Origin of the sequence: Sphingomonas sp. ACRSK (genome assembly GCF_022346685.1) — a bacterium.
GTDB lineage: Bacteria > Pseudomonadota > Alphaproteobacteria > Sphingomonadales > Sphingomonadaceae > Sphingomonas > Sphingomonas molluscorum.
Genome location: NZ_JAKRNR010000001.1, coordinates 1 through 219,893, shown reverse-complemented (window position 1 = coordinate 219,893; position 219,893 = coordinate 1). Strand labels below are relative to the sequence as shown.

The 219,893-nt window shown below is 68.9% G+C and carries 221 protein-coding genes, 3 tRNA genes and 1 other RNA gene; 119 read left to right on the top strand and 106 right to left on the bottom strand.

The window, feature by feature from the left end; genetic code table 11:
- Positions 1–104: 104 nt before the first annotated feature.
- Complete coding sequence (locus MHZ35_RS01125; RefSeq protein WP_125960177.1) at positions 105–992, bottom strand: LysR substrate-binding domain-containing protein; 888 nt, start codon at positions 990–992, stop codon at positions 105–107.
- Positions 993–1,278: 286 nt separating this feature from the next.
- On the opposite strand from MHZ35_RS01125, the gene MHZ35_RS01120 reads away from it, so the two are divergent.
- The 4 genes from MHZ35_RS01120 (at position 1,279) to MHZ35_RS01105 (ending at position 7,081) form a co-directional block, all read left to right on the top strand.
- Complete coding sequence (locus MHZ35_RS01120) at positions 1,279–3,561, top strand: CDC48 family AAA ATPase (RefSeq protein WP_239433996.1); 2,283 nt, start codon at positions 1,279–1,281, stop codon at positions 3,559–3,561.
- 175 nt (positions 3,562–3,736) lie between these two features.
- Positions 3,737–4,345, top strand: a complete 609-nt coding sequence (locus tag MHZ35_RS01115) for a class I SAM-dependent methyltransferase (RefSeq protein WP_239433995.1) — start codon at positions 3,737–3,739, stop codon at positions 4,343–4,345.
- A gap of 120 nt (positions 4,346–4,465) precedes the next feature.
- The gene (msrB, locus tag MHZ35_RS01110; RefSeq protein WP_239433994.1) at positions 4,466–4,873 is read left to right on the top strand and encodes a peptide-methionine (R)-S-oxide reductase MsrB; all 408 of its coding nucleotides are present in this window, start codon (positions 4,466–4,468) and stop codon (positions 4,871–4,873) included.
- 63 nt (positions 4,874–4,936) lie between these two features.
- Positions 4,937–7,081, top strand: coding sequence for a transglycosylase domain-containing protein (locus tag MHZ35_RS01105; RefSeq protein ID WP_239433993.1), 2,145 nt, complete (start codon positions 4,937–4,939; stop codon positions 7,079–7,081).
- Here MHZ35_RS01105 and MHZ35_RS01100 read toward each other — a convergent pair.
- From MHZ35_RS01100 to MHZ35_RS01090, 3 genes are read right to left on the bottom strand one after another with little or no spacing between them, the layout of a single operon-like run.
- Positions 7,051–7,743, bottom strand: a complete 693-nt coding sequence (locus tag MHZ35_RS01100) for a M48 family metallopeptidase (RefSeq protein ID WP_239433992.1) — start codon at positions 7,741–7,743, stop codon at positions 7,051–7,053. The genes MHZ35_RS01105 and MHZ35_RS01100 overlap by 31 nt on opposite strands.
- Positions 7,740–8,174, bottom strand: a complete 435-nt coding sequence (locus tag MHZ35_RS01095; protein ID WP_129342729.1) for a YcgN family cysteine cluster protein — start codon at positions 8,172–8,174, stop codon at positions 7,740–7,742. The genes MHZ35_RS01100 and MHZ35_RS01095 overlap by 4 nt, the downstream gene beginning before the upstream one ends.
- The gene (locus tag MHZ35_RS01090) at positions 8,171–8,791 is read right to left on the bottom strand and encodes an SCO family protein (protein ID WP_239433991.1); all 621 of its coding nucleotides are present in this window, start codon (positions 8,789–8,791) and stop codon (positions 8,171–8,173) included. Before MHZ35_RS01090 ends, MHZ35_RS01095 begins: the two co-directional genes overlap by 4 nt.
- A 55-nt stretch (positions 8,792–8,846) precedes the next feature.
- Here MHZ35_RS01090 and MHZ35_RS01085 point away from each other — a divergent pair, with 55 nt between their 5' ends.
- Positions 8,847–9,446, top strand: coding sequence for an ankyrin repeat domain-containing protein (locus tag MHZ35_RS01085; protein WP_125960184.1), 600 nt, complete (start codon positions 8,847–8,849; stop codon positions 9,444–9,446).
- A 23-nt stretch (positions 9,447–9,469) separates the two neighbouring features.
- Here the strand turns inward: MHZ35_RS01085 and MHZ35_RS01080 are convergent, their stop codons facing one another.
- The 11 genes from MHZ35_RS01080 to MHZ35_RS01030 form a co-directional block, all read right to left on the bottom strand.
- Positions 9,470–9,976 (bottom strand): MmcB family DNA repair protein, encoded by a 507-nt coding sequence (locus tag MHZ35_RS01080; RefSeq protein WP_239433990.1) that lies wholly within the window; start codon positions 9,974–9,976, stop codon positions 9,470–9,472.
- A 53-nt stretch (positions 9,977–10,029) separates the two neighbouring features.
- Complete coding sequence (locus MHZ35_RS01075) at positions 10,030–10,728, bottom strand: cell wall hydrolase (protein WP_239433989.1); 699 nt, start codon at positions 10,726–10,728, stop codon at positions 10,030–10,032.
- A gap of 152 nt (positions 10,729–10,880) precedes the next feature.
- The gene (locus MHZ35_RS01070; protein ID WP_239433988.1) at positions 10,881–11,219 is read right to left on the bottom strand and encodes a DUF1491 family protein; all 339 of its coding nucleotides are present in this window, start codon (positions 11,217–11,219) and stop codon (positions 10,881–10,883) included.
- Positions 11,216–11,677, bottom strand: a complete 462-nt coding sequence (locus tag MHZ35_RS01065; RefSeq protein ID WP_239433987.1) for a PaaI family thioesterase — start codon at positions 11,675–11,677, stop codon at positions 11,216–11,218. Before MHZ35_RS01065 ends, MHZ35_RS01070 begins: the two co-directional genes overlap by 4 nt.
- Positions 11,664–12,128: a PTS sugar transporter subunit IIA gene (locus tag MHZ35_RS01060; protein ID WP_239433986.1), complete on the bottom strand. Its 465-nt coding sequence runs from the start codon at positions 12,126–12,128 to the stop codon at positions 11,664–11,666. Before MHZ35_RS01060 ends, MHZ35_RS01065 begins: the two co-directional genes overlap by 14 nt.
- A 26-nt stretch (positions 12,129–12,154) precedes the next feature.
- Positions 12,155–12,751, bottom strand: a complete 597-nt coding sequence (hpf, locus tag MHZ35_RS01055) for a ribosome hibernation-promoting factor, HPF/YfiA family (RefSeq protein WP_125960189.1) — start codon at positions 12,749–12,751, stop codon at positions 12,155–12,157.
- A gap of 47 nt (positions 12,752–12,798) precedes the next feature.
- A complete protein-coding gene (gene dnaQ, locus MHZ35_RS01050; RefSeq protein ID WP_125960190.1) occupies positions 12,799–13,485 on the bottom strand; it encodes a DNA polymerase III subunit epsilon in 687 nt (228 codons plus the stop codon).
- 7 nt (positions 13,486–13,492) lie between these two features.
- A complete protein-coding gene (coaE, locus tag MHZ35_RS01045) occupies positions 13,493–14,086 on the bottom strand; it encodes a dephospho-CoA kinase (RefSeq protein WP_239433985.1) in 594 nt (197 codons plus the stop codon).
- The gene (locus MHZ35_RS01040) at positions 14,083–14,895 is read right to left on the bottom strand and encodes a shikimate dehydrogenase family protein (protein WP_239433984.1); all 813 of its coding nucleotides are present in this window, start codon (positions 14,893–14,895) and stop codon (positions 14,083–14,085) included. The genes coaE and MHZ35_RS01040 overlap by 4 nt, the downstream gene beginning before the upstream one ends.
- Positions 14,892–15,500, bottom strand: a complete 609-nt coding sequence (locus MHZ35_RS01035; protein WP_239433983.1) for a Maf family protein — start codon at positions 15,498–15,500, stop codon at positions 14,892–14,894. Before MHZ35_RS01035 ends, MHZ35_RS01040 begins: the two co-directional genes overlap by 4 nt.
- Positions 15,497–16,312, bottom strand: a complete 816-nt coding sequence (locus tag MHZ35_RS01030) for a pyruvate, water dikinase regulatory protein (RefSeq protein ID WP_239433982.1) — start codon at positions 16,310–16,312, stop codon at positions 15,497–15,499. The genes MHZ35_RS01035 and MHZ35_RS01030 overlap by 4 nt, the downstream gene beginning before the upstream one ends.
- 304 nt (positions 16,313–16,616) lie before the next feature.
- On the opposite strand from MHZ35_RS01030, the gene hemE reads away from it, so the two are divergent.
- From hemE to MHZ35_RS01010, 4 genes are all read left to right on the top strand, one after another.
- The gene (gene hemE, locus MHZ35_RS01025) at positions 16,617–17,657 is read left to right on the top strand and encodes a uroporphyrinogen decarboxylase (protein WP_239434020.1); all 1,041 of its coding nucleotides are present in this window, start codon (positions 16,617–16,619) and stop codon (positions 17,655–17,657) included.
- On the top strand, positions 17,654–18,109 hold the full coding sequence (locus MHZ35_RS01020; protein WP_125960195.1) for a CopD family protein: 456 nt from the start codon (positions 17,654–17,656) through the stop codon (positions 18,107–18,109). The genes hemE and MHZ35_RS01020 overlap by 4 nt, the downstream gene beginning before the upstream one ends.
- Before the next feature lie 213 nt (positions 18,110–18,322).
- Positions 18,323–19,579 carry a transcription termination factor Rho gene (rho, locus tag MHZ35_RS01015; RefSeq protein ID WP_125960196.1) on the top strand — a complete coding sequence of 419 codons (1,257 nt, stop codon included), beginning with the start codon at positions 18,323–18,325 and terminating at the stop codon, positions 19,577–19,579.
- A gap of 195 nt (positions 19,580–19,774) precedes the next feature.
- The gene (locus MHZ35_RS01010; protein WP_125960197.1) at positions 19,775–20,506 is read left to right on the top strand and encodes a TerC family protein; all 732 of its coding nucleotides are present in this window, start codon (positions 19,775–19,777) and stop codon (positions 20,504–20,506) included.
- Between the two features lie 58 nt (positions 20,507–20,564).
- Here MHZ35_RS01010 and MHZ35_RS01005 read toward each other — a convergent pair whose 3' ends face one another.
- Positions 20,565–21,260: a dienelactone hydrolase family protein gene (locus MHZ35_RS01005; RefSeq protein WP_239433981.1), complete on the bottom strand. Its 696-nt coding sequence runs from the start codon at positions 21,258–21,260 to the stop codon at positions 20,565–20,567.
- Positions 21,261–21,369: 109 nt separating this feature from the next.
- On the opposite strand from MHZ35_RS01005, the gene MHZ35_RS01000 reads away from it, so the two are divergent.
- Genes MHZ35_RS01000 through MHZ35_RS00975 form a run of 6 tightly spaced genes read left to right on the top strand, consistent with a single transcriptional unit; the run spans position 21,370 to position 27,103 of the window.
- On the top strand, positions 21,370–21,600 hold the full coding sequence (locus tag MHZ35_RS01000; RefSeq protein WP_132882964.1) for a DUF6489 family protein: 231 nt from the start codon (positions 21,370–21,372) through the stop codon (positions 21,598–21,600).
- A 4-nt stretch (positions 21,601–21,604) separates the two neighbouring features.
- Positions 21,605–22,900, top strand: a complete 1,296-nt coding sequence (mnmE, locus tag MHZ35_RS00995; RefSeq protein ID WP_239433980.1) for a tRNA uridine-5-carboxymethylaminomethyl(34) synthesis GTPase MnmE — start codon at positions 21,605–21,607, stop codon at positions 22,898–22,900.
- A gap of 54 nt (positions 22,901–22,954) precedes the next feature.
- Positions 22,955–24,796, top strand: coding sequence for a tRNA uridine-5-carboxymethylaminomethyl(34) synthesis enzyme MnmG (mnmG, locus tag MHZ35_RS00990; protein WP_239433979.1), 1,842 nt, complete (start codon positions 22,955–22,957; stop codon positions 24,794–24,796).
- Positions 24,796–25,413, top strand: a complete 618-nt coding sequence (gene rsmG, locus MHZ35_RS00985; RefSeq protein ID WP_239433978.1) for a 16S rRNA (guanine(527)-N(7))-methyltransferase RsmG — start codon at positions 24,796–24,798, stop codon at positions 25,411–25,413. Before mnmG ends, rsmG begins: the two co-directional genes overlap by 1 nt.
- Positions 25,410–26,189 (top strand): ParA family protein, encoded by a 780-nt coding sequence (locus MHZ35_RS00980; RefSeq protein ID WP_125960202.1) that lies wholly within the window; start codon positions 25,410–25,412, stop codon positions 26,187–26,189. Before rsmG ends, MHZ35_RS00980 begins: the two co-directional genes overlap by 4 nt.
- Positions 26,186–27,103 carry a ParB/RepB/Spo0J family partition protein gene (locus MHZ35_RS00975; protein ID WP_239433977.1) on the top strand — a complete coding sequence of 306 codons (918 nt, stop codon included), beginning with the start codon at positions 26,186–26,188 and terminating at the stop codon, positions 27,101–27,103. Before MHZ35_RS00980 ends, MHZ35_RS00975 begins: the two co-directional genes overlap by 4 nt.
- Positions 27,104–27,125: 22 nt before the next feature.
- Here MHZ35_RS00975 and ribA read toward each other — a convergent pair whose 3' ends face one another.
- The 4 genes from ribA to MHZ35_RS00955 all read right to left on the bottom strand — a co-directional run bounded on the left by ribA (position 27,126) and on the right by MHZ35_RS00955 (position 32,281).
- A complete protein-coding gene (ribA, locus tag MHZ35_RS00970) occupies positions 27,126–28,190 on the bottom strand; it encodes a GTP cyclohydrolase II (protein WP_239433976.1) in 1,065 nt (354 codons plus the stop codon).
- A complete protein-coding gene (locus MHZ35_RS00965; RefSeq protein WP_239433975.1) occupies positions 28,187–28,984 on the bottom strand; it encodes an exodeoxyribonuclease III in 798 nt (265 codons plus the stop codon). The genes ribA and MHZ35_RS00965 overlap by 4 nt, the downstream gene beginning before the upstream one ends.
- Before the next feature lie 236 nt (positions 28,985–29,220).
- Complete coding sequence (locus MHZ35_RS00960; RefSeq protein ID WP_239433974.1) at positions 29,221–29,850, bottom strand: LolA family protein; 630 nt, start codon at positions 29,848–29,850, stop codon at positions 29,221–29,223.
- A 79-nt stretch (positions 29,851–29,929) separates the two neighbouring features.
- Complete coding sequence (locus tag MHZ35_RS00955) at positions 29,930–32,281, bottom strand: FtsK/SpoIIIE family DNA translocase (protein ID WP_239433973.1); 2,352 nt, start codon at positions 32,279–32,281, stop codon at positions 29,930–29,932.
- Between the two features lie 129 nt (positions 32,282–32,410).
- Here MHZ35_RS00955 and MHZ35_RS00950 point away from each other — a divergent pair, with 129 nt between their 5' ends.
- The gene (locus MHZ35_RS00950) at positions 32,411–33,628 is read left to right on the top strand and encodes a UbiH/UbiF/VisC/COQ6 family ubiquinone biosynthesis hydroxylase (protein WP_239433972.1); all 1,218 of its coding nucleotides are present in this window, start codon (positions 32,411–32,413) and stop codon (positions 33,626–33,628) included.
- A gap of 110 nt (positions 33,629–33,738) precedes the next feature.
- On the opposite strand, the gene MHZ35_RS00945 is transcribed toward MHZ35_RS00950, so the two are convergent.
- From MHZ35_RS00945 to MHZ35_RS00930, 4 genes are read right to left on the bottom strand one after another with little or no spacing between them, the layout of a single operon-like run.
- Entirely contained in the window at positions 33,739–34,128 is a 390-nt protein-coding gene (locus tag MHZ35_RS00945; RefSeq protein ID WP_239433971.1) for a hypothetical protein, read from the bottom strand.
- Positions 34,125–34,304 (bottom strand): Trm112 family protein, encoded by a 180-nt coding sequence (locus MHZ35_RS00940; protein WP_239433970.1) that lies wholly within the window; start codon positions 34,302–34,304, stop codon positions 34,125–34,127. The genes MHZ35_RS00945 and MHZ35_RS00940 overlap by 4 nt, the downstream gene beginning before the upstream one ends.
- Positions 34,301–34,909: an LON peptidase substrate-binding domain-containing protein gene (locus MHZ35_RS00935; protein WP_132882952.1), complete on the bottom strand. Its 609-nt coding sequence runs from the start codon at positions 34,907–34,909 to the stop codon at positions 34,301–34,303. Before MHZ35_RS00935 ends, MHZ35_RS00940 begins: the two co-directional genes overlap by 4 nt.
- 4 nt (positions 34,910–34,913) lie before the next feature.
- Positions 34,914–35,816: a tetratricopeptide repeat protein gene (locus MHZ35_RS00930; protein ID WP_239434019.1), complete on the bottom strand. Its 903-nt coding sequence runs from the start codon at positions 35,814–35,816 to the stop codon at positions 34,914–34,916.
- 178 nt (positions 35,817–35,994) lie between these two features.
- Between MHZ35_RS00930 and MHZ35_RS00925 the strand changes: the two genes are divergently transcribed.
- The 3 genes from MHZ35_RS00925 (at position 35,995) to MHZ35_RS00915 (ending at position 37,535) form a co-directional block, all read left to right on the top strand.
- Positions 35,995–36,069, top strand: a tRNA-Gly gene (locus MHZ35_RS00925).
- A 122-nt stretch (positions 36,070–36,191) separates the two neighbouring features.
- Positions 36,192–36,995, top strand: a complete 804-nt coding sequence (locus MHZ35_RS00920) for a DUF72 domain-containing protein (protein WP_239433969.1) — start codon at positions 36,192–36,194, stop codon at positions 36,993–36,995.
- Between the two features lie 9 nt (positions 36,996–37,004).
- The gene (locus MHZ35_RS00915; protein WP_239433968.1) at positions 37,005–37,535 is read left to right on the top strand and encodes a gamma carbonic anhydrase family protein; all 531 of its coding nucleotides are present in this window, start codon (positions 37,005–37,007) and stop codon (positions 37,533–37,535) included.
- A gap of 302 nt (positions 37,536–37,837) precedes the next feature.
- On the opposite strand, the gene MHZ35_RS00910 is transcribed toward MHZ35_RS00915, so the two are convergent.
- The 4 genes from MHZ35_RS00910 to hemC are packed head-to-tail and all read right to left on the bottom strand — an operon-like array spanning position 37,838 to position 41,625.
- Positions 37,838–39,022 (bottom strand): acyl-CoA dehydrogenase, encoded by a 1,185-nt coding sequence (locus MHZ35_RS00910; protein ID WP_239433967.1) that lies wholly within the window; start codon positions 39,020–39,022, stop codon positions 37,838–37,840.
- Positions 39,023–39,036: 14 nt separating this feature from the next.
- Positions 39,037–39,996 carry a hypothetical protein gene (locus MHZ35_RS00905; RefSeq protein ID WP_239433966.1) on the bottom strand — a complete coding sequence of 320 codons (960 nt, stop codon included), beginning with the start codon at positions 39,994–39,996 and terminating at the stop codon, positions 39,037–39,039.
- 31 nt (positions 39,997–40,027) lie between these two features.
- Positions 40,028–40,702 carry a uroporphyrinogen-III synthase gene (locus MHZ35_RS00900; protein ID WP_239433965.1) on the bottom strand — a complete coding sequence of 225 codons (675 nt, stop codon included), beginning with the start codon at positions 40,700–40,702 and terminating at the stop codon, positions 40,028–40,030.
- A complete protein-coding gene (gene hemC / locus MHZ35_RS00895) occupies positions 40,699–41,625 on the bottom strand; it encodes a hydroxymethylbilane synthase (RefSeq protein ID WP_239433964.1) in 927 nt (308 codons plus the stop codon). The genes MHZ35_RS00900 and hemC overlap by 4 nt, the downstream gene beginning before the upstream one ends.
- 81 nt (positions 41,626–41,706) lie before the next feature.
- On the opposite strand from hemC, the gene tsaD reads away from it, so the two are divergent.
- From tsaD to MHZ35_RS00880, 3 genes are read left to right on the top strand one after another with little or no spacing between them, the layout of a single operon-like run.
- Positions 41,707–42,747, top strand: a complete 1,041-nt coding sequence (tsaD, locus tag MHZ35_RS00890) for a tRNA (adenosine(37)-N6)-threonylcarbamoyltransferase complex transferase subunit TsaD (RefSeq protein ID WP_239433963.1) — start codon at positions 41,707–41,709, stop codon at positions 42,745–42,747.
- Positions 42,744–43,724, top strand: a complete 981-nt coding sequence (locus MHZ35_RS00885; protein WP_239433962.1) for an NAD(P)H-dependent glycerol-3-phosphate dehydrogenase — start codon at positions 42,744–42,746, stop codon at positions 43,722–43,724. Before tsaD ends, MHZ35_RS00885 begins: the two co-directional genes overlap by 4 nt.
- A 13-nt stretch (positions 43,725–43,737) precedes the next feature.
- On the top strand, positions 43,738–44,151 hold the full coding sequence (locus tag MHZ35_RS00880) for a VOC family protein (RefSeq protein ID WP_239433961.1): 414 nt from the start codon (positions 43,738–43,740) through the stop codon (positions 44,149–44,151).
- Positions 44,152–44,181: 30 nt separating this feature from the next.
- Here the strand turns inward: MHZ35_RS00880 and MHZ35_RS00875 are convergent, their stop codons facing one another.
- Positions 44,182–44,853, bottom strand: a complete 672-nt coding sequence (locus tag MHZ35_RS00875; RefSeq protein WP_239433960.1) for a c-type cytochrome — start codon at positions 44,851–44,853, stop codon at positions 44,182–44,184.
- 115 nt (positions 44,854–44,968) lie between these two features.
- Between MHZ35_RS00875 and MHZ35_RS00870 the strand changes: the two genes are divergently transcribed.
- Positions 44,969–45,859 (top strand): prephenate dehydratase, encoded by an 891-nt coding sequence (locus tag MHZ35_RS00870; protein WP_239433959.1) that lies wholly within the window; start codon positions 44,969–44,971, stop codon positions 45,857–45,859.
- A 4-nt stretch (positions 45,860–45,863) separates the two neighbouring features.
- Here the strand turns inward: MHZ35_RS00870 and nudC are convergent, their stop codons facing one another.
- The 3 genes from nudC to MHZ35_RS00855 are packed head-to-tail and all read right to left on the bottom strand — an operon-like array spanning position 45,864 to position 49,065.
- Complete coding sequence (gene nudC / locus MHZ35_RS00865) at positions 45,864–46,733, bottom strand: NAD(+) diphosphatase (protein WP_239433958.1); 870 nt, start codon at positions 46,731–46,733, stop codon at positions 45,864–45,866.
- Positions 46,730–48,025, bottom strand: coding sequence for a serine hydrolase domain-containing protein (locus tag MHZ35_RS00860; RefSeq protein ID WP_239433957.1), 1,296 nt, complete (start codon positions 48,023–48,025; stop codon positions 46,730–46,732). The genes nudC and MHZ35_RS00860 overlap by 4 nt, the downstream gene beginning before the upstream one ends.
- On the bottom strand, positions 48,022–49,065 hold the full coding sequence (locus tag MHZ35_RS00855; protein WP_239433956.1) for an A/G-specific adenine glycosylase: 1,044 nt from the start codon (positions 49,063–49,065) through the stop codon (positions 48,022–48,024). The genes MHZ35_RS00860 and MHZ35_RS00855 overlap by 4 nt, the downstream gene beginning before the upstream one ends.
- Positions 49,066–49,093: 28 nt before the next feature.
- Here MHZ35_RS00855 and MHZ35_RS00850 point away from each other — a divergent pair, with 28 nt between their 5' ends.
- Genes MHZ35_RS00850 through MHZ35_RS00830 form a run of 5 tightly spaced genes read left to right on the top strand, consistent with a single transcriptional unit; the run spans position 49,094 to position 54,894 of the window.
- Entirely contained in the window at positions 49,094–49,651 is a 558-nt protein-coding gene (locus MHZ35_RS00850) for a DUF721 domain-containing protein (protein ID WP_239433955.1), read from the top strand.
- Positions 49,651–50,334 carry a DsbA family protein gene (locus tag MHZ35_RS00845; RefSeq protein WP_239433954.1) on the top strand — a complete coding sequence of 228 codons (684 nt, stop codon included), beginning with the start codon at positions 49,651–49,653 and terminating at the stop codon, positions 50,332–50,334. Before MHZ35_RS00850 ends, MHZ35_RS00845 begins: the two co-directional genes overlap by 1 nt.
- 29 nt (positions 50,335–50,363) lie before the next feature.
- Entirely contained in the window at positions 50,364–51,095 is a 732-nt protein-coding gene (locus MHZ35_RS00840; protein ID WP_132882935.1) for a thioredoxin domain-containing protein, read from the top strand.
- 27 nt (positions 51,096–51,122) lie between these two features.
- On the top strand, positions 51,123–54,536 hold the full coding sequence (locus MHZ35_RS00835; protein WP_239433953.1) for a chromosome segregation SMC family protein: 3,414 nt from the start codon (positions 51,123–51,125) through the stop codon (positions 54,534–54,536).
- A gap of 4 nt (positions 54,537–54,540) precedes the next feature.
- Positions 54,541–54,894: a hypothetical protein gene (locus MHZ35_RS00830; protein ID WP_239433952.1), complete on the top strand. Its 354-nt coding sequence runs from the start codon at positions 54,541–54,543 to the stop codon at positions 54,892–54,894.
- A 198-nt stretch (positions 54,895–55,092) separates the two neighbouring features.
- On the opposite strand, the gene MHZ35_RS00825 is transcribed toward MHZ35_RS00830, so the two are convergent.
- Together MHZ35_RS00825 and MHZ35_RS00820 are read right to left on the bottom strand one after the other, a co-directional pair.
- The gene (locus MHZ35_RS00825; protein WP_239433951.1) at positions 55,093–56,205 is read right to left on the bottom strand and encodes a glycoside hydrolase family 130 protein; all 1,113 of its coding nucleotides are present in this window, start codon (positions 56,203–56,205) and stop codon (positions 55,093–55,095) included.
- 3 nt (positions 56,206–56,208) lie between these two features.
- On the bottom strand, positions 56,209–56,490 hold the full coding sequence (locus tag MHZ35_RS00820; protein ID WP_125960230.1) for a chorismate mutase: 282 nt from the start codon (positions 56,488–56,490) through the stop codon (positions 56,209–56,211).
- Between the two features lie 107 nt (positions 56,491–56,597).
- On the opposite strand from MHZ35_RS00820, the gene MHZ35_RS00815 reads away from it, so the two are divergent.
- The gene (locus MHZ35_RS00815; protein ID WP_239433950.1) at positions 56,598–57,620 is read left to right on the top strand and encodes a polyprenyl synthetase family protein; all 1,023 of its coding nucleotides are present in this window, start codon (positions 56,598–56,600) and stop codon (positions 57,618–57,620) included.
- Positions 57,621–57,748: 128 nt separating this feature from the next.
- Here the strand turns inward: MHZ35_RS00815 and MHZ35_RS00810 are convergent, their stop codons facing one another.
- A complete protein-coding gene (locus MHZ35_RS00810) occupies positions 57,749–58,780 on the bottom strand; it encodes an NAD(P)H-dependent flavin oxidoreductase (protein WP_239433949.1) in 1,032 nt (343 codons plus the stop codon).
- 99 nt (positions 58,781–58,879) lie between these two features.
- Here MHZ35_RS00810 and MHZ35_RS00805 point away from each other — a divergent pair, with 99 nt between their 5' ends.
- Together MHZ35_RS00805 and MHZ35_RS00800 are read left to right on the top strand one after the other, a co-directional pair.
- Positions 58,880–59,347 (top strand): endonuclease domain-containing protein, encoded by a 468-nt coding sequence (locus tag MHZ35_RS00805; RefSeq protein ID WP_342453493.1) that lies wholly within the window; start codon positions 58,880–58,882, stop codon positions 59,345–59,347.
- A gap of 10 nt (positions 59,348–59,357) precedes the next feature.
- Complete coding sequence (locus tag MHZ35_RS00800; RefSeq protein ID WP_239433947.1) at positions 59,358–59,777, top strand: secondary thiamine-phosphate synthase enzyme YjbQ; 420 nt, start codon at positions 59,358–59,360, stop codon at positions 59,775–59,777.
- Positions 59,778–59,790: 13 nt separating this feature from the next.
- On the opposite strand, the gene MHZ35_RS00795 is transcribed toward MHZ35_RS00800, so the two are convergent.
- Complete coding sequence (locus MHZ35_RS00795; protein ID WP_239433946.1) at positions 59,791–61,044, bottom strand: aspartate kinase; 1,254 nt, start codon at positions 61,042–61,044, stop codon at positions 59,791–59,793.
- Between the two features lie 61 nt (positions 61,045–61,105).
- On the opposite strand from MHZ35_RS00795, the gene ubiG reads away from it, so the two are divergent.
- The 7 genes from ubiG to rpoZ all read left to right on the top strand — a co-directional run bounded on the left by ubiG (position 61,106) and on the right by rpoZ (position 69,268).
- Positions 61,106–61,858 (top strand): bifunctional 2-polyprenyl-6-hydroxyphenol methylase/3-demethylubiquinol 3-O-methyltransferase UbiG, encoded by a 753-nt coding sequence (gene ubiG, locus MHZ35_RS00790; protein WP_239434018.1) that lies wholly within the window; start codon positions 61,106–61,108, stop codon positions 61,856–61,858.
- Between the two features lie 4 nt (positions 61,859–61,862).
- Positions 61,863–62,276, top strand: coding sequence for a DUF1810 domain-containing protein (locus MHZ35_RS00785; protein WP_239433945.1), 414 nt, complete (start codon positions 61,863–61,865; stop codon positions 62,274–62,276).
- A gap of 65 nt (positions 62,277–62,341) precedes the next feature.
- On the top strand, positions 62,342–63,100 hold the full coding sequence (locus tag MHZ35_RS00780; RefSeq protein ID WP_239433944.1) for an SDR family oxidoreductase: 759 nt from the start codon (positions 62,342–62,344) through the stop codon (positions 63,098–63,100).
- A complete protein-coding gene (locus MHZ35_RS00775; RefSeq protein WP_239433943.1) occupies positions 63,097–64,227 on the top strand; it encodes a glycoside hydrolase family 130 protein in 1,131 nt (376 codons plus the stop codon). Before MHZ35_RS00780 ends, MHZ35_RS00775 begins: the two co-directional genes overlap by 4 nt.
- A gap of 78 nt (positions 64,228–64,305) precedes the next feature.
- A complete protein-coding gene (locus MHZ35_RS00770) occupies positions 64,306–65,208 on the top strand; it encodes an ABC transporter ATP-binding protein (RefSeq protein ID WP_125960238.1) in 903 nt (300 codons plus the stop codon).
- A 13-nt stretch (positions 65,209–65,221) separates the two neighbouring features.
- Positions 65,222–68,806: an ABC transporter permease/M1 family aminopeptidase gene (locus tag MHZ35_RS00765; protein ID WP_239433942.1), complete on the top strand. Its 3,585-nt coding sequence runs from the start codon at positions 65,222–65,224 to the stop codon at positions 68,804–68,806.
- 117 nt (positions 68,807–68,923) lie between these two features.
- Positions 68,924–69,268 carry a DNA-directed RNA polymerase subunit omega gene (gene rpoZ / locus MHZ35_RS00760; protein WP_239433941.1) on the top strand — a complete coding sequence of 115 codons (345 nt, stop codon included), beginning with the start codon at positions 68,924–68,926 and terminating at the stop codon, positions 69,266–69,268.
- 289 nt (positions 69,269–69,557) lie between these two features.
- Here the strand turns inward: rpoZ and MHZ35_RS00755 are convergent, their stop codons facing one another.
- The 5 genes from MHZ35_RS00755 to MHZ35_RS00735 all read right to left on the bottom strand — a co-directional run bounded on the left by MHZ35_RS00755 (position 69,558) and on the right by MHZ35_RS00735 (position 73,489).
- Positions 69,558–70,913, bottom strand: coding sequence for an ammonium transporter (locus tag MHZ35_RS00755; RefSeq protein WP_239433940.1), 1,356 nt, complete (start codon positions 70,911–70,913; stop codon positions 69,558–69,560).
- Between the two features lie 14 nt (positions 70,914–70,927).
- Positions 70,928–71,266 (bottom strand): P-II family nitrogen regulator, encoded by a 339-nt coding sequence (locus MHZ35_RS00750; RefSeq protein ID WP_125960242.1) that lies wholly within the window; start codon positions 71,264–71,266, stop codon positions 70,928–70,930.
- 334 nt (positions 71,267–71,600) lie between these two features.
- On the bottom strand, positions 71,601–71,804 hold the full coding sequence (locus tag MHZ35_RS00745) for a putative signal transducing protein (protein ID WP_239433939.1): 204 nt from the start codon (positions 71,802–71,804) through the stop codon (positions 71,601–71,603).
- A gap of 13 nt (positions 71,805–71,817) precedes the next feature.
- Entirely contained in the window at positions 71,818–73,242 is a 1,425-nt protein-coding gene (gene tldD / locus MHZ35_RS00740) for a metalloprotease TldD (RefSeq protein WP_239433938.1), read from the bottom strand.
- A 19-nt stretch (positions 73,243–73,261) separates the two neighbouring features.
- Positions 73,262–73,489: a zinc-finger domain-containing protein gene (locus MHZ35_RS00735; protein WP_125960245.1), complete on the bottom strand. Its 228-nt coding sequence runs from the start codon at positions 73,487–73,489 to the stop codon at positions 73,262–73,264.
- Positions 73,490–73,604: 115 nt separating this feature from the next.
- Here MHZ35_RS00735 and MHZ35_RS00730 point away from each other — a divergent pair, with 115 nt between their 5' ends.
- The 5 genes from MHZ35_RS00730 (at position 73,605) to MHZ35_RS00710 (ending at position 81,929) form a co-directional block, all read left to right on the top strand.
- Positions 73,605–74,525, top strand: a complete 921-nt coding sequence (locus MHZ35_RS00730) for an ABC transporter ATP-binding protein (RefSeq protein ID WP_239433937.1) — start codon at positions 73,605–73,607, stop codon at positions 74,523–74,525.
- Complete coding sequence (gene nadB / locus MHZ35_RS00725; protein ID WP_239433936.1) at positions 74,522–76,114, top strand: L-aspartate oxidase; 1,593 nt, start codon at positions 74,522–74,524, stop codon at positions 76,112–76,114. The genes MHZ35_RS00730 and nadB overlap by 4 nt, the downstream gene beginning before the upstream one ends.
- 232 nt (positions 76,115–76,346) lie before the next feature.
- The gene (locus MHZ35_RS00720) at positions 76,347–77,390 is read left to right on the top strand and encodes a serine hydrolase (RefSeq protein WP_274615562.1); all 1,044 of its coding nucleotides are present in this window, start codon (positions 76,347–76,349) and stop codon (positions 77,388–77,390) included.
- Positions 77,391–77,479: 89 nt separating this feature from the next.
- Positions 77,480–80,248, top strand: a complete 2,769-nt coding sequence (polA, locus tag MHZ35_RS00715) for a DNA polymerase I (RefSeq protein ID WP_239433934.1) — start codon at positions 77,480–77,482, stop codon at positions 80,246–80,248.
- A gap of 148 nt (positions 80,249–80,396) precedes the next feature.
- A complete protein-coding gene (locus tag MHZ35_RS00710) occupies positions 80,397–81,929 on the top strand; it encodes a lipopolysaccharide biosynthesis protein (protein WP_239433933.1) in 1,533 nt (510 codons plus the stop codon).
- Between the two features lie 114 nt (positions 81,930–82,043).
- Here the strand turns inward: MHZ35_RS00710 and purH are convergent, their stop codons facing one another.
- From purH to MHZ35_RS00690, 4 genes are all read right to left on the bottom strand, one after another.
- On the bottom strand, positions 82,044–83,630 hold the full coding sequence (gene purH / locus MHZ35_RS00705) for a bifunctional phosphoribosylaminoimidazolecarboxamide formyltransferase/IMP cyclohydrolase (RefSeq protein WP_239433932.1): 1,587 nt from the start codon (positions 83,628–83,630) through the stop codon (positions 82,044–82,046).
- Between the two features lie 55 nt (positions 83,631–83,685).
- A complete protein-coding gene (locus tag MHZ35_RS00700; RefSeq protein ID WP_239433931.1) occupies positions 83,686–85,437 on the bottom strand; it encodes a heparinase II/III family protein in 1,752 nt (583 codons plus the stop codon).
- Complete coding sequence (gene rpe, locus MHZ35_RS00695) at positions 85,434–86,096, bottom strand: ribulose-phosphate 3-epimerase (protein ID WP_239433930.1); 663 nt, start codon at positions 86,094–86,096, stop codon at positions 85,434–85,436. The genes MHZ35_RS00700 and rpe overlap by 4 nt, the downstream gene beginning before the upstream one ends.
- A 210-nt stretch (positions 86,097–86,306) precedes the next feature.
- Positions 86,307–87,572 carry an RsmB/NOP family class I SAM-dependent RNA methyltransferase gene (locus tag MHZ35_RS00690; RefSeq protein WP_239433929.1) on the bottom strand — a complete coding sequence of 422 codons (1,266 nt, stop codon included), beginning with the start codon at positions 87,570–87,572 and terminating at the stop codon, positions 86,307–86,309.
- 109 nt (positions 87,573–87,681) lie between these two features.
- Here MHZ35_RS00690 and MHZ35_RS00685 point away from each other — a divergent pair, with 109 nt between their 5' ends.
- Positions 87,682–87,843, top strand: a complete 162-nt coding sequence (locus MHZ35_RS00685) for a DUF1674 domain-containing protein (protein WP_239433928.1) — start codon at positions 87,682–87,684, stop codon at positions 87,841–87,843.
- Positions 87,844–87,964: 121 nt separating this feature from the next.
- Here MHZ35_RS00685 and MHZ35_RS00680 read toward each other — a convergent pair whose 3' ends face one another.
- Both MHZ35_RS00680 and MHZ35_RS00675 read right to left on the bottom strand, forming a co-directional pair.
- Positions 87,965–88,843, bottom strand: coding sequence for an LOG family protein (locus MHZ35_RS00680; RefSeq protein WP_125962107.1), 879 nt, complete (start codon positions 88,841–88,843; stop codon positions 87,965–87,967).
- An 84-nt stretch (positions 88,844–88,927) separates the two neighbouring features.
- Complete coding sequence (locus MHZ35_RS00675; RefSeq protein WP_239433927.1) at positions 88,928–89,617, bottom strand: extensin family protein; 690 nt, start codon at positions 89,615–89,617, stop codon at positions 88,928–88,930.
- 186 nt (positions 89,618–89,803) lie between these two features.
- Here MHZ35_RS00675 and MHZ35_RS00670 point away from each other — a divergent pair, with 186 nt between their 5' ends.
- The 3 genes from MHZ35_RS00670 (at position 89,804) to MHZ35_RS00660 (ending at position 94,000) form a co-directional block, all read left to right on the top strand.
- Complete coding sequence (locus tag MHZ35_RS00670) at positions 89,804–90,985, top strand: phosphoserine transaminase (RefSeq protein ID WP_239433926.1); 1,182 nt, start codon at positions 89,804–89,806, stop codon at positions 90,983–90,985.
- 111 nt (positions 90,986–91,096) lie between these two features.
- Positions 91,097–92,674 carry a phosphoglycerate dehydrogenase gene (gene serA, locus MHZ35_RS00665; protein ID WP_239433925.1) on the top strand — a complete coding sequence of 526 codons (1,578 nt, stop codon included), beginning with the start codon at positions 91,097–91,099 and terminating at the stop codon, positions 92,672–92,674.
- 225 nt (positions 92,675–92,899) lie between these two features.
- Positions 92,900–94,000, top strand: a complete 1,101-nt coding sequence (locus MHZ35_RS00660; RefSeq protein ID WP_239433924.1) for an ATP phosphoribosyltransferase regulatory subunit — start codon at positions 92,900–92,902, stop codon at positions 93,998–94,000.
- A gap of 238 nt (positions 94,001–94,238) precedes the next feature.
- Here the strand turns inward: MHZ35_RS00660 and MHZ35_RS00655 are convergent, their stop codons facing one another.
- Positions 94,239–95,414, bottom strand: a complete 1,176-nt coding sequence (locus MHZ35_RS00655) for a PQQ-dependent sugar dehydrogenase (RefSeq protein ID WP_239433923.1) — start codon at positions 95,412–95,414, stop codon at positions 94,239–94,241.
- A gap of 231 nt (positions 95,415–95,645) precedes the next feature.
- Here MHZ35_RS00655 and rimP point away from each other — a divergent pair, with 231 nt between their 5' ends.
- The 15 genes from rimP (at position 95,646) to MHZ35_RS00580 (ending at position 109,658) form a co-directional block, all read left to right on the top strand.
- Positions 95,646–96,188, top strand: coding sequence for a ribosome maturation protein RimP (rimP, locus tag MHZ35_RS00650; protein WP_132883002.1), 543 nt, complete (start codon positions 95,646–95,648; stop codon positions 96,186–96,188).
- Between the two features lie 4 nt (positions 96,189–96,192).
- On the top strand, positions 96,193–97,818 hold the full coding sequence (gene nusA / locus MHZ35_RS00645; RefSeq protein ID WP_125962113.1) for a transcription termination factor NusA: 1,626 nt from the start codon (positions 96,193–96,195) through the stop codon (positions 97,816–97,818).
- Positions 97,818–98,054 (top strand): tautomerase family protein, encoded by a 237-nt coding sequence (locus MHZ35_RS00640; RefSeq protein ID WP_125962114.1) that lies wholly within the window; start codon positions 97,818–97,820, stop codon positions 98,052–98,054. The genes nusA and MHZ35_RS00640 overlap by 1 nt, the downstream gene beginning before the upstream one ends.
- Entirely contained in the window at positions 98,035–98,838 is an 804-nt protein-coding gene (locus MHZ35_RS00635; RefSeq protein ID WP_239433922.1) for a DUF448 domain-containing protein, read from the top strand. Before MHZ35_RS00640 ends, MHZ35_RS00635 begins: the two co-directional genes overlap by 20 nt.
- Positions 98,839–98,841: 3 nt before the next feature.
- Positions 98,842–101,712: a translation initiation factor IF-2 gene (gene infB / locus MHZ35_RS00630; protein ID WP_239433921.1), complete on the top strand. Its 2,871-nt coding sequence runs from the start codon at positions 98,842–98,844 to the stop codon at positions 101,710–101,712.
- A gap of 57 nt (positions 101,713–101,769) precedes the next feature.
- Entirely contained in the window at positions 101,770–102,171 is a 402-nt protein-coding gene (rbfA, locus tag MHZ35_RS00625) for a 30S ribosome-binding factor RbfA (RefSeq protein ID WP_239433920.1), read from the top strand.
- A gap of 31 nt (positions 102,172–102,202) precedes the next feature.
- Positions 102,203–102,487, top strand: coding sequence for an AbrB/MazE/SpoVT family DNA-binding domain-containing protein (locus tag MHZ35_RS00620; protein ID WP_239433919.1), 285 nt, complete (start codon positions 102,203–102,205; stop codon positions 102,485–102,487).
- Complete coding sequence (locus tag MHZ35_RS00615; RefSeq protein ID WP_239433918.1) at positions 102,481–102,873, top strand: type II toxin-antitoxin system VapC family toxin; 393 nt, start codon at positions 102,481–102,483, stop codon at positions 102,871–102,873. Before MHZ35_RS00620 ends, MHZ35_RS00615 begins: the two co-directional genes overlap by 7 nt.
- Positions 102,873–103,445, top strand: coding sequence for a thymidine kinase (locus tag MHZ35_RS00610; protein ID WP_239433917.1), 573 nt, complete (start codon positions 102,873–102,875; stop codon positions 103,443–103,445). The genes MHZ35_RS00615 and MHZ35_RS00610 overlap by 1 nt, the downstream gene beginning before the upstream one ends.
- 188 nt (positions 103,446–103,633) lie before the next feature.
- Positions 103,634–104,320 carry a site-2 protease family protein gene (locus MHZ35_RS00605; protein ID WP_239433916.1) on the top strand — a complete coding sequence of 229 codons (687 nt, stop codon included), beginning with the start codon at positions 103,634–103,636 and terminating at the stop codon, positions 104,318–104,320.
- 1 nt (position 104,321) lies between these two features.
- The gene (truB, locus tag MHZ35_RS00600) at positions 104,322–105,215 is read left to right on the top strand and encodes a tRNA pseudouridine(55) synthase TruB (protein WP_239433915.1); all 894 of its coding nucleotides are present in this window, start codon (positions 104,322–104,324) and stop codon (positions 105,213–105,215) included.
- Between the two features lie 11 nt (positions 105,216–105,226).
- Entirely contained in the window at positions 105,227–105,496 is a 270-nt protein-coding gene (gene rpsO / locus MHZ35_RS00595; RefSeq protein ID WP_125962122.1) for a 30S ribosomal protein S15, read from the top strand.
- A gap of 250 nt (positions 105,497–105,746) precedes the next feature.
- Entirely contained in the window at positions 105,747–108,077 is a 2,331-nt protein-coding gene (pnp, locus tag MHZ35_RS00590) for a polyribonucleotide nucleotidyltransferase (RefSeq protein WP_239433914.1), read from the top strand.
- 139 nt (positions 108,078–108,216) lie between these two features.
- Positions 108,217–109,224, top strand: coding sequence for a sensor histidine kinase (locus MHZ35_RS00585; protein ID WP_239433913.1), 1,008 nt, complete (start codon positions 108,217–108,219; stop codon positions 109,222–109,224).
- Positions 109,225–109,289: 65 nt separating this feature from the next.
- Positions 109,290–109,658 (top strand): DUF4440 domain-containing protein, encoded by a 369-nt coding sequence (locus tag MHZ35_RS00580; protein ID WP_239433912.1) that lies wholly within the window; start codon positions 109,290–109,292, stop codon positions 109,656–109,658.
- 47 nt (positions 109,659–109,705) lie between these two features.
- Here the strand turns inward: MHZ35_RS00580 and ssrA are convergent.
- Positions 109,706–110,046: a transfer-messenger RNA gene (gene ssrA / locus MHZ35_RS00575) on the bottom strand.
- 49 nt (positions 110,047–110,095) lie between these two features.
- Between ssrA and MHZ35_RS00570 the strand changes: the two genes are divergently transcribed.
- Positions 110,096–110,527 carry an RrF2 family transcriptional regulator gene (locus tag MHZ35_RS00570; protein WP_125962126.1) on the top strand — a complete coding sequence of 144 codons (432 nt, stop codon included), beginning with the start codon at positions 110,096–110,098 and terminating at the stop codon, positions 110,525–110,527.
- A gap of 56 nt (positions 110,528–110,583) precedes the next feature.
- Here MHZ35_RS00570 and MHZ35_RS00565 read toward each other — a convergent pair whose 3' ends face one another.
- Entirely contained in the window at positions 110,584–111,639 is a 1,056-nt protein-coding gene (locus MHZ35_RS00565; RefSeq protein ID WP_239433911.1) for a mannose-1-phosphate guanylyltransferase/mannose-6-phosphate isomerase, read from the bottom strand.
- Between the two features lie 176 nt (positions 111,640–111,815).
- Here MHZ35_RS00565 and MHZ35_RS00560 point away from each other — a divergent pair, with 176 nt between their 5' ends.
- Genes MHZ35_RS00560 through MHZ35_RS00545 form a run of 4 tightly spaced genes read left to right on the top strand, consistent with a single transcriptional unit; the run spans position 111,816 to position 117,456 of the window.
- Positions 111,816–113,204 (top strand): TIGR03013 family XrtA/PEP-CTERM system glycosyltransferase, encoded by a 1,389-nt coding sequence (locus MHZ35_RS00560; protein ID WP_239433910.1) that lies wholly within the window; start codon positions 111,816–111,818, stop codon positions 113,202–113,204.
- A complete protein-coding gene (prsK, locus tag MHZ35_RS00555; RefSeq protein WP_239433909.1) occupies positions 113,205–115,250 on the top strand; it encodes an XrtA/PEP-CTERM system histidine kinase PrsK in 2,046 nt (681 codons plus the stop codon).
- Positions 115,247–116,599 carry a PEP-CTERM-box response regulator transcription factor gene (gene prsR, locus MHZ35_RS00550; protein ID WP_239433908.1) on the top strand — a complete coding sequence of 451 codons (1,353 nt, stop codon included), beginning with the start codon at positions 115,247–115,249 and terminating at the stop codon, positions 116,597–116,599. Before prsK ends, prsR begins: the two co-directional genes overlap by 4 nt.
- A gap of 38 nt (positions 116,600–116,637) precedes the next feature.
- Positions 116,638–117,456, top strand: a complete 819-nt coding sequence (locus tag MHZ35_RS00545) for a DUF815 domain-containing protein (RefSeq protein ID WP_239433907.1) — start codon at positions 116,638–116,640, stop codon at positions 117,454–117,456.
- A gap of 195 nt (positions 117,457–117,651) precedes the next feature.
- On the opposite strand, the gene MHZ35_RS00540 is transcribed toward MHZ35_RS00545, so the two are convergent.
- Positions 117,652–119,427 (bottom strand): ABC-F family ATP-binding cassette domain-containing protein, encoded by a 1,776-nt coding sequence (locus tag MHZ35_RS00540; RefSeq protein WP_239433906.1) that lies wholly within the window; start codon positions 119,425–119,427, stop codon positions 117,652–117,654.
- A gap of 188 nt (positions 119,428–119,615) precedes the next feature.
- On the opposite strand from MHZ35_RS00540, the gene MHZ35_RS00535 reads away from it, so the two are divergent.
- The 3 genes from MHZ35_RS00535 (at position 119,616) to MHZ35_RS00525 (ending at position 122,024) form a co-directional block, all read left to right on the top strand.
- Positions 119,616–119,855 (top strand): hypothetical protein, encoded by a 240-nt coding sequence (locus MHZ35_RS00535; protein ID WP_239433905.1) that lies wholly within the window; start codon positions 119,616–119,618, stop codon positions 119,853–119,855.
- 21 nt (positions 119,856–119,876) lie between these two features.
- On the top strand, positions 119,877–120,557 hold the full coding sequence (locus MHZ35_RS00530; protein WP_239433904.1) for a response regulator transcription factor: 681 nt from the start codon (positions 119,877–119,879) through the stop codon (positions 120,555–120,557).
- A gap of 84 nt (positions 120,558–120,641) precedes the next feature.
- On the top strand, positions 120,642–122,024 hold the full coding sequence (locus MHZ35_RS00525; RefSeq protein WP_132883000.1) for a sensor histidine kinase: 1,383 nt from the start codon (positions 120,642–120,644) through the stop codon (positions 122,022–122,024).
- Positions 122,025–122,048: 24 nt separating this feature from the next.
- Here MHZ35_RS00525 and MHZ35_RS00520 read toward each other — a convergent pair whose 3' ends face one another.
- The 6 genes from MHZ35_RS00520 to MHZ35_RS00495 form a co-directional block, all read right to left on the bottom strand.
- Positions 122,049–123,050, bottom strand: a complete 1,002-nt coding sequence (locus MHZ35_RS00520) for a MarR family winged helix-turn-helix transcriptional regulator (protein ID WP_239433903.1) — start codon at positions 123,048–123,050, stop codon at positions 122,049–122,051.
- Positions 123,051–123,124: 74 nt separating this feature from the next.
- Positions 123,125–124,642 carry an NAD(P)(+) transhydrogenase (Re/Si-specific) subunit beta gene (locus tag MHZ35_RS00515; RefSeq protein WP_239433902.1) on the bottom strand — a complete coding sequence of 506 codons (1,518 nt, stop codon included), beginning with the start codon at positions 124,640–124,642 and terminating at the stop codon, positions 123,125–123,127.
- A 97-nt stretch (positions 124,643–124,739) separates the two neighbouring features.
- Positions 124,740–125,042, bottom strand: a complete 303-nt coding sequence (locus MHZ35_RS00510) for an NAD(P) transhydrogenase subunit alpha (protein ID WP_125962137.1) — start codon at positions 125,040–125,042, stop codon at positions 124,740–124,742.
- Between the two features lie 15 nt (positions 125,043–125,057).
- The gene (locus tag MHZ35_RS00505; RefSeq protein ID WP_239433901.1) at positions 125,058–125,579 is read right to left on the bottom strand and encodes a nucleoside 2-deoxyribosyltransferase; all 522 of its coding nucleotides are present in this window, start codon (positions 125,577–125,579) and stop codon (positions 125,058–125,060) included.
- An 8-nt stretch (positions 125,580–125,587) separates the two neighbouring features.
- Positions 125,588–126,718, bottom strand: a complete 1,131-nt coding sequence (locus MHZ35_RS00500) for a Re/Si-specific NAD(P)(+) transhydrogenase subunit alpha (protein ID WP_239433900.1) — start codon at positions 126,716–126,718, stop codon at positions 125,588–125,590.
- Positions 126,718–126,843, bottom strand: a complete 126-nt coding sequence (locus MHZ35_RS00495; RefSeq protein WP_125962140.1) for an aa3-type cytochrome c oxidase subunit IV — start codon at positions 126,841–126,843, stop codon at positions 126,718–126,720. The genes MHZ35_RS00500 and MHZ35_RS00495 overlap by 1 nt, the downstream gene beginning before the upstream one ends.
- A 140-nt stretch (positions 126,844–126,983) precedes the next feature.
- On the opposite strand from MHZ35_RS00495, the gene MHZ35_RS00490 reads away from it, so the two are divergent.
- Positions 126,984–128,414 (top strand): sigma-54-dependent transcriptional regulator, encoded by a 1,431-nt coding sequence (locus MHZ35_RS00490; protein ID WP_132882881.1) that lies wholly within the window; start codon positions 126,984–126,986, stop codon positions 128,412–128,414.
- Positions 128,415–128,421: 7 nt separating this feature from the next.
- On the opposite strand, the gene MHZ35_RS00485 is transcribed toward MHZ35_RS00490, so the two are convergent.
- From MHZ35_RS00485 to glmM, 7 genes are all read right to left on the bottom strand, one after another.
- Complete coding sequence (locus MHZ35_RS00485) at positions 128,422–129,072, bottom strand: hypothetical protein (protein WP_239433899.1); 651 nt, start codon at positions 129,070–129,072, stop codon at positions 128,422–128,424.
- A 37-nt stretch (positions 129,073–129,109) separates the two neighbouring features.
- Positions 129,110–130,210: a dihydropteroate synthase gene (folP, locus tag MHZ35_RS00480; RefSeq protein WP_239433898.1), complete on the bottom strand. Its 1,101-nt coding sequence runs from the start codon at positions 130,208–130,210 to the stop codon at positions 129,110–129,112.
- Between the two features lie 148 nt (positions 130,211–130,358).
- On the bottom strand, positions 130,359–131,492 hold the full coding sequence (locus MHZ35_RS00475) for a site-specific DNA-methyltransferase (RefSeq protein ID WP_274615550.1): 1,134 nt from the start codon (positions 131,490–131,492) through the stop codon (positions 130,359–130,361).
- Between the two features lie 182 nt (positions 131,493–131,674).
- A complete protein-coding gene (locus tag MHZ35_RS00470; protein ID WP_239433896.1) occupies positions 131,675–132,283 on the bottom strand; it encodes a ribonuclease HII in 609 nt (202 codons plus the stop codon).
- Positions 132,276–133,469 (bottom strand): bifunctional hydroxymethylpyrimidine kinase/phosphomethylpyrimidine kinase, encoded by a 1,194-nt coding sequence (gene thiD / locus MHZ35_RS00465; RefSeq protein WP_239433895.1) that lies wholly within the window; start codon positions 133,467–133,469, stop codon positions 132,276–132,278. The genes MHZ35_RS00470 and thiD overlap by 8 nt, the downstream gene beginning before the upstream one ends.
- Entirely contained in the window at positions 133,466–133,690 is a 225-nt protein-coding gene (locus MHZ35_RS00460; RefSeq protein ID WP_239433894.1) for a DUF1272 domain-containing protein, read from the bottom strand. Before MHZ35_RS00460 ends, thiD begins: the two co-directional genes overlap by 4 nt.
- Positions 133,690–135,030 (bottom strand): phosphoglucosamine mutase, encoded by a 1,341-nt coding sequence (glmM, locus tag MHZ35_RS00455; protein WP_125959481.1) that lies wholly within the window; start codon positions 135,028–135,030, stop codon positions 133,690–133,692. The genes MHZ35_RS00460 and glmM overlap by 1 nt, the downstream gene beginning before the upstream one ends.
- 71 nt (positions 135,031–135,101) lie before the next feature.
- Between glmM and MHZ35_RS00450 the strand changes: the two genes are divergently transcribed.
- Positions 135,102–136,385: a dicarboxylate/amino acid:cation symporter gene (locus MHZ35_RS00450; protein ID WP_239433893.1), complete on the top strand. Its 1,284-nt coding sequence runs from the start codon at positions 135,102–135,104 to the stop codon at positions 136,383–136,385.
- Positions 136,386–136,538: 153 nt separating this feature from the next.
- On the opposite strand, the gene gor is transcribed toward MHZ35_RS00450, so the two are convergent.
- Both gor and pgi read right to left on the bottom strand, forming a co-directional pair.
- Positions 136,539–137,888 (bottom strand): glutathione-disulfide reductase, encoded by a 1,350-nt coding sequence (gor, locus tag MHZ35_RS00445; RefSeq protein WP_239433892.1) that lies wholly within the window; start codon positions 137,886–137,888, stop codon positions 136,539–136,541.
- Positions 137,889–137,999: 111 nt separating this feature from the next.
- Positions 138,000–139,499 carry a glucose-6-phosphate isomerase gene (pgi, locus tag MHZ35_RS00440; protein ID WP_239433891.1) on the bottom strand — a complete coding sequence of 500 codons (1,500 nt, stop codon included), beginning with the start codon at positions 139,497–139,499 and terminating at the stop codon, positions 138,000–138,002.
- Positions 139,500–139,613: 114 nt separating this feature from the next.
- Here pgi and lepB point away from each other — a divergent pair, with 114 nt between their 5' ends.
- The 3 genes from lepB (at position 139,614) to era (ending at position 142,061) form a co-directional block, all read left to right on the top strand.
- Complete coding sequence (gene lepB, locus MHZ35_RS00435) at positions 139,614–140,420, top strand: signal peptidase I (protein ID WP_239433890.1); 807 nt, start codon at positions 139,614–139,616, stop codon at positions 140,418–140,420.
- Entirely contained in the window at positions 140,417–141,088 is a 672-nt protein-coding gene (gene rnc / locus MHZ35_RS00430; protein ID WP_425336664.1) for a ribonuclease III, read from the top strand. Before lepB ends, rnc begins: the two co-directional genes overlap by 4 nt.
- 70 nt (positions 141,089–141,158) lie before the next feature.
- Entirely contained in the window at positions 141,159–142,061 is a 903-nt protein-coding gene (gene era / locus MHZ35_RS00425) for a GTPase Era (protein ID WP_132882871.1), read from the top strand.
- 3 nt (positions 142,062–142,064) lie between these two features.
- On the opposite strand, the gene MHZ35_RS00420 is transcribed toward era, so the two are convergent.
- Complete coding sequence (locus MHZ35_RS00420; RefSeq protein WP_239433889.1) at positions 142,065–142,769, bottom strand: NAD-dependent deacylase; 705 nt, start codon at positions 142,767–142,769, stop codon at positions 142,065–142,067.
- Between the two features lie 123 nt (positions 142,770–142,892).
- Here MHZ35_RS00420 and MHZ35_RS00415 point away from each other — a divergent pair, with 123 nt between their 5' ends.
- From MHZ35_RS00415 to nth, 3 genes are all read left to right on the top strand, one after another.
- Entirely contained in the window at positions 142,893–143,219 is a 327-nt protein-coding gene (locus tag MHZ35_RS00415; protein ID WP_239433888.1) for a hypothetical protein, read from the top strand.
- 130 nt (positions 143,220–143,349) lie between these two features.
- Positions 143,350–144,078: a 4-hydroxy-tetrahydrodipicolinate reductase gene (gene dapB / locus MHZ35_RS00410; RefSeq protein WP_239433887.1), complete on the top strand. Its 729-nt coding sequence runs from the start codon at positions 143,350–143,352 to the stop codon at positions 144,076–144,078.
- Complete coding sequence (nth, locus tag MHZ35_RS00405) at positions 144,075–144,740, top strand: endonuclease III (RefSeq protein ID WP_239433886.1); 666 nt, start codon at positions 144,075–144,077, stop codon at positions 144,738–144,740. The genes dapB and nth overlap by 4 nt, the downstream gene beginning before the upstream one ends.
- Before the next feature lie 63 nt (positions 144,741–144,803).
- Here nth and MHZ35_RS00400 read toward each other — a convergent pair whose 3' ends face one another.
- The 3 genes from MHZ35_RS00400 to MHZ35_RS00390 all read right to left on the bottom strand — a co-directional run bounded on the left by MHZ35_RS00400 (position 144,804) and on the right by MHZ35_RS00390 (position 146,926).
- Complete coding sequence (locus tag MHZ35_RS00400; RefSeq protein ID WP_239433885.1) at positions 144,804–145,676, bottom strand: MipA/OmpV family protein; 873 nt, start codon at positions 145,674–145,676, stop codon at positions 144,804–144,806.
- 70 nt (positions 145,677–145,746) lie between these two features.
- Complete coding sequence (locus MHZ35_RS00395; protein ID WP_342453491.1) at positions 145,747–146,139, bottom strand: DUF2141 domain-containing protein; 393 nt, start codon at positions 146,137–146,139, stop codon at positions 145,747–145,749.
- Entirely contained in the window at positions 146,102–146,926 is an 825-nt protein-coding gene (locus MHZ35_RS00390) for a sterol desaturase family protein (protein WP_239433883.1), read from the bottom strand. Before MHZ35_RS00390 ends, MHZ35_RS00395 begins: the two co-directional genes overlap by 38 nt.
- An 83-nt stretch (positions 146,927–147,009) precedes the next feature.
- Here MHZ35_RS00390 and crtY point away from each other — a divergent pair, with 83 nt between their 5' ends.
- The 4 genes from crtY to MHZ35_RS00370 are packed head-to-tail and all read left to right on the top strand — an operon-like array spanning position 147,010 to position 151,253.
- The gene (gene crtY / locus MHZ35_RS00385; protein WP_239433882.1) at positions 147,010–148,191 is read left to right on the top strand and encodes a lycopene beta-cyclase CrtY; all 1,182 of its coding nucleotides are present in this window, start codon (positions 147,010–147,012) and stop codon (positions 148,189–148,191) included.
- Positions 148,188–149,666 (top strand): phytoene desaturase, encoded by a 1,479-nt coding sequence (locus MHZ35_RS00380; RefSeq protein ID WP_239433881.1) that lies wholly within the window; start codon positions 148,188–148,190, stop codon positions 149,664–149,666. The genes crtY and MHZ35_RS00380 overlap by 4 nt, the downstream gene beginning before the upstream one ends.
- A 35-nt stretch (positions 149,667–149,701) precedes the next feature.
- The gene (locus MHZ35_RS00375; RefSeq protein ID WP_239433880.1) at positions 149,702–150,283 is read left to right on the top strand and encodes an LOG family protein; all 582 of its coding nucleotides are present in this window, start codon (positions 149,702–149,704) and stop codon (positions 150,281–150,283) included.
- 4 nt (positions 150,284–150,287) lie between these two features.
- Entirely contained in the window at positions 150,288–151,253 is a 966-nt protein-coding gene (locus MHZ35_RS00370) for a phytoene/squalene synthase family protein (RefSeq protein WP_239433879.1), read from the top strand.
- A 177-nt stretch (positions 151,254–151,430) separates the two neighbouring features.
- Here MHZ35_RS00370 and MHZ35_RS00365 read toward each other — a convergent pair.
- Positions 151,431–151,517, bottom strand: a tRNA-Leu gene (locus tag MHZ35_RS00365).
- A 208-nt stretch (positions 151,518–151,725) separates the two neighbouring features.
- Between MHZ35_RS00365 and MHZ35_RS00360 the strand changes: the two genes are divergently transcribed.
- Entirely contained in the window at positions 151,726–153,129 is a 1,404-nt protein-coding gene (locus MHZ35_RS00360; RefSeq protein WP_446740997.1) for an MATE family efflux transporter, read from the top strand.
- Here MHZ35_RS00360 and MHZ35_RS00355 read toward each other — a convergent pair.
- The gene (locus tag MHZ35_RS00355; protein ID WP_239433878.1) at positions 153,126–153,920 is read right to left on the bottom strand and encodes an MJ0042-type zinc finger domain-containing protein; all 795 of its coding nucleotides are present in this window, start codon (positions 153,918–153,920) and stop codon (positions 153,126–153,128) included. The genes MHZ35_RS00360 and MHZ35_RS00355 overlap by 4 nt on opposite strands.
- 151 nt (positions 153,921–154,071) lie before the next feature.
- Between MHZ35_RS00355 and ftsE the strand changes: the two genes are divergently transcribed.
- The 4 genes from ftsE to MHZ35_RS00335 are packed head-to-tail and all read left to right on the top strand — an operon-like array spanning position 154,072 to position 156,897.
- Positions 154,072–154,782, top strand: coding sequence for a cell division ATP-binding protein FtsE (gene ftsE, locus MHZ35_RS00350; protein WP_239433877.1), 711 nt, complete (start codon positions 154,072–154,074; stop codon positions 154,780–154,782).
- A complete protein-coding gene (locus MHZ35_RS00345; RefSeq protein WP_239433876.1) occupies positions 154,782–155,663 on the top strand; it encodes a cell division protein FtsX in 882 nt (293 codons plus the stop codon). The genes ftsE and MHZ35_RS00345 overlap by 1 nt, the downstream gene beginning before the upstream one ends.
- Complete coding sequence (locus tag MHZ35_RS00340) at positions 155,660–156,199, top strand: YdcF family protein (RefSeq protein WP_239433875.1); 540 nt, start codon at positions 155,660–155,662, stop codon at positions 156,197–156,199. Before MHZ35_RS00345 ends, MHZ35_RS00340 begins: the two co-directional genes overlap by 4 nt.
- On the top strand, positions 156,196–156,897 hold the full coding sequence (locus MHZ35_RS00335; RefSeq protein WP_239433874.1) for a lysophospholipid acyltransferase family protein: 702 nt from the start codon (positions 156,196–156,198) through the stop codon (positions 156,895–156,897). The genes MHZ35_RS00340 and MHZ35_RS00335 overlap by 4 nt, the downstream gene beginning before the upstream one ends.
- Positions 156,898–156,901: 4 nt before the next feature.
- Here the strand turns inward: MHZ35_RS00335 and MHZ35_RS00330 are convergent, their stop codons facing one another.
- Both MHZ35_RS00330 and MHZ35_RS00325 read right to left on the bottom strand, forming a co-directional pair.
- A complete protein-coding gene (locus MHZ35_RS00330) occupies positions 156,902–157,663 on the bottom strand; it encodes a molybdopterin-dependent oxidoreductase (protein ID WP_239433873.1) in 762 nt (253 codons plus the stop codon).
- Positions 157,660–158,373 (bottom strand): cytochrome b/b6 domain-containing protein, encoded by a 714-nt coding sequence (locus tag MHZ35_RS00325; protein ID WP_342453494.1) that lies wholly within the window; start codon positions 158,371–158,373, stop codon positions 157,660–157,662. Before MHZ35_RS00325 ends, MHZ35_RS00330 begins: the two co-directional genes overlap by 4 nt.
- 69 nt (positions 158,374–158,442) lie before the next feature.
- On the opposite strand from MHZ35_RS00325, the gene MHZ35_RS00320 reads away from it, so the two are divergent.
- Positions 158,443–159,054, top strand: a complete 612-nt coding sequence (locus MHZ35_RS00320) for a flavin reductase family protein (protein WP_239433871.1) — start codon at positions 158,443–158,445, stop codon at positions 159,052–159,054.
- Here MHZ35_RS00320 and MHZ35_RS00315 read toward each other — a convergent pair whose 3' ends face one another.
- The 4 genes from MHZ35_RS00315 to MHZ35_RS00300 are packed head-to-tail and all read right to left on the bottom strand — an operon-like array spanning position 159,055 to position 162,236.
- Positions 159,055–159,810 carry a sulfite exporter TauE/SafE family protein gene (locus tag MHZ35_RS00315; RefSeq protein ID WP_239433870.1) on the bottom strand — a complete coding sequence of 252 codons (756 nt, stop codon included), beginning with the start codon at positions 159,808–159,810 and terminating at the stop codon, positions 159,055–159,057. It abuts the gene before it with no gap.
- 7 nt (positions 159,811–159,817) lie between these two features.
- Positions 159,818–161,068 (bottom strand): 23S rRNA (adenine(2503)-C(2))-methyltransferase RlmN, encoded by a 1,251-nt coding sequence (gene rlmN, locus MHZ35_RS00310; protein WP_239433869.1) that lies wholly within the window; start codon positions 161,066–161,068, stop codon positions 159,818–159,820.
- Positions 161,069–161,097: 29 nt separating this feature from the next.
- Positions 161,098–161,583, bottom strand: a complete 486-nt coding sequence (locus tag MHZ35_RS00305; RefSeq protein WP_239433868.1) for a hypothetical protein — start codon at positions 161,581–161,583, stop codon at positions 161,098–161,100.
- A complete protein-coding gene (locus MHZ35_RS00300) occupies positions 161,580–162,236 on the bottom strand; it encodes a histidine phosphatase family protein (RefSeq protein WP_239433867.1) in 657 nt (218 codons plus the stop codon). Before MHZ35_RS00300 ends, MHZ35_RS00305 begins: the two co-directional genes overlap by 4 nt.
- Positions 162,237–162,371: 135 nt before the next feature.
- On the opposite strand from MHZ35_RS00300, the gene MHZ35_RS00295 reads away from it, so the two are divergent.
- Both MHZ35_RS00295 and dnaN read left to right on the top strand, forming a co-directional pair.
- Positions 162,372–163,025: an outer membrane protein gene (locus tag MHZ35_RS00295; RefSeq protein ID WP_132882853.1), complete on the top strand. Its 654-nt coding sequence runs from the start codon at positions 162,372–162,374 to the stop codon at positions 163,023–163,025.
- Between the two features lie 181 nt (positions 163,026–163,206).
- Entirely contained in the window at positions 163,207–164,325 is a 1,119-nt protein-coding gene (gene dnaN, locus MHZ35_RS00290; RefSeq protein WP_125959455.1) for a DNA polymerase III subunit beta, read from the top strand.
- A gap of 67 nt (positions 164,326–164,392) precedes the next feature.
- Here dnaN and MHZ35_RS00285 read toward each other — a convergent pair whose 3' ends face one another.
- Positions 164,393–164,731, bottom strand: a complete 339-nt coding sequence (locus MHZ35_RS00285) for a hypothetical protein (protein ID WP_239433866.1) — start codon at positions 164,729–164,731, stop codon at positions 164,393–164,395.
- A 97-nt stretch (positions 164,732–164,828) separates the two neighbouring features.
- On the opposite strand from MHZ35_RS00285, the gene recF reads away from it, so the two are divergent.
- The 5 genes from recF to ppc all read left to right on the top strand — a co-directional run bounded on the left by recF (position 164,829) and on the right by ppc (position 173,743).
- Entirely contained in the window at positions 164,829–165,902 is a 1,074-nt protein-coding gene (gene recF / locus MHZ35_RS00280; RefSeq protein ID WP_239433865.1) for a DNA replication/repair protein RecF, read from the top strand.
- 183 nt (positions 165,903–166,085) lie between these two features.
- Positions 166,086–167,498 carry a DEAD/DEAH box helicase gene (locus tag MHZ35_RS00275; RefSeq protein ID WP_239433864.1) on the top strand — a complete coding sequence of 471 codons (1,413 nt, stop codon included), beginning with the start codon at positions 166,086–166,088 and terminating at the stop codon, positions 167,496–167,498.
- Positions 167,499–167,592: 94 nt separating this feature from the next.
- Entirely contained in the window at positions 167,593–168,351 is a 759-nt protein-coding gene (locus MHZ35_RS00270; RefSeq protein ID WP_239433863.1) for a ZIP family metal transporter, read from the top strand.
- A gap of 60 nt (positions 168,352–168,411) precedes the next feature.
- On the top strand, positions 168,412–170,931 hold the full coding sequence (gene gyrB, locus MHZ35_RS00265) for a DNA topoisomerase (ATP-hydrolyzing) subunit B (RefSeq protein ID WP_239433862.1): 2,520 nt from the start codon (positions 168,412–168,414) through the stop codon (positions 170,929–170,931).
- A 136-nt stretch (positions 170,932–171,067) separates the two neighbouring features.
- Positions 171,068–173,743 carry a phosphoenolpyruvate carboxylase gene (gene ppc, locus MHZ35_RS00260; RefSeq protein WP_239433861.1) on the top strand — a complete coding sequence of 892 codons (2,676 nt, stop codon included), beginning with the start codon at positions 171,068–171,070 and terminating at the stop codon, positions 173,741–173,743.
- Between the two features lie 274 nt (positions 173,744–174,017).
- On the opposite strand, the gene MHZ35_RS00255 is transcribed toward ppc, so the two are convergent.
- From MHZ35_RS00255 to MHZ35_RS00235, 5 genes are all read right to left on the bottom strand, one after another.
- Positions 174,018–175,589: a peptide chain release factor 3 gene (locus tag MHZ35_RS00255; RefSeq protein ID WP_239433860.1), complete on the bottom strand. Its 1,572-nt coding sequence runs from the start codon at positions 175,587–175,589 to the stop codon at positions 174,018–174,020.
- Between the two features lie 283 nt (positions 175,590–175,872).
- Complete coding sequence (gene holA, locus MHZ35_RS00250) at positions 175,873–176,886, bottom strand: DNA polymerase III subunit delta (protein ID WP_239433859.1); 1,014 nt, start codon at positions 176,884–176,886, stop codon at positions 175,873–175,875.
- On the bottom strand, positions 176,883–177,392 hold the full coding sequence (gene lptE, locus MHZ35_RS00245; protein WP_239433858.1) for an LPS assembly lipoprotein LptE: 510 nt from the start codon (positions 177,390–177,392) through the stop codon (positions 176,883–176,885). The genes holA and lptE overlap by 4 nt, the downstream gene beginning before the upstream one ends.
- A complete protein-coding gene (leuS, locus tag MHZ35_RS00240) occupies positions 177,389–179,890 on the bottom strand; it encodes a leucine--tRNA ligase (protein ID WP_239433857.1) in 2,502 nt (833 codons plus the stop codon). The genes lptE and leuS overlap by 4 nt, the downstream gene beginning before the upstream one ends.
- Positions 179,891–179,906: 16 nt before the next feature.
- On the bottom strand, positions 179,907–180,347 hold the full coding sequence (locus MHZ35_RS00235) for a DUF3576 domain-containing protein (protein WP_125959444.1): 441 nt from the start codon (positions 180,345–180,347) through the stop codon (positions 179,907–179,909).
- 204 nt (positions 180,348–180,551) lie between these two features.
- Between MHZ35_RS00235 and MHZ35_RS00230 the strand changes: the two genes are divergently transcribed.
- Positions 180,552–181,253: a hypothetical protein gene (locus tag MHZ35_RS00230; protein ID WP_239434015.1), complete on the top strand. Its 702-nt coding sequence runs from the start codon at positions 180,552–180,554 to the stop codon at positions 181,251–181,253.
- Positions 181,254–181,265: 12 nt separating this feature from the next.
- Here MHZ35_RS00230 and MHZ35_RS00225 read toward each other — a convergent pair whose 3' ends face one another.
- Entirely contained in the window at positions 181,266–181,757 is a 492-nt protein-coding gene (locus MHZ35_RS00225) for a thiamine phosphate synthase (protein ID WP_239433856.1), read from the bottom strand.
- A 58-nt stretch (positions 181,758–181,815) separates the two neighbouring features.
- Between MHZ35_RS00225 and MHZ35_RS00220 the strand changes: the two genes are divergently transcribed.
- Genes MHZ35_RS00220 through MHZ35_RS00210 form a run of 3 tightly spaced genes read left to right on the top strand, consistent with a single transcriptional unit; the run spans position 181,816 to position 183,573 of the window.
- Positions 181,816–182,481 (top strand): YggS family pyridoxal phosphate-dependent enzyme, encoded by a 666-nt coding sequence (locus tag MHZ35_RS00220; RefSeq protein ID WP_239433855.1) that lies wholly within the window; start codon positions 181,816–181,818, stop codon positions 182,479–182,481.
- On the top strand, positions 182,481–183,143 hold the full coding sequence (locus tag MHZ35_RS00215) for an HAD family hydrolase (RefSeq protein WP_239433854.1): 663 nt from the start codon (positions 182,481–182,483) through the stop codon (positions 183,141–183,143). Before MHZ35_RS00220 ends, MHZ35_RS00215 begins: the two co-directional genes overlap by 1 nt.
- A 43-nt stretch (positions 183,144–183,186) precedes the next feature.
- On the top strand, positions 183,187–183,573 hold the full coding sequence (locus MHZ35_RS00210; protein ID WP_239433853.1) for a DUF1622 domain-containing protein: 387 nt from the start codon (positions 183,187–183,189) through the stop codon (positions 183,571–183,573).
- 39 nt (positions 183,574–183,612) lie between these two features.
- Here the strand turns inward: MHZ35_RS00210 and MHZ35_RS00205 are convergent, their stop codons facing one another.
- The gene (locus tag MHZ35_RS00205; protein ID WP_239433852.1) at positions 183,613–185,754 is read right to left on the bottom strand and encodes a M3 family metallopeptidase; all 2,142 of its coding nucleotides are present in this window, start codon (positions 185,752–185,754) and stop codon (positions 183,613–183,615) included.
- Positions 185,755–185,943: 189 nt separating this feature from the next.
- On the opposite strand from MHZ35_RS00205, the gene MHZ35_RS00200 reads away from it, so the two are divergent.
- The 5 genes from MHZ35_RS00200 to MHZ35_RS00180 all read left to right on the top strand — a co-directional run bounded on the left by MHZ35_RS00200 (position 185,944) and on the right by MHZ35_RS00180 (position 193,552).
- A complete protein-coding gene (locus tag MHZ35_RS00200) occupies positions 185,944–186,663 on the top strand; it encodes an ImuA family protein (protein ID WP_239433851.1) in 720 nt (239 codons plus the stop codon).
- Positions 186,581–188,836: a Y-family DNA polymerase gene (locus MHZ35_RS00195; protein WP_239433850.1), complete on the top strand. Its 2,256-nt coding sequence runs from the start codon at positions 186,581–186,583 to the stop codon at positions 188,834–188,836. Before MHZ35_RS00200 ends, MHZ35_RS00195 begins: the two co-directional genes overlap by 83 nt.
- Positions 188,833–192,192 (top strand): error-prone DNA polymerase, encoded by a 3,360-nt coding sequence (locus tag MHZ35_RS00190; RefSeq protein WP_239433849.1) that lies wholly within the window; start codon positions 188,833–188,835, stop codon positions 192,190–192,192. Before MHZ35_RS00195 ends, MHZ35_RS00190 begins: the two co-directional genes overlap by 4 nt.
- Before the next feature lie 214 nt (positions 192,193–192,406).
- Positions 192,407–193,180, top strand: coding sequence for a TSUP family transporter (locus MHZ35_RS00185; protein ID WP_239433848.1), 774 nt, complete (start codon positions 192,407–192,409; stop codon positions 193,178–193,180).
- Positions 193,181–193,300: 120 nt separating this feature from the next.
- On the top strand, positions 193,301–193,552 hold the full coding sequence (locus tag MHZ35_RS00180) for a GlsB/YeaQ/YmgE family stress response membrane protein (RefSeq protein ID WP_125959437.1): 252 nt from the start codon (positions 193,301–193,303) through the stop codon (positions 193,550–193,552).
- Between the two features lie 80 nt (positions 193,553–193,632).
- On the opposite strand, the gene MHZ35_RS00175 is transcribed toward MHZ35_RS00180, so the two are convergent.
- On the bottom strand, positions 193,633–194,361 hold the full coding sequence (locus MHZ35_RS00175) for an SIMPL domain-containing protein (protein WP_239433847.1): 729 nt from the start codon (positions 194,359–194,361) through the stop codon (positions 193,633–193,635).
- Between the two features lie 207 nt (positions 194,362–194,568).
- Here MHZ35_RS00175 and MHZ35_RS00170 point away from each other — a divergent pair, with 207 nt between their 5' ends.
- The 3 genes from MHZ35_RS00170 (at position 194,569) to MHZ35_RS00160 (ending at position 200,426) form a co-directional block, all read left to right on the top strand.
- Positions 194,569–195,762: an efflux RND transporter periplasmic adaptor subunit gene (locus MHZ35_RS00170; RefSeq protein WP_132884186.1), complete on the top strand. Its 1,194-nt coding sequence runs from the start codon at positions 194,569–194,571 to the stop codon at positions 195,760–195,762.
- Positions 195,763–195,766: 4 nt separating this feature from the next.
- Positions 195,767–198,907, top strand: coding sequence for an efflux RND transporter permease subunit (locus MHZ35_RS00165; RefSeq protein ID WP_239433846.1), 3,141 nt, complete (start codon positions 195,767–195,769; stop codon positions 198,905–198,907).
- Positions 198,908–199,160: 253 nt separating this feature from the next.
- Positions 199,161–200,426 carry a DUF445 domain-containing protein gene (locus MHZ35_RS00160; protein ID WP_239433845.1) on the top strand — a complete coding sequence of 422 codons (1,266 nt, stop codon included), beginning with the start codon at positions 199,161–199,163 and terminating at the stop codon, positions 200,424–200,426.
- A gap of 19 nt (positions 200,427–200,445) precedes the next feature.
- Here the strand turns inward: MHZ35_RS00160 and MHZ35_RS00155 are convergent, their stop codons facing one another.
- Entirely contained in the window at positions 200,446–201,120 is a 675-nt protein-coding gene (locus MHZ35_RS00155) for an HAD family hydrolase (protein ID WP_125959433.1), read from the bottom strand.
- A 62-nt stretch (positions 201,121–201,182) separates the two neighbouring features.
- On the opposite strand from MHZ35_RS00155, the gene MHZ35_RS00150 reads away from it, so the two are divergent.
- Genes MHZ35_RS00150 through MHZ35_RS00135 form a run of 4 tightly spaced genes read left to right on the top strand, consistent with a single transcriptional unit; the run spans position 201,183 to position 204,658 of the window.
- Positions 201,183–202,289 (top strand): MlaE family lipid ABC transporter permease subunit, encoded by a 1,107-nt coding sequence (locus tag MHZ35_RS00150; protein WP_446740996.1) that lies wholly within the window; start codon positions 201,183–201,185, stop codon positions 202,287–202,289.
- A complete protein-coding gene (locus MHZ35_RS00145) occupies positions 202,286–203,095 on the top strand; it encodes an ABC transporter ATP-binding protein (RefSeq protein ID WP_239433843.1) in 810 nt (269 codons plus the stop codon). The genes MHZ35_RS00150 and MHZ35_RS00145 overlap by 4 nt, the downstream gene beginning before the upstream one ends.
- A gap of 7 nt (positions 203,096–203,102) precedes the next feature.
- A complete protein-coding gene (locus tag MHZ35_RS00140; protein ID WP_239433842.1) occupies positions 203,103–204,068 on the top strand; it encodes an MlaD family protein in 966 nt (321 codons plus the stop codon).
- Positions 204,069–204,076: 8 nt separating this feature from the next.
- The gene (locus MHZ35_RS00135; protein WP_125959429.1) at positions 204,077–204,658 is read left to right on the top strand and encodes an ABC-type transport auxiliary lipoprotein family protein; all 582 of its coding nucleotides are present in this window, start codon (positions 204,077–204,079) and stop codon (positions 204,656–204,658) included.
- Between the two features lie 66 nt (positions 204,659–204,724).
- Here MHZ35_RS00135 and MHZ35_RS00130 read toward each other — a convergent pair whose 3' ends face one another.
- A complete protein-coding gene (locus tag MHZ35_RS00130; RefSeq protein ID WP_239433841.1) occupies positions 204,725–205,624 on the bottom strand; it encodes a peptidylprolyl isomerase in 900 nt (299 codons plus the stop codon).
- A 102-nt stretch (positions 205,625–205,726) separates the two neighbouring features.
- Here MHZ35_RS00130 and MHZ35_RS00125 point away from each other — a divergent pair.
- Positions 205,727–205,817 (top strand) — tRNA-Ser (locus tag MHZ35_RS00125).
- Between the two features lie 160 nt (positions 205,818–205,977).
- Positions 205,978–207,330: a tyrosine-type recombinase/integrase gene (locus MHZ35_RS00120; protein ID WP_239433840.1), complete on the top strand. Its 1,353-nt coding sequence runs from the start codon at positions 205,978–205,980 to the stop codon at positions 207,328–207,330.
- An 8-nt stretch (positions 207,331–207,338) separates the two neighbouring features.
- Here the strand turns inward: MHZ35_RS00120 and MHZ35_RS00115 are convergent, their stop codons facing one another.
- The 17 genes from MHZ35_RS00115 to MHZ35_RS00035 form a co-directional block, all read right to left on the bottom strand.
- Positions 207,339–207,569 (bottom strand): hypothetical protein, encoded by a 231-nt coding sequence (locus MHZ35_RS00115; protein WP_239433839.1) that lies wholly within the window; start codon positions 207,567–207,569, stop codon positions 207,339–207,341.
- Entirely contained in the window at positions 207,569–207,802 is a 234-nt protein-coding gene (locus tag MHZ35_RS00110; protein ID WP_239433838.1) for a hypothetical protein, read from the bottom strand. Before MHZ35_RS00110 ends, MHZ35_RS00115 begins: the two co-directional genes overlap by 1 nt.
- A 2-nt stretch (positions 207,803–207,804) precedes the next feature.
- Positions 207,805–208,044 carry a hypothetical protein gene (locus MHZ35_RS00105; RefSeq protein WP_239433837.1) on the bottom strand — a complete coding sequence of 80 codons (240 nt, stop codon included), beginning with the start codon at positions 208,042–208,044 and terminating at the stop codon, positions 207,805–207,807.
- A 140-nt stretch (positions 208,045–208,184) separates the two neighbouring features.
- Positions 208,185–208,454, bottom strand: coding sequence for a helix-turn-helix transcriptional regulator (locus MHZ35_RS00100; protein WP_239433836.1), 270 nt, complete (start codon positions 208,452–208,454; stop codon positions 208,185–208,187).
- The gene (locus tag MHZ35_RS00095; RefSeq protein ID WP_239433835.1) at positions 208,451–208,711 is read right to left on the bottom strand and encodes a hypothetical protein; all 261 of its coding nucleotides are present in this window, start codon (positions 208,709–208,711) and stop codon (positions 208,451–208,453) included. Before MHZ35_RS00095 ends, MHZ35_RS00100 begins: the two co-directional genes overlap by 4 nt.
- A complete protein-coding gene (locus MHZ35_RS00090; protein WP_239433834.1) occupies positions 208,708–208,950 on the bottom strand; it encodes a hypothetical protein in 243 nt (80 codons plus the stop codon). Before MHZ35_RS00090 ends, MHZ35_RS00095 begins: the two co-directional genes overlap by 4 nt.
- Positions 208,947–209,087 carry a hypothetical protein gene (locus MHZ35_RS00085; RefSeq protein WP_239433833.1) on the bottom strand — a complete coding sequence of 47 codons (141 nt, stop codon included), beginning with the start codon at positions 209,085–209,087 and terminating at the stop codon, positions 208,947–208,949. The genes MHZ35_RS00090 and MHZ35_RS00085 overlap by 4 nt, the downstream gene beginning before the upstream one ends.
- Entirely contained in the window at positions 209,084–209,266 is a 183-nt protein-coding gene (locus MHZ35_RS00080; protein ID WP_239433832.1) for a conjugal transfer protein TraR, read from the bottom strand. Before MHZ35_RS00080 ends, MHZ35_RS00085 begins: the two co-directional genes overlap by 4 nt.
- On the bottom strand, positions 209,266–209,508 hold the full coding sequence (locus tag MHZ35_RS00075) for a hypothetical protein (RefSeq protein ID WP_239433831.1): 243 nt from the start codon (positions 209,506–209,508) through the stop codon (positions 209,266–209,268). The genes MHZ35_RS00080 and MHZ35_RS00075 overlap by 1 nt, the downstream gene beginning before the upstream one ends.
- Positions 209,501–209,833 carry a hypothetical protein gene (locus MHZ35_RS00070; protein ID WP_239433830.1) on the bottom strand — a complete coding sequence of 111 codons (333 nt, stop codon included), beginning with the start codon at positions 209,831–209,833 and terminating at the stop codon, positions 209,501–209,503. Before MHZ35_RS00070 ends, MHZ35_RS00075 begins: the two co-directional genes overlap by 8 nt.
- Entirely contained in the window at positions 209,830–210,051 is a 222-nt protein-coding gene (locus MHZ35_RS00065; RefSeq protein WP_239433829.1) for a hypothetical protein, read from the bottom strand. The genes MHZ35_RS00070 and MHZ35_RS00065 overlap by 4 nt, the downstream gene beginning before the upstream one ends.
- Complete coding sequence (locus tag MHZ35_RS00060; protein ID WP_239433828.1) at positions 210,048–210,371, bottom strand: hypothetical protein; 324 nt, start codon at positions 210,369–210,371, stop codon at positions 210,048–210,050. The genes MHZ35_RS00065 and MHZ35_RS00060 overlap by 4 nt, the downstream gene beginning before the upstream one ends.
- 304 nt (positions 210,372–210,675) lie before the next feature.
- Entirely contained in the window at positions 210,676–211,176 is a 501-nt protein-coding gene (locus MHZ35_RS00055; protein ID WP_239433827.1) for a hypothetical protein, read from the bottom strand.
- The gene (locus tag MHZ35_RS00050) at positions 211,176–212,411 is read right to left on the bottom strand and encodes an ATP-binding protein (RefSeq protein ID WP_342453490.1); all 1,236 of its coding nucleotides are present in this window, start codon (positions 212,409–212,411) and stop codon (positions 211,176–211,178) included. Before MHZ35_RS00050 ends, MHZ35_RS00055 begins: the two co-directional genes overlap by 1 nt.
- Positions 212,411–213,394 carry a DUF6551 family protein gene (locus MHZ35_RS00045; protein WP_239433826.1) on the bottom strand — a complete coding sequence of 328 codons (984 nt, stop codon included), beginning with the start codon at positions 213,392–213,394 and terminating at the stop codon, positions 212,411–212,413. The genes MHZ35_RS00050 and MHZ35_RS00045 overlap by 1 nt, the downstream gene beginning before the upstream one ends.
- 149 nt (positions 213,395–213,543) lie before the next feature.
- A complete protein-coding gene (locus tag MHZ35_RS00040; RefSeq protein WP_239433825.1) occupies positions 213,544–213,915 on the bottom strand; it encodes a hypothetical protein in 372 nt (123 codons plus the stop codon).
- A gap of 189 nt (positions 213,916–214,104) precedes the next feature.
- Positions 214,105–214,695, bottom strand: coding sequence for a LexA family protein (locus MHZ35_RS00035; RefSeq protein ID WP_239433824.1), 591 nt, complete (start codon positions 214,693–214,695; stop codon positions 214,105–214,107).
- 130 nt (positions 214,696–214,825) lie between these two features.
- Between MHZ35_RS00035 and MHZ35_RS00030 the strand changes: the two genes are divergently transcribed.
- The 6 genes from MHZ35_RS00030 to MHZ35_RS00005 all read left to right on the top strand — a co-directional run bounded on the left by MHZ35_RS00030 (position 214,826) and on the right by MHZ35_RS00005 (position 219,421).
- Positions 214,826–215,026 (top strand): hypothetical protein, encoded by a 201-nt coding sequence (locus tag MHZ35_RS00030; protein ID WP_239433823.1) that lies wholly within the window; start codon positions 214,826–214,828, stop codon positions 215,024–215,026.
- A 2-nt stretch (positions 215,027–215,028) separates the two neighbouring features.
- Positions 215,029–216,009 (top strand): CHC2 zinc finger domain-containing protein, encoded by a 981-nt coding sequence (locus MHZ35_RS00025; protein ID WP_239433822.1) that lies wholly within the window; start codon positions 215,029–215,031, stop codon positions 216,007–216,009.
- Positions 216,006–217,532 (top strand): YfjI family protein, encoded by a 1,527-nt coding sequence (locus MHZ35_RS00020; RefSeq protein ID WP_239433821.1) that lies wholly within the window; start codon positions 216,006–216,008, stop codon positions 217,530–217,532. The genes MHZ35_RS00025 and MHZ35_RS00020 overlap by 4 nt, the downstream gene beginning before the upstream one ends.
- A gap of 185 nt (positions 217,533–217,717) precedes the next feature.
- A complete protein-coding gene (locus MHZ35_RS00015) occupies positions 217,718–218,311 on the top strand; it encodes a hypothetical protein (protein WP_239433820.1) in 594 nt (197 codons plus the stop codon).
- Positions 218,311–219,033 carry a hypothetical protein gene (locus tag MHZ35_RS00010; RefSeq protein ID WP_239433819.1) on the top strand — a complete coding sequence of 241 codons (723 nt, stop codon included), beginning with the start codon at positions 218,311–218,313 and terminating at the stop codon, positions 219,031–219,033. Before MHZ35_RS00015 ends, MHZ35_RS00010 begins: the two co-directional genes overlap by 1 nt.
- A gap of 163 nt (positions 219,034–219,196) precedes the next feature.
- Positions 219,197–219,421, top strand: a complete 225-nt coding sequence (locus MHZ35_RS00005) for a hypothetical protein (protein ID WP_239433818.1) — start codon at positions 219,197–219,199, stop codon at positions 219,419–219,421.
- The last annotated feature ends 472 nt before the right edge of the window (positions 219,422–219,893 follow it).

Here is a 219,893-nt window from a genome sequence, read left to right as displayed (position 1 = left end):
GGGCGGCCGGCTTTTTCTTGGCCTCCGGGTCGTGGGTATTGTCCCCGCGAAGTCGGCCCCCTTCAGGCCCCTGCTCACGTCAGGGGTACGGACGCGGGCTTTGGCTAGATGTTCTGCGCGCCCAGCGCTTCGATCAGCCAGTCGTGGAACAGTCGTGCCGGCTCCTGCTGCATCATGCGGGGGCGGCATACGAACCAGTGGCTGTAGGTGCTCTCCACCGACATATCGAACAGCCGGACGAGCCGCGCATCGCGCGCCTCCTCGAAATGCGATTCGAGCATGAAGGCGACGCCCAGTCCCTGCGCCGCCGCCTCCAGCATCAACGCACCGGAATCGAAGAAGTCCGTCGCCGCCGGCTCCAGATAGGGAAGTCCGGCCGCTTGCCGCCAGTCGGTGAAGGTGTCCGGCATGTCGCGATGGATCAGCGCGGTGAGCTTGGACAGCTGCTTGGGATCGGTCAGCGGCATCTCCTCCACAAGTGCGCGCGATGCGATCGCATAGACGCGGTTCCGGTCCAGGCGCCGCGAGTAGAGCGCCGGGTCGATGGTGTGGCCAAGCACGATGCCGACGTCGATGCCGTCACCGAGCCGAGCAAGGCTGTGCCCCGCCGTATCCACGTCGAGATGGAGCTCCGGATGGCGCCGCTTGAGATCACCGAGGCGCGGCATCAGCTTCTGGGTGGCGAACAGCGGCAGCACGCCGAGGCGAAGGCGCAGCAGGTCCGACCCCGCCGACATCCGCTCCACCGCGTCCGAAAGCGTGTCGAGCGCATGCGAGATCATTCCCAGCAACCGCTCGCCGTCGTGGTTGAGGCGCAGCGCCTGGTGCCGCCGCTCGAACAGCGGCTTGCCGATGAAGCGCTCCAGCGCCTGAACCCGCCGGCTGAGCGCGGGACTCGACAAGGCAAGCTCCTCGGCCGCTGCCTTGATCGATCCAAGTCGGGCGACGTGCACGAATGCTTCGATCGCCGTGAGAGGAGGAAGCCGCCGCATCTGCTCCTGCCTTGTTGTTGCACCGCATCATAACTGTACCGCGCGATGGCGCTAGCACCGCCGCGCGCGAAGGAAATTAGCCCTTCGATTGCAGAATCTGCAACCGCGATATTTTCTTTCGCATTTGCACAAAAAAGCTCTGCACCGCATACGGAACAGGCCTTTCAGGCATCCTCTCCTAAACCTTTCACGGCCGGTCCTCGCGATCGGCCTTTTTTTTGCGCCTTGCCCGACGAACCCTCGATCCTATCTCCCGCACTCGTTTCGAGAAGGTGAAAGGATGCCGATGGCCGACGACGACTCGCAAGCGCGCCGGATACAGGTGGCGAATTCGCGGCCTGAGGACAGCGGTCGCGGCATTGCGCACCTTCCTCGTGCCCTCATGACCTCGCTCGGCCTTGCCGAGGGAGATGTGGTCGAGATCGTCGGCAAGCGGACGACACCCGCCCGCGCGGTCGGCCCCTATGGCGAGGACGAGGGTCTCGATCTGGTCCGGCTGGACGGCCTGCAGCGGGCGAACGCCGGCGTGGGTGCGGGCGACTTCGTCGAGGTGCGGCGTGTCGAATCGAAGCCGGCGACGCGAGTGGTGTTCGCGCCTGCCCAGCAGAACCTGCGCCTTCAGGGGTCCAGCAACGCGCTGAAGCGCACCTTTTTCGGACGGCCGATCTGCCAGGGCGACGTGGTGGCGACCGCCGGACACCAGCGCGTGACGGACCCTGCCATCCAGCGCTTCGTCAACGCTCCCGCCTATGCGCTGCAGGAAATCCGCCTCGCCGTCGTGTCCTCGACCCCCAAGGGCGTCGTGCATATCGACGAGAACACCGAGATCGAGCTGCGGCCCGAATATGAGGAGCCGCGCGAGGTGCGCCGCGCCGACGTCACCTATGACGACATCGGCGGCATGGCCGGCACGATCGACCAGCTGCGCGAAATGGTCGAACTGCCGCTGCGCTATCCGGAGCTGTTCCAGCGCCTGGGCGTCGATCCGCCCAAGGGCGTGTTGCTCCATGGGCCGCCCGGCACCGGCAAGACGCGTCTGGCGCGCGCGGTCGCGAACGAGAGCGATGCCGACTTCTTCCTGATCAACGGGCCCGAGATCATGGGCTCGGCCTATGGCGAGTCGGAAAAGCGGCTGCGCGAGGTGTTCGAGGAAGCGAGCCAGAACGCACCCTCGATCGTGTTCATCGACGAGATCGACTCGATCGCGCCCAAGCGCGGGCAGGTGTCGGGCGAGGCCGAGAAACGGCTCGTGGCGCAGCTGCTGACGCTGATGGACGGGCTGGAAGCGCGCGCCAATGTGGTGGTGATCGCCGCGACCAACCGGCCGGAGGCGATCGACGAGGCGCTGCGGCGCCCGGGCCGCTTCGACCGCGAGATCGTGGTCGGCGTTCCCGACGAACGCGGCCGTCGCGAGATCCTGGGCATCCACACCCGCGGCATGCCGCTGGGCGAGGGGGTCGACCTCACCGAACTGGCGCGGACCACCTATGGCTTCGTCGGCGCGGACCTGGCGGCGCTCACCCGCGAGGCGGCGATCGAGGCGGTGCGGCGGATCATGCCGAAGCTCAACCTGTCGGAGCAGACGATCCCGGCAGAGGTACTCGATACGCTGTCGGTCGGCCGCGACGACTTTCTGGAGGCGCTGAAGCGCGTCCAGCCTTCGGCGATGCGCGAGGTGATGGTGCAGGCACCCCAGGTCCGCTGGGAGGATGTCGGCGGGCTGGACGAGGCGCAAATGCGGCTCAAGGAAGGTGTCGAGCTGCCGCTCAAGTCTCCTGACGCGTTTCGCCGGCTCGGCATCCGTCCGGCCAAGGGTTTCCTGCTGTACGGCCCACCGGGCACCGGCAAGACGCTGCTCGCCAAGGCGGTCGCACGCGAGGCGGAGGCGAACTTCATCGCCACCAAGTCGAGCGACCTGCTTTCGAAATGGTATGGCGAAAGCGAGCAGCAGATCGCACGGCTGTTCGCCCGTGCCCGCCAGGTCGCGCCGTGCGTGATCTTCATCGACGAGCTCGACAGCCTGGTGCCTGCACGGGGCGGCGGGATGGGCGAGCCGCAGGTCACCGAGCGGGTGGTGAACACCATCCTCGCCGAGATGGACGGACTCGAAGAGCTCCAGTCCGTGGTGGTGATCGGGGCGACCAACCGGCCGAACCTGGTCGACCCGGCGCTGCTGCGCCCCGGCCGCTTCGACGAGCTGGTCTATGTCGGGGTGCCGGATCAGGCCGGCCGACGGCGGATCCTGTCGATCCAGACCGAGAAGATGCCGATCGGCGAGGACGTCGACCTGGATGCGATCGCGGCGGAGACCGAGCGCTTCACGGGTGCGGATCTGGAGGATGTGGTGCGGCGCGCGGGCCTGATGGCGCTGCGTGAGTCACTCTCCAACACCTCCGTGCGGATGTCCCATTTCCGCCAGGCGCTCGGCGAGTCGCGCGCCTCGGTCACCGCAGAAATGGAGCAGGAGTATCGGCAGATGTCCGCCAAGCTGAAGCAGGACGCGGTCGCGATTCAGCCGATCGGCTTCATCGCTCCCGGAATGGTACAGCCGCGCGGCGAGAAGCAATAATGGGACCGCGCGCCGCCTCCTGCACGGAAGCGGCGCGCGGCTTCCTTGGAAGGGCGTCGTTCGCCGCGCTGTGATACCGCATCGCGTCACGACGAAACCGTTCGGCTTGCATCTTCGTTTCGGTTTTGCGACGACAACTTCGACGCGGCTGCGGCCGCCCCGCCCAAGGATTTCCATGAACACCAGTTCCACCACCGCCAGCCGACGGAGCCCCAAGCGCGTTCCATCCCCGGCGGGCATGTTCCTGCGCGGATTCGTCAAGCATCCGGTGATGGTGGGATCGGTGATCCCCTCTTCGGGCAAGCTGATCCGCAAGATGCTGGCACCGGTCGACTGGGCCAACACCAAGGTGTTCGTCGAATATGGTCCGGGCGTGGGCACCTTTTGCCGCCCGATCCTGGAACGGATGGCACCGGACGCGCAGCTGATCGCGATCGATACCAACCCCGAGTTCATCGACTACCTGAACGGTACGATCCTCGACTCGCGTTTCTCGGCGGTGCACGCCTCTGCGGCCGACGTGGTCCAGATCGTCGCCGACCACGGGCATGCCCATGCGGACTATGTGCTGTCCGGCCTGCCGTTTTCGACCCTCCCCCCGGGCATCGGCGACAAGATCGCCACTGCCACCGCAGAGGTGCTGCGGCCGGGCGGTGCGTTCCTGGTCTATCAGTTCAGCCCCAAGGTCCGCGACTTCCTCTCGCCCAATTTCGAGCGGCTCGACCATGACATGGAGTGGTGGAACGTGCCGCCGGCGCAGCTGTATTGGGCCTGGAAGGACTGAGCCTTCAGGGCCCCTGCCCATCCCGCGCTGAGATTCCCGAGGGGCCGCGTGCACAGCCACGCGGCCCCTCGTCAATTCCACTGGTTGACGTGGGGCCAGGGGCACAACACATCTAGGTTCATGGACTATCTGAACCTGTCGGAATCCGAGTGGCGCAAGCGACTGTCGCCCCAGGCCTATCATGTGCTGCGGGAGGCGGGGACCGAGCGCGCCTTTGCCGGCCATTACAACGACAACAAGGCCGACGGCATCTATCGCTGCGCCGGATGCAGCAACGAGCTGTTCGACAGCGTCGACAAGTATGATTCCGGGTCCGGCTGGCCGAGCTTCACGCAGCCGATCGCCGAGGATCGGGTGACCAACCATAGCGATACCAGCCACGGTATGCGTCGCGTGGAAACGCGCTGCGCGCGCTGCGACGGCCATCTTGGCCATGTCTTCCCGGACGGCCCGCCGCCCACGGGTCTGCGCTATTGCATGAACTCGGTCGCGCTCGACTTCCGCCCACGCGCGCAAAGCGGCGGCTGATCGCAAGAACGGCGTTGCGCGCTTGTGGGCGGCGCCCGCAGCGCGTAATCCGGCACGGCTTCCATGGCCACCCGCACCCGTAAACGCCCGCCCGCGCCCCGGTGGCGCCGCATCCTGCTCTGGACCCTGGGTTCGGGGCTTGCCCTGCTATTGCTCGCCGCCCTCGGCCTCACCGTCGCGGTGATGAACGCGCGGGCCAATCTGCCGAGCTTCGGGGAGCTCAAGTCGTCCCCGAACGGGCAGATGATCCGGGTACGCGCCGCCGACGGCACGATCCTCGTCTCGCTGGGGCCGAGCTATGGCGAGTGGATCCCGTATGACGAGATCCCGCCGGTGATGCGCGACGCGATGGTCGCCGTGGAGGACCGGCGCTTCCGCTCGCATTGGGGCGTGGACCCGGTCGCCATCGCGCGCATCATCAAGTTCGCGATCGACAACCACGGCAACGGCCGGCGTTTGCAGGGCGCGTCCACCATCACCCAGCAGGTGGCGCGCACCATCTTCCTGTCGAACAGCTATACGGTGAGCCGGAAGCTGCGCGAGGTCGTCCTGGCGCTGGCGCTGGAGCGCAAGTTCACCAAGGACCAGATCCTCGAGCTGTACCTCAACAAGGTCTATTTCGGCGGCGGCGCCTATGGGATCGACGCGGCCTCGCGGCGCTTCTTCGGCCATCCCGGCACCTCGCTGGACCTATCGGAAGCGGCTGTCGTCGCCGGGCTGGTGAAGGCACCCTCGCGCTATTCGCCGACCGCCGATGCCGAGGCGGCCGTCGGCCGCGCCGGCGTCGTGCTGGAGTTGATGCAGGAGACGGGGGCGATCAGCGCGAGCGAGGCCGCATCGGCCGATCCGCATGCGGTAAAGCTCGCCCCAGAGCCCAAGCAGAACAGCGTCCGCTATTTTACCGACTGGGCATTGCCGCAGCTCGAGACGCTGATCGACGAAACCGACGCGCCGCTGGACGTCTGGACCACGCTGGACCTGTCGATGCAGCGGGCGGCCGACCAGGCGATCCGCGCCAGCGCGCCCGCCGGCGTGCAAGGCGCGTTGCTGTCGCTCGATCGCGACGGCGCCGTGCGGGCGATGGTCGGCGGCAAGGACTATGTGTCGTCGATCTACAATCGCGCGACCCAGGCGACCCGCCAGCCCGGTTCGGCGTTCAAGCTGTTCGTCTACCTGGCTGCGCTGGAAGCGGGCTACAAGCCCGAGGACCAGGTGGTCGACGAGCCGGTGACGATCAACGGATGGAGCCCCCGCAACAGCTCCGGCCGGTTCAACGGCTCGATGAGCCTGCGATCGGCGTTCGCCTATTCGATCAACACCGTGGCTGCAAAGCTGGGCCGCGACGTGGGCTACACCACGGTCGCCGACATGGCCCGCCGCTTCGGCATCACCACGCCGATCGACACGCGTCCGGCAATGGTGCTGGGCACCTCCGACGTGCGGCTGATCGACATGACCCGCGCCTTCGCCTCCGTGTCACAGAAGGGCGTTGCGGTGACCCCCTATGGCATCACCCGCGTGACTGCCGGTGGATCGGTGATCTACCAGCACCAGGTCGACACCTCGCGCGTGCTGGTCGCGCCTTATGTCGCCGCGCAGATGACGGACCTGCTCCAGACCGCCGTCGCGACCGGCACCGGCCGGGCGGCGCAGATCGGCCGGCCGGTAGCGGGGAAGACCGGCACGACCTCGTCCAACAAGGATGGCTGGTTCCTGGGCTTCTCGAGCGGGCTGACCACGGGCGTCTGGATGGGCCGCGACGATGCCCGCGCGGTCGGTGGCCTGCAGGGCGGCACCGCACCCGCGCGCGCCTTCGCGAGCTTCATGCAAAAGGCGGTCGCCAGTCGCCCGGTCGAGAATTTCGAGACGCAGGTGACACTGCCCGAATGGCAGGAAGAACCGGACGCCGAATCCTACTATGGCGAGCCCGACAACGGCGTGTTCGTCGACGAGAACGGCTATCCGATCGAAGGGCCGTCGGAGCCGGAGGTGTTGCCGCCGGCACAAGTCCAGCAGCAGCCCACGCGCACGCCCTACGAAGAGCCGGCGCCGCGCGAGACGTTGGACCAGGAGTGGCTGGATCGGGCGATCGGCCGGACCGGGCCGCCGCGGGAGTCCGCACCGCCACCGCGCCGGCCGGCACCGGGCGATCCCAGACGATCGGTCGAACGCCCGGGCTATGATCCGGACGTGCGCCCGTACCAGTGAAGCGACGCACCGTGCGCGCGGAGCCATGCGCGCGCCGGTGCCGGATCGGCCTCCAGCAACCGCGCCACGGCGGCATGGAAGGCCGGACTGTGGTCCATGTGCAGTCTATGCGCGACCTCATGCGCCACGGTGGCGCGCAGCACGAACGCAGGCGCCAGGATCAGCCGCCAGCTGTAGCGGATCGCCCCGGATCCGGTGCAGCTCCCCCACCGACCGCGCGGGTCGCCGATGGCCACCTGAGTGACGGTGACGCCCGCACGCATGGCGTAGTGCTGCGTCTCCTTGGACAGCAGCGCCAGCGCCTCGCTGCGTAGCCAGCGCTCCACGCGCGCGGGCACCCGCTCGATCGGCCCTCCGCATCGAAGCAGATCGCCTTCACGCACGGGGCTGCGGCCGGCCTTCTCCTCCCACACGATTCGAAGCTCGGCATCGCCGAAGGGGATGGTTTCGCCAGGGGCGAAGGGCCGCGCTTCGGGGAGGCGTGCCTGTTGCGCGTCGATCCAGGCCCGCTTGCTCTCCGCCCAGGCAAGCGCCGGGCGGAGCGCTGCGCGGGCAGGGAGGGTGAGCCGCACGCGTCCCGTCGCCGGATCCACCGACAGGCGCGCGCGGCGTGCCCTTGGGTGCCGGACTACCTCGATCGGCGCGCCTGGCGCTTCGTTCACAGCGGGCGATCGACCAGATGATGCTCGAGGTCGCCGGCATCGTCCTCGGAGATGGTCCACCCGCGGGTCGACTCCCCGGCGGCATGCACCGCCTCCCGGTCTCCGCAGACGAGATAATGCCAGTCGGGCAGCGGCTCGTCGTTCGCGCGCAGTCGATAGGCGCAGGTCGAAGGAAGCCACTCGATGTGGGGGACCGATCGAGCGGTCAGCCGCACGCATTCGGAGACATAGGCGTGGCGATGGCGGTAATCGCTGCACTGCCCGGAGCGGCGATCGAGCAGCCTGCAGGAGACGTTGGTCGCCATCAGCTCACCCGTTTCCTCGTCCTCCAGCTTGTGCACGCAGCACTTGCCGCAGCCGTCGCACAGTGCCTCCCACTGCGCGCGATCGAGCTTGGAGAGGGGAGTATCTTCCCAGAAACGATCGCTCATCGCACCCACCGTTCGAGTTCACGGGCGGTCGCCTGGGGGCCCTGGTCCGTGGGCAGCAACGCGATCGGCTGGCCATCCGGGCCCATCAAATAGGCCTGGGTCCCATGATCCATCAGATATTCGGTCGCGCCCGCATCCTGGCGCTTCGCGAACGGGACCGCATAGGCACGCGCAACCTGCGCGATCGCCTCCGGTGTGCCGGTGAGGCCAACCATCCGCGGATGGAACGCAGCGACATAGCGTCCCACGACCTCGGGCGTATCCCGCTCCGGATCGACGGTGATGAAGATCGGCACGACCTTGGGAGCCAGATCCGGATGCGCGCCCTCGAACGCCTTGAGCCCGGCGGCGATCTTCTGGAGATCGACCGGGCAGACGTCCGGGCAGAAGGTGTAGCCGAAGTAGACGATGCGGTAGCGGCCGGCGAAGTCAGTATCGCGAACCGTCTTGCCTGCCCCATCAGTGAGCGCAAACGCGCCGCCGATGCGCGCGCCGGCAAGCGGTGGCTCCTGAGACGGGGCGTTCGTCGCCCCCCCGCATCCGGCGAGAAGCAGCGCGAGCGACAACATCGGGACGGTAGCGAGGCGAGCGAAGCGTTCCATGGTGTGATCAGCCATGATCTGATAGGCTTGCGCTTGCAAGCAGCCCCAGCGGATGAGTAGATTTCGCCCCATGTCCCGCGTCTTGAACCTGTGTCTCGCCGCCGCTCTCGTAGCGTCTCCCTCCATCGCCTCCGCCCAGCAGCGCTCGCAAAGCTACGAGTTCCTCGAAGCGGTGCGGAAGGGAGACGGGGACAAGGTCACCAACTTCCTGAACCAGCCTGGCCAGCTGCTGATCAACAGCAAGGACCGGACCACCGGCGACGCCGCCTTGCACATCGTGGCGAGCCGTAGCGACAGCGTGTATCTCCGCTTCCTGCTTTCGAAGGGTGCGGACCCGAACATCCAGGATGCCGACGGCAACACACCGGCGATGCTGGCGGTCGAGAAAGGCTTCACCGACGGATTGGATACGCTGATCCGCTACAAGGCCAATCTGAACCTTGCGAATTCGCGGGGCGAGACTCCGCTGATCCGCGCGGTGCAGCTGCGCCGCATCGATCTGGTGCGTACGCTGATCGAAGGCGGGGCCAACCCGGACCAGGCGGACGTCATGGCCGGCATGTCGGCGCGGGACTATGCCCGGCGCGACACGCGCACCCCTGCGCTGCTCAAGCTGATGGACGAAGCGCCCAAGGCCAAGAAGCCCGTCGTCGCCGGTCCGCGCCTCTAGGCGCGGGAAACGCGCGCGGCGGGCTACCAGCCCTGCACCGCATCGGGATCGGTGACGCCGATCAGCCGACGCGCAGCGCGGCGGGCGAAGGCGAGGGTGCACCGCTTGCGGGTGGCCGCTGCCAGCGGCACCGTGGTCGCCTCCCGCAGCACTGCGGCATCGTAGCGATCGGCAACCAATATGCCGCAACGTTCGGGCAGGAAGGCCTCGGTTTCGAGGATTGCGGTGTCGAATCCGGCCGGCACTGCCCAGAAATAGCGATCGCAATGGCCGAGATAGTCGGTCCACTTGCCATCCCCGAGCAGGTCGCTGCGCGACACCTTGATCTCGACGATGACGATGCGGCCGCGCGCATCGAGCGCCATCAGGTCGGCACGGCGTCCACCGTCCAGCGGCACTTCCGCCATGGCGGTGCAGTCATGCCGCAGCAGCAGGCGGGTCACCCCACGGGCGACATCCGCCGCCACCAGCGGACCGGCATCGACCGTGGGCAACGCAGACGCGGCGTTCGGAACAAGCACGGAACCCATGCCGCGCTTGTTAGAACAATTCACGAACGCGGGGAAGCCCCGCGCCGGGACGATCAGCGGTAGAAGACGTGATTGCCGACAGAGGCCACGCGGGCCTTGCCCCAGCGCGGCGCAAGGCGACGGGCGTGAAAGAACAGCGCGCCGTCAGCAGGGCTGTCCCAGAGCGCGCGCTTTGCGACATGCGCCACGGCAACCGCAGTGCGCCACGCGCTGCTGCCCGCGTTCGGCTCAGGCAGCTTGCCGCCGCGCACGAACGAGAACTGGCCCGGCTGCTTCAGCACGCCGCACGCAGTGTCCGGGAAGCGACCCGACTGGGTGCGGTTCAGGATGACTTCGGCAACGGCGAGCTGGCCGGAAAGCGGCTCACCCTTCGCCTCATAATAGATGCCGGTGGCGAGGCAGTTGATCTGCTCGTCTTCGCCTACATTCGACGGCTGCGCGGCAACCGCCGCAGCAAGCGAGCCAAAGGTGGCGGTGACGCTGGCCGTACCCACCGCCTGAACGATCGGAGTGGAGGCAGCGAAGGTAACGGTCTGCGGCTTCAGCGGGGAAGCGGCGGGGGCGGCCGTCGTTGCGACGGTGGCCAGCTGGGTAACGGGGGCTGCGGGAACCTTTGCCGCGCTCTCCACGTTAACAGTCTCGACGGATGCACGTTCTGCTTCGAACGCGAAACCCGGAGTGGTGATCGCGCCCAGCAGCGCGACACAGAGATAGAGGGCCGCGGTGCACGCGGTCCGCTTCTTGGACGACATGGATCATCATTGCTATGCGGTTGGTGCGCGACCGATCGGCATGCCGATCGCCCGGGCTTTCCCCCCGACTGCGTCACCGACCGGTATCGCACCCCGGCGCGGCACAACGCCACGAAACAGTGGAACTCCCATCGCCGCGGCAGGAGATCGAGTCAATCAGCGAAGATCGTCTCAGCGGCGAGACGTTGTGCATCTGCGACATTCACCTCGACCACCCAGAGGTCGGGATCGCTACGCCGACGCCGCTGCCAATAGTCGATCACCGCCCCTGTATCTCCGTCCTGGGGCCCCACCGGGACGATCGCACGACGGCCGTCCGGGCCATAGCCGCGCTCGAACAGCTGGGAGGGGCCGCCGCGTTGCTCGACCAGCAGCAGCACGATTCCCGAGTCGCGGTCGCCGCGTGCCAGCACCATCGCGCTTCCCCCCGCCTGGTCGACCAGCCGCACCAGGGCGTTGACCGCAAGGGCGGTCGGAAGACGGTCGCTCACGCGGCCCGATAGCCCGGCAGGCCCGCAAGCGGGATCTGCGAGCGCATGAAGGTACCCGTACCCCGCGCCGCCTCCTCGCCATCAGGGCCGATCAGCCGGGCATCGGCAACGAACACGCGACGCCGGCCGCTGATCCAGCGTCCCTCGGCCACTACCGGCCCCGCGCGCAGGGGACGGGTGAGCAGCAGGTTGAACGCGGTCGTAAGCAGGAAGCGGTCGGTGACCAGGCTGTTCGCAGCATAGAAGGCCGCATCGTCGAGCATCTTGAAGTAGCTCGTGCCGTGCGCGGCGCCGGCGGCGTGATAATGGGTTTCCTGGATCTCGAAGTGGATGCGGGCCAGGCCGCTCTCCGGAATCTCTAGGCGGGACTCGAAAAGGTGGTTGATCGGCGCGGCCGCGTAGAGCGACTCGAGCGCACGAAAATGGGCTTCCGCACCGGTCGGATCAGGCGGCGTCACGCGCCTCCACTCCGGTCAGCAGCGCGTACAGCGCGTCGGAGGAACCGGCGCCCCGCAGCTTCGCGCGGAAGTCGGCGTCCCGCAGCGCCCGCGACACGCGCGCCAGCGCCTTCAGATGCTCGGCACCTTCGCTGGGCGAGAACAGTGCAAAGACGAGGTCGACCGGCAGGTCGTCGACGGCCGCGAAGTCGATCGGCTTGGCCATCCGCACGAACACGCCGACCACCGAACCAAGACCCTGGATGCGGGCATGGGGGGTCGCAGTACCGTTGCCGAACCCAGTCGATCCCAGTCGCTCGCGATGCGTCAGAAGATCGCACGCCGCGCGCGCGTCCACGCCGGGCACGGTCGCAGCGACCGTGCCCAACTGCTGGAACAACGCCTTCCGGTTCGCGGCTGGCACGCCGGCCAGCACGCGATCGGGCGTCAAGAGATCACTGAAGTCGATCATCAGGCGACTGGAATCTCCGGCAGCCCTCAGGCCGCGCGGTTGGGCTCGACCCAGCCGATCGTGCCGTCATGGCGCCGATAGACCATGTTGAACGCGCCGGTGCCGCTGTTCTTGAACAGCAGCGCGTTGGTGTTGCGCAGGTCGAGCATCATCACCGCGTCGGAAACGCTGGCATCCGGCACGTCGACCCGGGTTTCGGCGATGATCAGCGGTGCGTCGGCCTCTGCCTCTTCCTCGGCCTGGTTGCCGCCGAAGACGGTATAGCCGGCGTTGTCGAAGTCGTCATAGGCGCCCGCCTGGGCGAGGGCAGTGGCCTCCACCGCGTTGCGGTCCTTCAGACGGCGGCTGTAGCGGCGCAGCTGCTTTTCGATCTTGTCGGCGGCGCCGACGAAGGCACCCTGCGCGTCCTGGCCCGAGTTATGCCCCTTGAGCACCAGACCCTGGGTGACGTGCGCGACGATGTCGCAGGTGAAGCCGTTGTCATGGGGCCCCTTGCCGAAGGTCGCCGTCGCGGAGATCGCGCGCGCGAAATATTTGTCGGCGATGCCCTGGAGGCGCTCCTGGACCAGCTGCTTCAGCGCGTCGCCCGTGTCGACCTGATGCCCTGAAACCCGGATGTCCATACTTCTCTCCACTTATTGAACCGGCCTAGGCACAGTGCCCAGACCCGTCAACCAGCCGCCCCGGCAAGCCACAACGGCTGTTTGACCGTCTCTAGAAACGCTGCATGGGCCGCCAGTTCCGCATCGCTCGCCGCGAAAACCCGTGGCGGGCGCACCTTCGGCGCTGCGACGACGATGGTTTCCTCCACCTGCGGCGCTGCCGAGGCGAGCCCGAGCCCGATCTGGCGCCCCCCCATCAGTTCGACATAGACCTGCGCCAGAAGCTGAGCGTCCAGGAGTGCGCCGTGCAGCACCCGGCGGCTGCGATCGATCCCGAAGCGGACGCACAGGGCGTCGAGCGTATGCTTGGCACCGGGATGGCGGCTGCGCGCGATCAGCAGCGTGTCGACCATGCGGTCCATCAAGATCGCCGAGCGTTTGCAGAGGCCGAGCTCCCCATTGAGGAAGCCGAAATCGAACGAGGCGTTGTGCGCGATCAGCGGACTGTCGCCCAGGAACTCGAGCAGCGCGTCCACGCCCGCGTGAAACGCCGGCTTGTCCGCAAGAAAGGCGTCGGAGAGGCCGTGCACCGCCTGCGCCTCGGCCGGCATGGGTCGACCGGGGTTGAAATAGGCGTGGAACACCCGGCCGGTCTCGACCCGGTTGAACAGCTCGACACAGCCGATCTCGACCAGCCGATCGCCGCCTGAGAAGCTGAGGCCCGTGGTTTCGGTATCAAAGACGATCTCGCGCATCGGACCGCTATTCCCCGTACGAACCGGACAGGCAAGCGATCACGCGGTGAACCGCAGCCCGGGTATCGGCGAGCGGAACGTCCGTCGGGATGACGAAATCGGCGCGGGCGCGCTTCTCGGCATCAGGCAGTTGGCGCGCGAGGATCGCCTCAAGTCGCGCGGGCGTCATGCCGGGGCGCGCCAACACCCGCTGCCGCTGCACCTCGGCGCTCGCGCTCACCACCGCCACCTTGTCGACATAGGCTTCGCCCCCGCTCTCGTAGAGCAGGGGAACATCGAACAGCAGGATGGGCGCCGATCCATGATCGCGGACAAAGGCGGCCCGTTCATCGGCGACCGCGGGGTGGACGATCGCCTCCAGCCGGCGGAGCGCCGCCGGATCGGCGAGCACCGCTTCCCCCAGGGCCGTGCGATCGACGCCCTCCGTCCCGGTCGTGTCGGGGAACGCTGCCTCGATGGCCGCGACTAGGCGCCCGGCCGGTCCCTGCAGCCGGTGCACGGTGGCATCGGCGTCGAACACGGGAATACCGGCCTCGGCAAACATCACCGCCACCGTCGACTTGCCCATGCCGATCGAGCCGGTGAGGCCGAGGCGGATCATGCCAGCAGCAGCGCGCGCAGCTCCTCGTCCCGCTCGCGCGGGGGCTGGGCGTCGAACAGGATCTCGAACGCGAGCGCCGCCTGGCCCACCAGCATCTCCAGCCCGTCGACCGTTTCCAGCCCGCGCGCGTGCGCGGCGGTGAGCAACGGCGTCTCCAGCGGCGCATAGACGATGTCGTAGACCACCGCGTCTTCGGGCAGGGACGCGAGATCGAGGTCGAGCGGCGGCTGTCCCGTCATGCCCAGGGCACTGGCGTTCACCAGCAGCTTGGCGGCGGGCACCGGCGCCGAAAGCGGCAGCGCATCGCCCTTCAGGCCGAAGCTGGCGAGCAGGGCCGCGCCCTTGAGCGGGCTGCGGTTGAGCAGCGTGACGCGGCCGACATTCAGCTTCGACAGCGCGAACAGGATCGCGCGCGCCGCACCGCCCGCGCCGATGACGCACACTGGGGCGCCTTCGAGCGGGAGCTCGGCGATGGGCGCGTAGAAGCCACCCGCGTCGGTGTTGGTGCCGACGAGGTGACCGTCTCCGTCGCGAAATACCGTGTTGATCGCGCCGATCGACTGGCGAACGCCGCCCCGATCCTCGACATGGTCGAGGGCGGCGGTCTTGTGGGGCAGGGTGATGTTGCAGCCGCGCCAGGCGGGATCGGCACGGCGCGCGTCGAAATAGGCCTTCAGTCCCTCCGCCTCGACGCGGGTCGCGCGATAATCGCCTTCCATGCCGAGCGCGTCGAGCCAGAAGCGGTGAATGCGGGGCGACTTGGAATGGGTGATCGGGTCGCCGATCACCTCGGCATAGGGTTGCGTCACGACAACAAGACTCCTCTGTCCCGCAGATAGGCGGCGAGCGGTAGCAGCGGCAGGCCCAGGATGGTCCAGTGATCCCCGTCGATGCGATGGAACAGCTGCGCGCCCATGCCCTCGACGCGATAGCAGCCGACGCAGCCCGAGATCGCCGGCCACTCCGCGTCCAGATACGCCTCAATGAAGGCATCGCTCAACGCCCGCACGTGCAGGCGCGCGTGGCCGATGTGACGCCAGACGGGGCGCCCGCCCTCGACGATCACCGCCGCGCTGTAGAGATCATGCTGGGCGCCGGAGAGTCGCCGCAATTGCGCGGCCGCGTCGTCCCGATCAGCAGGCTTGTCGAGCAACCCGCCGTCCGGCGCGGCGACGACCGAGTCGGCACCGAGCACCAGCCCGCCGGAGACGCGGGTCGCCGCGCGCATCGCCTTCAGTTCGGCAAGCGCATCGGCGAAGTCGCGCGCCCCGAGCCCCTCGGCCGCGAGCGCCGCCTTGGCCGCCTCCTCGTCGAGACCATTGGCCACGGCATCGTGGGCGATCCCGGCCGCAGCGAGCATCGCCCGGCGCGACGCGCTTTGCGATGCGAGCACCAGGCGTGGAGCGTCCGTCATTGCCGCTCCCCTTTGCGTTCCTGATAGAGGGTGATGATCGCGGCCGCCGTTTCCTCGATCGAACGCCGGGTGACGTCGATCACCGGCCAGCCATTGTCTGCGAACATGCGCCTGGCGAACGCGATTTCGCGCGAGACCGAGTCCTGTTCGACATAGTCGGTGTTCGCGGCCTGGTTGAGCGACAGCAGCCGGTTCCGCCGAATCTGGATCAGCCGGTCGGCACTGGTGGTGAGCCCCACGATCATCGGATGCTTGAGCGAATAGAGCGCCGGCGGCGGCGGCGATTCCACCACGATCGGGATGTTCGCGGTCTTGTAGCCCCGATTGGCGAGATAGATGGAGGTCGGCGTCTTGGAGGATCGCGACACGCCTGCCAGCAGGATGTCGGCCTCCTCCCATTCCTCCCACAGCACGCCATCGTCATGGGCGATGGTGAACTGAATCGCGTCGACGCGCGCGAAATAGGCCGCGTCGAGGATATGTTGCCGCCCCGGACGCGCTTTCGCCTCCTGCCCCAGCAGACTGGACAAGGCATGGCTGACGCCATCGAGCGGCGCCACCGCCGGCAGGCCCATCACCCGGCAGCGCGCCTCCAGCGTCTTGCGGATCTCCGCGTTGACCAGCGTGAACAGGACGATCCCCGGATTGTGGGCGATCTCCTGCAGGATGCGCTCGAGGTGCGTCTGGCTGCGCACCATCGGCCAGAAGTGCCGGAGCGTCTCGACCCCGTCGAACTGCGCCAGCGCCGCCTTGGCGATGTTCTCAAGCGTCTCGCCCGTCGAGTCCGACAGAAGGTGCAGGTGCAGCCGCATGGCTCAGCGGGACAAGGCTGTGGACAACATGGGGATAAGCGCTAGCGCAACCCGAACACGGGGCCAAGCGGCGCAATCCGTCCACATTCCCCCGGATTCGTCCACAGCTGCATCGACAGCCGCCGGTTCCATCACCAGCCTGTGGATAACGTGGATAGCTGAATCCGAATCTGAGGGCCTGCGTGAGTCTGCCCACGTCAAGCTGTTGGCAATTTGAGGACAGAGGCATAAACCCCAGCATCCCCACGCCAACAACCTCCACCTCCTTCATTCTTTGAATCTTCTTTTCTGTAGAGGCACGACGCTGACTCAGATTCCGACGCCCAAGCCGCTGCTCGAGACCCTGCGCGGCAATCGCCAGGCCATTCCCCCGCTGTGGCTCATGCGGCAGGCCGGGCGGTACCTTCCCGAATATCGAGCGCTGCGTGCGGAAAAGGGCGGATTCCTCGACCTGGTGAACGACAGCGAAGCAGCCGCGGAAGTGACTCTGCAGCCGCTGCGTCGCTTCGGATTCGACGGTTCGATCCTGTTTTCCGACATCCTGGTGGTGCCGAACGCGCTGGGGCAGGACCTGTGGTTCGAGACCGGGGAGGGGCCGCGACTGGCTCCCAGGATCGACCGGGCGACGCTTTCGTCCCTGCAACCGGCACCTGAGCGGCTGGAGCCGGTCTATGGGACGGTGCGGCGCGTAAAGGCAACGCTCGACCCGGCGGTGACCTTCCTGGGCTTTGCAGGAGCTCCCTGGACGGTCGCGACCTACATGATCGCCGGGCAGGGCAGCCGGGAGCAGGCGGAGGCCCGGCGGCTTGCCTATCTCGATCCCGAGCTGATGACGGCACTGGTGGACCGGATCGTCGCGCTCACCACCGACTATCTTTGCGCGCAGATCGAGGCCGGGGTCGATGCCGTGCAGCTGTTCGACAGCTGGGCCGGGAGCTTGTCGCCCGAGCAGTTCGAGCGTTGGGTGATCGCCCCGACCACCCGCATTGTCGAAGCCGTGAAGGCGCGCCATCCCGAGACGCCGATCATCGGCTTTCCGAAGGGCGCGGGGGGCAAGCTCGTCGCCTATGCCGAAGCGACCGGCGTCGATGCCGTCGGGCTGGACGAAACCGTCGACCCTGTCTGGGCCAATGCCGCATTGCCGCGCGATCTTCCGGTGCAGGGCAACCTGGATCCGCTCGCCCTGATCGCCGGCGGCGAGACGCTGGACCGGGCGGTCGACCGCATCCTGGCCGCCTTCGCCGATCGTCCGCACATCTTCAACCTGGGCCATGGCATCCAGCAGGACACGCCGATCACCCATGTCGAGCAGCTCGTGGCACGGGTTCGCAGGAGCCAAGCATGACCAACTTCCTCGGCGCCGCCTATCTCTGGGTGAAGGCCGCGCACGTCATCTTCATGGTGTTCTGGATGGCGGGACTGTTCATCCTGCCGCGCTACCTGGTGCATCACCAGGAAGGCCTCGACGACGCTGCCGAGCGGCCGCGCTGGGTTGCCCGCGAGGCGAAGCTGCGGGCGATGATCCTGACGCCCGCGCTGGTGGCGGTATGGCTGCTGGGCCTGGCGCTTGCTGCCAACGCCGGACTTTTCGACGGTCAGCCGGGCCTGGGCTGGCTGCATGCGAAGCTGCTCTTCGTGCTGCTCCTGACCGGTTACCACGGCTGGGCGGTCGGCTACACCAAGAAGCTGGCGGCGGGACGGCCCACGCTCGCGTCCTCGCGCCTGCGCATGCTCAACGAAGTGCCGGCGCTGCTGCTGGCGGTGATCGTCGCGCTGGCGGTCGTGAAGCCCTTCTGATCCTCCCGGGATCGTTTCGGCGGACAGGCCGCGCTGCCGATCGCAGCGCGCCTCCGTCCTTGCTTGACTTGGGCACAGGGCGCACCTAACTCGCGACAACGAGCGGTTGCCCTCCGGCACTCGCGCGTCCTCCTCCAGCATCGTTTCGCGCCTTCCCTTCTCGCCGATCGACGCTCCTCCCTTATCCGCATCAACGCCACTCGGATCAGCTCCATGCACCTCAAGGACCTCAAGAAGCACGCGCCCGCAGACCTCGTCACGATGGCGGAGGCACTAGGTGTCGAAGGCGCGTCGACGATGCGCAAGCAGGACCTGATGTTCGCGATCCTGAAGGCGCAGGCCGAGAATGGCGACCAGATCATGGGCTTGGGCACGATCGAGGTGCTGCCCGACGGGTTTGGCTTCCTGCGCTCGCCCGAGGCGAACTACCTCGCAGGTCCGGACGACATCTATGTGTCGCCCAACCAGGTTCGCAAGCACGGCCTGCGCACCGGCGACACGGTGGAAGGCGAGATCCGCGCCCCCAAGGACGGCGAGCGCTATTTCGCGCTGACCAAGCTGGTGTCGGTCAACTTCGACGATCCCGATGCGGTCCGTCACCGCGTCAACTTCGACAACCTCACGCCGCTGTACCCCGAGCAGAAGCTGACGCTCGACCAGCTCGACCCGACGTCCAAGGACAAGTCGGCGCGCGTGATCGACATCGTCGCACCGCAAGGCAAGGGGCAGCGCTCGCTGATCGTGGCGCCGCCGCGCGTGGGTAAGACGGTGCTGTTGCAGAACATCGCCAAGGCGATCACCGATAACCACCCCGAAGTCTTCCTGATCGTGCTGCTGATCGACGAGCGGCCCGAGGAAGTGACCGACATGCAGCGCTCGGTGCGCGGCGAAGTCATCTCCTCGACCTTCGACGAGCCGGCGACCCGCCACGTCCAGGTGGCCGAGATGGTGATCGAAAAGGCCAAGCGCCTCGTCGAGCACAAGAAGGACGTCGTGATTCTGCTCGACTCGATCACGCGCCTGGGCCGCGCCTACAACACGGTCGTGCCGTCGTCGGGCAAGGTGCTGACCGGCGGTGTCGACGCGAACGCGCTGCAGCGCCCGAAGCGCTTCTTCGGTGCGGCGCGCAACATCGAGGAAGGCGGTTCGCTCTCGATTATCGCGACCGCGCTGATCGACACCGGCAGCCGCATGGACGAGGTGATCTTCGAAGAGTTCAAGGGCACCGGCAACTCCGAGATCGTGCTCGACCGCAAGGTTGCGGACAAGCGCATCTTCCCGGCGCTGGACGTCGGCAAGTCGGGCACCCGCAAGGAAGAGCTGCTGGTCGACAAGGCCAAGCTGTCGAAGATGTGGGTGCTGCGTCGCATCCTCATGCAGATGGGCACCATCGACGCGATGGAGTTCCTGCTCGACAAGATGAAGGACTCGAAGACCAACGAGGACTTCTTCGACTCGATGAACCAGTAAGCGCTCCTTTTTTTGACAAGCGGACCGGCCCGCCGGCCGACCGTCACCCGATGGGTTCGGTCGGCTCGCGGGCCGATCGCGTTTTTGGCGCACGCCGGCGCCTGGCGACGACGAATTGTTACGAACCATTGCTGGAAAAGCCGGCGCCTGTCGTTCGGACTAGGCGCTCGCAGAGCCGCAGACTAGGATTTCGCAATGCTAGACCTTCTTTCGCACCTCAGTGTGGCCGCCACGGCGGTTCCAGCGGGGCCGGGCTCCCCGGCCGAGATCTGGAACCACATCATCTCGGACTTCAGCAACATCGGCTCGCCGTCGGCGCTGTCGGCGTTCCTGCAGGTCCTGATGATCGACGTGGTGCTCGCTGGCGACAACGCGATCGTCGTGGGCGCGCTGGCGGCCGGTTTGCCGGTGGCACAGCGCAAGAAGGTCATCCTGATCGGCATCATCGCCGCGCTGGTGCTGCGGATCGCCTTTGCGCTGGTGGTCAGCTGGCTGCTCGGGATCATCGGCCTGATCTTCGCAGGCGGCGTGCTGCTGCTGTGGGTGGCCTGGAAGATGTGGCGCGAGCTGCGGCCGGCCGGCGGCCCGGGCTCCCCTGAAGTCTATGGCGACGAGACGGAGAGCATCCGTCCGGCGAAGAGCTTTGCGGCAGCGGCCTGGGCGGTGGCAGTCGCCGACGTTTCGATGAGCCTCGACAACGTGCTCGCGGTGGCCGGTGCGGCGCGCGATCATCCAGGCATCCTGATCATCGGCCTGCTGCTGTCGGTCGCGCTGATGGGCATCGCCGCAAACCTCATCGCCAAGTACATCGAGCGCTATCGCTGGATCGCCTATGTGGGGTTGGCGGTGATCCTCTACGTTGCGGTGAAGATGATCTACGAGGGCATCACCGATCACCATATCGGCCTGCTCCAACTGTTCGGTTGAGTGGCCGAGACTGGAAAAGAAGGAGAGGGGCGGCCGTGGTGGCCGCCCCTTTTTCGTTTCAGGCGAGCGCCTGAGCGAGGAAGGCGGCGGTCCGACCGTCTGCCAGGCGCGCAGCGGCATCGGAGCGACGGTCGCCCAGCTCGGTCGCGAAGCCGTGATCCTCTCCCGGATAGTCGTGCAGCGTGACCTTGGGGTGATCGTCGAGGCCGGCGTGCATCGCCGCCTGCACTTCCGCAGGAACGAAGTGATCCGCTCCGGCAATGTGCAGCATCAGCGGCCTGGCGATGGCGTGCTTCTCACCAAGCAGTCCGTCGATGCCGACAGGATAATAGCCGACGCTCGCATCCACGTCCGTGCGCGCAGCCGTCATATAGGCGAGCCGACCGCCCAGGCAGAAGCCGATCGCACCCACCTTGCCGCCGGAAACGAGCGTTCGCGCCAACCGGATCGTTGCCTCGATGTCCGCAATGGCGGTGTCCTGATCGAACTGCCCCATCAGATCGAGCGCATGCTGCATCTGCTCCGGCACATCGGGATTGAGGTCCACGGCGGGCGCGATCCGCCAGAACAGATCCGGAGCGACCGCCAGATAGCCCTGTTCCGCCAGACGGTCGCATTTGGCACGGATTCCGGCGTTCACGCCGAAGATCTCCTGGATCACGACGATCGCTGCACGCGGCGTTTCTGCCGGATCGGCGCGGTAGGCGGTGAACTGGCTGGTGCCGTCGAGCGTGTCGATGGTGATCGTTGCCATGGAGGCTCCTTTGGTTCGAAAGATGCGGCGTTTGCAGGGAAGCCTGCGTCCGGCGCATAGCAGCAGGACGCTAGGCAATGGCGCCGGGGCCCTCAAGCGGAGACAGCCAGTGAAGATCAACGTCGAGGTGGATTGCACGCCGGAAGAGGCGCGGCGGGCCATGGGCTTGCCGGACTTCACGCCGGTGCACGAGCGCTATGTCGCGATGCTGAGCGAGTCGCTCGAAAAGGGGGCGAGTCCGGAGATGCTGGACACGCTGATGCGCCATTGGGCACCGATGGGGGAGGCCGGCATGAGCTTCTGGCGCAAGATGTTCGAAACGGCGAGCCGATCCGGCTGAGCCGATGGATACGATCTTTGCGGTATCGAGCGGCCAACCCCCGGCCGCGATCGCGCTGCTTCGGATTAGCGGCCCGAATGCCGTTGCTGCGGCGGAGGCGCTGGCCGGCACGCTGCCGCCACCGCGCCGCGCAGGGCTGCGGGCGTTGCGCGACCCGGCCGATGGCGGGTTGCTGGATCGTGCGCTGCTGCTGTGGTTCCCAGGACCGCACACCGCGACCGGCGAGGACCTGGTGGAGCTGCACCTGCACGGCGGGCGTGCGGTGGTGCGGGCGGTCGAGGGATGCCTTGCCCGCCAGCCCGGACTGCGCCCCGCCGAGGCGGGGGAATTCACGCGGCGTGCGCTTGCCAACGGCCGCCTGGATCTGAGTGAGGCCGAGGGGCTGGGCGACCTGCTGATGGCCGAGACGGAGGCGCAGCGGCGTGCGGCGCTTGCCACTGCGGAAGGCGCGGTTCGGCGGCAGGTGGAGAGTTGGCAGGATCGGCTGCTGATGCTCGCCGCGCAGGTCGAGGCAATGCTCGACCATGCCGATGAGGACGACGTTGCCGACGATATCGGCGCCCTTCAGGATGTTCGCTCAGGATGCGAGGCGCTAGGTGCCGAGCTGGCCGAGGTGCTCGCGACCCCTCCGGTAGAGCGTCTGCGCGACGGCATCCGCGTCGTGCTCGCGGGGCCGCCCAACAGTGGAAAGTCGACGCTGCTCAACGCACTTGCCGATCGCGAGGCGGCGATCGTTTCCCCGATCGCGGGTACCACGCGCGACCGCATCGAAGCGGCGGTGGTGCGCAACGGGATCGCCTGGCGGCTGACCGATACGGCCGGGCTGGCAGAGCGGACGGACGACCCGATCGAGCGGATCGGCATCGCGCGGGCGGAGGAGGCGATGCGCAGCGCCGATCTGCTGCTGTGGCTTGCCGACGAGCCGGCGCCAGCGATCGAAGGGGTGGAGGTGCTGGCGCTCCATCCGCGTGCCGACCTGCCGGGGCGGGCGGAGGTACCCTCGGGTCGCATCGGCCTTTCGGTCGCGCAGGGGTGGGGCATCGCCGAGCTCTGGGCGGAGATGGAGCGTAGGGCTCGCGGGTTGTTGCCGCGCGAGGACATGCTGGCGCTCAATCGGCGGCAGCGGGATCTGCTCCGCGATGCTGCAGATGCGCTCGGCGATGCTGCCATGCACCATGATCCGCTGTTGCTTGCCGAGGAGTTGCGCCGGGCACGCGCAGCGTTTGATCGCGTGACCGGCCGCGCGGATGTCGAGGGCGTGCTCGACGCACTGTTCGGACGGTTCTGCATCGGCAAGTGAGTGTTCCACGTGGAACGCTTTGACGGCTGCGCGGCGGCGCAGTAGCGCAAGAGCATGTCTCCATTCGATGTGATCGTGGTGGGCGGCGGGCACGCCGGCACCGAGGCCGCAGCCGCGGCTGCCCGTCGTGGCGCGCGCACGGCGCTGCTGAGCTTCGATCTCGCCAAGCTCGGGGCCATGTCGTGCAACCCCGCGATTGGCGGGTTGGGCAAGGGCCACATCGTCCGGGAGGTCGACGCGTTCGACGGGCTCATCGCGCGCGCGGCCGATCAGGCGGCAATTCACTACCGGATGCTCAACCGCAGCAAGGGTGCTGCCGTGCAGGGTCCACGCGTTCAGGCCGACCGTATTCGCTACGCGGCGGCGATCCAGGCGATGCTTCGTGCGCAGTCGAACCTGACCCTGATCGAGGGCGAGGCGGAAGAGTTGCTCGTGCAGCAGGGAAGCGTTGCCGGCCTGTTGCTTGCAGATGGTACGCGGCTGAGTGCGCGCGCGGTGGTGCTCGCGACGGGGACGTTCCTGGCCGGGCGGATCTTTCGCGGGGAAGAGCGCGAGGAGGGCGGCCGCGTTGGGGAACGCGCGGCGACCGTCATGGGCGTGCAGCTGCGCGACCTCGGGTTGCCGATGGAACGGTTGAAGACCGGGACGCCGCCGCGGCTCGACGGACGTACGATCGACTGGGCGGCGCTCGACGAACAGCCGTCGGATGCCGAGCCTTGGACCATGTCGCCGATGCAGTCCGGCCGGGTGCTGCCGCAGCTGTTCTGCGCGGTCAGCCGCACGACCGAAGAGACACATGCGATCATTCGGAGCGGTCTGGATCGGTCACCGCTGTTCAGCGGCGCGATCGGGGCGCCCGGTCCGCGCTACTGCCCCTCGATCGAGGACAAGGTGCATCGCTTCGGCGATCGGGACGGGCACCAGATCTTCCTGGAACCGGAAGGGCTCGACACTCCCTTGGTGTACCCGAACGGCATCTCGACGTCGCTGCCGGTCGATGTGCAGGAGGCGATGATCCGGAGCATTCCGGGGTTGTCGCATACCCGTATCGTCACCCCCGGCTATGCGGTCGAATATGATTATGTCGATCCGCGCGCCCTCGATCCGCGACTGGCCCTGGGGGCGATGCCGGGGCTCTTCTGTGCCGGGCAGATCAATGGCACCACCGGCTATGAGGAGGCTGCGGGGCAGGGGCTGGTCGCCGGCGCCAACGCTGCTGCCTATGCTTGTGATTTGGCGCCGCTGCTGCTCGATCGCGCGTCCAGCTACATCGGCGTGATGGTCGATGACCTGGTGCTCCAGGGTGTGAGCGAGCCCTATCGTATGCTCACGGCGCGCGCCGAGTATCGGCTGACCCTGCGCGCCGACAACGCCCCGACACGTCTTTCAGCAATCGCGGAGGCGGCGGGTCTGTTGGGACCGGAGCGGCTCGCCTGGGTACGTGCCCGTGCCGCGGGGCGCGCGGAGCTGGAACAGTGCTTTGACACGCGACTGTCGGCTAGCATGGTTGCAGCGAATGGCGGGCAGGTGAGCCAGGACGGTGCCGTGCGCAGCGTTCGCGAATGGCTGCGCTTCCCCGGCGTCACGCTTGAGCAGTTGCTGCCGGAGGGGCTTGAGGCAACTCCCGACGCGCTGCTCGCCGAAGCAGTCGAAGACGCGCGCTATGCCCCGTACATCGAGCGGCAGCAGGCGGAGCTCGCGGAGATGCGGGCCAACGACCACATCCATCTACCCGAAGGCTTCGGCTATGCGGCGGTGCCCGGACTGTCGGCCGAGATGGTGCAACGTCTGTCGACCGCCCGACCCACGACGCTTGGCGCCGCGTCGCGCGTGCGCGGGGTGACGCCGGCCGCGCTTGCTGCGGTGCTGGTCCATGCCCGAAAGGTGGTTGCGTGATGACCGAAGACGAAGCCCGCAGCTGGTTCGCCGACCGCTATGACGCCACGCGCGTGGAGCGCGTCGCGCGCTTTCTGGAGATCGTGCGCGAGGAGAGCGGGCGGCAAAATCTGGTGGCCGCATCCACGCTTCCGAATCTGTGGTTCCGCCACGGCTTGGACTCCGCGCAGCTGGTCGAACTGGCCGAACGCAGGGAAGGGCTCTGGATCGACATCGGCACGGGGGGCGGTTTCCCCGGCATGGTCGTGGCGATCCTGCGCGACTCGCCCACGCTGCTCGTCGAGCCGCGGCAGAAGCGGGCGAGCTTCCTGCGGGACGCTGCCGATGCGCTGGGCCTGTCGAATGTTCGGGTCGAACAGAAGCGGGCAGAGAGCGTCGCGCCGCAGCCACCGGCGGCGATCGTCAGCGCGCGTGCGGTCGCAGCACTGCCATCATTGTTCGGCGGTGCGGCGCACCTGACCGATCGAGATACGCTATGGCTGCTGCCGAAAGGGCGATCGGCACGATCCGAGGTGGAAGCCTTAACCGGTTCATGGCAAGGTCTGTTTCACGTGGAACACAGCCTCACCGATCCGGAATCGCTCATCGTGATTGCACGCGGGATTACCCCAGCATGATCTGCATCACCATCGCCAACCAGAAGGGCGGCGTCGGCAAAACGACGACCGCCATCAACGTCGGGACGGCACTCGCCGCCACGGGACTGCGAGTCCTGCTGCTCGACCTCGACCCGCAGGGCAACGCCTCGACCGGGCTCGGCATCGGCCGCAACGATCGTGAGCGATCGACCTATGACCTGTTGCTCGGCGATACGACGCTTCAGGAAGCGGCGATCCCGACCCAGGTTCCGCTCCTCGACATCGTGCCGGCGACGGTCGATCTGTCGGGTGCGGAGATCGAACTGATCGAGTTCGATGCACGCACCCACCGCCTCGATCGCGCGCTGCAACGCGGTGGCGAGCGCTGGGACGTGATCCTCGTCGATTGCCCGCCTTCCCTGGGGCTGCTCACCGTCAACGCGATGGTGGCGGCGCATGCGCTTCTCGTGCCGCTGCAATGCGAGTTCTTCGCGCTGGAAGGATTGAGCCAGCTGCTCACCACCGTCGAGCAGATCCGTGGCCGCTTCAATCCGGGCCTGTCGATCCTGGGCGTCGTGCTGACGATGTACGATAGGCGTAACCGCCTGACCGACCAAGTATCGGACGACGTCCGCTCGGTGCTCGGCAAGGTCGTGTTCGACACGGTGATCCCGCGCAACGTCCGCCTGTCGGAAGCACCCAGCCATGGCATGCCGGCGTTGATCTACGATCACCGCTGTGCTGGTTCCGAAGCCTACATCGCCCTGGCACGCGAAGTGATCGGTCGCCTGCCAAAGCTCGCGGAGGCCGCATGACCGACAACACTGCACCCGCCCGCAAGCCGCGCCCGGGTCTTGGCCGCGGGCTGAGTTCGCTGCTGGGAGACAGCACGCGCGAGGCGCCGGTCTCGGGCGTGGAGCGACAGCCGAGCGGCGTCCGGCTGCTTCCCGTGACGGCGATGGTCCCGCACCCCGATCAGCCGCGGCGGCACTTCGACGAAGCGGCCCTCGATGATTTGGCCGCCTCGATCGCGTTGCGCGGCCTGATCCAGCCCATCGTCGTGCGACCGCACGGCAAGGAATATCAGATCGTCGCCGGCGAGCGCCGCTGGCGGGCGGCGCAGCGAGCCCGGCTGCATGAGGTTCCGGTGCTGGTCCGGGAGCTGAGCGACGCAGAGACGATGGAAATCGCTCTCGTCGAGAACATCCAGCGGCAGGATCTCAACGCGATCGAAGAGGCGGATGCCTATCGCAAGCTGATCGGCGAGTTCGGCCATACCCAGGATGCGCTGGCGAAGCTGGTGCACAAGTCGCGCAGCCACATCGCGAACCTGCTGCGGCTGCTCGACCTGCCGGCACCGGTGCAGCAGCTGGTGGTGTCCCAGCAGCTGAGCATGGGCCACGCCCGCGCGATCATCGGTGCGCCCGATCCGGAAGCGCTTGCGGATCGCGTGATCGCCAAGGGTCTATCGGTGCGCGAAACCGAACGGCTCGCCCGCGAAGCCAAGCCACAGCCGCTCGGCGGCGCGCAGCCGCGGGGCAGCCGGGGCGGTGGCAACGCAACCGACGGAGACGCCGACATCCTGGCGCTCGAGCAGCAGCTGGGTGACGCGCTCGGGCTCAACGTGCGCATCGCGCATGGGGAAAAGGGTGGCACGCTGACGATCAGCTATTCGACTCTCGATCAGCTCGACATGGTCTGCCAGCGGCTGAGCGGTGACGTGATCTGAGGCGGTTCGCCTCAGCCTAAGCTTATAGCTGGTGGCCGGTGCGATCGCGTTTGGTGGCGAGATAGCGTTCGTTATGGGGATTGGGCGGGAGCGCATGGCGCACGCGCTCGGCGACCGTAACCCCGGCGGCCTCGAGCGCGGCAACCTTGGCCGGATTGTTGGTCAGCAGGCGGATCTGCCGCTGGCCGAGCAGCTGGAGCATGCGTCCGGCGGTGCGGAAATCGCGGGCGTCGATGGCGAAGCCCAGCCGCGTGTTGGCGTCCACCGTGTCAAACCCCTGGTCCTGAAGCGCATAAGCACGCAGCTTGTTGACCAGGCCGATGCCGCGTCCCTCCTGGCGCAGATAGAGCAGGATTCCCCAGCCACTCTCCGCAATCGCGGCGATCGCCGCGTCCAGCTGGGGACCGCAGTCGCACTTGAGGCTGCCGAGCGCATCCCCGGTCAGGCATTCGCTGTGCAGTCGCACCAGCGGCGGCTGACCATCGGGCGTGCCGATCAGCAGCGCGATATGCTCGCCGGGCGACTCCGGCGTCCGGAAGGCGACGATCTCGGCCATCTCCGCACCGGCAACCGGCAGGCGCGCGCGGGTGGCAATGGCGAGCCGGGCGGGATCCTCATGCGCTGCGACGTCCGCGGGCGTCACGGCTTCCGCGCCGGTCTCCTGGCCTAAACGAAGGAAGAAGGCGGGCAGCACCCCCGCCAGCCGCGCGAGCTGCAACGCGGTCTGCGCGGCATCAGGCGAGGGGAGTGGGATCGCGTGGAACGGACCCTTGAGGGGAGTTGCAAGGTCGAGCTGCGGATCGGCGAGCGCGGTCGCGGCCGCGAAGTCGAGCCAAGGTGCGCGGTCAACCAGCACCGGCGAATCCGGAACGGCGGCGTCGCGCTGGTTGGCGAGCTTCAGCGTGCCGGCGCGACCGGCGGAGAGCAGTACGGACGCGGTTGCATCCGGATCAAAGGCGGCGAGCCGCAGCGGGTCGGCGGTCTCGATTGCCAGCACGGTGATGGCTGCCTCGGCGCCGCGGATCGCAACGGGCCAGCCCCGACGCAGCGCGTCGATCGCGCGGGCAACGGCGCGAGGGTCGGTCAAAGCGCAAACTCGGTGAGGATCGGGATATGGTCGCTGGGCTTCAGCCAGCTGCGGCAATGCTCGAACACCTTGTGGCCGGTGGCCTTGGCAGCGATGTCGCGGCTCGCCCACATGTGATCGAGCCGGCGGCCGCGATCGGAGGCTGCCCAATCCTTTGCGCGATAGCTCCACCAGGTGAACAGCCGCTCGGGGGCCGGTGCGAAGTGGCGACCAAGGTCTACCCAGTCGTTCGCCGCCTGTAGGCGCGCCAGCGCCTCGATCTCGATCGGCGTATGGCTCACCACGTCGAGCAGTGCCTTGTGGCTCCAGACGTCGCTTTCGAGCGGGGCGACGTTGAAGTCGCCGACCAGCAGCGTGGGAATGCCGGACAAGCCTTCCGACCAGCGCGTCATCCGTTCCAGAAAATCGAGCTTCTGGCCGAACTTGGGGTTCACCTCCCGGTCCGGCACGTCACCGCCGGCGGGGATGTAGACGTTCTCGAGCCGAAGCCCGTTTTCCAGGCGCACGCCGATGTGCCGCGCCTCGCCATTGGCCTGCCAGTCGAGCCGGTCGTCCTCCACCAGCGGCACGCGGCTGAGGATCGCGACGCCATGGTGCATCCGCTGGCCGTTGATCGCGATATGGGTGTAACCGAGGGCACGGAACGGTGCGTGCGGGAAATCCTCGTTCACCACCTTGGTTTCCTGAAGACACAGGATATCGGGCGAAATTTCCCGCAGGAACCGCTCGACGATCTCCATCCGGAAACGAACCGAGTTGATGTTCCACGAGGCGATCGAAAGAGGCGCAGTCATCGCCCGCGATGTAGCGATGGGGACCGGAAGGCGCCAGAGCGCGGCGCGTTTGTCGCAGAAATGGAAAGGCCCTCGTTCCGGGGGCATGGAACGAGGGCCGACCTAGCGTTCGTCACGCAGGCAGGAATTGAGAACCCGGGCAACAGGGGGGAAAATCCCGGACGCGCCTCAACTCCGCAAGACACCCTCTAAAGGGTGAAAGCTGTCGCCAGAATGAATGGATCGAAAGAATTCGTTCAGCGGCGGTTGGTGCCGCGGCGCGGCTCGTTGAAGCGGAACGCGCTGTCCGCGACCGGCACGTTGAACCGCTGGTTGGACAAGCGGATCGTCGTGCGGTTGTTCTGCGCGTCGAGCGTCACCCAGCCCTGGAGCATCAGCCCGGCGGGTGCCGAGGCGTTGCGCGCGAAGATCAGGGTGATTCGGCCATATTCCGGATGCTTGGGATCATAGGCCTCGACGCTCACGACGCGGGAGTCGCTCTCCGGAAGCACGCGGGCATAGCGCGATGCGTCGCGCGACGGATCGAGCAGGATGCCGAGCGGCGAGTTCCCGATCGGCCAACGCTGCTTCTGTCCGACCTGATAATCCAGGAAGTACAAGGACTTGCCGTCCGACACCACCAGGATCGGCACGCCCTTCTCATATTGGAAGCGGATCTTGCCGGGCTTCTTGAGGGTCAGCGTTCCGGTCAGCACCTTGCCCGCGCGGTCGGTCTGGGTGAACGCGGCCGTCATCGAGTTGGTCTGCGCCAGATGCTGCTGCACGGTCGCGAGCGTGACAGGGGCCTGCGCGTGCACGGCGACGGGCGCGGCAAGCGCGATCGCGGCGGCGGGGGCGAGAAAGCGAATGGGTCGTCTCCAGATCATGGGGCCAGGATTAGGCGTGGGGGATTGAACGCGTCGTGAACTCGCCGGTTTCCTGGCGTTCAGCCGGATTGCCGCCGCCTCAGGCCAGTGGCCTGCCGTCCGGATCCATCAGCACCTCGCGCCGGCCGACATGGTCCGGACGCGAGACGAGCCCTTCCTTCTCCATGCGCTCGATCAAGCGGGCGGCCGAGTTGTAGCCGACGCGCAACTGGCGCTGCAGCCAGGAGGTAGAAGCCTTCTGGCTCTCGGCTACGAGCTGGCACGCCTTGCGATAGAGCTGGTCCTCGGGGCTGTCGTCGCCGGTGGGGGCACCATCCAGGCTGAAGCCGCCGTCCTCGCCGGGATCGTTGGTGACCGCGTCGATGTAGTCGGGCTCGCCCTGCGAGCGCCAGAAGTCGGCCACGGCCTGCACCTCGTCGTCGGACACGAACGGGCCGTGAACGCGCGCGAGCTGCTTGCCGCCGGGCATGTAGAGCATGTCGCCGCGGCCCAGCAGCTGCTCGGCGCCCTGCTCGCCCAGGATGGTGCGCGAATCGATCTTGGACGTGACGTGGAAGGAGATTCGGGTCGGCAGGTTCGCCTTGATGACGCCGGTGATGACGTCGACCGACGGGCGCTGCGTCGCCATGATCAGGTGGATGCCGGCGGCGCGGGCCTTTTGCGCCAGGCGCTGGATCAGGAACTCGACTTCCTTGCCCGCGGTCATCATCAGGTCGGCGAGCTCGTCGACGATCACCACGATCTGCGGCAGCGGCTGCAGGTCGAGCGTCTCCTCCTCGTACATCGGCTGCCCGGTTTCCGGGTGGTAGCCGGTCTGGACCTTGCGCCCGAGCTTCTGCCCCTTGGCCTTGGCGGCGCGGACCTTTTCGTTGAAGCTGCCCAGCGAACGGACGTTGACCGACGCCATCATGCGATAGCGGTCCTCCATCGTCTCGACCGCCCATTTGAGCGCGCGCACCGCCTTGGGCGGATCGGTCACCACGTCGGCGAGCAGGTGGGGGATGCCCTTGTACATGCTGAGTTCCAGCATCTTGGGGTCGATCATGATCATCCGGCACTGGTTCGGCGTCAGCCGGTAGAGCAGCGACAGGATCATGCAGTTCAGGCCCACCGACTTGCCCGAGCCGGTGGTGCCGGCGACCAGCAAGTGCGGCATGGGGGCCAAATCGGCGACGACAGGATCGCCGGCGATGTTCTTGCCCAGCACGATCGGCAGCTGCGCATTCTGGTCGGCGAAGCTCTGGCTCGCCATCAGTTCGTGCAGGTTCACCGTCTCGCGGCGCGCGTTCGGCAGCTCGATGCCGATCACGGTGCGGCCGGGGATGGTGGCGACACGGGCGGAGATCGCCGACATGTTGCGCGCGATGTCGTCGGCAAGCTGGATCACGCGGCTCGCCTTGATGCCCGGCGCCGGTTCCAGCTCATACATGGTGACGACGGGGCCCGGCGAGACCTTCACGATCGCGCCCTTGACGTTGAAGTCGTCCAGCACGCTTTCGAGCAGGCGCGCGTTGCGCTCCAATGCCGCCTTGTCCACCGAAGGGCCGCTGTTGGGCGGGGGCGGGGCGAGCAGCTCGATCGACGGCAGCTCGAAATTGTCTCTCAGGTCGAGCGACTGCTGCGTCGACTTGGGCTGCGCGGCCGGCGAGGGCGCGGCGACGCGGTCCTCGATCGTCGGCGGCGGGCGGCGTTCGGGCTCCGCGAGCTTGCGTGGGCGGGGCTCGAAGGGAAGGTCTTCGGCGTCGTCGGGATCGACCGCAATGCGGCGGCTGCCGGCGAGCGGCATCGCCTCTTCCTCGTCCTCGCCGTCGACCAGGTCCGCGGCGGCGCTGCGGCGGGGCAGGCGGAGCGCGCCGGCGGGCAGCTCGATCGTCATGCCGCGGCCCCACAGCACCACGCCTGCTACGCCGACCAGAAGGCCCACGACCCGCTGGGTCCACAGCACCGCCGTTGCATCGGGAAGGAACCCGATCAACGCCTGGAGGAGCGAGGCGAGCGACCAGCCGACCACGCCTCCCCAGCCGCCGGGGAGCGCCGTCACCGCCTCGTGCGAGACGAAGGAGAGGGCAGTGCCCATCAGCGCGACGCCCAGCACGCAATCGCGCAGCATCGCGCCCCAGCGGCCGACGGGCACGTCGCGCCACAGGCGGACCGCGATGATGATGCCGAGCGGAATCAGCAGCCCGACCGCCACGCCGAAGATCGTCAGCAGCAGGTCCGCGACATAGGCACCGGGTGCGCCCACGCGATTGCCGATGGTGGCACCGGCGGCGGTGTTCAGCGACGGGTCGCTCGGGTGATAGGTGACCAGCGCCACCGCGACGAGCAGCATCAGCACGAACAGCGCCGCTGCGCCGATCATCGCACCGCTGCGAACGGCCCCCGCGCGCATCGCGTCGCGCCACACCATCGGTTGCGCCTGGCTGGCCATGACCTTCTTCCCGCTCGAATATCTTAGAAAAACCGGCAAGATGCATCGCGCGCGCCGACTCCGCCGTCAAGGCGGCGGCAATCGGCCCGGCCCTTTGCGCGGGCGGCTTTCCGCACTACACCGGCGGCCATGCAGCAAGCGGACGTCCTTATCCTCGGCGGCGGACTGGTGGGCAGCACGCTCGCCGTCGCACTCGCCGCCCATGGCCTCACCGCGATCGTGATCGATCCCGCCGATCCGGCGGTGATCCTCGCCCCCGGCTTCGACGGCCGCGCCTCGGCGATCGCAAGCGCGAGTCATCGCATGTTCGAGGCGCTGGGCATCGCGCAGCAGCTGGAGGGCAAGGGCTGCCCGATCCGGGCGATCCGCGCGACCGACGGTCTGGCACCCGGCGCGCTCGACTTCGTTCCCGATGCCGACGCGCCGCCGCTCGGCGTCATGTACGAGAACAAGGCGATCCGCCGCGCGCTGCTGGAGGCGGCAGAGGCCGCGCCGGGCGTGGACCTGCGGATGCGCACGCGTGCGGTGTCGGTCGACCGGGGCCCCAACGGGGTGACGGTGGTGACCGACAAGGGCGATACGCTCACCGCGCCGCTGCTGATTGCGGCCGAGGGGCGCAATTCCCCGACGCGCGAGGCAGCGCGGATCCGGACGGCGCGCTGGAGCTATGACCATGTCGCGATGATCGCGACGCTCAACCACGAGCACAGCCACGAGAACGTCGCCTACGAGATCTTCTATCCGGCGGGTCCGTTCGCGATCCTGCCGATGAACGACGACGCCAACGGCCATCGTTCGGCGATCGTCTGGACGGTCGATGCCAAGGACGCGCCGGGGCTGCTCAAGCTGTCGGATCGCGGCTGGCTGGCCGAGGCATCCAAGCGGATGGGCGGGTTCCTGGGGCATCTGGGGCCGCTGTCGCCGCGATCGAGCTATCCGCTCGGCTTCCACCATGCCGCGACGATCACCGCCGACCGGCTGGCGCTGGTGGGCGACGCGGCGCACGGCATCCACCCGATCGCCGGACAGGGACTCAACCTGGGGCTGCGCGACGTGGCCGCGCTGGTGGAGGTGCTGGTCGAGGGCAAGCGGCTGGGCATGGACCTGGGCGACCCGCACCTGCTCAAGCGCTACGGCCATTGGCGCGGGCTCGACACGCTGGCGGTGGCGACGGCGACGGACGGGCTCACCCGGCTGTTCGGAATTCCCGGCAAGACCGCGAGCGCGGTGCGCCGGTTCGGGCTCTCCGCGGTCGATCGCATCCCGCCGCTCAAGGCGCGCTTCATGGCCGAGGCCCGCGGCGAGACGGGGCAGCTGCCGAAGCTGTTGCAGGGCGAGCTGGCCTGACACTGCGGTACCCGTGCTCCTGCGCAGGCAGGAGCCCAGAGCCACGAACGCAGCGATCAGTAACCCTGGGCTCCTGCCTGCGCAGGAGCACGGTTGGTTCAAAGGAGCGGCTACCGTTCCGCCGCGTCGCGTTGCTCGGCCTGTGCGGGCGCCGCTTGCGGCCGCGTCATGATGAAGCTTCCGCCCCAGGCGCCGGGTACCTGCCAGCTGCCGGTGATCTCGTCGCCTTCCGCGTTCACCGTCCCGCGATATTCGACAACGTCATAGTCCTCGCTCACGGGCGCGTAGAATTTGGTGAAGCGCACCGCCCGGCCATCGCGGGTGCCGTCGACCGCGGAGGTGAGGTGGCGCCCGACCAGGATCACCGCGTCGATCTCCTCGATGGTGCCGCCCAGCCGTCCGCCCGTGTCCGTGAGCGTCGCGCGGAAGCTGGTGGCCGGCAGATCCTCGGGATAGTTGAAGATGCCGAGCCAGACGCCGCTCAGGTCCGCGTCGCTCATGCGTCGAGCGGGCGGGCTTCCTCGACCAGCATGACGGGGACGCCGTCGCGGACGGGATAGGCGAGCCCTGCCGCCTCCGAGATGAGTTCCTGCGCATCCTCGTCCCAGCGCAGCGGCGTGCGCGTTACCGGGCACACCAGGATCGAGAGCAGCCAGGGGTCGAGCGTCTTGATCATTGCAGGGTCCTGCCTTCTTCGTCGCCGTGCCGGCCGAAGAACTGCATCAGCTGCACGATCAGTTCTGCGCGTCCCGACAGCGTGTCCGCCTCCAGCAGCGCCTGCTTGGACGCGGGATCGAACGGTGCGATCTGGGCGATGCCGTTCACCAGCGTCTCGTCGTCGAGGCGCGACACCGATTCCCAGTCGACCGCATAGCCCTGCACCTCGGCGAAGCGGCGGGACTCCATCTCCAGCGAGGCGCGCTCTGCGATCGCGAGCGTGCCGCTGGGCTGGTTCGGAAGCAGTTCCGCCTCCACCTGCCGGAATGGGGTCGCCACATCGAGCTCCTGGAGCACGCGGAAGCGCGCAAGGCCTTCCAGCACGATGTCGAAGCGGCCGTCGGGCAACGCCTCCACGTCGATGATCTGGCCGACGCAGCCCATGCCGAACAACGCCGGGCGCTCGCCGTCCCCGCGCGGCTGGATCATGCCGATCCGCCGATCGCGGGCGAGGGCGTCGGACACCATCGCCCGGTAGCGCGGCTCGAAGATGTGCAGCGGCAGGTGCATGCCTGGAAACAGCAGCGCGCCCGAAAGCGGGAAGATCGAGACGCGGGTCGCCATTCGCTCAGCCGAACAGGACGGCGGAGAGCTTGCGGCGCTGTGCCGATACCCACGGGTCTTCCAAGCCGACGGCTTCGAAGAGCTTCAACAGCTGCTGGCGGGCAGCGCCCTCGTTCCATTCGCGGTCGGCAGCGATGATCGACAGCAGCGTGGCTGCGGCCGAATCGCGGTCGCCTGCCGCCATCTGCCCGCCGGCGAGCCGGAAGCGCGCGTCGAGCTCCTCCGGATTGGCGGCCACCTCGGCGGCCAGGCCGGCGAGATCGTCCACCGGCTGCGCTTCGCGCGCCAGCGCAAGGGCGGCACGGGCGCGCTCGACCTCCGGGTTCTTCGCGGCCTCGGCAGGAAGGGCAGCGATCGCGGCCTCTGCCTCCTCGTTGCGGCCGAGCGCCATCAGCGCACGGACGCGGCCGATGGCGACGCCGGCATGCTCGGGGGCAATCTCGGCAACCTGATCGAAAATCGACAGCGCCCGCTCGGCATCGCCGCCGGCGAGAACCTCCTCGCCCATCTGGACGAGGGGCTCGATATCGGCACCGGCATCTTCGCCCGCGGCACCGGGCTCCACCGGCAGCTGGCGCAGGATCTGGTCGAGCATGCCCTTGAGCTGGCTCTCGGTACGCGCCTGGGTGAGGTCGGCGACCAGCTGGCCCTGGAACATCGCATAGACGGTGGGGATCGACCGCACCTGGAATTGCGAGGCGATGAACTGGTTCTTGTCGGTGTCGATCTTGGCCAGCACCACGCCCTTGTCGGCATAGGCGGCGGCGACCTTTTCGAGCACGGGGCCGAGCGCCTTGCACGGCCCGCACCATTCCGCCCAGAAATCGATGATCACCAGCTTGGTCATCGACGGTTCGACGACGTCGCGGCGGAAGGCTTCCACGGCCTCCTTCTCGGCGGCGGACAGTCCAAGCGTGGCCAAGGCGTGCTCCTGTTGCGATTGCGGTCAGTTTCGGTCGCCTATGTGGGCGCTGGGATGCGGCAGGCCAAGTCTTTTCGAAAAAGTGCAAGAAGGGGGTTGTCGGGTCTAAAAGTCGCTGCTAGTTGCCCCACCTCGCCGGGGCACACCGGCGAAACGCCAGAGAGCGGGCGTAGCTCAGGGGTAGAGCACAACCTTGCCAAGGTTGGGGTCGAGGGTTCGAATCCCTTCGCCCGCTCCAGTCGTCCACCAAGAGGTGGACCCATTCACCAGCATCGATGCGATACCGGCATTAGCCGGAACGGCTTGCGCCGTCCTCTTGCCGCGTCCTAGCTCCGCATTCCAGCGGTGCAGGAGAGCGGCATGACGAACAGCAGCGCCACGGTGCGGGTCGGGATCGGCGGATGGAGCTTTCCGCCGTGGCGCGGCACCTTCTATCCGGAGGGGCTGGCGCAGAAGCGCGAGCTGGAGTTCGCGTCGCGCGCGCTCGCTGCGATCGAGATCAACGCGACCTATCACGGCAGCCAGAAGCCGGCGAGCTTCGCCAGCTGGGCCAAGACGGCACCCGATGGCTTCGTCTTCGCGGTCAAGGGATCGCGCTATGTCACGAATCGCAAGGTGCTCGCGGAAGCGGGCGAATCGATCCAGCGGTTCCTGAACCAGGGGATTCTCGAACTCGGGGACAAGCTCGGGCCGATCCTGTGGCAGTTCATGGCCACCAAGCAGTTCGATGCAGAGGATTTTTCTGCGTTCCTGCGGCTGCTGCCCGAGAAGCATGAGGGCGTGGCGCTGCGGCATGCGGTGCAGGTGCGTCATGCAAGCTTCGCGGTACCGGATTTCGTGGCGATGGCGCGCGATGCGCATGTGGCGATCGTGTTCGCCGATTCGGCGAACTATCCCGCGATCGCCGATGTGACCGCCGACTTCGTCTATGCGCGGCTGGAAGCGGCCGAGGAGGCGGAACCGGAGGGCTATGCGCCCGCAGCGCTCGACCGCTGGGCCAAGGCCGCGCAGACCTGGGCTGCGGGCGGGGTGCCGGAAGGGCTGCCTTATGTCGACGCCGCGCCGCCGCCGGTGGAGCCGCGCGACACCTTCGTCTTCTGCATCAATGGCGCCAAGGTACGCGCGCCCGCGGCCGCACAGGCGCTGATCGCGCGAACGGGCTGAGGGGGACGCATGCCGCTCTACGCAATCGACGGGCTGGCGCCGCAGCTGCCCGAGGACGGATCGAGCTGGGTCGCACCCTCGGCCGACGTGATCGGCGACGCGCGGCTGGGGCGCGAGGTGGGCGTTTGGTTCGGTGCCGTGATTCGTGCCGACAACACGCCGATCCTGATCGGCGACCGCACCAACATTCAGGAAGGGGCGATGCTCCATTCCGATCCGGGAAGCCCGCTGACGGTTGGGGCGGGGGTGACCGTCGGCCATCATGCGATCCTTCACGGCTGTACGATCGAGGACGATGTGCTGATCGGCATGGGGGCGATCGTGCTCAATCGCGCGGTCATCGGCGCCGGATCGCTGGTGGGGGCGGGGGCGCTGGTGACGGAGGACAAGGTCTTCCCGCCGGGCAGCCTGATCGTGGGCAGCCCCGCGCGGGTGGTGCGGAGCCTGGACGAGGTGGCGATCGCCCGCCTGCGCCGCTCGGCGGACGACTATGCGGAGCGCCAGCGGCGATACGCACAGGGGCTGACGCGAATCGAATGAGCGTGCCAGTCTGGGACGAAGTTGAGGAAGTTGAGGCTCGAACGCATCTTTGACCTGCCCTTTCCTGACCACGCGACTCGGTGTGCCAGCGCGGAGCCGAGTAGGACAGGGTAGAACGGGATGACGGATCAACAGTCGGGGTGGGCCTCTCGATCTTCCCCTCTTACCGTTCGCCTCGAGTAGCCATCGAGCTTGTCGAGATGGCGTATCGAGAGGTTAGTGCTCGCGGCTCTCTCGATACGGGCTCTCGACAAGCTCGATCCCTACTCGAGAGGAATGGAGAGGCGGAATCTCGGGCCCGATTAGAACGCCGCGATCCCCGTGATCGCGCGGCCCAGAATCAGGCCGTGGACGTCGTGCGTGCCTTCATAGGTGTTCACGGTCTCCAGGTTGATCGCGTGCCGCAGCACGTGAAATTCGGCGGAGATGCCGTTGCCGCCGTGCATGTCGCGGGCGACCCGGGCGATGGCCAGCGCCTTGCCGCAGTTGTTGCGCTTGAGCAGCGAGATCGCCTCGGGCGCGAGGGTGCCGTCATCGAACATGCGGCCGCAGCGCAGCGCCGCCTGAAGGCCGAGCGCGATCTCCGTCTCCATGTCGGCGAGCTTGATCTGCACCAGCTGCTTGGAGGCGAGGGGCACGCCGAACTGGTGCCGATCGAGCGTATAGGTGCGCGCCGCGTGGAAGCACGCCTCGGCCGCGCCCATCGCGCCCCAGCCGATGCCGTAGCGGGCGCGGTTGAGGCAGCCGAACGGCCCTTTCAGCCCCTCGACATCGGGAAGCAGCGCGTCCTCGCCGACTTCGACACCGTCCATGACGACCTCACCGGTGACCGAGGCGCGCAGCGACAGTTTGCCCTCGATCCTGGGCGCGGACAGGCCCTCGAGCCCCTTGTCCAGCAGGAAGCCGCGGATCTTGCCGCCATGCGCATCGGACTTCGCCCAGATCACGAACACGTCCGCGATCGGCGCGTTGGTGATCCAGGTTTTGGTACCCGACAGGCGATAGCCGCCATCGATCGCCTCTGCGCGGGTGCGCATGCCACCGGGGTCTGAGCCGGCATCGGGCTCGGTGAGGCCGAAGCAGCCGACCCATTCGCCGCTGGCGAGGTTCGGCAGGTACTGCCGCCGCTGCGCTTCCGAGCCATAGGCGTGGATCGGGTGCATCACGAGGCTCGACTGCACGCTCATCGCCGAGCGATAGCCGGAGTCCACCGCCTCCACCGCGCGCGCGACCAGGCCGTAGGAGACATAGCCGAGGCCGGCGCCGCCATATTCGGCCGGAATGGTCGCGCCGAGCAGGCCCAGAGCCCCCATCTCGTGCAGGATGCCGCGGTCGAAGTCTTCGTTCAGATAGGCCTGGGTGACCCGCGGCAGCAGCTTGTCCTGGGCATAGGCCTGGGCGGTGTCGCGGACGAGTCGTTCCTCGTCGGTCAGCTGCGCGTCGAGCCCGAAGGGGTCTGCCCAGTCGAACCGGCCCATGTCGGCCATTGCCGCCTCCTTCTTCAGGCGCCGGTCTGGTTCAAGCCGGCTTCGTCGTCCTGGACGGGATCGGAAGCGGCCGGCGCCGCTTCGTCCGCTGCGGGCTGGGTGGCGGGCGACACCGGAAGCGGCGCCGGCGGCACGGACAAGGTGCCGCCGCCCTGGATCGCCACCGTCTCGATCGCATTCAGAGCCTGGCGCGCGGCGATGTAGCGGCGGGCCGCATCCATCCAGCTTTGCGCATTGGCGGCACCGGGCATGCGCGCGATTTCGGCCAGCGCGCCTTCGACCTGGGCGGCGTCCAGTCGCCGGCGCGCGCGGGCGAGCCGGTCGGCCGGCAGCATGCTGGGGCTCGCATCCTGGCGGATGATGATCAGCTGCGACAGTTCGCGGCGGATGCCCTGCCACCAGCTTTCGTCCGGACCGCCGCCCGAGAGCTTGGGCGCGATCGTACCGAGGGCAAGGCGGAGGTCTTCCAGCGTCACCGGCTGGCGCGCGGCGGCGATGACGGTCGCCACCGCCTGCGGCTCGGCCGCGGCGAAACGCTGGCGCAGCTGGTCCTCGATATAGCCGAGCGCCAGGCCGCGATCGAGCGCGCGGCGCGCGGCGAAGGCGACCAGCAGCCCCTCGGCGCGGGTCGCGAAGCCGGAGGCGACCCGCGAGCTGGTGTCGACATTGGCGAGCCGCGCCTCGAGCTCCGCGATGTGTGCGGCGAGCACCTGCTCGCGCTGCGAGAGCGTGGCGATGTCGGCCGGGCGCTGCGCCGGCGGGGCGGCGTTCTGCGGGGTGGCAGGCAGCGGCGTGCTCTGGACCACAGGTGGGGTGGCCGCGGGACCAAGGCCGATCCAGGCGCCGAAGCGGTGGACCAGGCCGGCCATGGCCGCCAATCCGAGCACAAAGGCGAGGAGCGCGATCCACAGCATGGTGTTCCCGCGCGGCTTGCGGGGAGCCCCCGTGGCGGAGGTCGCCGTTTCCATCGTCATGGCGTCCTTATCCTCGCGGCGGTGCGCGCGGTCAATCGGCGAGGCGGATTGCAGCCGCAACCAGCGCCGGATCGGTGGGAACCGCGGCGACGGCGACCGCGTCCCAGCCGTCTCCGGCCGCCTCGGCAGCCGCGGGGCTGATCGCGGCGAGCCGCAGGGCGGAGAGGGCCACTCCGGCTTCGGCAAGCACGTGCCGGAGCCGCTCGGCGGCGCGAGGGGAGTGGACCAGGGCGACGCTGCCGGCGAGGCGGCGAACCGCGTCCGGTGACGGGGCCAGCGGCGTGCTGGCGTAGACCGCGACCATGCGCGAGACGGCGGGATGCTCGGTGAGGCGGAGGGACTCGCCGCCCAGCCACAGGGCGCGACGAACGCCGGCCGCCCAGGCGGCGTCGAGGAGCGTCTTGGCCCCCTCCGTCCCGACCCGAACGACGCTCAAGCCGACGGCTGCGGCAGCCCGGGCGGTCGCTTCTCCGACTGCCCAGACCGGGAGCATGGCCAGATCGGCGAGCTGACGCCCCGCGTGCCGAACCGTGTTCGCGCTGGTCAGGACGAGCGCGTCGTGGTCCGATGCGGCAACCGGCGGCCATCCTCGTTGCTCCACGTGAAACAATGGCGTGCGCAGCGTCTGGTAGCCGGCAGCGGTGATCCGCTCGACGGTGGCCGATGCGCCGGGTTCCGGGCGCAGCACCGCGAGGGGGCGGCTCATTCGCCGGCGAACAGCCGCCGCACGCTATCGGGGGCGCGGGCGAGCAGGTCTTGCGCGAGAGCCGGTGCCAGAGCGACGTCGCCGACCGACCCTTCCGTCGATCCGGTCACATGCGCGCTGCCGTCGTGCGCATAGAGTTCCGCGCGCAGCGTCAGGCGGTTGCCCTCGATCGTGGCGAGCGCCGCGACGGGGGAGTGGCAGTCGGCGCCAAGTGCCTCCAGCAGCGCGCGCTCGGCCGACACCGCCGCGCGGGTGTCGGCGTGGCTGATGGCGCCGATGAGTTCGCGGGCGCGCGCATCCTCGGCCCGCACCTCGATGCCGACGGCGCCCTGCGACGGGGCGGGCAGCATCACGTCGAGCGGCACCGGGGTGCCCACGTCTTCGCGGCCGAGCCGCACCAGCCCGGCCGAGGCGAGCAGCGTGGCGTCCACTTCTCCGGCGGCGAGCTTGGCGAGGCGCGTCTCGACGTTGCCGCGGAACAGCACGATCTTTGCGTCGGGGCGATGGCGGAGCACCTGGGCAGCGCGGCGCGGCGAGCTGGTGCCGACGATTGCGCCCTGCGGCAGGTCCGCGAGCGCGGCGACGCCGAGGATGCGGTCGCGGACATCGGCGCGGGGCAGCATCGCGGCGATGGCGATGCGGGTCGGGCGGATCGTCTCGACGTCCTTCATCGAATGGACGGCGGCGTCGATCTCCTCTTCCAGCAGCGCGCGGTCGAGTTCCTTGGTCCAGAGCGCCTTGCCGCCGATCTCGGCGAGTGCGCGGTCCTGCACGCGGTCTCCGGTGGTGCGGATGGGAACGATCGCGATCTGCTCGGGCGACCAGCCATGGGCGGCGGCGAGCGCGTCGCGGGTCATGTGCGCCTGCGCCATCGCCAGCGGCGATCCGCGCGTTCCGAGACGGAAGAGGGGAGCGGTGTCCATGGAGGTTGGCGTAGGCAAGCGGCCGCGCTTCGACAAGCCGCCCCTTCGACAAGCCACCTCTGAGCGGATAGAAGCGGGGCCATGTCCGCCCCCCTGATCCTCGGGCTCGAATCGAGCTGCGACGAGACCGCTGCCGCGCTGGTCCGCGGCGACCGCACCATTTTGTCGCACAAGCTTGCCGGGCAGGAGGCGCATCACGCCCCCTTCGGCGGGGTCGTGCCGGAGATTGCCGCGCGTGCGCATGTGGAGGTGCTGGGGCCGCTGGTAGAGGCGGCGCTGGCCGATGCGGGAGTGAAGCTGAGCGACGTCGATGCCATCGCGGCGACGGCGGGGCCGGGGCTGATCGGCGGGGTCATGGTGGGGCTGGTAACCGGCAAGGCGCTGGCGCTGTCGGCGGGCAAGCCGCTGATCGCGGTCAACCATCTGGAAGGGCATGCGCTGAGCCCCAGACTCGCCGACCCGGATCTCCAATTTCCCTATCTGCTGCTGCTGGTGTCGGGCGGCCATTGCCAGCTGCTGCTGGTGGAGGGTGTCGGCGCCTACCGCCGGCTGGCGACCACCATCGACGATGCCGCGGGCGAGGCGTTCGACAAGACCGCCAAGCTGCTCGGGCTGGGCTTCCCCGGCGGGCCGGCGGTGGAGCGGGCGGCGGCCGACGGCGATCCCCGTGCGGTGCCGCTGCCGCGGCCGCTGGTCGGATCGGGCGAGCCGCATTTCTCGTTCGCGGGGTTGAAAAGCGCGGTGCTGCGGGCGCGCGATGCCGGCATCCATGCGACGGCGGACATCGCCGCCTCGTTCCAGCAGGCGGTGGTCGACTGCCTGGTCGATCGCACGCGGCGGGCGCTGGGCCGGATCGCGCCGCCGACCGCGCTGGTGGTGGCCGGCGGAGTCGCCGCCAATCGCGCGGTGCGGGGCGCGCTGGAGCAGGTGGCGGCCGAGCATGGCCTGCGCTTCGTGGCGCCGCCTTTGTGGCTGTGCACCGACAATGCCGCGATGATCGCCTGGGCCGGTGCCGAGCGATTCGAAGCGGGGCTGACCGATCCGCTCGATGTCCCGGCGCGGGCGCGCTGGCCGCTCGATCCGGAAGGGGAGCGCGTGCGCGGCGCGGGGGTGAAGGCATGAGCGTGCTGGGTGTATTGGGTGGCGGCGCCTGGGGCACGGCGCTGGCGCAGGTGCTGGCGAGCGGCGGCCACGACGTGCGGCTGTGGGTCCGCGAGCCCGAGGTGGTGGAGGCTATCAACGGGACCCACGAGAACCCGCTGTTCCTCCCCGGCCGTACCCTGTCCGACCGCATCGAGGCGACCGGGGACATCACCTGGGCCGCGGAGGCGGAGGCGGTGCTGGTGGTGACGCCCGCGCAGCATATGCGCGCGGTGCTCGCCGACCTGCCGCGCCACGGCCAGCCGCTGATCCTGTGCTCCAAGGGGATCGAGGCGGGAACCCTCAAGTTCCTGCACGAAGTGGCGGGCGAGGCCGTCGACGGATCTCCGGTGGCGGTCCTGTCTGGGCCGACCTTTGCGCACGAGGTCGCGGCCGGGCTGCCGACGGCCGTGACGCTGGCGGCCGAGGATGCCGCCCTTGCCCATCAATTGGCGGCGACCATCGCCCAGCCGACGCTGCGCCCCTATGTCTCGACCGACGTGGTCGGCGCGGAGGTGGGCGGCGCGGTGAAGAACGTGCTGGCGATCGCGTGCGGCGTGGTCGAGGGCGCAGGGCTCGGCCAGAATGCGCGGGCGGCGGTGATCGCGCGCGGCTTTGCCGAGATGACGCGCTTCGGCCTGGCGCGCGGCGCACGGGCGGATACGCTGTCGGGGCTGTCGGGGCTGGGTGATCTGGTGCTGACCTGCTCCTCGACGAGCTCCCGCAACTTCTCGCTGGGCGTGGGGCTGGGGCAGGGGCGCCCGGCGGAGGACCTGCTCGCCGATCGCCGCACCGTGGCCGAGGGCGCCCATACCGCGCCCGTGCTGGCGCAAGCGGCGGCTGCCGCCGGCGTGGACATGCCGGTCACCGAAGCCGTGTGCCAGCTGCTGGACGGGGCGGACGTGGGCCGGGTGGTCGAGGCGCTGCTGACCCGTCCGCTTCGCGAAGAAGGCTTCTGACGCGGTGCCGGAGGTGCCGCCCATCTCCGGTCTGCTCGAAACCGCGCTCTACGTCGCCGACATGGCGCGCGCGGCCGATTTCTTTCGCGAGGTGCTGGGATTGCGGCCGATGCTCGCGGGCGAGCGGCTGACCGCGTTCAATGCCGGCGGCTCGGGCGTGCTGCTGCTGTTCCTGGCCGGAGCCTCCACGGAGGACATGCCGGGTGCCGGCGGCGTGGTCCCGGGCCATGACGGCAGCGGCCCGGTGCACATGGCGTTCGCGATTCCCGCCGGCAGCGAGGATGCGTGGCGGGCGCACCTCGCGGCGCACGATGTGGCGCTGCGCAGCGAAGTGGCGTGGCCGCGCGGCGGGCGCAGCCTCTATTTCGAGGACCCCGACGGGCACGTCCTGGAACTCGCCACGCCGGGTCTCTGGCCCAACTACTGACCGGTTCCGGCCGGGTGCCGGAGCCCGGAATCAGTCGCCCTTCTTCGAAGCCTGCACGGCGGCAGCCGGATCCACAGATGGCGCGCCCGACGCCGGGGTGGCGGCGTTCTCGAGATCCGCGGTCGGCGCACCCTCGGCAACATTGGCCTCGGCCTGGGTGGCCGGAGCCTCGCCTGCGGCAGGAGCGGCCGGCAGCGGCAGGTTCGAACCCTGGGAATTGAGATAGGCGACGACGTTCGCGCGGTCCTGGGCATTGCCGAGGCCCGCAAAGGTCATCTTGGTGCCCGGCGCGTACTTCCGCGGCGAGGTCAGCCAGGCGTCCATCGCGTCGAAGTCCCAGTTGCCGGGAACCGACTTCAGCGCGTCGGAATAGGCGAAGTTCGGCAGGTGACCGTGGGGCTTGCCGATGACACCGTAGAGGTTCGGGCCGATGCCGTTGGCGCCGCCCTGGTTGACGGTGTGGCAGGCGGTGCACTTCTTGAACACCTCGGCGCCCTTGGCGGGATCGGCCGAGGCGAGCAGCGTCGCGAACGGGACCGCCGAAGCGCCACCGGCGCCTTCGCCTTCCACCCCCTCGATCGGATAGCCCATCTTTTCGGGGCGTCCGCCTTCGAAAATCATGCCGCTGGCGACGGTCAGGCCCAAAGCAGCGGCCAGACCAGCCAAAGTCCAGCCAGCGATCGTGTTCATCCGATTGTCCATGCCGCCGCCGATTTCTCGCTAAACAAGGGAAGATTGTTACGCTTTACGTCGGTCTGCCCTTGCGTCGCAAGCAGGCCTTGCGTCGTTGACATCGCGCAACTAATCGCCTGCCCCCATGCAGAGCTATGCCGCACCGGCGCGGGCCCTGGTCGCGCGCATGACCGAAGCGGCGCGCGCAGCCCCCGAACGTGCCGTCGCCTATCAGGGCGCACCGGGCGCCAACTCCCATGTCGCCGCCAACCAGGCGCTTCCGGACGGGCTGCCGCTGCCGTGCTTCAGCTTTGCCGATGCGGTGGAGGCGGTGCTGAGCGGGGCGGCCGGATGCGGCATCATCCCGATCGAGAATTCGCTCCACGGCCGTGTCGCCGACATGCATTTCCTGCTGCCCGAATCGGGGCTGGTGATCGTGGGCGAGCATTTCCTGCCGATCCGCCACGCGCTGATGGGGTTGGGCCGGCTGGAGCAGGTGACGCAGGCTACCAGCCACGAACAGGCGCTCGGCCAGTGCCGCCGCTGGCTGGCCGAGCGCGGGATCGCGCCGGTCGCCTATGCCGACACCGCCGGTGCGGCGGCGCTGGTGGCGGAAACCGGCGACCCGAGCCTTGCCGCGCTGGCGCCTCCCGGAGCGGCCGAGCTCTACGGCCTGAACGTGCTCGCCAGCGACATCGCCGATGCTGCGCACAATACGACCCGATTCGTGATCCTGACGCGCGAGGCCAACGGCGGGCGGGTCGAGGGGCCGGCGATGACGAGCCTAGTATTCGAGGTGAAGAACGTGCCGGCGGCGCTGTTCAAGGCGCTGGGCGGCTTTGCGACCAACGGCGTCAACATGACCAAGCTGGAAAGCTACCAGCGCGACGCGAGCTTCACCGCGTCGGAGTTCTTCGCCGATATCGAGGGGCAGCCGGGCGACCTCGCCGTCGACCGTGCGCTCGACGAGCTGCGCTATCACAGCAAATGGGTGCGGCTGCTCGGCAGCTATCCCCGCGCCCGCGAGCGGGGCTGACCGGCTAGTCCTGCGCGTCCAGCCAATGGGCGAGCAGGCTGTAGGCGATGGCATAGTCCGGCGGAGCGTCGAACCGAGCGCCTTCGGCCCGGGCGAGCGCACCGGCCACCTCGTCGCGAGTCGCCCAAAAGGCGTCTTCCAGCTCGTGGGTGTCGAGCGTGATGCTGTCGTCGAGCGCTTCGCCGATGCAGGCGAGCATCAGCTGCGAGGGGAAGGGCCAGGGCTGGCTCGCGACGTAGCGGACGGCACCCACCGGCACGCCTGCCTCCTCCAGCACTTCGCGGCGGACGGCTTCCTCCAGCGATTCGCCCACTTCCACGAAGCCGGCGAGTGCCGAATAGCGGCCGGGTGTCCAGGCGGCCTGGCGGCCCAGGAGGACGCGGCCGTCGTGTTCGGCCAGCATGATGACGACCGGGTCGGTGCGTGGGAAATGCTGCGCAGCACAGGCGGGGCAGCGGCGTGCCCAGCCAGCGCGGAATAGCTCGGTTTGGCTGCCGCAATTGGCGCAGAACCGGTGGCGGCGGTGCCAGTCGGCGAGGCTGCGCGCGGCCGCATAGGTGGCGGCGTCGGCTGCCGGCATGGCGGCGAGCACCCCCATCAGGTTCGGCGAGCGGCTGACCGGCGATCCTTCCGCATCGAGGGCAGCGACGAAGCGCGGGACGCCCGCGTCATAGCCCAGGAACAGCGGCGTCACGTCGGCCGGAAGCGTGCCGAGCGCGTCCCAGACCATGCGGCCGTCGGCGTCCACTTCCGGTTCCAGCGCGCGCAGGCGCAGCAGCCGGGCGCGCGGATCGGCGAGGGCGGTGGCGAGCGCCTCCGGATCGTCGCGCTCGCGATCGGCGCGGTCGAGAGTGCCGCCGGTGAAGCCGATCATCGCTGGAGGTCCGCGAGCAGCGCGCGCGTCAGGTCGGCACGCAGCGGCCAGCGATCGGCGGGGAAATAGTTGACCATCACCGTGCCGCGCAGCTGGCGGGCGGGATCGACGAAGGCGATCGTGCCGGCGGCACCGCCCCAGCCATAGGTGCCCTTGCCGAGGCCACCGGGCGTATCCTCCAGATACACCGAGCCGCCGGCCCCGAAGCCCATCTTGGGTGCATTGGTGCCGCCGGTGCTCGCGTCGACGCCGCCGAAGGAGACGCCGGCCGGGAGCAGGTTGGACATGGCTAGCGAGACCGTCTCCGCCTTCATCACGCGCTTGCCGTCCAGCGTGCCGCGGTTCTGGAGCATGTGGAGGAAGCGGTCATAGTCGCGCGCCGACGAGACGAGGCCGGCGCCGCCATAGGGGAAGCTCGGCGCGTTCAGGAAGATCGAGGTCGCTGCCGGATCAAGCGGCACTGCGCGATCGCCGACGAAGACATAGTTGGTCGCGAGCCTTCCGGCCTGGTCGGCGGGCACCTGCCAGTAGGTGGAGGTCATGCCGAGCGGGCCGAACATCCGCGTCTCAAGGAAGCGTTCGAACGACATGCCGCTCGCGACCTCGATGACGCGGCCCATCAGGTCGAGGCTGACCGAATAGCTCCACGTGCTGCCCGGATCGGCGATCAGCGGCAGGGTGGCGAGACGGTCGGCGAACTCGGCGAGCGATTTCGGCCGCACGCGCAGCATCTCGGTCTCGACCTTGGCATTGATCGCGGCGGGGACGATGCCGAGCCGCTCATATTCGTGGAGCAGCGGCCCCTTGGTAACGATGGAATAGCCCAGGCCCGCCGTGTGGGTGAGCAGGTGGCGGATGGTGATCGGGCGCGCGGCCGGGCGGCTGGCGAGGCTGCGCTCCGGATCGGTGAGCACCCGCATCTTGGCGAAAGCGGGAAGGAAATCCGACACCGGCTGGTCGAGCCGCATCTTGCCGTCCTCGATCAGCATCATCGCCGCCATCGCCGTGATCGGCTTGGTCATCGAATAGACGCGCCACAGCGAGTCCGGGGTGACGGCGGCGCCGCCGTCCGAAAGGCTTCCCCTGGCAACGAAGCGGGTGTCGCCCGGGCCGCCGATCGCGACGGCGATTCCGGGTGCGCGGCCGGCGGCGACATAGCGGTCGGCGACTGCTTCGACGCTCGGGAGTGCCGGGGCGGAGGGCTGGCGGGCGGGGGCGACCTGCGCGGTTGCGATCGGCGGGGCGACCAGTGCCAGCGCCGCGAAGCCTGCCATCCACGTCCGTGCCGTCATCGCAATCCCTCCATCAGCCGCTGTGCGCGGACGAACACCGTCGGCATGCCTGCTTCGTCGAGCGAGTCGATCGGCCACCATTCGCCATCCGGCACGGCCATGTGGGCCGGCAGCGTGGCCGCCGCAACCGTGCAGCTCAGGCGGAAGTGGGTGAAGCCGTGGGCAACCGCGCCCATTGCCTGCCAGTCGGCCTCGACCGGCGCCTCGGCCAGGCCGGGTGGCGTCTCCGCCCAGGGGCCGGTCGGCAGCGCGCGCATACCGCCGAGCAGGCCCTTGGCCGGGCGGCGGACGAGCAGCACCTGGCCTTCGTGTTCGAGCCAGAAGATCGTGCCGTGACGGTGCGGCTTCTCGCGCTTTGGCGCCTTCAGCGGAAAGACTTCGGGATCGCCGGTGGCGAAGGCGTCGCACTGGGTGCGCAACGGGCAGAGCAGGCAGCGCGGCGTGCGCGGGGTGCAGATGCCCGAGCCAAGGTCCATCATCGCCTGCGCGAAGTCGCCGGCACGCGCGTCCGGCGTGATCGTATCGGTTGCGACGCGGATCGCCGGACGGCCGGCGGGGAGTGGCTGTGGAAGGGCGAACAGCCGCGCGACCACCCGCTCGACATTGGCGTCGACCACCACCGCGCGCCGGCCGAAGGCGATCGCGGCGACGGCGGCTGCGGTATAGGCGCCGAGGCCGGGGAGGGCGCGCAAGCCCTCCTCGGTGTCCGGCAGCACGCCGAGATGGTCGTTCGCGACCGCGCGGGCGCAGGCGAGCAGGTTGCGGGCGCGGGCGTAGTAGCCGAGCCCCGCCCAGGCGGCCATCAGTTCGGCATCCTCGGCGGCGGCGAGGCTCGCGAAATCGGGCCAGCGGGCGACGAACTTCTCGAAATAGGGGCGGACGGTGGCGACCTGGGTCTGCTGGAGCATCACCTCCGACAGCCACACGCGATACGGGTCCGGCGCGGGGGTGCCGGGCGGCGCACGCCACGGCAGGCTGCGCGCGTTGGCGTCGTACCAGTCGAGCAGGGCGGGAGCGATTGCAGAAAGGTTGGCGGGCACGCCGCGCCTATGGCATGGGGAAGCCGCGATGACGACGCCCCCCAAAGCCCCCACTGCCACCAAGGTCCGGCCTCCCAAGGAGGAGCCGAAGCGCCACGGCTATGCGCGCGCGGTGGCGGACCTGTTGCCGGACATCGGCCGGGCGGCATTCCGCAAGTTCGGCTTCATCCAGAGCGCGGTGGTGAGCCGCTGGCCCGAGATCGTCGGCGAGCGTTATGCGCGCGTGTCCGCACCCGAATCGATCCGCTTTCCGCAGGGGCAGCGCACCGACGGGGTGCTGACCCTGGTGGTGCACGGCGCGCACGTCACCATGATGCAGCACATCGGCCCCGAGATCATCGAGCGGGTGAACCGTTTCTTCGGCTATGCGGCGGTCGGCCGCATCGCATTCCGGCAGGGCGACGTTCGCCGCGCGCAGCGGGTCGCACCGCCGCGCCCAACGCCGACGCATGTGCCCGCGGAGCTGGGCGAGAGCCTGCGCACCATCGCCGATCCGGAGCTGAAGGCAGTGCTTTCGGCACTGGCGGCCGGCGTCGCTGCGCCGCCGACGCCGCTTTCGATACCGGTTCTGGGAAAGGTTCGTTGATGCGGTTGCTGGGGGTGCTCGCGGGTGTGCTCGCGGGACTGGTGATGACGAGTGGCGCAGAGGCGCAGCCGGCACGCGACTGGCGCACTGTGACGGTGAAGGCGGCGAGCAGTGGTTTCCAGATCGGAAACCCCAAGGCGCGCGTCACGCTGGTCGAATATGTCAGCTACACCTGCCCGCACTGCGGCCATTTCGTCGAGGAATCGAAGGCACCGCTGCACGACGGGCTCGTTCGCAGCGGTCAGGTCCGGGTGGAGATCCGCAACTTCGTGCGCGATCCGCTGGACCTTGCGAGCGCCTTGCTTGCGCGCTGCGGCGGGACGGCGCGGTTCGCGCGCCAGCACGCGCTGATCTTTGCCAACCAGAAGGCACTGCTCGACAAGGCGATGGCGTTCCAGGCCAAGCCCGATTCGTTCAAGGGCGCGACGACGCTCGAGGCACGGCTGCGGCGCATCGCCGCGGGTTCGGGGCTGACCGCGCTGATGACGCGCAGCGGGCTCACCGCCCAGCAGGCGGACCGCTGCCTGGTCGATCCGGTCGCGCGCGGCGAACTGGTCGCGGCGACCGAGAAGGTCCAGGGCCGCATCCAGGGCACGCCGAGCTTCGAGATCGACGGCAATCTGCTCGCTGCCAACAGCTGGGCCGAGGTCGAGCCCCCGCTGCGCCAGGCGCTGCAGCGCTGAACCCCCTTTCTCTTCACGGAGCCAATATCATGCGTATCGCTCTCCCCCTGCTGCCCCTTCTCCTGCTCGCCGGTTGCGGTGGCGGGGACGCGGGCTCCGGCAACAGCGGCGCGCCCGCGCAGAAGGTCGCGGCGGTAGCAGCGCCGGCCGGTACCAACTGGGCCGAGACGGTGTCGGTGACGCCGGAGGGCGGCTATCGCATGGGCAACCCGGATGCGCCGATCAAGCTGGTCGAATATGGCTCCCGCACCTGCCCGACCTGCGGCCAGTTCGGGCGCGACTCGGTACCGGCGCTGGCGGACACCTACGTCGCGAGCGGCAAGGTCTCCTATGAGTTCCGCGACTTCGCGGTGCATGGCGCGCCGGATCTTGCCGCCGGCCTGCTCGGCCGCTGCGGCGGGACCGGGCCGTTCTTCCCGATCCTCGACCAGATGTACGCCAACCAGAATGCGGTGCTGGATAAGCTCCAGGCGCTGCCGGAGAGCTTCCAGGCGCAGGTGCAGCAGATGCCGCCGGCGCAGGCGGTATCACTGTGGGCGCAGCAGCTGGGCTACATCGACTTCGTCAAGCAGCGCGGCATCCCCGAGGCAAAGGCGCGCCAGTGCCTGGCCGACCAGAAGGGGCTGGAGGCGCTCGTCAAGATCACCGAGGAAGCCGCCGACAAGGTGACGGGCACCCCGAGCTTCTTCCTGAACGACAACAAGCTGGACGCGGTGAACTGGACGCAGGTCGAGGCAGCGCTGCGCGACGCCGGCGCCTGATCGCCCACTGACGGGGCGCGTGCGGCGATGCGGATCCGGCGGCTGCGCCTGTCCGGCTTCAAAAGCTTCGTCGACGCGTCCGACCTGGTGATTGAGGCGGGGCTGACCGGCGTGGTCGGCCCCAACGGCTGCGGAAAATCGAACCTCCTGGAAGCACTGCGCTGGACCATGGGCGAGAACTCCGCCCGGTCGATGCGCGGGGCGGCGATGGAGGACGTGATCTTCGCCGGCACCGCGACGCGCCCGCCGCGCGACTTCGCCGAGGTGTCGATCCTGGCCGACGAGGTCGGGCCGGAGGGCGAAGAGGTGGAGGTGGTGCGCCGGATCGAGCGCGGCGCCGGCTCCGCCTATCGAATCAACGGTCGCGACGTGCGCGCCAAGGACGTGGCGCTGCTGTTCGCGGACGCCGCGACCGGCGCGCATTCGCCGGCGCTGGTGAGCCAGAACCGGATCAGCGCCGTCATCTCTGCCAAGCCCGCCGAGCGGCGGGCGATGCTGGAAGAAGCGGCGGGGATCGCCGGGCTCCATGTCCGCAGGCGGGATGCCGAGAACCGGCTGCGCGCGACCGAGGCGAACCTGGCGCGGCTGGCGGAGGTGCTCGCCGACCAGGACGGGCGAATCGCGCAGCTCAGGCGGCAGGCGCGGCAGGCGGAACGCTATCGCGAATTGTCGGGCCGGATCCGGGTGGCGGAGGCGCGGCTGATCTTTGCGCGCTGGCGCGACGCGGCGGCGGCCGCGGACGCTGCCCGGGCGGAGTCGAAGGACGCGGACGCGCTGGTGGTGAGTCGCACGGCCGAACAGGCAGCGGCGGAAGCGGCGCAGGCGGCGGCGGTGGCGGCGCTCGCCACCCACCGCAGCAGTGCCCAGGCGGCGCGGGATGCACTGTCGGAGGCGACGCACCGGCGCGAGGCGCTGGTGGCGCAGCGCGGGGCTGCCGAACGCCGGTTGCGTGAACTGGAGGCGGCGATCGCGCGCATTGCCGACGACCGCAGCCGTGAGGGAGCGCTCGCCAGCGATGCGGCCGAGGCGCTGGCGCGGCTGGCGGCCGAGGGCAAGACGCTGGAGGCCGAGGCGGCGGCGGCCGATGCGGCGCTGCCGGAGCTGGCGGCGGCGCTGGCGGCGGCCGAGCAGGCGAGTCGCGATGCCGAGGTGGCGCTTGCCCAGGCACTCGCGCGGCAGGCGAGCGAGCTCGCCGACGTGCGTGTCGCGCGCGCGGCACTGCAGGCGGCGCAGGCCCGGCTGGAGCGCGCGACTCGCGACGAGCGGCGCATCGCGGCGGAACTGGCGGCGCTGGCGGATGCGGCGCCGCTCCATGCCGCGCGCGCGGCGGCAGCCGAGGCGCGGGACAAGGCGCTCGGCGGGATCGAGCAGGCGCGGGCGGCGCTGGCGGCGGCGGATGCGGAGGAGCGGGCGCAGGCCGGCCGGCGCGAGGCCGCGCAGGCGGCGCGCGCGACCGCGTCGGCAGAGCTGGCGGCGCTCGATGGCGAAGCGGCGGCGCTGGAGCGTGCGCAGCGGCGCGGCGGGCGCGAGCGGCTGCTCGACCGGCTGGAGGTGGCGCCCGGCTATGAGCGCGCGCTGGCGGCGGCACTGGGCGACGATGTCGAGGCGGGGCTCGATCCGAGCGACGAGCGCTATTGGGGCGGGGCCGAAGCGGCACGGGACGACCCGCCGCCGCCTCCGGGTGTGTCGCGGCTTTCGGGGCAGGTGGTGGCACCCGAGGTGCTCGCGCGGAGGCTCGGCCAAGTGTTCGTGTGCGAGGCCGACACCGGCACCGCACTGGCGGTGGGCCAGCGACTGGTGACGCTCGACGGCGCGCTTCGGCGCTGGGACGGATTCCGTGCGGTGGCGGGGGGCGGCGCGGCTGCGGCGGAGCGGCTGGAGCGCGCGAACCGCCTGCGCGCGATTGCGGCGGCGCGTCCGCAGGCGGCGGCGGCGGTCGAGCAGGCGACGGCGGCGCTCACCGACGCGGAAGCAGCGATACGCGCGGCGAAGGCGCAGGCGGCGGAAGCGCGACGCAGCGTGGAATCGCACGAAGCCGCCGCGCGTGAGGCGGCGCGCGCGGAGGACCGGGCAGCGGCGGCGATCGAGCGCGCCGAGTCGCAGCGCGCCGATCTCGCCGCGCGCCAGCGTCGGGCGGCGCTCGACCTGGAAGAGGCGGCGGGCGAAGCGACGCGCGCGGAAGCGGCGGTCGCGGCGCTGCCGGACGGGAGCGGCACCCAGGCGGAGGTCGCCCGGCTGTCGGCCGAGGCGGAGGGCCGGCGCGGCGGGGTCGCAGACGCACGCGCGGCGGCGGCCGAACGCGAGCGGGCGGCCACGGCGGCACGGGCGCGGATCACGGCGGCGGCGGTCGAGGCCAAGGGCTGGAAGCAGCGCGCAGGCGAGGCGGTGCGACGCATCGCCGACCTCGACAAGCGCGCCGCCGACAGCGCGCGCGAGCGCGACGCGATTGCCGGGCGGCCGGATGCGCTGTCGCTGGAGATCGACAGTGTGACGGCGACCTTGCTGGGGGCGCGCGAGGCGGTGGATGCCGCCCAGCGCGAGGAACACGCCGCCGAACAGGCGCTGCGCGCGGCGGAGACGGCGCTGCGGGCGATCGGCGAGGCCTTGGCTGCGGCGCGCGAGGCACGCGCGGGCGCGGCGGCGCGCGCGGAAAATTATGATCAGCGGCGGGTGGAGACGGCGCGGCTGTCGGGCGAACGCTTCGAATGCCCGCCGCCGTTGCTGCCGGAGCGGCTGGAGTTCGAGAGCGCCAACGTAGCGACGCCCGAGGCCGAGGCGGCGGCGCACGACCGGCTGACCGCGGAGCGCGAGCGCATCGGCCCGGTGAACCTGGTCGCGGATCGCGAGCTGGCGGAGCTGGATGCGGCGCGGGCGAGCGGCGACCGCGAGCGCGCCGAACTGGAGCTGGCGGTGAACCGGCTGCGCGGCTCCATCGGCATTCTCAATCGCGAGGGGCGGCAGCGGCTGCTCGCGGCCTTTCATGCGGTCAACGAGCATTTCCAGCGGCTGTTCGGCACGTTGTTCAACGGCGGGCAGGCGCATCTGGCGCTCGTCGATTCGGACGATCCGCTGGAGGCGGGGCTGGAGATCCTCGCCCAGCCGCCGGGCAAGCGGCTCCAGTCGCTGACGCTCTTGTCGGGCGGCGAGCAGGCGCTGACGGCGGTGGCGCTGATCTTCGGGCTGTTCCTGACCAGCCCGGCGCCGATCTGCGTGCTCGACGAGGTCGACGCGCCGCTCGACGACGCGAACATCGATCGCTTCTGCGATCTGCTCGAGCGGATGACCGAAGAGACCGAGACGCGCTACCTGATCGTCACCCACAATGCGGCGACGATGAGCCGGATGCACCGGCTGTTCGGGGTGACGATGGTCGAGCAGGGGGTGAGCCGGCTGGTGTCGGTGGACCTGCGCGGCGCCGAGACGTTGCTGGCGGCGGAGTAGGCGCATGACACGCTGGGTGTTCCCTGGATTGCTGATGGTCCCGGCCGCGGTCGTGGCCGCGCCGCAGGGGCTGCCCGGGCATTATTATCTGTCGGGTATGACCGAGGTGGGATCGGAGCTGCTGCTGCGCGGCGACGGCCGCTACCGGTGGTTCCTGGCCTATGGCGCGCTCGACCTCGCGGTGGAGGGCAGCTGGACGCGATCGGGCGACACGCTGACGCTGGTGGCGGATCCGGGCATGCTCTCGGAGGACGGGATGGAGTCGATCTTTGCGCGCATGCAGCTGCGGATCGAGAAGGACGGCGCGCTGGTGCCGACGGAGAATTTGCGCGGGGCGTATCGTAAGGCGGGGGCGTAGGGCTGCGCAGCCCGCAGCCGAACCGTTCGGGCTGAGTAGGGGCTGAGCTTGGCGAAGGCCCGTATCGAAGCACCGGTGGCGGTCCTTCGATACGCCATTTCGACTGCGCTCAATGGCTACTCAGGACGAACGGCTTGATCAGAAGTCGCTACGGTTCATGCGCTCCTGCCTGCGCAGGAGCACGGCACCCCAAGAGGATTAGTCCAGTCGCGCCTTGGGTATCCGCGTGAGGCGGCAGGCGAGGTCGGCTTCGCCGGACGCGACGAGCCAGGCGTCGCCGGCGTCGACGATGCCGGTCGTGAACACCACCGGCTGGGGCAGATAGGCCTGGTGGGCGAAGGGGGCGATGAGGTCGGGCGCGGCCTCCAGCACCGGCACCGACTCCTCGCGCTCCAGAATGCGGGTGGGATCGTCGCTGTCGAGCAGCGCGCGATAGGTACGGTAGACGCCGACTGCGCCCTGCTTCTCGACGCCGTGGTAGAGCAGCATCCAGCCGCGGGCCGTGCGCACCGGCGGGGTGCCGCCGCCGAGCTTGGAGGCGGCCGCGGCCTTCAAGGGCCGGATCGCGAAGTCGGCGACCGGGCGCCAGTGCAGCATGTCCGGCGAGGTCGCGAGGTTGATCGACGGCCCGCCGGCATCGGCGTCGTCGGGCGGCATCGCGAACCAGGCGTCCGACAGCGGGCGGGTGAGGGCGAGGTGGCGGTCACCGACCGTGCCCTCGAACGGGATCATGTCCTTGTTGCCATGGTCGAGCACCATTCCGCAGGAGCGCCAGTCGAGCCCGTCGTCGGAGTCGTACATGGCGGTGCACAGCCGCCCGCCGGACACCGCACACACCGTCATCCACCAGCGATTGCCGATGCGGACGATGCGCGGGTCCTCGATGCCGTATTCGCCGTGGCGGGCGTCGGGTTCGATCGCGCGGTCATAGTGGACTGCGACGATGCGCTCTCCTTCCGGGTCGAGCTCGACCGGCAGCAGCCACGACAGCGAGGTCAGCCCCAGGAACGGATAGGCGCCACCCGACAGCACGAAGAAGCGCGGGTCGGCGACGTCGGCGCCCGCGGCGTCAAAGGCGTCGAGCCGGTAGCCGGCGGGCGTCCAGCGGATCGAGCGGACGTGGCCGTCGCGGATCGGCTCGGCCAGTGCCTCGGCCACGCGCACCATCAGCAGCAGATTGCCGTTGGCGAGGCGGGTGAGGCCGGGGTTGAAGGCGCCGAGCACGAAGGTCGGCTCGGCGATGCCGCGGCGGAGCGGGGAGCGCGAAAGGTCGACGTCGTCGGGGGCGAAGACGATCCGGTCGTCCGCCATGGTTCAGCTGGCCTGGAACCGGGTGTGGTGGCGGATCACTTCCTCGATGATGAAGCGCAGGAACTTTTCGGAGAACTCCGGGTCGAGGTCGGCGTCGCGGGCAAGCGCGCGCAGCCGGGCGATCTGGCGTTCCTCGCGGCCGGGATCGGCGGGGGGAAGGTCCTTTTCCGCCTTGTAGCGGCCGACCGCCTGGGTGACCTTGAAGCGCTCCGCCAGCATGAACACCAGGGCGGCGTCGATGTTGTCGATGCTCTGGCGATAGCGGGCCAGCGTGTCGTCGGTCATCCCAGTCCTTCCCTCGGGCGCGTGCGGGCGCTTTTCGCGTCGCTTTCCGGGTTACGCAAGCCCGCCGGCCTTGCGTTCGCCCCGCGTTGCAGCCACATCGGCGTGGCATGAGTGCCACCGTACACCGCCTCACCCCGACCGGTCGCGTGAAGGACCCGTCGCTCGATCCGATGATGACGCTCGTCGCCGAGGACATGGCGGCCGTCAACGCGGTGATCGTCGATCGCATGCATTCCAAGATTCCGCTGATCCCGGAACTCGCCGGCCACCTGATCTCGGGCGGCGGCAAGCGGATGCGCCCGATGCTGACGCTCGCGAGCGCGCAGCTGCTGGGCTATCACGGTACGCGCCACCACCTGCTGGCGGCGGCGGTGGAGTTCATCCACACCGCGACGCTGCTCCACGACGACGTGGTCGACGGATCGGACCTGCGCCGCGGCAAGCGCACCGCCAACATCATCTGGGGCAATCCGGCGAGCGTCCTGGTCGGCGACTTCCTGTTCAGCCGTTCGTTCGAGCTGATGGTGGAGGCGGACAGCCTGGCCGCGCTCAAGATCCTGTCGAACGCCTCGGCGGTGATCGCGGAAGGCGAGGTCAACCAGCTGACCGCGGTGCGCCGGGTCGACCTGCACGAGGATCGCTACCTCGACATCATCGGTGCGAAGACCGCGGCGCTGTTCGCCGCGGCCTGCCGCATCGCGGGCGTGGTCGCGGACCGGCCGCAGGCGGAGGAGCTGGCGCTCGACGCCTATGGTCGCAACCTGGGCATCGCCTTCCAGCTGGTGGATGATGCGATCGACTATGTCTCGGACGCGTCGACCATGGGCAAGGACGCGGGCGACGACTTCCGCGAGGGCAAGATGACGCTGCCGGTGATCCTGGCCTATGCGCGCGGGGATGAGGCGGCGCGCGGCTTCTGGCGCGACGCGGTGTCGGGCCGGCGCGCGACCGATGCCGACTTCGCCCATGCGGTGGAGCTGGTGCGCAGCAGCCGGGCGGTGGAGGACACCATGGCGCGGGCGCGGCATTATGGGCAGCGGGCGATTGAGTCGCTCTCCCCGTTTGCGGACGGCGCGGCCAAGGACGCGATGGTCGAGGCGGTCGAGTTCGCGGTGGCGCGGGCGTACTAACTTGTACCCCGGCGGAGGCCGGGGTCCAGGTGGGATAGCGGCCGATGCAGGCGCTTCATCCGCCAAGCCTTCCCAACCGTACCCCGGCCTCCGCCGGGGTACGGTTGGGAGGGGGGAGGAAGCGCCCCTTACGCCGCCCGCTTCTCCAGCGCCGCGGCGGCTTCTTCCATCAGCGTGGCGATGATCGCGGCGACCGGCTCCTCGGTCTTGACCATGCCGACCGACTGGCCGGCCATCACGCTGCCATGCTCGACGTCGCCGTCGATCACCGCACGGCGCAGCGCGCCCGCCCAATAATGCTCGATCTGCAGCTGCGCTTCGGCCATCGCCAGCGCGCCTTCGTCGAGCGACTGGGCGACTTCGCGCTGCTTGGCGGTGAACAGCTCCGAGCCGGCGTTCTTGAGCGCGCGCACCGGGATCACCGGCAGGCGCGGGTCGATCTGGACGCTGGCGACCGCGTCACGGGCCGAGGCGCGGAAGAACGCCTTCTTGAAATTGGGATGCGCGATCGACTCGGTCGCACACGCAAAGCGCGTGCCGAGCTGGACGCCGGCGGCGCCCATGTCGAGATAGCCGGCGATCGCCTCGCCGCGGCCGATGCCGCCGGCGACGAATACCGGGACCTGTTCGGCGATCTCGGGTAGCATTTCCTGCGCGAGCACGCTGGTGGAGACCGGGCCGATGTGGCCGCCGGCCTCCATGCCCTCGATCACCAGCGCGTCGACGCCGGAGCGGATCAGCTTTTTCGCAAGCGCCAGAGCCGGCGCGAAGCAGATGACCTTGGCGCCCGACGCCTTGATCGCGTCGAGGCTGCCAGCCGGCGGAAGCCCGCCCGCGAGCACGACATGGCCGACCTGGTGCTTTGCGCACACCGCGATCAGCTCCATTAGCTGCGGGTGCATGGTGATGAGGTTCACGCCGAAGGGCTTGTTCGTCAGACCCTTGGTGGCGGCGATCTCGGCGTCGAGCAGCTCGGGCGTCATCGCGCCGCACGCGATCACGCCGAAGCCGCCGGCGTTGGAGATCGCGGCGACGAGGTTGCGCTCGGACACCCAGGACATGGCGCCGCAGAGGATTGCGGTGTCGGTGCCCAGGAAGGCGGCGCCGCGGGCCATGCGGCGGGCAAGGCGCTCGGCGCCGACGGAAGAAGTGGTGGTCATTGCGCGCCCCTAAAGCGCTTTCGAAGCAGGTGGAACACGAAACCGCGACGAAACCAGCAGGCTGAGTTGGTTATCTGCCATTGGAAACCCGCGACATGGATGCTCTATTCCTCCCCCGGCGGGGGAGGGGGACCAGCCGCAGGCTGGTGGAGGGGTAGTTTCCGCATGCTGCACGGCCCAAAGGAAACGCAGGCTTTCGCCAGGCAACTGCGTCGACGCATGACCCTACCCGAGGTGCTCTTGTGGCAGGCGCTTCGCTGCCGCCCGGCCGGCCTGCGGTTTCGCCGTCAGCACCCGGCGGGCATCTATGTCCTCGATTTCTTCTGTCCGGCCTTCAAATTTGCCGTCGAAGTCGATGGCGAGGGGCATGCGCGTGGGGATCGGCCGGAGCGAGATGCGGCGCGTGACGACTGGCTCCGTACACGCGGCGTTCGGGTCTTGCGTATCCCTGCGCAGATGATCTTGTCCGATTTGGAGGCCGCGGTCGGCCACATTGTCGTCACCGCTTGCGGAGATTACCCCTCCACCGGCTTCGCCGGTCCCCCTCCCCCTCCGGGGGAGGAATAGGAGAAACGTAGTGCGGCAGGCGATCGGCGAGCTGGAGGTGCCCACGCGGGGGCAGGGGCTGGTGGAGGTGACGCGCGACGTGTGCGGCTGGGTGGCCGAGCAGGGCATGGCGACCGGGCTGCTGACGCTGTTCTGCCGGCACACCTCGGCATCGCTGCTGGTGCAGGAGAATGCGGCGCCGGAGGTGCGCGACGACCTGCTCGCTTATTTCGCGGGGATCGCCCCGGAGGATCGCACCGCCTATGCGCACGACGACGAGGGGCCGGACGACATGCCCGCGCATCTGCGCACGGCGCTGACCGGCGTGCAGCTGTCGATCCCCGTCGCCAATGGCCGTCCGGTGCTCGGCACCTGGCAGGGGATCTATCTGTTCGAGCACCGCCGCGCGCCCCACCGGCGGCGGATCGCGCTGCACCTGCTGGGGGAATAACGCCGCCGCCCGATCAGGCGGCGGTGTCCTCCGCGTCGAGGCCATAGGCGGTGTGGAGCACGCGCACCGCAAGCTCGGTATAGTCTTCCTCGATCAGCACGCTGACCTTGATCTCCGAGGTGGTGATCGCCTGCACGTTGATGCCGCGGTCGCCCAGCGTCTTGAACATGGTGGAGGCAACGCCTGCATGGCTGCGCATGCCGACGCCGACGACCGAGATCTTGGCAACGCGGGTGTCGTGGACCAGCCGGTCGTAGCCGATCTTGCCCTTTTCGCGATCCAGTACATCGAGCACGCGGGGAAGCTCGGCCTGGTTGATCGTGAAGGTGACGTCGGTCGAGCCGGTCGAATGCGCCACGTTCTGCACGATCATGTCGACGTTGATGCCGGTGTCGGCGAGCGGGCCGAAGATGGCCGCCACCGCACCCGGGCGATCGGGAACCTCGGTCAGCGTGATCTTGGCCTCGTTCTTGTCGTGCGCGATGCCGGTAATGAGTTGGCGTTCCATCTCGTCCACTTCCTCTTCGCCCACGATCATCGTGCCCGGTTCCGCCGCCGCATCTGCATCGGCAAACGATGAGAGCACCTGGACGCGGACCCCTTCCTTCATCGCGAGCCCGACCGAGCGCGTCTGCAGCACCTTGGCGCCGACGCTGGCGAGCTCCAGCATTTCTTCGTACGTCACGCGCTTCAATTTGCGTGCCCGGGGAACGATGCGCGGGTCGGTGGTGTAGACGCCGTCGACGTCGGTGTAGATGTCGCAGCGGTCCGCCTTCATCGCGGCCGCCACCGCGACCGCCGAGGTGTCCGATCCGCCACGGCCGAGCGTCGTCACGCGGCCATTGTCGGCCAGCCCCTGGAAGCCCGGGATCACCGCGACCTCGCCACCGGCCGTGGCGGCGAGCAGCGCCTGGGTGTCGATCTCGCCGATGCGGGCGGAGGCATGGGCGTCCGAGGTGTGGATCGGGAGCTGCCAACCGAGCCAGCTGCGCGCGGGCACGCCGATCGCCTGGAGCGCGATCGCGAGCAGACCGCTCGTCACCTGCTCGCCCGAGGCGACCACCACGTCATATTCGCGCGGGTCGTAGAGCGACGAGGCTTCGCGGCAGAAATTGACGAGCCGGTCGGTCTCGCCGGCCATGGCGGAGACGACGACGGCGACCTGGTTGCCGACTTCCCACTCGCGTTTCACGCGCTGGGCGACGCTGCGGATGCGCTCGATCCCGGCCATGGAGGTGCCGCCGAACTTCATCACGATGCGTGCCATGTACCGAGCGCCTCACCCCCTTGGGAACGTCGGGTTGCGCTGATAGGGAGGCGTCATGGTTATGGCAAGCGACGCGGCGCCCGAAGCGCGGGCAGCGAACGGCAGCGTGGTGGCGGCGGAAGCCGCGCATTTCGGCAAGCTGGCTGCGGACTGGTGGAACCCCCATGGCTCCTCGGCGATGCTGCATCGGCTCAACCCGGCGCGATTGGGCTTCCTGCGCCAAGCGATCGACGCGCATTGGAATGGCGACGGGCAGGGCTTCACGCCGCTGGCCGGCAAGACGGCGCTCGACGTCGGCTGCGGTGCTGGCTTGCTCGCCGAGCCGCTCGCGCGGCTGGGCGCGGCGGTGACGGGTGTCGATGCGGCGCCCGAGAACATCGGCGCGGCGCGGGCGCATGCCGAGGCGCAGGGGCTCGCGATCGACTATGTGGCCGGCGGCGTGGAGGCGGTGGCGGGGCGGCAGTTCGACCTCGTCACCTCGCTGGAGGTGATCGAGCATGTCGCCGATCCCGCCGGCTTCGTGGCTGGGCTTGCGGCGGCGCTGGCGCCGGGCGGGCTGATGGTGGTGTCGACGCCCAATCGCACGCCCTTGTCGCGACTGGCGATGATCACCCTGGCGGAAGGCGTCGGCGCGATCCCGCGCGGGACGCACGACTGGGACAAGTTCCTGACGCCGGAAGAGCTTACCGGGCTGCTCAAGGCGCAGGGGCTCACGGTGGGCGAGGTCCGCGGGCTTTCCTTCTCGGCCTCGCGCGGGTTCACCATCTCCGACGACACGCGGCTCGACTATCTCGTGACCGCCTGGAGGGGCTGAGGCAGTGGCGGCGCTCGACCGCTTCGTCGACGCGCAGGCGGGGGTGTGGGGGAACGTGCTCGCCGAGCTGAAGGCGGGGCGCAAGACCAGCCACTGGATGTGGTTCGTGTTCCCGCAGATCGCCGGGCTCGGCCGCAGCGAGACCGCGCGCTTCTATGCGATCGCCGATGTGGCCGAGGCGCGGGCCTATCTCGCGCATCCGCTGCTGGGAGCCCGGCTGCGCGAAGCGGCGCAGGCGCTGCTCACGCATCGCGGGCAATCGGCCGAGGCGGTGCTGGGCGGGATCGACGCCATCAAGCTGCGCTCCTCCATGACCTTGTTCGAGGCCGTGGCGCCCGACGAGCCGGTGTTCGCGGCGGTGCTGGACGCCTTCTTCTCGGGCCAGCGCGATCCGGAGACGGTGCGCCGGACCGGCTGACGCGGCCGCGGGAACTTCGCGCGGCGCGAGCCTTTGTTTGCGGGCAACGCGCCAAGGAGCCCCGCATGACCGACATTCGAGACGCCCACACCGAGGTCCTATCGCTTGCCGGCAGGCGGGTGGCGATCACCGGCGGCACCACCGGCATCGGCCGTGCGATCGCGGTGCTGCTCGCCTCGGAAGGCGCGCAGGTGTTCGTGTGCGGGCATGATTCGGACCATCTGGCCGATGCGCTCGCCCGCATCCGCGAGGTGGGCGAGGGCGACGGCGCGGTGCTCGACCTGGCGGAGCCGGACCATGCCCGCGGCTTCCTGGAGATCGCGCGCGAGCGGCTGGGTGGGCTGGACGCCGTGGTGCTGAACGCCGCCGTCGCCGCGTCCGGCATATCCGAGACCAGCGAGGCGGAGCTGCGGCACGCGATCGCGCTCAACTTCACCGCCTATCTGCTGGGCTCGCACGCCGCGGCCGATCTGCTGGAAGGCGAGGGCGACCTGGTACTGGTAGGGTCGATGAGCGCGCATGTGCTCGGCCCGGGCTCGACCATCTACGCCGGGATCAAGGCGGGCATCGCCGGCTTTTCCGAGGCGCTGCGGCGCGAGCTGGGACCGAAGGGGATCCGGGTCGGGCTGGTGGAGCCGGGCAAGACCGGGTCCGACATGCAACTGCCCGACGTGCCGGTGGAAAAGCAGCGCGAGCAGATCCGCGAGGAGACCATGCTGCGCGCCGAGGACATCGCGGTGGGCGTCCACTATATGCTCACCCAGCCGCGCCGCACCGTGGTGCAGCAGGTGGTGATCACGCCGCGCGCGCAGGCAGCCGAATGAACTTCGACGTCGACCGGCTGGTCTTCACCCCCGACGACGTGGACCTTTCACGGTCGCCGCTCGCGGGGCATCTCGATGCCGAAACCTACGTGCTGGGGGCGTTCAATCCGGGCCTGACCCGGTTGCCGGGCGGCAACCTGCTGATGATGGTGCGGGTGGCCGAGGCGCTGCGCAAGCCGATCCGCGACGGCCGCGTCCATGCGATCCGCTGGGAAGGCGAGGAGGGGAGCGCCGGCCGCTATGTGCTCGACGGCTGGCCGCTCGAGCATGCCGACACCGCCGATCCGCGCAAGTTCCTGCTCCAGGGCAACAAGTGGCGGGTGATGGCGCTGACCTCGCTGTCGTGGCTGCTGCCGGTCGAGCTCTCGCCCGACGGGCTGGAGGTGGTCGCCGTGCACTATGATCGCGCGGTGGCGCCGCAGGGCAGCTGGCAATGCTATGGCGTCGAGGATGCGCGGATCAGCCGCGTCGATGGTCGCTACTGGATGACCACCTGCTCGGTGAGCCCGGAGCGGCATTCGACCACGCTCTACAGCTCGGACAATGGGCTCGATTGGCGGTTCGAGGACATGGTGCTCGACCACCAGAACAAGGACATGCTGATCTTCGAGGGCCAGGTCGACGGGCGCTACTGGGCGCAGACCCGGCCGCTGGGCGACCTGTATTTCGCCTATCCGCCGGACAGCGAGTGGCGGGCGGGGCCGTCGATCAATCTCGCCACCTCGCCCGACCTGCTGCACTGGAAGCCGTGCCGAAAACCGGGAATCCGCCCGCATGCCGCGACCGTCGCCACCGCGCGCATGGGCGGCGGCACCCCGCCGATCCGCACCGAGCGCGGCTGGCTGAGCCTGTGGCACGGGGTGGAGCCGCACGAGATCGTCGGCATCTATCGCACCTATTGGACGATCCTGGCCGCGGACGACCCGAGCCGCACCGTCGCCACCCAGCACCCGCCGCTGCTGGAGGCCAATCCGGAGCTAACCCGGCCGCTGGAGGACCAGATGTACGTGCGCGACGTGGTGTTCACGACCGGCATCGCCGAACATGGCGACGTTTATGTGGTCGCGTCGGGCGAGGCGGATCTGGCGTGTCGGATCACGCATATCCCGAAGTCCGTCTTCGCCTGACACGGCTGCCCAAAAAACTGCTTTAGTGTAATAGGACACCGCGCTAGCATCCTCTCCTCGGGGTGAGGGGAATTGAGAATGCTGGAGCTACGCAACGTCAGCCACGTCTATGGCAACGGGACGCGCGCGCTGGATGACGTGACCTTGTCGGTACCGACGGGCATGTTCGGGCTGCTGGGGCCGAATGGGGCGGGCAAGTCGACGCTGATGCGGACCGTCGCGACGCTCCAGACGCCGACCAGCGGCAGCATCACCTTTGGCGACATCGACGTGATCGCGGAGCCGGAGCGGCTGCGCGAGACGCTGGGCTATCTGCCGCAGGACTTCGGCGTCTATCCGCGCGTCTCCGCCTACGACATGCTCGATCACATGGCGGTGCTGAAGGGCATCGCCTCGGCCGCGGACCGGAAGGCGACGGTCGAGACGCTGCTCAACCAGGTCAACCTGTGGAACGTCCGCAAGAAGGCGATCGCCGGCTTTTCGGGCGGCATGCGCCAGCGCTTCGGCATCGCCCAGGCGCTGATCGGCAACCCCCGCCTCATCATCGTCGACGAGCCGACCGCCGGTCTCGACCCGGAAGAGCGCAACCGCTTCCTCAACCTGCTTGCCGAGATCGGCGAGAATGTGGTCGTGATCCTCTCCACCCACATCGTCGAGGACGTGGCGGATCTCTGCCCGCGCATGGCGGTGCTGGCGGCTGGCAAGATCCGGTTGGAGGGGGCGCCCCTGGAACTGATCGAGCAGGCGCGCGGCACCGTCTGGGCCAAGGCGATCCGGCGCGATGAGTTGACCGAGGTGCGGGAGCGCTACGAGCTGATCTCCACCCGCCTGTTCGCCGGGCGGACCATCGTCCACATCCTGTCCGAGGTCGATCCCGGCAACGGCTTCGAGCCGGTGCGCGGCGGGCTGGAGGACGTGTATTTCGCGACCCTGGCCCGCACCCGCCGCCCCATCGACACCGCCGCCGCTGTCGCGGCCTGAGGGGAGGGCGCCCATGTTTCGGAAGATCGCGGGGTTCGAACTCCGCTACCAGTTCGGCAGCCCGGTGTTCTGGGTCGTCGCGGCACTCTTCTTTCTGCTGACCTTCGGGTCGGTTGCGAGCGAGAACATCCAGATCGGCGCGGGCGGCAACGTCCACGCCAACAGCCCCTTTGCCATCGTCCAGGTCCACGCGATCTTTTCGCTGTTCTTCATGTTCGTGACGACCGCGTTCGTCGCGAACGTGGTGGTGCGCGACGATGAGTCGGGCTTCGGCCCGATGGTGCGCACGACGCGCGTCACGCGCTTCCAGTATCTGTTGGGGCGCTTCACCGGCGCCTTCCTGGCCGCGGCGGTGGCGTTCCTGGCGATCCCGCTCGCGATCTGGGTCGGATCGCTGATGCCCTGGATCGATCCGGAGCGACTGGGGCCGACGATCCCCGCCGCCTTCGCCTGGGCCTATCTGGTGGTGGCGCTGCCGAACCTGTTCCTGACCGCGGCGATCTTCTTTGCGGTGGCGACGGTCACGCGATCGATGATGGGCAGCTATGTCGGCGTGATCGTCTTCCTGGTGCTCTATGCCGTGATGAGCACCATGATCGGGCAGCAGCCCGAGTGGCGGCAGGTCGCGGCCTATGTCGAACCCTTCGGGGTCGCTGCGATCAGCAACGCGACCCGCTATTTTACCGCGGCGGAGCGCAACGCGATCCTGCCGCCGCTGGACGGTGCGCTGCTTGCCAACCGGCTGATCTGGATCGGCGTCGCGCTGGCGGCGCTGGGCTTCGCCGTGGGGCGGTTCCGCTTTGCCGAGCGCGGCATCTCCAAGCGCCGCCTGCGCAAGCAGGCACGCCGCGAGGCGAAGCTGGGCCAGACTGCGCCGCGGCTGGTCGATCGGCTGCCCGCGCCCCAGCCGGACGGGGCGACCTGGGCGCGCCTCCTCACCCGTTGTCGCTTCGAGATGGCGCAGGTGTTCCGCAGCCCCGCATTCCTGGTGCTGCTGGTCGTCGGCCTGTTCAACACGGTCGGCGCGCTGCTGTTCGCGGGCGAGATCTACGGCACGCCGGCGCGACCGCTCACCTTCGCGCTGATCGAGACGCTGACCGGCGGCTTCGGGCTGATCCCGATCATCATCGCCATCTATTATGCCGGTGAGCTGGTCTGGCGCGACCGCGACCGCAAGATCCACGAGATCATCGACGCGACCCCGCTGCCCAACTGGGCTTACATGGTGCCCAAGGCGCTGGCGGTGACGGGGGTGCTGTTCACCACCCTGCTGGCGGCGGCGGTGGCGGCGATCCTGGTGCAGCTGATCCGCGGCGGCGGCGAGGTGTCGCTCGGCGAGTATTGGCGCTGGTACCTGCTGCCGCAGACGGTGGACATGGTGCTGCTGGCGATCCTGTCGGTGTTCGTCCAGGCGCTCAGCCCGAACAAATACGTCGGCTGGGCGATCATGGTCGTCTACATCGTGGCCACGCTGACGCTCAGTAACCTGGGGTTCGAGCATCCGCTCTACCTCTACGGCGGCGGGCCGACGCCGCAGCTGTCCGACATGAACGGCGACCAGGTCGGCGGTGCCGCCGCCTGGTGGGTGCGCCTCTATTGGGGAGCCGCGGCGGTGATCCTCGCGACGCTCGCCCACCTGCTGTGGCGGCGCGGGACCGAGACCCGGCTGCTGCCGCGGTTGCGGCGAGTGCCTGCGCGCCTGCGCGGCGTGCCGGGGGTCATCATCGGCGTCGCGCTGGTGGCGTTCGTGGGGGTCGGCGCTTTCATCTTCTACAACACCAACGTCCTCAACCCATACCGCACCCGCGATGCCAACGAGCAGCGGATGGCGGAGTATGAAAAGAAGTACCTGCACTACGAGACGATATTGCAGCCGTCGCTCACCGACGTTCGGCTGGCGATCGACCTGCACCCGTCCGAGCGGCGGATGACGGTCGACGGCGTCTATCGCTTCGTCAACGACACCGGCCTCCCGCTGGATACGCTGCACGTGCGGCTGCCCGACGCCGACACCAAGCTTGCCTCAGTAACGGTTCCAGGCGCCCAACTCGCCAGCAACGACGCGGAGTTGCAGTACCGGCTCTACCACTTCGACCGCCCGCTCGCCCCGGGCGCCACCGGCACGCTGCAGTTCCGGACCGTGCGGTCGCAGCGGGGCTTCCGCGCCACCGGCGAGGATACGCGGCTGGTGGCCAATGGCAGCTTCCTCAACAACTTCGACTTCGCGCCGCAGCTGGGGATGAACCGTGCAGGGCTGTTGACCGATCGGGTGACCCGCCGCCGCTACGGCCTGCCGTCGGAGCTGCGCATGGCCAAGCTGGAGGACGTGTCGGCTCGCCAGCGCAACTATCTGGCCAATGCCGATTGGGTGAATTCGGACATCACCGTCACCACCGATGCGCCCCAGGTGCCGATCGCGCCCGGCCGGCGGGTTTCGGACACGACCCAGGGCGGGCGGCGCACCGCGCATTTCGTCTCGACGGCGCCGATCCTGGCCTTCTTCTCGGTCCAGTCCGCCGACTACGCGGTGCGGCGGGACCGGCAGGGGCCGGTGCAGCTGGAGGTCTATTACCAGCCGAACCACGGCTTCAACGTCGACCGGATGCTCCAGGCGATGAAGCTGTCGCTCGGCTATTACGACAAGGCGTTCGGGCCCTATCAGTTCACCTATGCCCGCATCATCGAGTTCCCGGGCTATGACAGCTTCGCCCAGGCGTTCGCGGGCACCGTGCCCTATTCGGAGAAGATCGGCTTCATCGCCGATACCCGCGATCCGGACGAGATCGACTATGTCACCTATGTCACCGCGCACGAGCTGGGCCACCAATATTGGGCGCACCAGCTGATCAGCGCGGACCAGCAGGGCGGCACCGTGCTGGTGGAGACCATGGCGCAATATTCGGCGCTGATGGTGATGAAGCACCTGTACGGCGAGGATAAGATCCGCCGCTTCCTGAAGTACGAGCTCGACAATTATCTGCGCTCGCGCGGCAGCGAGGCGGTCGAGGAACTGCCGCTCGATCGGGTCGAGAACCAGGGGTACATCCATTACCGCAAGGGCGCGGTGGTGCTCTACCTGCTGCAGGACCGGCTGGGCGAGGAGCGGGTGAACGCGATGCTGCGCACGCTGCTCGACCGCCACCGGTTCAAGGGTGCACCCTATGCCAATTCGATGGAGCTGGTCGACGGCTTCCGTGGGCTGGCGCGCAATGCGAGCGAGCGGCAGCTGGTGGACGACCTGTTCGACCGCATCACCCTCTATGACCTCAAGCTCAAGGGGGCGAAGACCCGCAAGCTGCCCGATGGCCGGTATGAGACGGTGCTGACGATCGAGGGCGGCAAGGCCTATGCCGACGGGCGCGGCAAGGAGACGCAGGCGGCGCTGGACGACCAGATCGACGTGGGGCTATTCACCGCGCGCCCGGGGCTGGGATCATTTGATCGCGGCGACGTGCTGGTGATGGAGCGGCGGCCGGTCCGCAGCGGGGTGCAGCAGCTGCGGCTGGTGACGGCGAAACGGCCGGCGTTCGCCGGGGTCGACCCGTACAACAAGTACATCGACCGCAACAGCGACGACAATGTCGGGGCGGTGGAGTAGGGGCGGGTCCGCCGGGGGGCGCTCCCCCGGCGGAGCGCCTGAAAAAATTGACAATTGCGCGGGTTTGGGATAGGCGCCACGCCTTTCCTGCTCCGTGCATTATTTGAGGAAGCGACCATGGCGCGCGTCACCGTCGAGGATTGCGTCGACAAGATCCCCAACCGGTTCGACCTGGTGCTGATGGCAGCCCAGCGTGCGCGCCAGATTTCCGGCGGTGCCGAGCTGACGCTCGATCGCGACCGCGACAAGAACCCGGTGGTCGCGCTGCGCGAGATCGCCGAGGAGACGGTTCGGCCCGACCACCTCAAGGAAGCGGTCATCACCAGCATGCAGAAGGTGCAGATCGACGACGAGGAAGCACCCGACGAGATTGGTTCGCTGTCGGCATCGGCCGAGGCGCTGCGCCTCACCGCGGCTGCTCCGCCGCGCAACCAGAACGTCGGCGGCGACTACGAGGGCTGATCCCTCCACGCCGAAGGCCTGAAGAAGGGCGGCTCCGCTGGGGCCGCCCTTTCTTTTTGCGCGGAGGAGGGGTGCATCCTCCCGCAGCTCCTGCGGCATGTGCTCCTGCGCAGGCAGGAGCCTAGAGCCAGGAGGGACAGCGCCCGTGACCCTGGGCTCCTGCCTGCGCAGGAGCACGCGTTCTCCCTGGCCCACCGCGCGCAAAAAAGGGCCGGTACGTTTCCGTACCGGCCCGAGGTCGTCCGCAGGAGGAACGTCGGGGGCGGCGGGCCCGTGCCCGCCGCCGATCTCAGTAGTTGTAGGCGCGCTCGCCATGCTCGCCGAGGTCGAGGCCCTCGATCTCGACTTCGGGGCTGACGCGGCCGCCGGTCACTGCCTTGGCGATGAAGAAGGCGATGGTGGTGCCGATCGCGGCCCAGGCGATGGTGACGACCACCGCGAGCAGCTGCACGCCGAGCTTGGCGCCCATGTCATAGTCGGCAGCACCCGGGCCGCCGAGCGACGGGGCGTAGACGATGGCAGTGCCGATCGCGCCGACCATGCCGCCCACCCCGTGGATGCCGAAGGCGTCCAGCGAGTCGTCGTAGCCGAGCTTGGGCTTGAGGAAGGTCACCGCGAAGTAGCAGACGATCGAGGCGACCGCGCCCAGCACGATGGCGCCGAACGGACCCGAGTTGCCCGCCGCAGGCGTCACCGCGACCAGGCCGGCGATGATGCCCGAGCAGAAGCCCAGCGCCGATCCCTTGTGGCCCGAGAAGCGCTCCGCCAGCATCCAGAACAGCCCGGCCGAGGCGGTGGCGACGAAGGTGTTGATCATCGCGAGGGCCGCCGAGCCGTTTGCCTCCAGCGCCGAGCCGGCGTTGAAGCCGAACCAGCCCACCCAGAGGAGGCCGGTGCCGACCATCGTCAGCGTCAGGCTGTGCGGAGCCATGCGCTCGGTCGGATAGCCGATGCGCTTGCCGAGCAGCATCGCCAGCACCAGCGCCGAGACGCCGGCGTTGATGTGCACCACGGTGCCGCCGGCGAAGTCCAGCGCGCCCATGTCGAAGAACCAGCCGCCTGCCGCCCACACCATGTGCGCGATCGGCAGATAGACGATGGTGAGCCATACCAGCGCGAACAGCATGACGGCGGAGAACTTGATCCGCTCGACCACCGATCCCAGCACCAGCGCGATGGTGATCGCGGCAAAGGTCATCTGGAAGCAGATGAACACATATTCGGGGATCTCGACGCCGGCCGTGAAGGTCGCCGCCTGCGACGCGGGCGTGACCCCGGCCAGGAACGCCTTGCCGAAGCCGGCGATGAACTTGCTCGGCAGCGCGCTCTCCGGCCCGAAGGCGAGGCTGTAGCCGTAGATCACCCAGATCAGCATCGCCAGGCAGGCGACGGCGCCGATCTGCGTCATCACCGACAGCATGTTCTTGGCGCGGGCAAGGCCGCCGTAGAACAGCGCGAGGCCGGGCAGGATCATCGCCAGCACCAGCACGGTCGAGATCATCATCCAGGCGGTGTCGCCCTTGTCGACGGTGGCGGCAGGCGCGGCGGCTGCCGGTGCCTGCAGGGCCGCGTCCTGCGCCCAGGCGGGCAGCGCGGCAAACAGAGTCGTGCCCGCGGCGATCGCCAGGCCAGTCGGAAGCTTCATAATGTCCCCCTTCATCACAGCGCAGTCTCGTCGGTCTCGCCGGTGCGGATGCGGACCGCCTGGCCGACATCGAGCACGAAGATCTTGCCGTCCCCGATCGCGCCGGTGTTGGCCGAGGCCTGCACGGCCTCCACCACCCGCGGCGCGACGTCGGACGCGCACACGATCTCGATCTTGATCTTGGGCACCATGTTGGTGCTGTACTCGGCGCCCCGGTAGATTTCGGTCTGGCCCTTTTGGCGGCCGAAGCCCTTGACCTCGGTGACGGTCATGCCCGCCACTCCGACTTCGGTCAGCGCCTCCCGCACGTCATCGAGCTTGAACGGCTTGATGATGGCGATGACGAGTTTCATATCGCGCCCCCTCGCTATGGTCCCGAGGGGAGGCGTAGCAAGCAGCGTGCCAGTTGTGGTTGGGGAGCGGACGCGAGAGGTCAGCAGCGGGTCGACATCTCAATCCTCCCCGTTTGCCTCGAGGTGCCGTCGAGCTTGTCGAGACGGCGTATCGAGAGGCGGTTGCGGTGGCTCTCTCGATCCGGGCTCTCGACAAGCTCGATCCCTACTCGAGACAAACGGGGTGGGAAGCAGGATTACGCCTCGGGCGGGATGTGGCCCACGCCGGGCTGAAATGCGAGGCAAGTGCGACGCAGCTTTAGGCAGCTGCTCGAAAATTAGGCGGTGGGGCGCGTCATTCCGGACGTTCGGCGATCGCGCGGGCTTCGGCGAGATCTTCGTCGTCGACCATGACGCGGGTGGGGATCAGCAGCCAGCTGCCGTCGGCGATGCTCGCCTCCCCATCGAAGGCGACGGCGGGGATGCCCTCGCTCTCCAGCCGCCCAACCAGGATCTGCGCCTCGATCCGGGCGAAGCGGCCGAGTTCGACAAGAGCCATCAGACGGGTGCCATCAGGCGGCGGTGCCGCCGACCGTCAGCCCCTCGACCAGCAGGGTGGGCTGGCCGACGCCGGCCGGCACGCTCTGCCCGCCCTTGCCGCACATGCCGACGCCCTCGTCGAGCGCGAAGTCGTTGCCGATGCCGGTCACCTTGGTGAGCACGGTCGGGCCGTCGCCGATCAGCGTGGCGCCCTTGATCGGCGCACCGAGCTTGCCGTCCTCAATCCGGTAGGCCTCGGTGCAGGAAAAGACGAACTTGCCCGAGACGATGTCGACCTGGCCGCCACCGAACGACTTGGCGAAGATGCCCTTCTTGACGCGCGACAGCAGCTCGGCGGGATCATCCTTGCCGCCGCGCATGAAGGTGTTGGTCATGCGGGGCATGGGGGCGTGGGCGAAGCTTTCGCGGCGGCCGTTGCCGGTCGGCGCCACGCCCATCAGCCGGGCGTTGAGGCGATCGTGGATATAGCCCTTGAGGATGCCGTCCTCGATCAGGATGTTCTCCTGGGTCGGCGTGCCCTCGTCATCGATCGACAGCGAGCCACGACGATCGGCGATCGAGCCGTCGTCGACCACGGTCACACCGGGTGCCGCGACGCGCTCGCCGATGCGACCCGAAAAGGCGCTCGTGCCCTTGCGGTTGAAGTCGCCTTCCAGGCCGTGGCCGATCGCCTCGTGCAGCAGCACGCCGGGCCAGCCCGGCCCGAGCAGCACGGTCATTTCGCCGGCGGGCGCGTCGACCGCGTCCAGGTTGACGAGCGCCTGGGCGAGCGCGGTGTCGATCGCGCGGTTCCAGGTTTCCGGCAGGAACAGGTCGTCGTAGAGATAGCGGCCGCCGATGCCGAAGCTGCCGGTCTCGCGCCGGCCGTTCTGCTCGACCACCAGCGAGACGTTGAGGCGTACCAGCGGACGCACGTCGGTGGCGACGAAGCCGTCCGGGCGGACGATCTCGACCACGCTCCACGAGCCGCTGAGGCTGACGCTGGCCTGCACGACCCGCGGATCGCGCGCGCGGGCGGCGGCGTCGATCGTCTGGCACAGGTTCACCTTGTCGGCGAACGGCACCAGATCGAGCGGATCGGCGGCGGTATAGAGGTGGCGGTTGTTGCCGCGCGGGGGCGGCGCCTTGGCGCCCTTGCTCGGATCGATCAGCGCCATGGTCTCGCCTGCGCGCAGGATCGCGGCTTCGCTGATCTCGTTGGCGTGGGCGAAGGCGGTGGTTTCGCCCGACACGCCGCGCAGGCCGAAGCCGGAGGCGGTGTCGTAGCTGGCGGTCTTCAGCCGGCCGTCGTCGAAGCCGAACGCCTCTGCCCGGCGATATTGCAGGTAGAGTTCCCCGTCGTCGGCCTGCGCGAGCGTGCGCGCGGCGAGACGGGTGGCAGCGGCGGGGTCGAAGCCGTCGCGGTAGAGGAAGGCGCGGGGATCGGAGGCGGTCATGTCCTCCGATATAGGAGACCTAGAGGCTGGCGCCAGACGCGATGTCGGGGAGCGTCGACTGGTCGACGCCGTCCGCGGGGCCGCCGATCAGCACGAAGCGGCGGTCGCAATAGCCGCAGTCGACATAGCCATGCTCGTCGATCTGCAGCCACACGCGCGGGTGGCCGAGCGCAGGGGCGATCTCCCCGGCACCGTCGCAAGCGACGCGGGGGGTGGTGACGCGGAGGACTTCGGACGGCGGAATCATGGAAGAGACGATAGCAAGGCGCCCGGCGCTCGACAATGCTGGAGCGTGACCGATCGCAGCGTTTCGCAACGGCGGGGATTGGCGATTCGTGCCGCGAGGCCTATCCGCTTGCGCCATGACCCAGGCCGCGATCAGCATCCGAGAGCTTTGCAAAACCTATGCGGGCGGCAAGCGCGCACTTGACGGCGTCACCTTTGACGTGCCGCGCGGGGAGATCTTCGGGCTGCTGGGGCCGAATGGCGCGGGCAAGTCGACGCTGATCAACACGCTGGCGGGACTGGTGCGCAAGACCAGCGGCACGGCGGAGATCTGGGGCTTCGACATCGATCGGCATCCGCGCAACGCGAAGGCGTCGATCGGCATCGTGAACCAGGAGATCACCTTCGATCCCTTTTTCACGCCCTCCGAAACACTGGAAAACCAGGCGGGCCTCTACGGCATTCCCAAGACGAAGCGCCGGACGATGGAGCTGCTGCGCGCGGTGCATCTGGAGGACAAGGCCGACGCCTATGCCCGCAGCCTCTCGGGCGGCATGAAGCGGCGGCTGATGGTCGCCAAGGCGATGGTGCACTCGCCGCCCGTGCTGGTGCTCGACGAGCCGACCGCGGGCGTCGACATCGAGCTTCGCCAGCAGCTGTGGGCCTATGTCCGGCAGTTGAACGACGCTGGGGTGACGGTGGTGCTGACCACCCATTATCTCGAAGAGGCCGAGGAGCTGTGCGATCGCATCGCGATCATCAACCACGGCCGCCTCATCGCCAATGAGCCGACCCGCGCGCTGGTGGGGATGGCGCAGGAAAAGCTGGTCGAGGTGACGGTCGACCGTGATCTCGCCGCGCTGCCGGAGGCGAGCTGCTTCAGCAAGGTCGAGCGCAAGAGCGAGCGGGTGCTGGCGATCACCTATCGCAAGGACGTGGCGAACGCCGGCGAGGTGCTCGCCGCGGTGACGCGCGACGGCTATGGCATCGTCGACGTCTCCACCAAGGAAGCCGACCTGGAGGACGTGTTCCTCAACCTGACGCGCGCCCACGGGTGAGCGATCCCCGCCAAAGCGACGTCCTGATCGTCGGCTCGGGCGCGGCCGGGCTGACCGCCGCGCTCAACCTGGCGGAGCGGTTCCAGGTAACGGTGCTCGCCAAGGGGCGGCTGGACGAAGGCTCGACCGCCTGGGCGCAGGGCGGGATCGCCGCGGTGCTGGAGCCGGGCGACACGTTCGAGAACCACATCGAGGACACGATGGTCGCGGGCGCGGGGCTCAACGACCGCGCCACCGTCGAGTTCGTGGTTGAGCATGCGCCGGCGGCGATCGAGCGGCTGGCGGAGCTGGGCGTGCCGTTCAACGGCGGCGACGGCGACGAACGCTGGCACCTGACGCGCGAGGGCGGCCATTCGCACCGCCGCATCGTCCATGTCGACGACGCCACCGGCCGGGCGGTGCAGGAGGCGCTGATCGCCGCCGCCCAGGCGCATCCCAACATCACGCTGGTGCCCGACATGGTCGCCGTCGACCTCGCCACGAGCCGCCACGAGCTGCGCTATTCGGGCGCGGGCCGGGTGTGGGGCGCCTATGCGCTCGACCGCAACACGGGACGGGTGGCGCTGTTCACCGCCCGTGCGACGATCCTGGCGACCGGGGGCGCGGGGCGGACCTATCTCTTCTCCACCGCACCCGGCGGGGCGACCGGCGACGGCATCGCCATGGCGTGGCGCGCGGGATGCCGCGTCTCCAACATGGAGATGATGCAGTTCCACCCGACCTGCCTCTACAATCTGGAGGTCAAGAACTTCCTGATTACGGAAGCCGTGCGCGGCGAGGGCGGGCGGCTGCTCAACCCGCGCACCGGCCACCGCTTCATGCCCGACATCGATCCGCGCGCGGAACTCGCCCCGCGCGACGTGGTGGCGCGGGCGATCGATGCGGAGATCAAGCGCTTCGGCCTCGACTACGTCCACCTCGACATCAGCCATATGCCGGCGGACTTCGTGCGCGGGCACTTCCCGAACATCCATGACAAGCTGCTCGGCCTCGGCATCGACATGACACAGGCGCCGATCCCTGTGGTGCCGGCGCAGCATTATACCTGCGGCGGGATCGTCGTGGACCTGGACGGGCGCACCGACCTGCCGGGCCTCTATGCGGCGGGCGAATGCACCGAGAGCGGGCTGCACGGCGCCAACCGGCTGGCGTCGAACTCGCTGCTCGAATGCTTCGTGTTCGGCGAGGCGGCGGCCCAGCATATCGCGACCCATTGGGAAGAACTCGCGCCGCCGCCGCCGATCCGCCCCTGGGACGAAAGCCGGGTCGCGGATTCGGACGAGGAAGTCGTCATCAAGCAGAACTGGACCGAGATCCGCCGGTTCATGTGGAACTATGTCGGCATCGTGCGGACCACCAAGCGGCTGGAGCGCGCGCAGCACCGCATCGCGATGCTGACCGAGGAAGTGAACGACTATTACGGCCACTTCCGCGTCACGCCGGACCTGATCGAACTGCGCAACCTGCTCCAGTCGGCCGAACTGATCGTGCGCTGTGCGCTCCATCGCAAGGAGAGCCGCGGGCTGCACTATACGCTCGACTATCCCGAGACGCTGCCCGAGGCCGTCGACACGGTGCTGGTGCCCTGAACCCCGGCGCCGACGAAGCTCTTGGAATCCGGCGCCCTTTCGCAAATCTTCACCATTCATCGCTGCTGGGGGGGCGTTCGCCGCAAGGCTTCCACGGCAGCGCTTGCGACCCCGTGCGTTGTGACAGCATGGTAGAAGGGTGCGAGGGGCCCAGAGAAACGTGACGTCCGGACAGCAGTTCACCGCTACGCAACGGGCCCTGATCCTGCTGGGATCGGCGCCGTTCGTGCTGATGGGCTGTGCCGTCCATGAAGCCCGCCAGCAGCCGGCATCGCTGCTGCCCCCACCGGGCTCCGCCACCTCCAGCTACCGGGTCGCAGTGCCCGTCCCGCCGCCGCCCCCGCCGCTTCCGCAGGCGCCGGCCGACCTGACGCGCGCAATCACGACGCTGCTCGCCAATTTCAACGGCACCGCGGCCGCCGCCGTCACCAGCATCGATCAGGGCTGGACGGTTGCCTACAATGGCAACCGGCCGATGCCGCAGCAGAGCGTGAGCAAGCTGTGGGTCGCGATGACCGCGCTCGACCTGCTCGACCAGGGCAAGCTGACGCTCGACGACCCGGTGGTCGTCCGGCGCGAGGACCTGACCCTGTTCCACCAGCCGATCGCGTCGCTGGTGAAGGGAGACGGCTATCACACTACCGTCCGCGAGTTGATGCGCCGCGCGCTCACCATGAGCGACAACACCGCCAACGACCGGCTGCTGACCTATGTCGGCGGGCCGAATGCGGTGCGCGCGTTCCTGGCGCGGCGCGGCATCCAGAACATCCGTTTCGGCCCGGGCGAGCGGCTGCTGCAGAGCAAGACCGCCGGGCTCACCTGGCGGCAGGAATATTCGCTCGGCGGCGGCTTTAACCAGGCGCGCAGCGCCCTGCCGCAGAGCGTCCGGATCGCCGCCTTCAACGCCTATGTCGCCAATCCGCCCGACGGCGCCGGCGCGACCGCGATCGCCGAGGCGCTGATGCGGCTGAAGCAGGGTAAGCTGCTCTCGGCCAACTCCACCCGCTATCTGCTCGACACCATGGCGGCGTCGCGGACCGGGCGCGCGCGCCTGCACGCGGCACTGCCCCCCGGATGGACGCTGGCGCACAAGACCGGCACCGGCCAGGACCTGATGTCGCGCAACGCCGGCTTCAACGACGTCGGCATCCTGACGGCACCCGACGGCCGCAGCTATGCGGTGGCAGTACTGATCGGCGACACGCGGGCGCCGATGCGGGACCGCCAGCAGCTGATCCAGCAGGTCGTTCACGCACTGGTCGCCAACCGCAGCTGATCGCGCGCGACGTGCCGTGCCCGGGGTGCGCCCCGCCGGCCGCCATGCCCCCCTCGTAACCGGCCGGCCGCGCTGCTATCTCGGCGGCCATGCCCCATCTCTACCTCGTCGACGGCTCCGGCTACATCTTCCGCGCCTATCACCGGCTGCCGCCGCTCACCAACAAGCATGGCGAGCCGGTAGGGGCCGTCTATGGCTATACCACCATGCTGTGGAAGCTGGCGGACGAGCTCCACAAGGCGGAGGGGCCGACCCACATGGCGGTGATCCTCGACAAGTCGTCGAGCACCTTCCGCAATGAAATGTACGACCAGTACAAGGCCCACCGGCCGCCGCCGCCGGAGGACCTGAAGCCGCAGTTCCCGATGATCCGCGACGCGACGCGCGCCTTTTCGCTGCCGTGCATCGAGGAAGAGGGCTGGGAAGCCGACGACCTGATCGCCAGCTATGCCAAGGCGGCGCTGGCGCAAGGGTGGCAGGTGACGATCGTCAGTTCCGACAAGGACCTGATGCAGCTGATCGAGCCGGGTCTCGACATGCTCGACACCATGAACAACCGCCGCCTGGATGCCAGCCATGTGGTGGAGAAGTTCGGCGTGCCGCCTTCCCAGCTGGGCGAGGTGCTGGCCCTGATGGGTGACAGTGTCGACAACGTGCCTGGCGTGCCGGGCATCGGCCCCAAGCGCGCGGCCGAGCTCATCACCGAATATGGCGACGTCGAATCGGTGCTCGCGGCGACCGATTCGATGAAGAAGTCGAAGATGCGCGACAATCTGGTCGAGCATGCCGAGGCGGCGCGCCTGTCGCGCAAGCTGGTGACGCTCGCCTGCGACGTGCCGCTGCCGGAGCCGCTCGACGGGCTGGAGCTGCAGGGCATCCCGGACGCGCCGCTGCGCGCGTTTTTGGAGCATCACGGCTTCCGCACGCTGCTCAACCGCCTGTCGGCGGTAGCCGATCCGCCCGCGGAAGCACCGGTCGCGCCGGTCGACGACGATGCGGACGCGCCGTGCGATCACGACGCGTACGAGACGGTGGTGGACGAGGACGCGCTCGACCGCTGGATCCAGGTGGCGCGCCACCAGGGCTGGGTCGCGATCGACACCGAGACGACCGGGCTGGACGCGACCCGCGCGGAGCTGGTGGGGATCAGCCTGGCGCTGCACCCCAACCTCGCGTGCTACATTCCGCTCGGCCACGGCGGACAGGATCTGCTGGCCGAGGTGCCCGAGCAGCTCGACCGCGCGGTGACGCTCGCCAGGCTCAAGCCGCTGCTGGAGGATCCGACCGTCCTCAAGATCGGCCACAACCTCAAGTACGACATGATCGTGCTCGCCCGCTGCGGCGAGGGCGGCATCCGCGTCGCGCCGTACGATGACACCATCGTCATGAGCTTCGACCTGGACGCCGGGCGGCATGGCCATGGCATGGACGAGCTGGCGGCGACCCATCTGTCGCACAGCTGCATCGCGTACAAGGAGGTGGTCGGTACCGGCAAGAATCAGCGCGGCTTCCACGAGATCGACCTCAAGTCCGCCACGCGCTACGCGGCCGAGGACGCCGACGTGACGCTTAGGCTGTGGCGGCGGTTCAAGCCGCGGCTGCCGTATGAGTCGGCGACGCGCGTGTACGAGATGGTCGACCGGCCGCTGGTTCAGGTGCTGGCCGACATGGAGTGTCGCGGGGTCAAGGTCGACGCGGGGGCGCTGGCCAAGCTGTCGGAGGAGTTCTCCAGCCAGATCGCGGGGCTGGAGACCCAGATCCACGCGCTGGCCGGCGGTCCGTTCACCATTGGCAGCCCCAAGCAGCTGGGCGACGTGCTGTTCGACCGCCTTGGCCTGAAGGGCGGGCGCAAGGGCAAGTCGGGGGTCTATTCGACCGACGTCAACGAGATGGAGCGGCTGGCCGCCGACAAGGACCAGCCGCAGGGCGCCAAGATCGCGGGCAAGGTGCTCGAGTGGCGGCAGCTGACCAAGCTCAAGAACACCTATACCGATGCGTTGCAGGCGCAGATCAACCCCGCGACCGGGCGGGTCCATACCAGCTACTCGCTGACGGGCGCGCAGACGGGGCGGCTGTCCTCGACCGACCCGAACCTCCAGAACATCCCGATCCGCACCGAAACCGGACGCCAGATCCGCGACGCATTCGTGGCGGAGCCGGGCAACGTCATCCTGGCGGCCGACTATTCGCAGATCGAGCTGCGGCTGGCGGCGCACATCGCCGACGTGCCGCAGCTGCGGGAGGCGTTCGAACGCGGCGACGACATCCACTCGCTGACCGCGACCGAGCTGTTCGGCGAGGTCAACCGCGACACCCGCGCGCGCGCCAAGACGATCAACTTCGCGATCCTCTACGGCATCTCGCGCTGGGGCCTGGCCGGCCGGTTGGACGTGTCGGCAGACGAGGCGCAGTCGATGATCGACCGCTATTTCGAGCGCTTCCCCGGCATCAACCGCTACATCGCCGAGACGCTGGAGGGCGTGAAGGAACGCGGCTTCACGACCACGCTGTTCGGGCGCAAGACGCATTTCCCGCGCATCAAGTCCAAGAATCAGGCCGAGCGTGCGGGTTCGGAGCGGGCGGCGATCAACGCGCCGATCCAGGGGACGAGCGCCGACATCATCAAGCGGGCGATGGCACGGATGGAGCCGGCGCTCGCCGAGGCGGGGCTGCCGAACGTGCGCATGCTGATGCAGGTGCACGACGAACTGGTGTTCGAACTGCCCGAGGCCGATGCGGAGGCGGCGCGCGCCGTGATCGAGCGCGTCATGGCCACGGCCGCCGAGCCGGCGGTCATCCTCACCGTGCCGCTCGCGGTCGAGATCGGCGTCGGCCCAAGCTGGGGCGCGGCGCACTGATCCGGGGCTGCCGTCCTGCCGCAGATGACGGCAGGGCGGCGGGTGGCGGCGCGCACCGCCCGAGCCTACCGTCACCCGAAAGCCGCAGCGTGCGCGCATTTTGCATCAAGGGCTTATGCGTGCAGCCCGGCTTGCTTATGGGGCGCGGATGAACCGCGCAGACGGCCTTACGACTTCCTCCCCCGACGATGACATCGCGGCACTCGCCAAGGGCGGCCGGACCAATGTGTTCGGCTTCGTCCTGCGCCTGCTCGCGCGCTTGCCGTTCCTGTTCATCGCCGGCCGCGTCTATGGCCCGGAGACGGTGGGGCGCTTTGCGCTCGCCGTGCTGGTCGTGGAATTGGCGGCGCTGCTGGCGACGCTGGGCCTTAAGCGCGGGCTGGCCCAGGCGCTGTCCTCCACCGATCGGCCGCACGTGCATGTCGTGTGGGATGCGATGGTCGTCGCGTTCGTGGTCTCGGTGGCGGCGAGCGCGGTGCTCTTCGTCTTTCCGCAGATTATGTATCCCAACAGCCAGATCCTGGGATTCGAACGGCTGCTGCCGCTGATCGTGTTCGCCATCGCCTGGTCCGACGTGAGCCTGGCGGCGCTTGCCTATCGGCTGAACGTCAAGGCGGCGGTGACGGCGCGGGCGGTGGTGGAGCCCTGGACGATCTCCATCGCGGCATGGGCGCTGTCCTATGTCTCCACGCGCGACGGGCTGATCCTGTCCTATGTGCTGTCGATGGCCGCGGCGCTGGTGGCCTCGCTCGTGCCTTTCATTCGCAGCTATGGCCTTCCCAAGGGCTGGACGCCCCAGTTGCGGCCGATGCTGGCGCTCGCGCGGCGCAACATGCCGCTGGCCGGCGCCGATGCGCTCGAATGGGGGTCGCGCAATGTCGACCGCTTCATCCTGGGCGTGCTATTCCCCCCGGCGATCGTCGGCATCTATTACATGGCGCAGCAGGTCTCCTCGCTGCCGCAGAAGCTCAAGACCAGCTTCGATCCGGTGCTCGGGCCGGTCATCACCAAGAGCTTGGCCGAGGGCGACAAGGCCGCGGTCGCGCGCCAGGTGCTGCAGGTCGGCTTCTGGATCATGGCCGCACAGGCGGCGCTGGCGCTCGCGGGATCGATCCCCGCCGAAGGCGTGATGGGCATCGTCGGGCCGCAGTTCGTGAGCGGTGCGGGGGCGCTGTCCTTCCTGCTGGTGGCGGAGGTGCTCGCCGCGACCGGCGCGGTATCCGAAGCGGCGCTCGTATACGTGGCGCGCCACCGCAACCTGATGCTCTCGATCGGCCTCCTGACCTTCCAGGTGTTGCTGAGCTTCGCGCTGGTGCTGCTGATGCGCTGGCTGGGCTTTCCGCAGCCGTGGCAAGCGGCGGGGCCGGCGGTGGCGCTCGCGGTGTCGCTCGCCTGCGGCTCGTGGCTGAAGTCGCGGCTGCTGGCGCGCATCCTCGGCTATCGGGTGGCGGAGATCCGCCGGCCGTTCGTGCTGGCGATCGCCGCGGCATGCGCGGTGGGCTCGGTCATCATGCTGCTGCCGCCGCGTCTGGAGTGGGCGGAGATGCTGTTCGGCATCCCGGCGATCCTGCTCACCTACGGCTTCGTGCTGTGGCGCTGGGCGTTCGGCCCCGCCGATCGCGCGCTGTTCCACAAGGCGCCGATGACGGCGACCATCCCGACCGAGAAGCACAAGAGCTAGGCGCGTCTGTCCCGCGGTCCTTCCGCGGATGGCGCGGGAAGCTTTCGGGGTGATGGACACAAAAAAAAGGGGCGCTCGCGGGCGCCCCTTTCGTTTCGCTGGTGGTGCAGCGCCTCAGTGGCGGAAGTGGCGCATGCCGGTGAAGACCATCGCGAGGCCCGCCTCGTCGGCGGCGGCGATCACCTCTGCGTCGCGGATCGAGCCGCCCGGCTGGATCACCGCAGTGGCGCCCGCCTCGACCGCGGCCATCAGCCCGTCGGCGAAGGGGAAGAAGGCGTCGGAGGCGACCGCAGAGCCGATCGTGCGCGGCTCTGCCCAGCCGGCCTTGTCGGCGGCATCCTTGGCCTTCCACGCGGCGATGCGCGCGGATTCCAGGCGATTCATCTGCCCGGCGCCGACGCCTGCGGTGCTGCCGTCCTTGGCATAGACGATCGCGTTCGACTTGACGTGCTTGGCGACGGTCCAGGCGAAGCGGCAGTCGGCGAGCTCCTGCTCGGTCGGTGCGCGCTTGGTGACGACCTTGAGCTCTTCCGGCGCCAGCAGGCCGTTGTCGCGCGATTGGACCAGGAGGCCGCCGGCGATCGACTTGATCGCAAGGCCGCCGCGCGCCGGATCGGGCAGCTCGCCCGTGACGATGAGGCGCAGGTTCTTTTTGGCGGCGAAGATCGCGCGCGCTTCCTCGTCGGCGTCGGGCGCGCACACCACTTCGGTGAAGATGCCGCTGATCGCGCGCGCCGTCTCGCCGTCCAGCGGGCGGTTAAGTGCGATGATGCCGCCGAACGCCGACACGCTGTCGCAGGCGAGGGCCGCCTGATAGGCCTCCAGCAGGGTGTCGCCGGTGGCGACGCCGCAGGGGTTGGCGTGCTTGACGATGACGACGGTCGGCGGGCCGTCGCGGAACTCGGAGACGAGCTCAAGCGCGGCGTCGGCGTCGTTGTAGTTGTTGTAGCTGAGCTCCTTGCCCTGGAGCTGCTGGCCCTGGGCGATGCCGCGGGTCGCGCCGGTGTTGGGCAGGTAGAGCGCCGCGGTCTGGTGCGGGTTCTCGCCATAGCGCAGCGTGTCGGCGCGGGTGAAGGCGAGCGGCAGCGTCTGGGGCAGCGTCTCGCCCTGGTCGACGCTCGCGAACCAGCCGGCGATCGCCGAGTCATAGGCGGCGGTGGCGGCATAGGCCTTGGCGGCGAAGCGGCGGCGGGTGTCGAGGCTGGTCGCGCCGGCGTTGGCGTCGAGTTCCTCGACCAGTGCCGCATAGTCGGCGGGATCGGTGACGATCGCGACGTGGGAATGGTTCTTCGCGGCCGAGCGCACCATCGAGGGGCCGCCGATGTCGATGTTCTCGATGATCTCGTCGCGGTCGGCGCCCTTGGCCACCGTCTGCGCGAAGGGATAGAGGTTGACCACCACCAGGTCGATCGAGCCGATGCCGTGCTCGGTCATGGAGGCGACATGCTCGGGATTGTCGCGCACCGCGAGCAGTCCGCCGTGCACCACCGGGTGCAGCGTCTTCACCCGGCCGTCCATCATCTCCGGGAAGCCCGTGAGGTCGGAGATGTCGCGGACGGGAAGCCCCGCCTCGCGGATCGCCTTGGCGGTGCCGCCGGTGGAGACCAGTTCCACGCCATGGCGGTCGAGCGCCCGGGCGAGGTCGAGGATGCCGCTCTTGTCGGAGACCGAGAGCAGCGCGCGCGTGACGGTGACGTTCATGGCCGGCTCCTTTGCTCCGATTCGCGGGGGAGGCAAGGGCTGAGCGGTGCTCGGCCTATCGTGCGCGGTGGAAGCGCCAGCCGATGCCGGCGCCGCCGGGGGGCGCGATGCCCGTCAGCACCAGCTGCTGCGTGCCATGCGGAACACCCTCGCCATCGATCCACAGGCTGTCCTCGACGGCGAGCGCGGCGCCGCGGCAGCGGAACTGCCACACTGAGCGACCGTCGGGCAGGCGGAGAAAGGCGGCAAGGCCGTCGGCGGTAGTCGCGACCTCTACGCCGAGCCCGAGGTGGAAGCGGACGGTGAAGCCCACATCGCCCTGCTTGCCGCTGCTGCCGCCGCGCGTGGAGGCGGGGAGCAGCGTATCCTCGCCCACCAGATCGCGGCCGTCGGTGGAGAGGGTGATGAGGCGGCGGTGGATCAGGCCCAGGCGGCGGACATAGCCGTCGTGGCTCGCCTCGACACGGCTGAGTTCGTCGGTTTCCTGGCGGCTGAGCTCGACCTCGCCCACGCCGCGCCCGAGGGCGCCATCGGCGTGGATGGCGGTGGAGTTGGAGTCGCCGAGCACCAGCGTCGAGTGCGCGGCGGTGGTGCGCAGGGCCGGCGCGAGCGTCGGCGGCAGCGTCAGCAGCGCGCCATTGGCGCCGCCGCAGTTGACGACGATGCGCTGGCCGGCGTCCGACAGTTCGAAAGCCAGGGTGGAGGCGCAGCCGCCGGTTGCCTGCCGGTTTGCAGGGGGCGGCGCGGCATCGAGCACCACCACGGTCTTGCCTGCGGAGAGCCGCTGGTATCCCCAGTCGCGGGCCTGGCGCAGCGGCCGCGTGCGCACGCCGGTCGCCTCGACGATCTGCTCGATGCGCTCGCCCGAGATCGGGGCCGATCCCTGCCAGCTGCCGAGACCGCCATCGGAGTGGCAGACGCCCAGCAGCGCCGACACCAGCCGGGTGAGGGTGTCTCCCAGCACGTCGGGTGCCTCCATGCGCCGCGCGGCATAGGTTTCGCGCAGCATGGTGAGCAGCTGGATCAGGTCGAGCTGGTCGGCGGGCGAGCGGCCGAGCGAGCCGCCGTCCTCGAACACCGCCGCCGCGAGCGCGCGGGCGAGCCCGGCCTCTCCGAACACGCGGCGCGGATCACCGCCCGGGATCATCAGGCCGGCGGCGACCACGCCGCACCAGGCGGCGACGCGCGGCACGCCGGCTGCGACCTTGGCAGCGGTGTTGTCGAGGTGGCGGGCGCCGCGCGCGAGTGCGTGCAGCACCTTGGAGCGATAGACGAGGTCGGTGCTCGACAGGATCAGCGGCGCGTGCGCGGTCCAGAACAGCAGGCGGCGGCCCCAAAGGTCGGCGCGCCAGGCGGGATTGGATACCTTGGTCTCGTGCGCGGCGAGCCAGTGGCGCATGATCGCCTCGGCGATCGGTGCGGCGGTGGCGCGGGTCGCGACGCTGGAGAGGTCGCGCAGCCAGGCGAAGCTGTGGAGATAGTCGGCGAACGGCGCCGAAAAAGTCGGGCGCGACAGCGACAGCGCGTTGATCGGGACGGCTTCACCCCGGAACAGCATCATGCCGTCGAGCAGTGCATAGCCACGCTCCAGATCACCGAAGAAGGGATCGTCGGCAACCGCAATCAGCTTGAGCGGATGCTTGCCGCGCAGGCGCAGCGCGTGGAACGGGGTGCGCCAGGTCAGCCGCTCAAGCCGTTCCGATAGTCGTTCGGCCAGCGACAGCCCCTTGCCGCCGCTCTGGCGGATGAGCCGCTTGCCCGCTTCGATCCCGTCGGGCCCGGTGGTTTCGGGAAGCGGATCCGTCACGCGCCTCTCAGAGCCCGGATGTTGTCGGCATAGGCGGCAGGGCCGCCGGCGAAGGTGGCGGTGCCGGCGACGAGCACGTTGGCGCCTGCTTCCACCGCAAGCGGCGCGGAGGTGCGGTCGATGCCGCCGTCGACCTCCAGGTCGATGTCGCGGCCGCTGGCATCGATGCGCTGGCGCAACGCCGCGATCTTGGCGAGCTGACTCGTGATGAACTTCTGCCCGCCGAAGCCCGGGTTCACGCTCATCACCATGATGAGGTCGACGAGGTCGAGCACATGATCGATCGACTCCACCGGGGTGGCCGGGTTCAGCACCACGCCCGCACGCTTGCCGAGCGCCTTGATCGCCTGGAGTGAGCGGTGGAGGTGGGGCCCCGCCTCGGGATGAACGGAAATGATGTCCGCGCCGGCCTCGGCAAAGGGCTGGAGCAGCGGATCGGCGGGCGCGATCATCAGGTGGACGTCGAACGGCTTGGCGCTGTGCTGGCGCAGCGCCTTCACCACCATCGGGCCGATGGTGAGGTTGGGCACGAAATGCCCGTCCATCACGTCCACATGGATCCAGTCGGCACCGGCCGCGTCGATCGCACGCACCTCCTCGCCCAGGCGGGCGAAGTCGGCGGACAGGATCGAGGGGGCAATGCGGACGGGTCTGCTCATGATCGGCCGACCTCTAGCATGGCACACCCCTGCCGCAACCGGGTGTCGGGAGCGGTCGGCGATTTCCGAGGGCGGGCTGTCGCTCCCCTCACCGTTTGTCTCGAGCAGGGATCGAGCTTGTCGAGAGCCCATGTCGAGAGAGCCGCGGCCGGTTTCTCGAGACGCCGTCTCGACAAGCTCGACGGCTCCTCGAAACAAACGGGAAGGGTTTCAACCCACCCGATCGAGCCGCGCGATGAAGAAGCCGTCGAGACCGCCCTGCTCGGCGAGCATCCCCGGCAACGTGCGCACCCAGCCCTTCGGATCGGGCGCGATGCCCTCCGGCAGCAGTTCGGGCGCGGCCGGCACCAGGCGGTAGTCGGCATGCTCGGCAAGGAAGCGCTCGACCTGCGCCTCGCCCTCCTCGCGCTCCAGCGAGCAGGTGGCGTAGACCAGCCGGCCGCCGGGCTTCACCCATTCGGCGGCACGGGCGAGCAGGCGGGCCTGCAGTTCGGCGGCCTCGGCGATCACCGCCGGTCGCACGCGATGGAGCACGTCCGGGTGCCGGCGGAAGATGCCGGTGGCACTGCACGGCGCGTCGAGCAGCAGCGCGTCGACCGCCTCCCTCGGTTTCCATTTGAGCGCGTCGGCGGCGACCACCTTCGCGGACAATCCGGTGCGCTCGAGATTCTCGGACAGGCGGGCGAGCCGCTTCTCCGAGACGTCGAGCGCGGTCACGTCCCAGCCGGCGGCGGCGAGCTGCAGCGTCTTGCCGCCCGGCGCCGCGCACAGGTCGAGCGCGGTGCCGGGGCCGTCGCCCAGCAGCCGCGCGGGCAGCGAGGCGGCGAGATCCTGCACCCACCATTCGCCTTCGGCAAAGCCGGGAAGTTCAGGGACGGTCGCGAAGGCAGGCACGCGGCGGTGACGCGGCAGCAGCGACATACCCTCAACGGCCGTGGTGTCGCCGCGCAGGCTGAGGTCGATCGGCGGCGGGGAGGCGATGGCGACGCGCGCGGCTTCCGCCACGTCCTCGCCCCAGGCCGCCTGCCAGCGCAGCCAGGCGGCGGCGGGGAGCTCGGGAATTTCAGGCAGCGTCGCGTTCCGGCGCATCAGCGTGCCGAACACGCCATGGACCAGCTTGCGCGGGCCGCCGTCGACCAGCGGCAGCACGGTTGCGATCGCGGCGTGCGGCGGCGTGCCGAGCGCGAGCGCCTGGACGAGCGCGATGCGGAGCGCAAAGCGTGCCTTGGCATCCTCCGGCAGCGGCCGCGCGGTTGCCGAGTCGATCAGCGCGTCGAGGTCGGGCAGCCGGCGCAGCGCCTCGCTGACGATCGCGTGGACCAGGCCGCGGTCCTCGCGGCGGTCGAGCCCGGTGGTGGCGCGGTCGAGTGCCGCTTCCAGGGCGAGGCCGCGACGCAACACGGCGTCGAGCAGGCGAAGGGCGGCGCGTCGGGCGGGGACGCCGGGCGGTTCGGGGGCGAGCTGGGGCCGCGCCATCAGCGATGCCGTCCGTGCGGCCGCTGCCGCATGCCGTGGTTGCTGTGCTTCACTTGATCCCAAGCCTTTCGCCGCCGATGTGGGGGCTGCATCATTATCGGAGAGTCCCATGGGCCAGCGACCGCCCCACGTGAAGCCACCCGAGCATCTTTCCAAGAGTCCGCCGGTGCCGACGCCGGAACCGGTCGTGCCGCCGGCCGCCGATCCGCTGGGCAGCAACCCGGTGCGCTACGGCGATTGGGAGCTGAAGGGCGTGGCGGTGGATTTCTAGGGCTCCGCACCGCTCGAAACTCCCGTGCTCCTGCGAAGGCAGGAGCCCAGAGTACCGCGCGATGCACCTCGTGGCCCTGGGCTCCTGCTTTCGCAGGAGCACGGGGTGAACGCGAGCCGCCTTACTTCGGCAGTTCGTCGCCGCGAGCGCGGTAGAATTCCTCGACCGCCTTCCAGCCTTCCTCGGCGGTCTCGCAGAAGGTGATGAGGTCCAGGTCGCGCGGCGAGATCACGCCCTCGTCGCACAGCGCCTCCAGGTTGACGACGCGCTCCCAGAATTCGCGGCCGTAGAAGAGCACGGGGATCGGCTCGACCTTGCCCGTCTGGATCAGCGTCAGCAGCTCGAAGCTCTCGTCGAAGGTGCCGAAGCCGCCTGGGAACACCGCCACCGCCCGCGCACGCAGCAGGAAGTGCATCTTGCGCAGCGCGAAATAGTGGAACTGCATCGACAGCGAGGGCGTGACATAGGGGTTCGGCGCCTGTTCGTGCGGCAGCACGATGTTGAGGCCGACCGACTCGGCGCCCGCCTCGCTCGCACCTCGGTTCGCGGCTTCCATGATCGAGGGGCCACCGCCCGAGCACACCACGAAGTGACGCTTGCCGTCTTCCGACTGCGGGAAGTTGCTGGCGAGGCCGGCGAGCTCGCGGGCGACGTCATAATATTTTGACTTGGCGATCAGCCGCTCGGCGATGCGCTTGGCGCGATCGTCCTGCGCGAGTTCCAGGAGCGCACCGGCCTTGCTCGGCTCGGGAATGCGGGCGGAGCCGTAGATCACGAAGGTGGAGGCGATGTTCGCCGCGTCGAACACCAGCTCGGGCTTCAGCAGCTCCAGCTGGAAGCGGACCGGGCGCAGGTCCTCGCGCAGCAGGAAGTCCATGTCCTGGAAGGCGAGGCGGTAGGACGGATGCTCCGTCTGCGGCGTCGAGATCTGGGTGCGGGCGCTTTCGGCCTCGTGCTTGGCGTCGCGAAATACGCGCGACGGAACTCGGGTATCGGTCATGACACTTCCTGCAACAGCCAAGGCGGGCGGGGCGCGCGCTTGGCGAAAGCGGACCAATCTAGAGCGGCTGGGCGCGCACGCAAGCTAGCGGCAGAAATCTCCGCGTCCGCCCATGTCGAAATGAAGGTGGTTGTAGTGGGCGGCGTTGTAGTCCGGCCCGAGCACCGTCTTGAAGCGGCGGCAGGCGGAGCGGTGCACCACCTGCAGGAACTGCTGCACCGCCGGGTCGCCGGAGCGCCAGCCCTGTTCGATGCTGATTCGGCGCCCGTCGGCGAGCACGAAGCCGCCGATGTCGATCGCGTTGGCGAGGCCGTGCTGCGACAGCTTGGCCGATCCGGCAGCGCCCTGTCCGACGATGCCGCGGCACACGTAGCTGCCATAGCTTTCGATCCGCACCACGTCGCTGCCCAGGATCTGGCGGGCGGCGGGGCCGACGCCGTACTGGACCCAGCCGACAAAGGCGCGCGCGGTGGGACAGCGGATCGCCTTCAGGCCCGCGGTGGGCGTGCCGAAGTCGATGAGCTGCACGGCGCCCAGCACCAGGCAACCCCCGCCATAGTCGCGGTCGGGCAGCGGGCTGAACCGGACGCCGGCGCGCGACAGGTCGGCGAAGCATTGCTGCGTGCCGGGCGGAGTCTGGCCGGTCAGCGTCACCGGACCGCTGCCGCGTGGCCGCGGCGCCGGACGCCGCTCCTCCCGCCCCCCGCCGAAAATGCAGGCCGTCAGTAGAAAGGGCAGCAGCAGGGTGAAGAAGCGACGCGAAACCAAGTGCATGGGCAGGGGTGTAGCGGAGGTGGCGACTCCAGCGCCACCCGGTCGAAGGCGCAGGTGCCTCGTCCTGCCGCCTTTCCGAGCTACCCAATTCGCGTAACGCGTTGACATGCTCCGCCACGCCGTTAGGGCCGTCGGCGGGCCACGCTGTCCCAACGCAGCGCGTGCTCTCTGTGAGGAGAGACTATTTTGACGGATACGATTTCGGTTCCCGCCACCGGTGCGCCTGCCGCACCCGCGAAGCCCGCCACCAAGCCGGCACGCCCCCATTTCTCCTCTGGTCCCTGCGCCAAGCCCCCGGGCTGGTCGCCCGAGAAGCTCGCTACCGAGGTCCTCGGCCGCTCGCACCGCTCGAAGCTCGGCAAGGCGCGGCTGCAGCGCGCGATCGACCTGACCCGCGAACTCCTCCAGGTCCCCGACACTCACCGCATCGGCATCGTTCCCGGCTCCGACACGGGCGCCGTCGAGATGGCGATGTGGTCGCTGCTCGGTGCGCGGCCGGTGACGCTGCTCGCCTGGGAAAGCTTCGGCGAGGGCTGGGTGACCGACGCGGTCAAGCAGCTCAAGATCGAGCCGACCGTGCTCAAGGCGCCCTATGGCGAGATCGTCGACCTGACCCAGGTCAGCCCCGAGCATGACGTGATCTTCACCTGGAACGGCACCACCTCGGGCGTGCGCGTGCCGAACGGCGACTGGATCGCCGACGACCGCGGCGGCCTGACGATCGCCGATGCGACCTCGGCCGTGTTCGCGATGGACCTGCCGTGGGACAAGCTCGATGTGGTCACCTTCTCGTGGCAGAAGGTGCTGGGCGGGGAAGGCGCGCATGGCGTGCTGATCCTGGGCCCGCGCGCGGTCGAGCGGCTGGAAAGCTACACCCCGGCCTGGCCGCTCCCGAAGATCTTCCGCATGACCAAGGGCGGCAAGCTGATCGAGGGCATCTTCAAGGGCGAGACGATCAACACGCCGTCGATGCTCGCGGTCGAAGACGCGATCTTTGCGATGGAATGGGCGCAGCACGCCGGTGGCTTGAACGGCCTGATCGCGCGCTCGACGGCGAACGCGACGGCGCTTGGCCGCATCGTCGAGGCGCGCGACTGGCTGGACCACCTGCCGGCCGACCCGGCGATCCGCTCGAACACCAGCGTCTGCCTGAAGCTCGTCACCGATGCGGATGCCGAGGCGCAGGGCGCGATGGTCAAGAAGATGGCGTCGCTGTTGGAGGCGGAGGGCGCGGCGTTCGACATCGCCGGCTATCGCGACGCCCCGGCGGGCCTGCGCATCTGGTGCGGCGCGACCGTCGACACCGCCGACATCGAGGCGCTCGGCCCGTGGCTCGACTGGGCCTGGGAGCAGGTCAAGCCCGCCTGATCTCCCGTGCCCCTGCTTGAGGCAGGGGCCCAGGGCCGCAAACGCCTGCGCCCGTGACCCTCGGCTCCTGCCTTTGCAGGAGTGCTGCATCTTCTTTCCAAGGACCTTCCCATGCCCAAAGTCCTCATCTCCGACAAAATGGATCCCAAGGCCGCCCAGATCTTCCGCGAGCGCGGGGTCGAGGTGGACGAGATCACCGGCAAGACGCCCGAAGAGCTGAAGGCCATCATCGGCCAGTATGACGGCCTCGCCATCCGCTCTTCGACCAAGGTAACCAAGGAAATCCTGGACGCCGCGACCAACCTGAAGGTCGTCGGCCGCGCCGGCATCGGCGTCGACAACGTCGACATTCCGGCGGCCTCGGCGCGCGGCGTGGTGGTGATGAACACCCCGTTCGGCAACTCGATCACCACCGCCGAACATGCGATCGCGCTGATGTTCGCGCTCGCCCGCCAGCTGCCCGAGGCCGACGCCTCGACCCAGGCCGGCAAGTGGGAAAAGAACCGCTTCATGGGCGTCGAACTGACCGCCAAGACGCTGGGCCTGATCGGTGCGGGCAACATCGGTTCGATCGTTGCCGACCGTGCGCGCGGCCTCAAGATGAAGGTTGTCGCCTTCGACCCGTTCCTGACCCCGGAACGCGCGATCGAGATGGGCGTGGAGAAGGTCGACCTCGACACGCTGCTTGCGCGCGCCGATTTCATCACGCTGCACACGCCGCTCACCGACCAGACCCGCAACATCCTGTCGGCCGAGAATCTCGCCAAGACCAAGAAGGGCGTGCGCATCATCAACTGCGCGCGCGGCGGCCTGATCGACGAGGCGGCGCTGAAGGCGGGGCTCGATTCGGGCCACATCGGTGGCGCGGCGCTCGACGTGTTCGTCACCGAGCCGGCCAAGGAGTCGCCGCTGTTCGGGACGCCCAACTTCGTGTCGACGCCGCACCTGGGCGCATCCACCACCGAGGCGCAGGTCAACGTCGCCATCCAGGTCGCCGAGCAGATGGCCGACTTCCTGGTGTCGGGCGGCGTCACCAACGCGCTCAACATGCCGTCGCTCTCCGCGGAGGAAGCGCCCAAGCTCAAGCCGTACATGGCGCTGGCCGAAAAGCTCGGGAGCCTGGTGGGCCAGCTGGCCCACGGCGCGCTGACCTCGATTTCGATCGAGGTCGAGGGTGCGGCCGCCGAGCTCAACCAGAAGCCGATCACCGGCGCGGTGCTGGCGGGCCTGATGCGGGTGCATTCGGACACGGTGAACATGGTCAACGCGCCGTTCCTGGCAAAGGAGCGCGGGCTTGAGGTGCGCGAAGTGCGCAACGAGCGCGAGGGCGACTATCACACGCTGGTGCGGGTGACGGTGCGGACCGAGGCGGGCGACCGCTCGGTCGCTGGCACGCTGTTCGGCAACCAGGCGCCGCGGCTGGTCGAGCTGTTCGGCATCAAGGTCGAGGCCGACCTTGCCGGTCACATGCTCTACATCGTCAACGAGGACGCGCCGGGCTTCATCGGCCGTCTCGGCACCACGCTGGGCGAGGCCGGGGTCAACATCGGCACCTTCCACCTCGGCCGCCGCAATGCCGGGGGCGAGGCGATCCTGCTGCTCTCGGTCGACGAGCCGGTGACGCCGGAACTCGCCGCCCAGGTTCGCGCGCTTCCGGGCGTGCGCACAGCGATGGCGCTGGCGTTCTAAAGGAGCGCACCAGCATCGTGCCCCGGCGGAGGCCGGGGCCCAGTTGGAATGGCGGCTAAGGTCCGCGCCAAGCCCCGAGCGCTCGCAACTGGGCCCCGGCCTTCGCCGGGGTACAGGTTGTGGAGCGCTACCGCTGCCAGCCAGCTTGTCGCGCGCGGGCACATCCCCTAGCTGCCGGCCATGAGACGGCGCGTCGATCCCGGCCGCCCAACAGGATGTTCTCCGATGACCGGCCTCTTGCCCGAAGGGTTCCACGACCGCCTGCCGCCCGCCGCCGATGCGGTCGCGCGGTTCGAAGGGCGCGTGCTGTCGGTCGCGCGCAGCTATGGCTATGAGCAGGTCGACCCGCCGCTCGCCGAATTCGAGGATGCGCTCGGCCGCCGGCTGAAGGCGGCACGCGCGCAGGATGCGGTGCGCTTCGTCGATCCGGTGTCGCAGAAGACGCTTGCGATTCGTCCCGACATGACCGCGCAGGTCGGGCGCATCGCCGCCACCCGCATGGGCCACCACCCGCGCCCGGTGCGGCTGTGCTATGCCGGGCCGGTGCTGCGGCTGCGCGCCTCCGACCTCGCCCAGCGGCGCGCGCTGCGCCAGATCGGGGCGGAGCTGATCGGCCTCGACAGCGTGGCGGCCGTGCGTGAGGTGGTGAGCGTGGCGGTGGAGGCGCTGGCCGCCGCGGGGCTCACCGACGTGTCGGTCGACTTCACCCTGCCGGACCTGGTCGATGCGCTGGCCGGCGGTACGCTGGCGCCGGAGCAGCTGACCGCGTTGCGCGCGGCGCTCGACGGCAAGGATGCCGGCGCGGTCGCGGCGATCGATCCCGCCTATCTGCCGCTGATCGAGGCGGCGGGGCCGTTCGACCAGGCGCTGGCGCGGCTGCGCGCAAGCGATGTTGCGGGGAGTCTGGGCAGCCGGCTCGACGGTCTGGAGGCGATCGCCGAGGCGATCCGCGGCCGCGCGGCGCTGACGCTCGACCCGACCGAGCGGCATGGGTTCGAGTACCAGAGCTGGGTCGGCTTCTCGCTGTTCGCGCGTGGCCTCAGCGCTGAGATCGGTCGCGGCGGCAGCTATGCCGTGGTGGGCGAGGACGGGAAGGCGGAGCCGGCGGTGGGCTTCTCGCTCTATGCCGATGTGCTGCTCGACGCGGGCGTCGGGGCAGACGCGCGGCGGCGGCTGTTCCTGCCGTTCGGCACGCCTGCGGAGACCGGTGCTGCGCTCAGGGCACAGGGCTGGGTGACGGTTGCGGCGCTGACCGCGGACGACACGCCCGAGGCGCAGTTGTGCACGCACCGGCTGGGCGACGCGGGGCCGGTCGCGCTGGGGTGAGGGCAGCCTTCGCCTTCTCCCGTTCGTGCCGAGTAGAGGCCGAGTAGCGCCGCCAGGCGCGGTTCGAGGGCTCGTATCGAGGTGCCTCCCCGGGGAACGCGACCTCTCGATACGCCGTCTCGATACGCTGCTGCGCAGCTACTCGACGGCTACTCGAGGCGAACGGGAGGGGGTGCTGAAAAGCTCTCCCTGCTCGGAACGGTGGGAGGGGAGGGGCTCGACGCGAGCCCCCCGAGTCTCACCCCGCCCTGGTCAGCTTCAGCAGGCGGCCGCCTTCGCCGTCCTCGATCAGCCAGATCGCGCCGTCCGGGCCCTGCTCCACGTCGCGGATGCGCTTGCCCATCGGCCACTGGTCGCCCTTGCTGGCGTTGGTGCCGTTCACGTCGACGCGGACCAGCGCCTCGCTCGACAGGCCGCCGATGAACAGGTCGCCCTGCCATTCGGGGAACATCGCCCCCGTGTAGACCAGGAGCCCGCCCGGCGAGATCACCGGGTTCCACGACACCTTGGGCGGCTCGAAGCCGTCGCCGGGCTTGTGATCGGGAATGTCGCGGCCGTCATAGTGGCTGCCGTTCGAAACCTTCGGCCAGCCATAGTTGCGGCCGGGCAGGATCAGGTTGACCTCGTCGCCGCCCTTCGGCCCCATCTCCTGCTCCCACAGATTGCCCTGAGCATCGAAGGCGAGGCCGAGCAGGTTGCGGTGGCCGTAGGACCAGACCGCGGGGTGGAAGCCGCGTCCGGTGAGGCCGGGGTCGCCCGCCGGCTTGCCGTCGAGCGTCAGGCGCAGCACCTTGCCGAGCGTCGATTTGGGATCCTGTGCGGGATCGAACTTCTGCCGCTCGCCATTGGTGAAGAACAGGTGCTGGCCGTCGGGCGCGAAGGCGATGCGGCCGGAATAATGGCCGTCGCCGGAGACGAAGGGGGTTGCGCTGAACAGCTCGGTGACGTCCTCCAGCCGGGGCCCCTTGCTGTCCATGATGAAGCGGCCGCGCCATAGCTTCACGCCCTTGCCCTTTGGGCCGGTGACCGATCCCGAGAAATAGACGAGCTTGCTGCGCGCGAAATCCGGTGCCGCCACCACATCCATCAGGCCGCCCTGCCCGGCGCTGTCTGTCTCGGGGATGCCTCCGACGGAAACGGCCGCCGCGACAGTGCCATCGTTACCGGATGAAACCCCTACCATCCGCATGCGTCCCCCCTTTTCCGTCACCAGCATCCGCCCGTCGGGCAGGAAGGTCATCGCCCAGGGGGAGTCGAGGGTGGTGACCGGCGTCACTGCGAAGGGGCGACCGTCCGTAGCAGCGGGGGCGCTGCTCGCCTGGGGTGCGCTGCCGTTGGCGATGGCAGGATCGTTGGGCGCGCCGCAGGCGGCGAGCAGGATGGCGGCGGTGGCGCAGGCGATGGTGCGATGCATGAACGTCTCCCTGTTGCTGCCTCAACGCAGGCGGCGGTGCGGCGTTGCGCAGACCCGGCGCGCGTTTCGCGCTTGTCCTGATCCGGCGAACGCCCTATATCGCGGCTGTTCTCGACATTGGAAACCTTGGCGAGGTCGGGCCCCACGGGTCCGGCGGCGGCGGGGCGTACCTTGGTTCGAACCGAACTTTAGGGACCGGCGCTTGGCCGGCCGCAACGACTGGAGCGTGGATTGGCGGACATCGCCGAACTCAACCGGCTGATCGAGCCCGAGGCGAAGGCCCTGGGGCTGGCGCTGGTGCGCGTGAAGATGTTCGGCGGCAAGTCGGACCCGACGCTGCAGGTCATGGCCGAGCGCCCCGACACCCGCCAGCTGACGATCGACGACTGCGCCACGCTGTCGCGTCGCCTGTCCGACGTGTTCGACGCGTTGGAGGCCGAGGGCCGCGACCCGATCGAGGGCGCGTACCGGCTGGAGGTTTCCTCGCCCGGCATCGATCGTCCGTTGACGCGGCTTCAGGACTTTGCCGACTGGGCAGGGCAGGAAGCGCGCATCACGCTCGCTGAGCCGATCGAGGGGCGCAAGCAGCTCACCGGCGACCTCGTCGGCGTCGAGGGCGACCAGATCACGATCGACGTCCGCAAGTTTCGCGCGATGACGATCCCGTTCGCCGCGGTCGCCGACGCCAAGCTCACCATCACCGACAAGCTCCTCGCCGCCACCCAGCCGCTCGACGCGAGCGGGGCGGACGACATCATCGAAGTAGAAGGGTAAGCCCATGGCCACTGCCGTTACCGCCAACCGCGCCGAGCTGATCGCGATCGCCGATTCGGTTGCGCGCGAGAAGCTGATCGACAAGGGCATCGTCATCGAGGCGATGGAGGACGCGATCCAGCGCGCCGCCCGTGCGCGCTATGGCGCCGAGAACGACATCCGCGCCAAGCTCGACCCCAACACCGGCGACCTGCGCCTGTGGCGCGTGGTCGAGGTGGTCGAGGCCGTCGACGACTATTTCAAGCAGGTCGACGTCGCCCAGGCGCAGAAGCTGCAGAAGGGCGCGGTCGTCGGCGACTATATCGTCGATCCGCTGCCCCCGATCGAGTTCGGCCGCATCGCCGCCCAGGCTGCCAAGCAGGTGATCTTCCAGAAGGTCCGCGACGCAGAGCGCGAGCGCCAGTATGAAGAGTTCAAGGACCGCGTGGGTGAGATCATCACCGGCGTCGTCAAGCGCGTCGAGTTCGGTCACGTCGTGGTCGACCTGGGTCGCGCCGAGGGCGTGATTCGCCGTGACCAGCAGATCCCGCGCGAAGCGGTGCGCGTCGGCGACCGCACCCGCTCGCTGATCCTGAACGTCCGCCGCGAGAACCGCGGGCCGCAGATCTTCCTGTCCCGCGCGCACCCGGACTTCATGAAGAAGCTGTTCGCGCAGGAAGTGCCCGAGATCTACGACGGCATCATCGAGATCAAGGCGGCCGCCCGCGACCCGGGCTCGCGCGCCAAGATCGGCGTCATCAGCCGCGACAGCTCGATCGACCCGGTCGGCGCCTGCGTCGGCATGAAGGGCAGCCGCGTCCAGGCCGTCGTGCAGGAAATGCAGGGCGAGAAGATCGACATCATCCCCTGGTCGGAAGACACCGCGACCTTCGTCGTCAACGCGCTGCAGCCGGCGAACGTCAGCCGCGTCGTGATCGACGAGGAAGAGGATCGCATCGAGGTGGTGGTGCCCGACGATCAGCTGAGCCTCGCGATCGGCCGTCGCGGTCAGAACGTGCGCCTGGCCAGCCAGCTGACCGCCAAGGCGATCGACATCCTCACCGAGGCGGATGCTTCGGAGAAGCGCCAGAAGGAATTCGTCGAGCGCTCCGCGATGTTCGAGCGCGAGCTCGACGTGGACGAGACGCTGGCGCAGCTGCTGGTCGCCGAAGGCTTCGGCGAGCTGGAAGAAGTCGCCTATGTCGAGGTCGACGAGCTTGCCGCGATCGAGGGCTTCGACGAGGACCTCGCCGCCGAGCTGCAGAACCGTGCGCAGGAAGCGCTGGAGCGTCGCGAGGAAGCGAACCGCGAGGCACGCCGTGCGCTGGGGGTCGACGACGCGCTGGCCGAGATGCCGTACCTAACCGAGGCGATGCTGGTCACGCTCGGCAAGGCGGGCATCAAGACGCTCGATGACCTGGCCGACCTCGCCACCGACGAGCTGGTCGAGAAGAAGCGCGCCGAGCCGCGCCGTCGCAACGACGATGCGGCCAAGCGCAGCGAGCCCAAGGGCGGCATCCTGGCCGAGTACGGGCTGTCGGACGAGCAGGGCAACGAGATCATCATGGCTGCCCGTGCGCACTGGTTCGATGACGAGGAAGCGGGCGAGGCTCCGGCCGAAGCGTCCACCGGCGAGGAGGCCGAGGCCTGATGCCGTTCGTCGACATTCGCCTGGCCGGCGCCGCCTCGCGCGAGCAGAAGGCGGCGATTGTCGCCGACGTCACGCGTTCGCTGGTCGAGCGGCTGGGCAAGAACCCGGCCGCCGTCCAGATCAACATCACCGAGCTCTCCACCGAGAATTATGGTGCGGGCGGCCAGCTGATCGCGGATCGCGATGCCGGCACCCCCCAAGCGAGGGAGGACGCGCATGCGGAACCCTCGCAATGATGCCGCTTCGGTAACCCCGCGCGCCTCCGGGCACCGCGGACAGCGCAATCCCGCCACGCCCCGGCCTCCACGTGAACCGCGCGAGGGGCCGGAGCGCAGCTGCATCCTCACCCGCGAGACGGGTGAGCGGGGCGCGCTCGTGCGCCTCGCGCTGTCTCCGGACGGCGAGGTGCTGCCCGACGTCCATGCCAAGGCACCCGGACGCGGTGCCTGGATCGGCGTCGATCGCGCGGCACTGGATGCGGCGATCGCCAAGGGCCGGCTGAAGGGTGCGCTGTCGCGCGCCTTCAAGACCCAGGCTATCACGATTCCCGACGACCTCTCCGAGCGCATCGAACAGGCGCTGCAACGCGCCGCGCTCGAACGGCTCGGGCTGGAGGCGCGTTCGGGGAAGCTGGTGACGGGCGGCGAGCGGATCGTGAAGGCGGCGCGCGGCGGCCAGCTTCACGCACTTTACCACGCATCCGACGCCGGTGCCGACGGGGCGGGCAAGCTCGCCCAGGCCTGGCGCGTCGGGTCCGATCGCGAAGGCAGTGGCGTCAGGGGATTGGAATTGCCCGTCGGGCGTACCATATTGTCCTTGGCGCTGGGGCGCGAAAATGTGGTACATGTCGGTGTGACCGACAGACCAGCGGCCAGTCGGGTCGGCGAAGCGATCGCCCGATGGCTGCACTTTATCGGACCCGTACCCTCCTCCGTGTCTTGCGAAACCGAATCGCAGGGCGCATCGGCTGCCGGAACCTCGGCCGCCGCACAGACGACGACGAAGCAGGAACTCGAGTAACGCATGAGCGAGACGGACAACGACAAGCCGAAGCTGGGCGCGCGGGCACCGCTGGGGCTGAAGCGCACGGTGGAGACGGGCAAGGTGAAGCAGAGCTTCAGCCATGGCCGCTCCAACACCGTGGTCGTGGAGGTCAAGCGCCGCCGCGTGCTCGGCCGCCCCGGCGAAGAGCAGCAGCAGGGTGCTCCTGCGGCCGCGCCCGCCCAGGAGGCCACGAGCCCGACGCCGGCGCCTGCGCCCGTCGCACCGCGTGCGCCTGCGCCCGCCCCGGCCGTGAACGCCAATGCCGGCCTGTCGCGCCACGAGCTTCAGGCGAAGCTGCTGCGTGAGGCCGAAGAGGCCCGCATGACCGCGCTCGAAGAGGGCCGCCGTCGTGACGAGCGCCTGCGCCAGGAAGCGCAGGAGCAGGAGCAGCGTCGCGCCGAGGAAAGCCGTCGCGCGGCAGAAGCGCCGGCAGCGGCGCCTGCCGAGCCGGCCGCCCCGGCCGTGGAGCCGACGCCCGAGCCCAAGGTCGAAGCCGCGCCCGCACCGGCTCCGGCAGCGCCCGAGGTTTCCGAGCCGGTCGCCGTGGCACCTGCCGCTCCGACTCCCACCCCTGCGCCGACGCCCGCACCGGCCCCCGCGGCCGAAGCGCCGAAGCCGGCTGCGCCCGCCGCTGCCGCGCCGAAGCCGGCGGCCCCTGCCGCCCAGGCACCGCGTCGTCCGGCCGCACCGCCGCGTCCGGCGCAGCCTGCGCAGCCTGTGACGGTGCAGTTCGACTCGTCGCTGCCGGCGCCGCGTCGCTTCACGCCCGTGCAGCGTCCCGAGATCCCGAAGCCCGAGCCCAAGCCCGCACCGGCCCCCGCGCCGACGCCGAGCGCCTCGCCCGCTTCGAACAACGCCGCGCCCGCCAACCGGACGGGCGCCGCCCTCCCGCCGCGTCGCAACGATGCGCCGAGCCGGCCTGCGCCTTCGCGCGACCGCAAGGGCGACGATCGCCGCCAGTCTGGCAAGCTCACCGTCACGCGTGCGCTTGGTGATGGCGACGGCGCGCGTGCGCGCTCGCTCGCGGCGCTGAAGCGCGCCCGCGAAAAGGAAAAGCGCCATTACGGCGGCCCGCGCGAGCCGCAGGCCAAGCAGGTCCGCGACGTACAGGTGCCGGAGGCGATCACCGTCCAGGAACTTGCCAACCGCATGGCCGAGAAGGGCGCCGACCTGGTGAAGGCGCTGTTCAAGATGGGCATGCCCGTCACCATGACGCAAACCATCGACCAGGATACGGCCGAGCTGCTGGTGACCGAGTTCGGCCACAACATCGTCCGCGTGTCCGACGCCGACATCGACCTGGCGCTCGACACGACCGAGGACGCACCCGAGGCGCTCAAGCCGCGTCCCCCGGTGGTGACGATCATGGGCCATGTCGACCACGGCAAGACTTCGCTGCTCGACGCGCTGCGCGGCACCGACGTGGTGCGCGGCGAGGCCGGCGGCATCACCCAGCACATCGGTGCGTATCAGGTGACGCTAAAGGACAAGTCGAAGATTACCTTCCTCGACACGCCGGGCCACGAAGCCTTTACCGAGATGCGTGCACGCGGCGCCGACGTCACCGACATCGTCGTGCTGGTGGTGGCGGCCGACGACGGGCTGATGCCGCAGACGATCGAGGCGATCAACCACACCAAGGCGTCGGGCAAGCCGATGATCGTGGCGATCAACAAGATCGACAAGCACGAGGCGAACCCGCAGCGGGTGCGCGAGCGTCTGCTCGAGCACAACGTCCAGGTCGAGGAAATGGGCGGCGAGACGCAGGACGTCGAAGTCTCAGCGCTCAAGAAGATCGGTCTCGACACGCTGATCGAGAAGATCCAGCTGCAGGCCGAACTGCTCGAGCTGCGCGCCAACCCGGACCGCCAGGCCGAGGGTGCGGTGATCGAGGCGAAGCTCGACAAGGGTCGCGGCCCGGTCGCGACGATCCTGGTCAACCGCGGCACGCTCAAGGTCGGCGACGTGTTCGTCGTCGGCGCCGAGAGCGGCAAGGTCCGTGCGCTGATCGACGACAAGGGTCGCCAGGTGAAGCAGGCGGGTCCGGCGATGCCGGTCGAGGTGCTGGGCCTGTCGGGCGTGCCGATGGCGGGTGACCTGCTGCAGGTGGTGGAGAACGAGGCGCGTGCCCGCGAAGTCGCGGAATATCGCGCCGGCGTGATCCAGCAGAAGCGCACCACCAATGCGCCCGCGAGCCTGGAGAGCATGTTCTCCGCGCTCAAGGACAAGCAGGCGATCGAATATCCGCTGGTCGTCAAGGCCGACACCCAGGGTACGGTCGAGGCGATCGTGGGCTCGCTCAACAAGATCTCGACCGACGAGATCCGGGTGCGCATCCTGCACTCGGGCGTCGGCGGCATCACCGAGAGCGATGTGACGCTGGCGGGTGCCTCGGGCGCGCCGATCATCGGCTTCAACGTCCGTCCCAACAGCAAGGCGCGCGAGATCGCCGAGCGGAACAAGGTGGCGCTGAAGTATTACGACGTCATCTACGACCTGGTGGACGAGATCCGCGCCGGCATGGCGGGCGAGCTCGGTCCCGAGGCGTTCGAGACGGTCGTGGGCCGCGCCGAGATCCGCGAAGTCTTCTCCGCGGGCAAGACGGGCAAGGCCGCCGGTCTGCTGGTGGTCGAAGGGGTCATTCGCAAGGCGCTCAAGGCCCGCATCACGCGCAACGACGTCATCATCTACCAGGGCGAGATCGCCTCGCTCCGCCGGTTCAAGGACGATGTCGCCGAAGTTCGTGCAGGCCTGGAATGCGGTGTGACGTTCACGCAGAACTTCACCGACATCAAGGCCGGCGACTTCCTTGAAACTTTCGAGGTCGAGCTGCGCGAGCGCACGCTCTGAGTATCCGTGTCACCCCGGCTCCGCGCCGGGGTGACACCCTTTTTCTAAGATTGCACCATGAAGAACGAACCGCAGGAACGCTCCGTCCGCACGCTCCGCGTGGGCGAGCAGGTGCGCCACGTCCTGTCCGAGATCCTGCAGCGCGGCGACGTCCATGACGAGACGCTGGCCAAGCACATGGTGTCGGTGACCGAAGTGCGCATGTCGCCGGACCTGCGCCACGCGACCGTGTTCGTGAAGCCGCTGCTCGGCAAGGATGAGGAGGCGGTGCTGAAGGCGCTGCGCACCAACACCGCCTATCTGCAGCGCGAGGTCGCCCACCGCGTGAAGATGAAGTACGCGGCCAAGCTCAAGTTCCTGGCCGACGACAGCTTCGAGGAAGCCAGCCACATCGACGCGCTGCTGCGTGCGCCCAAGGTCGCGCAGGACCTCGGCGACGAGCCCGACGGCGACGATTGACGTTCCGGCCGGTAAGACACATCTTACCGCCATGGGTGCGCAAACTACCATGTCCGAAAAGGGCCAGGTCGTCATTCCGAAGGATGTGCGGGATGCGCTTGGGTTTGCCCCGGGGCAGCGGTTCGAGGTGATTCGTACCGGTCGCGGCGTGCTCCTCCAGCCATCCGCGATGAAGAGCGGCCGGAGCAGCGAAGAACTGCTCCGCGAGATCCGCAAGATCACGGCGAGCTACAAGGGCCCACCCGTCACGATCGATGAGATGAACGACACTGTCGCCGCCGAATGGGCGAAGAGCGGCACGCGCGGCGAGTGGTGAAGGCGCTCGACACCAACGTCGTGCTGCGCTTGCTGGTCCCGGACGATCCCGATCAGACCCGCCTAGCCGAGGAGCAGATGCAGGGCCCTGTCCTGCTGCCCCTCACGGTCCTGCTGGAGACTGCGTGGGTCCTGGGTTCGCGCTACGGCTTCTCTCGCGCACAGATCGTGTCGATTCTCACCCATTTGCTCGACCAGCCGCAACTTACCGCCGAGGCCATGGATCAACTGCCCTGGGCGCTGGAGCGCTATGCAGCCGGGGGCGATCTTGCGGATATGCTGCACCTCGTCGCCGCACGGGGAGCCGATGCGTTCGTCACCTTCGATCGCGCGATCGCCAAGTCGGCAGGCCCGAACAGCCCTCTTCCCGTCGAGACCCTCGCCTGATGGCCAAGCTCTATTTCTACTACGCTTCCATGAATGCCGGGAAGTCGACCACCCTGCTGCAGGCGGACTTCAACTATCGGGAGCGGGGGCTCACGACACTGTTGTTCACGGCGGCGCTGGACGACCGGGCGGGCGCGGGGACGATCGGGTCGCGCATCGGCCTGTCGGCGCCGGCGGCGATGTTCGATGCCGCAACCGACCTTCACGCCGCCGTCGCTGCCGAGCCGGCGCCGGTCGGCTGCGTGCTGGTGGACGAGGCGCAGTTCCTCTCGACGGAGCAGGTGGACCAGCTCGCGCGGGTCGCTGACGAACTGAACGTGCCGGTGCTCGCCTATGGCCTGCGCACCGATTTCCAGGGCGTGCTGTTCCCGGGCTCGGCGCGGCTGCTCGCGATCGCCGACGCGCTGGTGGAGATCAAGTCGGTGTGCGTGTGCGGGCGCAAGGCGACCATGAACCTGCGCGTCGATGCGGCGGGCCGTGCCGTGCGCGAGGGCGCGCAGACGGAGATCGGCGGCAACGACCGCTACCTCGCGCTGTGCCGCAAGCATTTCTGCGAGGCGATGCGCGGGTAGGCGATCGACAAACCTCCCCCGTTTGCCTCGAGTAGGGATCGAGCTTGTCGAGAGCCCGTGTCGGGAGGGCTGCGCCCGGTCTCTCGACACGCCGTCTCGACAAGCTCGACGGCTGCTCGAGACGAACGGGAAAGGAATAAGGCTCGGGCTTGCGGCGGGTCGCGTGCATCGCCACTGACACACCCATCATGGACATTGCACAAACCGCTTGGACCATTGCCGTGTGGCTCGTGCCGCTGGTGATCGCCATCGTCTTTCACGAGGTCGCGCATGGCGTGGTCGCCAATTGGCTGGGGGATCCGACCGCGGCCGAGCAGCGGCGGCTGACGTTCAACCCGATCCGCCACGCCGACCCGATCGGCACCGTCGCGCTGCCGCTGGTGCTGGCCGTCTCGGGCACGCCGGTGTTCGGCTGGGCCAAGCCGGTGCCGGTGAATGCGGGGCGCCTGCGCAACCCACGCTGGCACATGGTGCTGGTGGCGCTCGCCGGACCTGGCATCAACCTGCTGCTGGCGCTCACCGCCGCGCTGCTGATCGCCGTTGTGGCGGCGATCACCGGCGAGGAGGCGGGGATCGTCAGCCGCTTTGTCGTCAGCAATCTTCTCAACTTCGTGCTGATCAACCTCTTCCTGGCGGTGTTCAACCTGATGCCGGTGCCGCCGTTCGACGGCGGGCACGTGGTGGAGGGGCTGCTGCCGCGACCGCTCGCCTATCGCTACGCGCAGCTCGGGCGCTTCGGCATCCCGATGCTAGTGCTCCTGCTGCTGGTGCTGCCGATGCTGTCGCCGCAGCTGAACGTGGTCGAGCGCGTGGTGTCGCCGATCGTGTTCGGACTGGCCGAGGCGTTGCTACGCCTCGTCGGGCTGGGGGGCTGAGATGCACGGCTGGATATTGCTCGACAAGCCGCTGGGGCTCGGCTCCACGCAAGGGGTGAGCGCGGTCAAGCGCGCGCTGCGCGACGGCGGCTATGGCCGGTTCAAGGTCGGCCACGGCGGCACGCTCGATCCGCTCGCGACCGGGGTGCTGCCGATCGCCTTGGGGGAGGCGACCAAGCTCGCCGGGCGGATGCTCGACAGCGACAAGGTATATGATTTCACCGTGCAGTTTGGGGCGCAGACCGACACGCTTGACCGCGAAGGGGCGGTGATCGCGGAGTCCGACGTGCGCCCTACCCGCGCCGCCCTGGAGGCGGTGCTGGCGCAGTTCACCGGCCCGATCGCACAGGTGCCGCCCGCGTACTCGGCGCTCAAGGTCGATGGCCAGCGCGCCTATGATCTTGCGCGGGCGGGGGAGGAGGTCGTGCTCAAGAGTCGCGACGTCACGATCCACGCGCTGACGATCGCCGAGGCGGGCGATGGCGCGCTGGAGGAGGCCACCCTTACCGCCCATGTCTCGAAGGGCACCTATATCCGCAGCCTCGCGCGCGACATCGCGCTGGCGCTGGGCAGCGTCGGCCATGTGACGATGCTGCGACGGGTGAAGGCCGGGCCGTTCGGGCTCGACGCGGCCATTTCGCTGGACAAATTGGCGGAACTCGGTAAGGGCCACGCGCTTGCACAAGCGCTTCTGCCATTGAGGGCAGGGCTGGACGACATCCCGGCTTTTTCCCTCACCCCCGACCAGGCAGGGCGGCTCCGCCAGGGGCAGCAGTTGGTCGGGATCGCCGCTGACGATGGTCAGGCCTTTGCGACGCTGGACGATGTTCCGGTCGCGCTGGTCGAGGTCCAGCACGGGGTCGCCCGTGTCGTTCGCGGCTTCAACCTCGAATAGAAAGGACGACGATGTCGATCACCCCGGAGCGCAAGGAAGCGCTGATCAACGAACACGCCCGCGAGAGCGGTGACACCGGCAGCCCCGAGGTCCAGGTCGCGATCCTGACCGAGCGGATTTCCAACCTGACCGAGCACTTCAAGACCCACGCGAAGGACAACCATTCGCGCCGCGGTCTGCTGATGCTGGTCAACAAGCGTCGTTCGCTGCTCGACTACCTTCGCAAGAAGGATGCCGAGCGCTACACCGCGCTGATCGCGAAGCTGGGTCTTCGCAAGTAAGGAACGGCGCCCCGCGGGGCGCCGTTTTCTTATCCCCACATTGCCGGGGATATGGCACAAGGGCGCCGCCGCCTTCGGCGGCATCCACGAAATTCCTCCGACGTCTCTCTGCTGAAGCAGGACACGAAGGAGCAAGCAGGACCGGGCGCAATCCGGCGATCTGGTCCCGAGCCCTAAGCGGCTCATCCCTGCGGGCGGTGCCCGCAAGCTGCCCCGGCCGGCATCGGGCCGCCGGAGTGAAGGAAACGACATGTTCGATATCAAGAAGACCAGCATCGAGTGGGGCGGCAAGACCCTGACGCTCGAGACGGGCCGCGTCGCCCGCCAGGCCGATGGCGCGGTGATCGCGACCCTCGGCGAGACGGTGGTGCTGTGCGCCGTGACCGCCGCGCGCTCGGTGAAGGAAGGCCAGGACTTCTTCCCGCTGACCGTCCACTATCAGGAGAAGTATTCGGCCGCGGGTCGTATCCCCGGCGGCTTCTTCAAGCGTGAGCGCGGTGCGACCGAAAAGGAAACGCTGACCAGCCGCCTGATCGATCGCCCGATCCGCCCGCTGTTCCCGGAAGGCTTCTACAACGAGATCAACGTCATCGCTCAGGTGCTGAGCTATGACGGCGAGAACGAGCCGGACATCGTCGCGATGATCGCCGCGTCCGCTGCCCTCACCATCTCGGGCGTGCCGTTCATGGGCCCGATCGGCGCGGCGCGCGTCGGCTACCAGGATGGCGAGTACATCCTTAACCCGACGCTGGAGCAGACCAAGGCCGGCGAGCTCGACCTGGTCGTCGCCGCAACCCACGACGCGGTGATGATGGTCGAATCCGAAGCCAAGGAGCTTTCGGAAGAGGTCATGCTGGGCGCCGTCGTGTTCGCGCACCAGGAATCGAAGAAGATCGTCGAGGCGATCATCGACCTGGCCGAGCAGGCTGCCAAGGACCCCTGGGAGCTGACCCCGGTCGCCGACCAGTCCAAGCAGAAGAAGAAGCTGAAGGACCTGATCGGCGCCGACCTCGCCGCCGCCTACAAGCTTACGGCCAAGCAGGACCGCCAGAACGCGATCAACGACGCCCGCACCAAGGCGCGCGAAGCGTTCGCGGACCTGAAGGAAAGCGACCCCGCGCAGTATCTGGGCGTCCTCAAGCTCGTGAAGAAGCTCGAGGCGGACGTGGTGCGCACCGCGATCCTGAAGGAAGGCCGCCGCATCGACGGTCGCGACACGAAGACGGTGCGTCCGATCGAGGCGATGGTGCACTTCCTGCCGCGCACGCACGGCTCGGCGCTGTTCACCCGCGGCGAGACGCAGGCGATCTGCTCGACCACGCTTGGCACCAAGGACGCCGAGCAGATGATCGACGGCCTGAACGGGCTCCACTACGAGCACTTCATGCTGCACTATAACTTCCCGCCCTATTCGGTCGGTGAAGTGGGCCGCTTCGGTGCGCCCGGCCGTCGTGAAGTCGGCCACGGCAAGCTCGCCTGGCGCGCGCTGCACCCGGTGCTGCCGTCGAAGGAAGAGTTTCCCTACACCATCCGCGTTCTGTCCGACATCACCGAGTCCAACGGCTCCTCGTCGATGGCGACGGTGTGCGGCGGTTCGCTGTCGATGATGGACGCGGGCGTTCCGCTCAAGCGTCCGGTCTCGGGCATCGCGATGGGCCTGATCCTGGAGGGCAAGGACTTCGCCGTGATCTCCGACATCCTGGGTGACGAAGATCACCTGGGTGACATGGACTTCAAGGTGGCGGGCACGTCGGAGGGCATCACCAGCCTTCAGATGGACATCAAGATCGCTGGCATCACCGAGGAGATCATGAAGGTCGCGCTGGCGCAGGCGAAGGAAGGCCGTGCGCACATCCTGGGCGAGATGAACAAGGCGCTGGGTGAGACCCGCACCGAGCTCAGCGCCCATGCGCCGCGCATCGAGACCTTCACGATCGACAAGTCGAAGATCCGTGACGTCATCGGCACCGGCGGCAAGGTCATCCGCGAGATCGTCGCCACCACCGGCGCGAAGGTCGACATCGACGACGAGGGCGTGATCAAGGTCAGCTCCTCCGACACCGCGCAGATCGAAGCCGCGATCAACTGGATCAAGGGCATCGTCGAAGAGGCTGAGGTCGGCAAGATCTACACCGGCAAGGTCGTGAACATCGTCGACTTCGGTGCGTTCGTGAACTTCATGGGCGGCAAGGACGGTCTCGTCCACGTCTCCGAGATGAAGAACGAGCGCGTCGAGAAGCCCGGCGACGTCGTCACCGAAGGCCAGGAAGTGAAGGTCAAGGTCCTCGAAGTCGACCAGCGCGGCAAGGTTCGCCTGTCGATGCGCGTTGTCGACCAGGAGACCGGTGCCGAGCTCGAGGACACCCGTCCGGCCCGCGAACCGCGCGAGCCGCGCGGCGATCGCGGTCCGCGCCGTGAGGGTGGTGACCGTGGCGATCGCGGCCCCCGCCGCGAGGGTGGCGAGCGTGGCGGCGAGCGCCGTCGCGAGCGCGGCCCGCGTCGCGAGCGCAGCGAAGGCGAGAACAAGGGCGGTGAGGAAGGCGGCGACATCGGTCTGCCGTCGTTCATCACCGACAAGTGATCGGTCGCTAAAGTCGATCGAAGACGAGGGGCTCGCGGCAACGCGGGCCCCTTTTTCTTGCAGCCCTTCCAATTGCTTGTGCCCTGCGGCCGTGCCATGGAGCGCAGCCGCCTTGGGCGGGGTGGGAGCAGCACGCGTAATGCCGAAGGCGGGAAACCATTTCCTGGAACGCTTGCCGCTCGCCAGCGATCGACCGGTGCTGGGTGTATCGATCACGTTGATCCTGGTCGCGGGCGCCTTCGTCCTGCGCTGGTTTGCGGACCCGTTCCTGCCGAGCGGCTTTCCCTACGTCACCTTCTTCCCGGCGGTGATCGTCAGCTCCTTTCTCTTCGGAGTCCGGCTAGGGGCCTTGTCCGCGCTGCTGTGTGGGTTGCTCGCCTGGTACTATTTCATCCCGGAGTACCGTAGCTTCGACGTTGCGGGGCCGGGCGTGCTCGCCCTCCTCTTCTACGTCTTCGTCGTCGTGACCGACATCGCGCTGGTGCACTGGATGCAGCGTGCCAACCGCAACCTGGCGCGTGAGCGCGAACTGAGCCGGACGCTCGCGGAAACGCGCGAACTGCTGTTTTCCGAACTCCAGCACCGGGTGTCGAACAATCTGCAGGTCGCGGCGGGGCTGCTGTCGGTCCAGAAGCGGCAGGTGGTCGACACGACCGCCCGCGCAGCGCTGGACGAAGCGGCACGCCGGCTGGCACTGATCGGCCGGATCAGCCGCCAGCTCTATGACGCCGGCGGCGCTACGCGCAGCATGCGCGAATTCCTGGAGCCGTTGTGCGCGGACGTGGTGGAGGCGAGCGGGCGTACGGGCGTGCGCTGTTCGATCAACGTGGCGGAAGACGCGCCGCTCTCCCCGGACGCGGCGATCCCGCTCGCGCTCATCGTTGCCGAGGCGATGGCAAATGCGATCGAGCACGGCTTTCGCGACAAGGAGGGCGGCTGCATTGAGGTGCATCTGGCGCGGCACGGTGCCGACATGGTGAAGGTCGAGGTCCGCGATGACGGGGACGGCCTGCCCGATGGCTTCCGGATCGAGGCGTCCGACAGCCTGGGGCTCAAGATCGCGACGATGCTGGCGAGCCAGCTCAACGGGAAGTTCGACCTCATCCGCGAGCACGGGACGACCGCCCGGCTGCTGCTGCCCGCCTGACTGCCGAGGGAACTGCGCACCCGCCCATGCGCTGACCGCGGACACCCTTATCAAAGGAGCACGCCGTGGACGACGAACGGGTCTGGCAGTTCGAGGAAAGCCTGTGGACGGGAGATGCGGAGCACTACCGCGCCTCGATCGATGACGAGAGTGTGATGGTCGTGCCGACCAAGCCGTTCGTCGTCACGGGCATGCAGGCCGCCGATGCGGTTTCGGACACGCCGCGGTGGGAGTCCGTGGCCTTCTCCAACCAGCAGATCATGCGACCGCAGGAAGGCTTGATCGTGATCGGCTATACGGCGGAGGCCAGCCGTGGCGAGGAGCGCTATGTCGCGCACTGCACCTCTACCTATCGCCGGCTGGCGCATGAGGAATGGCGCGTGGTCCAGCATCAACAGACGCCGCCGCCGGTCGCGGAAGCCAGAGAAGCCTGAAGCTGGTGAGTGGGGAGCTTCTGTTGCCCGGTGCTCCCCGTACCGCTGGAATCCGCTTCTGTTGCCCGGTGCGGTCCAACCGCGCATTTTAGTCTAACCTTAGGCCGTTAAGCCGTGGGGTTAGGCCGCAATAGCGAGTGCTTCGTTATCGTTGGCACTTGTGTAATGGGCCGTTGCGGTGGTCCCATTCCGAGCGAAAACAGCGCCTTTCAACACACGTCGATCCTGGTTCGGCCCCGTCAGGACCGGCCTGGAAGGCTGGTTCTGGTGGAGCCGCCGGGTACTGCCCCCGGGTCCGCTGCGCCTAGTCTACGCCGCAGTTTATCGCCATATCCGGCCGAAGCCGGCAGAAGCGCATATAGCCACTCGGTTTCGGCAATTAAAGCCTGCCGCGGTCTTTTCATGGCCACAAAGGGCTGGCATGGGCTGCATCCAAGATGTTGACCCAGCGTTCCCGTTATGCGCTGCGCGCAATGTTGTTCCTGGCCGCCCAACCTCCGAGCGTCGCACCCACCCCGATGCACCGGATCGCGACCGGGGCCAATGTCCCGCGCAAGTTCCTCGAACTGATCCTCGCGGATCTGCGCGAGGCGGGGTTCCTGCTGTCCACGCGCGGCAAGGCGGGCGGCTATCGCCTCGCCCGTCCCAGCCACCTGATCTCGCTGGGAGAAATCATCCGCGTGATCGAGGGGCCGCTGGCGCTGGTGCCCTGCGTGAGCCGGACGGCCTATCGTCCCTGCAACGACTGCAAGGACGAGGCGGCCTGCGCGATCCGCATCGCCATGGCACGGGTGCGGGACGAGACCGCCCGCATCCTCGACGGCACCAGCCTGGCGGACGCGACGGCCGAGGAACTGGCCGCCGCCTGACGCCTTGGCGCCGCCTGGTTCCCGCACCGGACGCCCCGGCGCGGGAACTGCCCGGCTCAGTCGCGCTTCATGGCCTCCAGCAGCCGCTTCACTTCCTGGGAGCGGCCGCGCGGCAGGATGAGGATGTCCTCGCCGCTCGCAACGACGATCAGGTCCTTGACCCCGACCATGGAGATGCGGGCGCGGTCGCTGCGGACCAGGCAGCCGCTGGTCTCCAGCATCAGCACCTCGGGACCCGCGACATTGTCGTTTTCGTCGCGGGCGCTGATCGCGTGGAGCGCGTCCCAGCTGCCGACGTCGCTCCACCCCATCGTCACCGGGACGACCGCGACCTGCGCCGCCTTTTCCATCACGGCATAGTCGATCGACTCCGACGGCGAGGCGGCAAAGGCTTCGGCTTCGGGATAGACGCGCTTGCCCTCATGCCGGGCGCGGCTCATCGCCGTTTCGGCAGCGACGCGCATTTCGGGCGCATGGGTGCCGAGCGCGCCCAGATACATGTCGGCGCGGAACAGGAAGATGCCCCCGTTCCAGGCGTGGCTGCCATCGGTCAGCATCGCCTCCGCCTTCTCCCGCGCGGGCTTCTCCACGAAACGGTCGACGCGGTGGGCACCGGGCGCGATCTCTTCGCCCACCTTGATCCAGCCATAGCCGGTCTCCGGCGAATCGGGGGCGATGCCGAAGGTGACCAGCCAGCCTTCCGCGACCAGCGGCAGCGCCGCCTCGATGGCGGCGTGGAAGGCGGGCACGTCGGCGATGACGTGGTCGGACGGCATCACCAGCAGCGGGGTGGCGTCCCCGCCGGCCGCCACCGCCGCCAAGGCGATCGCGGGCGCGGTGTTGCGTCCCATCGGCTCCAGCACGAGCGCCTGGGCCGCGGCACCGATCTCGCCGAGCTGGTCCTCGATCTCCTGCGCGTGGGCGGCGTTCGCCACCACGATCGGCGCGCCGAACCGGGGCCCGGACGCCCGGCGCGCGGTCAGCTGGAGCATGGTCTCCTCGGCGGTCAGGCAGAGCAGCTGCTTGGGGCGCTCCCGCGTGGAGATGGGCCACAGCCGTGTCCCGGACCCTCCCGACAGGATGACGGGGACGATCGCGGTTGCGGACTGCATGTGGCGCTTCTCCATGGAAAATGAGATATGCCCCGAAGGATGCGGGGCATTAGACGTCAGGATGACGCAGCGCACAACGCACGGTCGGCGTCTGTGTTCAGCTTTTCTTTGGGTATTGTTGCAAGAGGGGAGGGGTGCCGACCGGGTTCTCACGCCCGGCCAGGAAATCGGGCGTCATGATCAGGCTGTTCAAGCACTACATACCCCATGCCGTGCTGTTGCTCGGGATGCTGGACTTCGCGCTGTTGCTGGTGGCGGCGGAGCTGGGCTGGATCGTGCGCGCCGGGCAGATCGGCATGGTCGCAGAGCCGATCCAGACGCGCATTCCCGAATTGCTGAGCTTCGCCGCGGCACTGGAACTCGCGATGATCGCGGTCGGCGTCTACGGGGCGGAGGCGCTCCAGTCGCTGCGCTTTGCCGCCGCCCGGCTGATCGTCGCCATCGCGCTGGGCGCGATCGCGCTGGCGGCGCTGTTCTTCCTGATCCCCACGATCACCTTCTGGCGCTCCAACCTGCTCTACGCGATGGGGTTCGCCGTCGTCCTGCTGCTGATGCTCCGGATCCTGCTCGGGCGGACGCTCGGAGGCCACGTCTTCAAGCGGCGCGTGGTGGTGCTGGGCGCCGGCCCCCGTGCCGCGCGGCTGAAGGCACTGGCACGGGCGCCGGGCGCTGCCTTTGTCGTGGTCGGCTATGTCGGCATGGGGGACGCGCAGCCGGTGATGCCGGAGGCGATCGGACGCGAGGCGATCAACAACCTGGCCGAGCACGTCGTGCTGCTCAACGCGAGCGAAGTGGTGCTTGCCCTGGAGGAACGGCGCAACGCGCTCCCGCTCAAGGACCTGCTGCGGATCAAAACCACCGGCGTCCACGTCAACGAGCTCTCGACCTTTCTGGAGCGCGAGACCGGGCGCGTCGACCTGGACAGCGTGAACCCGTCCTGGCTGATCTTCTCCGACGGATTCTCGTCGGGCCGGGTGTTCTCCAGCATGTTCAAGCGGCTGTTCGACGTGACCGTCAGCCTGCTGCTGCTCGTCCTGGTGCTGCCGGTGCTGGTGCTCGCGGTGCTTGCGGTGAAGCTCGACAGCCGCGGACCGGCCTTCTACCGCCAGCGCCGGATCGGCCTCTATGGCCTCGCCTTCGACATCATCAAGCTGCGCTCGATGCGGGTGGATGCGGAGGTCGGGGGCAACGCCGTCTGGGCCGAAAAGGATGATCCGCGCATCACGCGGGTAGGCCGCATCCTGCGCAAGCTGCGGATCGACGAACTGCCCCAGTGCTGGAGCGTGCTGAAGGGCGACATGAGCTTCGTCGGCCCGCGCCCCGAGCGCCCCCAGTTCGTCGACGATCTCGAGCAGCAGCTTCCCTATTATGCCGAACGGCACATGGTGAAGCCCGGCATCACCGGTTGGGCGCAGATCAACTATCCCTATGGCGCCTCGATCGAGGATTCGCGCCAGAAGCTCGAATACGACCTCTACTACGCCAAGAACTACTCGCCCTTCCTGGACCTGCTGATCCTGCTCCAGACGGTGCGGGTGGTGCTCTGGCCCGAGGGCGCGCGCTGAATGCTGCCCGACCTCATCCTGTGGAGCCATGCGCTGGCCGCGCTGCTGTTCGGGATGCTTGCGATCTGGGCGGTGCGCAGCCGCGAGCTGCCGCGCGTGATCCGCGTCAGCTTTGCCGCGGCGCTGGTGCTGACGGCGCTCTGGGCCCTGTCGGTCGCCGGCATCGGCAATGCGGAGCCCGTCACCGTGGTGGTGGAGGGATTGCGCAACCTCGCCTGGCTGGCCGTCATGCTGGCGATCCACCGCTGGGGCGGTGCGCGCTACCTGACGCTGCCGATCGCCTATGCGGTGGTGGCGCTGGTGGTCGCGTTGCAGGTGGTCCTGCAACTGCTGGCGACCGGGGCGAAGCCGGAAGCCGTGGCCACCGGGCTGATGCGCGCCGCGCTGCTGATGCGCGCCCTGTCGGCAGCGGGGGGACTGGTGCTGCTCTATGGGTTGAGCACGGGGCTCGGCCGATCGGGACTGCGGCTGGCGATGACCGCGATCGGGGCATTGTGGCTGATCGACGTCAACCTGAGCGCGCTCCGCTATCTGACCGGGGACGCACCGGGCGAGTTCCAGGCGATGCGCGGGCTGGCACTGGCGCTGCTCGCCGCCGTCATCGCGCTTGCCTTCCACCGCAGCGGCGGGCGCGAGTTGCGGGTGTCCCGCACCGCGACGTTGCACTCGCTCTCCGTTCTGGGCCTGGTGGGCTATGTGCTCGTCATGATCGCGGGCAACGCGGCCTTGGCGAGCCTGGGGGGCGGGCATGCGCGCGTTCTCCAGACGGCGTTCGTCTTCGGATCGACCGCCGCGCTGCTGACGCTGATGTCGTCGACCTGGCTGCGCGCCTGGGTCCGGGTCAAGCTCACCAAGCACCTGTTCCAGCACCGTTACGACTATCGTGTCGAATGGGCCCGCTTCACCGAGACGCTGGGGCGGCCGCAGGGCGGCGCGCCGCTCGCCGAGCGCGTGGTCAAGGCGATCGCGGACCTTACCCAGTCCCCCGCGGGCATGCTGCTGATCGCGGGCGAGGAGGGGCTGGAGCGCGCCGCCGGCTGGAACTGGCCGATGGAGGGGCCGACGCCGGAGCCTGCCGCTGCCCTCGCCCGGCATCTGGCGGAGAGCGGACGGGTGCTGGAGCTGGATGCAGTTCGCTCGGGCAACGCCGAGCGGATGGATGCGGAGGCGATCCCCGCCTGGATGCTGGACCTCGCGGATGCCTGGGTGGTCGTGCCGCTGCCGCACCTGGGGCAGCTCGTCGGCGCGATCCTGGTGGCGCGGCCGCCGGTCGACCGAGCGCTCGACTGGGAAGATTTCGACCTGCTCAAGATCGCGGGGCGCCAGGTCGCCAGCTATCTGGCCGAGGCGCGCGCGACCGAAGCCCTGTTGGAGGCGCAGCGCTTCGACGAGTTCAACCGGCGCTTCGCCTTCATCCTGCATGACCTGAAGAATTTGGTCAGTCAGCTGAGCCTGGTGGCGCGCAATGCCGAGCGCCATGCCGACAATCCGGAGTTCCGCGCGGACATGGTGGCGACCTTGCAGGAGTCCGCCGCGCGGATGAACGACCTGCTGGCGCGGCTTGCGCAGCGGCAGCCGGCGGCGGCGGGCATGCCAAGGCCGCTCGACCTGGTGGCGCTGGCGCATGGGATTGCCGACGCGCGGCGCGCCCAGCATGCGGTGCGCGTGGAGGCCGAGGAACCGGTCCGCGCGATTGCCGATGCGGCGCGGCTGGAACAGCTGCTGGGGCATCTGGTCCAGAACGCCGTGGAGGCGAGCGCGCCGGACATGCCGGTGATGCTGCGCGTGCGCCATGCGGAGGACATGGCAGCCATCGAGGTCATCGACTGCGGCCAGGGCATGTCGCCGGCATTCGTGCGCGAACGTCTGTTCAAGCCGTTCGTCTCCTCGAAAGCCGGCGGTTTCGGGATCGGCGCGTTCGAGGCAAGCCAGCTGGCGCAGGCGATGGGCGGACGGGTCGAGGTGACCACCCGCGAGGGGCAGGGATCGACGTTCCGCGTGTTGCTGCCGCGTGCCCCGCACTCAACCATGGAGGAGGCGGCATGAGCGCCGAGATGCGACGGCTGCTGATCGTCGAGGACGACCTGGGCCTCCAGCGGCAGCTGCGCTGGGCCTATGAGGGCTATGCGATCACGGCGGTGGGCGACGGTGCGGCGGCGCTCGCGGCGCTCCGGGCGGAGGAGCCCCAGGTAGTGACGCTCGACCTGGGGTTGCCGCCGGACCCGGACGGCACCAGCGAGGGCTTCGCCACGCTGGAGGCGATGCTGGCGCTGAAGCCGGACACCAAGATCATCGTCGCATCCGGCCACGGTGCCCGTGAAAGCGCGCTGAAGGCGATCGCGATGGGTGCGTTCGATTTCTATTCGAAACCGATCGACATCGACACGCTGGGGCTGATCGTCGCGCGCGCGTTCCACGTCCATGCGCTGGAGGCGGAGAACCGACGGCTGGCCGCGAGGATCGAGGGCGAGACGGCGCTGGGCGGCATGCTCACCGCCGCGCCGGAGATGCTCAAGGTCACGCGCACCATCGAGCGGGTGGCGCCCGCCGACGTGTCGGTGCTGCTGCTGGGGGCGTCCGGCACCGGCAAGGAACTGCTGGCGCGCGGGCTGCACGACGCGAGCCCGCGCGCCAAGGGCGCGTTCGTCGCGATCAATTGCGCCGCGATCCCGGAGACGCTGCTCGAAAGCGAGCTGTTCGGGCATGAGAAGGGCGCGTTCACCGGCGCGATCAAGACCACCGCGGGCAAGATCGAGGCTGCGCAGGGCGGCACGCTGTTCCTGGACGAGATCGGCGACGTGCCGCTGCCGTTGCAGGTGAAGCTGCTGCGCTTCCTGCAGGAGCGGGTGATCGAGCGGATCGGCGGGCGCAAGCCGATCCCGGTGGACACCCGCATCGTCTGCGCGACCCACCAGGACCTGGACGCGATGGTGGCGGACGGGCGCTTTCGCGAGGACCTCTACTATCGCCTCGCGGAGATCGTGGTGCGGATCCCGTCGCTGGCTGAACGGCCGGGGGACGCCGGGCTGCTCGCGCGGCACTTTCTACGCCGCTATGCGCGCCAGATGAACGCAGGGGTGACCGGCTTCGCACCCGATGCTCTGGCGGCGATCGATGCCTGGAACTGGCCGGGCAACGTGCGCGAGCTGGAGAACCGGGTGAAGCGCGCCGTCATCATGGCGGACGCCAAGCAGGTCACCGCCGCCGACCTGGACCTCGACCATGGCGAGGCCGAGCCGATCAACCTGAAGGCGATCCGCGAAGAGGCGGACCGCCGCGCGATCCGCCATGCGCTGGCGCGGGCCCAGGGCAACATCTCCGGCACCGCGCGGCTGCTGGGGATCAGCCGGCCGACGCTCTACGACCTGATGAAGGCCTATGACTTGCAGCCGTGAGCTTGCCTGACGCCATCGCGCGCGGGTAGCGCGAGCGGATGGACGCCCATCCCGACACGCTGGCGCGGATCGCCGCTGCACTCGAACGGCTCGCACCGCCGCCGCCGCCCGCTGCCGATCCGCTCGCCCATCCCGCCTATCTGTGGGACGGAACGGTGCTGAAGGCGGCGCGCGCGTTCGATCCGCTGCCGATCGCGCTGCTGTCGGGCATGGAGGCGCAGAAGGCGAGCTTCGTTGCGAACCTCCAGCGGCTGGCCGGCGGCATCGCGGCGCAGGACGTGCTGCTGTGGGGTGCGCGCGGCACCGGCAAGTCGGCGCTGGTGAAGAGCGCCGTCGGTGCCGTGCAGGCGGAAGGTGCGGCGCTGGCGCTGGTGGAGGTGGTGACGCCGCGGCTGGAGACGCTGCCGGCGCTGTTCGCGGCGATCGCCGGCGCGGGGCGGGCGTTTGCGATCTTCCTGGACGACCTCGGCTTCGAGCATCCGGGCGAGGCGCGCGCGCTGCGTTCGCTGCTCCAGGGTGGGGCGGAGGCGCGGCCGGCCAACGCGCGGCTGGTGGTGACCTCCAACCGCCGGCACCTGATGCCGCGCGACTTGGCCGAGCAAGCGAGCGCGATCAATCCGCGCGATTCGATGGACGACAGCCTGGCGCTCGCCGACCGTTTCGGGCTGAGCCTGGGATTCCATGTCGTCGATCAGGACGCCTATCTGGCGATCGTCGCCGGCTATTGCGCGACCCACGACCTGCCGTTCGATCCCACCGATGCGGTGGGCTGGGCGACGCGCCGTGGCAGCCGCTCGGGCCGCATCGCGTGGCAGTATGTCACCGACCTAGCGGGCCGGCACGGGCGCGCGTTGTAGCGCTGGCTTGCTGAAGGGGCTGCCGCCTGGGCGACAACGGCGGCCTTCCGGACTGGGCCCCGGCCTTCGCCGGGGTACGTACGTTTTGGGGTCGGGCGCCGTCCGCCGCGGCACCGTGCTCCTGCGCAGGCAGGAGCCTAGAGCCACAAGCGCTGTCGTCTGTCACCCTGGGCTCCTGCCTGCGCAGGAGCACGATTATCCCGCCAGCGCCTCGGCCTGCTCGGCGAGTTCCAGCCAGCGTTCCTCGGCCGCATCCTTGTCGGCGCGCGCCTTGGCGACGCTGGCCATCAGCGTGTCGAATTTCTTGGGATCGCGGGCATAGAGGTCCGGATCGGCCAACGCCGCCTCGTCCCGCGCGATCGCCTGCTCCAGCTTTTCGATCTGGCCGGGCAGCAGGTCGTAGTCGCGCTGGTCCTTGTAGCTGAGCTTGGTCGGCTTGGTCCGCACCGGCTCGGCGGCGGGAGCCGCCTTTGGCTTGCGCTCCACCTTGGGCTTGCGGCGCGCTTCCCAGTCGGCATAGCCGCCGACCACCACGTCGACCGTTCCCGATCCGTCGAGCCCCAGCGTCACCGTCACGGTGCGGTCGAGGAAGTCGCGGTCGTGGCTGACGATCAGCACGGTGCCGGCATAGTCGCCGATCACCTCCTGCAACAGGTCGAGCGTCTCCAGATCGAGGTCGTTGGTCGGCTCGTCGAGCACCAGCAGGTTCGAATGCCGCGCGAACTCGCGCGCCAAGAGCAGCCGCGAGCGCTCGCCGCCCGAGAGCGTACCGATCTTGGCCTCGGCGATGCTGGGGTCGAACAGGAACTCCTTCAAATAGCCGTGGACGTGCTTCTTCACGCCCAGCACCTCGATCCAGTCGCCGCCGTCGGCGAGCACGTCGCGCACGCGCTTTTCCGGCGCCATCAGCTTGCGCTGCTGGTCGATGACAATGCCGTCGAGGGTCTTGGCGCGGGTGATCTTGCCCGAATCCGGTTCCAGCTCGCCGGTCAGCATGCGCAGCAGCGTGGTCTTGCCGGCGCCATTGCCGCCGACGATGCCGATGCGGTCGCCGCGGCGTACGCGCAGCGAGAAGTCCTTGATGACGGTGCGGTCGCCGAATGCCTTGGTGACGTGCTCGGCGTCGATGACGACCTTGGTCTTGGTGTCGTCGCTCTCCACCGCGAGCTTGGCAGTGCCCTGCGGCCCCGTCATCGCTGCGCGTTCGGCGCGCATCTTGTGCAGCGCCTCCAGCCGGCCCTGGTTGCGCTTGCGCCGTGCCGTCACGCCGCGGTGGAGCCAATGCTCCTCGATCTTGAGCTTGGCGTCGAGCTTCTCGGCGGCGCGCTGCTCCTCGGCCTGCACCGTCTCCATCCACGCATCGAAGCCGCCGAAGCCGATCTCGTTGCGGCGGATCGTCCCGCGGTCCAGCCACAGCGTCGAGCGCGTGAGCCGGGTCAGGAAGGTACGATCGTGGCTGATCGCGACGAAGGCGCCCGAAAAGCGGCCGAGCCATTCCTCCAGCCACTCGATCGCGGACAGGTCGAGGTGGTTGGTCGGCTCGTCGAGCAGCAGCACGTCGGGGTTCATCGCCAGCGCGCGCGCAATGGCCGCGCGGCGCCGCTCGCCGCCGCTGGCGGTTGCCGCCTCGCGCGACAGGTCGATGCCGAGCTGGTCGGCGATCGCCTCTACCTCGTGGGTCGCCGCCGCATCCTCGCCGTGGCAGGCGAAGTCGTGGAGCGTCGCAAAGCCCGAGACGTCGGGGTCCTGCTCCAGCAGCACGACGCGCGTGCCGGGCACCACCGTCCGGCGACCCTCGTCGGAATCGAGCGTGCCGGCGATCAGCCGCAGCAGCGTCGACTTGCCTGCGCCGTTGCGGCCGATCAGCGCCAGCCGGTCGCGCTGGCCGATATGGAGGTCCAGGCCGCGGAACAGCCAGCCGGATCCCTGGATCAGGCCGAGGCCTTCGTAGCTCAAGATGGGTGCTGCCATGGGCGGCAGGTAGGCGGCCGCTGCGGACGGGGCAAGTTGCCGCCGTGCAACACTTGCCCGCCCGGCCATATTCATAGGCTATTCAACGCGCTCCCCCTATGCCAACCAGCATGAAGATGTTGGTTCGAGCCGGTCTCTGCGTGTGCGCACTGCTGCCTGTGGCAGCGGATGCTGCGCCCGTGGCCGGCATGCAACGCCATCGGGGCGACCAGGAAGCGGCGATGGAAGGCCGCAAGCAGGGCCGCATCCTGCCCCTGCGCGAGATCGAGCGGCGGGTCACCGGCAAGATCCGCGGCGCACAATATCTCGGCTTCGACTTCGATGCCGGCACTGCCATTTACACGCTCAAGTTCCTGCGCGATGGAGCCGTGATCTGGGTCGATGTCGACGGCCGCACCGGTGAGATCGTCGGCCGGACGGGAAAATAGAGCCTTCGCGAAAGGGTGGAAATGCGCGTTCTGATCGTCGAGGACGAACCGAATCTGGGCCGCCAGCTGCGGGCCACGCTGGAGGGCGCCGGCTATGCCGTGGACCTCGCCACCGATGACGAGGAGGGGCATTTCCTGGGCTCCACCGAAACCTATGACGCGATCATCCTCGACCTCGGCCTGCCGGAAGTCGACGGGCTTACCGTGCTCGATCGCTGGCGCAAGGAAGGGCGCACCGCACCCGTTCTCGTGCTGACCGCGCGCGACAGCTGGTCCGACAAGGTGGCGGGGCTCGATGCGGGTGCCGACGACTATGTCGCCAAGCCCTTCCAGACCGAGGAGCTGATCGCGCGGTTGCGCGCGCTGATCCGCCGCGCGTCGGGCAATGCTTCGGCCGAGCTGATCGCGGGCGACATCCGCCTCGACACGCGATCGGGCAAGGTCACCAAGGCGGGCGAGCCGGTGAAGCTCACCGCGCAGGAATATAAGCTGCTGAGCTACCTGATCCATCACAAGGGCAAGGTGGTCAGCCGCACCGAACTGATCGAGCACATCTACGACCAGGACTTCGACCGCGATTCGAACACAATCGAGGTGTTCGTGACGCGGATCCGCAAGAAGCTGGGATCGGACGTGATCACCACCATCCGCGGCCTCGGCTACAGCCTCGACGAGCCGGGCGCACCTGCGCCGATCGCGTGATGCGGGGCCGATGAAGGCAACGTTGCAATGAAACCCTGGGGCGGCCTGCTCGATACCTGGGCTGCGCGCCACGACAAGGCGGCTATGCCGGTGCAGCCGGGCCCGGGCGACCCGCCCCCGCGCAGCTATGTGCGGGTGACGGGCTCGCTCAGCCGCCGCATGATCCTGATCGCGGCGGTATGGATCCTAGTGCTGCTGTCCGGCGGTGGTTTTGCGCTCGACCGGGTGCTGACTTCGGCGATCACGCGCAATTTCGACGACCAGCTGGACTATCTGCTGACCTCGATGATCGTCACGGCCGAGATCGGGTCGGACGGGGAAGTCGTGTTCAACCGCAACCTTGGGGACCAGCGCTTCCTGGAGCCCGGTTCCGGCCTGTACTGGCAGGTGAGCGGCAAGGGGTTCGAGCCGTTTCCGTCGCGGTCGCTGTGGGATCGCAAGCTGCCCGAGGGGGACCCGCATCACGACAAGGAAATCCACACCTACGACAGCAATGCCTTCCCGGACGAGAAGCTGCGCATCGTCGAACGTGACCTGACGCTGCCCGGATCGCCGGTGCGCTGGCGCTTCCAGGTGGCGGAATCGCGCGACGTGCTGGACGCGCAGATCGACGCGCTGCGCCGTACGCTGATCCGCAGCTTCCTGCTGCTGGGGCTGGGGCTGATCGTGATGGCGGCGCTGCAGACCTGGTACGGCCTGCTACCCTTGCGCAAGCTGCGCTACGCTATCGCCCGGCTGCGCAGCGGCGAGGCGGCGCGGCTGGAGGGCGCGATGCCCGCCGAGGTCGCGCCGATGGTCGAGGAGCTCAACGCGCTGGTCGAGCACAACGACCGGCAGGCGGAGGAGGCGCGGCGTCACGCCGGAAACCTCGCCCATGCGCTCAAGACGCCGCTGACCGTCATCATGAACGCCGCGGCGGCCGGGCAGGACGATCTGGCGGCGACGGTGATCCGCGAGGCGCGCACGATGCGCCGGCAGGTCGATCACCACCTCGCCCGCGCGCGTGCGGTGGGGCGGCGCGGCAGCGCCCACAGCCGCGCCGAAGTGTGGCCGTCGGTGGAGGCGGTCGAGCGCGCGGTCAGCCGGCTCTATCCCAACGTGCGGGTCGATGTGGATGGCGCGCGCGATCTGATCGCGCGGATCGAACGTCAGGACCTGGATGAGATCCTGGGCAACCTGGTCGAGAACGCCGCCAAATACGGGGGCGGCAGCGTGTTCGTGACGGTGCGCGCGGACATGGGCTTTGCCGAGATCCTGGTCGAGGACGACGGCGTCGGCATTCCGGAGGCCGATCGCCAGCGCATCTTCGACCGCGGCGTCCGGCTGGACAGCGGCAAGCCGGGCACCGGCCTAGGCCTCGCGATCGTGCGGGACGTGGCCGAAATCTACGAAGGTACGGTCACGCTGGAAGAGAGCGAGGACCTGGGCGGATTGCTCGTGCGGCTGCGCCTCCCCGCCTTCGGCTAATACCCGGCGGCGGCACGACGCATCTCAAAAGACGCGAAGGCCCAGCCGACGCGCGGCCGCTGCATAGTTCCGCATCCCTTCGAACGCCTTGTTCGTGAGCGCGATATAGGCGCGGCGGCGGTCCAGCGGGTCGTCCTCCCGCTCGAACAGCCCGGCCTCGATCATGGTCGTGATCCAGCGTAGCGCCGTCGTTGGCGGGACCGCGGCAGCGATGCACAGGCTGGAGACCGATACCGACACCCGCTCCAGGCGCGCCGCCATCAGGTCGAGCAGCATGTCCCAGGCCGGATCCGCAAAAAGCTGCGGATCGAAGAACTGCGCGCGCAGCCGGCGTGCACGGATCTGTGCGCGGATTGCGGCCGGCTGCGGCAGCGGCTCCTCCTCCGACAGCTTGGCCGTGCCACCCGTATCCGGGCCGGAGCCGTCCAGCAGCTCCGGCTCGGCATTGTAGCCGTCGCGATCCTGCGCCTGTCCCTTCGCGCTCGCGAAGGTGAGGCGCGTCAACGCCTCGGCAATGCGGGCGACTTCTTCACTCAGCCGCCGGATGCGTTCGCCGTCGGTCTCGGTCGCGCCCGCATATTGGATCGTCGGCCGGCATCCCGCGATCGCGAGCGCGGAGACTCGTTCGGACACGTCTGGGGCGCACAGCATCTGCACGTCCGCCACGGAGGTCTGGGCGACGGCCTGGTCCAGTTGTGCCGGCGTGAAGCAGACGATCAGCCGAGAGCCGGCCCAGGCGCGGATCTCCTCGCCCCACTGCAGCAGCGCTTCCAGCTCGGCGGGTGACGCCGGTGCGGCCTCGATCAACAGGATGTCGTGCCCAGGCAGGTCCGACGGCCGCGGCAGGTCGCCGAAGCCGCCGCGCCCGATCACGTGCGCGCCGGCCAGCGCTGCCGCGTCTGCTGCCGCCTGGCTCTGAGCGGCGTCCTGGGCGACGATGAAGAGGGCCGCGGGGTGATGAAAGCCCTGTGCGCTGCTCGGGGCATCCGCCGGAGACCCGAACGCGTGGGAAGACGATCCAAGCATGACAGGCCCCCAACCGTGTACCGGACGTTAAGCATCCGCTATGGAGCCTTGTCTGGCATAGAAGCGGGGCAGTATCAATCGAGTGCCTTGACGATCTCTTCTGTCATCTTCTTGGCGTCGGCCAGGAGCATCATGGTGTTGTCCATGTAGAACACCGGGTTGTCCACGCCGGCATAGCCGACGCCGCCCATCGAGCGCTTCACGAACAGCACCGTCTTGGCCTTTTCCACGTCCAGGACGGGCATGCCGTAGATGGGCGAGCTCTTGTCGGTCTTGGCCGAGGGATTGGTGACGTCGTTGGCGCCGATCACGAAGGCGACGTCGCTCTGCGCGAACTCGGCGTTGATGTCCTCCAGCTCGAACACCTCGTCATAGGGGACGTTCGCCTCGGCCAGCAGCACGTTCATGTGGCCCGGCATGCGGCCGGCGACCGGGTGGATGGCGTATTTGACGCGGACGCCATGCGCCTTGAGCTTGTCCGCCATCTCGCGCACCGCATGCTGCGCCTGGGCGACCGCCATGCCATAGCCGGGGACGATGATGACCTGCTCGGCCTGGCTCATCAGGAAGGCAGCGTCCTCGGCAGAGCCACGCTTCCACGGGCGGTCGATCGCTTCGCCGCCGCTGGCGCCGCCGCTCTCGGCCCCGAAGCCGCCCGCGATGACGCTCAGGAAGCTGCGGTTCATCGCGCGGCACATGATGTAACTCAGGATCGCGCCCGACGAGCCCACCAGCGCGCCGGTGATGATCATCGCGCTGTTGCCGAGGGTGAAGCCCATCGCGGCGGCCGCCCAGCCCGAATAGCTGTTCAGCATCGACACCACGACCGGCATGTCGGCGCCGCCGATCGGGATGATGAGCAGGAAGCCGACCAGAAAGGCGAGCAGCGTGATCGCCCAGAACATCCACGGCGCCTGGGTCTCGAAAAAGCCCGCGATCAGCGCCAGGATCGCGCCCAGCACGGCCAGGTTGAGGATGTGGCGGCCCGGCAGCAGGATCGGCTTTCCCGACATGCTGCCGTTGAGCTTGAGGAAGGCGATCACGGAGCCGGAGAAGGTGATCGCGCCGATGGCGGCGCCCAGCGTCATCTCGATCCGGCTGACCGGGTGGATGGCCGCGAATGGCTGGCCGATCATCGGCACCACCAGCTCGGCGATGCCGAAGGCGACCGGGTTCAGGAAGGCGGCGCAGGCGACCAGCACGGCGGCGAGGCCGACCAGCGAGTGGAAGGCGGCGACCAGCTGCGGCATCGCCGTCATCGCGATCCGTCGGGCGGTGGTGAGGCCGATGACCGCACCGAGCGCGATGGCGCCCAGGATCTCCAGCAGCGTGAGCATGTCGATGCGCGCAAACAGCGGGCCGGTCGCGGCGATGGCTCCGGTGGGGTCCGCCAGGACGAGGCCGATTGTTTGCACGGGCAGGTGCGTCACCAGCGTGGTGACGACGGCCAGGCCCATGCCGATCATCCCCAGCCGGTTGCCGCGACGCGAGGTGGCGGGGGAGGACAACCCGCGCAGCGCGAGGATGAAGCACACGCCCGAGATCAGATAGGCCAGCGCCACCCAGGGGTTTACCGAAGCCGTATGTTCCATCCTGAACCCCCTTTCCGTCCCCCCGGCGAAGGCCGGGGTCCATCTTTCCACCTGCGCGTGTCGCACGATGGATCCCGGCCTTCGCCGGGATGACGACCTAGTGCCTGGCGGCCGTGTCCGGCCGCTCCTTCTTCTTGTACATGGCCAGCATCCGCTCGGTGACCGCGAAGCCGCCGAAGATGTTGATGCTCGCGAGAACGACGGCGAGCAGCCCGAGCCATTTGGCGCCGGGTGCGCCCGCAGCCGCAGCCGCGACCAGCGCGCCGACGATGATGACGGACGAGATCGCGTTGGTGACCGCCATCAGCGGCGTGTGCAGCGCCGGGGTGACCGACCACACCACATAATAGCCGACGAAGCACGCCAGCACGAAGATCGACAGGATCGAGACGAAGTCCATGGCCTTGCCCTTTCGTCAGCGGCTCGCGGGGATCGCGCGCAGGCAGGCCTCGAACGCCGCCATTGCCGCCGGGTCCCCGTCCGCGACCGTCACCCATTCCCCGTGCGACGCGACCGCACCGCCGAGCATCAGATTGTCCTGGTGGCCGAAGTCTTCCACCACTGCGTCCGCATCGCCGCCGACCAGCGCGCGCATGCGCGTCGCGAAATCCTCGCCGCTCGACGAATAGCCGTAGATCGGCCGCTCGAGCGCGGCAAAGAAGCCGAGCTCGAAGGCGGTGCCGGCGTCGGCGCCCGGCCCGCGGAACGGCGTCAGATTGGCGACGATCGCATCGGCCGAGCGCATCAGGGCGAGGTTGGCGCGATAGATCGCCACGCCTTCCTGGAAGCTGCCGCTGGCCGACGGGCTCGCCTCGACATCGAAGGGAAAGATGCCTTCGAAGCCGTACTCGGCGCACAGGGCGAGCTTGGCCCGGGCGATCACGGGCGCGTCGCTCAAGAACACGTCGGGACCGGCAAGATAGAGGCGCCTGGGCATGCGGGGCGTCAGGCCTGGAGCAGCCGGGGGTGCACCACGGCGCCCCCGCGGGTCAGGCGGATGCCCTGGGTGACCTCGTCCTCGTCCGGGAGCACCGGGCGGCCCGCTTCCTTGTCCCAATAGGCGGAGAGGAAGTTGTAGAGGTTGCGGGCGAACAGCGCCGAGGCGTCGGCGGCAAGGCGGCTCGGCACGTTGCGGTGGCCGAGGATGCGCACGCCGTGGCGCTCCACCACCTCGCCGGCGACCGCGCCCTCGACATTGCCGCCCTGCTCGACGGCGAGGTCCACGACGATGCTGCCCGGGCGCATCGTCTGGAGCTGCGCATCGTTGATCAGCCGCGGTGCCGGGCGGCCCGGGATCAGGGCGGTGGTGATGACCACGTCCTGCTTGGCGAGGTGGCTGGAGACGAGTTCGGCCTGCGCCATCTGATACTCGGGCGACATCTCGGTGGCATAGCCGCCCGAACCTTCGCCCTCGATGCCGGCGACATTCTCCACGAAGATCGGCTTGGCGCCGAGCGACTGGATCTGCTCCTTCGTCGCCGAGCGCACGTCGGTGGCGGAGACCTGCGCACCCAGGCGCCGGGCGGTGGCGATCGCCTGGAGACCCGCGACGCCCACGCCCATCACGAAGACGCGCGCGGCCGAGACGGTGCCTGCCGCCGTCATCATCATCGGAAAGGCACGGCCGTACGCCGCGGCCGCATCGATCACCGCCTTGTAGCCGGCGAGGTTCGATTGCGAGGAGAGGATGTCCATCGACTGGGCGCGGGTGATGCGGGGCATCCACTCCATCGCCAGCGCCTCGATCCCGAGCGCGGCATAGCCGTGGACCCGCGCGCGCTCGCCAAAGGGATTGAGGCCGGCGACCAGCCATGCGCCCGGCTTGATGCCCGTGAGCGACTCGGGCGCCGGGCCCTGCACCGCCAGCACGACATCGGCATCGGCCAGCACTTCGGCGCGGCTGCCGAGGGTCGCCCCCGCGGCGGCATAGTCCGCGTCGGCGACCGAGGCCGAACGCCCGGCGCCCGCCTCCACCGCGACGCGGGCGCCCAGCTGGACGAACTTCTTGACCGTCTCGGCCGTGGCGGAGACCCGCCGCTCGTCCGGAGCGGCTTCGGACAGGACGGCGATCTTCATCAGGCGGCGATCAGCCAGACGACCAGCGCGGCGAGCAGGAGTACGATGATCGTTCCCCATTTCACCAGCGTGAGGAATCCGTTGTACGTGTCCTTGTGCGCGCTCAGGTCACCATTGCCGGCCATCCTCGGATCCCCTGTCGTCTGCTGTTGGACGGAGCTTAGCTTCGCCGCCGGGAACCGCCAACCCCTGCCAACCGGCGGGCTTAAGCGGGCCTTTACCGTCGTGCTATAGCCACGGCGCGACGAGACTTGGGGAGTCGGGAATGACGCGCAATGGCCAGCGCCTGCTGATGGTGATTGACGACGACCCTGCGCAGCGCCGCCTGATCTCGGTGATCGCCGCGCGGCGCAGCTGGCGGACGATCTTTGCGGACGATGTCGATTCGGCCCTGGAGACGCTCGCAACGCCGGAAGGGCTGGCGCTCGATGCGATCCTGCTCGACCATCGATTCCCGGATACGGAAACGGAACTCGCCGGCCTGATTGCGGCGCTGCGCCGCAACCGGCCGGCGCTACCCCTGCTGATGCTGACTGCCGATGGCTCGGTCGCGCAGGCGGTGGCCGCGATGCGGGCGGGCGCCAGCGACTTCCTGGTCAAGCCGCTCGTCCCCGAACGGCTGCTCTCCGCCCTCGACGCGGCGGCGGGCGCCGGCGACACGGGCGAACTCCGGCCGCTTGCCGAAAAGCTCTCCATGCCGCTCGCCTTCGACGAGGTCGTGGGGTCGGCTCCCCAGTTCCGCGCGGCACTCGCGATCGCGGCTAAGGCCGCGCGCGCACGCGTGCCGGTGCTGGTCGAGGGCGAGAGCGGCGTCGGCAAGGAAGTGCTGGCAGAGGCGATCCACGCCGCGTCGCCGCGCGCGCGCCGCCAGATGGTGCACTTCAACTGCGGCGCAATCCCGGCCAACCAGATCGAAAGCGCGCTGTTCGGACACGAGAAGGGCGCCTTCCCCGGCGCCTTCGAACGCCGCATCGGGCGATTCGAGGAGGCGGACGGCAGCACGCTGTTCCTGGACGAGGTCGGCGAAATGCCGCTCGCGGTGCAGGCGAAGCTGCTCGACGCGATCGTGTCAGGGGAGGTGCGACCGATCGGCGCATCCTATGCGCGCAGCGTCGACGTGCGCGTGATCGCGGCGACCAACCGCACGCTCGCCGACGAGGTGGAGGCCGAACGCTTCCGGGAGGATCTCTATTACCGCCTCAACGTCGTCCAGCTGACGATCCCGCCCCTGCGCGAGCGTCCGGGCGACGTGGCCCCGCTTGCCCGCCACCTGCTGGCGCGGATCGGACGGCAGCCGGGGCTGCGGCAGCTTGGCATCACCGACGACGCGCTGGCGCTGCTTGCCGGCTACGACTGGCCGGGCAACGTGCGGCAGCTCCAGAACGCGCTCTTCCGCGCGGCGGTGCTGTGCGAGGGCGATGCGCTGACGCGTGCCGATTTCCCGCAGATCGCCCAGCTATCCGACGAGGAGACGATCCGTCGCCCCGCGCCGGTGCGCCCGACCGAGGCAGGGGTGACGCTGTTCCGGCCCGACGGCAACCTGCGCGCGCTCGACGAGATCGAGGCCGATGTGATCCGGCTGGCGATCGGCCATTATCGGGGGCGCATGAGCGAAGTCGCCCGCCGCCTCGGCATCGGTCGCTCGACGCTCTATCGCAAGCTGGGCGAACTGGGGATCGACCAGAGCGCCGCCTGACGCCCGTTCAGAGGCATTTTCCGGGGCCGTCCGCGGCGGCGCGGGCGCGGTCGTTCTGGTCGGCGCCGGGACGAATCTTGGCGGACAGGCAGGGCGTACGCTCCAGCGACACCGGCAGCAGGTAGGAGGTCGGCCTGGTTGGCTGGTCGAAGTTCTCGACCACGTCGTAGCGCAGGATCAGCGCATCGGGGCGGAAGCTGCCGTCCTGCTCGCGCCCACGCCATTCGATCCGCTTGCCCAGCTCGCTGAAGCCGCCGCTGGTGACGGACGAGAGGCGCAGGTTATGCTCGCGCCCGCCCGAGACGAGCAGGAGGTTCTGGCGCCCGTCGGCTTCGACCAGCTTCAGCCGATAGTCGCCGAGGCCAGGGCAGCTCGATTCGGAAAAACCCGCCTCGTCCGGGGCCGAGCGTAGCACCCGGCAGTCGGAGAGGCTGGTGTAGCGCGACACGCGGCCCGCGGTGGACGAAGTCGCGGTTGCGGCTGGCGTGGGCGTCGGCGCGTCGCTGCTCGGCACGGGCGTCGCAGGTGCCGGGGGAGCTGGGGTCGGTGCAGGGGTTTCCTCAGCGACGGCGGCGTTGGGCGCCGCCTCCTCGGGCGTCTGGTCGCCGCCGCACGCACACAGGCAGGTCAGCGCCAGCAGGGGAAGGAAGGTCCGCATGGGGGAGTAACGGTGGGCGGGGGCGATGGCTCCATCCTCAACCTGCGAGCGCCGTGTCGCGCAGGCCGCGCCACACCCGCAGCGCCTGCACCGTTTCCGGCACGTCGTGGACGCGGATCAGCTGCGCGCCCATGTCCGCGCCTTTCAGCGCCAGCGTGAGCGAGCCCCCCAGCCGCTGGTCTGCCGGCGCCTCGTTCGCAAGCGCACCGATCAGCCGCTTGCGACTGGCACCGAGCAGGATCGGGCAGCCGAGGCCGTGGAAGATCGCGAGCTCGTTCAGGAGCGCGAGGTTTTCGGCAAGCGACTTGCCGAAGCCGATGCCGGGATCGACGAGGATGTTGGCACGGTTGACGCCCCCGGCGACCACCGCCTCGATCCGCTCGTCCAGCCAGTCGAATACGTCGGTGAGCACGTTGCGATATGCCGGGCGGGCATGGCCACCGGTTGCCGGGTCGGGCGAGTGCATCAGCACCACCGGGGAACCGGCGTGGGCCACCACCTCCAGCGCGCGCGGGTCGAACAGCAGGGCGGCGACGTCGTTGACGATGTGCGCGCCTGCCGCCAGCGCCGCCTCCATGACGGCGGCCTTGCGCGTGTCGATCGAGACAGGCGTGCCGCTTGCGGCCAGGCGCTCGATCACCGGCACGACGCGGGCGATCTCGTCGCCTTCCCAGACGGTGGCGGCGCCGGGGCGGGTCGATTCGCCGCCGACGTCGATCAGCGCGGCGCCTGCCTCCGCCATGCGGTGGCCGGTGGCGGCGATCGTTTCCGGGTCGCTGCCGTTGCGGCCGCCGTCGGAGAAGCTGTCGGGCGTGCAGTTGAGGATGCCGGCGACCAGCGGCTGGTCCAGGCGCAGCACGCGCTCGCCACAGGCGATCGGGGCACGGTGCGCGGTGATGCGGGCGTGTAGGGTCTGCAGTCGATCGGCCTGGGTGCTCGATACGCTCTCGAGCAGCCGGGGGAAATCGGATAGCGGAACGGTCGCTCGGAGGCCGGGGGCGAGCAGTTCATAGGCAGCGAACCACTGCATGCCGCCCGCCAGCCGTTCGGCCTCGCCGTCGAGCGCCACGGGCGTGTCGATCAGCTGGACGGGTCGGAGGTGGAGGCGGGCATCGGGGGCGATCGGAGGGACGGTCATGGCCTGCTTTCGCGCAGGCTCGCGTCTGTCGCAACCGGCGGAAGGCCGTGCTCCTGCGGAGGCAGGAGCCTAGAGCGGCAACCGCCGGCGTTCGTGGCCCTGGGCTCCTGCCTGCGCAGGAGCACGGTTCTATGGAACGTCGCTGGCCTTAAGGCTGCGTTGCCAGCAGGTACGTCTGCCGCAGCGTGTCGATCGCCTGGAGGCGACCCTCGCTCTCGTGATGCCAGAAGGTCCAGCCGTTGCAGGACGGCGCGCCCTGGAGCGTGGCACCGAGCTTGTGGATCGAGCCCGTCTCGACGCCGCAGGCGAGCGAGCCGTCGGCGCGCACCACCGCCTGGAAGCGGCGCTTGGCGTCGGTCAGCACCATGCCCGGTGCCACCATGCCGTTTTCGACCAGCGTGCCGAAGGCGACGCGCGGCGTGCCCTTGGGTGCCTGCATCGTACGCAGCGACGATTCGTCGAGCGGCAGCGCCTCGGCGATGCGCTGGGTGGCGGCATCGATGTACACGCCCTCGCGCTCGATGCCGATCCAGCGGCGGCCCAGCCGCTTGGCGACGGCGCCGGTGGTGCCGGTGCCGAAGAAGGGGTCGAGCACGACGTCACCGGGATGGGTGGCGGCCAGCAGCACGCGATAGAGCAGCGCCTCCGGCTTCTGGGTCGGATGGACCTTGTGCCCGTCCTTCTTCAGCCGCTCCGGCCCACCGCAGATCGGGAATTCCCAGTCGGAGCGCATCTGCAGCTCGTCGTTCAAGGTCTTCATGCTGCGATAGTTGAAGGTGTACTTCGACTTCTCGCCCATCGACGCCCAGATCAGCGTCTCGTGCGCGTTGGTGAAGCGGGTGCCGCGGAAGTTCGGCATCGGGTTGGCCTTGCGCCAGACGATGTCGTTGAGGATCCAGAAGCCCAGGTCCTGGATCGTCGCGCCGACGCGGAAGATGTTGTGGTAGCTGCCGATCACCCAGATGGTGCCGTCCGGCTTCAGGATGCGGCGCGCCTCGGCCAGCCAGTCCTTCGTGAAGCGGTCGTAGCTCGCGAATGAATCGAACTTGTCCCATTCGTCGGTGACGGCGTCGACATGGCTGCCGTCCGGGCGGTTGAGGTCGCCGCCGAGCTGGAGGTTGTAGGGCGGGTCGGCGAAGATCATGTCGACGGATGCGGTCGGCAGTGCGCGCATGTGCGCGATGCAGTCGCCTTGCAGGATGGTGTCGAGCGGCAGCGCCGCGCGCGGTTCCGCCATCGCCGTCTTCGGCGACCGCGTCCGCACCTTCTCCAGCACCCCCATCGATTCACGCCCCCTTGTTGTTGCCCACACTCCTGCGGATCGGCGGAGTCGGGTCAAGCAAACATTTATTTACCAGATTCCCCCGCGATTCCGCGGAGATGCGCGGCAATGCGCCCGGACCGAAGATATTGAGTCTGTACCCGCTGCCACGCCCCACCACTGGTGGGTGTGGCGCAAAGGACTCAGCCGACGGTTTCCAGCGGCAGCCACGCTTGCGCGACCGGCGCGAACGAACGGCGGTGCAGCGGCGTGGGGCCGAGCGACTTGAGCGCCTCCAGATGCGCCTTGGCCGAATAGCCCTTGTTGGAGGCCCAGCCATAGCCGGGATGACGGGCGTCGGCCTCGATCATGATCATGTCGCGGTGGTGCTTGGCGACGATCGAGGCGGCCGCGATCGACAGGCACAGCGCATCGCCGCCGACCAGCGCGCGCGAGGGGTGGGGCCAGTCGGGGCAGCGGTTGCCGTCGACCAGCACCATGCCGGGCGCCACCCCCAGCGCGTCCACGGCGCGGTGCATGGCGAGCATGGTGGCCCAGAAGATGTTGATCTGGTCGATCTCTTCGACGCTGGCGATGCCGATGCCGACCTTGGCGCAGGCGAGGATCTCCGCACACAGCCGTTCGCGGCGCAGCGCCGTCAGCGCCTTGGAATCGTCGATGCCATCGGGAATGCAGTCGGGGTCGAGCACCACCGCGGCAGCGACAACCGGGCCGGCAAGCGGGCCACGGCCGGCCTCGTCCACGCCCGCGACGGGGCCGGGGTGCAGGCGTTCATGAGAGTAATCAGGCATTTGCGATGCGCCATGGCGGAAACCGCCGCATCTCGCCAGCCTGGTAGAGACAAACGGCATTGCCCGCGGGATCGGTGAGGCGCGCCTCGCGCCAGCCCCAGGGCTGCTCGACCGGTTCCTGGGTGAAGGCGACGCCCTGCTGGCGCAGGTAGCGGACCGCGATGTCGAGGTCGCCGACCTCGAAATACACGGTCGGGCGGTCGGTGCCCTCGGCCATTTCGATCGAGAAGGTCACGCCGCCCTCACTCTCGAAGCGCGCATAGCGGCGGCTGGAACGGACGATCTGGCGCAGGCCGAGCATCCGGTAGAAGCGCTCGCTTGCGGCGAGGTCGGTCGCGGGCACCGTCACCTGGTTGAGCATCGGCGACCATCGGCTGGCATTGAGGTCGAGCCGCACGCCCTGCTGCCCCATGGGCCCGTGGCCGTCGCCGAGCGGTTCGGCTCCCAGCATTGCGATCCGCACGAAGCGCCGGGCGCGGGCGATCGCCTCGGCGAGGTTCCACTCACCGGCGAGGCCGCAGGCGATGGCGGTGGAGAGGGTGCAGCCGGTGCCGTGCGTCGCGGTGCTGTCGATGCGGGGATCGCTCCATTCGAGCACGGGCGGGGCGCCGCTTTCTGCCGGATAGAGCCGGTCGATCACCGTAGGCCCGTCGTCATGGCCGCCCTTGGCCAGCACGGCGCAGCCGTGGGCGGCCGCGAGCCGGCGCGCGGCCTCCGCCCGGGCCTCGACCGTCGGGAGGGCCGCACCGGCGAATGCCTCGAGTTCCGGGATGTTGGGCGTGACCACGGTCGCCCGGTCCATCAGCCGCTCGAACGCGGCGATGGTGGCGGTGTCCGCCAGTCGAGCGCCGCTGCTCGCCACCATCACGGGATCGAGCACCACCGGCACGCCGGGGAGCTGTTCGAGCCGTTCCGCAAGCGCGAGTGCGGTGCGGGCCGAGCCGATCATGCCGATCTTCACCGCGTCGACGCCAATGTCGGAGACGACCGAATCGATCTGCGCCAGCACCATGTCGGTCGGGATCGGGTGGACGCCGTCGACGCCCAGCGTGTTCTGGGCGGTGATCGCGGTGATCGCGGTCATGCCGTGGCCGCCGAGCATGGTGACGGTCTTGAGGTCCGCCTGGATGCCGGCGCCACCGCCCGAATCGGATCCGGCGACGATCAGGATGCGGGGGATCGTCACGCCGCGTACCGCCGCTCGGTGGAGGCGGGATGGTCCCTCAGCGCCTTGCCCACGCGGGCGGGCCGGTCGAGCAGCTCCCCGCCGCAATTGGGGCACTGCTCGTCCAGGTCGTCTGCGCATTCCGCGCAGAAGGTGCATTCGGACGAGCAGATGAACGCGCCGCCCTGGTCGGCAGGCAGGTCGGTGCCGCAGCGCTCGCAATCGGGCCGCATCTCCAGCATCAGGCGGCCGCCTTCTGCACGGCGTCGCAGATGCGGGTCACCACCGCTTCCACCTGCGCGCGATCGTCGCCCTCGGCCATCACCCGGATCACCGGCTCGGTGCCCGACGGGCGGATGACCAGCCGGCCGCGGCCGGCCAGTTCGGCCTCGGCTGCGGTGATGATGTCGGTGACGCGCGCATCCTCCAGCGGCTTGCCGCCCGCGAAGCGGACGTTGCGCAGCAGCTGGGGCAGCGGATCGAAGCGGTGCAGCACCTCGCTTGCCGGGGCGCCGGCGCGGGTGACTTCGGCGAGCACCTGGAGGGCTGCGACCAACCCGTCGCCGGTGGTCGCATAGTCGGACAGGATGATGTGGCCCGACTGTTCGCCGCCGACATTATAGCCGGACGCGCGCATCTTCTCGAGCACGTGGCGGTCGCCGACCTTGGTGCGCACCATGCCGAGCCCTTGCGCGGCGAGATGGCGTTCGAGGCCGAGGTTGGACATGACGGTGGTGACGAGGCCGCCGCCCTTCAGCCGGCCCTGGCGTGCCCAGCCCGCGGCGATGGTGGCCATCAGCTGGTCGCCGTCGATCACCCGACCGGTCTCGTCGACCACGATCAGCCGGTCGGCGTCACCGTCGAGCGCGATGCCGATTGCGGCGCCGGACCCGATGACGGTTTCGCTGAGCGTGGCGGGTGCGGTCGAGCCGACGCCGTCGTTGATGTTCTTGCCATTGGGGGTGACGCCGATCGCCACCACCTCGGCCCCTAGCTCCCACAGCGCGGAAGGGGCGACCTGATAGGCGGCGCCATTGGCGCAATCGACCACGACCTTCAGCCCGTCCAGGCGCAGTTCCTCGGGGAAAGTGGACTTGGCGAAGTGGATGTAGCGGCCCCGTGCGTCCTCGACCCGGCGGGCGCGGCCGATCTCGGCCGAAGGTGCGAGCGGGACCTGCCCGTCGATCAGCGCCTCGATCGCCGCCTCGTCGGCATCGGAAAGCTTGAAGCCGTCCGGGCCGAACAGCTTGATGCCATTGTCCGCGTAGGGGTTGTGGCTCGCCGAGATCATCACGCCCAGGTCGGCGCGCATCGAGGTGGTGAGCATCGCCACCGCCGGCGTCGGCATCGGCCCCACCAGCACCACGTCCATGCCGACCGAGGTGAAGCCGGCGACCATGGCGTTTTCGAGCATATAGCCCGACAGGCGCGTGTCCTTGCCGATCACCACGCGGTGGCGGTGGTCGCCCCGGCGGAAGTGCGCGCCGGCGGCCATGCCGACCTTCATCGCCATCTCGGCGGTCATCGGCGACTGGTTGGTGGCGCCGCGAATGCCGTCGGTGCCGAAATATTTTCTTGCCATCGGCTCAGCTGCCCTCAGGTTGTGCCGCTCGTGATCGGCGTGGATAGCGCGCGTTTTGACGAAGGGCGAGCATGTCGCAAGCGGCGCGTATTCTGACCGGACTGGTGGCGGGGCTGGCGCTGGGGGTGATCCTCGCCGCCCAGGCGCCCGGCACCGCGGTCGCAGGCATCGCCTGGGCGGAGCCGATCGGCACCGCCTGGCTCAACGCGCTGCGCATGACGATCGTCCCGCTGGTGGTCGCGCTGCTGGTGACCGGCGTCGCCCAGACCGCGGAAGCCGCGCGCGCCGGCCGGATCGCGACCCGATCGATCCTGTTGTTCGTCGTGATCCTCTGGACCTCCTCGGCATTGGGCGCAGGCGTCACCCTGGGGCTGCTCGACTGGTTTCCGCTGTCGGACACGGCAGCCGGCGCCCTGCGCGGGACCTTCGGCCAGGCGGGGCCCACGGCGGAGGTTCCGCCCTTCACCCAGTTCCTGGTCGCGATCGTGCCGACCAACCCGATCGCAGCCGCGGCGAACGACCAGTTCCTGCCCCTGATCCTGTTCACCCTGGTGTTCGCCTTTGCGCTCACCCGGCTTTCGGGTGAATCCCGGCAGTTGCTGGTGCGGCTGTTCCAGGGGCTCGCCGACACGATGCTGATCGTGATCCGCTGGGTGCTGTGGCTCGGGCCTGTCGGCGTGTTCGCGCTCGGCTATGTCGTCGGCGCGCGGGCGGGTACGGCCGCCTTCGGGGCGCTGGTGCACTATGTGCTGATCGTGATGGCGGTCGGCATGGTGGTGTGGCTGCTCGCCTATCCGCTGGCGATGCTCGGCGGACGCGTGTCCCTCGGCCGCTTCCTGCGCGCGACCGCGCCGGCCCAGGCGGTGGCGATCAGCACCCAGTCTTCGCTCGCCTCGCTGCCGGCGATGCTGCGCGGATCCGAGGAGGCGGGGGTGCCCGTCGCCACCTCCGGCGTGGTGCTGCCGATGGCGGTGGCGCTGTTCCGCGCGACCGGGCCGGCGATGAACGTCGCGGTCGCGGTCTATGTCGCGCATGTCTTCGGCGTGCACCTGGGCGCCGGGCAGATCGCGGCCGGCATCGCTGCCGGCGCGATCACGACCATGGGTGCGGCGAGCCTGCCGGGCCAGATCAGCTTCGTCTCGTCGATCGCGCCGATCGGCATCGCCATGGGCGTGCCCGTCGAGCCGCTCGCGCTGCTGGTGGCGGTCGAGACCTTCCCCGACCTGGTCCGCACGCTCGGTAACGTGACCATGAACCTGGCGGTGACCAGCGTCATCTCCGAGAGGGTCGCGGGCGGTGCTGCGCGGTCCGGGTCGGACGCCGTGCTCGCGGGGGATGAGGTGCCGGCTCGGTAGAGCACGGACCCGCTCATCCTTCCCGTGCTCCCGCGAAAGCGGGAGCCCAGGGTTTCTAAATGCTCGCCTGCGTTGCTCTGCTTGGCCCTGGATTCCCGCCTGCGCGGGAATACGGCATCGCGCGTTCGTTCGAGGCAGAGTTCCTGGTCTGCCTCAGCGCATCAGCACCAGTTCCTCGGCCATGCTCGGGTGGAGCGCCACCGTCTGGTCGAAGTCGTCCTTGGTGAGGCCCGCCTTCACCGCGATCGCAGCGGCCTGCAGGATCTCGGGCGAGTCCGGGCCGATCATGTGCAGCCCCACGACCCGGCCAGTCTCGCTCTCGCAGATCATCTTGTAGAGCGCGCGCTCGTTGCGGCCGGCGAGCACGTTCTTCATCGGGCGGAAGTCGGACTGGTAGACCTTCACCGAGCCGAGCTTGTTCTTGGCCTGCGCCTCCGTCATGCCGACGCCGGCCATCGGCGGGTGGCTGAACACGGCGGCGGGAATGTTCTCGTAATCGACGCGGTGCGGCTTGCCGCCGAACACCGTGTCGGCGAACGCCTGCCCCTCGCGGATCGCCACAGGCGTCAGCTGCACGCGGTTGGTGACGTCGCCCACCGCATAGATGCTGTCGCAGCTCGACTTGCTGTCCGCGTCGACCTTGATCGCGCCCTTGTCGTCCAGCTCGACCCCGGCCGCCTCGAGCCCGAGCCCTTCGGTGTTGGGAACGCGGCCGGTGGCGAACAGCACGCAATCGACCGTGATCGGCTCGTGGTTCGACATGGTGACGGTGAGGCAGCCGTCCTCGCCCTTTTCGATGCCTTCGAACTCGGCATGGAAGCGGAAGTCGATGCCCTTGAGCATCGAGATCTGGAGCAGCCGGTCGCGGATCGATTCGTCATAGCCGCGCAGGATCACGTCGCTGCGGTTGATGAGCGTGACCTTGCTGCCGAACTCGTTGAAGATGCCGGCGAACTCGTTGGCGATATAGCCGGCGCCCGCAATCAGGATGCGCTTGGGCACCGCGTCGAGGTGAAACGCCTCGTTGGAGGTGATGCCATGCTCATGGCCGTGGCAAACGGGGATCGCCGGGCGCGCGCCGACCGCCACCAGGATCTTGCCGGCGGTGATCGTGCGGCCGGAGGCCAGCGTCACCGAATGGGGACCTGAGACGGTGGCGCGCTCGCCGATGATCTCGACGCCATGGTTGGTGAGCGTGGCGGTATAGGCCTTGTTGATCCGGTCGACCTCACTCAGCACATTGTCGCGAAGCCGCGGCCAGCTGAACGCGCACGGCTCCGGCACGTCCCAGCCGAACTGCTTGGCATCGCGCAGGTCCTCGGCGAAGTGCGCGCCGTAGACGAGCAGCTTCTTGGGCACGCAGCCGCGGATCACGCAGGTGCCGCCGACCCGATATTCCTCGGCGATCGCCACCTTGGCGCCATGCGCTGCCGAGACGCGTGCGGCCCGCACGCCGCCGGAGCCCGCACCGATGACGAAGAGGTCGTAGTCGAAGTTTGCCATGATGCTCGCCTGCAGAAAGGGGCGCGGGTGGGCGCGAAGGAACTGCCTCTATAACGCGGGATCGGCGTGAGGGTGGCGCAATGCCTTCCTCACGCCGATCGGCTGCGTCGATCAGCCGGCGAGACCGGCGCGGCGGAGCAGGTCCGTCGTGGACGCGTCGAACGCCTGGCCGCCCTTGTCCGCCGCCTTGGCCATTTCCTTGCCGAGCTCGACGCCGAACTGGTCGAACGGGTTGATGCCCAGCAGTGCCGCGCTGACGAAGGTGCGGTGCTCGTAGAAGGCGATCAGCGCGCCCAGCGTGCGGGCGTCCACCTGGTCCAGCAGCAGCGTCGACGACGGGCGGTCGCCCGGATAGGCGCGCGCCTGGTCCTCGTTGTCGCGCCCCGCCATCAGCGCCGCGCCCTGGGCCAGCGCATTCAGCAGCAGCTGGCGGTGGTGCGCTTCGCTCAGCAGATCGCCGGGCTCGATCGCGGCGATGAACTCGACCGGCACCAGGTGGGTGCCCTGGTGGAGCAGCTGGAACACCGCATGCTGCGCGTCGGTGCCGACGCCGCCCCAGGTGATCGGTGCGGTCGGGCGGGTGACGGGCGTGCCGTCGGCGGTCACCCGCTTGCCGTTCGACTCCATCTCCAATTGCTGGAGATAGGAGGGCAGCAGCCGCAGCCGCTCGTCATAGGCGAAGGTGGCGCGGGTCTCGGCGTGGCGAACCTGGGTGTAGTAGAGGTCGGCAAAGGCCGCGAGCACCGGCGCGTTGCGCAGCGGCTCGGCGAGGCGGAAGTGGCGGTCCATCTCGGCCGCGCCCTCCAGCAGCTCCTCGAACACGTCCCAGCCAAGGCCGATCGCGGCCGGGAAGCCGATCGACGACCACAGCGAGTAGCGGCCGCCGACGCTTTCCGAGAAGGGAAGCACGCGGGTCTCGTCGACGCCCCATGCGATCGCCTGCTCGGGGTTCGCCGTCAGCGCGATCACCTTGCCATAGGGGTCCGCGACGCCATTCTCGGTCATCCAGCCGATCGCGCTCTCTGCATTGAGCATCGTCTCGGTGGTGGTGAAGGTCTTGGACGCGATCACCAGCAGGGTTGCATCGGGATCGAAATCCTCGATCGCTTCCTCCAGCGCGAGGCCATCGACGTTGGAGACGATCGCCACGTCATAGCGGTCCGAATCGCGGCCGAGCGCGTCCATCAGCAGGTCCGGGCCGAGCGCCGAGCCGCCGATGCCGATGTGCAGCACGTGCCGGATCGGGCCCAGTGCGTCGGCTTCGATCGCGTCGATCAGCGCGCGCATGCGGGCGTGGAAGCCGCGCGCCTGGGCGACGCTTTCCGGATGGCCTTCGCCGCGCTGGGCCGCATGCTCGGCGGCGCGGCCCTCGGTCACGTTGACCGGCTCGCCCGCGAACAGCGCGTCCCGGCGTGCGGCGAGGCCGGCGGCATCGGCCAGCTGCACGAACGCCTGGAGCCCGGCTGCGTCGAGGTGCGTCTTGGACCAGTCGAAATGAATACCGGCGACGTCGAGCGTCAGCGCCTCCAGCCGATCCGGCTCGGCTGCGAACAACTCGGTCAGGCGCTTGGGCGCCAGTGCCTCCACGGCCTGCCAGGCGGTGTCCGTCATGCGTTTTCTCCTTCAAGCCGTCGTCGTGGCGCGACCTAGCGCGGCACAGGCCGCTCCGCTACTCCCCAACAGCCTGGGTTGACGTGGGCAGGAGTCCCCCGCACAGCAGGCGCCATGGCCAGCAAACCCGCCGCCCGTCGCCAGCGCTCCGAACTGCGCGAGACGGTGCTGTTTTTCGTGAAGCTCGCGATCTTCGTGTTCGTGATCCGCAGCTTCTTCTTCTCGCCCTTCAACATCCCGTCGGGCTCGATGCTCCCGCGGTTGCTGGTCGGCGACTATCTGTTCATCACCAAGTGGAACTACGGCTATTCGCGCCACAGCCTGCCGTGGAGCCTGCCGCTGATCCCCGGCCGCGTATTTGCGAGCACGCCCGAGCGCGGCGACGTGGTGGTGTTCAAGGCACCGCCGACCGCCGAGGACAATTGGGTCAAGCGCGTGATCGGCCTGCCGGGCGACCGCGTGCAGATGCAGCGCGGCCAGCTGTTCTTGAACGGAAAGCCGATCCCGAAGCAGCGTATCGCCGATTTCGTGCTGCCGGTGTCGCCGAACTTCGGCTGCCAGTTCGAGTTCCAGGACGAGGACGCGGCCGGCAAGCCGATCTGCCGCTATCCGCAGTTCGAGGAGACGCTCCCCAACGGCAAGCGCTATCGCGTGCTCGACCAGGCGGAGACGCCCGCCGACGACACCGGCGTCTACACCGTGCCTGCGGGGCATGTCTTCCTGATGGGCGACAACCGCGACGACAGCGCCGACAGCCGCTTCCCGGCGATGCCCAACCAGGGCATCGGCTTCGTGCCGATGGCAAATCTGGAGGGCAAGGCCGTGGTCAACTTCTGGTCGACCGACGGCAGCGCGCAGTGGCTGCTGCCCTGGACCTGGGTCAGCGCCGCGCGCTTTGATCGGATCGGGGAAGGCTTCTGAGCACGCCCCCGCTCGCCCCCTGGATCGCCGCCACCTTCGGCCGCGACGACCTGCCGCTGCCGCTGTTCGAGCGGGCGGTGACGCATGGCAGCCATGCCGGGGAAAGCTACGAACGACTCGAGTTCCTGGGCGATCGCGTGCTCGGCCTGCTGATGGCGGAGTGGCTGTTCGAGCGTTTCCCCGACGAGCCCGAGGGCAAGCTGTCGCGGCGGATCAACGCGCTGGTGACGGGTGCGGTGTGCGCCGAACTGGCACGCGAACTGGGCGCGGTGCCGCACCTGCGCCTGGGCAAGCAGGCGCGCGACGACGGCGCGACGCAGAGCGACAATGTGCTGGGGGACGTGATGGAGGCGCTGATCGGCGCCTTCTACCTGGAGGCGGGGCTGGAGGCGACGCGCGGCTTCGTGCGCCGGATCTGGGCCGATCGCATCGAAACGCAGGTCCGCGCGCCCAAGCACCCCAAGTCCGCGCTTCAGGAATGGGCCGCCGCAAACGACCGGCGCCCGCCCGAATATACGGTGGTCGATCGCTCCGGACCCGGCCATGCGCCGCGGTTCACGGTCAAGGTGTCGATCGGCAAGCTCGCCGAGGCGTCCGCGCAGGGTACGTCCAAGCAGGAGGCGGAAACCGCCGCCGCCAAGGCGCTGTTGCGCCAGCTGGAGCGTTGACGCGACAGCGGTGGCTTGCACGGCCGGGCTTCGCGGCCCACGATTTCTCTCTTAGCATTTAGGCTCGCATATGAATCCCTCCACCCAACGCTGTGGCCTCGTTGCCGTGGTCGGCGCCCCCAACGCGGGCAAGTCGACGCTCGTCAACGCGATGGTCGGCCAGAAGGTCGCGATCACCAGCGCCAAGGCACAGACCACGCGCACCCGCCTGATGGGCATCGCCATCGAAGGCGACACGCAGCTGCTGCTGGTCGACACGCCCGGCATCTTCGACCCGCGCCGCCGGCTCGACCGCGCCATGGTCGCGGCCGCCTGGGAAGGCGCCGAAGGTGCGGACGCGATCGCCTTCGTGGTGGATGCCAAGGGCGGCCTCGGCCCCAAGGTGACGGACATCGCCGAGCGGCTCGCCCACCGTCGCGAGCCAAAGCTGCTGATCCTCAACAAGGTCGACATCGCGGACAAGCCGCGCCTGCTGACGCATGCCGCGCGCCTGAACGAACAGATGGGCTTCGACGAGACCTTTTTCGTGAGCGCCCAGACCGGCGACGGCGTGCCGGAGCTCAAGGCTGCGCTTGCGGCGCGCATGCCGGAAGGGCCGTGGCACTTCCCGGAGGACCAGGTCTCCGACGCGACCGACCGGATGCTGGCGGCGGAGATGACCCGCGAGCAGATCTACCACCAGCTCCATGCCGAGCTCCCCTATGCGATCGCGGTCGACACCGAGCTCTACAAGGAGCGCGAGGACGGGTCGGTCGAGATCCACCAGCAGATCCTGGTCGGGCGCGAGAGCCAGCGCGCGATCGTGCTGGGCAAGGGCGGGGCCCGCATCAAGGAAATCGGCGCCAAGGCGCGAGCCGAGCTCCAGACGCTGATGGGCGTGCGCGTCCACCTCTACCTCCACGTCAAGGTGAAGCCCGATTGGGAGGAGGACCGCACCCTCTATCGCGACATCGGCCTCGACTGGGTGGAGTGAGGCTCAGCGTCCGGCGAGCACTTCCTCGACCCACTCCGGCACCAGCCGCGTCGCCGGGCCGAGGCGGCTTTCCTCGAACCAATGGCTGCCGGCCGAGGGTTCGAGGTTGAGTTCCAGGGTAGCGGCGCCGAAGTGCGCGGCCATCTGGACGAAGCCGGCGGCGGGATAGACCGCGCCGGAAGTGCCGATCGAGACGAACAGGTCGGCGTCCGCAAGCGCCGCCTCGATGCGATCCATGTCGTAGGGCATCTCCCCGAAGAAGACGATGTCCGGGCGCAGCGCCGGCGCGCCGCATGCCGGGCAGGCGGTGCCCGGAGGCAGGGAGCCGGTATGCGGCATGCGGGTGCCGCACGCCGCGCACAGGGCGGAGCGCAGCGCGCCGTGCATGTGCAGCAGCCGTTGCGCACCGGCGCGCTCGTGCAAGTCGTCGACGTTCTGGGTGACGATCAGCAACTCGCCCGCCCATGCGGCATCCAGGCGCGCTAGGGCCTGGTGCGCGGGGTTGGGCTCCACCGTGTTGAGCGCGGCCCGCCGTAGATCATAGAAGCGGTGCACCAGTGCCGGATCCTGCGCCAGCGCCTCGGGCGTGCACACGTCCTCGACACGATGCCCTTCCCACAGGCCGCCGGGGCCGCGGAAGGTCGCGAGGCCGCTTTCGGCGGAGAGGCCGGCGCCGGTGAGGACGACGAAGTTGCGGACGGCGTGCATGGGGAGGATCTAGCCCCGGGACGGGACAGCCGCCAATCCACAAACACGCTTGAAGCGGTGGCGGCGTACGACTAGCTGCGTGCCGCAATGCAACAAATGCTCGAACTAGCCCGTTCCACCCCCGTGAGTGACGCCCAAGAAGACCGCGCGAGCATCAGCGACATCCTGCGCTTCGCAATGATGCAGCGCATCTGCGTCTCGGTGGTGTACAACAACATGGACATGCTGCTGGCCCCCCACATGCTGTGGACCAAGCATGGCGACCTGCACGTCGATGCGGTTACCGTGGAGCGTGCCGGCGGCGCGCCCAAGGTGGCGAAGCTCGGCACGTTCAAGCTCGCCGGGCTGAACGGCGTCGCGCTGACCTCGCGCCTGTTCACGCCGTTCCCCGAGTTCAATCCCCAAGATCCGAAATACGCCGAGGCACCGGTCGCGCACGTCGCCGCCTGATCCGTTTCGCTGTCGCTTCCGCTTGTCGGGGGCGGCGGCTTTCTGCCATGAGCCGCGGACCGGTCGTCGAGGCGGGGAGCCGGTGCTCCCGACGCGCGTTGGGCCGCCGGGCACGGCAAGGCGGAGCAGAATGGCAAGCATCGGCATCTATGGGCGGCTGGGCCGCATGGGACAGGCCATCGCCGCCGTCATCCCGGAGCTGGGCGCGACGCTGGCCGGTGGCGCCGATGCCGGCGAGAATTCGGAGGGCATCGCGCGCAGGGCCGACGTCCTGGTCGACTTCTCCGCAGCCGTTGCCGTCGATGCCCATATCGCCGCCGCCCGCGCTACGGCGACCCCGATCCTGATCGGCACCACCGGCTTGTCGCGCGCGCAACATGCGCTGATCGACCAGGCCGCCGAGGAGATCCCGATCCTGCAGACCGGCAACACGTCGCTCGGCGTGGCGCTGCTGTCGCGTCTGGTGCGGGAGGCGGCCGAGCGGCTCGGTTCCGACTGGGACATCGAGATCGTCGAGATGCACCACCGCATGAAGGTGGATGCGCCATCGGGCACGGCGCTGATGCTGGGCGAGGCCGCGGCCGAGGGCATGGGCGTCGAGCTGTCGGACGTGGCCGTCGTCGGCCGCGCCGGGCTGGTCGGCGCACGGGCGCAGGGCACGATCGGGTTCGCGGCGCTACGCGGCGGGCGCGTGGTGGGCGACCACCAGGTGATCTTTGCGGGCGAAGGCGAGCGGATCGAGCTGGGCCATCGCGCCGACGACCGCGCGATCTTTGCGCGTGGCGCGGTGAAGGCGGCGCAGTGGCTCGTGCAGCAGGCGCCGGGGCGCTACAGCATGGACGCGGTGCTGGGCCTTTGAAGCGGACCGACGTTTTCGAGTTCTATCGGCGGCTGGCCGAAGCCAATCCGCACCCCGAGACCGAACTCGAATCGGTCAACGACTTCACCCTGCTGGTGGCAGTCGTGCTCTCGGCGCAGGCGACCGACGCCGGCGTCAACAAAGCGACGCGCCGGCTGTTTGCCGAGGTCGACACGCCGGAGAAGATGGTGGCGCTCGGCGAGGCGGGGCTGAAGGAGCACATCAAGACCATCGGCCTGTTCAACACCAAGGCCAAGAATGTGATCGCGCTGTCTGAGGCGCTGATCGCCGAGCATGGCGGGAAGGTGCCGGCGAGCCGCGAGGCGCTGGAGAAGCTGCCCGGCGTGGGGCGCAAGACCGCAAACGTCGTGATGAACGTCGCGTTCGGGGCGGAGACGTTCGCCGTCGACACCCACATCTTCCGGGTCGGCAACCGCACGGGCCTGGCCAAGGGCAAGACGCCGCTGGCGGTGGAACTGGTGCTCGACCGGGTGACGCCGCAGCCGTTTCGGCTGCACGCGCACCACTGGCTGATCCTGCACGGCCGCTATGTGTGCAAGGCGCGGACCCCGGAATGCTGGCGCTGCCCGGTGGCGGATCTGTGCGCCTATAAGCCCAAGACACCGCCGCCCGCGGCCCGCAAGGCCGCCCCTGGCGTCTGAACTGCCGAGCCCCACACGGCTGCCGGCCCTTGCGGACCGGCAGCCGGGGCTCTCCCAAGCGCGTTAGAAGCTGTAGGCGAGGCCCACCGAGCCCAGCCACTGATCGCGGTCGCCCGCGATGCTGGTCACGGGGCTTTCGGCGAAGTCGTTGAGCATGCGGCGATAGACGACGCCGCCGAACGCCTGCAGGCCGTTGCGCAGGTTGCCGGTCAGCGACACGGCACCGGCGCCGCCCAGCGTCCAGTTCTTCCAGCCGCCGCGCGCGTTGTAGACGGGCAGGCCGCTATCCTCGCTCTGCTGCGGATTGATGCCGAAGTAGCTCTGGGCATACCCCTTTTCCGCGCGCTCGGCCGCGACGAAGACGCTCACGACGGACTTGGTGCTGAGCGGCGTCATGTAGGTGACGGTCGGCGTGAAGATGCCGGCGGAGTGCGCCCCGGTCACGCCCTTGCGATAGCTGACGGAGGCGGAGAGACGATCGAACTCGCTGGTGAAGACGCCGGTCTGGCCGATGCCGAGATAGCCACCGACTTCGAGCGCGGTCTTGCGCTTGCCGAGCGCCTTGATGCGCTCGTCGTCGATGCTCTTGGTGCTGCTACGGTTGAAGTTCAGCGCGGCGACGGGGCCTGCCTGGAAATCGAGGCCGGGGCCGAAGTTATCGGCAATCAGGTCGACGCTCAGCCGGTTGCCCGCGAGCAGGAAGTTGAAGCCCGAAACTCGGCCGATGCCGATCGGGACCGGCGTAAAGCTGTAGTCGTCGGAACCCTCATAGTCCGTCAGGATGGCGCCGCCCAACCCGAGCACGGCGTAGTCGCTGCCGTCATCGTTGTTGTGGATGGTGGTGGAATCGCCGTCCTGCGCCAGTGCAGGAGTGGAGCCGAGGGCAGAAAGCGAAAGCACCAGCGCGGCAGAGGCGGTGCGGAAGATCGTAGTCAAGGACGGGTGCCTTTATGGAATGTTGCTGGAGCGTAACGCCGCGCAACACCCTTGGCTCCCGCGGTTCCGCTCAAAACAGATAACGGATCTTTACCTGTTGCCGATCGGCATCACCTGACAGCGCGAACTGCGCGGCGGTGAAGCGCGGCGGTCCGAAGCCGAGGCTCGGATTGTTGGAAAAGCCGAAGCCCTCGCGCGGGATACCGGCAAAGGTGTCGAGCTTGCCGTTGCCGTTCTCGTCGTGGATCACCGAGAGCGCATAGGTGCCCGGCACAAGCCCTTGCACGCGGATCACATGCTCGGCGGCGGGGACGGAGCGGGTGACGGCATGCGCGTCCTTGGCACAGCCGGGGAAGCTTTTCGGGTTCGCGGTCACGCACAGCCGGATCATGCCCTTCGAAGAGCGCAACTGATTGAACGTGACTTCAAGCTCCGTGGTCGGCGTGGCTCCCGTCAGCAGCACCAGTGCCGCTGCGCCCCAGCCGAACCGTATCGCTGTTGCGCACGCCTGCTTGATCATTCCTGTTCTTTCCAAAGCTGCCGAGTCCGTCATCGGTGCCGCACAGGCGGTCCCAGAAGCGGAAGTAGAGGCCGAAATTGCAGCCGTAGCGCTGGTGGTGGCGCTGGTGATGGCTGGCGGTGATGAGCCAGCCGCCGAGCGGCCCGGCCCAGACCGCGCGCGGGAAAATCTCCCACCCCATGTGGTTGGTGACGCCCATCACTGTCATCACCGTCAGCACCACGCCCAGCGCCCCGACATGGATCGGGATCAGGAACACCAGCAGCGGGATGACGAAGGCGCCGGTCAGCGCCTCGATCGGGTGGAACGCCATCGCCGCCCAGGCCGTCGGTGGCCGGCTGGCGTGGTGGACCGCATGCGCCACCCGGAACACGCGCGGCCGGTGCATCCAACGGTGGCTCCAATAGAACCAGGTGTCGTGGAGGAAGAGATAGAGCAGCACCGACAGCGGCAGCCACCACAAGGGCCGGTCGTGCACGTCGGCGTAGATCCGGGTCCAGCCGCGGTTCTGCCAGCCCCAGGCGACGACGCCGGCCGGGATGCCATAGATGGCGGCGGAGATCAGGCTCCAGCGGATCTCCTTCACGATCTGCCGGTCGAGTCCCTGGTAGAGCCCCGGCTGGCGCAGCCGCGTCGCGAACGCGAAGCCGCCGGACGCGAGCAGGTAGCGCACGCCCACGATCGCGGTCATCGCAAGCGCGGACAGCAGGATGGCGAGGGCGACGGACATGGGCGGGCTTTAGCGGTTCCGTCGGCCCGGCGCCATGGCGCACTGCCCTTTCGCCGCTCGGCAAGCTCCGCTAGGCGAGGGGCATGCCGACCCATCATCACTGCGACCTGGCGATCCTGGGCGGGGGACTTGCCGGAGGGCTGATCGCGCTGGCGCTCGCCGAGCGTCGCCCGGAGCTGTCGCTGCGGCTGGTGGAGACGGGCGAGCGGTTCGGCGGCAATCACCTCTGGTCCTTCTTCGACAGCGATGTTGCGGCGGCCCATCGCTGGATCATCGAGCCGGTCGTGGGCCATCGCTGGCAGGGCTATGACGTCGCTTTTCCAAACCACCGCCGCACGCTCGACGCCACCTACAACAGCGTGGAATCGGAGCAGTTGGATGCGGTGCTGCGCGCGACCCTGTCCGACGACGCGCTGCTCACCGGCCGGCGCGTAGTGGAGGCCGGTGCGACGGGCGTGGTGCTGGACGATGGCACCCGGATCGAGGCCAAGGGCGTTATCGACTGCCGCGGCCCCGGCGACTTGTCGCGCCTTCAATGCGGATGGCAGAAGTTCGTCGGGCAGGAGCTGGTGCTCGAACAGCCGCACGGGCGCACGCGGCCGACCGTGATGGACGCGCGCGTCGAACAGCTCGACGGCTACCGCTTCGTCTATTGCCTGCCGCTCGGCGCCGACCGGATGTTCGTCGAGGACACCTATTACAGCGATGGTCCCGAGATCGATGCGGCGGCGCTGCGGCAGCGCATCCGCGCCTATGCCGAGGCGCAGGGCTGGCGCATTGCCGAGGTGGCGCGGGAGGAGCGCGGGGTGCTGCCGGTCGCGTTCGGGGGGGATTTCGACGCCTATTGGAACTCCACCCCGCCGGTCGCGAAGGCGGGCATGCGATCCGGGCTGTTCCACCCGCTGACCGGCTATTCCCTGCCCGACGCGGTGCGGACGGCGGCGGCGATCGCAGGCGCGCGCGATCTGTCCGCCGCAGGCCTCGCCGAGTTGACGCACGGCCTTGCGCGCACGACATGGCGTGCGCGGGGATTCTACCGCATGCTTACCGCCATGTTGTTCAGGGCAGCGAAGCCTGAGGCGCGCTATCGCGTGCTGGAGCGATTCTATCGGCTGGACGCGGGACTGATCGGGCGCTTCTATGCCGGACGGTCGAGCTGGGCCGACAAGGTGCGTGTGCTCGCCGGCAAGCCGCCGGTCCCGGTGGCACGCGCGATACGGGCGATTTGGGACATGCAGGCTGGCGGCCGGGAGAAACGGACTTGAGAACGGCAACGGTGATCGGCGCAGGATTCGGCGGCTTGGCGCTCGCCATTCGCCTGCAATCGGCCGGGGTCGAGACGACGCTGATCGAGGGCCGCGAAAAGGCCGGCGGCCGGTCCTATGTGTTCGAGCGCGACGGCTTCACCTTCGACGCAGGCCCCACGGTGATCACCGATCCCGACTGCCTGCGCGAGCTGTGGCAGCTGTCGGGCCACGAGATGGCGTGGGACGTGACGCTGGAGCCGGTGACGCCCTTCTACCGGCTCAATTGGGCTGACGGCACCAACTTCGACTATTCGAACGACGATGTGTCGCTGCGCTCGGAGATCGCCAAGCTCGATCCGCAGGACGTCGACGGCTACGCGCGCTTCCTGGAATACGCCAAGGGCGTGTACGAGGAAGGCTATGTGAAGCTCGGCGCCAAGCCGTTCCTCGACTTCCGATCGATGTTGAAGGCGGCGCCGGCGCTGGCGAAATACCAGGCGTGGCGCTCGGTCTATGCGATGGTCTCCACCTTCGTGAAGAACGAGAAGCTGCGCCAGGCGCTGAGTTTTCACACGTTGCTGGTCGGTGGCAACCCGAGCACAACCAGCGCCATCTATGCGCTGATCCACAAGCTGGAGCGCGACGGCGGCGTCTGGTTCGCCAAGGGCGGTACCAACCAGCTGGTGTCGGGCATGGTCGCCTTGTTCGAGCGGCTGGGCGGCACGCTGATCCTAGGCGATCCGGTGACCGAGATCGAGACGCTGGGGGACCATGCGACCGGCGTCGTCACCCGCAGTGGCAAGCGCATCGCGTCGGACGCGGTGGCGAGCAACGCCGACCTGATGCACAGCTACAAGGACCTGCTGCGCAACTCCCGCAGTGCACGCCGGACGACGGCACGGCTGGAGAAGAAGCGCTTCTCGCCGTCGCTGTTCCTGGTGCATTTCGGGATCAAGGGCACGTGGCCGGGCATCCCGCACCACATGATCCTGTTCGGCCCGCGCTATCAGGGGCTGCTGTCCGATATCTACGACCATGGCGTGCTGTCGGAGGATTTCTCGCTCTACCTGCACCACCCGACCGTCACCGATCCGAGCCTGGCGCCGGAGGGGCATTCCACCTTCTACGCGCTGGCGCCGGTGCCGCACATGGGCAAGCTGCCGATCGACTGGGACACCATCGGCCCCATGTACGAGAAGCGGATCCTGGACGAGGTCGGCCGCCGGCTGATCCCCGACATCCACGATCGGATCGTCACCAAGTTCAGCTATGCGCCGCCCGATTTCGCAAAGGACCTCAACGCGCATCTGGGCTCGGCCTTCTCGCTCGAGCCGATCCTGACGCAGAGCGCCTTCTTCCGCGCGCACAACCGCGACGACCATATTCCCAACCTCTATTTCGTGGGGGCGGGCACGCATCCCGGCGCCGGCATCCCGGGTGTGGTGGGAAGTGCGAAGGCGACCGCCTCGTTGATGCTGGAACGCGGCCGCTGACCCGCGGCTGCGTCGACATTCCAAGGACAAATTACGTGAAGCGACTGGCCATCTATTGCGGTTCGGCGACCCCGTCGGACCCCGTCTACATCGACAATGCGCGCTTCGTCGGCCGCACGCTGGCGGAACGCGGCATCGGCGTCGTCTATGGCGGCGGCCGCCTCGGCCTGATGGGCGCGGTGGCGGACGGCGCGCTGGAGGCGGGCGGCGAGGTGATCGGCGTGATCCCGACCGCGCTGGTCAATGCCGAGGTCGCACACCGCGGCTGCACCGAACTTCACGTCGTCGAGACGATGCACCAGCGCAAGCAGGCCTTCACCGACCTGTCGGACGGCTTCGTCACCATTCCCGGGGGCACCGGCACCATGGACGAGCTGTGGGAGGCGATGAGCTGGGCACAGCTCGGCTATCACAGCAAGCCGGTGGGGCTGCTCAACGTCGCGGGCTATTACGACGGGCTGATCGCGTTCGTGGACAAGATGGCCGAGGTCGGCTTCCTGCGGCCGATGCACCGCGACATCCTGCTGATCGACGACCAGCTCGATTCGCTGCTCGATCGCATGGCCGGGCACAAGGTCGCGCGGCCGATCTTCTCGATGTCGAGCAGCGAGCTCTAGCTTCATGACCGCCGCGGTGCATGCCGATCGCCCGAGCCGCGATGCGATCGTCGCGACCGCGCGGGAGACGATCGCGGCGGGGTCGAAGAGCTTCGCCGCGGCGAGCCGGCTGTTCGACCGGCGCACCCGCGAGCGCGCGTGGCTGCTCTATGCCTGGGCGCGGGCGTGCGACGACCTCGCCGACGGGCAGGAGCTCGGCCATGGCATGACGGCGGTTGCCGACGCGCCCGAGCGGCTGGCGGAGATTACTGCCAAGACGAACGCCGCGCTGGCCGGCGAATGGGTCGGCGATCCAGCGTTCGACGCGATGCGGATCGTGGCTGCCGAAGCCCGGCTGCCGCACGCGCTGGTGCACGACGTGATCGCGGGCTTTGCGCTCGATGCCGAGGAGTGGCGCCCGCGCAGCGAGGACGACCTCTACCGCTATTGCTACCATGTCGCCGGCGCCATCGGCTGCCTGATGGCGGTGGTGATGGGGGTCGATCCGGCCGATCAGGACACGCTCGACCGTGCGTGCGACCTCGGCATCGCGTTCCAGCTGTCCAACATCGCGCGCGACCTGGCGGAGGATGCGGCTGCGGGGCGCTGCTACCTGCCGGTGGCGTGGCTGGTCGAGATCGACGCGCCACCGGGCGAGCATATGAAGCCGCACCTTCGGCCGCGGATCGCGATGCTCGCGCGGCGGCTGACCGACCAGGCCGAGCGCTATGAGGCAAGTGCGCGCGAAGGCACGCCGGCGCTGCCGTTTCGCGCCGCCTGGGCGGTGCTGGCGGCGGCCGACATCTATGGCGGGATCGGGCGCGCCGTCAGGGCACGCGGCGAGCATGCCTGGGATCACCGCGTGACCACCTCCAAGCCGCAGAAGATCGCCGCGATCGCACGGGCCTTTTCAGCCGCGCAGGGGCGGGCGAAGCGCTATCCACGAACGCCGCGCGATCCGGAGCTGTGGACGCGGCCTCGGCACGGGTGAAGGGGCGGCTCGCAGGCTGAGGGCTACGACCGGCAGCCACGCGGGCTTGCCTCCAGCCGCTGCATCAGCGGCTTCGCACGTCACGCTGGATCTGACTTCCGCCAGGTTGACGATGCTTGTCTTGGGAGGGGTAACCGCCTCCGGCTCCCGGCCGAAGCCTGGGAACCGGAGCAGTTGTGGTGCGGTCGAGAAGACTCGAACTTCCACGGCCTTTCGGCCACAACGACCTCAACGTTGCGCGTCTACCAGTTCCGCCACGACCGCACATGAACACCGTGGGGAGAACCCCCGGCTGGTAGGCGAGCGCCCCTAGCAGTCGATTCGGCGGCATGCAACCGACTTCGCGATTTTCCTGCGGCGGATGGTGCGCCGGAGCCCTTTTTTGACGCGTGCCGGCGGGATGCCGGGCGTTCCGCTTTGCCGAACCCACCGCTAGGGCTCTCTTCGTCGCCTCTTACCGTCGAGTATCTCCGTGTCCCCGATCCCCGCTGCCGCTCTTGATGCTCCCTCGCCGCATTCCGAGGTTCGCCGGCTGCTGGCGCTGGCCTGGCCGGTGATGCTCACCAGCCTCAACTGGACGCTGCTCCACGTGACGGACGTGGTCGTCGTCGGTCTGGCGGGCACGGAAGAGGTGGCCGCGCTGGGGGCGAGCCGCTCGCTGACCTTCGTCGGCATCGTCGTGGTGCTCGGCTGGCTGTCGGGCGTGCTGGTGTTCGCCGCCCGCGCGGATGGTGCCCGCGACCTGCCAGCAACCGGCCGGGTGCTGCACGAGGGGCTGGTGGCGGCGCTGCTGCTCGGCCTCGCCAGCGGCGGCGTACTGCTCGCCTTCGCCGAGCCCTTGTTGCGCCTGCTCGGGGTCTCGCCCGCTCTAGCGCCGGCAGCGGCGGCGGTGGTGCGCGCCATGGCCTTTGCCTATCCCTTCCAGCTGCTCACCATCGCGACGAGCTTCTTCCTGGAGGGTATCAGCCGTCCGCGGCTGGTGACGGCGGTGAACCTGGGCGTGCTGCCGATCAACGCGCTGCTCGCCTGGGCGCTGGTCGGTGGGCATCTGGGGCTGCCGGCACTGGGCGCGGTCGGCGCGGCGGCGGCCACCGCGATCGCATCGGCGATCGGGGCGATCGTCCTGCTCGCGTGCGTGCTGCGGCTGCCGGACAGGGCGGTGCGCCACGTCGGCCGCTGGCGCGGGGAGGCGGCGCCGCGCTGGTCGGGCGTGCGCGCGCTGCTGGGCTTCGGCCTGGTGCCGGCGATCGCCTCCGGGCTGGAGCTGGTCGGGTTCGCGGTGCTGATCGGCCTTTCGACCCAGCTCGGCACCGAGACGGCGCACGCCTTCCAGATCGTGTTCTCGATCCACAACGTCACTTTCGCCGTGGCGCTGGGGCTGGGCTCGGCTGCAGGCGTGCGCGCCGGCAACGGTGTGGGAGAGGGCGTGCCGCACCGTGCGATCCAGCGGGGCGTGGTCGCTGCCGTCCTGGCCGCCGCCGCGACCGGGCTGCTCGCGCTGGTGCTGCTCTTGTCCGCGGGCTGGATCACCGGCCTGTTCCCCGCGACTGCCGACGTGCACCTGCTGGCGGGCGCCATGCTGCTGCGCTGGGCGCCCTTCATCCTGTTCGACGGGGTGCAGGTGGTGCTGGTCTATACGCTGCGGGCGCTGGGCGATCAGGTGATGGCGGGCGCCAACAGCATCCTCGCCTTCTTCGTGGTTACCGGCGGCGCGGGCTGGCTGTTGGTCGGGGCGGGCGTCGGCCCGCTGGCGCTCGCCTGGGCATCGGGCCTCGGCATGCTGGTGGCGGCGCTGCTCCATGGCGCGCGGCTGGCACAGCTCGCGCGCCGGATGGGCAAGGTTTCCGGGCTACCGCGGCCCGGCGCCAGTGCCTAGAGGCCGTTCACGAAGCTGAGTTCGAGCATCTTGGAGTTCGCCGGCACGTCGAGCTTGGCCGAGTTGAACAGGATGGTGCCGCTGGGCCCCAGATCCCGCTGCGACGGCGTGATCGTCCAGCTGTAGACGACGCGCTCCTGCTGGTCCTTCAGGTCGACGCGGATGTCGGGCACGCGTTGCCGCTCGCCGGTGGGGTTCACGACCTTGCCGGAAATGGCGAACAGCTCGTTGCCGCTCGACAGGTTGCGGCGCTCGATCTGCTTGTCGGCGAACAGCAGCGGCGTTTCGATCTTGCCAATCGGCAGGCCGACCTTGGCAGCGATGCCGGGCGTGCCGAGATAAAGGATGGCGGCGATGCCGATGAGCATCGCGACGCTCGCGGCGACGGCGGCCGCGGTCCAGCGGCGGAACGGATTGCGGCGCGGGCGGAACGGCGGACGCGGCGCAAAGGCGTCGTAGCGGCGCGGCTCACCGCGCTCGGCGCGCTCGCCCTCTGGATCGACATAGCGGTGCGAGGGCTGGACGGCGGCGGGCGGTGTCGTTTGCGCAGCCGGTGCGGCCGGCGATGCCGGTGTCGGCGCGACAACCGGCTCGGCCATCGGGGGAGACGCTGCCGCGGCCGGTGCGGGCTCCTGCGCGGGGATTGCCTCCGCCGCGCCCAAGTCCAACAGCGGTGGACGCTGGAACCAGCTGTGCTTGCAGCTTGCGCAGCGGACGGTGCGTCCGTCGGGCCCGATCGCATGGTCGGGCACCACATAGCGCATGTGGCATTGGGTGCACTCGAGGATCATCGACGCGGCAATTCCGATCTGGGCATAGCGATCCTAAGCATGCGGAAACCCGTGCTGGCAAGGGTGCAGCAGCGTCCCCCGCTTGAGCAGGTCCGGCGGCTGTGCGATGGCGGCGCCCGCGAAGCTTCAAACGGGGTGGCCGGCGCCAGCGATGGCCAATATCGTACAGTTTGAGAATGTCGGCCTTCGCTACGGCAATGGGGCAGAGACGCTGTCGGACGTGAGCTTCACGCTGACGACGGGCTCCTTCTATTTCCTCACCGGCGCGTCGGGTGCGGGCAAGACTTCGCTTTTGAAGCTCCTCTACCTCGCCCAGCGGCCGAGCCGGGGCGTGATCCGGCTGTTCGGCGAGGATGCGGTGACGCTGCCGCGCGCGCGCCTGCCCGGTTTTCGCCGGCGTATCGGCGTGGTGTTCCAGGACTTCCGCCTGGTCCCGCACCTGTCGGCCTATGACAATATCGCGCTGCCGCTGCGGGTGGCCGGTGTTCCGGAGGCCGACGTGGCGGTGCCCGTCAACGAGATGCTCGCCTGGGTGGGGCTGTCCGACCGGGCCGACGCACCACCGCCCACGCTTTCGGGCGGCGAGCAGCAGCGCATCGCGATCGCGCGCGCGGTGATCGGCCGGCCCGAGATCCTGGTGGCGGACGAGCCGACCGGTAACGTCGATCCCGACATGGCCGAGCGGCTGCTGCACCTGTTCGATTCGCTCAACCGGCTGGGAACCACGGTGGTGGTGGCGACCCATGACTATGAGCTGCTCCAGCGGATCCCGGCTGCGCGCATGATGCGGCTGGAGAAGGGCAAGCTGATCGATCCCACCGGCCAGATGCGCTTCCCGCCCGCTTCCGACGGGGTGCGCTGATGGCGATGCGCGCAAGCGACCGGCGCCTGCTGGGCGACCGGCAGGGACGCCGCACCATGGTGTGGATCATGGCCATCATGATCTTCCTGACGGTGCTGGCGGCAGCCATGGGCCTGTCGGTCGCGGGTGCCGGCAGCGCGCTGGACCAGCAGCTCGCCGGCCGCCTGACCGTGCAGGTGGTGGAGGCCGACGCCGCCAAGCGCGATGCCGCGGTCGCACGGCTGCTCGCCGGGCTGCGCAAGGCGCCGATGGTGACGCGGGCCGTGGAAGTGGACCGGGCCGAACTGGCCGAGCTGATGCGGCCGTGGCTGGGAGAGGCGGGGCTGGATGCCGACCTGCCGATCCCGGCGATGGTGGACGTGGACCTGCGGCAGAGCGACGACACGGCCGTTGCGGCAGTGACCCGCATCGCCCACGCCGCCACGTCTGCTGCCCGGGTCGACTGGCACGCGAGCTGGCTGGCGCCGGTGCGGGGTTTCTTGCGCACGCTCGGTTGGGTCGCGTTCGGCCTGGTCGCGGTGATGGCGAGCGCGACGGCGGCGGTCGTGCTGCTCTCCGCGCGGGCAGGGCTGGACACGCACCGCGGGACCATCGACATCCTCCACATGCTCGGCGCCACCGATGTCCAGATCGCCCGCCTGTTCCAGCAGCGGATCGCCGTCGACACGCTGACCGGCGGGCTGATCGGCACCGTCGCAGGTCTCGCGGTCGTGGTGGTGGTGGGGCTGCAGATCGGTGGCCTGGAGTCGCAGGTGCTCGCCGGGCTCGCGCTGTCGACGGTCGACTGGCTGCTGATCGTCGCCACGCCGATCGCCTTCATGCTGTTGGCGATGGTCGCCGCGCGCATCGCGGTGCTGCGCGCGCTGGGGCAGGTGCTGTGATCTGGCGGCTGCTCTCGGTGGCGCTGATCGCCTGGGTCCTGGGCTTCGCGCTGTTCACCGTCGCGCTGCCTCGGCCGGCGCCCGATGGGCTGGTGACCGACGCGGTGGTCGTGCCGACCGGCGCGCCAGGCCGGATCGACCGCGGCCTGGCGGTCGTGCGCGCGGGCAAGGCCAAGCGGATGCTGGTGACCGGCGTCGACCCGGACGTGCGCCCCGGCGAGCTGGCGGCCGCGTACAAGGTGCCGGCGCGGGTGTTCGCCTGCTGCGTGGACCTGGGCCATGAGGCGGTCGATACCCGCTCCAACGCCGACGAGACCGCGGACTGGGTCCGGACCCACGGCTATGGCACCGTGCGGCTGGTGACGTCGGACTGGCACATGGCACGCGCCGCACTGGAGCTTCGCCACGCGCTCGACGATCGGGTGGAGGTGATCGCCGACCCCGTTCCGGGCACGCCGCGCTTCGGCATCCTGTTCGACGAGTACAACAAATATCTGGTCCGGCGCGTGGTCCTGTGGCTGGGGCTGGGCGTATGATCGCCTGGCTGCGGACGCTTGCGTTCAACCTCGTCTTCTATGCCCTCACGATCGCCATCGTTCTCGCCGCGCCGCTGGTCGCGCTGGCGGGACCACGGGCGCTGCGGCGCCATGCGGAAGGATGGGCACGCGCCCAGGGCGCGCTCGCCCGCTGGCTGCTCGACATCCATGTCCGGATTGAGGGGGAAATTCCCCAGGGGCCTTTCCTGTTCGCGGCCAAGCATCAGGCGATGTTCGAGACGCTGGAACTGGCGTGGCGGATCGGCGCGCCGGTGATCGTGATGAAGCGCGAACTGACCCAAATTCCGTTCTGGGGCCGTGCGGCGCAGCGCTACGGCAGCATCGGCATCGACCGGGCCGGAGGCGCCGACGCGCTGCGCGCGATGCTGCGCGAGGCCAAGGAGGCGCGCCGCGCCGGCCGTGCGGTGCTGATCTTCCCGGAGGGCACCCGCGTCCTGCCGGGCGAGACGCCGCCGCTGCGCTCGGGCTTCGCCGGCCTCTACAAGGCGCTCGCCATGCCGGTGGTGCCGGTCGCGCTCGACAGCGGGCCGCTGTGGCCGCGCAAGGGCGTGAAGCATGCGGGCACCATCACGCTGCGCTTCGGTACACCGATCCCGGCCGGCCTCTCCCGCGCCGAGATCGAGGCACGGGTCCATGCCGGCATCAACGCGCTGGAGCCGGCGTTCTCCGCCGACTGAGGCGTCAGATGCCGGCGTACCAATCGTAGTCGGCGATATCCTCCCACAGCCCTCCCTTGCCGCCGGCGATGCCGTCCAGGCTCGCCACCGCCTCGATCCGCTCGATGTACTTGGCGTGCTTGTAGCCGAGCTGGCGCTCGACCCTGAGGCGCAGCGGTGCGCCGTTGGGGATCGGCAGCAGCGCATCGTTCATCGCCCAGGCGAGGATCGTCTGCGGGTGAAAGGCGTCGATCAGGTCGACCGATTCGTAATAGGGCCGCCCGCCCAGCCGGTCGGCGCAGTGGAAGACGATGTAACGGGCCTGGTCGCGCAGGCCGGCGAGGTCCAGCAGGCGGGACAGGCGGGGGCCGCTCCACTTGCCGATCGCGCTCCACCCCTCCACGCAATCGTGGCGGGTGATCTGGGTACGCGCGGGCATCGAGCGGATCTGCGCCATCGAGAGCGACAACGGCCGCGCGACCAGGCCGTCAACGGCGAGCCGCCAGTCGGCGAACGCGCTGGCCGCATGCGCGGCATAGGCGGGCGTGTCGGGTCGTGCAGTGCCGTTGGAGCGGAAGATCGGCGAGCGCTGATCAGGGCGGTATTCGGGCGCGAGCGCGTTGCGGGCGGTGAGCCCGCGCTGCAGCCAGCGCTGCGCGTCCTCGCCCTTGAACAGCAGGCCACGGACGGCGGGCGACTCACCCAGCTGGTCGCAGCCGGAAACGAGGCCCGCGGCGCCCGCGGCCATGCCGGCGAGCACCCGGCGGCGGGTGAGGATGCGGCTCATGGCTGTTCGTCTTCGGGTACGCGCCACCAGCCGGTGATCATCGAGCGCACTTCGTTGATCGGGCCGGCGAGGATCACCAGCACCATGTGTACCACCGTGAAGAGCGTGATGGCGGCGGCGGCGAGGAAGTGGATCGAGCGCGCCGAGGCGCGGCCACCGAAGAGGTCGAGCAGCCAGGGCCAGGCCGCGTTCATGCCGGGCGACAGGGTGAGGCCGGTCAGGATCACCACCGGCAGGGCGACGAACAGGATCGCGATGTAGCTGAGCTTCTGGAAGCTGTTGTAGTCGCGCGGCGCCTCCGGATCGTGGAAGCGGAAGGCCAGGTGGGCGCGGAAGTCCGCCCAGAGGTGCCGGCGCGACAGCTCGCCACGGCGGATCGCAAGGTCGCGGGAGAGATGGCGGTTGAGGAGGCTGCCGATCAGGAAGATCAGCAATCCGAACGCGAGCACCAGCGCGAAGAACAGGTGCCAGCGGCGCGCGAGCGCGAGATTGTAGGTCGACGGGATCGTGATCCAGCCGGGGAACCGGTCGAAGCGGATCCAGGCGTGGTCGAAGTTCGCGCCATACTCGCCCCAGTAGAGCTGGGGGTGGGCGTTCAGGATCATGAGCCCGCTGCCGATCATCACGAAAATCGCCACGGCGTTGACCCAGTGCCACAGCCGGGTGAGCGGACGGTGCCGATAGACGGCGCGGGGCGGCTGGCGGCTCACCGGCAGAACGATAGACCGCGCGGCCGCCTGCGGGTAGCCCCCCGGCCGGCTCACGCGTTAGGAGCGGGCATGACCGACTTCCACTTCTACGAGCCCGCGGACGGGCACCGCCTGCCGCACGATCCCTTCAACGCGATCGTCGCGCCCCGTCCGATCGGCTGGATCAGCACGCTGGGTGCCGACGGGCGGCGCAACCTGGCACCGTACAGCTTCTTCAACGCGTTCAACTATCGCCCCCCGCTGATCGGCTTCGCGTCCCAGGGGCGCAAGGACAGCCTCGCCAATTGCGAGGCGACGGGCGAGTTCGTCTGGAACCTGGCGACGCGCGCGCAAGCAGAAGCGATGAACGCGAGTTCGGCATCGGGCGATGCGGACGAGTTCACGCTCGCGGGGCTGGAGGCGCTGCCCTCCCGCCTGGTGGCGGCGCCGCGGGTGGCAGGCAGCCCGGTGCAGTTCGAATGCAAGGTGACCCAGATCGTCCGGCTGGAGACCAAGGAAGGCCGCGCGCTGGACCAGTGGCTGGTGCTGGGCGAGGCTGTCGGCATCCACATCGACACGGCGCTGCTGGACGACGGCATCTACCAGACCGCCCGCGCGCGCCCGATCGTACGGGGCGGCGGCCCGGCCGATTACTTCCAGATCGCCGAAGACGCGCTGTTCCACATGCGCCGGCCGGGCTGATCAGCCGTAGGCGCGCCAGAAGAAGGCGGCGGTGGTGACGCCGGTCACCGCCAGCGTCCAGAGCCGGATGGTGCGCGCCGAAAGGCGATCGCCGAGCCAGGCGCCGCCCCAGCCGCCGAGGATGCCGCCAAGGAGCATCGGGATGCAGGCTGCCCACGCAACCATGCCAAAGGCTGCGAACACGCCGGCGGCGGCGAGGTTCGCAGTGGCGAGGATCAGCGTGCGGGGTGCGGCCATCCGCTTGGGATCGGTGCCGACCAGCAGCCCGAAGACCGCCGTCATCATCATGCCGATGCCGCCCCCGAAATAGCCGCCATAGACGCCAAGCAGCAGCTGGGCGGCGATCAGCGTGCGCGGGCCGATCGTCGCGTGCGCACGCAACCAGGCGGCGCCGCGCTGGCCGGCGGCGATCGCCCCGAAGGCGAAGAGCAGCAGCCAGGGCACGATCACGTCGAACGCCGTCGGCGGTGTCACGACCAGCAGATAGCTGCCGACCAGCGCCGCCACGAAGTTGACGCTGTTCAGCAGCCGGATCGAGAGGCCGCCCAGCGGCGCGAGTCCGCGGCGGTAGGTCCAGGCGCTCGCCATGGCGGCGGGCTGCATCGCGACGTTGCTGGTGGCGTTCGCGATCGTGGCGGGGAGCCCGATCCCGACCAGCGCCGGCATGGTTGCGAAGGCACCCCCGCCGGCGAGCGCGTTCATCGCGCCGCCGACGCAGCCGGCCAGGGCGGCAAGCCCGATGACACTCCAGTCCATGACGGGCTCAGCCGAGCGCCGCCATCTTCTCCTCGGCCTCGCGATCCAGCTGCGCGCGGCTCTTCTTCTCGGCGGCGGTCTTGAGCTGCCCGCAGGCGGCGTCGATGTCGCGGCCGCGCGGGCGGCGCACCGGCGCGGAAATGCCCGCCTCGAACACGATGTCGGAAAAGGCGTTGACCCGATCCGGCGTCGAGCATTCGTACGGCGCGCCCGGCCAGGGATTGAACGGGATCAGGTTGACCTTGGCCGGCAGCTGGTACTTGCGCAGCAGGCGGACGAGCTCGTGCGCGTCGGCGTCGCTGTCGTTCTTGTCCTTCAGCATCACATATTCGAAGGTGATGCGCCGCGCGTTGTTGGCGCCGGGATAGTCGGCGCACGCCTGCAGCAGCTCCTCGATGCCGTATTTCTTGTTGAGCGGCACGATCTCGTCGCGCACTTCCTTGGTCACCGCGTGGAGCGAGACCGCCAGGTTCACGCCGATCTCCTCGCCCGCGCGCGCCATCATCGGCACCACGCCAGAGGTGGAGAGGGTGATGCGCCGCTTCGACAGGGCCAGGCCGTCGCCGTCCATGACGATCTGGAGGCCCGTCTTGACCTCGTCGAAGTTATAGAGCGGCTCGCCCATGCCCATCATCACGATGTTGGTGAGCATGCGCCCTTCCGGGCTCGACGGCCATTCGCCCAGCGCGTCGCGCGCGAGCATCACCTGGCCGACGATTTCGCCCGCGGTCAGGTTGCGCACCAGCCGCATCGTGCCGGTGTGGCAGAAGCGGCAATTGAGCGTGCAGCCCACCTGGCTGGAGACGCACAGCGTGCCGCGATCGGCGTCCGGGATGAACACCATCTCGTAATCCTGCCCGTCGGGCGAGCGCAGCAGCCACTTGCGCGTGCCATCGGACGAGACCTGCGCCTCGACCACATCCGGCCGGCCGACGACGAAGCGCTCGGCCAGCCACGGGTGCTGCGCCTTGGCGATGTCGGTCATGGCCGAGAATTCGGTGGCGCCGCGGTTGTAGATCCAGTGCCACAGCTGCTTGGCGCGAAGCTTCGCCTGTTTCGGCTCCATGCCCGCTGTTTCCAGCGCCTCGCGGATGGCGGGCTTGGACAGCCCGACCAGGTCGACGCGGCCATCCGGGCGCGGCGCCTTGGCCGTTGCACGGGGCACGGGCACGGGATCGATGTGCCCCGGAATGGGCATCGGCGGCGTCGACACTGTCAGCATGGCGCGCATATAGTCGAATTTGCAGGCAATTTCCATGCCCGCCGCCCGCTTCGTTTCGGGACGTGCTAGGCCGGCAGGCAGGCGAGTGCTGCCGCGTCGATCGCGGTCGCTGCGCCCTTCAACGCATAGACGTCCACGAACGGCCTGCCGCCCTCGGCCAGGCTCTCCACGCTCATGCTGCGGGCCGAGCGCATCGCGGACACGATCGCGCGATCGGCGGCGACGTCCGGCGCCCAGGCATCGAGCGTGCCGGCGCGCAGCGGGAAGCGGCGATCGCCGACGGAAAGCGTCACTTGCGCCGAGGGCGCACGCCGCCGGCTGAGGCGGAGGTGGAGCTGGTTGCGGGCGTGGGCACCGGGCCAGGTCGCGACGCTGGCGAACGGGTAGAGCGCGGTCCGCCGCGAGATCGGCTTGGCGATCGCATAGCAGCGCCGTGGGGCGGCGTCGGCGAAGGCGCCCCAGCGCTCGAAGATGCCGAGGGTGCGCCGCGCCGGCGGTGCGGCGGCCGACGCCTGCGCGAGCGCGGCCGCCGCCAGCAGCGTTGCGATCATGCAGGCGCCGAGTGCGCGATGTCGCCGCTGCCGAGGTGAACGACCGTCTCGACGCCGTGTTCGATCCGGACGATCGAACCCTGCGGCAGGTCGGGCGCGACGGGCGCGGCGAACTGCGGCATCACGTCCAGGCCGGTCATCACCCCGCGCAGCACGCGACTGGACATGCCGTGCATGATCACCAGCCGGTCGCCCGGATCCGCGTCGGTGTCGGCGAGCCAGCCGGAGACGCGGGTTGCGATGGCATCATACCACTCCCCGCCCGGTGGCGGACGACGGTAGAGGCGATGCTCATAGTCCATGAAGTCGGGCGATTCGGCCGCGACATCGCGATAATAGCGGCCCGTCCACTGCCCCATGCCGATCTCGATCAGCCGCGCGTCCGTGCGCGCCTGGTGCCAGTCGAGCTCGAGATGTTCGGCGATGATCGCCAGCGTCTGGAGCGCGCGGCCCGCGGTCGACGCCCACAGCGTCAGCTTCGGCTTCGGCCCGAGCAGCGTCCGAAGCGCGGCCCCCATCGCATCCGCCTGGGCAAAACCGGCGCGCGTGAGCGGAATGTGGAGGTGGTCGCCCTGCATGCGCCGGGCCACGTTGTAGACCGTCTCGCCATGCCGCGCGATGAAGTCGCGCCCCTGCCGTGCCTTGTTCACCATGGCCCTGCTTTCAAGCCCCTGTTGCGCGAATGCAACGAAAATCCCTGTTTAGCTGGGGTTCATGAAACCTGCCGGCCCGTCGCCTATTTGAGCGCTGTGCCCGGCGTACCTCGGGCAGCAATTCAGGAGTTTGTTATGCGTTACGTCGCTCTGGGCCTGCTGGCCGCTTCCTCCGCATTCGCCGCCCCGGCGATGGCGCAGGACGTCAACCCGAACTTCACCGGCCCGCGCGTCGGCGTGGTCGCCGGTTATGACGCGGTTCGTCCGGGCAGCAGCGAGGATTCGGACATCGACGGCGACGACCAGACCGTGGACGGTTTCCTCTATGGTGTGGACGTCGGCTATGACTTCGCCGTTTCCGGCGCCGTGCTGGGCCTCGAGGCGGAACTGACCGACTCGACCGGCAAGACCAAGACCGACACGCGCGATCCGAACTACTTCGGCTACGGCCGCGTGGCACCTGGCCGCGACATCTATGTCGGCGTGCGCGCCGGTATCCTCGCGACGCCGCAGACCCTGGTCTATGCCAAGGCCGGCTACACCAACGCCAAGCTGAACGTGCAGGGCGTGAACGGCGACGTGGACCTCGACCGCAACTATGAGCTGGACGGCTATCGCGTCGGCGCAGGCGTCGAGCAGTCGATCGGCACCAACACCTATGCCAAGCTCGAGTATCGCTACTCGAACTATTCGAGCGCGGACTTCCGCTTCGACGGCAACACGACCGACAGCTTCGACGTGGATACCGACCGTCACCAGGTGCTGGTCGGCGTCGGGATGCGCTTCTAAGCGAGCGCCGCTTGCCGCGCCGTCAGGGCGATAACCCCCCAGACGGCATGCGCAATCGGAAACAAGGAGGGCCGGAGCAGCTTGCTCCGGCCCTTTTTTGCGCGCTAGAGGTGAGACAACGGACCAATCCCACCCGACCGGGTGGCCAGGACTAGGGCGGGCGCCCGGGGGTTTTGAAAAGATGAAGGCGACGATCGAACGCGCGACCCTCTTGAAGGGGCTGAGCCACGTCCAATCCGTCGTCGAGCGGCGGAACACCATTCCGATCCTGTCGAACGTGCTGATCGAGGCGGCCGAGAACGGCTCGATGCGGCTGATGGCGACCGATCTCGATCTGCAGATCGACGAGACGATCGCGGCCGCCGTCGACCAGCCGGGTGCGATCACGGTTTCGGCGCACACGCTGTTCGACATCGCGCGCAAGCTGCCCGAGGGTGCGCAGGTGCAGCTGTCGGCGGCCGAGGGCCGGCTGACGGTGGTGGCGGGCCGCGCCCGCTTCAACCTCGCCACGCTGCCGCGCGACGACTTCCCGGTGATCGCCGAGGGCGAGCTGCCGACGCAGTTCGAGCTGCCGGCGGAGATGCTCAAGCAGATCATCGACAAGACGCGCTTCGCGATCTCGACCGAGGAAACGCGCTATTATCTGAACGGCATCTTCCTGCACGTGTCCGAGGATGCGAGCGGCGAGCCGGTGCTGAAGGCGGCGGCCACCGACGGCCACCGGCTGGCGCGCGTGACGCTGCCGCGCCCGGAAGGCGCCGAAAAGATGCCGGACGTGATCGTGCCGCGCAAGTGCGTGGCCGAGCTGCGCAAGCTGCTCGAAGAGGTCGATGGATCGGTCGGCGTGTCGCTGTCGGGTTCCAAGATCCGATTCGACCTGGGCCAGGCGATCCTCACCTCCAAGCTGATCGACGGCACCTTCCCGGACTATTCGCGGGTCATCCCGACCGCGAACGACAAGCTCCTCAAGCTCGACCCGAAGAGCTTCATGGAGGGCGTCGACCGCGTCTCGACCATCGCCACGGAGAAGACCCGCGCGGTGAAGATGGCGCTCGATCGCGACAAGATCACCCTGTCCGTGACCAGCCCGGAGAACGGCGCGGCTGCCGAGGAAGTGCCCGGCGACTATAGCGCGCTGCCGTTCGAGATCGGCTTCAACAGCCGCTATCTGCTCGACATCCTGGGCCAGATCGAGGGCGACCTCTGCGAGGTGCACCTGGCGGACGCGGCAGCCCCGACGCTGATCCGCGAGAACGACAAGTCGCCGGCGCTGTACGTGCTGATGCCGATGCGGGTGTGAGGAACGCTTTCGCGTTCCTCTAACCTGACCTGTCCGGTACCCCGGCGAAGGCCGGGGTCCGGCGCCCTTATTTCGCCAGCGCGGCGCTGGCGCGGGCCTTGCCCTCGTCGCGGACGGCGCGGGCCCGTGCTTCGGCCTGTTCCTCCACCAGCTTGGCCTCGCGCTCACGGGCTTCGGCGCGGACCTGGAGGCGCTGGGCATCATAGCCGCCGCCCTGGCCTGCCTGCTGGCGCAACTGCTCGGCCTCCGCCTTCATGCCCGCCGACACGTTTCCGGCCTGCGCCTCGATCGCGTCGGCCTGCGCCTCTGCGGCATCGCGCAACTGGTCGGCCTCACGTTCCTGCGGCGTCTGCGCCCCACAGGCCGCCACTGCGAGTGCTGCCGCCGCGATCCACCATTTCCGCATCACCATCCCCTTTTCTCGGTTCCGCTGAAGGCAATTCCCTGCGGGCCGGAAGGTTGCGTCGCACTGGGACGCGGGTTGCGCTACAGCGGCGCCAACGATGCTCGCGCGCCTGTCCCTCACCGACTTTCGCAACCATGCCGACGCGGTGCTCGCACCCGGGCCGGGCTTCGTCGTGCTGTCCGGGGATAATGGGGCGGGCAAGACCAACGTGCTGGAGGCGGTGTCGCTGCTGGCGCCGGGTCGCGGCCTCCGGCGCGCGCCCTTGTCCGAGATGGCGCGCCAGGGCGGCAGCGGCGGCTTTGGCGTGGCGGCGGTGTTGGCGGACGATACCGCGCTTGGCACCGGCACCCGTCCCGATGCGCCCGAGCGGCGGCTGGTGCGGATCAACGGCGCGCCGGCGACGGCCATGGCACTGGCCGAGTGGCTGACGGTGCTGTGGCTGACCCCGGCGATGGATCGGCTGTTCGTCGAACCCGCGGGCGAGCGTCGGCGCTTCCTCGACCGCCTGGCGCTGGCGCTCGCGCCCGGCCATGCCAACCACGCCAGCCGCTACGAAGCGGCGATGCGCGAGCGCAACCGGCTGCTGGCCGACGATCGCCCGGCCGATCCCGAGTGGCTGGCGGCGCTGGAGGCGCGAATGGCCGAACATGGCGCGGCGGTGGATGCGGCGCGCCGGACGACGGTGGCCATGCTGGCAGAGCGGATCGCGGCGAGCCCTGCCGGTGCCTTCCCGCGGGCCGGGCTCTCGATCGAGGGGTGGGGCGGCGATGCCGATCGGCTGCGGGCCGAACTCGCCGCCGGGCGCTCCCGCGACGCGGCGGCGGGGCGGACGCTGGCAGGGCCGCATCGGTCCGACCTGGCGGTGGTGCACCTGGAAAAGGGACAGGCGGCGCATCGCTGCTCGACGGGCGAGCAGAAGGCGCTGCTGCTGGGGCTGGTGCTTGCCCATGCCGCGCTGGTCGCGGAGCGGGCCGGGCGCCCGCCGCTGCTGCTGCTCGACGAGGTGGCGGCGCATCTCGATCCCGGCCGCCGGGCGGCCTTGTTCGATCGGCTGGCAGGCGGCGGCCAGGTCTGGTTGACCGGCACCGAGCCAGGCTTGTTCGACGCGATCGGGACAGAGGCGACGCGGTTCCACGTCGTCGATGGACAGGTGGTCGGGCCGCAACCTTGACTTTTCGGGGTGGCGGGCGCATCTGCCACACCGCAGCGACGCTTCAAACAAGCAGCGTGATCCGGCCTTGCGGCCGAGGCTCGCGTCGCGCTCACCGGCTTCCCAAGTCACGCGGGTCGCATTTTTGCCCCGCCTCCCGTGCGTCCACCTTGGCCGCGCGTGCCGGCTACTGACAGGTATTCCATGTCTTTCCAGTCCCTTGGACTTTCCAAGCCGCTTCTCGATGCCCTGGCCGAGAAGAACTACACCGAACCCACCCCGATCCAGCGCGACGCGATCCCGATCGTCCTGGAACAGCGCGACCTGCTCGGCATCGCCCAGACCGGCACCGGCAAGACCGCGGCCTTCGTGCTGCCGTCGCTCGACCTGCTGGTGAAGGCGAACGTCCGCCGCAAGCCGATGCGCTGCCGCATGCTGGTGCTGGCGCCGACCCGCGAGCTGGTCAGCCAGATTGCCGACAACGCGCGCACCTATGCCAAGTACACCAAGCTGAACGTCGCGACCGTGTTCGGCGGCGTGCCCGTTGCCCGCAACATCCGCGACGTCGCCGCCGGCGTTGATATCCTGGTGGCGACGCCGGGCCGTCTGCTCGACCTGATCGACCAGAAGTGCCTGGCGCTGAACGAACTCGAGATCCTGGTGCTCGACGAGGCCGACCAGATGCTCGACCTGGGCTTCATCCACGCGCTGCGCCGCATCGTGTCGATGGTGCCGAAGGATCGCCAGACGCTGTTCTTCTCGGCGACGATGCCCAAGGACATCCGCGATCTGGCCGACAAGTACCTCACCCACCCGGCCGAGGTGAAGGTGGCGCCCGTCTCCTCCACCGCCGAGCGCGTCGAGCAGTATGTCACCTTCGTGCAGCAGCAGGAGAAGCAGGCGCTGCTGACCCTGTTCTTCCGCAACAACAAGATCGATCGCTCGCTGGTGTTCACCCGCACCAAGCATGGCGCCGACCGCGTCGTGAAGCTGCTGGCCGCCAACGGCATCGCCTCCAACGCGATCCACGGCAACAAGTCGCAGCCGCAGCGTGAGCGTGCGCTCGGCGAGTTCCGTTCGGGCAAGGTGCCGATCCTGGTCGCGACCGACATCGCCGCGCGCGGCATTGACGTCTCGGGCGTCAGCCATGTCGTCAACTTCGAGCTGCCGAACGTGGCCGAGCAATACGTCCACCGCATCGGCCGCACCGCGCGCGCCGGCGCCGACGGCATCGCCTTTGCGTTCTGCGCCGAGGACGAGCGCCCCTATCTGCGCCAGATCGAGAAGCTGACCCGTCAGAAGATCGAGGTGGTGCCGCTGCCGGAGAACTTCCTGGCCGAGGCGGCGAACATCAAGGCGACGCGCGCACCGCATGCGCCCGATCGGCCCGAGCGCGCTCCGGGCGATCGCCAGCTGCCGCGTCCGCGCGCCACGCACAGCGCCAAGCCCGCAGGCTCGGGCCGTGGCCCGGTCGGCAATCCGTCGCGCGGTGGCCAGGGCAAGCCGGCAGGCGAGCGTCCCGCGGGCGAGCGTCCGGCCGGTGCGCGTCCGGGCGGCCCGCGCCGGGGTGGGCGCGGTCGGCGTCCGGGTGGCGGCGGCCAGGGCGTCGCGCGCTAAGGCGCGCGACTCTTCGGGGGGCACCGAAGCGCCGTTGCGGCGTTGACGTACGCATGCGGCGCTGCCCCACCTTCTTGAAGATGCCGGTCGGCTGATGCCGACTTGGCTCGAGGCAGGGCTCTGGGGCCTGCTCGGCGGCTCGGCGTTGCTGATCGGCGCCGCCATCGCCGGCGCGGTGCAACTGCCGCAGCGCCTGATCGCCGCCGTGATGGCGATCGGCTCGGGCGTCCTCATCTCCGCCGTCGCCTTCGACCTGATGGACGATGCGTTCGCCCGCGGCGGGCTTGATGCGACCGCCGCAGGGTTCGTTGGCGGTGCAGCCCTCTACACCGCCGGCAACGTCTGGCTCTCGCGCCGGGGCGCCCGCCACCGCAAGCGCTCGGGAACCGAGAGCACGGAGACGCAGCCGCACGCGAGCGAAGGGGGCGGCGGCGCCATCGCACTGGGCGCCCTGTTGGACGGCATTCCCGAGTCGATCGTCATCGGCATCAGCCTGATCGGCGGGACGGGGGTGAGCACCACGGTGGTCGCCGCGGTGTTCCTTTCGAACATCCCCGAGGGTCTTTCTTCTGCCGCCGGCATGAAGAAGGCGGGGCGGTCCACCGCCTATATCTTCGGCGTATGGACCGCGATCGCGGTTGCGTCGGGGCTGTCGGCGCTGCTCGGCAATCTGCTGCTGGCGGACGCGAGTGCGGATCTGGTTGCGGTGATCACCGCTGTTGCCGCGGGCGCGATCCTTGCCATGCTGGTCGACACCATGATCCCGGAGGCGACCGAGAACACGCATGAATATACCGGCCTGATTGCCGTCGCCGGTTTCCTGGCCGCTTTCTGGCTCAGCAAGGTCGGCTGAGGGCGCCCGAGCACCCGCATTTTGCTTCCGTTCCTGGGGGTGAATCCCTATATCCTCGGTATGGCGACGAACCCCAACTCCAACGAATATGGCGCGGAATCGATCAAGGTCCTGAAGGGCCTGGACGCGGTTCGCAAGCGCCCCGGCATGTATATCGGCGACACCGACGACGGCTCGGGCCTCCACCACATGGTGTTCGAGGTGAGCGACAACGCGATCGACGAGGCGCTTGCCGGCCATTGCGACCGGGTGCTCATCACGCTCAATCCCGACGGGTCCGTCTCGGTCGAGGACAACGGCCGCGGCATCCCGACCGGCATCCACCCGGAGGAGGGCGTCTCGGCGGCCGAGGTCATCATGACCCAGCTGCACGCGGGCGGTAAGTTCGAGAACACGTCCGACGACAACGCCTACAAGGTGTCCGGCGGCCTGCACGGCGTGGGCGTGTCGGTGGTGAACGCGCTGTCCGAATATCTGGACCTGACCGTCTGGCGCGACGGCGAGGAGCACTACATGCGTTTCCGCCACGGCGATGCGGTGGCGCCCCTGAAGGTGGTCGGAAAGGCCGAGGGCAAGCGCGGCACGCGCGTGACCTTCCTGCCCTCCACCGAGAAGGCGCCGGGCGACGGCGGCACGTTCAAGAACCACATCGAGTTCGACTTCGACAAGCTCGAGCATCGTTATCGTGAGCTGGCGTTCCTCAACTCGGGCGTGCGGCTGGTGCTGGCGGATGCCCGGCACGAGGAGCGGCGCGAAGTGGAGCTGTTCTACGAGGGCGGCATCGCTGCCTTCGTGAAGTGGCTCGACCGCAACAAGCAGCCGCTGATGCCGGATCCGGTGGCGATCACCGGCCATCGCGACGACGTCGGCATCGATGTCGCGCTGGAGTGGAACGACAGCTACTATGAGAACGTGCTGTGCTTCACCAACAACATCCCGCAGCGGGATGGCGGCACGCATCTGGCGGCGTTTCGTGCGGCGCTGACCCGCACGATCAACAACTATGCCGACAAGTCGGGCGCGCTGAAGAAGGAGAAGGTCACCCTCACCGGCGACGACATGCGCGAGGGGCTGACCGCGATCGTCTCGGTCAAGCTGCCGGACCCCAAGTTCAGCTCGCAGACCAAGGACAAGCTGGTCTCCTCCGAAGTCCGCCAGCCGCTTGAATCGCTGATGGCCGACAAGCTGGCGGAGTGGTTGGAGGAAAACCCGGCGGTCGCGCGCCAGATCATCCAGAAGGTGATCGACGCCGCCGCCGCGCGCGAGGCCGCCAAGAAGGCGCGCGAGCTCACCCGCCGCAAGGGCGTGATGGACATCGCGTCGCTGCCCGGAAAGCTGGCCGACTGCCAGGAGCGCGACCCCGCCAAGTCCGAACTGTTCCTGGTGGAGGGTGACTCGGCCGGCGGTTCGGCCAAGCAGGGCCGCGACCGCCACTTCCAGGCGATCCTGCCGTTGCGCGGCAAGATCCTGAACGTCGAGCGTGCGCGCTTCGACCGGATGCTCTCGTCGCGCGAGATCGGCACGCTGATCCAGGCGATGGGCACCGGCATCGGCCGCGACGACTTCAACCTGGAAAAGCTGCGCTACCACAAGATCGTCATCATGACGGACGCGGACGTCGACGGCGCCCATATCCGCACCCTGCTGCTCACCTTCTTCTACCGGCAGATGCCGCAGATCATCGAGGCGGGGCACCTCTATATCGCCCAGCCGCCGCTCTATAAGGCGACGCGCGGCCGGTCGGAGGTGTATCTCAAGGACGACGCAGCGCTGGACGCCTATCTGGTGGACGCGGGCGTCGCCGCGCAGGTGCTGGAGACGCCGGCCGGTGACCGCAGCGGCAGCGACCTCAAGACGCTGGTGGATCATGCGCGGCGCATGCGCACGCTGATGCGCTACGTCCCGCGCCGCTATGCGCCCGAGATCGTCGAGGTGCTGGCGCTGTCCGGCACGCTCGATCCAGAAGCGTCGCGCGCCCAGCGCGAGGAGCGGCTGGCGGATGCGGTCCGCCGCCTCGACAGCACCGATGGCGACGCCCGCTGGAGTGCCAGCATCTCCGAAGAGGGGGCGCTCCACTTCCGTCGCGTGTGGCGCGGCGTCACCGATCACCATGTGATCGAGGCCGCCTTCCTGACCTCGGCCGAGGGGCGCAAGCTCCACGCGCTGACGGCCGAGGAGGTCGAGAGCTACGCTGCCACGGGCAAGCTGGTGCCGGCGCGCGGTGCCCAGGCGAGCGATGCCGACAATCCGGTCGCGGACCTGGAGGAGAGCGAAGCGACGCCGGTCACCGCCGCCAAGGGCGAGGTGCTGATCGCACGGCCCAGCCAGCTGCTCGACGCGATTCTCGCCGCCGGGCGCAAGGGCCTGTCGATCCAGCGCTACAAGGGGCTGGGCGAGATGAATGCGGAACAGCTGTGGGAAACCACGCTCGATCCGCAGAACCGCTCGATGCTGCGCGTCGCGATCGAGCAGGCGGACGTCGCGGACGAGATCTTCACGCGCCTGATGGGCGACGTTGTGGAGCCCCGCCGCGAGTTCATCCAGGAAAACGCGCTGAGCGTCGCCAACCTCGACGTGTGATTTGTGCTGCCCGGCGGTGTGGTGCCGCCGGGCAGAACTTCTGGTAGCGGTAATTTTGCTACGGATTGAATCGCTTTGACGCACGAAACGAAAAGAGCCGGTTGACCAGAGCGCTTCCGCAGCGCAGCAACCCGGCATGGCCAGCCTTCCCGCGATCACCAATAATCCCGATGTCCGCTTTCTCGGCCGACTGCTTGGCGACGTGATCCGCGCCTATGGCGGCGAGGATCTGTTCAAGCGCATCGAGTACATCCGCGCGACTTCGGTCGATCGCCACCGCGGGGTGGCTGGCGCGGACGCGATTGATCCGGGGCTCGACCGGCTGACGCTGGACGAGACGATCGCGTTCGTGCGCGGCTTCATGCTGTTCTCGATGCTCGCGAACCTTGCCGAGGACCGGCAGGGCGTGGCGGCGGAGGCCGGGGCGGACGTCGTCCATGCGCTGGAGCGATTGGGGAAGCACGGCATCGGCCGCGATGCGGTGCTCGCGCTGCTCGACGACGCGCTGCTGATGCCGGTGCTGACCGCCCATCCGACCGAGGTGCGGCGCAAGAGCATGATCGACCACCGGAACCGCATCGCCGAACTGATGGCGCTGCGGGACGGCGGCGTGGAGGAGACCGAGGACGGCGATCAGGTCGACGAGGCGATCCTCCGGCAGATCGCGCTCCTGTGGCAGACCCGTGTGCTGCGCCGCGAGCGACTGTATGTGGCGGACGAGGTCGAGACCGCGCTCAGCTACCTGCGGGACGTGTTCCTGCCGACGCTGCCCGCACTCTACGCGCGCTGGGAACGGGCGCTGGGCGCGCGGCCCGCATCGTTCCTGCGCCCCGGCAGCTGGATCGGCGGCGATCGCGACGGCAATCCTTATGTCACCGCGGACTCGCTGCGGCTGGCGCTGTCGCGCTCGGCCGAGGCGGTGCTGGGCTACTATCTGGACGCGGTGCATGCGCTGGGCGCCGAGCTGTCGATCTCGACCGAACATGCGACCGTGGACGCGGGCGTCGAGGCGCTGGCGGAGCGGAGCGGGGATACGGCCGCAAGCCGCGCCGACGAGCCATTCCGCCGCGCTTTGTCGGGCATCTACGCACGGCTCGCCGCCACCTATCGGGCACTGACGGGCAAGGCGCCGCCGCGGCCCGCCGCCCTGGACGGGGAACGCTATCCCGACCCGGCTGCGTTGCGGGAGGATCTGACGGCGCTTGCGCATGCGCTCACTATCGGCGGCAACGGCCCCCTGGCGAGCGGCGGCGCCCTGGGCCGGCTCATCCGGGCGGTGGAGACCTTCGGCTTCCACCTGGCAACCCTCGACATGCGCCAGAACAGCGCCGTGCACGAGCGCGTCGTCGCCGAACTGCTGAAGGCGGGCGGGGTCGCGGAGGACTATGCCGCCCTCGACGAAGACGCGCGGGTGGCGCTGCTCCGCCGCGAGTTGGCGAGCCCACGACCGCTGACCTCGCCCTATGCCGTCTATTCGGAGGAGACGGCGTCCGAGCTGGCGATTCTCCATGCTGCGGCCGAAGCCCATGCCCGCTACGGCCGCGACTGCATCCGCCACTATATCGTCTCGATGGCGCAATCCGTGTCGGACCTGCTGGAGGTCAACCTGCTCCTGAAGGAAGCAGGGCTGTACGTGCCGGGCGCGCCGCCGCAGGCGCATGTCATGGCCATCCCGCTGTTCGAGACGATCGGCGACCTGGAGGCGGCGCCCGAGATCATGCGCGCCTGGTTCGCGCTGCCCGAGGTGGCCGCGGTGGCAAGCGTGCGTGGGCACCAGGAAGTGATGATCGGCTATTCCGACTCCAACAAGGACGGCGGCTATCTGACCTCCACCTGGCAGCTGAGCCGCGGGTCGACCGCGCTCCGGCCGGTGTTCGAGGAGGCCGGGGTTCGCATGCAGTTGTTCCACGGCCGCGGCGGCGCGGTCGGGCGCGGGGGCGGGTCCTCGTTCGCGGCGATCCAGGCGCAGCCGCCCGGCACAGTGCAGGGCCGCATCCGCATCACCGAACAGGGCGAGGTGATCGCCGCGAAATACGGCACGCGCGCGAGTGCCACCACCAACCTGGAGGCGATGGCCTCCGCGACCCTGCTGGCCAGCCTGGAGCCGGAGCGGCTGGCGCCCGCCGATTACGGGCGCTTCGCCGCGGCGATGGACACGCTCTCCGAGACGGCGTTCCGCGCCTATCGCGGGCTGGTCTATGAGACCGAAGGCTTCCGGACCTTCTTCCGCCAAATGACGCCAATCAGCGAGATCGCGGGGCTCAAGATCGGATCGCGCCCGGCAAGCCGCAAGAAATCCGACGCGATCGAGGACTTGCGCGCCATCCCGTGGGTGTTCAGCTGGGCGCAGGCGCGGGTGATGCTGCCCGGCTGGTACGGCGTCGGCCAGGCGATCGCCGCGTTCGAGGACAAGGGGCTGCTGCGCGAGATGGCGAGCGGCTGGCCGCTGTTCGCCGCGACGCTCGCCAACATGGAGATGGTGCTGGCCAAGTCCGACATGGGGATCGCCGCGCGCTATGCGGCGCTCGTGGAGGATCGGGCGCTTGGGGAGGCGATCTTCGGGCGCATCCGCGACGGCTGGCAGGCGACGCAGGATGGGCTGCTCACCGTCACCCGCCAGACGCGGCTGCTGGAGAAGCATCCGGCGCTGGAGACGTCGATCCGGTTGCGGTTGCCGTACATCGAGCCGCTCAACCTGCTGCAGATCGAGCTGCTGAAGCGGCATCGTGCCGGCGAGGAGGATGCGCGGATCGGGGAGGGCATCCTGCTATCGATCAACGCGATCGCGACGGCCTTGCGCAACAGCGGGTGAGCTTCGAAGACCCAGGCACGACCGTTCGTCCTGAGGTGCCGTTGAGCGCAGTCGAAATGGCGTATCGAAGGACCGGCGCAGGTGCTTCGATACGGGGCTTCGACAAGCTCAGCCCCTACTCAGCACGAACGGTTGTGGTTGGTGTCGCCCCCCCCAACTCTGCGCAGAGGGAGCGGGGGTTCCCGTGCTCCCGCGCAGGCGGGAGCCCAGGGTTTCAGGCGCAACCGTGGTTCTGCTTGGCCCTGGGCTCCTGCCTGCGCAGCAGCACAATGTTTTACCGTTCGCGCGTCGCGGCGAAGCGGACGTTCGGGTAGCGGTCTGCGACATAGCCGACTTCCCACGCCGACTTGGCGAGGAACACCGGGTTGCCGTCGCGGTCCTTGGCCATGGCGGTGCGGTTGAGGTCGGCGAAGGTCTTGAGGTCCGCCGGATCCTCCGACGACACCCAGCGCGCGGTTTCGAACGGCGCCGGTTCCAGTCCGGCGGCGACCTTGTACTCGGCATCCAGGCGGCTGAGCAGCACCTCCAGCTGGAGCTGGCCGACCACGCCGATGATCCAGTTCGAGCCGATCTCGGGATAGAAGACCTGGGTCACGCCCTCCTCGGCCATGTCGTCCAGCGCCTTGCGCAGCTGCTTGGTCTTGGTCGGATCCTTGAGCGCGACGCGGCGCAGGATTTCCGGCGCGAAATTGGGGAGCCCCGTGAAGCGCACGTCGGCCCGCTCCGACAGCGTGTCGCCGACGCGCAGCGTGCCGTGGTTGGGAATGCCGATGATGTCGCCCGGAAACGCCTCGTCCGCCAGCTCGCGCTCGCGCGCGAAGAACAGGATCGGCGAGTGCACCGCGATCGGCTTGCCGTGGCCCGAGGGGATAAGCTTCATGCCGCGCTTGAAGGTGCCCGAGCACAGCCGCATGAAGGCGATGCGGTCGCGGTGGTTGGGGTCCATGTTGGCCTGGACCTTGAACACGAAGCCGGTGACTTCCGGGTTGCTCGGGTCGACCGGCGCCGGCTCGGCCGGCTGCGGGCGCGGCGGCGGGGCGTATTCGGCAAGCGCCTTGATGAGCGAGTCGACGCCGAACTCCTTGAGCGCCGAGCCGAAGTAGACCGGCGTCAGGTCGCCGTTGCGATAGGCTTCGCCATCGAACTCGGCATAGCCCGCCATCGCCAGCTCCGCGTCCTCGCGCAGCTTGGCGACGCCCTCTGCAGACAGCAGCTCGTCGAGCTTGGGATCGTCGAGGCCGGTGGTCTCGACCACCTTGCCCTGGAACTCGCGGCTCGGCCCTTCCGGCAGCAGCAGGCGGTTGCTGCGCAGGTCATAGATGCCTTCGAACGCGCCGCCCATGCCGACCGGCCACGTCATCGGCGTGACGTCGAGCTGGAGCAGGTCGGCGACCTCGTCCAGCGTCTCGAACACCGCGCGCCCCTCACGATCGACCTTGTTGACGAAGGTGATGATGGGCACGTTGCGCAGGCGGCACACTTCGAACAGCTTGCGCGTCTGGCTCTCGATGCCCTTGGCGACGTCGATCACCATCACCGCCGAATCGACCGCGGTCAGCGTACGGTAGGTGTCTTCGGAAAAGTCCTCGTGGCCTGGCGTGTCGAGCAGGTTGAAGGTCACGCCCTCGCGCTCAAACGTCATCACCGAGGAGGTGACGGAGATGCCGCGCTGCTGCTCGATCTTCATCCAGTCGGAGCGCGCACGCCGGGCGGCGCCGCGCGCCTTGACCTCGCCCGCCAGGTGGATCGCGCCGCCGAACAGCAGCAGCTTTTCGGTGAGCGTGGTCTTGCCGGCGTCGGGGTGGGAAATGATCGCAAAGGTGCGGCGGTCGGAAGCGGTGGGCATCGGGAATCCAGGAAAGGGGTTGCGGACGCCCTGCCCTGCTTTTGCGCGGGCGTCAAAAGGGGCTCGTCTTCTCCCTTCTCCCTCCCCCCGTTCATCCCGAGTAGCCGTCGAGTAGCGGCGCAGCCGCGTATCGAGACGGCGTATCGAGGGAGGGTGGCCGCGCGGGACCGCACCTCAATACGAGCTCTCGATACGCTGCTTGCGCAGCTACTCGATCTCTACTCGGCACGAACGGGGAAGGGGGAAGGAAACGGAAAAGGGGGTGAGGGAAGGCTGAGTCTCTCTACCGCCGCACACTCCGCGCAGCCGCCACCGCGACATGTGCCGTCAGCACATCGCCCGCACTCGCCCCGGACATGGTGGCGCGCTCGGTCTGCCGCAGCCGGTCGATTGCGCGGGCGAGTTGCGGCGAACTCCAGCGGCGCAGCGCGTCCATCGTCGGCTGCTTCTCGCGGAAGAACACGCGGTGGCGCTCGATCACGTCGGCGGGGCGGTCGCCGGCGTCGATCTCGGCGCGCATCTCGGCGAGCGACAGGAGTTTGCGGACCGTCATGCGCAGCAGCGGCACCGAATGGTTGCCGCCGGCCTCGAGCGCCGCGACCTCCGCGCCGGCGGTGGCGGCGTCGCCGCCGACGATCGCGGCGATCGCACCGAACATCTCCGCCTCGCCCAAGTCTGCGCCGATCGCGTCGAGCGCGGGCAAGCCGGCGTCGCGGGGCTGGTCGGGCGCGGCGTCGAGGAACAGTGCCAGCTTCTCGATCTCGCGCGCCAGGATCGCACGATCGCCGCCGCTCGCCACGGCAAGATGCTCGGCCGCTTCGTGGCTGAGGCGCAGGCCTTGGTCGCGCCCGAGCGCCGTCGCCAGTCGGGCGGCGGCTTGTGCATCGGGCACGTAGCAGGCGCATTCAAAGGCGTTGGAGGCGGCCGACACGAGCTTCACGAGCTTGCCCGTGCCCTTCACCGAGGGGGCGAGCGCCACCACCGGATTGCCGGCGCGCTCGGCGGACAGCAGCAGCGTCACCGCCTCCAGCGACTCCTCGCCCATCGCATTGACGCGGATGTAGCGGGCACCGCCGAACAGCGAGAGCGACGCGGCTTCGTCGGCGAGCGCGCCGGGGCGGGCCTTGAGCGCGTTGCCCTCGAACTCGATGCGTTCCGCCTCGGGGCCTATCGCGCGGGCGAGCCGCTGGGCGAGCTCGGCCGCGCCTGCCTCGTCGGGCCCGTGCAGCAGGTAGAGGCGGATGTCGGCGGCAGGCTTGTCGAGCCGCGGCCCCAGGGTATCGGGCTTGGCCTTCACTGCCCGGCGGGGAGGTCGGTCCGCTGCGCGTAGAGCGCCAGGCGGCTGATGATCTGGTCCGCGACGATGCCCGACAGCCGCTCCAGCGCCGATTGCTCGGCGGCGATGGTGGCGTATTCGGAGCTCACCACGTCGATGCCGACGTCCGACCCGGCGGTGGCGTCGAGTACCGTCTCGCCGCTCGCCGCGTCGACCAGTTGATAACGCGCGCGCAGCGTGCGGCGCTCCCGCGTCACCGCATCGTCGCGACGAACGCCCAGGCCGGTGATCTCGTCGTCGAGCGCGACCTGCAGCCGGTAGCGCGGTGCGCCCTCGGCACGCAGCCGGTCGCGCAGCGCGGTCGACATCAGCCAACCGTTCTGGCCGGGAATGGGGGCGACCTCGACGCCCGAGAGCAGCGCGCGCACTGGTCCGGACTCGCCGCCTGCATAGAGCGGCCGCAGACCGCAGCCGGCGAGGGCCAGCGGCAGGCAGGCGAGCAGCAGCGGGGCGGCGCGCCGGATCATGCGACGATGTTCACCAGGCGATCGGGTACCACGATCACCTTGCGCGGGGGCTTGCCCTCCATCGCGCGCTGGACGTTGGCCGAGGCGAGCGCCGCGGCCTCCGCATCCTCGCGCGAGGTGCCCTTGGGCAGGGTCAGCGTGTCGCGCAGCTTGCCGTTGACCTGCACCGCGACGGTGACCTCATCCTCGACCAAGAGCGCGGCGTCGACTTCCGGCCAGGGCGCGTCGGCGATCAGCCCGTCGCCGCCGTTTGCGGCCCAGGCTTCCTCGGCGATGTGCGGCACCATCGGCGCCACCAGCCGCATGAGCGTGCGGATCGCCTGGGTGCGCGACGCGGAAGGCGCGGCCTTTTCGATCATGCCGGTGAGCTCATAGAGCTTGGCGACCGCCTTGTTGAACGCCAGCGCCTCGACGTCGGCGGCGATGCCGGCGATCGTCTGGTGCAGCTTGCGGTCGAGCGGCTTGTCGGCGCCCTCGGCATCCGCCTGTTCGGTGAGGCCGTCGAACAGCCGCCACAGCCGCTGGACGAAGCGCCACGAACCCTCGATGCCCGCCTCGCTCCACGGCAGGTCGCGCTCGGGCGGGCTGTCGGACAGCATGAACCACCGCACCGCGTCCGCGCCATATTGGTCGACGATCGGACCGGGATCGACGGTGTTCTTCTTCGACTTGGACATCTTCTCGACGCGGCCGACCGTGATGGCCTCACCGGTCGCGATCTCCACGCCGTCCTGCACTTCCGCAGGACCCAGCCAGCGACCGTCCGAGGATTTGTAGGTCTCGTGCGTCACCATGCCCTGGGTGAACAGGCCGGTGAACGGCTCGGCCACGTCGATCAACCCGGTGCGCTTGAGCGCGCGCGTCCAGAAGCGCGCGTAGAGCAGGTGCAGGATCGCATGCTCGACGCCGCCGATGTACTGCCCGACCGGCAGCCACTGGGCGACGACGTCCTTGTCGAACGGCTTGTCCTTGGGCTGGCTGGCGAAGCGGATGAAGTACCAGGACGAATCCGCAAAGGTGTCGAGCGTGTCCGTCTCGCGCCGCGCCGGCTTGCCGCAGGTGGGGCAGTCGACGTGCTTCCAGGTCGGATGGCGATCGAGCGGGTTGCCGGGCACGTCGAAGCTGACGTCCTCGGGCAGCACGACCGGCAGCTGGTCCTGCGGGACCGGCACCGCGCCGCACGCCTCGCAGTGGATGATTGGGATCGGCGTGCCCCAATAGCGCTGGCGGCTAACGCCCCAGTCGCGCAGGCGCCACACGGTGGTTCCTTCGCCCCAGCCCTCAGCCTCGCCGCGTGCGATCACTGCCGCCTTGGCGGCGTCCACGTCCATGCCGTCGAGGAAGTCGGAGTTCACCAGCGGCCCACCGCCGGTATAGGCCTCGTCGCCTTCGAACAGCGGATCGCGGTGCTCCCCGTCGGCCACCACGCGGCGCACCGGCAGCTGGTATTTGCGCGCGAAGTCCAGGTCGCGCTGGTCGTGCGCCGGCACGCCCATGACGGCGCCGGTGCCATATTCCATCAGCACGAAATTCGCGATGAACACCGGCATCGGCAGCCCGGTGAACGGGTGCGTCGCGGTGGCGCCGGTGTCGTAGCCGAGCTTTTCCTGCGTCTCGATCTCGGCCGCAGTGGTGCCGCCCTGCTTGCAGCGGTCGATGAACGCCTGCGCCTCCGGATCGCGGGCAGCAGCTGCCTGCGCGATCGGGTGGTCGGCGGCGACCGCCACGAAGCTCGCGCCAAAGATCGTGTCGGGGCGCGTCGAGAAGACCTCGACCGGCTGGCCGTCCGACACCTGGAAGCGGATCTTCATGCCGCGGCTCTTGCCGATCCAGTTCTCCTGCATCAGCTTGACCTTGTCGGGCCACTGATCGAGCGTCTGGAGGCCGTCGAGCAGCTCGTCGGCGAAGTCGGTGATCTTCAGGAACCACTGGGAGAGCTTGCGCTTCTCGACCAGCGCGCCCGAGCGCCAGCCGCGGCCGTCGATCACCTGCTCGTTGGCGAGCACGGTCATGTCGACCGGGTCCCAATTGACCGCCGATTCCTTGCGATAGACCAGGCCCGCCGCATAGAGGTGCAGGAACAGCGCCTGCTCATGGCCGTAATAGTCCGGCTCGCAAGTGGCGAGCTCGCGGGTCCAGTCGAGTGCGAAGCCCAGGCGCTTGAGCTGCGCCTTCATCGTGGCAATGTTGTCGCGGGTCCACCCACCGGGGTGCACGCCCTTTTCCATGGCGGCATTCTCGGCCGGCATGCCGAACGCGTCCCAGCCCATCGGGTGGAGCACTTCATAGCCGGTCATCCGGCGGAAGCGCGCCAGCACGTCGCCCATCGTATAGTTGCGGACGTGGCCCATGTGGATGCGCCCCGACGGATAGGGGAACATCTCGAGCACATAGCTCTTGGGGCGCGGGCTATCGTCGCGGGCGGCGAAGGTGCGGCGGTCTTCCCACAGCTTCTGCCAGGCCGCATCCGCCTTCAGTGCATTGAAACGCGAGGCCATTTCAGGGGTGCTTGCCTCAGCCGATCAGCGCGCCGCGGCGCAGGTCGCGCGCACGGGTCAGGATAATGTCTTCCAGCTTCTGGACGGTGGCGGCCTGCACTGGCGCCTCCACCCACTGGCCGTTCTGCTGGACCTGGCGGAGCGCCGCCACGCGCAGGGCGTCGGCGCGCAGATCCTGGTCCAGGATGCTGACGGTGACCTTCATGCGCTCGGTCGGCGTGGCCGGATTCACATACCAGTCGGTGACGATCACGCCGCCGTTCGAATCGGTCTGGAGCAGCGGCATGAAGCTGAGCGTGTCGAGGCTGGCGCGCCACAGATAGCTGTTGACGCCGATGGTCGTCACCTGGGAGGCGGCGAGATCGGCCTTCAGATCGTCCTTGCGGCTGCCGCAGGCGGTGAGCGTGAGGGCAATCGCGAGCGGACCCAGGATCGCGGTGCGCAACGGGCGGATCATCGGCGTTTCCTTGGAAGAACGGAACATCGGCTGCTTCTATAGAGGGTCGCGGTGCGGCCGCAAGCGGCGTGGCCCGGAGGCAGTACGGGGGCGGCATGTGGGCGGATTGCAACAGTTCACCGGAATCGTATCCGGCCGGTGGCGACGTGCAACGGAATCATGCTAGCGCGATTTTGAAGCGGGAGGAGAAACCGGGTGCTTACGATGCGCGCCATGGCTGGATTGGGGATCGGGGTGCTGAGCGCCGCCGGAGCCTTGATCGCGCCTGCGCTGGGTGCGCCGGAAGGCTCGCGTGCCGTGGCTTTTCGCCGTGCGGCCCCCGTCAGCAGCATCGGCGGCTTCACGCCCTCGTCTGCCGATCCCAAGCTCGCCGCGGTTCTCGCGCGCAGCGGGATCGACGGCAGCAGCTTCCGCTTTACGCCTTCGGAAGGCCAGCGAATCAGCAAGCGTGCCGTGACCGTCGCGGTGCGTGCGCGTACGCAGCCGGCTGCCGCTTCGGAACATGCGGCGGTCGACACCAATGTCGGCCCGACGCTTGCGCCTATCGCCTATAACCTCGGGACCTCGGTCGGCTGGAAGCGTTTCGCCGCCGTCGGCGATCTCGCCAAGCTCGACCTGGGCGCGCAGCCGGGCAATCGCGATCGCATCGGTGCGGCGGTCGGCAAGGCGGCGCGTCGTACCAGCAGCGTGACCGTGGGCGGCGAAAAGCCGCTGGTCGATCAGGCCAAGCTGGTGGCGGATGTACCCAGCGCGTCGATCGACGTCGGGGGGTCCTATTCGCTGACCCGTCACTTTGACGTGACGGCGGGCGTGCGCTACAAGTCCGACAAGGACCGGCTCCTGCGGATCGAGGACACGCGTCGGGATAGCCAGGCGCTCTACGTGGGCACCGCCTTCCGCTTCTGATCCGGCCGGGCGCTAGCGCGTCCAGGCGTCGATCGCAGCCCAGCCGTGAACGCCGAAGCCGGCCAGGCTGCGCGCGCGCCGTGCATCCATGCCGCCGAGTGCGATCACCGGGATACCGGCTCCTCGAATCATCCTTCCGAAGCGGACTCGTCCGAGCGCGGGAGCGCCCGGGTGGGAGCGGGTGGCGAAGACCGGGGAGGCGAACACGGCGTCGACTCGGTCGCGGCGGGCGGCCACCACATCGCGACGATGGTGTGCGGGCCGAGTCGCGATCCCTTGCTTTGGGACTGCGCTGCGCGTGCCATGCCGACCGTCGGCGCCTGGCAGGCGGGCCCCGGCAACGAGCAGCACCAGCCGCCGGCGCCGTGCGATGCGCCGGACACGCGCGAACAGCGCGGCGCGCTCTTGGGGCGGCAGCTGATAGTGGCGGAACACCACGCCCGCGCCGCGCGGCAGCCGTTCGAGCGCGTCCCATAGCGCCTCGCCCATCCGCGGGTCGGTCATCAGCCATTGGCGGGGGAGGGGCTGGCGGGCACGCATCGTGCTACCTATAGCGCCCCCGATGATCACCGACGATGCCCCCCAGCGGCTGGCCGATGTGCGCGAGCGGATCGCGCGCGCCGAGCAGCTCGCCAAGCGCCCGGCCGGCGCCACCAGCCTGATCGCGGTCTCCAAGACGCACGAGGCCCCCGCCATCGCCCCGCTGATCGCCGCGGGCCAGCGCGTGTTCGGCGAGAACCGCGTGCAGGAGGCGCAGGCGAAATGGCCGGCGCTGCGCGAGGCGACGCCGGACATCGAGCTGCACCTGGTCGGGCAGCTTCAGTCCAACAAGGCTGATGACGCGGTGGCGCTGTTCGACGCGATCCATTCGCTCGACCGATCGTCGCTGGTCGCCGCCCTCGCCAAGGCGATGGACCGGCACGACCGACGCCCCGCCTGCTTCGTGCAGGTCGACATCGGCGACGAGCCGCAGAAGGGCGGCGTCGCGGTCCCCGAATTGGCGGCACTGCTTGCCGAGGCTCGGAGCGCCGAACTGCCGGTAATCGGGCTGATGTGCGTCCCGCCGCTGGAGCTGGAGCCGGCGCCTTGGTTCGCGCTGCTGGCGAAGCTTGCCGACGACAACGGCCTGCCGGGGCTCAGCATGGGCATGTCCGGGGATTACGAGACCGCGGTGACGCTGGGGGCCACCCATGTGCGGGTCGGCACCGCCTTGTTCGGGGCACGCTGATGCGGTTCGACGCGATCCTGTTCGACTTCGACGGTGTGCTGCTGGAAAGCGAATGGGCGGGCAACCGCCACCTTGCCGATTACCTGACGGCCGCCGGCCACCCGATCGACACCGCCGAGGCGATGGCGCGCTTCATGGGTCGTGCGGGCAAGGACTTCCTGGACGAGGTGGAGGCGTTCCTGGGGCGCCCGATCCCGGCCGACTTCCACGAGGCCCGTGCCGCAGAGGATGCGCGCGCGGTCGCCGAGGGGATCGAGGAAGTGGCGGGTGCGGTCACCTTCGTCCGATCGCTGCCGCGCGAACTGCCGCGCGCGATCGCCTCGTCGAGTTCGACGCGCTGGATCACCGCACATCTCGACCATCTGGGTCTGCGCGACGCGTTCGGCGAAAAGGTGTTCAGCGGGCGCGAGCATGTCACCCGCGGCAAGCCGGCGCCGGACCTCTATCTCTATGCTGCCGACGCGCTCGGCGTGCCGATCGAACGCTGCGTGATCCTGGAGGACTCGCCGGTGGGCGCAACCGGTGCGGTGGCATCGGGTGCGCACGTCATCGGCCTGTGCGCCGGCCAGCATTGCGGCATCGGCCACGCCGACGTGCTGCGCCGCATCGGCGTCCAAGACATCGCAGCGGACTATGCGGAGGTCGCACGCCTGATCGCCTGATCGGTCGGCCGGAACGCCGGTCCTGCCCGGCGGTTGACCGGAAATGATCGACGAATCCCTGCTGCTTTCGGCCATCCACGGCGTCACGCGCGCGGTGGAGGTCGTCGGTGTCGCGGTGCTGCTGCTCGGCGCCGCCGTGTCCGGCGTGCGCTATGTCCGCGATCTGCGGCGGTGCCCGGCAGGCGCCGCCTACAAGCGGCTGCGATCCAACCTGGGCCGCTCGATCCTGCTGGGGCTGGAGCTGCTGGTCGCGGCCGACATCATCAACACGGTGGCGATCGAGCCGACGCTCGAAAGCCTGGCGGTGCTCGCCGGCATCGTCCTGATCCGTACTTTCCTCAGCTTCTCGCTGGAGGTGGAGATCGACGGGCGTTGGCCGTGGCAGGCCAGGAACGAACCCGATGATGGCCGTCAGCAGCCCTCCGGCTGAGGTCCGCGGCACCGGCTGACACCGCGGACCTCCTGCCGCTTATTTCACCGGAAAGCCACGCCGCTTGAACAGGGCGTTGACGTCCGGGTCGCGGCCGCGGAACGCGCGATAGGCTTGCTTGCGATCGGTCTCGTTGCCGGTCGACAGCAGCACGGTGCGGAAGCGATCGGCGGTCGCCTTGTCCCAGACGTTGCCCGTCTCGGTGAACGCCGCCCAGGTGTCGGCGTCCATCGTTTCCGACCACAGGTAGCTGTAATAGCCGGCGCTATAGGCGTCGGACGAGAACAGGTGGTTGAACTGCGGCAGGCGGTGCCGCATCACCATCTCCTTCGGCATCCCCAGCTCGGCCAGCGTCTCGCGCTCGAACGCATCGACGTCGGTCACCGGCGTGTCGCGGTCGTGCAGCTTCATGTCGACGATCGCCGACGAGAGATATTCGACCGTGTCGAAGCCCTGGTTGAAGGTCGACGACTTCTCGATCTTGTCCACCAGCGCCTGCGGCATCGGTGCGCCGGTCTGATAGTGCTTGGCATAGCGATCGAGCACGTCGCGGGTGAGCAGCCAGTTCTCGTTCACCTGGCTGGGGTACTCCACGAAGTCGCGCGGCGTGCCGGCGAGCCCCGGATATTTCACGTTCTGCAGGAAGCTGTGGATGGCGTGGCCGAATTCGTGGAACAGCGTGGTCGCGTCGTCCAGGCTGATGAGCGTCGGCTGGCCGGGCGCGCCCTTCACGAAATTGTTGTTGTTGGACGCCAGCACGTTCTTGTGGCCGCCCAGCTCCTGCTGGCGGCGATAGGCCGTAGCCCAGGCGCCCGAGCGCTTGCCGGACCGAGCGTAGGCATCGAAGTAGAAGACGCCGACATTGTGCCCGTCGCGCTTGTCGGTGACGACAAAGGTGCGCACCGCCGGATCGAACACCGGGATCTGCCCCGTGTTCTCCTTGAAATCGAGGTCGTAGAGTCGGCCGGCGGCGTAGAGCGCACCCTGGAGGATGTTGTCGAGCTGGAGGTAGGGCTTCACCTCGCTCTCATCCAGGTCGTACTTCGCCTTGCGCACCTTCTCTGCGTAGAAGCGATAGTCCCACGGCTCGATGGTGATCTTGGCGCCGCCCTGGTTGGCGAGGGCCTGCATGTCGGCGACCTCCTGGTGGACGCGGGCGACCGCGGCGGGCCACACGCGCATCATCAGCGACATGGCGTTGGCCGGCGTCTCCGCCATGGTGTCGTCCATGCGGTACCAGGCGTGGTTCTGGAAGCCGAGCAGCTTGGCGCGCTGCTGGCGCAGCTTCAGGATCTCGGCGATGGTCGCGTTGGTGTCGTTGGCACCGCCGTTGTCGCCACGATTGACGAACGCGCGCCACACCTTTTCGCGCAACGCCCGGTCGGTGGCATAGGTCAGCACCGGCGCGACGGAGGAGCGGGTGTTGACGATCGCCCACTTGCCGGGAAGCTTGCGTTCGTCGGCCGCGGCCTTGAGCGAGGCGACGAAGCTGTCGGGCAGGCCCGCAAGCTGCTTGGCATCGTCGACGACGATCCAGGTCTCCTCGTCGGCCAGCACCTTTTCGCTGAAGCTGTTGTAGGCGACCGACAGCGCCTGGTTGAGCTGCGACACCTGCACCCGTTGCGCATCGGTCAGCAGCGCGCCGCGACGCACGAAGCTGCGATAGGTGCGCTCGAGCAGCCGCAGCTGCTTGGGATCGAGCTTCTGGCTAGCGCGGCCGTCGTATGCCGCCTTCACCCGCGCGAACAGCTTGGGGTCGAGATAGAGCTCGTCATAAAAGGCGGAGAGCTTGGGGCTCCACTCGCGGTCGATCGCCTGCACCTCCTTGGTGGCGAGGTTGCTCGAATAGACGCCCCACATCGACTCGACCCGGTCCATCGTGTCGCCGGCGAGTTCCATCGGCTCGATCACGGTCTGGAAGGTCGCCGGGCGCTTGTCGTCGCGGATCTTGAGCACGTCGCGGCGCAGCTCGGCCATCGCGACCGGGAAGGCGGCGGGGAACATCGCCGGCGTCACCTTGTCCCACGGCGGCACGCCGCCATAGGGGCCGCCCCAGGGGGCGAGCAGCGGGGTTGCATCGACGGAAGTCGCTGTGGCGGAGGTCTGCGCCATGGCGGCTCCTGCAGGGGAAAGGGCGAGGATCGTGGTCGCGGCCAGAACGGCGCGCAGGCGTGCGGTCATCAGGGGCTCCGATAAGGGTCGCAGGCGAGCCTAAGCATCGGGAAAGGAATGGCAAGCCGGCGCCCGCGCAAGGGTCGTGCGATCGGCGGTTGACTCGGGAGCGCATTAGAACAGAATAGGAACATATCGAGTCCCTCGTGAGTCCTAGCTGTTGTCGTGACCCAAGCTCAAGCCCCTGTCCTGGACGCCTTGCGCGCGCAGCTGCGCGCCATCGAATGCGGCCGCTATCGCCGGCGCGAGGTGCTGCCGTTCGGCGTGCCGGCGCTCGACGCGGTGCTGGCCGGAGGTGGGCTGGCGCTCGATGCGCTGCACGAGGTGGCAGGCGCCGGGCCGGACATGGCCGACGATTGCGCGGCGACGCTGTTCCTGGCGGGAATCGCTGCGCGTGCCTGGGGCCCGGTGCTGTGGGTGGTGCGCCGCCGAGACCTGTTCGCGCCGGGGCTCGCACAGGTCGGGCTGGGGCCGCACCGGGTGCTCTATGCCGAGGCTGCCGACGATGCCGAACTGCTCCAGCTGATGGAGGAGGGGCTGCGCCACCGGGGTCTCGGCGCGGTGATCGGCGAGGCCAAGCGCGTTTCCATGACCGCCACCCGCCGGTTGCAGCTGGCGGCGGAGGGCGGGCGCACCATCGCGCTGCTGCTGCGCCGGCACGGGCGCGCGGGCGCCGATCCGCTGGCGGTGCCCTCGGCCGCATCGACGCGCTGGCGGGTGGCGTCGGCCCCCTCGACGCGGCTGCCGGTGGCCGGGGTGGGCCGTGCCCAATGGAAACTTGCGCTCGTCCGCCAGAAAGGTGGCGAGCCCCGCGACTGGACCGTGGAGGCATGCGATGAAACGGGTCGCTGCGCTCTTCCTGCCCGACTGGCCGATCGACCGGCTGCGGCAGGCAGAGCGAACCGCCGCGCCGCCTGAGGCGGGACGCACGGGCTCCGCCTTCGCGGCGATCGGCCGGGTGGCCGAGGCCGAGCGCGCCAGCCAGTGCTCCGTCCCCAGGGAGGGCGGCTGGCGCCCCGGCGCGCGCTGGGCACGGGCGGAGGTGGAGGCTGCGATCGAGCAGCTGCCCACGCACCAGCGCCCGCCGCAGCGGGAGCTGGGCCGCACCAGCGTGGCCGCCGACAATCCGTTCAAAGACGAGCGGCCCTTCAAGGACGTTCATCGCCAGGGCCGTCCGCTCGACGCCTCGCCCGCATCCGCCGCCTGGGCCGCAGATGCCGAGGCGGTCGACCGCGCGATCGCGGCGCTGCCGCTGCACCAGCAGCCGCCGTTTCGCGAGCTCAGCCGGCGTTCGGAGGTGATGGACCATCCGTTCAAGGCGATGCCGCCGGACGAGGGCGGGTGCAGCCATCACGCGCTCGCGCAGCCGCAGGCGTTTCCGCGCTCGGACCGCCCGACGCTGGCGCAGATGGCGGCGATGCCGGCGGTGCAGTACCCGGGCGAGGGACCGCACCCGGACGCGCATGGCCGCGAGCCGATCGCGGGCTATGCCGCTGCGGGCCGCTTCTTCCAGACCGGACGCACTCTAGGCGATCTGGTCGCGCGGGTGTGCGTGGAGGAAGTGCCCGGTAGTCCTGTCGCGGCAAGGGATGCCGTGCCGCTGGTCACCGTCGCCCGCCAGGGAGGCCGCGTGGCGATCGCGGCGGCCTCCCCGGCGGCGCAGGCACTGGGGCTGCGGCCGGGTATGGCGCTCACCCAGGCACGCGCGCAGGTGCCCGAACTTCAGGTGCGCGATGCCGATCCGGCGGGCGACCGGGCCGATCTGCGCCGGCTGGCGATGCTGCTCGCGCGCCGTTGGACGCCGGTGGTCGACCTGTCCGACCCCGATGGATTGCTGCTCGACCTGACGGGCGTCGCTCATCTGCATGGCGGCGAGGTGCGCATGGCACTGCGGCTGGTGCGCCTGCTCGCGCGGCATGGCGTCAACGCCTGCGTCGGTATTGCCGATACGGCCGGTGCCGCCTGGGCGCTGGCCCGGCAGGGTGGGGCAGCGGTGCGAATCTGCCAACCCGGTGCGCAGGCCGAGGCGCTGGACCCGCTGCCAGTCGGGCTGTTGCGGCTTCCGGAAAGCGCGATCGAGCTGCTTGCCCGGCTGGGCGTGACGACGATCGGGCAGTTGCGGGCACTCCCGCGCGGGCAGCTGGCGCGGCGGTTCGGCGATGCGGTGCTCGCCCGGCTGGACCAGGCGCTGGGGGCGCGTGCCGAACCGCTCGATCCGGTGGTGCCGCCGGAGCGGGTTCAGGTCCGCCAGCGCTTCGCCGAGCCGATTGCCACGGCAGAGGCGATCGCGCACTGGCTGGGCGAACTGGTGCCCAGGCTGGTGGCGGTGTTGCGGAAAGCCGGGCTGGGCGCACGCCAGGTGGAACTGGTGCTCGACCGCGTCGACGGCGTGCCGCAGCGGCTGCGCATCGGGCTCGCGCGTGCCAGCCGCGACTCCGAGCATTTGTTGCGACTGCTGGGGCGGCGGATCGAGACGGTGGAGCCCGGCTATGGCATCGACGCCATGGCGTTGCACGTGCGTCGCGCCGAGCCGCTGGGCGCGGAGACGCTGGGTGCCGCGCTGGTCGAGGACACGCCTCCGGACCTGGGGCCGCTGGTCGACCAGATCGTCAACCGCATCGGCGCGCAGCGCATGTGGCGGGTCACGCCGGTGGAAAGCGACGTTCCGGAACGGGCGGTGGCGCGGGTCGCTCCCCTCGATCCGGCCGATCCGCCCGCGACCCAGCTGCGCGAGGATGACGTTCGCCGGCTCGACGGTCGGGAGGCCGACCACCCCTGGCACCTGCGCTGGCCGCGTCCGGTACGCGTGCTGCGCCGGCCCGAGCGGCTCGATCATGTCATGGCCGAACTGCCCGACCAGCCGCCGCGGCGCTTCACCTGGCGCGGGGTGCCCCATGTGGTGGTGCATGCCGACGGGCCGGAACGGATCGCGGGCGAATGGTGGCGGCGCCCGGCCGAACGCGATGCGGTGCGCGACTATTTCCGGGTGGAGGACGAGCACGGCCACCGCTTCTGGCTGTACCGCAGCGGCGATGGCTTGCGTGGGGAGACGGGCGATCTCAGCTGGTGGCTCCAGGGCATGTTCGCATGACCTACTCAGAGCTTCAGGTCACCACCCACTTTTCGTTCCTGCGCGGCGCGTCGTCGGCGGAGGAGCTGTTCGGCACCGCCTCCGAAATGGGCATGCCGGCGCTCGGCATCACCGACCGCAATTCGGTGGCAGGCATCGTCCGCTCGCTGGTCGCCGCGCGCGAGGTGAGCGCGCAGGGCAACCCCATCCGCCTCGTGGCCGGGTGCCGGCTCGACCTCGTCTCCGGCGCGTCGCTGCTGGTGTGGCCGGAGGATCTGGCTGGCTGGTCGCGGCTCACCCGGCTGCTGACGCTCGGCAAGAAGCGCGCCGATCCGCAGCACGGCGAAAAGGGGCAGTGCTTCCTCCATTGGGACGACCTGGCCGATACGCAGGGGCTGGTCGGATCGCTCGTGCCCGGGATCGACGGCGTGCGCGAGGAGGAGCTGCGCTGGATGGCCGACCTGTTCGGGTCGGACCGCGGCCATGTCTGCCTGACCTATCACCGCCGGCCGGGTGACCGGCTGCGGCTGCACCGCACGGCCGAGGAGGCCGCGCGCTTCGCTTTGCGGCCGCTCGCCACCGGCGACGTGCTCTACCACGAGCCCGAACGCCGTATGCTGCAGGACGTGGTGACGGCGATCCGCTGCAAATGCACCATCGACGACTTGGGATTGCGCCGCGAGCGTTCGGCCGACCGCTGCTTCGTGCCGCCCGGCACGATGGAGCGGCGCTTCGCCGATCTGCCGGAGGCGATCCACGCCGGCGCGGCGATCGTCGAACGCTGCACCTTTTCGCCCAGGGAGCTGAGCTATCGCTATCCCGACGAGATCGTGATGCACGGCCGCACGCCGCAGGAGGCCTTGGAGCAGCTGGCGCGCAAGGCGCTGGACGCATTGTTCCAGCAGCCGCCGTTCCACGGCCGGCCGGACCAACGCTACATCGACAAGCTCGACTATGAACTCGAGCAGGTCAGGCTGATGGACTATGCGGCCTATTTCCTGACCGTCAATTCGATCGTCACCTATGCTCGCGCGCAGGACATTTTGTGCCAGGGCCGCGGTTCTGCAGCCAATTCGGTGATCTGCTATGTGCTCGGCATCACCTCGATCGACCCGGTCGAGCACCAGCTGCTGTTCGAGCGATTCATCTCCCCCAATCGCGGCGAGCCGCCCGACATCGACGTCGACTTCGAACATGAACGGCGCGAGGAGGTGATCCAGTGGATCTACCAGACCTATGGCCACGACCATGCCGCGCTGACGGCGGTGGTCAGCCGCTTTCGCGCACGCGGCGCGGTACGTGAGGTCGGCAAGGCGCTCGGGTTGCCGGAGGACATGACCGGTGCGCTCGCAGGCCAAGTGTGGGGCTGGTCGAGCGAGGGCGTGGCCGACGCGCATGTCGATGCGCTCAACCTCGACCGTTCCGATCCGCGGCTGGCGCTGACGCTGGAGCTGGCGCGCGAGCTGATCGGCACGCCCCGCCACCTGTCGCAGCATCCCGGCGGTTTCGTGCTCGCGCGCGACCGGCTCGACGGGCTGGTGCCCGTAGAGCCCGCCGCCATGGCCGCTCGCTGGGTGGTGGAATGGGAAAAGGAGGACATCGAGGAACTCGGCTTCATGAAGGTCGATATCCTCGGCCTCGGCATGCTCGGCTGCATGCGGCGCGCGTTCGACCTTTTGGAGGAGCACAAGCGGCTGGCGCTGACGCTTGCCTCGCCCGAGCTGCAGAAGGAGGATCCGGCGACCTTCGCGATGATCCAGCGCGCCGACACGCTGGGCGTCTTCCAGATCGAGAGCCGCGCCCAGATGGCGATGCTGCCGCGGATGCTGCCGGAGACCTTCTACGACATCGCAATCCAGGTCGCGATCGTCCGCCCCGGCCCGATCCAGGGCGACATGGTGCATCCCTATCTCAAGCGGCGCGAGCAGAAGCGGCGCAATCCCGATATCGAGTTCGACTATCCGAGCCCGCGGCTGAAGGCGGTGCTCGAAAAGACGCTGGGCGTGCCGCTGTTCCAGGAACAGGCGATGAAGGTCGCGATCGAGGGTGCCGGCTTCACGCCTGCGCGCGCCGACGAGCTGCGCAAGGCGATGGCGACCTTCAAATATACGCAAGGGGTCGGCCAGTTCCGCGAGGAGCTGATCGCCGGCATGAACAAGAACGGCATCTCCGAAGGCTTCGCCGATCGGCTGGTGAAGCAGATCGAGGGGTTCGGCAGCTATGGCTTTCCCGAGAGCCACGCCGCGTCGTTCGCCAAGATCGCCTATGCCTCGTCCTGGATGAAATGCCACCATCCCGACGTGTTCTGCGCGGCCCTGCTCAACGCGCAGCCGATGGGGTTCTACGCGCCCGCCCAGATCGTCCGCGATGCGCGCGAGCATGGCGTGGAGGTGCGGCCGGTGTGCATCAACGACAGCCGCTGGGACACGCGGCTGCTGGGAGCGGCTACGACCGACCTTTCCCCGGAAGCGGCGGCGAAGATGCGGCTGCCGCTGCGGCTGGGGTTCAAGGTGGTGCACGGCCTGTCCAACGCGGATGCCGCACGGCTGGTGATGGCACGCGGCGAGACGCCGTTCACCTCGGTCGAGGATGCGTGGCGGCGGTCGGGCGTGCCGCTTGCGGCGCTGGAAAAGATCGCGCGCGCCGACGGGTTCCAGGCGCTGGGGCTCGACCGGCGGCAGGCGCTATGGGCGATCAAGGGGCTGGCGGCGGCGCCGCTGCCGCTGTTCGCCGCGGCCGACGCGCGCGCGGGCGGGCTGACGCCAGAAGTGGCGGAGGCGCCGGTTACGCTGGAGCCGCTCACCGCCGGGCGGGAGGTGGTGGAGGATTACCGCGCCACCCAATTGTCGTTACGCGCGCATCCGCTCACCTTCCTGCGTAGCGCGCTGGAGGGCGAGGGGGTCGTGCCGTGCAAGGCGCTCGGCTCGCTCAAGGACGGGCGGCGGGTCGAGGTGGCCGGCGTGATCCTGGTCCGCCAGAAGCCGGGCAGCGCCAAGGGCGTGCTGTTCATCACCATTGAGGATGAGACCGGGGTCGCCAACGCGATCCTGTGGCCGGACCGGTTCGAGAAGCAGCGCCGCACCGTCATGTCGGCGGCGATGGTGTCGATCGTCGGCCGGGTGCAGCGGGAGGGCGAGGTGATCCATGTCATCACCGACCGGGTGGTGGATCGCACGCCGATGCTGCGGAGTATCGGCGACCTCGAGCTGCCGCGCCTCACCGGCCGCGGCGATGGCGCCACCCATGGCAGCGGCCCCGACCCGCGCGACGCCAAGCCGCCGGCGGTTTGGAAGCCGCGCTCCCACTACCACCCGCCGTTCCGCACCGGCTGCGATCCCGAAGACGTGATCCCGATCCGCTCGCACGATTTCCATTAGGTGCGCGATCCGAAAGGCGCCCGCAACACCTGCCGTACTCCCGCGAAGACGGGAGCTCAGGGTGTCCCGCGCGATCGGCAGGTGCTCTGCTCGGCCCTGAATCGCTGCCTGCGCGGGGATGCGTCCGTTGCTCCGGGCCAGCGTGCGTTTCCCAAAGGTCCGGTGAAGGCCGGACCGGCTGGCCTCCACCGCCACCTGCGCCTAAGCGCGGCGCATGGAGTTCGCCGCCGAAACGCTTGCCTTCCTCGCCGCCATCGCCTTTCTTGCCGGCACCATCGACGCGCTGGCGGGCGGGGGCGGGTTGCTGACGCTGCCGGCGATGATGGCGGCCGGCGTGCCGCCGGTGGCGGCGCTTGCCACCAACAAGCTGCAGAGCACGATCGGCACTTCGTCGGCGTTCTTCACCTTCTGGCGTGCGGGCCACGTCGACCTGCGCCAGTTCGCGGTGCCGGCCGCTGCCGCCTTTGTCGGATCTGCACTGGGCGCGACCGCCGTGCAGCACATCAGCTCCGCGTTCCTGGCTGCGTTCATGCCGGTGCTGTTGATCGCGATGGGCCTCTATTTCCTGCTCGCGCCACCCATGAGCCAGGTGGATCGCCACGCGCGGATGGGCAAAGCGGGCATCACCCTGATCGTCTCGGGAATCGGCTTCTACGACGGCTTCTTCGGTCCCGGCACCGGATCCTTCCTGACGCTGGCGCTGGTGGCATTGGGCGGCCTGGGGCTGGTGCGCGCGATCGCCAACACCAAGCTGCTCAACCTGTCGACGAACGTCGCCGCCCTGATCGCGATGGTGGCCGGGGGCCATGTGCTGTGGCAGCTGGGCGCGGTGATGGCGGCGGCGAATGTAGCGGGCAACCAGTTGGGCGCCCGCCTGGCGATCCGCTTCGGCGGCAGCGGCGTCCGCCCGCTGCTGGTGCTCATGTCCGCGGCGCTGACGATCAAGTTGCTGGCCGACCCCGCCAATCCGCTCTGGACCCTGTTCTAGACTGCCACCGCCGCTGCCACACGACCGCCAATATTCGTGACGCCGCCGGAACCTTCCGCCGGCTTGCGAGTCCTAGCTTCAACAGACCCGACAGGCGGTCGAAACGGAGGGACGAGTACAATGGGCGTCATTATTTGGCTTATCGTTGGCGGTGTCGTGGGTTGGCTGGCCAGCATGGTCATGCGGACTGACGCACAGCAGGGAATCATTCTGAACGTGGTGGTCGGCATCATCGGCGCGTTCATTGCGTCGCTGATCTTCGGCGCGAACATCAACGACGGTATCACGGTGACGTCGTTCATCACCTCGCTCGTCGGCGCGATCATCCTGCTGGCGATCGTGAACCTGGTCCGTCGCGGGACTGTTCGCTAAAACAGCGACGATCTCCGGATCCAAAGAAAAGGGCCGTCCCTTGCGGGGCGGCCCTTCTTCTATGTGCCGTGTGGGGCAGATCAGCGGAGCAGGAAGCGGACCGTCACATTTGCGGTGATATCCTGCTCGCCGGCAGCCATCGGCGTCGAATCGGCAGCCACGGACGCCATGCGAGCCTGGACCATCACCGGCGGGGGTGCCGAGGGCACGTCGCCTTCCGCGATGGTCAGGATGCGGTCGACCCGCAGCCCCGCGGCCTTGGCATAGAGTTCGGCGCGCGCGCGCGCCTTGGCGATGGCATCCGCCCGTGCCTCGTCGAGCGCCTGGTCGGCGGCGTCGACCGAGAGATCGGGCCCCTGGATCTGGTTGGCGCCCTCCGCCACCAGCGCGTCGAGGATGGCGCCGCTCTTCGCAATGTCCCGGAACCGCACCGACACCTGGTTGGACGCCTGATAGCCCGTGATCACCGGCGGCACGTTCTCCGCATAGCGATACTGCGGCTGGAGCCCGATCTGGGCGGTCTGGATGTCGCGCGGGGCGACGCCTGCCTTGCGGAGCGCGGCCACGACGCGGTTCATGCGGGTGGCGTTTTCCTGAAGGGCGGCCGCAGCGGTCGCGGCCTGGGTCACGACACCCGCGCGCAACGTTGCCACATCGGGGACGCGCGTGGCCTTCCCTTGGGCGACCACGTCCAGCAGCGTGGCATCGAGCAACACCGGCGCAGGGGCGACCTGCTGTGCGGCGGCCGGCACCGCGATCCCGGCAATGCCCGTGGCCAGAGCGGCGGCGAGAACAGGAAGGCTGCGCATCGAGGTTTTTCTCCACAAGAACTTTGGGGGCGGCGCCCCGGTGGTGGTCTTCTCCTGCCTCTTCGCACGACAACGCAAGCTGAACGCCGGTTTCACTTGCGACCGGCCGTGCCAGCGGGCAATCCCCGGCGACCGGATGCCCTTGAGGTGGGTGCCCTATTACTATAACACAGTAATGCAGACAGCCGGTCGGGGGAGTGGGCGTAGATGGAGTATGAGGCGAAGGCGATCGATGGGGAGGATCGCCCTCAGCTGAGCGGGCCGGAGGCGCCGGTGCGCCGCCGCCGCAAATGGATCATCGCTGCCGCAATCCTGCTGCTGCTTGTGCTGGTCGGCTGGTTCGCGTTCGGTCGCGGCGAGGAGGAGGGCGCAGCCGCGGCCGGTGCGCCGCCGACGAGCGATTCGCAGGTGCCGACCGTCAGTGTGATGGTCCCCGGGCGGGAATCGATCCAGACGGTCGTCACCGGAACCGGTTCGCTTGCCGCACGTCGCGAGATGCCGATCGGCGTCGCGGGCGAGGGCGGCGAAGTCACGCGCGTGCTGGTGGAACCCGGCAGCTGGGTGCGCGAAGGGCAGGTCCTCGCAACGGTGGATCGTTCGGTCCAGGCGCAGACGGCCGAGTCGCTGGCGGCTCAGGTGCGGGTCGCGCGGGCTGACGCGCGCATCGCCCAGACCGAGCTGGATCGCTCGCAGCAGCTGCTCGGCCGCGGTTTCGTCTCCAAGGCCGACATCGACCGCAAGACCGCGACGCGCGACGCTGCCCAAGCACGGGTCCGCGTCGCCGAGGCGCAGTTTGCCGAGACGCAGGCGCGCAACCGCCGGCTCGACATTCGCGCGCCTGCGGCCGGACTGGTGCTGACCCGCACGGTCGAGCCGGGGCAGATCGTCTCCTCGGGCAGCGGGACGCTGTTCCGCATGGCGATGGGCGGACAGATGGAGATGCGAGCCCAGCTTTCCGAGGCGGACATTGCCCGCATGACCGTGGGCGTTCCGGCCGAGGTGACGCCGGTCGGCACCACCAGGACCTTCCGTGGAGAGGTGTGGCAGGTCTCGCCCGTGATCGATCCCGATCGGCGCCAGGGCACGGTGCGCATCGCGCTTTCCTACGACCCCGCGCTGCGGCCCGGCGGCTTCGCCACCGCGCGCATCCTGTCGGGCGCCCGCGCCGCACCGCTGCTTCCCGAGTCGGCGGTATTGAGCGACGGCAAGGGCAATTACGTGTATGTTCTCGACGACAAGAATCAGGCGCAGCGGCGCGCGGTGACCGTCGGCGAAGTGTCGGACGCGGGCGTTGCCGTCGCCGACGGGCTCAACGGCACCGAGCGGGTGGTGGTGAGCGCGGGCGCTTTTCTGAACCCCGGGCAGAAGGTCAATCCGGCACTGCGCAAGACGGGACGCTAACGCCATGGGCTTCCGCAACATCTCCGCCTGGTCGATCCGCAACCCCATCCCGCCGCTGGTGCTGTTCATTGCGCTGACGATCGCGGGCCTGGTCAGCTTCATGCGGATGGACGTCAACCAGGACCCGGACATCGAATTCCCGGTGGTGATCGTCGTCATCAACCAGCCGGGGGCCGCGCCCACCGAGCTGGAGACGCAGATCACCCAGCGGGTCGAGGCGGCGGTGCGCAGCATCCAGGGCATCGACGAGATCAATTCGGAAGTCAGCGAAGGCAACACCACCACGGTCGTCCAGCTCGACATCGGCACACCCATTGATCGCGCGGTGACGGACGTGCGCGAGGCGGTGAACCAGATCCGCAGCGAACTGCCCGAAGGCATTCTCGAGCCGCAGATCTACCGCGCCAACACCACCGACGAGGACCTCGCCAGCTGGACCGCCATCGCCAGCGACATGACCGAGGAACAGCTCAGCTGGTACGTGGACAACACGGTCGCCAAGGAACTGCTGTCGATCGACGGCATGTCTACGGTGGAGCGGGTGGGCGGCGTTGACCGCGAAATCCGGGTGATCCTGGATCCCGCTAAGTTGCAGGGCATGGGGATCACCGCCAGCCAGGTGAACCAGGCGCTGCGCCAGGTGAACATCAACGCAGCCGGCGGCCGCGCCGAGATCGCCGGCCAGGAACAGTCGGTGCGCGTGCTGGGCAACGCGGCTTCCGCCTACGAACTCGGCCAGACCCAGATTGCGCTCGGCGACGGCCGCACCGTGCGGTTGGCCGACATCGCCAACGTGCGCGACGCCTATGCCGAGCAGCGCTCGGCGGCCGCCTACAACGGCCGGCGCGTGCTGTCGTTCGACATCAAGCGGGCCAAGGGCGCATCCGACGTCACCGTCTTTCACGAGGCGGAAAAGCGGCTGAAGGCGCTGGAGGAGCGCAATCCGCAGGTGCGCTTCGCGCTGCTGTCGGACAGCGTGAAATATACCGAGATCCAGTACGAATCCGCGATCCACGCGATGATCGAGGGCGCCGTGCTGGCGGTCGTGATCGTGTTCCTGTTCCTGTGGGACTGGCGCGCGACGCTGATCTCGGCGCTGGCGATCCCCTTGTCCGCGATCCCGACCTTCTGGTTCATGGATCTCATGGGCTTCTCGCTCAACCAGATGACGCTGCTCGCGCTCAGCCTGGTGGCGGGCGTGCTGGTGGACGACGCGATCGTGGAGATCGAGAACATCGTCCGCCACATGCGGATGGGCAAGACCGCCTATCAGGCGTCGATCGACGCCGCCGACGAGATCGGCCTGGCGGTGCTCGCCACCACCATGGCGATCGTCGCGGTGTTCCTGCCCGTCGGCCTGATGCCGGGCATTGCCGGCCAGTTCTTCAAGAACTTCGGCCTGACCGTCGTCGCCGCAGTGCTGATGAGCCTGGGTGTGGCCCGCATGATCACCCCGATGATCGCGGCCTATTTCCTCAAGGGCCACGGCCATGTGGAGAAGGGCGATGGCTGGGCGATGCGCGTCTATATGCGGACGCTGCGCTGGACGCTCAAGCACCGCTGGACGGCGGTGGTGGCGAGCGTCGCCGCCTTTGCCGGCACCTTGTTCATGTTCTCGATCCTGCCGGCGACCTTCCAGCCGCCGCAGGACCGCGACCGTTCGACCGCGATGATCGAGATGGTGCCGGGCACCACCCTGGAGCAGACCGCGCGCGTGGTGAAGCACGTGGAGGAGATCCTTCGCGCACAGCCGATCGTCACTTCGGCCTATTCGACCACGATGGTCGGGAGCGGCCGGGTGAGCGTGGAGCTCGCCGAGGATCGCGAGATGACCAGCACCGAGTTCGAGCGCGGCCTGGCGCCGCGCCTGAGCGCCATTCCCGATGCGCGCGTGGCGTTCCGCTCGCAATTCGGCTGGGGGTCCAACAACCGCGACCTCTCGATCGTGCTGGGCGGCGACGATCCCGTGCTGCTCAACGAGACGGCGAACAAGCTGGTCCAGGAGATGGCCGGGCTGAAGACGATCGTCGCCCCGCGCGTCAGCGGCGATCTGCAGCGGCCCGAACTGGTGATCCGCCCGCGGCTCGACCTGGCCGCCAGCCTGGGTGTCACCACCAGCGCGCTTTCCAACGCGATCCGCATCGCGACCCTGGGCGACATCGACCAGAACAGCGCGCGCTTCTCGCTGTCCGACCGCCAGATCCCGATCCGGGTCGCGCTATCGGAAGATTCGCGTACCCAGCTGTCGACGATCCAGAACCTGCCCGTGCCCACCAGCAGCGGCGGATCGGTGCCGCTCAGCGTGGTAGCGGAAATCGGCTTCGGCGCCGGTCCTACCAAGATAGAGCGCGTCGATCAGCAGCGCCAGCTGGTGGTCGGGGCCGATCTGGCGTCGGGCGTCATCAACAGCGACGCCATGAAGCAGATCCATGCGCTGCCCACCATGCAGAACCTGCCGATCGGCGTGCGCGAGCTGACGCTCGGCCAGGCCAAGTGGCAGACGGAGATGATCCAGAACTTCATCATCGCCGTGATCTCGGGCCTGCTGCTGCTGCTGGCGGTGCTGGTGCTGCTCTACAAGCGGTTGATGCCGCCGTTCGTGAACATCGGCTCGCTGCTGCTGGCGCCGCTGGGCGGGCTGCTGGCGCTCTGGGTCACCGGGCATCCGGTCTCCATGGCGGTCTACATCGGCTTGCTGATGCTGCTCGGCATCGTCGCCAAGAACTCGATCCTGCTGATCGACTTCGCGCTGGAGGAGATGGCCAAGGGCGTCGACAAGTCCGCCGCCATCCTCGACGCCGGGCACAAGCGCGCGCAGCCGATCGTCATGACGACGGTCGCGATGGTGGCGGGCATGGTGCCGACCGCGCTGGCGCTGACCGGCGACGCGTCGTTTAGGTCCCCGATGAGCATCACGGTGATCGGCGGACTGGTGCTGTCGACCATGCTCACGCTGCTGATCGTGCCGGCGACGTTCAGCCTGGCGGTGGGCGTCGAGCGCTGGATCGGGCCGCGGCTGTCGCGGCGGCTGCTGACCTATCGTCCGGGGGACGAGTTGCCCGGCCAGCCGGTCATCGATCACCAGCCGGGCGGGCACATCGGCTATCAGGGGAAGGGACAGGAGGGGCCCGCTCCGGCCGAGTGATCGGTGGGGAGCTGTTCGAGCGCACGCGCCGACGCCCTTTCCCTGAGCCGTCACCCTGAACTTGTTTCAGGGTCCATCTTTCCACCTGCGACGGCGCTGCAGAGGCGCGGTGGATGCTGAAACAAGCTCAGCATGACGATGGAAAGGCGGCTTCGGGGCTACTGACGTGTCAAGCTGGCCATACCGGTGCATCCACCGCGCCGCATGTAGTGACCGGCTTGAACCTTCCCCGCTTTCGGGGATTGTTTCACGCATGACCTTGTTAGCGCGCGTTCCCGGAACCGGAGGCGCCGTCCCTCCCGCGCTCACCCGGATGCGCCGCGTCGCCACCGCCATGCTGGTGGTGATGGCGCTGCTGTTCCTTGCCTCGCGCGCGCTGGAGGCGCGGCATCCGGCATGGGGCTTCGTCCAGGCCTTTGCCGAGGCGGCCATGGTCGGCGGCCTGGCGGACTGGTTTGCGGTGACCGCGCTGTTCCGTCATCCCCTCGGGCTGCCGGTGCCGCATACCGCGATCATCCCCCGCAACAAGGATCGCATCGGCGACACGTTGGCGATCTTCCTGCGCGACAACTTTCTGACCGCCCATGTGGTCGCCCGGCGAATGCGGCGGCTGGACGTGGCGGCGGTCGTCGGCCGCTGGCTCGCCAATCCTGTGGGCGGGCAAGGGCGCCTGCGCCACGGCGCCTCTCGCCTTGGCGCAAGCCTGATCCAGTCGTTCGACCAGCAGCGGCTGGGCGGCATGGTGAAGGGTGCGATTGCCAATCGCCTGCGATCGACGGAGGTGGCCCCGCTGCTGGGACAGGCGATCCAGGCCGCCATCGCCGAGGATCGCCACGTGCCGTTGATCGACGGCATGATCCGCTTCATGGCGCGCGCCGTGGACGCGAACGAGCAGGTCATCCGCGCGATGGTGCACGACCGCGCCGGATCGATCCTGCGCTGGACCGGGCTCGACGAGACCCTCGCCAACAAGATCCTGGACGGCCTGCGCAAGCTCGCCGACGACATCGCCGCCGACCCGCAGCATCCGCTGCGCGCCAAGGCGGAGGAGGGGCTAGCCAAGCTTGCCGTCGACCTCCAGTCCGATCCGGCGCTCCAGGCGCGCGTCGAGCAGTTCAAGGAAGACATGATCGGCAACCCGGCGCTGCAGCGCTGGCTGGACGGCATGTGGGAACGTAGCCGTGCCGCGCTGCTGCGGCTGGTGCGGGATCCGGACCGGGCGATGGCGGGCGGCATGGGCGATGCGCTGCGCCAGCTGGGCGAGACGCTGCAGCGCGATCCGCGGCTGGCACGCACCATCAACCGCTTCGTGCGCCGTGCGGCCGTGGGCATGGTCGCCGACTACGGGGACGCGATCGTGCGGCTGGTGTCGGACACGGTGCGCGGCTGGGACGCGCGCACCATCACCGGCCGCCTGGAGAATGCCGTCGGCCGCGACCTTCAGTATATCCGCATCAACGGCACGCTCGTGGGCGGTCTCGTCGGCCTGTGCATCCACAGCATCGACGTGCTGCTCTGAGCAGTTCGTGCGTGCGGGTTCAGGCTGCCCAGTCGAGGATGCGCCAGCCCCGCGCCTTGGCGAGCAGGCGCAGCGGCGTATGGGCGTTGACCGCCACCGGCTCGTCGGCCCATTCGAACACCGGCGCGTCCGACACATGATCGCTGTAGAAGCGGACCTGGGTATCCTCGCGCCGCAGGCCCTGGGCCGCATACCACGACTCGATCATCCGCAGCTTGCCGGGACCGTAGCAGTTCTCGCCGTCGATGCGGGGCAGCAGCGCCCCGGCTTCGCTGAGCTTCGAATCGGTCGCGATGACATGATCGAAGCCGAGCCGTGCCGCGATCTCGGCCGCGTAGAAGCGGTAGGAGGCGGTGGCGAGCACCAGGGTGCGCCCCTCGGCCCGATCAGCCTCGATCTGCTTCACCGCATCCGCGAAAACGCCCTTTTCGAGCGTCCGCTCGGCAAAGCGGTGCGAAAGCGTCTTGAGCGTCTCGGCGGGGACGGTGCGGCCCAGCATCAGCCGGTGGGTCAGTTCCTTCAACCGGCCCCGGCTGTAGAGCTTTCCGGCATAGCCGGCCGCGAGCAGCACCGCGAGCGGCAGCAGCGCCACCCGCCAGCGCTGCCGGCCTTCGAGCGTGTGGAGAAGAAAGGGAGTCCAGGTACCCGCACGGGTAATCGTCCGGTCCATGTCGTAGATTGCGAGACGGTGCATTGCTGCGTCTCTGCAAGCTCGCGCCTTGCCGTTCTAGTGGAAATCGCCGATGGAGCATGGCGATGACTGTGGCCGTCGACTTTTCCCCTGATCCGCAGGACCAGCGCGTGCTGCGGTTCACCGGGGAACTCACGCTTGCGCGGCTCGGGAGTCTTCCCGAGCGCTTGGACCGGCACGAGGGCGCGGTCGACCGTATCGATCTCTCCGACGTGCAGCGGATCGATACGGTCGGCGCGTGGATCGTGCGCCGCTTCGCTGTGGCCCATGACGCAAGGATCGAAGGGCTGGACGAAGACGGCCAGCACCTGATCGACCAGGTGGGCGAGGCGGACCAGCCCGTCGTGCAGAAGGCGAAGCCCCTGTCGCTCGTGGCGCGGGTGCTCGACGAACTCGGCACGGCAACGGTGCTGTCGTTCCGCACGCTGCTGGGCCTCCTCGGCTTCCTCGGCGCGACGGTGATCGCGGCCGGCAACGTGATCCGCCACCCGCGGCGCTTTCGGTACAATGCGACGGTGCAGCGGTTCGAGGTGGTCGGCGTCTCGGCGCTCGGCATCGTCGGGCTGATGAGCTTCCTGATCGGCATCGTGATCGCGCAGCAAGGCGCGGTGCAGCTGCGCCAGTTCGGCGCCGAGGTGTTCACGATCAACCTGATCGGTCGCATCACGCTGCGCGAACTCGGCGTGCTGATGACGGCGATCATGGTCGCCGGTCGCTCCGGCTCTGCCTTTGCAGCGCAGCTCGGCACCATGAAGCTGACCGAGGAGATCGACGCGATGCGCACCATCGGCGTCTCGCCGATGGAGGCGCTGGTGCTGCCGCGCACCCTGGCGGCGGTGCTGATGATGCCGCTGCTCGGTTTCTACTCCTCCCTCATCGCGATCATCGGGGGCGGGCTGCTGTGCTGGGCGACGCTCGACATCCCGCCGATCACCTATATCCAGCGGCTGCGTGAGGTGGTGCCGATCACGGACCTGTACGTCGGCCTGATCAAGGCGCCGGTGTTCGGCCTGATCATCGCGATCTCCGGCTGTTTCCAGGGCATGCAGGTGGAAAGCGATGCCGAACAGGTCGGGCTGCGCACGACTTCTGCGGTGGTGCAGGCGATCTTCCTGGTGATCGTGCTCGACGCCTTCTTCGCGGTGTTCTTCGAACGGATCGGCTGGATATGACGACCGACGAGGACATTGTGATCCGCGTCCGCGGGCTCAAGAACATGTTCGGCGAGCAGGTCGTGCACGAGGGGCTGGACCTGGACGTGCGCCGCGGCGAGATCCTGGGCGTCGTCGGCGGATCGGGTACCGGCAAGTCGGTGCTGATGCGCTCGGTCATCGGCCTCCAGACTCCGGCGGCGGGCGAGATCTCGGTCTTCGGCGAATCGACGCTCGACCGCGAGGAGACGGAGGCGGTCGAGATCCGCAAGCGCTGGGGCGTGCTGTTCCAGGGCGGCGCGCTGTTCTCCACCCTGACGGTGGGGGAGAATGTGCAGGTGCCGCTGCGCGAATTCTACCCGCGGCTGAGCGAGACGCTGCTGGAGCAGATCGCCACCTACAAGGTCGTCATGACCGGCCTGCCGGCGGATGCCGCGCCGAAATATCCGGCGGAGCTGTCCGGCGGCATGCGCAAGCGTGCCGGCCTCGCCCGGGCGCTGGCGCTCGACCCCGACCTGCTGTTCCTGGACGAGCCCACCGCCGGGCTCGACCCGATCGGTGCGGCAGCCTTCGACGACCTCACCCGGTCGCTCCAGCGCACGTTGGGGCTCACCGTGTTCCTGATCACCCACGATCTCGATTCGCTCTACGCGATCTGCGATCGGGTCGCCGTGCTGGCGGACAAGAAGGTGATCGCCGTCGGCACGATCGACGAACTCCTCGCGTTGGATCACCCGTGGATCCAGGAATATTTCAAAGGACCCCGCGGACGTGCCGCGGTGGCCAGCGCCGGCACTGCGGAAGCGCGCCGGACACAGGGGGCTTGAGAGGCTGATGGAAACCCGATCGAACCATGTCCTGGTCGGCGCGGTGGTGCTGATCCTGCTCGCCGTGCTGGCGATCTTCACCGTCTGGCTGGCGCGCGTGAACGGCGCGACCGAACTGGAGTACGACATCTTCTTCAAGCAGGCGGTGGACGGCATCAATAAGGGCTCGCCCGTCGCCTTTTCCGGCGTGCCGTCCGGTCAGGTGAAGGAGATCGCCCTGTTCAAGCCGGACCCCTCGCTGGTGCGCGTGCGCATCGCGGTCAACGAGGGCGTGCCGATCCTGGAGGGCACCACCGCCACCATCCAGGGCGTGGGCTTCACCGGCGTCAGCCAGATCGCGCTCGACGGCGCGGTGAAAGGCGCCCCGCCGATCGCCTGCCCCGAAGTGCATCCGGAGACCTCCTGCCCGATGGGCGTGCCGGTGATCCCCACCCGTCCGGGTGGTCTCGGCGCGATCCTGAGCTCCGCGCCGCGGCTGCTGGAGCGGCTGACGTCGCTCACCGAGCGGCTGACCGAGCTGCTGTCGGATCGGAACCAGAATTCGATCGCTGCGATCCTGGAAAACACCAATCGCCTGACCGACGCACTCGCGGATCGCGGGCCGGAGATCGCCGCGACGCTTGCGGAGACGCGCATCGCCATCCAGCGCGCGGGCATTGCCGCCGAGCAGATCGGCCAGCTGGCGGAAACCAGCAACGGCGTGCTCGCGAACGACGTGCGTCCGACCCTCCAGAACCTGAACCGCACGATCGAGTCGGCACAGCGTAGCGCCGACACGCTCAACGACGCGATCGGCGATGCCCGCCCCGGCCTGCAGACCTTCTCCAAGCGGACCGTTCCGGAGGTCGGCCAGCTGGTTGCCGACCTGCGCCAGATGACCACGGCGCTCGCCGCGGTGGCGGAGCGGGTGGACCAGGGGGGCGCCAGCTCGATCATCGGCCGCCAGAAGCTGCCCGACTACGAAGGCAAGTGAGGGAATTCATGAAGAAGCTCGCCATTCTCGCGCTGCTGCCGCTGTCCGCCTGCATCCGCCTGGGCGCGGAGCCGCCGCCCTCGCTGCTCACCCTCACGCCCTCGCAGGCGGTGCCGGTCGGCAATGCGCAGAATTCGGGCGCGGCCAAGTCGATCCTGATCGCCGTGCCGAGCGTGCCGCAGGAGCTGGCGGTGACGCGCGTCCCCGTGCGCGCGACCGACACCTCGCTCGCCTATGTCAAGGATGCGCAGTGGGTCGAGCAGCCCGGGCGCCTGTTCGCCCGGCTGCTGAGCGATACGGTGACCACGCGTACCGGCCGGGTGGTCCTCAGCCTGCGCCAGGCGAGCGTCGATCCGAGCTCGCAGCTCTCGGGCGAACTCCGGTCGTTCGGCATGGATGCGACCACCAACGAGGCGGTCGTCACCTTCGACGCGGCGCTGATCCGCGTCGGCCGGCCCGAGGCGGTGGAGAAGCGTCGCTTCGAGGCGCGCGTGCCGGTGACGGCCATCACTGCGGAAACGGTTGCGCCCGCGATCAACCAGGCAGCAAACCAGGTGGCGGTCGAGGTCGCCGACTGGATCGGCCGCTGACGTCTCGCCCGTGCAGCAGACGGTCCGGCTTGCCGCGCACCCGCGCGATGTAGCCGGAGTGGCTGCTCAGGGCCTGCGGCGGACCTGCGGCGGCACGTTGCAGATGTCGGCCCCGCCGGCTGGAACCGTGAAGAACGGCGGCTGGCGGTTCTCACGATCGCGGACATAGGCGGCAAAGCGCGGGTTGTCGGCAGCGCGATAGTCGAAGCGCGGGCGCTCGGTGGCCGGCATGTCGCTCGCCAGCCGGATCGACAGGATCGGGGTACGCTCCGCTTCGGTCTTGTAGAAGCCGAGGTCGCCGGTGCCGCGCGGCAGCGCCGACAGATACTCGATCCCCTCGATCACGCGTCCCACCAGCGCAATGTTGCGATCGAGATGGCGAGGCCCGTGGCCGATCACGGCGTAGAGCTCAGCCCCGCTGCCCGTGCTCGGGGCCATGTCCCGCCCGACCCCGACCATGCCATAGCAGTGCGGCAGCCACCCTTCCGCTCCCTGGTCGAGCCAGCTGCCGCGGGCGACCGGCCAACCGTCGGCAGTGAAGCCGGTCTGGCGGGCATAGGGGTCCGCCCGGGTCAGCTCAGCGGCGAACTTCGGGGCGGACATGCCATATTCGGCAGGCGGGTTGGCGACGACGCCCGCGGGTAGCGGCTTCGTCTCGGTCGCATCGCCCCATTGCGCGACATAATTGTCCTGGACGCGATAGACGCTGGTCCGGTCCCACCAATGCGCCCGTGCAAGCGTGCGGATGTTGGCGATGTGGACGGGCGCCGCTGCGGGCGCGAGCCGGATCACGACCCGCCGGTCTCCGGCCAGCGTCATCACCAGCACGTCGTCGTCGGGGATCGGCCGCCAGTCCGCAGCGATCGGCGTGGCGGCCGTCTGTGGCGCGGGGGCCGCGGACTGGCCGGGTGCGGGCTCGGCAGGGGTTGTGCCGAGCAGGGCGAGCGATAGAAGGGCGGTCAGCATCACCCCGCAGCGTGCCACGCGCCTGCGGCTGCTGGCAACTGCACGCGCATCAGCCTTGCGCCCCGACGCAACGCGCGGTACGGGCCGCCTTCCAGAGCATGCGGAGCGGTGGCCGAGTGGTCGAAGGCGCTCGCCTGGAAAGTGAGTATACGGCAAAACCGTATCGAGGGTTCGAATCCCTCCCGCTCCGCCACTATACCATGCGCCATGGTTCCTACCCGTCCTCGGACCCTTGCAAAACCGCCATTTCTGCCCATTGATGTGGCGGACGGTGTTCGCGGTTGTTCTCATGCGTCCACCGATCGGCATGGTAGATCGCATGGTATCGGGCCAGCGATGCCATGGTATCGGAGATGGTCGTGCTCACGGACGCGAAGATCAAAGCCGCGAAGCCCGCCGACAAGGCGTACAAGCTGAGCGACACCGGGCAGCTATTTTTGCACGTCACCCCGGCTGGTGGCCGGCACTGGCGCATGAATTACACCTACGGGAAGAACGCGGCTGGCAAGCCGGCGCAGAAGACGCTGTCGTTCGGGTCATACCCTGCGATGACCCTGCTCGAAGCGCGCAAGAAGCGCGACGAGGCCAAGGCGCTGCTGCGCGAAGGTCGCGACCCGGCCGTCGAGCGGCGCATCACCGTCCAGTCCCGCGCGGCTGAAAGCGGCAACACCTTCGAGCTCGTCGCCCGGCGCTGGCATGAGCTGCGCAAGCCGACTTGGTCGGAGGTGCACGCGGCCGACGTGCTGCGCAGCCTGGAGCGCGATGCCTTCCCGGCGATCGGCGACCTCCCGCTGACCAGCATCGAATCGCCGAAGGTGCTTGAGGTGCTGAATGTCGTAGAGCAGCGCGGCGCGATCGAGACGGCGCACCGGCTGCGCCAGCGCATCTCCGACATCTACGTCTATGCGATCGGCGCCGGACTGGCGAAGGTCGACCCGGCCGCGAGCATGGGCAAGGCGCTGCGCAAGAAGCCGCGCGCCAAGAAGCAGCCCTCCATTATCGATCGCGTGCGCGACCACGACGAGCAGATCGAGCTGGTGCGAAAGATGCTCCGCGACTGCGACGACGAGCGCTGCCGCGCATCGACCAAGTTTGCGCTGCGCCTGCTGGCGCTGACCGCCGTCCGACCCAACGAAATCCAGAACGCGCACTGGTCCGAGATCGAGGGCCTGGACGGGCCGGAGCCGCTGTGGCGAATCCCGGCCGCGCGCATGAAAGGCGATCAGGATCGCAAGGCGGAGGAGTTCGGGGAGCATCTGGTGCCGCTCTCAACACACGCGGTCGAGTTGATTCGCGCGCTGCGGCCGCTGACCGGTGGCTTCCTGCTGATGTTCCCCAGCGAGCGGCATGTGCACCGCCCGATCTCGGAGAACACCCTGCGCGCGCTGCTGATCCGCGCCGGCTACTACCAGCGCCACGTCCCGCACGGCTTCCGCGCGGCGTTCTCGACGATCATGAACGAGCGGCCGGACAAGCAGGAAGGCGACCGTGCGGTGATCGACCTGATGCTGGCGCACGTCCCGAAGGACAAGGTCGAGGGTGCTTATAACCGCGCCGGCTACATGCCCCGGCGCCGGGAGATCGCCCAGGCATGGGGCGACCTGATCACCGTCGGGCTGGAAGCGCCCGAGGTGCATGTCGGCCAGCCGATCCGTTGGGCCGACACGTCACCGAAGGGGCCGCGCAAGCGGCTGGAGAATGCGTAGCCTAAGCGTCAGATTGGCACTGCTGGCGAGCGCGCCTTCTCAAATGCGGCTTCCACGGCTGCGACACTTTCCCAGATATCGTCGAGCAGAGCGTCGACCGATTCGTGAGGAACGCCCACTTCCTGATCTCCGGTCAGGTACAGCGTCACCCGGCCCTGGTCGGATCGGGCTTGCACGATCTGGTCGGTGTTGATGAGGACCTGCCCGCTGGGCAGGGCGTCAATAATGATCAGCGGCATCAGTCGTCTCTCTCCAGCGCGTTGGCGATGGTCTCGCCCGTTTCCTTGATCTGCATGACCAGCGCCTCGATCGCGCCGTACGGCGTGGCGGCATCGGCGAGGCCGAGGTGCTTCAGTTGGGTCGCGGTGCGCTCCTGAGCGCGCGCCAGCTCAAGCAGCGCGAAGGCAACCGCATAGGCGCCATCACCTGCGCGCGCCTTATCTTCGAACACGTCCTGGATATGTTTCGCCATCTTCAACCCTCCCGTTCGTGCCGAAACTGCTTCGGCAGGCAGTCGTCGGCCAGCATGTCGCGATATTCGGGGATCACCAGCAGGCCCTCCCGCACCATCTCCACCGGCACGCCATAGAAGGCGACGATGTGCCAGGCGTCGATCAGCAGCTGCAGCTTCTGTCCGCGGGCATCGAGCTTTCGGGTGTCCGCAAAGCAGGCCCCGACGCTGGAGCCGTAACGGTAATAGTCGTCATGCCCCAAGGGGCGCACAACGAAGGCTGGCGTGCCTCCGTTCAAGCCAGAGTCCCAAAGGAGAACGGCTTGGTTCAGCGGAATGTCTGTCATGTGAACCCCTCCTCATGCGGGAGCGTAGACGGCCCCCGCTGATTCGCCACCGGCGATCACGCGGCGCGTTGTGCCAAAATGCGCTCTTTCCACGCGCGCACCTCGCGCTCGCTCCAGCGCGTCGACGCGCCGCCCGGCTTGCACGACTGCGGGAACTTGCCCTCGCGCATCAGCCGGTAGATCAGCGTCTTGCCGATGCCGGCGATCTCCATCACCGCCGCGATCGGCAGCAGGCGATCCTCAAGGCCATAGTCCACCTCGCGCTTGGCGATGCGGTCGGCTGCGCGGCTGGTGACCGGTGCGGAGCTCTTGCGGCCCCCCTTCATATCCCGTTCCTTTCGAGATCTGCGGCGCGGCGCTTGTTCGCCGCGACTTGTTCAGGCGTGATCTTGCGCGGCTGGCGCCCCAGCTGGATGCCGAGGTGCAGACCGAACCACTGGATCTCGATCAGCCAGACCTCGCCCTCCGCTTCGTCGGAGAAGTCGCGCTCGACCTGATCCAGCCGCCAGGTCGTCGTCTTTCCCCAGTCGTACCAAGGCTCTAGCCATGGCGCGTGGCGGCGGATGCGTTGGACGATGCTCATACCTCCCTCCACCGGTAGGCGACGTAGCGCCGATTATCCGCCGTCGAGACGTGCAGCCGAAACTGGCTGGCTTTGGCTCGATATCGCTGCCCCTCGAAGTCGAACCTCGCGACCCGTTTGCGGCCAATAAGTGCTGCGACCGCGGCCTGGGCTGCGTCGAGCAAGGCTGTCGTCTCCTCTGACGAGAAGTCGCCCTCGGCCAGCACGTCCTGCGCCGGCGCCTGGTTGAAACCGTTCATCGCCGCCCCCGCTCTGCCAGTCCGACCAGCTTCTCGATGGCTTCCGCCGAGCGCCGCGACTGGTAGGCGATCCGTGCGAGCGAGAAGGCAGCCCACGCGGCGAACATGCCGAAGGTGAAGACGTCAGGGTCGTTCATGGGCGGCTCCTTCCATCGCGGCAGTATCCGCAGCGGCCGTCCACCAGCCGCGGCATGTCCTCGCCGCATTCTTCGCATTCGCCAGGAACGCCGGCTGGCACCGGCGCGCGCGCAGCTGCGAGGCTGCGCTCAAGGCGAGCCTCGGAGATCGCGTTCGCGTGGTCGACGTCGTCAGCCATCAGTGCACCCTCCCGGCCGGTTCGACCTGAAGCACGGAGCGCAGGTCGTCGCGGCCCTCGGCAACGTTGCTCAGGAACTGGGCCGCTGCGTCGGGACCCAAGTGTGCGGCGAGCGTACCCAGGCAGGCGCCGAAGAGCGCGAGGGCGGCGTCGACTGGGTCGCCGCTCTTCTCCGGCGCCATGTCCGCCAAGTCTTGGGCGAGCGCTTCCATCTGATCCTCGTCGAGAGTTGCGTCAGCCACGGGGATGCTCCGTGCGGCGGACCCACGCAGCGTGTTCCTCGAAGACGCTTGCCGGATCTCTATCGCGCGGCTGCTTGGGCTCCGGGTCGACAGCCGGCGCGATCTTCACGCGCCCGACCTCCTGCAAGATGACGAACGTCGACTGCGGGTACTTCCCCAGCAGGCGCCGCGCCTCGGTCTCGGCACTCTGCAAAGTCGGGTGGCGGAAGCGCGGCGGTCGTGCCGTGCGCTCGCCAGTCCGGCGCTTGAGGTTCTGGCCGTCCTTGCGGAACAGGAGGTAGCTGCCGGGGAAGGTCTTCGTGTTGGTGGTGATTTCGTCGTTCATGACTTCCTCCGGGTCAGCGGGATGCCCGAGGCGCTGCGGTGCAGGCGCACGCGGGCTTCCTCGCGGCTGATGATGAAAGTGGCGCCGGGATTGGCGCCGAGCAGGCGGATTGCTTCGGCCTCGGCGGCGCTGAAGGTTTCGTGCCGGGCGCGGGGCGCGGTGCTCTTGTGGATAAGGTACGCCCCGCTGCGGATCGGCAGCACGTCGGGTTGGTTCATGTGCGCTGTCCTTTCAGTCGCGCGGGGTGGACTGGCGCCCAGACGATGGCCGGACGGCCGCTTGCATTCCGCCGGCGCAGGCCGCTGTCGCGGACCTGGCCCAGCCTGGAGAGCTCGGTCAGACGGGGTCGAATTGAGAGGATCGAGAGCCCCAGCCGGCCGGCGACTTCGTCTGCCGTCAGGCCGTTGGAGCGTCGGACGACCGCAAGGGCACGAGCGCGCAGCTTGCCAGCGTCCGGCGCGATCGCGTCGGCTGCGTCTCGGCTGGTGTCGCGCGCCCGTGCGCCAGGCTGGTGCGGATAGGTGAAAAGGTCGCTCACGCCGCAAGGTCCCGGCGAATAGGCACCACATCCCCCCCGCCCTGGTCGCCGGGCACTTCCTCGACACCATCGGGCCCCCCATCGTCCTCGGGCTCCTCCCACTCAGCGCAGAAGCGGTCCTCGTGCGTGATCGGGAACCAGCCGACCTTAGGCCCGGACCAGTGGGCGGCCGAAGCAACCGGGGGGCTGACGTGGCAGGCGCCGTGGTACGGGGCCGCGCCGGGTTCGCGCGTGGCGGCGGCGTTGGCCGGTGCGCCGGGGATCCACCATCTGCAGTTTCCGCAACGCGCGGGGATGCGGTCTGTCATGCGGCCTTCCTTTCGGGCTCGGTGGTGAGGCAGTCGGGCGCGGTGGCGCGGCGCTGCTGCTCGCGGGTGCGCTGCTCGGCCTGTTCGGGCGTGAGGTGGCGGAGGTACTTCCGGGCAACGCCCTTGGAGGTGCCGAGCGCGCGATCGATGTCGACGAAGCGGTCGCCGGCAACGAGCATCTGGATCGCGACCTGGCGCCGCGCCAACACCACGGGCGTCTGCTCGCGGGTGTGTCCCGGCACGCAATCGCTCGGCCAGCTTTTCGCTCGACTGTCCGCGCAACCGTAGGGATGGAAGCGGTCACGTCCGCAGCCGCACTGCGGGTGCGTGCCTTGCAGCTTCATGATGGCGCGGAACGGCGCCGTCTCACGTCGAACGGTGTCGAGACGCAGGCCGGTGATGGCGCACAGGTCGCGCAGGCTGCCGATGGTCGGGAGGAGCTCGACCATCAGCGCCAGCTTCTCCGGCGGGCACTTTTGGATTCCGCGCCGCGCCATCAGTTGACCGCCCTCAGGTGACGCACGGGGCGCTCGCCCTCGTCCTCGTCGTCGGCAAGTAGCGCCGCCTGCATATCCTCGGGACGCATCGTGGGGAGGGGGGTGATTCCCTTCTCATCGCCTGCCTTGCCATGCGTGATGACGGGGCCGATCTTCACCCGCATCGCGCGGCGCGCGATCGCGGGGCCGAGGCCGATAAACTCGCCCCGCGACAGGTTTCGGACTTGCTCGCTGTCGGCGCGGGACATTCCGAGCAGGTCGGCTGCGCGGGCGATGTCGATGTCCATGAAGGTGCGCCCCATCAGGAAGTTCGAGGCTTCGGCTGCGACGCTCTTGTGGAGCTTCGCGAGGCGCTGAGTAGCGATGATCCCCGCCAGTCCCCGCTTCCGGCCGCGACACATCAGGTTCGCCATGGCCGAGCGACATTCCTTGCGCGTCTCCTTGTCCTCGCCGTTGTCCATGCTGGGGGCGAAGAGGTGCGCCTCATCGACGGCGACGATCGCGGGGTGCCAATGCTCGGGGCCGGCAGCGAACAGGGCGTTCAGGAACACCGTGACGGCGTCCATCTGCTGCTCGATCTCCATGCCTTCCAGGCTCAGAACGACAGACCCGCGCAGCTCGCGCGCGCGCCCTGCGATCTTCGCCAAGCGCGCGGACGTGTGATCCTTCGCCTCCACGATGGTGTGCCCGAACGCCTCGCCGAAGCTGACGAAGTCACCCTCCGGGTCGACGACGATCTGCTGGACAATGCCTGCGCACTCCTCGAGCAAGCGGCGCAGCAGGTGGGTCTTGCCGCTGCCGCTGTTGCCCTGGATCAGCAGCCGGGTGGTCAGCATCTCGGCCAGGTCGACGTAGACCTTGGCGTCCATGTGCATTCCGATCTCGATGGCGTTGTCACCGTCGGGCTGCACCGGGGCGACATAGGCAGCCTGCGCGGCCTCCGGAGAAACAATGCGCGGGTCGGAGGTGACCTGGGTGACGTTGACCGGCGAGCGCTTGGCAGCTGCCCGAGGCTTCCGGGCAACCGGTGGCGTCCACGCCTCTTCCGCGGCACGGGCCTGCGCTTCACGCGACAGGTTCTCGGGTAAGCCCTCTTCCTTGCGCCACCAGATGATGTTGTTGACAGAGGTGGAACACACGTCGGCGATCTGCCGGTCCGTCTGCCCGTCCTCGTACAGGGCCCGCGCGATCATCTTCTGCGCTTCGTTGAAGGGCTGGGCGCTCTGGTGCAGCATCACTGTGCCTCCGCCTCGCTGTAGGCGTCCGAAATCGCCTTCAGCATCGCGTCGGCGCGCTCGCCGCTGGACTCGTAACCTTCGACGGCTTCCTTCCAGCCAGGGATGCCGACGTTCGTGAGCATCATCTCCATCAGGGAGGGCTCGATCGGGTTCTCCGCCTTGGCGCGCGCCTGCATAAAGGCGATGAGCCCTTCGAACACCGCGCCGACGCCGACGAGCGTCTGCCCTTCGAAGGCGCGCGCGATCATGCTCAGCGCCTCGCCGACCAGTTGCTTGCCGTGCGTGTTGAGGGCCCGCTGGATGGCCTTGATGAAGATCACCTCACCCGGCTTCCAGTATTGCCACGCCTGGATACGGCCGACCGTCAGCCCAGCCGCAGTGACGACATCGTTCGCCGCTACCGCCTTGGGGTCGCCTGCCACCACGGCTGCGTGGAAGTCGTCGAGCGTGCTCATCGCGCGCCGGCTGCGGTTCGCCTGCACGAACAGCTCAGCTTCGGCCTTCGGGTCGTCGAAGTCGAAAACGACACAGGCAAGGTGCTGAATGTCGCCGCGCAGGTCGGCCGCTTCCTTCCGATGCTGGCCGTCGATGACGTACATGCCATCAGGACGCCGGCTGACCAGCAGCGGCAGGCAAAGCCGCCAGTCCCAGTTCTCAGCGATCTTGACGATCAGCTTCCGGCTCGCGCCGCCCTCGATCGAGCGTTGGTAGGTGTCATCCACCTTGAGCTGTTCGATCGGTATAAACGCGGGGGTGCACGGCGCGCCGATCATCGGCTTGAGCTTCAGCTGATAATCGGGGTCGAGGACGTTTCCGCGTTCTTTGCTGCCACGCCGCGGCCGAAGGCGCTCTGCTTCGATTGCTTCCGTCTGCGACGCCAAGCCCACGACTACTTCGTGTGTTTCACCCGCAACCGCCTTGAGCTTTTCCTGGATCAGGCGCGGAGGGCAGGCGAATACGCGGCCGGCGACGTCGAACACGGCGAAGCCCGGCTCAACCCGCAGCGTCCCGTCAGCGGCGGCGAGCTCGAAGCTGCCATCGGCCGCGACATCGGCGGTGGTCATGCATTCGACCACCCAATCGGGCGCCTCCTTGCCGGGCGCGCAGATCCAGACGTGGGAGGGCGTGCTCACTTCGCCGCGCTCCCGGCTTCGGTGGCGAATGCCGACACGAGGTTACGGCCCTCGGCGCCAAGCATCCGGAGCATCGTTTCGAGCGCCTTGGTGGCCCCGATCCATTCGTCCTGATTGCGCAGCGCGAGGATCGGTTCGACCTCACCGCGAACCGGGAAGGCGTCATCCGTGGGAAGGGCCCGAGCGAGCATAAAGCGCCCGTGGCGATCGTTTACGAGGCCGCACCCGTAGATGCCCCAGAGCTTCGCCCATGTGCCGGCGAAGTCGATGCCGGAAGCTGCGAGGCTGGTCAGCGCGGTAAGGTGTGCGTCATCTTCGACGCTGGTTTGCTGGCCGTGATCGGCAAGCTGCAATGCGACGGTGGCCATGGGCCGACCTCCCTCCATGAGTGGAGCAGGTGGATCGGCGGAGGCTGGCCCCTATCGCTGGCGGCCGAGCACGTCTTTCCTATCCCTGCGGATCAGGGTCGGCGGGCCTTTCGGCTGCACTCACCTGATGCCGCTGAGAATATCCAAAATGGAAACCGGGTCAAGCAGGCCAGTCTCTTTTTCGGAAACTTAGACGGAGTAGAGGACTTCGGTCACTCGACCGATGACGGTGAAAGGCTCGGAGCCGAGCATGATCGGCTTGTGATCTGGGTTCGTGGATTGCGGCTCAAGGCGAGCTGGCTCGGCGCGGTAGCGCTTGACGGTGGTCTCGCCGTCCCCGTTCATCACGGCGTAGATCTTCCCGTCGCGCAGTTGGCCGTCGTCCGGATCGACGATGACGTGCGCGCCCTCGGGGATCGCGAGATTCATCGAGTCGCCGTCGGGGGTGAGGGCGAACGAGTTCTTCGCGGGGTTGATCGCCGGGAGGTAATCGGTCGGATCGAGGATTGCCTCGCGCCAGTTGCCGGCGGCGATGCGGCCGATCAATGGGACCTGGCCGACCTCCCGCCGCTGCGCCTCACCCAGAAGCTCGCCGATGCTCATGCCGAAGGCGTTCGCCAGTGAGCGCAGCCACTTGTCGCTGAGACGACGGGTGGATGCCTCGATCTTCGACACGGTGGCTTTCGTGGTGTCGATGCGCTGGGCCAGATCGTCCTGCGTCCAGCCGCGTTCCGTGCGCAGCGCGCGGATGCGGAGACCGGTAGGCAGAGTAGCGTTCATCGAGAGCCCCTAACGAAGAGTCGCCCGTTTATCCAAAGCGGATACGTGGGGATAGAGGAAAAGAAGGTTAACAGGAAACCTTCTTTGGAGGCTGCTTGCCGCGGGTTTCCGTAACGGATACTCTGTCGTCATGAAGCTCGCCACTTACCTCGCCGAGAACAAGATCACCTACGCCGCGTTCGCGGAACGCATAGGGGTCGCCAATGCCAGCGTCGTGCAACGGTACGCCGTCGGCCGGGTGCCTCGTGACAAGAAGGTGATGGCCGCGATCATTCGCGAGACCGGCGGCAGCGTCACCGCGAACGACTTCTACGCGAAGGCGGACGCCTGATCATGGCGCAGCAGGGCAGGGGGCGCCTGGACGACGCCGAGTTCCGGCGTCGCGTCGACGAGTTGAAGGAGCGGCACCCGCTATCCGGCGTGGTCGGCCGAGCGGTGAAGCTGAAACGGGCAGGCAGGGAGCATCAGGGCCTCTGCCCATTCCACCCGGAGAAGTCGCCCAGCTTCTACGTGAACGACGCGAAGGGGTTCTATCATTGCTTCGGCTGTTCGGCGCATGGCGACGTCGTGCGGTTCGTCATGGAGCGGGAGGGCTGCACCTTCCGGGAGGCATACCGTCGGCTGGCGAACGATGATTTGCCGACGTGGACGCCGCAGGAGCGCGCGAAGGCGCAAGCGGAAGACCGGCTGGAGGATCTGGCCAAGGAGCAGGACGCTCGCCGGTTCTACGCGGACGCGATGCCGGTCGCCGAAACTGAGGGCCGGGCGTATTTCCGCGCCCGCGGCATCACGATCGACCTACCTGACACCGTGCGGTTCGGCATGGTGCCGTCCTGGCGGAACAAGGAGACGGGCGAGTGGGGCCGCAAGCGCCCCGCGATCATCTGCGGCGCGCAGGATGGCACCGGGGCGGTAGTCGGTATCCAGCGCATCTTCTTCAAGAACGACAACCCGGCGCTCGGCACGAAGGATTGCAAGCTGAGCCTCGGCACCATCCGCGGCTCCGCGCTCCGGCTGGAGCCACCAGGGCCTGCGGTGATCCTCGCGGAAGGCCCTGAGGACGGGCTGTCGCTGATGCAGGAGGGCCCGGGGCTGCCGGTGTGGGTGCCGTTCGGAACGAGCATGATGCCAGCCGTCGTGTTCCCGCCGGAGGTCCGCCGCGTGTTCGTGGCTGGGCAGAACAACACCGCCGGCCGCGTGGCCGCGAACAAGGCGGCGATCTCGCTGTCCGAGCGCGGGCTCGAGGTGCGGCTGGTGTGGCCCGCGGCAACCTTCGACGACTGGAATGACCAGCTGCGGGGGGCGGCACGATGAGCGGCGGGTTCGACGAGCAATTCGCCGGGGCGGACGCGATCGCGCCTCAGCCGCTCGACATCAAGGCCTCGCTCGGGGAGGCCACCGAGTTTCCGCTGGAGGCGCTGAGCCCAACTATCAAGCACGCCATCGAGGCGATCGTCGCGATGGCGCAGGTGCCGACTTCGCTCGCTGCGCAGTCGGTCCTAGGCGCCGCGTCGCTTGCGACGCAGGGCTTCATCAACGTCGAGACGATCACCGGCCAGTACAGCCCCGCCTCCCTGTTCCTTGTGTCGATCGCGGCATCTGGCGACCGCAAATCCACATCCGATCGCTTCGCCATCCTTCCCATCAAGGAACGGGAGGAGCAGCTGGGGGTGCAGTTCGAAGCCCAGCGGCACGCCTACAATATCGATGACGCCGCGCACAAAGCGGCGGTCCAGAAGGCGAAGGGCGGCGCGAAGTCACGCGCCGAAATCCGGTCCTGCCTTGAGGATGCGGGCAAGCCGCCGGTGCCTCCGATGCAGCCCTTGCTGACGGTTGACGAGCCCACCGGGCCGGGGCTCCAGCGCCTGTTTGCGGAAGCTATGCCAGCCCTCGGCTTATTCTCCGACGAGGGGGCCACCTTCCTCGGCGGCTGGTCGATGCAGGAGGAGAACCAGGCGGCTACAGGCGGCATGCTGTCGAAGCTCTGGGACGGCCAGCCGATCAAGCGCATCCGCGCCGACAAGGAAGGCGGCACCCAGATCCTCTACGGCCGCCGCCTCTGCCTCCACCTCATGGTGCAGCCGGACATCGCCGGTAAGCTTCTCGGCAACCAAGCGGTGCGCAATCAAGGCTTGCTCAGTCGCATCCTCCCAGCCGCCCCGCGCAGCCTGAAGGGGACGCGGTTCTGGAAAGAGCCCACCCCCGAACATCGCCAGCACCTTGCCGAGTATCACTCCCGGCTCGCGCGGATGATCGCACGCGAGTTCCGATACCGGGACCAAGCTACACGCGCTCTCGACCTTGCAGTGGTGAAGCTGCAGCCGGAGGCGCGAGCTCGCTTGATCGAGTTCAGCGACTATTGCGAGAGCCAGCTCGGCCCCAATGGGAAATACGAACAGATCGCCGATTTCGCGTCGAAGATGACGGAGAACGCCACACGGCTGGCGGCGGTGGTCGCATACTTCGCTGGCGGCAGTAGCCTCATCACCGAAGGCCTGAGCGTCCGTGCGGTGAACTGCGGCATCGCGTTGGTCGAGTTCTACGCGAGCGAGGCGGCACGCCTGTACGGGTCCTCATCGCTCGACGATGACACAGCAAACGCCGCGGTCCTGATCGACTGGATACGCAAACGCAATCTTCCGGCCGTCGGCGTGCGGTTCTTGAACCGCCGTGGACCGACCCAGGTCCGCGCTGCGCAGACGCTCAAGCGGGCGCTGGCGGTGCTTGAGGAGCACCATCATCTGCGCGCCATCAAGGGCGGCGCCACGCTCGATCTGGAAGGCAAGCCCACGTTCTACGTCGAGGCGTACACCGTCATTCCGCTGGATCCGCAATGAGCGAGGGGCTGTTCAGCGCGGGCTTCGCTTGGAGCGACGAGCCAGACGTGTCGCAGACCCGTGCGACACCAGCCGCGACACCAGATTTCGCCGTCAGCACCGCAGGGAATGGTGGGGTGTCCTCGGATTTGAGGGAGCCTGTCGCAACTGTCGCAACTGTCGCAGACGATGCGGACGGGGCGCGGGTGTCGCAAACCCGTGTCGCCGGAGATGCGACACCTGCTGCGACACCCGAAACGACGGATTTCTGCGATGTTCGGGCGGTGCCGGGTGCCGGTGTCGCACCTGTCGCAAGTGTCGCAGCGTGGCAGGACGGGGTGTCGCGCATGCGGGCGCCGGTGCCCCCGATCGCCTGCGTCACCTGGGCGCTGGTGGTGGAGGACGCGCGCGCCTTCCTGCGCATGTGGGGCGACGACGCGGTGAAGGCCGGCTGGACGACGTTGGAGGTATTCGGTGTCAACGCGAACCCCGCGGCGCGGCGGCTGGATACCCTCGGCCTGGTCGTGCTGCTCCAGGGGCGCACGGTCCAGAGCCTCGATAGCGAGATGGCGCTGATCGGATCCGGGGCGAACATGACGGTGTTCCGCCGCAGCCTCGTCGCTCCGGGCGGCGTGGCGCTGTGGGATTTGCCTAAGCGGGATGACGTGGGGGTGGGCCGGTGGGAGGGGCCGGGGGATACCGCCTTCAGCGGTACCCCCGACCTCCGCTCCCTGTCAACCGGCATGGGGGGAGAGCACGAGAATCCAGCGCTTCGGAAGGCGTCGGGAGGGCGGTGGTGATGGTCGAGCGCAATCAGGATCGGGAAGCGAGCGGGAACGATATGGAGCAGGTGGGCAAGGTGGAGCGCTGGTGCATCCTTCAAACGTCGGCGGGGCGGACACTCGCGCTCGACAAGTCGCTGCGGGAGGCCGGCATCACTGCCTGGACGCCGCGCCGGACGATCAAGCGACCCGCGCCGGGAAATGCGAGGCGCTACGTCGCCGGGCAGCGTCGGGTGATGATCGAGGTCGACGTGCCGATCCTTCCGGGGTTCGTGTTCGCCGGTGCGGACCAGCTGGGTCAGGTGGTGGTGGCCGGCAGGCTACCGCCCGGGACACACCCGTCGTTCTCGATCTTGCAACTCGGTGGCCGTGTCCCCCTCGTCGGCGCGGCTCAGGTCGAGGGATTGCGCCAGGCGGAAGCGACCGCAGCTGCCGACCTTGCCGCCGAGCGTGAAGCTGAAACCCGGGAGCAGGAGCGGCGGCGGCGGGCCGAGCGCCTTGGGAGCGAGCGGGCACGGCGCAAGGCGCTGCGTCAGGAGAGCAAGCAGCTGGGGAAGGGTGCCGAGGTGACGATCGCCGAGATGCCATCGCTCGCGGGCATGGTCGGCCGGGTGGTCGAGGGGCGGGGCACGTCCGCGGTGATCGACTTCGGCGGCACGCTGACCATGACCGTCGAGGCTTGGCGCGTGCGTCCTGTTGATGTAGAAGGCGCGGACACCCATAGTGGTGTCGCCGCCTGAAGCGGCCTTGGGGAAAGACGATGTGGAGCCTGGCGCTCTTCCGCATCCCCGTTTCACCCTGCCGGCGTTGAGCGTCGGCGGGAGTCCGAAGGCTACCCGAGATCAACGAACCTGAGCCGCTATTCCGGCTCACCTGCGCGCGACACGGCGACTGGAGGCTCGGATGCCCGACACGGCGCACACGCCCTCCGATCGCCTGCGCCACCTCGCCGCCGACCTGGAGATGCTGGCCGACGCGATGGAGCGGCCGTCCCGTTCGACTGTGCGCTCGGATACGCTGATCGCCGAATGCGAGCGCATCGCTGCCGATGTGCGTGCTGTGGTGCGCGGCCCGGTCCGGTCGGTCTACCCGCCGCTCTGGCAACGCGAAGGACAGGCAGCGTGGTGATCGTAGATCTTATCGTCGGCACGACTGCCGCCTTGCTGATCGGCACTGGCATCGGTGCCGCATGGCTCTTCTGCGCGGTCCCGAACGACTGGGGCTGCCCGCCTTCCATGCCGCCGGCGCCTCCCCGCCGCCCCCCTTCGGGTCCTTCCGGCGCCGCAGAGTAATACGGGGGGCAAAGGCGCAACTTCCGTCTAGCCACAGGAAATCGCCTTACTTCTTCCTCCCGCGGTCGCCCCGAAACGGCTGTTTTTCGCCATTTCCGGCCATTTTAGCAGGGAAGTAGGACCCCTCTGGGAGGGAAGTGAGTGGAAATCGACCTCGAAGAGCCCAGCCGGCCGCAGCTCGCGGCCGTGTTCCAGGTCTCCAGCCGCTGGATCGGCGAGCTTCGGTCCCAGGGTAAGATGCCGGCGGATGGTGCCTCCCTGCTGGAGAACATCGAAGCTTGGGCGGCCATCAAATACGGTGGCGCCGC

Excerpts from the sequence above, each read along its gene's own strand:
- MHZ35_RS01125 (WP_125960177.1), bottom strand. The coding sequence starts at position 992 with ATGCGGCGGCTTCCTCCTCTCACGGCGATCGAAGCATTCGTGCACGTC.
- MHZ35_RS01120 (WP_239433996.1), top strand. The coding sequence starts at position 1,279 with ATGGCCGACGACGACTCGCAAGCGCGCCGGATACAGGTGGCGAATTCG.
- MHZ35_RS01115 (WP_239433995.1), top strand. The coding sequence starts at position 3,737 with ATGAACACCAGTTCCACCACCGCCAGCCGACGGAGCCCCAAGCGCGTT.
- msrB (WP_239433994.1), top strand. The coding sequence starts at position 4,466 with ATGGACTATCTGAACCTGTCGGAATCCGAGTGGCGCAAGCGACTGTCG.
- MHZ35_RS01105 (WP_239433993.1), top strand. The coding sequence starts at position 4,937 with ATGGCCACCCGCACCCGTAAACGCCCGCCCGCGCCCCGGTGGCGCCGC.
- MHZ35_RS01095 (WP_129342729.1), bottom strand. The coding sequence starts at position 8,174 with ATGAGCGATCGTTTCTGGGAAGATACTCCCCTCTCCAAGCTCGATCGC.
- MHZ35_RS01090 (WP_239433991.1), bottom strand. The coding sequence starts at position 8,791 with ATGGCTGATCACACCATGGAACGCTTCGCTCGCCTCGCTACCGTCCCG.
- MHZ35_RS01085 (WP_125960184.1), top strand. The coding sequence starts at position 8,847 with ATGTCCCGCGTCTTGAACCTGTGTCTCGCCGCCGCTCTCGTAGCGTCT.
- MHZ35_RS01080 (WP_239433990.1), bottom strand. The coding sequence starts at position 9,976 with ATGGGTTCCGTGCTTGTTCCGAACGCCGCGTCTGCGTTGCCCACGGTC.
- MHZ35_RS01075 (WP_239433989.1), bottom strand. The coding sequence starts at position 10,728 with ATGTCGTCCAAGAAGCGGACCGCGTGCACCGCGGCCCTCTATCTCTGT.
- MHZ35_RS01060 (WP_239433986.1), bottom strand. The coding sequence starts at position 12,128 with ATGATCGACTTCAGTGATCTCTTGACGCCCGATCGCGTGCTGGCCGGC.
- hpf (WP_125960189.1), bottom strand. The coding sequence starts at position 12,751 with ATGGACATCCGGGTTTCAGGGCATCAGGTCGACACGGGCGACGCGCTG.
- dnaQ (WP_125960190.1), bottom strand. The coding sequence starts at position 13,485 with ATGCGCGAGATCGTCTTTGATACCGAAACCACGGGCCTCAGCTTCTCA.
- coaE (WP_239433985.1), bottom strand. The coding sequence starts at position 14,086 with ATGATCCGCCTCGGCCTCACCGGCTCGATCGGCATGGGCAAGTCGACG.
- MHZ35_RS01035 (WP_239433983.1), bottom strand. The coding sequence starts at position 15,500 with ATGACGGACGCTCCACGCCTGGTGCTCGCATCGCAAAGCGCGTCGCGC.
- MHZ35_RS01030 (WP_239433982.1), bottom strand. The coding sequence starts at position 16,312 with ATGCGGCTGCACCTGCACCTTCTGTCGGACTCGACGGGCGAGACGCTT.
- MHZ35_RS01020 (WP_125960195.1), top strand. The coding sequence starts at position 17,654 with ATGACCAACTTCCTCGGCGCCGCCTATCTCTGGGTGAAGGCCGCGCAC.
- rho (WP_125960196.1), top strand. The coding sequence starts at position 18,323 with ATGCACCTCAAGGACCTCAAGAAGCACGCGCCCGCAGACCTCGTCACG.
- MHZ35_RS01010 (WP_125960197.1), top strand. The coding sequence starts at position 19,775 with ATGCTAGACCTTCTTTCGCACCTCAGTGTGGCCGCCACGGCGGTTCCA.
- MHZ35_RS01005 (WP_239433981.1), bottom strand. The coding sequence starts at position 21,260 with ATGGCAACGATCACCATCGACACGCTCGACGGCACCAGCCAGTTCACC.
- mnmE (WP_239433980.1), top strand. The coding sequence starts at position 21,605 with ATGGATACGATCTTTGCGGTATCGAGCGGCCAACCCCCGGCCGCGATC.
- mnmG (WP_239433979.1), top strand. The coding sequence starts at position 22,955 with ATGTCTCCATTCGATGTGATCGTGGTGGGCGGCGGGCACGCCGGCACC.
- rsmG (WP_239433978.1), top strand. The coding sequence starts at position 24,796 with ATGACCGAAGACGAAGCCCGCAGCTGGTTCGCCGACCGCTATGACGCC.
- MHZ35_RS00980 (WP_125960202.1), top strand. The coding sequence starts at position 25,410 with ATGATCTGCATCACCATCGCCAACCAGAAGGGCGGCGTCGGCAAAACG.
- MHZ35_RS00975 (WP_239433977.1), top strand. The coding sequence starts at position 26,186 with ATGACCGACAACACTGCACCCGCCCGCAAGCCGCGCCCGGGTCTTGGC.
- MHZ35_RS00965 (WP_239433975.1), bottom strand. The coding sequence starts at position 28,984 with ATGACTGCGCCTCTTTCGATCGCCTCGTGGAACATCAACTCGGTTCGT.
- MHZ35_RS00960 (WP_239433974.1), bottom strand. The coding sequence starts at position 29,850 with ATGATCTGGAGACGACCCATTCGCTTTCTCGCCCCCGCCGCCGCGATC.
- MHZ35_RS00955 (WP_239433973.1), bottom strand. The coding sequence starts at position 32,281 with ATGGCCAGCCAGGCGCAACCGATGGTGTGGCGCGACGCGATGCGCGCG.
- MHZ35_RS00950 (WP_239433972.1), top strand. The coding sequence starts at position 32,411 with ATGCAGCAAGCGGACGTCCTTATCCTCGGCGGCGGACTGGTGGGCAGC.
- MHZ35_RS00945 (WP_239433971.1), bottom strand. The coding sequence starts at position 34,128 with ATGAGCGACGCGGACCTGAGCGGCGTCTGGCTCGGCATCTTCAACTAT.
- MHZ35_RS00940 (WP_239433970.1), bottom strand. The coding sequence starts at position 34,304 with ATGATCAAGACGCTCGACCCCTGGCTGCTCTCGATCCTGGTGTGCCCG.
- MHZ35_RS00935 (WP_132882952.1), bottom strand. The coding sequence starts at position 34,909 with ATGGCGACCCGCGTCTCGATCTTCCCGCTTTCGGGCGCGCTGCTGTTT.
- MHZ35_RS00920 (WP_239433969.1), top strand. The coding sequence starts at position 36,192 with ATGACGAACAGCAGCGCCACGGTGCGGGTCGGGATCGGCGGATGGAGC.
- MHZ35_RS00915 (WP_239433968.1), top strand. The coding sequence starts at position 37,005 with ATGCCGCTCTACGCAATCGACGGGCTGGCGCCGCAGCTGCCCGAGGAC.
- MHZ35_RS00910 (WP_239433967.1), bottom strand. The coding sequence starts at position 39,022 with ATGGCCGACATGGGCCGGTTCGACTGGGCAGACCCCTTCGGGCTCGAC.
- MHZ35_RS00905 (WP_239433966.1), bottom strand. The coding sequence starts at position 39,996 with ATGACGATGGAAACGGCGACCTCCGCCACGGGGGCTCCCCGCAAGCCG.
- MHZ35_RS00900 (WP_239433965.1), bottom strand. The coding sequence starts at position 40,702 with ATGAGCCGCCCCCTCGCGGTGCTGCGCCCGGAACCCGGCGCATCGGCC.
- hemC (WP_239433964.1), bottom strand. The coding sequence starts at position 41,625 with ATGGACACCGCTCCCCTCTTCCGTCTCGGAACGCGCGGATCGCCGCTG.
- tsaD (WP_239433963.1), top strand. The coding sequence starts at position 41,707 with ATGTCCGCCCCCCTGATCCTCGGGCTCGAATCGAGCTGCGACGAGACC.
- MHZ35_RS00885 (WP_239433962.1), top strand. The coding sequence starts at position 42,744 with ATGAGCGTGCTGGGTGTATTGGGTGGCGGCGCCTGGGGCACGGCGCTG.
- MHZ35_RS00875 (WP_239433960.1), bottom strand. The coding sequence starts at position 44,853 with ATGGACAATCGGATGAACACGATCGCTGGCTGGACTTTGGCTGGTCTG.
- MHZ35_RS00870 (WP_239433959.1), top strand. The coding sequence starts at position 44,969 with ATGCAGAGCTATGCCGCACCGGCGCGGGCCCTGGTCGCGCGCATGACC.
- nudC (WP_239433958.1), bottom strand. The coding sequence starts at position 46,733 with ATGATCGGCTTCACCGGCGGCACTCTCGACCGCGCCGATCGCGAGCGC.
- MHZ35_RS00860 (WP_239433957.1), bottom strand. The coding sequence starts at position 48,025 with ATGACGGCACGGACGTGGATGGCAGGCTTCGCGGCGCTGGCACTGGTC.
- MHZ35_RS00850 (WP_239433955.1), top strand. The coding sequence starts at position 49,094 with ATGACGACGCCCCCCAAAGCCCCCACTGCCACCAAGGTCCGGCCTCCC.
- MHZ35_RS00845 (WP_239433954.1), top strand. The coding sequence starts at position 49,651 with ATGCGGTTGCTGGGGGTGCTCGCGGGTGTGCTCGCGGGACTGGTGATG.
- MHZ35_RS00840 (WP_132882935.1), top strand. The coding sequence starts at position 50,364 with ATGCGTATCGCTCTCCCCCTGCTGCCCCTTCTCCTGCTCGCCGGTTGC.
- MHZ35_RS00835 (WP_239433953.1), top strand. The coding sequence starts at position 51,123 with ATGCGGATCCGGCGGCTGCGCCTGTCCGGCTTCAAAAGCTTCGTCGAC.
- MHZ35_RS00830 (WP_239433952.1), top strand. The coding sequence starts at position 54,541 with ATGACACGCTGGGTGTTCCCTGGATTGCTGATGGTCCCGGCCGCGGTC.
- MHZ35_RS00825 (WP_239433951.1), bottom strand. The coding sequence starts at position 56,205 with ATGGCGGACGACCGGATCGTCTTCGCCCCCGACGACGTCGACCTTTCG.
- MHZ35_RS00820 (WP_125960230.1), bottom strand. The coding sequence starts at position 56,490 with ATGACCGACGACACGCTGGCCCGCTATCGCCAGAGCATCGACAACATC.
- MHZ35_RS00815 (WP_239433950.1), top strand. The coding sequence starts at position 56,598 with ATGAGTGCCACCGTACACCGCCTCACCCCGACCGGTCGCGTGAAGGAC.
- MHZ35_RS00810 (WP_239433949.1), bottom strand. The coding sequence starts at position 58,780 with ATGACCACCACTTCTTCCGTCGGCGCCGAGCGCCTTGCCCGCCGCATG.
- MHZ35_RS00805 (WP_342453493.1), top strand. The coding sequence starts at position 58,880 with ATGCTCTATTCCTCCCCCGGCGGGGGAGGGGGACCAGCCGCAGGCTGG.
- MHZ35_RS00795 (WP_239433946.1), bottom strand. The coding sequence starts at position 61,044 with ATGGCACGCATCGTGATGAAGTTCGGCGGCACCTCCATGGCCGGGATC.
- ubiG (WP_239434018.1), top strand. The coding sequence starts at position 61,106 with ATGGCAAGCGACGCGGCGCCCGAAGCGCGGGCAGCGAACGGCAGCGTG.
- MHZ35_RS00780 (WP_239433944.1), top strand. The coding sequence starts at position 62,342 with ATGACCGACATTCGAGACGCCCACACCGAGGTCCTATCGCTTGCCGGC.
- MHZ35_RS00775 (WP_239433943.1), top strand. The coding sequence starts at position 63,097 with ATGAACTTCGACGTCGACCGGCTGGTCTTCACCCCCGACGACGTGGAC.
- MHZ35_RS00770 (WP_125960238.1), top strand. The coding sequence starts at position 64,306 with ATGCTGGAGCTACGCAACGTCAGCCACGTCTATGGCAACGGGACGCGC.
- MHZ35_RS00765 (WP_239433942.1), top strand. The coding sequence starts at position 65,222 with ATGTTTCGGAAGATCGCGGGGTTCGAACTCCGCTACCAGTTCGGCAGC.
- rpoZ (WP_239433941.1), top strand. The coding sequence starts at position 68,924 with ATGGCGCGCGTCACCGTCGAGGATTGCGTCGACAAGATCCCCAACCGG.
- MHZ35_RS00755 (WP_239433940.1), bottom strand. The coding sequence starts at position 70,913 with ATGAAGCTTCCGACTGGCCTGGCGATCGCCGCGGGCACGACTCTGTTT.
- MHZ35_RS00750 (WP_125960242.1), bottom strand. The coding sequence starts at position 71,266 with ATGAAACTCGTCATCGCCATCATCAAGCCGTTCAAGCTCGATGACGTG.
- MHZ35_RS00745 (WP_239433939.1), bottom strand. The coding sequence starts at position 71,804 with ATGGCTCTTGTCGAACTCGGCCGCTTCGCCCGGATCGAGGCGCAGATC.
- tldD (WP_239433938.1), bottom strand. The coding sequence starts at position 73,242 with ATGACCGCCTCCGATCCCCGCGCCTTCCTCTACCGCGACGGCTTCGAC.
- MHZ35_RS00735 (WP_125960245.1), bottom strand. The coding sequence starts at position 73,489 with ATGATTCCGCCGTCCGAAGTCCTCCGCGTCACCACCCCCCGCGTCGCT.
- MHZ35_RS00730 (WP_239433937.1), top strand. The coding sequence starts at position 73,605 with ATGACCCAGGCCGCGATCAGCATCCGAGAGCTTTGCAAAACCTATGCG.
- MHZ35_RS00720 (WP_274615562.1), top strand. The coding sequence starts at position 76,347 with ATGGGCTGTGCCGTCCATGAAGCCCGCCAGCAGCCGGCATCGCTGCTG.
- polA (WP_239433934.1), top strand. The coding sequence starts at position 77,480 with ATGCCCCATCTCTACCTCGTCGACGGCTCCGGCTACATCTTCCGCGCC.
- MHZ35_RS00710 (WP_239433933.1), top strand. The coding sequence starts at position 80,397 with ATGAACCGCGCAGACGGCCTTACGACTTCCTCCCCCGACGATGACATC.
- purH (WP_239433932.1), bottom strand. The coding sequence starts at position 83,630 with ATGAACGTCACCGTCACGCGCGCGCTGCTCTCGGTCTCCGACAAGAGC.
- rpe (WP_239433930.1), bottom strand. The coding sequence starts at position 86,096 with ATGAGCAGACCCGTCCGCATTGCCCCCTCGATCCTGTCCGCCGACTTC.
- MHZ35_RS00690 (WP_239433929.1), bottom strand. The coding sequence starts at position 87,572 with ATGGCGCGGCCCCAGCTCGCCCCCGAACCGCCCGGCGTCCCCGCCCGA.
- MHZ35_RS00685 (WP_239433928.1), top strand. The coding sequence starts at position 87,682 with ATGGGCCAGCGACCGCCCCACGTGAAGCCACCCGAGCATCTTTCCAAG.
- MHZ35_RS00680 (WP_125962107.1), bottom strand. The coding sequence starts at position 88,843 with ATGACCGATACCCGAGTTCCGTCGCGCGTATTTCGCGACGCCAAGCAC.
- MHZ35_RS00675 (WP_239433927.1), bottom strand. The coding sequence starts at position 89,617 with ATGCACTTGGTTTCGCGTCGCTTCTTCACCCTGCTGCTGCCCTTTCTA.
- serA (WP_239433925.1), top strand. The coding sequence starts at position 91,097 with ATGCCCAAAGTCCTCATCTCCGACAAAATGGATCCCAAGGCCGCCCAG.
- MHZ35_RS00660 (WP_239433924.1), top strand. The coding sequence starts at position 92,900 with ATGACCGGCCTCTTGCCCGAAGGGTTCCACGACCGCCTGCCGCCCGCC.
- MHZ35_RS00655 (WP_239433923.1), bottom strand. The coding sequence starts at position 95,414 with ATGCATCGCACCATCGCCTGCGCCACCGCCGCCATCCTGCTCGCCGCC.
- nusA (WP_125962113.1), top strand. The coding sequence starts at position 96,193 with ATGGCCACTGCCGTTACCGCCAACCGCGCCGAGCTGATCGCGATCGCC.
- MHZ35_RS00640 (WP_125962114.1), top strand. The coding sequence starts at position 97,818 with ATGCCGTTCGTCGACATTCGCCTGGCCGGCGCCGCCTCGCGCGAGCAG.
- MHZ35_RS00635 (WP_239433922.1), top strand. The coding sequence starts at position 98,035 with ATGCGGAACCCTCGCAATGATGCCGCTTCGGTAACCCCGCGCGCCTCC.
- infB (WP_239433921.1), top strand. The coding sequence starts at position 98,842 with ATGAGCGAGACGGACAACGACAAGCCGAAGCTGGGCGCGCGGGCACCG.
- rbfA (WP_239433920.1), top strand. The coding sequence starts at position 101,770 with ATGAAGAACGAACCGCAGGAACGCTCCGTCCGCACGCTCCGCGTGGGC.
- MHZ35_RS00620 (WP_239433919.1), top strand. The coding sequence starts at position 102,203 with ATGGGTGCGCAAACTACCATGTCCGAAAAGGGCCAGGTCGTCATTCCG.
- MHZ35_RS00610 (WP_239433917.1), top strand. The coding sequence starts at position 102,873 with ATGGCCAAGCTCTATTTCTACTACGCTTCCATGAATGCCGGGAAGTCG.
- MHZ35_RS00605 (WP_239433916.1), top strand. The coding sequence starts at position 103,634 with ATGGACATTGCACAAACCGCTTGGACCATTGCCGTGTGGCTCGTGCCG.
- truB (WP_239433915.1), top strand. The coding sequence starts at position 104,322 with ATGCACGGCTGGATATTGCTCGACAAGCCGCTGGGGCTCGGCTCCACG.
- rpsO (WP_125962122.1), top strand. The coding sequence starts at position 105,227 with ATGTCGATCACCCCGGAGCGCAAGGAAGCGCTGATCAACGAACACGCC.
- pnp (WP_239433914.1), top strand. The coding sequence starts at position 105,747 with ATGTTCGATATCAAGAAGACCAGCATCGAGTGGGGCGGCAAGACCCTG.
- MHZ35_RS00585 (WP_239433913.1), top strand. The coding sequence starts at position 108,217 with ATGCCGAAGGCGGGAAACCATTTCCTGGAACGCTTGCCGCTCGCCAGC.
- MHZ35_RS00570 (WP_125962126.1), top strand. The coding sequence starts at position 110,096 with ATGTTGACCCAGCGTTCCCGTTATGCGCTGCGCGCAATGTTGTTCCTG.
- MHZ35_RS00565 (WP_239433911.1), bottom strand. The coding sequence starts at position 111,639 with ATGCAGTCCGCAACCGCGATCGTCCCCGTCATCCTGTCGGGAGGGTCC.
- MHZ35_RS00560 (WP_239433910.1), top strand. The coding sequence starts at position 111,816 with ATGATCAGGCTGTTCAAGCACTACATACCCCATGCCGTGCTGTTGCTC.
- prsK (WP_239433909.1), top strand. The coding sequence starts at position 113,205 with ATGCTGCCCGACCTCATCCTGTGGAGCCATGCGCTGGCCGCGCTGCTG.
- prsR (WP_239433908.1), top strand. The coding sequence starts at position 115,247 with ATGAGCGCCGAGATGCGACGGCTGCTGATCGTCGAGGACGACCTGGGC.
- MHZ35_RS00545 (WP_239433907.1), top strand. The coding sequence starts at position 116,638 with ATGGACGCCCATCCCGACACGCTGGCGCGGATCGCCGCTGCACTCGAA.
- MHZ35_RS00540 (WP_239433906.1), bottom strand. The coding sequence starts at position 119,427 with ATGGCAGCACCCATCTTGAGCTACGAAGGCCTCGGCCTGATCCAGGGA.
- MHZ35_RS00535 (WP_239433905.1), top strand. The coding sequence starts at position 119,616 with ATGCAACGCCATCGGGGCGACCAGGAAGCGGCGATGGAAGGCCGCAAG.
- MHZ35_RS00530 (WP_239433904.1), top strand. The coding sequence starts at position 119,877 with ATGCGCGTTCTGATCGTCGAGGACGAACCGAATCTGGGCCGCCAGCTG.
- MHZ35_RS00525 (WP_132883000.1), top strand. The coding sequence starts at position 120,642 with ATGCCGGTGCAGCCGGGCCCGGGCGACCCGCCCCCGCGCAGCTATGTG.
- MHZ35_RS00520 (WP_239433903.1), bottom strand. The coding sequence starts at position 123,050 with ATGCTTGGATCGTCTTCCCACGCGTTCGGGTCTCCGGCGGATGCCCCG.
- MHZ35_RS00515 (WP_239433902.1), bottom strand. The coding sequence starts at position 124,642 with ATGGAACATACGGCTTCGGTAAACCCCTGGGTGGCGCTGGCCTATCTG.
- MHZ35_RS00510 (WP_125962137.1), bottom strand. The coding sequence starts at position 125,042 with ATGGACTTCGTCTCGATCCTGTCGATCTTCGTGCTGGCGTGCTTCGTC.
- MHZ35_RS00505 (WP_239433901.1), bottom strand. The coding sequence starts at position 125,579 with ATGCCCAGGCGCCTCTATCTTGCCGGTCCCGACGTGTTCTTGAGCGAC.
- MHZ35_RS00500 (WP_239433900.1), bottom strand. The coding sequence starts at position 126,718 with ATGAAGATCGCCGTCCTGTCCGAAGCCGCTCCGGACGAGCGGCGGGTC.
- MHZ35_RS00495 (WP_125962140.1), bottom strand. The coding sequence starts at position 126,843 with ATGGCCGGCAATGGTGACCTGAGCGCGCACAAGGACACGTACAACGGA.
- MHZ35_RS00490 (WP_132882881.1), top strand. The coding sequence starts at position 126,984 with ATGACGCGCAATGGCCAGCGCCTGCTGATGGTGATTGACGACGACCCT.
- MHZ35_RS00485 (WP_239433899.1), bottom strand. The coding sequence starts at position 129,072 with ATGCGGACCTTCCTTCCCCTGCTGGCGCTGACCTGCCTGTGTGCGTGC.
- folP (WP_239433898.1), bottom strand. The coding sequence starts at position 130,210 with ATGACCGTCCCTCCGATCGCCCCCGATGCCCGCCTCCACCTCCGACCC.
- MHZ35_RS00475 (WP_274615550.1), bottom strand. The coding sequence starts at position 131,492 with ATGGGGGTGCTGGAGAAGGTGCGGACGCGGTCGCCGAAGACGGCGATG.
- MHZ35_RS00470 (WP_239433896.1), bottom strand. The coding sequence starts at position 132,283 with ATGCCTGATTACTCTCATGAACGCCTGCACCCCGGCCCCGTCGCGGGC.
- MHZ35_RS00460 (WP_239433894.1), bottom strand. The coding sequence starts at position 133,690 with ATGCTGGAGATGCGGCCCGATTGCGAGCGCTGCGGCACCGACCTGCCT.
- glmM (WP_125959481.1), bottom strand. The coding sequence starts at position 135,030 with ATGGCAAGAAAATATTTCGGCACCGACGGCATTCGCGGCGCCACCAAC.
- MHZ35_RS00450 (WP_239433893.1), top strand. The coding sequence starts at position 135,102 with ATGTCGCAAGCGGCGCGTATTCTGACCGGACTGGTGGCGGGGCTGGCG.
- gor (WP_239433892.1), bottom strand. The coding sequence starts at position 137,888 with ATGGCAAACTTCGACTACGACCTCTTCGTCATCGGTGCGGGCTCCGGC.
- pgi (WP_239433891.1), bottom strand. The coding sequence starts at position 139,499 with ATGACGGACACCGCCTGGCAGGCCGTGGAGGCACTGGCGCCCAAGCGC.
- lepB (WP_239433890.1), top strand. The coding sequence starts at position 139,614 with ATGGCCAGCAAACCCGCCGCCCGTCGCCAGCGCTCCGAACTGCGCGAG.
- era (WP_132882871.1), top strand. The coding sequence starts at position 141,159 with ATGAATCCCTCCACCCAACGCTGTGGCCTCGTTGCCGTGGTCGGCGCC.
- MHZ35_RS00420 (WP_239433889.1), bottom strand. The coding sequence starts at position 142,769 with ATGCACGCCGTCCGCAACTTCGTCGTCCTCACCGGCGCCGGCCTCTCC.
- dapB (WP_239433887.1), top strand. The coding sequence starts at position 143,350 with ATGGCAAGCATCGGCATCTATGGGCGGCTGGGCCGCATGGGACAGGCC.
- MHZ35_RS00390 (WP_239433883.1), bottom strand. The coding sequence starts at position 146,926 with ATGTCCGTCGCCCTCGCCATCCTGCTGTCCGCGCTTGCGATGACCGCG.
- crtY (WP_239433882.1), top strand. The coding sequence starts at position 147,010 with ATGCCGACCCATCATCACTGCGACCTGGCGATCCTGGGCGGGGGACTT.
- MHZ35_RS00370 (WP_239433879.1), top strand. The coding sequence starts at position 150,288 with ATGACCGCCGCGGTGCATGCCGATCGCCCGAGCCGCGATGCGATCGTC.
- MHZ35_RS00355 (WP_239433878.1), bottom strand. The coding sequence starts at position 153,920 with ATGATCCTCGAGTGCACCCAATGCCACATGCGCTATGTGGTGCCCGAC.
- ftsE (WP_239433877.1), top strand. The coding sequence starts at position 154,072 with ATGGCCAATATCGTACAGTTTGAGAATGTCGGCCTTCGCTACGGCAAT.
- MHZ35_RS00345 (WP_239433876.1), top strand. The coding sequence starts at position 154,782 with ATGGCGATGCGCGCAAGCGACCGGCGCCTGCTGGGCGACCGGCAGGGA.
- MHZ35_RS00335 (WP_239433874.1), top strand. The coding sequence starts at position 156,196 with ATGATCGCCTGGCTGCGGACGCTTGCGTTCAACCTCGTCTTCTATGCC.
- MHZ35_RS00330 (WP_239433873.1), bottom strand. The coding sequence starts at position 157,663 with ATGAGCCGCATCCTCACCCGCCGCCGGGTGCTCGCCGGCATGGCCGCG.
- MHZ35_RS00320 (WP_239433871.1), top strand. The coding sequence starts at position 158,443 with ATGACCGACTTCCACTTCTACGAGCCCGCGGACGGGCACCGCCTGCCG.
- MHZ35_RS00315 (WP_239433870.1), bottom strand. The coding sequence starts at position 159,810 with ATGGACTGGAGTGTCATCGGGCTTGCCGCCCTGGCCGGCTGCGTCGGC.
- rlmN (WP_239433869.1), bottom strand. The coding sequence starts at position 161,068 with ATGGAAATTGCCTGCAAATTCGACTATATGCGCGCCATGCTGACAGTG.
- MHZ35_RS00305 (WP_239433868.1), bottom strand. The coding sequence starts at position 161,583 with ATGATCGCAACGCTGCTGGCGGCGGCCGCGCTCGCGCAGGCGTCGGCC.
- MHZ35_RS00300 (WP_239433867.1), bottom strand. The coding sequence starts at position 162,236 with ATGGTGAACAAGGCACGGCAGGGGCGCGACTTCATCGCGCGGCATGGC.
- MHZ35_RS00295 (WP_132882853.1), top strand. The coding sequence starts at position 162,372 with ATGCGTTACGTCGCTCTGGGCCTGCTGGCCGCTTCCTCCGCATTCGCC.
- dnaN (WP_125959455.1), top strand. The coding sequence starts at position 163,207 with ATGAAGGCGACGATCGAACGCGCGACCCTCTTGAAGGGGCTGAGCCAC.
- MHZ35_RS00285 (WP_239433866.1), bottom strand. The coding sequence starts at position 164,731 with ATGCGGAAATGGTGGATCGCGGCGGCAGCACTCGCAGTGGCGGCCTGT.
- recF (WP_239433865.1), top strand. The coding sequence starts at position 164,829 with ATGCTCGCGCGCCTGTCCCTCACCGACTTTCGCAACCATGCCGACGCG.
- MHZ35_RS00275 (WP_239433864.1), top strand. The coding sequence starts at position 166,086 with ATGTCTTTCCAGTCCCTTGGACTTTCCAAGCCGCTTCTCGATGCCCTG.
- MHZ35_RS00270 (WP_239433863.1), top strand. The coding sequence starts at position 167,593 with ATGCCGACTTGGCTCGAGGCAGGGCTCTGGGGCCTGCTCGGCGGCTCG.
- gyrB (WP_239433862.1), top strand. The coding sequence starts at position 168,412 with ATGGCGACGAACCCCAACTCCAACGAATATGGCGCGGAATCGATCAAG.
- ppc (WP_239433861.1), top strand. The coding sequence starts at position 171,068 with ATGGCCAGCCTTCCCGCGATCACCAATAATCCCGATGTCCGCTTTCTC.
- MHZ35_RS00255 (WP_239433860.1), bottom strand. The coding sequence starts at position 175,589 with ATGCCCACCGCTTCCGACCGCCGCACCTTTGCGATCATTTCCCACCCC.
- lptE (WP_239433858.1), bottom strand. The coding sequence starts at position 177,392 with ATGATCCGGCGCGCCGCCCCGCTGCTGCTCGCCTGCCTGCCGCTGGCC.
- leuS (WP_239433857.1), bottom strand. The coding sequence starts at position 179,890 with ATGGCCTCGCGTTTCAATGCACTGAAGGCGGATGCGGCCTGGCAGAAG.
- MHZ35_RS00235 (WP_125959444.1), bottom strand. The coding sequence starts at position 180,347 with ATGATCCGCCCGTTGCGCACCGCGATCCTGGGTCCGCTCGCGATTGCC.
- MHZ35_RS00230 (WP_239434015.1), top strand. The coding sequence starts at position 180,552 with ATGCGCGCCATGGCTGGATTGGGGATCGGGGTGCTGAGCGCCGCCGGA.
- MHZ35_RS00225 (WP_239433856.1), bottom strand. The coding sequence starts at position 181,757 with ATGACCGACCCGCGGATGGGCGAGGCGCTATGGGACGCGCTCGAACGG.
- MHZ35_RS00220 (WP_239433855.1), top strand. The coding sequence starts at position 181,816 with ATGATCACCGACGATGCCCCCCAGCGGCTGGCCGATGTGCGCGAGCGG.
- MHZ35_RS00215 (WP_239433854.1), top strand. The coding sequence starts at position 182,481 with ATGCGGTTCGACGCGATCCTGTTCGACTTCGACGGTGTGCTGCTGGAA.
- MHZ35_RS00210 (WP_239433853.1), top strand. The coding sequence starts at position 183,187 with ATGATCGACGAATCCCTGCTGCTTTCGGCCATCCACGGCGTCACGCGC.
- MHZ35_RS00205 (WP_239433852.1), bottom strand. The coding sequence starts at position 185,754 with ATGACCGCACGCCTGCGCGCCGTTCTGGCCGCGACCACGATCCTCGCC.
- MHZ35_RS00195 (WP_239433850.1), top strand. The coding sequence starts at position 186,581 with ATGAAACGGGTCGCTGCGCTCTTCCTGCCCGACTGGCCGATCGACCGG.
- MHZ35_RS00190 (WP_239433849.1), top strand. The coding sequence starts at position 188,833 with ATGACCTACTCAGAGCTTCAGGTCACCACCCACTTTTCGTTCCTGCGC.
- MHZ35_RS00185 (WP_239433848.1), top strand. The coding sequence starts at position 192,407 with ATGGAGTTCGCCGCCGAAACGCTTGCCTTCCTCGCCGCCATCGCCTTT.
- MHZ35_RS00180 (WP_125959437.1), top strand. The coding sequence starts at position 193,301 with ATGGGCGTCATTATTTGGCTTATCGTTGGCGGTGTCGTGGGTTGGCTG.
- MHZ35_RS00175 (WP_239433847.1), bottom strand. The coding sequence starts at position 194,361 with ATGCGCAGCCTTCCTGTTCTCGCCGCCGCTCTGGCCACGGGCATTGCC.
- MHZ35_RS00170 (WP_132884186.1), top strand. The coding sequence starts at position 194,569 with ATGGAGTATGAGGCGAAGGCGATCGATGGGGAGGATCGCCCTCAGCTG.
- MHZ35_RS00165 (WP_239433846.1), top strand. The coding sequence starts at position 195,767 with ATGGGCTTCCGCAACATCTCCGCCTGGTCGATCCGCAACCCCATCCCG.
- MHZ35_RS00160 (WP_239433845.1), top strand. The coding sequence starts at position 199,161 with ATGACCTTGTTAGCGCGCGTTCCCGGAACCGGAGGCGCCGTCCCTCCC.
- MHZ35_RS00155 (WP_125959433.1), bottom strand. The coding sequence starts at position 201,120 with ATGCACCGTCTCGCAATCTACGACATGGACCGGACGATTACCCGTGCG.
- MHZ35_RS00150 (WP_446740996.1), top strand. The coding sequence starts at position 201,183 with ATGACTGTGGCCGTCGACTTTTCCCCTGATCCGCAGGACCAGCGCGTG.
- MHZ35_RS00145 (WP_239433843.1), top strand. The coding sequence starts at position 202,286 with ATGACGACCGACGAGGACATTGTGATCCGCGTCCGCGGGCTCAAGAAC.
- MHZ35_RS00140 (WP_239433842.1), top strand. The coding sequence starts at position 203,103 with ATGGAAACCCGATCGAACCATGTCCTGGTCGGCGCGGTGGTGCTGATC.
- MHZ35_RS00135 (WP_125959429.1), top strand. The coding sequence starts at position 204,077 with ATGAAGAAGCTCGCCATTCTCGCGCTGCTGCCGCTGTCCGCCTGCATC.
- MHZ35_RS00130 (WP_239433841.1), bottom strand. The coding sequence starts at position 205,624 with ATGCTGACCGCCCTTCTATCGCTCGCCCTGCTCGGCACAACCCCTGCC.
- MHZ35_RS00120 (WP_239433840.1), top strand. The coding sequence starts at position 205,978 with ATGGTCGTGCTCACGGACGCGAAGATCAAAGCCGCGAAGCCCGCCGAC.
- MHZ35_RS00115 (WP_239433839.1), bottom strand. The coding sequence starts at position 207,569 with ATGCCGCTGATCATTATTGACGCCCTGCCCAGCGGGCAGGTCCTCATC.
- MHZ35_RS00110 (WP_239433838.1), bottom strand. The coding sequence starts at position 207,802 with ATGGCGAAACATATCCAGGACGTGTTCGAAGATAAGGCGCGCGCAGGT.
- MHZ35_RS00100 (WP_239433836.1), bottom strand. The coding sequence starts at position 208,454 with ATGAAGGGGGGCCGCAAGAGCTCCGCACCGGTCACCAGCCGCGCAGCC.
- MHZ35_RS00095 (WP_239433835.1), bottom strand. The coding sequence starts at position 208,711 with ATGAGCATCGTCCAACGCATCCGCCGCCACGCGCCATGGCTAGAGCCT.
- MHZ35_RS00090 (WP_239433834.1), bottom strand. The coding sequence starts at position 208,950 with ATGAACGGTTTCAACCAGGCGCCGGCGCAGGACGTGCTGGCCGAGGGC.
- MHZ35_RS00085 (WP_239433833.1), bottom strand. The coding sequence starts at position 209,087 with ATGAACGACCCTGACGTCTTCACCTTCGGCATGTTCGCCGCGTGGGCT.
- MHZ35_RS00080 (WP_239433832.1), bottom strand. The coding sequence starts at position 209,266 with ATGGCTGACGACGTCGACCACGCGAACGCGATCTCCGAGGCTCGCCTT.
- MHZ35_RS00070 (WP_239433830.1), bottom strand. The coding sequence starts at position 209,833 with ATGAACGACGAAATCACCACCAACACGAAGACCTTCCCCGGCAGCTAC.
- MHZ35_RS00065 (WP_239433829.1), bottom strand. The coding sequence starts at position 210,051 with ATGAACCAACCCGACGTGCTGCCGATCCGCAGCGGGGCGTACCTTATC.
- MHZ35_RS00055 (WP_239433827.1), bottom strand. The coding sequence starts at position 211,176 with ATGGCGCGGCGCGGAATCCAAAAGTGCCCGCCGGAGAAGCTGGCGCTG.
- MHZ35_RS00050 (WP_342453490.1), bottom strand. The coding sequence starts at position 212,411 with ATGCTGCACCAGAGCGCCCAGCCCTTCAACGAAGCGCAGAAGATGATC.
- MHZ35_RS00040 (WP_239433825.1), bottom strand. The coding sequence starts at position 213,915 with ATGGCCACCGTCGCATTGCAGCTTGCCGATCACGGCCAGCAAACCAGC.
- MHZ35_RS00035 (WP_239433824.1), bottom strand. The coding sequence starts at position 214,695 with ATGAACGCTACTCTGCCTACCGGTCTCCGCATCCGCGCGCTGCGCACG.
- MHZ35_RS00030 (WP_239433823.1), top strand. The coding sequence starts at position 214,826 with ATGAAGCTCGCCACTTACCTCGCCGAGAACAAGATCACCTACGCCGCG.
- MHZ35_RS00025 (WP_239433822.1), top strand. The coding sequence starts at position 215,029 with ATGGCGCAGCAGGGCAGGGGGCGCCTGGACGACGCCGAGTTCCGGCGT.
- MHZ35_RS00020 (WP_239433821.1), top strand. The coding sequence starts at position 216,006 with ATGAGCGGCGGGTTCGACGAGCAATTCGCCGGGGCGGACGCGATCGCG.
- MHZ35_RS00010 (WP_239433819.1), top strand. The coding sequence starts at position 218,311 with ATGGTCGAGCGCAATCAGGATCGGGAAGCGAGCGGGAACGATATGGAG.
- MHZ35_RS00005 (WP_239433818.1), top strand. The coding sequence starts at position 219,197 with ATGCCCGACACGGCGCACACGCCCTCCGATCGCCTGCGCCACCTCGCC.